Source organism: Pseudoxanthomonas kaohsiungensis (assembly GCF_010211765.1).
Taxonomy (GTDB): Bacteria; Pseudomonadota; Gammaproteobacteria; order Xanthomonadales; family Xanthomonadaceae; genus Pseudoxanthomonas; species Pseudoxanthomonas kaohsiungensis.
Genome location: NZ_PDWO01000003.1, coordinates 114,341 through 284,304 on the forward strand (window position 1 = coordinate 114,341; position 169,964 = coordinate 284,304).

The following is a 169,964-nucleotide window of genomic DNA, read 5'->3' on the forward strand; positions in this document are numbered from 1 at the left end:
GTCTGGAAACCCAAGACCCGGATTCTAGCGGGGCATGCTGCGACGCGACACGTACCTTCGGGCAATGGGAGGCCGGGCACACCTTCGCGCCCCTCCCGTCGCGTCCCCCCGGCCCGGCCGGTAGAATCGGCGGTCCTGTCCAGACCGACCCTCCTGATGACGCTCCCCGCTTTCAAGGCCTATGACATCCGTGGCCGGGTGCCCGACGAACTCGACGAGAGCCTGGCCCGACGCATCGGCCTGGCCCTGGCCGGACAGCTTGATCCCGGGCCGGTGGTGCTGGGGCACGACGTGCGCTTGAGCAGCCCGGGCCTGCAGGCGGCCCTGTCCGACGGCCTGCGCAGCATGGGCCGGGACATCATCGACATCGGCCTGTGCGGTACCGAGGAGGTCTATTTCCAGACCGCGCACCTGGGCGCGGCCGGCGGCGTGATGGTCACCGCAAGCCACAACCCGATGGACTATAACGGCATGAAGCTGGTCCGCGAGCAGGCCAAGCCGATCAGCGGCGACTCGGGCCTGTTCGCGATCCGCGACTTCGCCGCCGCCCATGACGGCGCCATCGGCGAGCTGCGAGGCGGCTTGAGCGCGCATCCGGACAAGTCGGCCTACATCCAACACCTGCTCGGTTACGTGGACCGGCAGCGGCTGCGCCCGCTGAAGATCGTCACCAATCCGGGCAACGGTGGCGCAGGGCTGGTCATCGACCAGTTGGCGCCGCACCTGCCGTTCGAGTTCATCCGCATCCAGCACGAGCCGGACGGCAGCTTCCCCAACGGCATCCCCAACCCACTGCTGCCGGAGAACCGCGCCGCCACCGCCCAAGCGGTCCGCCAGCACGGCGCCGACTTCGGCATCGCATGGGACGGCGACTTCGACCGCTGCTTCTTCTTCGATGCCGACGGCCGCTTCATCGAGGGCTATTACCTGGTCGGCCTGCTGGCCAAGGCCCTGCTGGGACGCAGCCCCGGCGAGAAGATCATCCATGACCCGCGCCTGGTCTGGAACACGGTGGAAATGGTCGAGCAGGCCGGCGGCATCCCGGTGATGAGCAAGACCGGCCATGCGTTCATCAAGGAGCGTATGCGCGCCGAGAACGCCGCCTATGGCGGCGAGATGAGCGCGCACCATTACTTCCGCGATTTCGCCTACTGCGATTCGGGCATGATCCCGTGGCTGCTGATCGCCGACCTGATCTCGGCCACCGGTGCGCCGTTGGCCGCCATGGTCGAAGACCGCATGCAAGCGTTCCCTTGCAGCGGCGAGATCAACTTCCGCGTGAAAGACGCCAAGGCGTCGATCGAGCGCATCCTCACCCACTTCTCCGAGCTCTCCCCCGCGCTCGACCATACCGATGGGCTGAGCGCGGACTTCGGCGACTGGCGCTTCAACCTGCGCAGCTCCAACACCGAGCCGCTGCTGCGCCTGAATGTCGAATCGCGTGGCGATTCACGCCTCATGCAGGCGCGCACCGAAGAAATCTCCCGACTGATCGAAGCCTGAGCAACCTAGGACCGAATCCGATGAACGACCTCCTCCCCGTGATCCTGTCCGGCGGCTCCGGCACGCGCCTCTGGCCGCTGTCGCGCGAGTCGTATCCCAAGCAGTTCCTGCCCCTGACCGGCGAACTGACCATGCTGCAGGCGACCTGGCACCGGGTCGCGCCCATCGCCGGCCGCGCCCCACTCGTCGTGGCCAACGAGGAACACCGCTTCGTAGCTGCTGAGCAGCTGCAGCAGGTGGGCGCCAAGCCGCAGGCGATCGTGCTCGAACCGGTGGGCCGCAACACCGCGCCGGCCATCGCTATCGCCGCCCTGGAAGCCACCCGCGACGGCGATGACGCGATCCTGCTGGTGCTGCCCTCGGACCATGTGATCAACGATGAGTCCGCGTTCCAGCACGCAGTCAAGCAGGCGCTGCCGGCGGCCGCGGCAGGCAAGCTGGTGACGTTCGGCATCGTTCCGGCGGGCCCGGAGACCGGCTACGGGTACATCAAGGCCGCGGCCGGCGGCGAAGTCCGTGCGGTCGAGCGCTTCGTCGAGAAGCCCGACCTGGCCACGGCCGAAGGCTATGTCGCTTCCGGCGAGTACTTCTGGAACAGCGGCATGTTCCTGTTCAAGGCCTCGCGTTACCTGGCCGAGCTGCAGAAGTTCAACCCGACGATCCTGGAGGCGTCCCGGCACGCCTGGGAGCAGGCGAAACGCGATTCCGACTTCGTGCGCCTGGACAAGGCCGCGTTCGCCGCGGTGCCGTCCGATTCGATCGACTACGCAGTGATGGAGAAGACCGCCGATGCCGCGCTGGTCCCGCTCGACGCCGGCTGGAGCGATGTCGGCTCCTGGACGGCGTTGCGCGAGGTCTCCCCGCAGGATGCCCAGGGCAACGCCCACCATGGCGACGTGATCGCGATCGATTGCCGCAACACCTACGCTTACGGCGAACGCTTGATCGCCTTGGTTGGCCTCGATGACGTCATCGTTGTGGAGACCGCCGACGCAGTGCTGGTGGGCAAGGGCGAGCGCATGCAGGAGGTCAAGGAGGTCGTGGCGCGGATCAAGCGCGACAAGCGCTCCGAGGCCACCTGGCATCGCAAGGTCTACCGCCCGTGGGGCGCCTACGACTCGATCGACAACGGCGATCGTTTTCAGGTCAAGCGGATCTCGGTCAAGCCGGGCGCGACCCTGAGCCTGCAGATGCACCATCACCGCGCCGAACACTGGATCGTCGTGTCCGGCACCGCCGAAGTCACCCGCGGCGAAGAGGTGATCCTGCTCACGGAGAACCAGAGCACCTATATCCCGCTCGGCGTCACCCATCGCCTGAAAAACCCGGGCAAGCTGCCGCTGGAGCTGATCGAAGTGCAGTCCGGCAGTTACCTGGGCGAGGACGACATCGTCCGCTTCGAGGACACGTACGGCCGGGCTTGACCCGGCCGTGGGTGCAAGCGGTCTCCAGCACTTGGCGTAACCGGTACCTGGCGGCGACCGGGAGCGCGCACCGGACACGTGGCCTCCGCGCCATCTGAAAAGCCGCGTTTAGCGCAGGCTTCTCCAGGCTGCCGTCGCGTCGCCGATGAGGATCGGCTCCTACGAAGGCGTGCGGGCCAGCGAAGCAATGACGCCGCGGAGCCCATCCCGCCAATCTGGCAAGTCGAAGCCGAACTCATTCTGGAAGTGGGAAGTATCGAGCCGGGAATAGGCGGGCCGGCGCGCGGGGGTCGGGTAGTCTGCCGTCGTGATCGGCACCACCGCCGGCGGGCGCGCCAGCAGGCCAGCCGCCGCGGCCTCGGAGAAGATCGCTTCGGCGAAGCCGTGCCAGCTGGTTTCGCCGGAGGCGACCAAATGCCAGGTGCCGCCTGCCCTCGTGCCGTCGGCAAGCACCTGCGACAACGCCGCGGCGGTGGCATCGGCGATCAGCGCCGCCGGCGTCGGCGAGCCCACCTGGTCGGCCACCACGCGCAGCTCGTCGCGCCCGGCGCCCAGGCGCAGCATCGTCCTGAGGAAATTGTGGCCGTGGGCGGCATACACCCACGCGGTGCGGAAAATGAAATGCCGGCCCGCCGCCTCGCGCACCGCGACTTCGCCCGCCAGTTTGCTTGCTCCGTACACGCCCAGCGGCGCGGTCGGGTCGTCTTCCCGGTAGGGGCGCGCCCCGCGCCCGTCGAACACGTAGTCGGTCGAATAGTGGACGAAGGGAATCCCGGCGACGGCGCAGGCTCGCGCCAGGACACCCGGGGCGTCGCCGTTGATCGAGAAGGCCATCTCCCGATCGCTCTCGGCCTTGTCGACCGCGGTGTAGGCGGCGGCATTGACGACGGCCGCCGGCCCGATGGCGCCGACCAGCGCCGCACAGGCGCCCGGATCCGACAGGTCGCCGACCTGGCAAGGCTCGCCATTGTCGAGCCTGCCGTTCCGGGTCGCGGCGATCACCTCGCCCAACGTCGACAGGCTGTGCAACAGCTCGCGGCCAACCTGGCCGTTCGCCCCGAACAGGAGAAGCCGGGTCATGGCGCGTAGAGCGGCAACCGCTCGGCGGGGATGTCCTCCAGCAGCGGCGCAGAACTGTCCTTGGCGGAAAGCAGCGGGTCGCCGAGCGGCCAGTCCACGCCTATGGCCCCATCGTTCCAGCGCAGGCCGGCATCCGCCTCCTTCACATAGACGTCGGTGCACAGGTAGCTGAAGACCGCGCGCTCGGACAGGACGGCGAAGCCATGCGCGAAGCCCTCCGGCACCCACAGCTGGCGTCGGTTTTCCGCGCTGAGTATGACCGCCTCCCAGCGCCCGAACGTCGGCGAGCCGCGGCGGATGTCGACCGCCACGTCGTAGACCTCGCCCTCGAGGACGCTGACCAGCTTTCCCTGCGGGCGCGGCCACTGGTAATGCAAGCCGCGCAACACCCCGCGGATCGAAGTCGACGTATTGCTTTGCAGGAATCTCGCGGCAATCCCCGCCTTGTCGTAGCGCTCGGCGTTCCAGCCCTCGAAGAAGGTGCCCCGCTCGTCGCCGAACACCGTCGGTTCGACCACCAGGCAACCGGGCAGGCCGGTCTCGATGACCTTCACCGAACCACCTCGCCGCGCCTGGCGATTTCCAGCAGGTACTGGCCATAGCTGTTCTTCAGGAGCGACGCAGCCAGGCCCTCGAGCTGGCCCGCGTCGATCCAGCCGTTGCCGAAGGCGATCTCCTCCGGACAGCACACGCGAAGGCCCTGCCTGGCTTCTATCGTTTCGATGAACGTCGACGCTTCCAGCAGCGACTGGTGGGTGCCGGTATCAAGCCAGGCGTAGCCCCGGCCCAGCTGTTCGAGGTACAGCTCGCCCTGCTCCAGGTAACGCTTGTTGAGGTCGGTGATCTCCAGCTCCCCGCGCGACGACGGCCTCAGCTCGCTGGCGTATTCGCTGGCCCGTCCGTCGTAGAAGTACAGCCCGGTGACCGCGTAGTTGGAACGCGGAGCCGCCGGCTTCTCCTCGATATCCACCACGCGTCCATCGCCGTCGAACTCGGCCACGCCGTAGCGCTCCGGATCACGGACCCAGTATCCAAACACGGTGGCGCCCTGCTCGCGCTCCGCGGCCTTCCGCAGCAGGGCGGTCAGGCCATGCCCGTGGAAGATGTTGTCGCCCAGCACCAGGCAGCTGGGCTGGCCAGCGACGAAGTCGCGGCCGATCAGGTACGCCTGGGCCAACCCGTCGGGACTGGGCTGCACCGCGTACTCGATGCGCATCCCCCACTGCGAACCGTCGCCGAGCAACGCCTGGAACAGCGCCTGCTCGTGCGGGGTGTTGATGACCAGCACCTCTCGGATGCCCGCCAGCATCAGCACGCTGAGCGGGTAGTAGATCATCGGCTTGTCGTAGACCGGGAGCAGCTGCTTGCTGATCGCGCGGGTGATCGGATACAGCCGCGTGCCGGAACCGCCGGCCAGGATGATGCCCTTGCGCGCGCTCATGCATTCACTCCGATGCGTTCGAGGCGATAGCTGCCGTCGAGCACGCGCCGTACCCAGGCCTGGTTGTCCAGGTACCAGTCGACGGTGGCGGCGATGCCCTGCTCGAAGGTGTATTTCGGCTCCCAGCCCAGTTCGTCCTTGAGCTTGGACGCATCGATCGCGTAGCGGCGGTCGTGGCCCGGGCGATCGGCGACATGGGTGATCAGGCTGCTGCGCGGCCGGCCATCCTCGCGCGGCCGGCGCTGGTCCAGCAGCTCGCAGATCGCAAGTACGACCTCGATGTTCTGCTTTTCCGAGTTGCCGCCGACGTTGTAGGTTTCCCCAACCCGGCCCCGGGCCAGCACGGTGCGGATCGCCTCGCAATGATCGGCCACGAACAGCCAGTCGCGCACCTGCTTGCCGTCGCCGTAGACCGGCAGCGGCTCGCCAGCCAGTGCCTTGGCGATCATCAGCGGGATCAGCTTCTCGGGGAAATGGTACGGACCGTAGTTGTTGGAGCAGTTGGTGGTCAGTACCGGCAGCCCGTAGGTGTGGTGGAACGCGCGGACCAGGTGGTCCGACGCGGCCTTGGAGGCCGAGTACGGGGAGTTCGGCGCATACGGGGTGGTCTCGGAGAACTTGCCGGTCTCGCCCAGCGTGCCGTAGACCTCATCGGTGGACACGTGCAGGAAGCGGAATGCCTTCCTCGCCGTGCCTTCCAGGCCCTTCCAGTGGTCGCGCACGGCTTCCAGCAGGCCCAGGGTGCCGACCACGTTGGTCTGGATGAAGGCGGCCGGCCCGTCGATCGAACGGTCGACATGGCTCTCGGCGGCGAAATTCACCACCGCATCGGGCCGATGTTCGGTCAGCAGCCGTGGCACCAGTTCCCGGTCGCCGATGTCGCCCTGCACGAACACGTGGTCCGGATGACCGTCCAGCGACGACAGGGTGTCCAGGTTGCCGGCGTAGGTCAGCGCGTCCAGGTTGATTACCCGGATGCCGCGGGCAACCGCCTCCAGCACGAAGTTGCCGCCGATGAACCCCGCGCCGCCTGTCACCAGCCAGGTTGCCAAACCACACCGTCCTGTCCGCCACCGCGGCATAAAGCTCGGAAGCCGCATAGCATAACGGTCCCCAGCTGACTTCCGGACACCAGTACCGGACTGCGATCCATCACCCTCCACAGGTCGATACCTGATCGCATGGGCGTGGCTCACCCGGTAGAATCAGCACCCCCGGGCCTGCCGCCGCGGCCGGGCCGCCCAGCTATCCCGAAGGAATCCCCGCACGATGAAGATCCTGGTCGCCTACAAGCGCGTCGTGGACTACAACGTCCGCATCCAGGTCAAGCCCGACGGCTCCGGTGTGGTCACCGAGGGCGTCAAGCTTTCGCCCAACCCGTTTGACGAGATCGCCCTGGAAGAAGCCCTGCGCCTGCGCGACAAGGGCATCGCCACCGAAGTGGTGGTCGCCACGATCGCCCCCGCCGACGCCCAGGCGCACCTGCGCAACGGCCTGGCCATGGGCGCCAACCGCGCCATCCACGTGGTCACCGACCAGCCGGTGCAGCCGCTGGCGGCCGCCCGCACCCTGCTCAGGCTGGTGGAGAAGGAGCAGCCTGACCTGGTGATCCTGGGCAAGCAGGCCATCGACGACGACGCCAACCAGACCGGCCAGATGCTGGCCACGCTGTGGGGCCGTCCGCAGGCCACCTTCGCCTCGAAGGTCGAGGTCGCCGCCGGCAAGGCGACGGTCACCCGCGAAGTCGACGCCGGCCTGGAAACGCTGGAAGTCGACCTCCCGGCCGTGGTCACCACCGACCTTCGCCTGAACGAGCCGCGCTTCATCAAGCTGCCGGACATCATGAAGGCCAAGAGCAAGCCGCTGGAGACCCTGCAGCTGGCCGAGCTGGGCGTCCAGGCGGGCGCGGAACTGAAGACCACCACCTATGCCCCGCCCGCAAAGCGCAGCAAGGGCGTGATGGTGAAGGATGCGGCCGAACTGGTCGCCGCACTGAAGCAGAAGGGGTTGCTGTGATGGCAAACAAGGTACTGGTCGTCGCCGAACACCTGGACGGCAAGCTCAACGCCTCGACCGCGCGCACGGTCAGCGCCGCGCAGGCGCTGTCGCCGGACGCCATCGACATCGTCGTACTGGCGGCCGACCCGTCGGCCGTGGCCGCGCAGGCCGCCCAGATCGGCGGCGTGTCGCGCGTGCTGGCGGTGGCCAACCCGGCCAACGCGCACGCCCTGGCCCAGGTCCTGGGCCCCCAGGTCGCGCAGCTCGCGGCCGGCTACAGCCACGTCTTCGGCCCCTCCACCACCTTCGGCAAGGACCTGATGCCGGTCGTGGCCGCGCTGCTGGGCGTCAACCAGGTCTCCGACCTGATGGCGGTCGAGGGCAGCCACACCTTCAAGCGGCCGATCTACGCCGGTAACGCGATCATCACCGTCGAGGCGCCGGCCGGGCAGGCCGTGGTCGCCACCGTGCGCACCGCTTCCTGGCCCGAGGCGGCCGGCGGCGGCAATGCCGCGGTCGAAGCGACCAGCGCCGACGTCGCCCTGCCCTCGCACACGCGCTGGATCGGCCTGGCGGCCGGCGGCTCGGACCGTCCGGACCTGCAGAGCGCGCGCCGGGTGGTCTCCGGCGGCCGCGGCGTGGGTTCGGAAGAGAACTTCCGCATCGTCTACAGCCTGGCCGACAAGCTCGGCGCCGCCGTGGGCGCCTCGCGCGCCGCCGTCGACGCCGGCTACTGCCCGAACGAGATGCAGGTCGGCCAGACCGGCAAGATCATCGCCCCGGAGCTGTACGTGGCGATCGGCATCTCCGGCGCGATCCAGCACCTGACCGGGATCAAGGACGCCGGCACGATCGTGGCGATCAACAAGGATCCGGAAGCGGCGATTTTCGAGGTGGCCGACATCGGGCTGGTGGGCGACCTGTTCCAGCTGCTGCCGGAACTGGAAAAGGCCCTCGGCGACGCCTGACCGCGTTGGTGCACAGGCGACGGATACGTCGCCTCACATGCAAGTCGCTCACTTGCTCACCTAGGGGAAGCCATGCAGGTCAATCCGGTTTTCTGGGCGCTGGCCCGCTCGGCCTTCAGCCTCTGCGTATCCATTTCGGTGGTGGCGCACTTGGGACCCGTGCGCCACCAGATCGTCCTTCTCGCGCTGTTCGCCGTATTGGCCTGGCTCATCAGCGCCCCGCTCATTGCGTGGTTGCGCCAGACCCTGCCGGCAACTGGCGCCTGGAAGGCTGCGGCTACCGCACTGACGCTGTGCCTCGTCGGTTTCGCGATGACGTACGCCATCCCCATCCCGGTGGCTCCCAGCGGCAATTCGGTCGACCCGGTCGAGGTTGAAGTCCGCCCGCTAGGTCCGTCACCCCAAAGCGGCCAGGGCAGCGAAGTGTGGTTCGCCATCGAAGCCGACGGGGTGCGCGTGCCGGTCGATCAGATCCGCCACGATGCCACTTGGCAGGTGCGGGACGGGATGCTTTACGCCACGCAAGCGGGCACACCCGCGCGCTGGAGCGGTCGCGCAACGTCGCTGCAGGTGTTGGCTCTTTCTCACCCGTGGTCGGGCCGCGCGCAACTGAGTACCAATGGGCACGCCCAGATCGTCGACCTCTACAAGCCCACCAGCGGCAATGCATACCGGTCGATCTGGCTGCTCGGCGACGCCAACCCGCACCTGTGGATGCAATTCGCCGAGCGCAGCGGGAAGCAACGGGCCATACAGGTACTCGATGCTCTGCTCATCGCGTTCGCCCTGTTCATGCTCCACCTGTGGTTCGCCTCCATTCCGTCGGCAGTTGGCGACACCCGAGTTCCACTCTGGCGTGACAGCCTGCGCTTCGCGCTACCGTCGTGGACGGTCTCGGCGTTGCTGTTGATCGTGTTCTGGCCCGGCGTGATGAGCAACGATTCCATCGACCAATGGCACATGGCCGGGGCGACGATCGGCTCGGACTGGCACCCGGTTTTCCACACGCTGCTTATCTCATTGGCGCGCAAGATCTGGGACACCCCCGGCTTCGTCGCCATGCTGCAGGCCGGAGCGCTCGGACTGTCGTCTGGCTACCTCATTGCGGTGACCCAGCGCGCGACCCGGACTTCGTCGTTGCTTGCGAATGCCGCATCCTGGGGCTGCGCACTGATGCCAATGATCGCCTTTTGCAGCATCACGTTGTGGAAGGACATTCCCTACGCGGCGTCCGTCGTGGCCATCACCGCCGGTGTCACGAGCCTGCTGTTCCTGGGTACGCCGCGCCTGGGACGGCTGCCGAACTTCGCCGCTGCCCTCGCCGTACTGCTGGTCTGCGTCCTGTTCCGACACAACGGCCCGCCGATCGCGGTGGCGGCGTTACTCATTGTCTTCGTGCTATCCCCCGCCAATCGCAAGGCCGCAGTCGTGCTGGGGCTGTGCGTGGTCGCCATCGCGATGGCATTGAAGGGACCCGTCACCGACTCCATGGGTGTAAAGCGATCGAACGTCGCCTTCACCCTGTACTCGCATCACATTGCCGCACACCTGGAGTCGGGTGAGCGTCCGCCCACACCGGAGGCGACGACCCTGTTCCGCGAAGTCGTCAAGGATGGCGGTACCTGGCCCTACCGCTGCAGTGTGGTGGACATCACCATCTTCAACTCCAGGTTCGACATCGAGGCGGCTTCCCGCAACAGCACGGAGCTGCGCGATACTTGGTTGCAGATGGCACGAGAGAATCCAGGCACTGAGCTTCGCCATCTGGCCTGCGTCAGTTCACTGGTCTGGCTGATGGACGAGTCCAGCCAGGCCCCGCTATACGAAGCGGGCCCAAGCATCCACACCCGCGACGGCCAGCAGCAGTGGGTACAACCAGGCCCCGAAGTGCGTGAAGCATCCCTCGCCCCCCATCTCGTCGAACCCACCGTGCAATGGCTGGATTTCACACGCCAGTTCAACCTGCTCTGGCGGCCAGCCGCATGGCTCTATCTGCTGATCTTTGCCGCATGGGTTGCGGCGACGCGCATGAAGGATTGGCGGATCGCGCTGGTTACCGTTCCGGTCCTGGTGCACAGTGCCGTTCTGGCGGTGGCCAATGTGGCCCAGGACTCGCGCTACCAATTACCGGTGTTCGTCATCGCATTGGCGATGTCACCCGCCTTGTTGCGCGCGGCAATCCATCGGGAAGGCGAGCAGGCACCTCGCCAGTAGCCTCTTGCCCCGGGCGGCGCCTGAAGCCCCCCGAGAGATCCCGCCTTGGAGCTGGTCCCATCGCGCGCCGCATGGCGTTCACATGGCGCGAAGGGCCTCAGCGGCATATGGAACGGCCAGATGGAGTGCGCTATCTTCGAGAAGCGGACAGAGCACCGCGACTAAGGGGCGTCCGAATGTCGGATCACGCAGCCGAAGTTCTCCCGGAGCCGACGCTTGAAACCGTCGCATCCCAGCTTTGCACCTCCCAGCAGTTCCTAGAACCGGTGTACGACCGTCTTTGCCGGGAAATCGCGCAGGACAAGCTTTTCCACCGGAAGCAGTGGGAATACATCTATATCCTGCGTGCGCTCGAGCAGCTATGTGTCCTGCAACCGGGATACTCGGGACTGGGCTTTGGTTGCGGCAAGGAGCCTTTGGCCGCCGTCATGGCGCGACGCGGGGTGAATGTACTGTGCACGGACATCGAGCCCGTTGAAGAAGGCGACGCGTACTGGGGCAGCACCGACGTGCGCGGATTCTTCTATGAAGGCATCTGCTCCTGGGAAACCTTCGAGAAACACGTCAGTTTCCGCCCCGCCAATATGAACGCAATTCCCGACGACCTAGGACAGCATGAGTTCATCTGGTCGTCGTGCGCGCTCGAGCATCTGGGCTCATTGCAGCATGGAATCGACTTCGTTCTGAATGCCAACAAGTGCCTCAAACCCGGCGGGATCGCCGTCCATACCACCGAGTACAACGTCGAAGGCGACGATGAAACGTTCGAGAGCGTCGGGCTGTCGCTCTATCGCCGGAAAGACATGCTGCGACTGAAGTCCCTTGTCGAGGACCAGGGACATGTTTTCCTGCCAATAAACTTCAACACGGGTGATGGCGAACTCGACAAATACGTCGACCTTCCACCCTACAACCGTAACAAGCACCTAAAGCTGATCGTCGAGGAAAAGTACGTCACGACCTCGATAGGCTTCATCATCATCAAGCACTAATCGGTGCGGTACCCGGCCGCATTGCGCGGCCGTGCCTTATCGAGCCTTGCGGAATATCAAACGGGATTGCACGACGTAGGAAACCAGCACGCCTGCTACGCCTGCAACGACGAACACCGCATATCCGGGCAGCGCCGTCCGGGCCCCGACAGAAGACAGGGAGCCAACGAGCGCAGCATTGAAGCCCTGCAACACCACATAGCCCGGGAACGAATGCGAACCGCTTTCGCGCCCACGAAACGTGTACCTCCTCTGCAGCTCATACACCGGCCATATTGGCAGGATGCTGCCAATGACCGCGGAAACCGACTCGCGGACATCAAAGGCATAGTGCAACGCGTTGCTGATCGCCAGGTACAACGCGAAGCCAAACCCACCGACCAGCAGGAAGGTCACATGGCGCCGGACGCGGCTGTCGGACACGTCAGCCGCCGGACTTGCTATGCTTGAAGTACTCGGCAAACGAGCTGGCGAAGAAAGCGGTGAATGCCATCTGTGTCCCGGCCAGCAGTGCGGCGAGCGACGAGACGAACGGCCGCAGGAACTTGCCGTACTCCAGCGAGGCATAGCCCACCCTGGCCCACTCCGAGAAGCACCACCAAGCCCCTGCAAGGCCACCAAGCACTGCAATGAGCGCGAGCACCAGCATCAGCTCCAGGCTGGTTGCCAGCGACATCCAGACCCGGGTTTCGCGCCGGATACCGAAGATCGATGCGAACCCGCGCGACAGCACGCCAAACAGCAGTATCTGGACCGCCAGCACCGCGATCATGGTGAAGCCGACGAAGCTGTGCACATCCAACGCGAGATCCGACATCACCTCACGCGGCCCCGACCAAAGCCACGCCATGCCTCCCACGCCGATCGCGAGCAGGACCAACCCGGGAACCAGGTAGAGGTAGCGCGGCGAGAAGATCAAAAGGAATCGCAGATGGCGCCAGCCATCGCGCCAGGTGCGCAGATGCGGGGGGCGCGAACGACCGTCGGGCTTGAGCGTGGTGGGGACCTCGTCGATGCGCAGCTGCGACAGCGCCGACTTCACGACCATCTCGCTTGCGAACTCCATTCCCGGCGTCACGAGCTTGAGGCTACGGATACTTTCGCGATTGAAGCCGCGCAGTCCGCAGTGGAAGTCTCCGATAGGCACATTGAAGAACAGGCGCCCGAGAAAGCTGAGCACGGGGTTGCCAAGGTATTTGTGCAGGAATGGCATCGCGCCTTCGGCGATGCCGCCTTTGAAACGGTTGCCCATTACCAGATCGGCGCCCGCGCGCAGGCGCTCGACGTACGGCATCAGGTTGGAGAAGTCGTAGCTGTCATCGGCGTCGCCCATGATCACGAAACGGGCGCGCGAGGCCTCAATACCTCCCAGCAGAGCCGCGCCGTAACCACGCGCAGGCACGTCCACCACGACCGCACCATTGGCGCGTGCAATATCCTGCGATCCGTCCGTGCTACCGTTGTCGGCGATCATCACCTCGCCGTCGACGCCGGAACTGGCCAAAAACGCCTTGGCTTTCTTGATGCAGATTTCGAGTGTCTCTGCCTCATTGAGGCAGGGCATCAGTATGGTCAGTTCCATGTAACCCGCTTCGGTAGTTTCATTGGCTTGCGAAAGATAGCGGGTCACTGCCCTCCAAGCAATGACGGGCAATCACCTCCAGCTGCTCCTCCCGACCCACTTTCCCTGTCGTCGTCGAGACCGGCGGGGCACCGCAGCTGGCCGCATCCGGACCTTGTCGGCGACCTAGGACCTAGGCCGACAACATCCAGCGGATTGTTTCCTTCAGGGGGATGTCCGGAAGGTGGCCAATGGCCTCGACGAGGTGGCGGTTCGAGCCCACGAGCCGGCGCACTTCGTTTGCGCGCACAAAGGCAGGATTCAGCCGGATCTCGATCGGGCGTCCGACCAGGTCCGCCGCCATCGCCACGACCTCGCGCAACGAATGGGCCTGTCCCGAGCAGATATTGAACACCCCACCCAGGGGCCGCGTCTCAACCAAACGACGGTATGCGAATGCCACACTGCGAACATCGAGAAAATCACGCCAAACATCGATGTTGCCCAGCTCGATAGCGTCGGCGCCATCACGGAAGTGCTTGACGATCTTCGGCAAGAGGAAGTTGTCCCCCTGCCCGACGCCGGTGTAATTGAACGGCCGGGTGACCACGATGGGCAAACGCTGTGCCCACAGCCGAGCCATGTACTCCATCGATATCTTGCTGACAGCGTAGTCGTTCTGCGGGTCCGGCGGCGTCGATTCGGTAATCGGCTCGACTTGGGCGTTCCCGTAGATGTTTGCGCTGCTGGCGATAAGCACCAGCTCCGGCTTGCGTGGCGCGCTTGCAAGCGCCTCGAGGAGATTGCGCGTCCCCAGCACATTGACGCCATAGATTGCATCGACATCGCCGTGCGCGACGAAAGCGATCGCAGCCAGATGAATCACCACGTCCGCGTCCGCCCAGGCTACTCCATCTTCAACTGCGGCCCGATCGGTGAGATCCACGGCCCTGCAATCGTCGCGGTCGACTTCACCCTGGCCAAAGCCCACCACGTCGTAGCCGACCTGCGCCAGCTCGGCAGCGACGTAGCGTCCGGTGAACCCGGTCAGACCAGTGACGAGCGCGCGCGGGCGGCGGTCAGAACGAGAAACCACGTTCGTTCCTGCGCAAATCGGCCTCGACCATCATTCGGCACAGTTCCTCCAGGGTGGTCCTGGGCTCCCAACCAAGCTCCCTGCGCGCCTTAGCCGGATTACCGATCAGAAGATCGACTTCGGCGGGCCGGTGGAACTTGGGATTGATGCGAACAAGAGTCTTGCCCGTCTGCGCACACAGGCCCACCTCGCGCTCGGCCTCGCCTTCGAAACGGATGTCGATATCGACGGCCCTGAATGCCAACGTGACGAAATCGCGCACAGTCACGGTGCGATTTGTCGCCAGCACGTACGTATCCGGCTTTTCGGCCTGCAGCATGCGCCACATGCCTTCCACATACTCCTTCGCGAAACCCCAGTCGCGCTTGGCGTCAAGATTTCCCAGCTCGATCATATCGAGCTTGCCCAGTTTGATCTTCGCGACCGAGTCGGTGATCTTGCGGGTCACGAACTCGCGTCCGCGCAGCGGGGATTCGTGATTGAAAAGGATTCCGCTGCAGCCGAAGATGTCGTAGGACTCACGGTAGTTCACCGTGATCCAGTGTGCGTACAGTTTCGCTACGCCGTACGGGCTGCGTGGATAGAACGGCGTATCTTCCAGCTGGGGTACGGCTTGCACCTTGCCGAACATCTCCGACGTGGATGCCTGGTAGAAGCGGATTCCGCGGTCCACCACTCGAATCGCCTCGAGCAGGTTGAGCGCGCCGACCCCTGTGATCTGGGCCGTCGCTGCCGGCTGGTCGAATGACACTCCGACAAAGCTCTGTGCGGCGAGGTTGTACACCTCGCTGGCGCCACTGCTGTGCAGCAGGCGGATGCTGGAACCAAGATCGAGCAGGTCGTGTTCCACCAACTCGAGGTTCGGGTGCGATTGGATGCCCAGTTCCTCGATGCGCCAGTTGTTGACCGAGCTGGTCCGGCGATAGGTTCCGTAGACTTTGTAGCCCTTTTCCAGCAACAGCTGTGCCAGATAAGCGCCATCCTGCCCGGTCACACCTGTAACGATCGCCTTTTTCATGCCTAAACGGTCCTTTGCATTGATGATGGGCCAACGGGCCCATTCGACAGGTTCGATCGACCTGCGGAAGGAGCGCCCGAGGGACCCGCTGCCAATTGTAAGCCAGCGGTGCCCGCGAATTCTCGCGGGCCCTGCCAGCCATTTTCCCGAAGCCCGGTCACGAGCCGTCCGAGGCCCGGATCAGATCCTGCACGCGCTGGAGTCGCTCGTCATCTCCCTGAGGCAGCGCGAGGATATTGATGAACCCCGTGGAATCAATCGTGATGTCGGTCTCAAGCCGGTGACGCACCCGCGCCTCATCCAGCACGACTAGCGCGGGGTTGCCCTCGCTTACCTCGAACATGCGATAGCCCAGGGCATTCAGGCGAGTCCACAGCTCCATCGCATCCGAACCGGCGTTGGCTAGACCATAGGGCCAGAACTCCAGCAACCAGACCGGACGCCAGCCGTCTGCCAGGAGCTGCTTGGCGCCCTCCAGGATCCACCCCTCCGAGCCCTGGGTATCGGACTTGATGAGTGTGGGCAATGGCTCTCCATTGCCGTAGAGAGCATCCAGTGGCTCCACCGGCACCGAGGTCGCATCGCGAACCGATCCGTCGTCGAAGAGACGGTGGTCTCCAAGGTTGCTGCTCGATCGGAACAGACTCAGATGCTCCGAGCGGGCACCCACGGCCATTCGCTCGATACGAACGTTGGCGTGGAGCGAATTGCGTCGGACGTTCCGGGCCAGAAGCGCGCTATTGGCCTCATCGGGCTCGAACGAGCGCACCTGCCCGCCCTCGCCCACCAGCCAAGAAGCCAGGACCGAGTACCATCCAATGTTTGCGCCGATATCCAGGACGCGATCGCCTGGCAGGCAGACCCGTCGAAACACTTCGGTTTCGAACGGCTCCCATATCCCGTCGCGGACCAGATCCCCCGATATGTATTGATCGACGCAGCGATGGGTCTCGAATGGGAACCTGCTCATGCCTGGAACATCGGCATCGACGAACCAGGCGGCCTGCTTACCGGGCATCAGTCGATCGGCCAACCATCGCAACGTGGCCGGATGGCCCGCGGCCGCTTCGACAAGGTGATAGCGCGCCGGCTCGTATAGACGGTCAACCGGGAACATGGGGAAGTCCGTAGCCAGATCCTGGCGTACGAAGAAGGCGTTGGCACCGCTCAGGCTGCAGCCAACCAGGCGGTAGCCCTGCAATTGATCCACCCAGAACTGCAGCGACGCGCCGAAGTAGTCATCGCCAAGCCACTGGTGCTCAGCGTTGTACGCCATGGCGAGCGATGTCGGCGGCCGAAACTTCGCGTTGTACTCCACACACAACAACTTCGGCGCGAGCACTGACAACAATCTTGCCATCACATGGGCGTCGTTGCCGCCAATGTCGACCGAAAGAAAATCAAGCTCGCGCGTCCCGGCAAATGAAGCAGCATCGTCCGCCAGCGCGGCAGCATTCTCGGTCGTGACGAAAGTACGCAGGACCAGCAGTTCGTCGAACGCAGTGGAGCCAAGTGCGGCCCGGATCGCCGCCACATTCGCCTGGCTACCATCGATCCAGACTCCTCGGAATCCATCCAACAAAAGCTGGTGAGTGCAGTTCTCCCGACCATTTCCGCAGCCAACTTCGAGAAAAGTATGCGTCAATGGCGTGACGTGACTGATTCGTCGCAGGCATTCCCGGATGATCCCATCCTCGTCGCATCGCGAGTAGCTCTTCCAGCCTTGCGCTGCGGGATTTCCGGGCATGGCCGCGGCGACCGCCGCACGTAGCGCTTCTAGCTCACTTTCAACAGCACTCATGTATCACTCCGGTCCCCTCAGTCGATCTGGCTCAAACTCGCACTACTGGGCACATAGCAGATGCCCCACAGATCCCGGAACGCATTTCCTTCCGGCTCGGCCACACTGAACCTTGCGCCACCAACGCAGTAGTCAATCACCGACTCCACGACCATCTGCGTATCGCGCAAAGTCGACTTCGACATCAGTGAAATCCCTGCGGCGAAATTGTACTCACCCGGCGTGAGGGGGCATGCGAAGCGGAAGTCGATGGCGTAGCGATGGCCGGGCACGCACTGCGCGATCTCAATCCCACTCGCGAGGGAGCTCAGATGCAGAATCTGGCGACCGCTGGGATCCATCACGCCCAGATTCAATGCGACGGCACCCTCGACGGAACGCGCAGCGTGGAAGTGGACGCGGACATGCGCCTCTTCGCCAAACGGCTGGGAATCCGTCTCCTGGCTAGCCGCATCCACCAGCACGATGTCATCGACCCGCATCTCTCCACTGCCGGTCCGCAGCGGCTCCACGCGTTCGGCGAAAGCCTGTTGACGAGCCCGATCGAAATGGTGCGAGGCCGCCCGCACGATCTCCGGAGCATTCGTTGAACCTGCAACGGAAGCCCCGTCGCCGGCCTCCGCCTTGACGACCGCTTGTGTTTCATAGCCCGCGCGCACCGAACGACTGAATACGTCGCTTTGATAGGCCGCTCCCACCGCGGTCGAGCTGCCGAACATGCGTACCTTGCCGCGATCCATCCAGACCGCCTGATTGCAAAGGGCACGGACCGCGTCCGCCGCATGCGTTACATAGAGGAACGTGACGCCATCATCGAGCATCGCCCGAATCTTGTGCATGCATTTGTTCTGGAAGTATGCGTCGCCGACGCTCAGCGCCTCGTCCACGATGAGGATGTCGGGTCGCACGTACACGGCGCAGGCAAAGCCCAAGCGCACGGCCATACCGCTGCTGTAAGTACGTACCGGATGGTCGATCGCATCCTGCAGTTCGCTGAAGCGCAGGATCGGCTCGACGGCCTCATCAATCTCGTCCTGCCGCATGCCATGCAACATGCAGAACTGCGAAACGTTCTCGCGCCCCGTCAGATCCGGATTGAAACCGGCGCCAAGCTCCAGCAACGCCGACACCCGCCCCGCAACTCGGGCGGTTCCGGCGGTAGGCGTCAGCACGCCCGCCAGCACCTTGAGCAAGGTGCTCTTTCCGCTGCCATTCTCACCGACGATACCCAATCGGCCACCGCGCTCCAGCACCAGCGACACATCTTCCAGCGCACGCGTTTCTCGCGCGTAGCGACGCGACCCGGTCAGCAACTCATATAGACGATGCTTCGGGTTTGCATAGGTACGATAGAACTTGCTGACGTTCGCAAGCTCTATGACGGGAGCGGACGCTTGTGTGCCAGGGGTGGAGTGCTGTTCAGACATCCGCGAACCCAGCCTTCAACTTGTTGAAAACATGCATGCCGGCGATAAAAGTCACGCCGGCAAAGCAGCCGAAAATCGCGACATAGGACCAGGGCATAGGCTCTACGCCAAGCACCGCCAATCGCGAGGATTCCACCATGTAATAGAACGGATTGAAGTGAATTACGATGTTGCGGAACCACATCGGCCCATCTTCCGCCATGTTCACCGGGTACAGAATCGGGGTGAGCCAGAACATGATCGTGGTGAGCACCGGAACCAATTGACCGAGGTCCGGAACGAACATGGCGATCGAGGAGAACAGGTACGAGACGCCCACGGTCATGAGGATTGCCAAGCCCCAGATGACGAAGAATGCCCACGCGTCGGGCGACGGAGCCACGCCCTTGGTCACCAGCAGGAAGACGATGATGGCGAACATCACCACCTGACTGATCAGCGCCGATGCGATCGGGACAAGCGGAATCACCCAGACCGGAAAGGCAATCTTGGTAATGAGGTAGTGGTACTCGCGCAGTATTGTGGTGCTGCGCGACGAGACTTCCGTAAACAGGGCCCACAATGAAAAAGGCACGAAATAGAACAACGCGAACGGGACATCGCCGTAGCGCGTGCCCATGCGGCCCGTCATCAAGACAGAAAAGACCACCACATTGACCAGCGCGAACAACAAAGGAAGCGCGACGCTCCAGATAGCACCCGCAAAGGAGGTCGCGTAGCGCGTGCGAATGTCGCGCCTGGCCAACATGATCGTCAGGCGGAGCCCCTCGGCCAGCCCGACATTTGACTGATTCTGCATTAGCTTTCTCGCACGCGTGATTTTCTGGCCACGAACTCGTCAACGAACGCCGTGAGTTTCCGGCGGATCACGGACGGGTCGAAAGCGCCCACATAGCGCTGCGCGCGTCCGGAAAAATCGGCATACCCCCCCTCGATCCATTGCGCGGAGGAAACCTCTCCGATCACCTGTGACAAAGCGTCGGCCAGTGCACGCCTGTTGCCCGTCTCGACCAACGTACCAAGACCACCACAGATACTGGGCAAGTTCGAGTTGTCGTAGGTGATCACGCGACACCCGCTTGAAAGCGCCTCAATGACGGGAACGCAGAAACCTTCGTGATACGTCGGCAGGGCGAAAATATCCGCAGAAGTCAGCACCTCATGCTTCTTCTCGCCGGACGCGTTTCCGTGCAGCTCGACGGTCAGGCGACCCGCATCCTTTGCGCCAATCCGGGCAACCTCATCGCGCAACTCGGCAACCAAGGTCTGGTCCGAGAACGCAATATTGCCGATCAAATCCAGGTGGATACGCGGCGCTGACGGGGACGCGGCGACCTCGACCAGCGCCGACAACAACTCGAGCGGGCCCTTCGCCTTGACGAAGCGACCGATGAACGCAATGCGCACGACACCATCGTCCGAACTGGGTTTGTGCTTGGGCGGCTGCAGATCCGTGCTCACCGCAAGCGGCATGACCGAGTGGGGCGTACTGATTCCCTGTGCTCGCAGGACCTCCAGATTGGTCTGGCTGTCGCAGAGCACGTGGTCGGCCCAAGCCATGTTGCCGATCTGCCGCATCGACTTGTCTATCAACTCCTGCCCTTGCGGAGGCACCAGTTCACGAGGAGTGACATTGTGAAATACAACGATGCGTCCGGCACCCACCGGGGTTACCGGAAGCGCATCGAACAGCGGCGAGAATATCCCGAAGTGGAAGACCGCCAGCTCGCAGCTTTGAAAGTATGGATCGAACACGACCTCGCCAACGCCGTTCACGACGCGGTGCGGGACATCTTCATAGTCGCACTTGTAGCAAAACAACCTTACATCGTGGCCACTCTCGAGCAGCCAAGTGACCTCATCCCTGATGGCCTTGGAAATGGCGTCGTGCTCTACGCAGACGCCATTCAAATAGGCAATTCTCATATGGACGCTTCGGCCGAGGTTCGCCCAAGGATCCCAACGACACCTTCACTCATGCTAGCGGCCGAGAACCTGTGTTCGTACGCCTTGCGACCGACTGCACCCAGGCGTTGCCGCAGCCCGTCATCGGTCACGAGCCGATCGAGCGCATTGAGTAAGGCCGAGCTATCGCCCGGAGCAACGAGCAAACCAGTCACTTCGTCTTCGATAATTTCGGCCATCCCGCCGATCGAGCAGCCCACGATCGGCTTGCCGAACATCATCGCCTCCAGATGCACGAGACCGAACGATTCGAATCGCGATGGCGCGACGATGATATCGGAGCATGCGTAGAAACCGCGCAGCGCCTGCTCATCAACCTCACCATGAAAAACCAGCCGCGACCGATCATACTTTCCCTTTGCGCGCTTCTCGAACTCAAGGCGGTACGTCGACCCGCCCTCGGCCGGAATCGTGTCATTTCCGACTACGTCGATATGCAGGTTCGGATGCCGAGCCAGCAAGTCGGCCGCGATATCAAGAAAGACATCAATACCCTTGCGCGACTCCAGGCGGCCGATGAACGTCAGGCGCACCGCGCCAGCGGCTATCGGCGACGGGACGATCGCGTCGGAAGGCACCATATCCTCAAGTCCCAGATGCACCACATCCAGCCGCTGGGAATCGAACTTCATCTGGTACCGCCGCTCGATCTCCTCCGCGATGGCGGCGCTGATCGCATGGATCCGGTCGCTCTCGATCAATACCCTGCGCTCGAGCGCGAGCATCGGCTTGGCGAAACTTTCCATGAAGTCCGCATCTACACGCTTGTCCGGATTGGCGTCGAGATAGAACTCGAGCGTCGTTTGCAGGCTGTGCACGATCGGGAAACGATGATCCTCCAGGAAGGCAATGCCCTCCACGTCCCAAATCGGCGCATAAACCGCGTCAATAGCGCGCCGCGAAGCGATCTCAACCGCCTCCATGAACATCGTGCGCGAGTGATTCCAAATGTGGCCCGGCACCTGCAACGTTGCCGGCACGGGATGGTCTTTGGCGACGATCCGGTGCACCCAGACCCCCTCCTCGAAATCAACCCGGTCATGGCCCTCGCCGGTCGTGAGTACGTGCACCTGATGCCCCTGGCTACCGATGGCGCGCGCCAAGTGATGGATGTACCGGCCGATGCCGCCGATGCTGGCTGGCGGATACGTCTTGGAAAGAAAGACGAAGCATCTCTGCTCTGCGGCGGGCAGGATAGTGGGGAATCGCTTGAATCCATCGACACCTTTCAGCGAATCGGCCGGGACCAAGCGGCGCTCCTGCGAAACACCGCGCGACCATCCTTCGCGGAAAGCCCGATCCACTTCGTCCTCGTAGCGCTCCAGGTACTCCACACCGAGAATTCCTTCGTTCACGGCCCAGCGCACGTGCGTGCGGAACTCCTCTACCAATGCCGTGATGACGTCTTTTACCTGGTCTAGCGTCGAATGCAACCGACCGTTCGTCAAGGAGAAGTAGGTCTTGTTCTTCACCAGCGAGTACCAGCTGGTAAGGACTTTCGACTCGTTCCGAATGTGGCTTGGCATGAACTTATGGTGGATGAACCCATTGTCCATCTGGGCGACCTTCCAGCCGTTGTCGACGAAACGGCAGATGATGTCGCTCTCGTCCAGAAAGTACTCGTACTCTTCGTCGAACCCGCCCACTTCAACGATGGCGCTGCGCCGGAAGGCACTATTGGCCATTACGTGCGGGAAGTTGGCCGTGTACGGAAAATTGAGCGCCGGCGACGGACCATGGAACGAAGTGTTTGCCGCGCCGAACCGGTCCATGACCCCGTAGCGCCACTGGTAGGTCTTGCCGGTATGGTCGTGAAGGAAGCCGCCGGCCACGGCGACCTCAGGATCTTCGAAGGCGGGGATTACATCGTCGAGCCACTCGGGCTCAGGCACCGAATCATCGTCCAGGAACGCGACGATCTCGCCCGACGACATCTGGATGGAGATGTTGCGCGATTTGGAGAGGTTTCGCACATCGCAGGTGCCATACCTGATCCTGGAACCCCAGGCTTCGCACAGCTCATGGGTACCGTCGCGGGTCGGCCCGGCGACCACGATGACTTCGAAATTCGGATACCGCAGGTACTGAAGACTTTCCAGGCACTGAGCCAGGGAAGCTGCGCGACCATCGGTATTGATGATGACGGAAACAGTGGGACGCTGGGTCATGGGTACGCTCTTCAGGAATTGGGACGCTTGGCGCTGATCTCGAACTCCTTGCAACCCGCATTCTCGCGATTGCTGGAGAGCACGATCACGTCCTCGAATCCGGCCTCTTCCAACAGTTTGGCAAGCGAGTTCGGAGTGAACAGCGCATAGTGGAAATCACCGTCGTAGTCCTGGCCCCCCAGGAAGACCGCGCGCAGCTGGTCGAAGCTGTATTCGCCCTTGTTGTAGGCCTCGATCGTCCCCTGGGCATCTGGCACCACCGCCGCGAATCGACCGCCGGGCTTGATCAGACCCCGCCAGTAAGGAAACAACTGGCGCACGAGCTGCTCCTGCGGGAAGTGCTCGATCACATGGGCCGAAAAGATCTCGTCCACCTCTCCTGCCGCGAAGGGAAGGCTGCCGAGGTCGGCAACTACATCTACGCCCGGAATATCGCGCTGATCGACGTTTACGTAACCATCGAGCGCGACATGTCCGCACCCCATGTTGATCCTAAGCGAGGACCGCTTCCGCGCTTCGTCCACCTTTGCTCGATTGATAACCCGGGCTTCCACCTTCGCACCAGGCGAGATCTCGTGCGATCGCGCGCCGTATCGCATCTCGAACATCAGCTCGCTACGCACGAATTCGACGCGCCCCAGCAGGTACTCGACCGACTCTCGAATTCCGCTCAAGCCAACCGCCGTCTCCGATGCAGCCTGCGCGGCCTGCACAACCAGCGCAAGCTCACCTTCCAAACGCTCATGCCCGCCCTTCAAGCGCTCATTCTCGCCAAGCAAGATCTCATGCTTCTCCAGCAGTTGGGCCTGCAGCGCACGCATCGTCTCGATTTCGCCCTTGACCACGCCATTGAACTCGACCTGCTCGCGGCGCAGGGCACGCAGCGCAACAGCGTGCGCCTCTTGCAAGGCCTCGATCTCGGCCTTGACCGAACCATCCAGCTCGACCTGTTCTCGTCGCAGGGCACGCAGCGCAACAGGCAAGGCATCTCCGATACCCTGCTGCATGATCTGTTGCCGGCCATTCACGTCCGACAGCGCATGCAGCATCCCGGGAAGCTGCTGCGTTTCGAAGACATGCTGTCGCTGCTGGTAGTACGGCGAACGTACGACCGCCGCCATGATGCGAACGGGCTTGCCAATAAAGCGCATGTTACTGAGGCGCCGCGCAACGTTTCTAATGGTCTGCTTGATGGTCATAGGGTTGAAGGCTTCCATAATTTCTTGAATGCAGCCTCGCTCAGCCAGCCTGATGGCTCTGCCAACGCCAGGCGTCGACGCACATGTCCGACAGAGCCAAACGCGCACGCCAGCCAAGTTCGCGGTAGGCGTGCGACGGGTCAGCCCAGCATTCGGCGACGTCTCCAGGACGCCGCGCTGCTACCTGGTACGGAATCGACCGGCCGCTGGCAGCCTCGAAGGCACGGATCATCTCCAGCACCGACGTACCTTTCCCGGTGCCCAGATTGACTGCCAGCACGCCTTCGCGCTGCCGCAACCGCGCGAGTGCGGCGAGATGGCCGGCGGCGAGATCGACGACATGGATGTAATCGCGCACGCCAGTGCCATCGGGTGTCGGGTAGTCGTCGCCGAATACGTTCAACCGCGGCAGACGCCCCACAGCAACCTGGCTGATGTACGGCATGAGATTGTTCGGTGTGCCGCGCGGATCCTCACCGATCAAACCGCTCGCATGTGCGCCCACCGGATTGAAGTAACGCAAGAGCGCGATGCGCCATTCCGAGTCGGCGATGCCGAGGTCCCGCAGCATGTCCTCGACCATAAGTTTTGAACGGCCGTAGGGATTCGTCGCCGCCAACGGACTATCTTCGCGTAACGGCATCGCTGCCGATGCAGCGCCATACACGGTCGCCGACGACGAAAAAACCAGAGTGCGGCACGCCGATGTGCGCATCGCCTCGACCAGCCTGACCGTACCGATGAAGTTGTTGTCGTAGTACTCGATCGGCTTGTCGACGGACTCACTGACCGCCTTGAGACCCGCGAAGTGGATAACGCCCGTGAATTTACCGACCTCGAACAAGCGATCGAGGAGCTCACGATCGCGCACATCGCCTTCGATTAGTTCCGGCTTGAAACCGACAAGTGATTCGAGTCGGCCAATCACGCCGGGATTGGCATTGCTGAAATTGTCCAGAATGGTGTAGCGGATACCCGCTTCGGCCAGCGCGACACACGTATGAGAGCCGATATAGCCAGCCCCGCCGGTCACCAGGATTCGATCGGTCATACAAAGCTCCGGAGTGCGGGCACAGCTGCTGGGACACCCGTCGATACTGCGCGGCTGCCTGCCGAACGCATGGCGAGGCTCTCGCGCAGTCCCGCCGCCCTTTTCCCGCCCGTCGCGGCGGCGCCCAAAGCAGCGGCTGCCGACGACCATCCTGCTTGCGTATCGGTCATCAGATCCTTCCAGCGGCACTAGCATCGGCGACGCGCGATTCTAGCATCGTTCCCAAGCCTGCCTGGCCCCTGAAAAGCAGGGCTGCGTGCCGCAATACGCAGCGAAAGCGGCCGCCCGCGGGCCCTCTGTCAACGCAGTCAAGGTGAGCCCCGAGCCTGGCCGGAGAAATCCTCAGCACAGATGCCCGAGCACCTCTGTCAGGCTTCGATCCCGTCAACACCGCTGCACCCGTGCGACAGCGCCCAGCAATTCGCGTGCGCTTGCTTCCCATGTGATAGCCACCGCGGCACTCGGGCGCGGGACCGCTCCTTGCCGCCTCAGCTCCAGCCAGTCGAGCAGCGCGCCCTCCACTCCGTCAGCACCCGGCTCACTGAAGAAGAACGCCCCATCGCCAGCTACTTCGCGGAACTCAGGCAAGTCGCGAAGGAGCATCGGGAGGCCATGCTGCGCCGCCTCCACGATCGGCAGGCCGAAGCCCTCCCCATAGGAGCAGAAGAGAAGACCATCGGCCGATCGATAACAATCATGGACTTCGTCGTCAGTGGCGCTACGCAACCAATTCAGGCGACGACCCAGTTCGGGGTGCGCCTCCAGCCTGGAGAGGAAATCCCTCAAACCCCAGCCATAACGCCCAACAATCGTCAGACTAATGCCGGAGTCCGGCGACGCGATCCAGATGCGATCGAAAGCATCCAGCGCGTCCACATACCCCTTGCGCGGCTCGACGGTCCCCACCATCAGGAACTTGGCCGAGTCATCACACTGCACGACTTTGCGGCCGGGCGCCTGGCCGCCACGATTCGGCACGCCCAGTCGAAAACTGTCTACCGTGATCCCCGCCTTGCGCCCAGAGCGAGCTGACATCCAGCGCAGAAAGCGGTGCGCAACGGATTGGGAGATGCATAGTGCGCCGTCGGCGAGGTCGCCAACCACGTCCAGCCATTGTGCGAACGACCTGCTGATGTGCTCCGGCACGCAGTGCGGCAGGTCGATCGGGAGAAGATCGTAGACGACCACGTTAATCTGGACGCCCGCGCCGCGCAGGCGAGCGAGCGCATCGCGAAAGACCGCGGAATGGTCGCGCAGCAGATCCAGTCCGAGAAAGACATCGCGTTCGCGCACGCTGATGTGCCTCCCGGAAAATGAGTCGTCGAAAGGGCCAAACAGATACTCCAGGTCACGCGAGGCAGAAACGTACACGCCCTCGCGAGTCAACTGCACGGGTGCCACGCGCCAGCCCTCCGGCGGCGCCAACAGAAGCTCGGACAAGATTCCCTTGACGGTGTGCTGGATGCCGCCTTGCAGGTTCTCGATTGCCAGCTCGGTGACATCCACCAACAGCAAGGGCTCGTCACCTCGGGCCGCGGCCGGCGCGAAATCGGATTGCGAACGCAAAGTGGGAGGAGGCACAACGCCGCGGGGACGCAACAACTCGCGCACGCGGTCCAACCCCACTCGCATCAAACGAGTCGCACGCCAGGATCGGCTGTGGAGCATTCGATCCACTTCAGCCCGCGCCTGGGAAAGCGAATGCCGGGCTTCGGCCAGACGGCATCGCAACTCCCAGTTATCCCGTTTCAGGTCGCGCTCGGGAGCGGCGGACTCGAAACCCGGGCCTACTGACTGCGGGTTCACTCCATGACCTCCTGCGCTGGGATCATGATGCGAGGACATGCTCAAGCTCGGCGCGCAGATCCACCAGCGCCTCCACGCCCACGCTCAACCGCACCAGCGCATCGGAGATCCCCAGTCGCTCCCGCCGCTCCACCGGCACCGACGCATGCGTCATCACCGCCGGGTGGTTGACCAGGCTCTCCACGCCGCCCAGCGATTCGGCCAGGGTGAACAGTTCGGTGCGTTCGCAGAAGCGCTTGGCCGCGGCGAAGCCGCCCTTGAGCACGATCGAGACGATGCCGCCGAAGCCCTGCATCTGCCGCGCGGCCAGCGCGTGTTGCGGATGCGAAGACAGGCCCGGATAGATCACTTTCTCAATCGCCGGATGGGTCTCCAGCCACTGCGCCAGGGCCAGTGCGTTCTCGTTGTGGGCACGCATGCGCAAGGGCAGGGTCTTCAGCCCGCGCAGCGCGAGGAAACTGTCGAACGGCCCCTGCACGGCGCCGATCGAGTTCTGCAGGAACGCCATCTTCTCGGCCAGTTCGGCGTCCTCGCCCGCCACCACCATGCCGCCGACCATGTCGGAATGGCCGTTGAGGTACTTGGTCGCCGAATGCATGACCAGGTGCGCGCCCAGCTCCAGCGGGCGCTGCACGATCGGCGAGGCGAAGGTGTTGTCGACCACGACCAGCAGGCCGCGCCGGCGCGCGATCTCCGCCACGGCGGCGATGTCGACGATCTTCAGCATCGGGTTGGTCGGGGTCTCGATCCAGACCATGCGCGTCTTCGGCGTGATCGCGGCCTGGAACGCGGCCAGGTCGGCCAGGTCGACGAAGCTGAAGTCCAACCCGGCGCTGCGCCGGCGCACCCGCTCGAACAGCCTGTAGCTGCCGCCGTACAGGTCGTCCATCGCGATGACGTGGTCGCCACTGTCCAGCAGCTCCAGCACGGTGGAGGTCGCCGCCATCCCGGAAGCGAAGGCGAAGCCGCGGCTGCCGCCCTCCAGCGCCGCCACGCAGCGCTCGTAGGCGAAGCGGGTCGGGTTGTGGGTGCGGGAGTACTCGAAACCCTGGTGCTCGCCCGGACTGCTCTGGGCGTAGGTGGACGTCGCATAGATCGGCGGCATCACCGCCCCGGTGCTGGGGTCGGGAGCCTGGCCGCCGTGGATCGCCAGGGTGGCCAGGGCCAGCCTGCGGCCATCCGGCGAAGTATGGGGAGGGTGCTGCGACATGACCGGTCTCGTCAGAGGACCGCGGATTCTACCAGTGAAGGCTTAACGCTTCGGCTTTCCGGGGCCCCAGCCAACAGCCCGGGGACGAAACCCGGCCGGCCGCGATCCTTCGCTGGGCCGCCAGGCCCGACCGGAACGTGACCACCGTCACGGCCCCCCCCCCCCCGCAGCGGCAGCAGCCCGGTCGCCGCCCGGGACATGCTCTCGTGCCCCGGGTCGGAAGCAGCGAGAACCGGACTGGTGGAGACCGGGCCGGCCTACTGCACCCGCCGTCGCAGGTAGTTCAGCAGGTCGATCCGGGTGATCAGGCCCAGGAACCGGTCCCCGTCCGTCACGATCGCCACCTGGCCGCGGTCGAACACCGGCAGCAGCGCCTCGATCGGCGACTTCACGTCCAGCTTCTCCAGCTTGCTGACCATGGCCACCGATACCGGGTCGCGGAAGCGGGCCTCGTCGCCATAGACGTGCAGCAGCACGTCGCTCTCGTCGATGATGCCGACCAGCCGCTCGCCGTCCATCACCGGCAGCTGCGAGACGTCGTACAGCTTCATCCGCTGGTAGGCCGTGGTCAGCAGGTCCCTGGGCCCGACCACCACGGTGTCGCGCTGGCTGTACGGGCGCAGGATCAGGTCGCGCAGGTCGCCGTGCTGCGGCCGCTCGAGGAAGCCGTTGTCCAGCATCCAGTAGTCGTTGTACATCTTCGACAGGTACTTGTTGCCGGTATCGCAGACGAACACCACCACCTTCTTCGGCACGGTCTGCTCGCGGCAGTACCTCAGCGCCGCGGCCAGCAGGGTGCCGGTGGACGACCCGCCGAGGATGCCTTCCTTCGCCAGCAGCTCGCGTGCGGTGTGGAAACTCTCCGCATCGGAAATCGCATAGGCCTTCTTCACCCGGCTGAAGTCCGAGATCGGCGGCAGGAAGTCCTCGCCGATGCCCTCGACCAGCCAGCTGCCCGACTTGTCGCTGAGCACGCCCTCGTTGATGTACTGGGTGAGGATCGAGCCGACGGGGTCGGCCAGCACCAGCTCGACCTGCGGCGCCTGCTCGGCGAAGCAGCGCGACAGCCCGGTCATGGTCCCCGAACTGCCGCAGCCGAACACGATCGCATCGAATCCGCCGACTTCGGCCATCTGCGCGATGATCTCCGGGCCAGTACCGGTCTCGTGCGCCACCGGGTTGTCGGGGTTGCCGAACTGGTTGATGAAGTAGGCGCCGGGCGTCTCGGCGGCGATCTTCGCGGCCAGGTCCTGGTAGTACTCCGGGTGGCCCTTGGCCACGTCCGACCGGGTCAGCACGACCTCGGCGCCCATCGCCTTGAGGTTGAAGATCTTCTCCCGGCTCATCTTGTCGGGCACGACCAGCACCAGCTTGTAACCCTTCTGCTGGGCCACCAGCGCCAGGCCCAGGCCAGTGTTGCCCGCGGTGCCCTCGACGAGGGTCGCGCCGGGCTTGAGGTCGCCGCGGCGTTCGGCCGCCTCGATCATCGACAGGCCGATGCGGTCCTTGATCGAGCCACCGGGATTGGCGTTCTCCAGCTTCAGGTAGAGCTCGCAGACGCCGGTGTCCAGGCGCCGGGCCTTGACCATGGGCGTGCGCCCGATCAGTTCGAGCACGGAAGCGTGCGGGGCCATCATCGATCCGGTTGCATGGCCGCAGGGCGCGGCGGAACCGGGATTATCGGCCGAATGCGGCAGCCACGTCAGCGTTCGGGTCGCCCTGCTGTGTGTAGGAGCCCATCCTGATGGGCGACACGGGCGTGGAACGGCGCGAGGGTCGCGGTCGGGGGCTGCGCGTCGCCGATGAAAATCGGCTCCTACAAAGGAGCGCCGCCGCAGGCTGGAACATTGTTGTCCGGACCAGGGCGTCGTTATGGCGGCGACAGCAGGCTCCTGCGGTGCCGGCATGGGGAAGACAAGTGCGTGGGCGGTGGCGGACCGACGAGGAAGCCGCCACCGCCCACGGCATGAAGCGTGGTCGACGGGAGTCCGGGTCAGTGCGCCCGGTCGTAGATGCGCAGCAGCTTCTCCTTGGCGTGGAGCTTCTCGCGTTTCATCTGCCACAGGGTGGCGTCGTCGAGCGGCAGGACCCCGAGCTCGGCATCCATCACTTTCTTGTCCAGCGTGCGGTGTCGCTGGTAGAGCTGCTTGAACTCGGGGTCGCGCTTCATCAGCGCATCGATTTCGGCCTGTGGTTGCCCTTCGAACATGTCTGCACTCCTGGGGGTCTGCGCGCGTCCGTGCCGGAGATGCCGGCCTGCCTGGCCGGCCCATGAAAGCGAACGCCCCGGGCCTGGAGGGTCCGGGGCGTCGCGTTGTCGGAGCAGTCGTGGAGCACGATGGCCAGTTCGCCACCGGACACCTCCGGCCGGGCCTGCTGCGGCCCGACGGCGATCTCCAGTGAAGCGGACAACGGCTGCATCGGCAGAGTGCTCCGGTCAGCCAGGCAGCGAGGACGCCGCCTGGGTATCCGACCCTACGCCTGCCCCGGAGCAGTGGCAACCCGATCCGCAAGCCCTTGAATACACGGGGAAAGCAGGCGCAAACGAAGCTTTAACCAAGTCGATGGAAAGCCGTGAAAGACCGTGTAACCAAATGATGTAACTGGATTTTTCACAGCGCCGGCGAGTCGCCCTGGGGTGCTTGTCGGACCGCGGCGCCGGTCAGCGGGGCGAGCCCCGCTCTACGGGGCGACGATCACTTCGGCGGCCTTCTTGGCGCTGGCCCCGGCGGTCTTCCCCGCCGCCTGCACCTGTCCGGCCGGCACGCCGCCGGCGACCAGCGCGGCCTTCAGTGCTTCGCCCCGGGCGCGGGCGACTTGGGCGTCCTTGTCGTAGCCGTCCACCCGGACCTTCCCGCGCTTGCCGATCTGCAGGTAGGCCGCCAGGGCGCTCGCGCCGGCCTGGCCGTCGGCGCTCAGCCGGCTCTGGGCGAAGGCGGCGGCCGGCAGGGTGAACACTTCCCCGCGCGACTCGAACGTCGAAGGCGGCAGCTTGGCCCCGGACACCAGCTCGGCCTCCTGCCGGGCCAGCTGCGCCTCCTTGCGCCGCGCCGCGCTGAGCTGGGCGGTCTGCTTGCCGGTGACCGACGTCAGTGCCTGCTCGACGTCGGTGCGCGCCGCGGCCTCGGCCTCGGCGGCCAGCCGCAGGCGCTCGGCCTCCTCGGCCTGGATCTGCGACTGGATGCGCAGGCGCTCGGCCTCCTGGCGCGCGCGCTCGGCGTCGCGCCGGCTGGCCTGCAGCAGCAGCTCGCTGCGCTGCAGGTCCAGGGCGGCCAGCTCACGGCGGGCGGACTCGGCGGCCGCGGCGGTTTCGGCGATCTCGACCCGGCGCTCGGCCACGTACAGCATCCCCGCCCGCTCGCTGCGGCGGGCATCGTCCAGGCGGGCGATGGCCTGGCGGGCCTCCATCTGTTCGAAGGCGGCCATCCGGCCAACGGCCGGATCGGCCTGCAGGGTGTCCATCCGCGCCTGCAGGCGCGCCACGTCCGCGTCATCCGCCGCGCGCACGGATACGGAGGCGAGTGCGAGGCAGGCGGCGAGCAGGATCGTCAGCAGGCGGCTCATGGCGTCGCCTCCAGTCCCAGCGAGCGGCGCAAGCCGGCGATCTCGTCGCGCCGTTGCTGGACGGCCGCCTCGGCCTGGGCGCGGTCGCTGCGCACCCGGGCCAGGTCGGCATCGGCCGCCGCCTGGCGGGCCAGTTCGTCGGCCTCGCGGCGCTGGCCGCGGCTGCGCGACAGCGTCCCGGCCTGCGCCCGCACCAGGGCCTGGCGGGCCGAATCGATCAGGTCGGGGGCGTAGTGGTCGGCATCGGCGTCCTGGGCCTGTTGCACCGCCTGCTGGGCGCGCAGGACATCCGGTGAGGCGACCTGGGCATGGGCTGTGACCGCCAGCCCGGATGCGGCGACCAGCGCGCACAGGCGCCGGCGGAAGTGTGCGAAGCTAGGCTCGTTCATTGGGGAACGTCGTGTCGTTAGTGGCACGGCCATTGTCTGAAGCCTGCGCCGAACGTGCAATGGCACGTCCGCGGACGCCAAAAACTACGAGTAGTGGGGATCGTCGCACCATGGATATCGGCTATTTCCTGAAGCTGATGACCGAGAAGAACGCCTCGGACATGTTCCTGACCACCGGCGCGCCGGTGTACATCAAGATCGAAGGCAAGCTCTATCCGCTCGGCAACACCGGCCTGCCCGCGGGCATGGTCAAGAAGATCGCCTACTCGCTGATGGACGAGGGCCAGGTGCCGCAGTTCGAACGCGAACTCGAGCTCAACATGGCGATCGCGCTGCCCGATTCCGGCCGCTTCCGCGTTAACGTGTTCAAGCAGCGCGGCGAGGTCGGCATGGTGATCCGCGCGATCCGCAGCGTGATCCCCAGCATCGAGGACCTCAACCTGCCCGAGGTGCTGAAGGACATCATCATGACCCCGCGCGGCCTGGTGCTGCTGGTCGGTTCCACCGGCTCGGGCAAGTCGACCTCGCTGGCCTCGATGATCGACTACCGCAACAGCAACACCACCGGGCACATCCTCACCATCGAGGACCCGATCGAGTACCTGCACCGGCACAAGAAGTCGATCGTCAACCAGCGCGAGGTCGGCCTTGACACCCACGCCTTCCACAACGCGCTGAAGAACGCGATGCGCGAGGCGCCGGACGTGATCCTGATCGGCGAGATCCTCGACGCGACGACGATGGAGGCGGCGATCGCCTTCGCCGAGACCGGCCACCTGTGCCTGGCGACGCTGCATTCCAACAATGCCGACCAGACCATCGAGCGCATCCTCAACTTCTTCCCCGAGAGCGCGCACAAGAACGTGCTGATGAACCTGGCGCTGAACCTGCGCGCGGTGGTCTCGCTGCGCCTGGTCAAGGGCCTGGACGAGCGCCGGATCCCGGCGACCGAGGTGCTGATCAACACGCCGATGATCCGCGACCTGCTGCGGCGCGGCCAGGTGCACGAGATCAAGGCGGCGATGGAAGGCTCGCTCGAGGAAGGCATGCACACCTTCGACCAGTGCCTGTTCCGGATGGTCAAGCAGGGCCGCATCGAGCAGGAGGAAGCGCTGCGCGCAGCCGACTCGCGCGACGGCCTGGCGTTGAAGTTCCGCCTGTCCGAAGGCGCGAGCGAGGAGCACGATCCCTATGCGGACGTGACCACCCCGCCGGCCACGCCGACGATCACGCACGGCTTCGTATAGAGGGGCGATACCGGCGGATGCATGCCACGCCTCGCGTGCCCGCAGCGGCGGCCGCGCGGGTTTTCCCTGTAGGAGCCCATCCTCATGGGCGACCCGATACCGTCGGCACAGGCGGCGTTCCCATGATTTTGGCGCCCGGTCGCCCATGAGGATGGGCTCCTACACAGGGGCGGTCAGGCGCCTGTCGGGGCGTCGGGCTGCGTTTCGGGCGCCGCCGCCTTGAATGCCGGCAGCGCCAGGCAGGCCTGCTCGATGCGGGCCAGGGTCGGCCAAGGCCCCAGGTCCAACCCGAAGCGGCGCGCGTTGTAGAGCTGCGGCACCAAGCAGCAGTCGGCCAGGCCGGGGACATCGCCATGGCAGAAGGCGCCGGTGGCCGGGTCGTCGGCGACCAGCGCCTCGAACGCCGCCAGGCCCTCGACGATCCAGTGCCGCACCCATTCGTCGCGCTCGGCCTGCGGGACGTTCCACTGCCGCTCGAAGAACTGCAGCACGCGCAGGTTGTTGAGCGGGTGGATGTCGCAGGCCACCAGCTGCGCCAGCGCACGCACCCGGCCGCGCTCGCGCGCGGTGCCCGGCAGCAGCGGCGGCGCTTCAGGCCAGGCCTCTTCCAGGTATTCGATGATCGCCAGGGACTGGCGGATCGCGCGCCGGCCATGCAGCAGCACGGGTACCAGCTGCTGCGGATTGATCTCGACGTAGCCGGCCGCGTGCTGTTGGCCGCCGTCCTTGAGCAGGTGCACCGGGCGGGTATCGAACGCCAGCGACTTCAACGCAAGCGCGATGCGCACCCGGTAGGCCGCGCTGGAGCGCCAGTACGAATACAGGTGCAGGCTGTCGTCGATTGTCGGATGGTCCACCGCACGCCTCCCAGCGACCGGGCCGTCGCAAGATAGCGCGGCCCGTTTCCTACGCCATGGCCGCCGGTCGCGGCCGCGGCACCGCCCGCCGGCTCAGCCCTGTCCGGGTAGCGGCTGGCGCTCGACCCGCTGCTCGATCGCGCCGAACAGGCTGCGGCCTTCGCGGTCGAGCATCTCGATCCGCACGGTGTCGCCGAACTTCATGAAGGGCGTGCTCGGCTTGCCGTCGCGCAGGGCCTCGACGGTACGCTGCTCGGCGAAGCACGAGGCGCCGCGGGACACGTCCTGGTTGGCGATCGTGCCGGAGCCGACGATCGTGCCGGCGGCCAGCGGGCGGGTCTTCGCGGCGTGGGCGACGAGCTGGGCGAAGTCGAACTGCATGTCTTCGCCGGCCTCCGGTGCGCCGAACCACTTGCCGTTGATGTGGGTCAACAGCGGCAGGTGCAGCTTGTTGCCCCGCCAGGCCTCGCCCAGATCGTCCGGGGTGACGAACACCGGCGACAGCGCCGAACGCGGCTTGGACTGCAGGAAGCCGAAGCCCTTGGCCAGCTCGGCCGGGATCAGGTTGCGCAGGGAGACGTCGTTGACCAGCCCGACCAGCTGGATGTGGCCGGCGGCCTGCTCCGGCGTGACCGCCATCGGCACGTCGTCGGTGACCACCACGATCTCCGCCTCCAGATCGATGCCGTGGTCCTCGCTGGTCACGCGCACGGGGTCGCGCGGGCCATAGAAGCCGGCGCTGGTGGCCTGGTACATCAGCGGATCGGTGTAGAAGCTCTCCGGCACCTCGGCGCCGCGGGCGCGGCGGACGCGCTCCACATGCGGCAGGTAGGCGCTGCCGTCGACGAATTCGTAGGCGCGCGGCAGCGGCGCGGCCAACGCGGCCGGATCCAGCGCGAAAGCATCGGCGGCGTCGCCGGCTTCCAGCGCCGCGGCCAGGGCGTTGAGTCGCGGCGCGGCCCGCTGCCAGTCGTCCAAGGCCTGCTGCAGGGTCGCGGCGATGCCGGGGGCGCGCACCGCGCGGGACAGGTCGCGCGAAACCACGACCAGGGTGCCGTCGCGGCCGCCTTCCTTGAGGGAACCAAGCTTCATGGCGACGCGCTCTCCTGCAGGGCTGGGCTGGCGATTGTACGGATTCGCCTCCTTGGTTTCATTGGAAAACATCGCGGCGCGACCGATCCACCGACGGATCCCGGTGGCGGGGGCCCAACCTGAACGGGATCTCCGGCACGGCCCCCATTCATCGCGTAGAATCCGCGGCCTGATTGCCAGCGGCCGTCCGTTTCCCTCCGGGACCGGCAGCGCCGGGTCACTCCGGCGTCCGCCCCACTCCGACGCCATTCGCAGGCCATCGGGCCGGTCCATCCGGCCGTACACCCTCTCGCAGCGCGGTTCACGGGAACGCTCCGAGCCACCAGATCGAACAACGATCCGCCCGCCGACACCTGTCCGCGGGCTGTTGCCATGGAGCTTTCCAAGATGTCCTTCGAGTCGCTGGGCCTGGCGCCCTTCCTCCTGCGTGCCCTGTCCGAACAGGGTTACGAGACCCCCACCCCGATCCAGCAGCAGGCGATCCCGCTGGCGCTGGCCGGCCACGACCTGCTGGCCGGCGCGCAGACCGGTACCGGCAAGACCGCCGCGTTCGGCCTGCCGCTGCTGCAGCACCTGGGCACGGCCCCGCAGGCCGTCGGCCATGGCCCGCGCAAGCCGCGCGCGCTGGTCCTGACCCCGACCCGCGAACTGGCCACCCAGGTGCACGACAGCCTGCGCGGCTACGGCAAGCACCTGCGCATCCCCAGCGCCGTGATCTACGGCGGCGTGGGCATGGGCAACCAGCTCGACACCCTGCGCCGTGGCGTCGACCTGGTCATCGCCTGCCCGGGCCGCCTGATCGACCACATCGAGCGTCGCAGCGTCGACCTGTCCGGGATCGAGATCCTGGTGCTGGACGAGGCCGACCGCATGCTCGACATGGGCTTCCTGCCGTCGATCAAGCGCATCCTGGCCAAGCTGCCCAAGCAGAACCGGCAGACCCTGCTGTTCTCGGCGACCTTCCCGGACAGCATCAAGCAGCTGGCGATGGAATTCATGCGCCATCCGCGCGAGGTGCAGGTCACCCCGCAGAACACCGTGGCCGAGAAGATCGCCCACCGCGTGCACCCGGTCGATGGCGGCCGCAAGCGCGAGCTGCTGCTGCACCTGCTGGCGCAGGACGCGCGCGTGCAGACCCTGGTGTTCGCCCGGACCAAGCACGGCAGCGACAAGCTGGCCACCTTCATCGAGAAGGCCGGGATCCAGACCGCTGCGATCCACGGCAACAAGAGCCAGGGCCAGCGCATGCGCGCACTGAGCGACTTCAAGGCAGGCAAGGTCAAGGTGCTGGTCGCCACCGACATCGCCGCGCGCGGCATCGACATCGACCAGCTGCCGCGGGTAATCAACTTCGACCTGCCGATGGTGGCCGAGGACTACGTGCACCGGATCGGCCGCACCGGCCGCAATGGTTCCACCGGCGAGGCGATCTCGCTGGTCGCCCAGGACGAGGCCAAGCTGCTGCGGGCGATCGTGCGCATGCTCAACCGCGACATGGACATCCGCGACGTGCCGGGCTTCGAACCGCAGGTGCCGATCCGCTGGGGCAACAGCGCGCCGGGCAAGGCCGAGATCCCCGGCGGCGAGCGCGCGCCGCGCAAGCCGGGCGGTGGCCGCGGACGGCGTCCGCACGGCGGCGGCGACGGCCAGCGCCATGCGCATGCCGGCGCCAAGACGCACGGCGGCCCGCGCGAAGGCGCACGCAAGCCGGCCGACGGCCGCCGTCGCGGCGGCGGTGGCCCGCGCCGCGACGCGCAGCGCTGATACCGTCATGCCCCGGGCCGGACGACTTGCGTCCGGCCCGGTAGAACCGCCCCCGCCTGCACCCGAGCCACCGGACCACGCCATGGACATCTTCAAGGTCTTCACCCTGGAAGCGGCCCACCGCCTGCCCCACGTCCCCGCCGGGCACAAGTGCGCGCGCCTGCACGGGCATTCGTTCCGGGTGGAAATCCACGTCTCCGGGGACGTCGACCCGCACACCGGCTGGGTGATGGACTTCGCCGAGATCAAGGCCGCGTTCAAGCCGCTCTACGAGCAGCTGGACCACCACTACCTCAACGACATCGATGGCCTGGACAACCCCACCAGCGAGCGCCTGGCCGCGTGGATCTGGGAGCGGCTCAAGCCCGCCGTGCCGCTGCTGAGCGAAGTCGTCGTCCACGAGACCTGCACCTCGGGCTGCCGCTACCGCGGCTGAGACCTGCTGCATCGCCCTGGGGCCTGTTCAGGGGCCTTCCCACGCCCCGCCGCGCCCTGTTCGCGCCCCCCAGGTGCGTCTTCGGGGCGCACCCCGCCCCGGATCCGTGCGCTGACGGGTGCCGTATGGGCACAAGCCACCGTCTATCTGCCTGATTTATCGAACCTTGCTGAAGGATCGAAAGAATCTTGCCGAAAGTTGTTGCATTGCAACAAAAGAGGGTCTATGCTGCATCGCACCATAGAGGCAAATCCGTAACGGAGTCCGCCATGTCCTACCAGTTCAACGACCAGTTCAGCGCCTACACCCACCAGTTCGCCGCGGTCGCCGCGCGCATGAACCGGCTGGCCCTGGAGAACGCCGAGACCATGTTCGGCGTGCAGCTGCGCACGCTCGAGAAGAACGTCGACGCCACCACCAGCTTCCTCGGCGAGCTCGTCGAAGCGCGTGACCTGGAGTCGTACAAGACCCTGGTGCCGAAGGGCCTGCAGGTGGCCCGCGACAACGCCGAGCGCGTCGCCGCCGCCGGCCAGGAAGTGTTCGGCCTCACCCTGAAGACCTCCGAAGTGCTCGGCCAGCTGGCCAAGAGCCAGTTCGAGGCCGCCACCGAGCAGGCCCAGGCCACCGTGGCCAAGGTCGCCAAGGCGACCAAGCGCTAAGCCGACCGCTTCAACGCTCCAAGTTCTACGAAATTTGCGCGGATCCCTCCCTCCGCGCAGACCCAGGCCCGGCAGCTCCCTCCCGCTGCCGGGCCTTTTTTTGTCCGCGAATCACGCCACGGCCGGCCACGGCACGGGTAGCCCGCGGCGGATGCGCCTCCGCGGCTACGGCGGCAGCACGATCCGCGAGGCCAGGACCGCGGGATCGGGATCGCGTACCGGCGGCAGGTCGCCCAGACGCGGCACGCCGAGTCGCGCGTCGAGCAACGCCAGGTTTTCCTCCCGGCACGCCATGTCCGGATCCACCCCGCTGGCGATCCAGCCCACCAGCTCGCAGCCGTCGGCGGCGATCGCCGCGGCGGTCAGGCGGGCATGGTTGAGGCACCCCAGCCGCATCCCCACCACCAGCACCACCGGCAGGTGCAGCGCGCGCACCAGGTCGGCCTGGTCGATCGTGGCGGCCAGTGGCGCGGCCCAACCGCCGACGCCCTCGACCACCACCGCGTCGGCCTGCGCCTGCAGGCGCGCGTAGGCGGCCAGGATCGGTTCCAGGCCCACCTGCACGCCGGCCGCCCGCGCGGCCAGCTCCGGCGCCAGCGGTTCGGGCAGGGCGAACGGGTTGAGGTCGGCATAGGCGGGGCGCGGCTGGCTCGCCTGCCAGAGCGCCAGCGCATCGGCATTGCGCCATCCTTCGGCTGTGCGTTCGCAACCGCTGGCGACCGGCTTCATGCCCACGGCCCGCAGGCCGCGCGCGCGCAGCGCATGCAACAGCGTGCAGCTGGCCAGGGTCTTGCCCGCCCCGGTATCGGTGCCGGTCACGAACACGCTACGCATTGGCGGCTCCCTCGGCCTCCACGCGGCGCCGCGCACGTCGCCGGCCCAAGACGTGCACCAGCCCGGTCAGGGAGAGCAGGAAATACAGGGTGCCGGGGATCGCCACCTGCCACGGCACCGCATCCTCCGGCAGGCCGATGGCCACCAGTGCCGAGAGCATGCCGACCGCGCAGAAGTAACCGTACGCGGCGACTTCGCCCATCGCGTCGGCGGCCCGGTCCGCATCCAGCGCCAGCTGCCGGCGCCGGCGCCAGGCCAGCAGGTACAACCCACCCATGCACGCCGACATCGAGGCGAAGGCCAGCCCGTAGAACACGAACACGAACGCGATCTGGGGCGCGCCGGCGACGTCGGATAGCGGCATCGGCAACCAGCCGGCCGTGATCCAGGCGAAGAAGGTGCCCAGCAACAGGCGCAGCGGATAGACGTACACCAGCACCAGGAACACCAGCAGCAGGCTCAGCAGCGTGGCCAGCATGCCGTCGAGGCGGTAGTGGCGGCTCCAGCGCACGTGCGCATACCAGAACAGCGCCAGCAGCGCGAAGCCGGCGGCGAACGCGGGGACCTGCTTGAGCGCCAGCACCAGCGCGCGCACGCTGTCGGGGACCCGGTCGGCGGAAATCACCAGCAGGGTCACGGCGAAGGCGAAGGCGGCATCGACGAACGCCTCCAGCCGCGTGGCGCCTCCTCCGCGCCATCCGGCGGGGGGCGTGGCCTGTTGGTCCATGCATCGCTCCTGGTGATCGGGCGCAATCATAAATCCGGCATTGCGCCGCCGCGACGGGCGTCCGCGCCCTCGACCGGCATGGGGGTAGAATCGGCCGCATGTCCTTTTCCGCCATCCCCCTGGCCGGCAGCAAGCCGGACCAGTACGCACAGTTGCTCGAGCAGGCATGCGGCCTGATGCACGGCGAGCGCGACCGGGTCGCCAACGCCGCCAACCTGTCGGCGCTGGTGTTTCATGCGCTGCCGCAATTGAACTGGGTCGGCTTCTATTTCTACGACGGCGCCGAGCTGGTGGTCGGGCCGTTTCAGGGCCTGCCGGCGTGCATCCGCATCCCGCTGGACAAGGGCGTGTGCGGTGCCGCCGCGAGCAGTCGCCAGACCCAGCGGGTAGCCGACGTCCACGCCTTCCCCGGGCATATCGCCTGCGACTCGGCCTCGCGCTCGGAACTGGTGGTGCCGCTGCTGGACGGCGACCGCCTGGTCGGGGTGTTCGACGTCGACAGCCCGGTGGCGGACCGCTTCGACGCCGACGACCAGCGAGGCCTGGAAGCGATCGCCGCCGCCTTCGTCGAGTCGCTGCGTTGAGCACCGCCGAGCTGCGCAACATCGGACCCAAGAGCGCGGCCTGGCTGCGCCAGGTCGGCCTGCGCAGCGCGCAGGACCTGGTGGCGGTGGGCGCCGTGCAGGCCTTCCTCAAGGTCAAGCGCGCCGGCTTCAAGCCCAGCCTCAACCTGCTGTACGCGCTGGAAGGCGCGCTGCTGGACTGCCATTGGCACGACGTGCCCGAACCGCGCCGGCAGCAGTTGCTGGCCGAGCTGGAGACCGCCAGCGCCGCCCTGCTGCCCCCTCGTGGCCGCCCGGTCGGCGGGCCGGTGACCACCGCGTTCTATGGTGACCACGGCGAAGGCGCCGAAGCAGCCGCGGGCGCGGAAGCGCCCCCCGCCGAAGACGACGGCGGCAACCGCTTCACCTGAGCGGCGACCTGTAGGAGCCCATCTTCATGGGCGACCCCATGCCGTCGGCACAGGCGACGCTTCGCATCCACCGGCGCCCGGTCGCCCATGAAGATGGGCTCCTACAAGGACGGCGACGCCAGGGCCCGGAATGCATGGGAAATCCGGTGGCTTCGACCGGCAGGGGAGCGGGCGGGCACCCTTGAACGGCGCTGGGGCGGCGTCTAGTCCTGGCGGCACAGGCCTCATCCGATCGCATACAATCCACCGCCTGCAAGGTGACCCTCTGCGCGGACGCGGGGAGGGTTGAAACGGGAAGCCGGTGCGTCTTCGGGTGCGAACCTCGACAAGGCCGGCGCTGCCCCCGCAACGGTAAGCGACCGCAACGCGCGACATCCGCCACTGTGCCCTGCACGGGAAGGCGTCGCCGCTGGAATCCGGCAATCCAAGCCGGATTCCCGATCGCAAGCCCGGAGACCGGCCTTGCAGAACCCAGGTTGCGATGCGGAGGGCGTCGCGGCGTGCCGACGCCGCTTGGCGCCTGTCCGCTCCCGTGCATCCTCCTGTCGCGACTCCCCACACGGGCGCCGGGTGCGGCGCCACGCACGCATGGAGTTGCACGATGACGTTCCGCCCGCTGACCACCGCCGTCGCCCTGGCGCTGGCCCTGCCCCTGCTCGCCCCCGGCACGGCCCTTGCCGCCGACCCGGCCACCGACCTGGACGAGGTGCTGGTCACCGCGACCCGGACCCAGATCGCATTGCGCGACAGCCTGTCACCGGCCCAGGTGATCGGACGCGCCGAGATCGAGCGCAGCCAGGCGTCCTCGCTGCAGCAGCTGCTGGCCGGCCGCGCCGGCATCAACCTGACCAACACCGGCGGGCTGGGCAAGCAGACCTCGCTGTTCCTGCGCGGCGCCGGCTCCAACCAGCTGCTGGTCCTGGTCGACGGCGTCCGCATCGGCTCGGCCACCGCCGGCCTGCCGGCGCTGCAGGACCTGCCGGTCGAACAGATCGAGCGGATCGAGATCGTGCGCGGCCCGCATTCGAGCCTGTACGGCGCCGACGCGATCGGCGGCGTGATCCAGATCTTCACCCGCCGCCACACCGGCGGACTGAAGCCACGCGCGATGGCCGGCCTCGGCAGCAACCACCTGCGCGAAGCCAGCGCCGGCCTGGGCCTGGGCGGCGAGCGCGGCTGGTTCGGCGCCGACGTCGCCTTCCTGCGCACCGACGGCATCAACGCCTGCGAGGGCACCGCCGCCGGCTGGGGCGCCGGCTGCTTCGCCGACGAGCCTGATCGCGACGGCTACCGCAACCGCTCGGCCAGCCTGCGCGGCGGCGGCAGGCTCGGTGATGCCTGGACGCTGGAAGGCAGCGCACTGCGCGCCGAAGGCTACAACCACTACGATGGCAGCCGGGCCAACTACTCCGAGACCGTCCAGCAGGTGTTCTCCGGCAAGCTGCGCTTCGCGCCGTCGGCCGCAGGTTCGCTCCAGGCCACCGTGGGCCGCAGCTATGACGATTCGGACGACTATGGCGCCACCGGCTTCGTCGGCGGACTGGAAACCCGCCGCGACCAGGCCGCGCTGCAGGGCGACTTCATCCTGCGCGAAGGCCAGGCACTGACCGCCGGCGTGGACTGGCTGGATGACCACATCACCGGCAGCACCGCCTACGACGTGGACAGCCGCGACAACACCGGCGTGTTCGCCGAGTACCAGGGCCGCTTCGGCGCGCAGCAGCTACAGGCCGGCCTGCGTAACGACGACAACGAGCAGTTCGGCAGCCATACCACCGGCAACCTCGGTTGGGGCTGGCACTTCGATGGCGGCATGCTGCTGTCGACCCGATACTCCACCGGCTTCCGCGCCCCGAGCTTCAACGACCTGTACTACCCGTACTACGGCAACCCCGAACTGCAGCCGGAAGAGTCGAAGAGCCTCAACATCGGCCTGTCCGGGGAGCTGCAGGCCTGGCGCTGGACGCTGGACGTGTTCGAGAACCGCGTCGACGACCTGATCAGCTTCGACTCGGCGACTTTCCTGCCCGGCAACATCGACACCGCGCGCCTGCGTGGCGGCGAGTTGACCGTGGGCACGACGCTGGCCGGCTGGGACCTGGCCGCGCAGTACAGCCACGTCGATCCGCGCAACCGCTCCGAAGGCGCCAACCGCGGCAACCTGCTGCCGCGGCGCGCGCGCGACACCGGCCGCATCGACCTGGACCGCGATTTCGGCGATTTCGCCTTCGGCACCACGCTCAACGCTGCCGGCAGCCGCTATGACGACGCAGCCAACCTGGTCCGCGTGGGCGGCTACGCGACCCTGGACCTGCGCTTCGAGTACGCGTTGGGCAGCGACTGGACCGTGCTTGCGCGGGTGACCAACCTGTTCGACCGCGACTACCAGCTGGTGGACTGGTACGCCCAGCCCGGCCGGGAGTACGGGCTGAGCGTGCGCTGGCAGCCGCGCGGCTGAAGTCCCGTAGGAGCCCGGCTTGCCGGCGACGCGACGTCGCCAGCACCGGGGATCCCGCCTGCGGGCCGCGGGCGCGGATCGCGGGCGCGCCTCCACGGACGCATGTCCGGTCTCCCCGGCTCCTGCCCAGCCGCATACGCCGCCACCGCTGCGCCGTACCCCGGCGCAGCGGTGCGGGAACGCATCATCCCGCCGGTGGCCACGGCCGCGTGCCGCCGGTTGCCTAGACTGGCCGGGCCGTTCCCCACGGATACCCGACCCATGCCGACCAGCCGCGCCCTAGTGGCCTCCAACGACGCGCCGCGCCTGCTGCGCACCCTGAGCAACCACTGGCGACACAAGTTCGACGTGCGCCGCGACAGCGACACGCACGCCCACATCCCCTTCGCCGAAGCCGCCGGCGCGGACTTCGAAGTCGCCGGCGACGCCCTGCTGATCAAGCTCGTCCACGACGACGGCGCCGGCATGGCGCGGTTGCGCGAGGTCGTCGAATCGCACCTGCAGCGCTTCGCCCGCGACGAGACGCTGGAATTCAACTGGCAGGCGTGATCGGATTGATCCGGCCCCGTTCCACCAGGAGCTGGCGGACGCGGGACGCGGCCTCGTGCCGGCGCACCCGTCAAGGCGGCACGGCACTTTCCTTGTAGGAGCCGATTCATCGGCGACCCGAGGTCTTCGCGAAAATACGGGCCTCGCCTGTGCGGTGGCCCCGGGTCGCCGATAAGGATCGGCTCCTACCGCAGCGCGGCGTCGAACAGGTCGGCCTGCGGCGCGGCCTCGTCCGGGTCCCGGAACCCGGACAGGCCGACGCCGACGAGCCGGTAGCGCGTCGACGCCGGCAGGTTGACGCGATCACGCAGCGCCAGTGCGATCCCGGCCAGCGCCTGCGCCGAATCCGGCGGCGTGTCCGGGGTCAGGCTCCGGGTCAGGATGCGGAACTGCGCGGTCTTGAGCTTGAGCACCACCGTGCGCGCAACCCGTCCGGTCTTGCGCGACGCCTGCCAGGTCTTCTCGGCCAGTTGCCGGATCGCCGGCTCCAGCGCGTCCAGCGGCAGGTCCTGGGCGAAGGTGTCCTCGGCCGAGACCGACTGCACCGGCTGGTCCGGCTCGACCGGGCGTTCGTCGATGCCGCGCGCGCGCCGGTACAGCGCGGCGCCGAAGCTGCCGAAACGCCCCTGCAGTTCTTCCAGTGCCAGCGCGCGCAGGTCGCCGACGGTGGCGATCCCCAGCGCCTCGAGCTTGCCCTGCATCACCTTGCCCACCCCGGGAATGCGCCCGACCGGCAGCGGCGTCAGGAACGCCTCGACCTGGTGCGGGCGGACCACGAACAGGCCATCGGGCTTGTTCCAGTCCGAGGCGATCTTGGCCAGGAACTTGTTCGGCGCCACGCCGGCCGAGGCGGTCAGCGAAGTTTCCTCGCGGATCCGCGCGCGGATCGCCTCGGCCACCGCGGTGGCGCTGGCCAGCCGGGATTTCGGCGCGGTCACGTCGAGGTAGGCCTCGTCCAGCGACAGCGGTTCGACCAGGTCGGTGTGGGCGAGCATGATCTCGCGCACCTGGCGCGACACCGCCTTGTAGCGCACGAAATCCGGCGGCACGAACACCGCATCTGGGCACAGCCGCTCGGCGCGCAGGGCCGGCATCGCCGAGCGCACGCCGTATCGGCGCGCCTCGTAGGACGCCGCGCAGACCACCGAACGGGCGCCGCGCCAGGCCACGACCACCGGCCGCCCGCGCAGCGAGGGATCGTCGCGCTGCTCCACCGAGGCGTAGAACGCATCCATGTCGACATGGATGATCTTGCGTGGCGCAGGCGGGGTTTCGGCGATCATGCCTGCCCATTGTGCGACCTGGCGCGCCCGCGGGAGACCCCTGCGTGCGCAGGAGCCCGTGGCCGGCAGCACGCGCGCCCGCGGGACACGATGCCGCCCCCGTGCTGGCGCCGGTTCGCGGGCGAGCCCGGCTCCTTCGAAGCACCCCGCTGGCGCGTGGCTGGCTGGCGAAGCCAAGGTCGGCAGCCAGATCGCCGGGCCTGCGGTATGGGGCCGAAGGGGCGAGCGGCGGATCGACGACGCGCCGTCGCGGAGGAGCCCGGCCCGCAAAGCTGCTCGCCGCCACCGGGAACACACGCCGGCGTATGTCCAAGCATTTGATTGAAACAGGGTTTCTCGGGCACGATTTGATGCTTTTCCGCTCCGGACCCCCCATGACTCGCGCTTCCTCGTTCACCCGCGAACAGCTGGTCGCCAGCGGTCGCGGTGAACTGTTCGCCTCCGGCGACGCCCGCCTGCCCGCCGACCCGATGCTGATGTTCGACCGCATCGTCGAGATCAACGACGACGGCGGCAAGTACGGCAAGGGCTTCATCCGCGCCGAACTCGACATCCGCCCGGACCTGTGGTTCTTCCAGTGCCACTTCATCGGCGACCCGGTGATGCCCGGCTGCCTGGGCCTGGACGCGATGTGGCAGCTGGTCGGCTTCTACCTGACCTGGCTGGGCGCGCCCGGCCGCGGCCGCGCGCTGGGCTGCGGCGAGGTCAAGTTCACCGGCCAGGTGCTGCCCAAGGCAAAGCTGGTCACCTACGAGATCGACATCAGCCGGGTCATCAACCGCAAGCTGGTAATGGCCCAGGGCGACGCGCGCATGCTGGTCGACGGTCGCGAGATCTACACCGCCAAGGACCTGCGCGTGGGCCTGTTCACCTCGACCGAGGACTTCTGAGCATGCGCCGCATCGCCATCACCGGCATGGGCATCGCTTCGTGCCTGGGCAACGACCTCGACACGGTTTCGGCCTCGCTGCGCGAAGGCCGCTCCGGCATCCGCTTCCTGCCCGACCACGCCGAACGCGGCCTGCGCAGCCAGGTCGGCGGCGCGGTGGAGCTGGACCTGGACGCAGCCATCGACCGCAAGCTCAAGCGCTTCATGAGCGACGCGGCCGCCTACAGCTACGTGTCCATGCGCGACGCGATCGCCGACGCGGGCCTGGATGAGGCCAAGGTCAGCCATCCGCGCACGGGCCTGATCGCCGGTTCCGGCGGCGGCTCCAGCCGCTGGCAGGTCGAAACCGCCGACCTGCTGCGCGAGCGCGGCGTGCGCAAGGTCGGCCCGTACATGGTGCCGCGCACGATGTGCTCGACCGTGTCGGCCAACCTGGCCACCGCATTCAAGATAAAGGGACTGAGCTACTCGATCAGCGCGGCCTGCGCGACCTCGGCGCACTGCATCGGCGCTGCGGCAGACCTGATCCGCCACGGCGCCCAGGACATCGTCTTCGCCGGAGGTGGCGAGGACCTGGACTGGACCATGAGCGTGATGTTCGACGCGATGGGCGCGCTGTCGACGGGGTTCAACGACCGGCCGCAGCAGGCTTCGCGTCCGTACGACGCCGATCGCGACGGCTTCGTCATCGCCGGCGGCGGCGGCATGCTGGTGCTGGAGGACTGGGACCATGCGATCGCGCGCGGCGCGCGCATCCATGCCGAGCTGGTCGGCTACGGCGTGACCTCCGACGGCGCCGACATGGTCGCCCCGTCCGGCGAAGGCGCGGTGCGCTGCATGCACATGGCGCTGGAAGGCGTGCGTGGCCGCAAGGTCGACTACCTCAACACCCACGGCACCTCGACGCCGCTGGGCGACGTCACCGAGCTGCAGGCGGTGCGGGAGGTGTTCGGCGAGGCGTTGCCGCCGCTGTCGTCGACCAAGGCGTTGTCGGGCCATTCGCTCGGCGCGGCCAGCGTGCACGAGGCGATCTACTGCCTGCTGATGATGCGCGACGGCTTCATCGCCGGCTCGGCCAACATCGACAAGCTGGACGAGCGCGCCGAAGGCTTCCCGATCGTGCGCGAGAGCCGGGACGCACGGCTGGACCTGGTCGCGTCCAACAGCTTCGGCTTCGGCGGCACCAACAGCACGCTGGTGTTCGCGCGACCCTGATCGCGGGAACAGGGCCAGGAACAGGAACGGGAAGCCCGGCGCGAGCCGGGCTTCCTGCTTTCAGGGAGCAGCGGGGCAAGCCCCGCTCTACGAGAGCGCGCCGGTCCTTGGCGCGTGCCCGACAGGTTTCGTGGTGCATCTGGCCAGCGCCGTTCCGGCCAACATACCGCCCCCCGTAGAGCGGGGCTTGCCCCGCTGCTTCGCTCGGCTGTCCAGTTGCCCCGCTTCCGCTACCCGCAGCCTCAGGCCGTCATGCCGCTGTGTCGCAGCAGCGCATCGATGCTCGGCGCGCGGCCGCGGAAGGCGGTGAAGTTCTCCAGCGCGCTGCGGCTGCCGCCGCGCGACAGCACCTCGGCCAGGAAGCGGGCGCCGGTCTGCGCCAGCTGGTCCGGCGCCTCCTCGAAGGCGGCGTAGGCATCGGCGCTGAGCACTTCGGCCCACTTGTAGCTGTAGTAGCCGGCCGCATAGCCGCCGGCGAAGATGTGGCTGAACTGGTGCGGGAAGCGGTGCCAGGCCGGCGCCCGGTTCACCGCCACCTCGTCGCGCACGCGTTCGAGCAGCTGCAGCACGCTGTCCTGCGCCGGGTCGAAGCGGCTGTGCAGCTCCATGTCGAACAGGGCGAACTCGAGCTGGCGCACCGTGAACATGCCGCTCTGGAAGTTCCTCGCCGCCAGCATTTTCCCGAACAGTTCGCGCGGCAGCGGCTCGCCGCTGTCCACGTGCGCGGTCATCGCCCGCACGCGGTCCCACTCCCAGCAGAAGTTCTCCATGAACTGGCTGGGCAGCTCCACGGCGTCCCACTCCACGCCGTTGATCCCGGCCACCGGCAGGTCGCCGATCGCGGTCAGCAGCTGGTGCAGGCCGTGGCCCATCTCGTGGAACAGGGTGGTGACCTCGTTGTGGGTGAAGGTGGCCGGCTTGCCGTCCACGCCCTTGCCGAAGTTGCAGACCAGGTACACCAGCGGGGTCTGCACCCCATCGGCGCCGGCGCGCCGGTTGCGGCAGTCGTCCATCCAGGCGCCACCGCGCTTGCCCTCGCGCGCGTACAGGTCCAGGTAGAACTGGCCGACCAGGCGGCCACCGGCATCCTCGACCCGGAAGAAGCGCACGTCCTCGTGCCACGCCGGCGCGGAGTCCGGCACCACCGTCACCCCGTAAAGCGACTCGATCACGCCGAACAGGCCGGCCAGTACGCCCGGCTCGGTGAAGTAACGCTTCACCTCCTGCTCCGAGTAGCTGTAGCGCGCCTGCTTGAGCTTCTCGCTGGCATAGCCCAGGTCCCAGGGCTCGAGCACGGCCAGCCCCAGTTCGTCGCGGGCGAAGGCCTCCAGCTCGGCCCGGTCGCGGTGCGCGAACGGCAGCGCGCGACTGGCCAGGTCGCGCAGGAACGCCAGCACCTCGCCCGGCGACTGCGCCATCTTGGTGGCCAGCGAGTACTCGGCGTAGCTGGCGAAGCCCAGCAGCGCCGCCAGTTCCGCGCGCAGTGCGAGGATGCGGTCGATGAGGCCGCTGTTGTCCAGCTCGGCCGGACCGGCCTCGGAGGCGCGCACGCCGTTGGCGCGGTACAGCGCTTCGCGCAGCCCGCGGTCCTCGGCATAGGCCTGCACCGGCAGGTAGCACGGCATCTGCAGGGTCAGCTTCCAGCCGGGGCGGCCATCCTTCTGCGCCGCGGCGCGGGCGGCGGCGACCACCTCCGGCGGCAGGCCGGCCAGGCGGGCCTCGTCTTCCACGTAGAGCCCGAACGCGTCCGTCGCGTCGAGCACGTTCTGGGAGAATTTCGCCGAAAGCGCGGCCAGCTCCTCCTGCGCCGCCGAAAAGCGCGCCTTGGCGGCGTCATCGAGCTCGGCGCCGCCCAGGCGGAAATCGCGCAGCGCGTTGTCCACCACCTTGCGGCGTGCCGCGTCATAGGTGGCGTACTCGGGCGAGGCCGCCAGCGCCTTGTACTGCGCGTACAGCGCCAGGTTCTGGCCCAGCGCGCTGCCGAACCGGGTCACCTTCGGCAGGTTGGCGTTGTAGGCCTCGCGCAGCTCGGGCGTGTTGACCACGGCCTGCAGGTGTCCGACCTGGCCCCACGCGCGCCACAGCCGCTCGGTGGCATCCTCCAGCGGGGTGACGAACGTGGTCCAGGTCACCGGCGCCACCCGCTCGGCGGCAGCCACGGCGGCCTCCGCCTGGGCCAGCAGCGTGTCGATGGCCGGCCCGATGTGGTCGGGCCGGATCGCGTCGAAACGTGGCAGGCCGGAGAAATCGAGCAGCGGGTTGTCGTGCATGGGGGCGGACCGTGTCGGAGTCATCCGACTAGATGCGCGCGGTGGCGGTGAAAATCAACCCGCGCCTCCACACCCTCGGTTCGGCCGGCGGACGGGGATCGACACTCAAGCGGCAGGATCGGCCCGCATCGGGGTTGCGTGCAGGAGCCGGTTCATCGACGACGCGGACGTCCGGGCAATGCGGACGCCGCCCGTGCCGACGGCGTCGGGTCGCCGATGAATCGGCTCCTACAAAAAATCACGCGCGCCGCAGGTCAGAGCTCGCCGCAGGCCGGCAGGTCGGCCAGCGGTGCGCCCGCCACCGCCTCGGCGATGGCGCGGTCGGCGCCGTCCACGTCGATGCCGTGGCGCGCGTACCACGCCGGGTCGTAATAGCTGTGCGCGTAGCGCGCGCCGCTGTCGCACAGGATGCTGACGATCGAACCGTCCTGGCCCGCTTCGCGCATGGCCTGGGCCGCGCGCAGCACGCCGACGAAGTTGGTCCCGGTGGAGCCGCCCACCCGCCGCCCCAGCACCGCGCCGACGTGGCGCATCGCCGCCAGGCTCAGCGCATCGGGCACCTTGACCATCGCGTCCACGCAGCCGGCGATGAAGCTGCGCTCCACCCCGGGCCGGCCGATGCCCTCGATCCGCGAGCCGCCGGCGATGGCCAGCGCCGGATCGGGGCGACCGTCGCGGCAGGACATGTAGTAGTCGTAGAACACCGACGTCTGCGGATCGGCGCAGAGCACGCGCGTGTCATGCCGCCGGTAGCGCACGTAGCGGCCCAGCGTCGCGCCGGTGCCGCCGGTGCCCGGGCCGCACACGATCCACGCCGGCACCGGGTGCGGCTCCTCGGCCATCTGCTTGAAGATCGACTCGGCGATGTTGTTGTTGGCGCGCCAGTCGGTGGCCCGCTCGGCGTAGGTGAACTGGTCCATGAAGTGGCCACCGACCTCGCGCGCCAGCCGCTCGGATTCGGCGTTGAGTCCGCATGCGCTCTCGACCAGGTGGCAGCGGCCGCCCTGGAACTCGATCGCCGCGATCTTCTCCGGCGAGGTCGATGCCGGCATCACCGCGATGAACGGCAGCCCCAGCAGGCGCGCGAAGTACGCTTCCGACACCGCGGTCGACCCGCTGGAGGCCTCCACCACCGTGCTGCCCTCGCGCAACCAGCCGTTGGCCAGCGCATACAGGAACAGCGAGCGCGCCAGCCGGTGCTTGAGGCTGCCGGTCGGATGGCTGGACTCGTCCTTCAGGTAGACATCGATGCCCGGATAGCCCGGCAGCGGCAGCGGGATCAGGTGGGTGTCGGCCGACCGGTTGAAGTCGGCCTCGATCTTGTGGATGGCGGCGGCCACCCAGGCGCGCTGGGACATGGCGGGGACTGCGGGAGAACAGGCGACGATTCTAACGATCCGGCGCCCCGCGATCCGTGCCGCCGTGCCCGCCATCGGCAGGAGGGGCTGCGGACGGCGGCACATCGGCCGGCGGATCTCCTGCTGCGACCAACAGGAAAGCGAGCAGGCACCGCGTAAGCAACAGGCGCATGGGCTCTTCCCGGGCGGCGTTGCCGGGAGTCTACGACAGCCGCATTGCCCGCCGCCCCGGCCAATGCAGGCCGTATATTGGCCCCGGGGACCACGCCTACGGGGAAGCAACATGCACCAGGACGTCGCCGCTCCCGCTACAGCTTCCTCGCCGCCCGGCCCGCTCGCGCGCCTCCGGCGCGCGCTGCTGGCCGCGCCTGCCAACACGGGGCTGGTGGCGGCCACGCTGTTCTTCGCCGCCTCGCTGACACCCAGCCTGACCCCCCGCATCACCGTTGCGCAGGCGGTGTTGTCGGGCCTGTGCCTGGCCGCCGGCTATGGCCTCGGGGTAATGCTGCGCTGGCTGTGGGGCTACCTGGAGATTCCGGTGGCTGGCCATGCCGGCGCCCCGCGCCGGCGCCGCATCGTGCTGGCCGCCTGCGCGGTCCTGGCTGCGGTCGCCCTGTGGCGCAGCCAGCATTGGGAGAACATCGTCCGCGCGCTCATGGGCCTGGAGCCGGCCGGTCCGGCGCGGATCGTGGGCGTGGCCGCCGGCGCGATCGTCGTCGCCGTGCTGGTGGTCGTGGTCGGACGCATGGCGCTGCTGGCGGTCAGGGCGATCGTCGGCCTGGTGGAGCGAAGGGTGCCGCGCCGGATCGCGCGCGTGGCGGGCGCCATAGGCGGCGTGATGCTGCTGGTCGGCCTGGCCAACGGCGTGGTGTTCGCCGCGCTGCTGGACATGCTCGACGCCTCCTACCGGCAGGCCGATGCGCTGATCCCGCCGGACATGCCGCCGCCGACCGCGGCCGACAGCCCGGGCAGCGCGCAATCGCTGGTGGCCTGGGACCAGCTGGGCCGCATGGGTCGTCGCTACGTCGATGCCCGGCCCACCGCCGCCGACATCGCCGCCTTCGCCGGGCCGTCGGCGAAGGCGCCGCTGCGCGTGTACGCCGGCCTGCCCACCGGCGACACCCCCGAAGCGCGGGCGAAGCTGGCGCTGGAAGAGCTCAAGCGCGTCGGCGGCTTCGAGCGCAAGGCGCTGATCCTGATCACCCCCACCGGCACCGGCTGGGTCGACCCGTCCGGCATCGACGGCATCGAGTACCTCTACCGCGGCGACGTCGCGTCGGTGGCGGTCCAGTACTCGTACCTGTCCAGCCCCCTGACCCTGTTCCTGGATCCGGACACCGGCGGAGTGACCGCACGCGCGCTGTTCCGCGAGGTCTATGGCCACTGGCGCACGCTGCCGCGCGAGCGCCGGCCCAAGCTTCTCCTGCACGGGTTGAGCCTGGGCGCGCTCAACTCGGAGCGTTCGTTCGAGTTGTTCGAGCTGCTGGGGGACCCGTTCGACGGTGCGGTGTGGAGCGGCCCCCCGTTTGCCGCCGCCAGGTGGGCCTCGCTCACCGCTGCGCGCAACCCCGGGACGCCGGTGTGGCTGCCGCAGTTCCGCGATGGCGCCTTCGTGCGCTTCATGAACCAGGATGGCAGCCCGACGCCGGCTGAAACCCCATGGGGCCCGATGCGCCTGGTCTACCTGCAGTACGGCAGCGATGCGGTGACGTTCTTCGACCGCAACGGTTTCTTCCGCGAGCCGGAACTGCTGCACCGGCCGCGGCCGCCCGACGTGTCGCCGGCGATGCGCTGGTATCCGGTGGTGACGATGATGCAGATGGCGATGGACACCTCCCTGTCGATGAGCGCGCCGATGGGCTTCGGGCACGTGTATGCGCCCTCGCACTACATCGATGCCTGGCTGGAGGCCACCGGCATCGACGACTGGTCGCCGGCCGAGGTGGAGCGGCTGCAGCGCTTCCTGGACGAGCGCCGCGCCCAGGAGCTTTCGAAGACCGGCGAGGAGGTGGACGGCTGAAGCCACGCGCCGGGATCGGCGCGTGGCTGCGTCGGGAAGGGTCGTGCGCCACGCCCCGGGACTGCGTTGCCGCCACGCCGGCCCGGGGGCAGCGCGGCCAGGGCCGCGCAGCGTTACTCGACCGTCACCGACTTGGCCAGGTTGCGCGGCTTGTCCACGTCGGTGCCGCGCGCCAGGGCCGTGTGGTAGGCCAGCATCTGCACCGGGATGGTGTGGATCACCGGACTGAGCACGCCGGCATGGCGCGGCGTGCGGATCACGTGCACGCCTTCGGACTCGCTGAAGTGGCTGTCCTGGTCGGCGAACACGAAAAGCTCGCCGCCGCGCGCGCGCACTTCCTGCATGTTGGACTTGACCTTCTCCAGCAGGCGGTCGTTGGGGGCGATCACCACCACCGGCATTTCCGCGTCCACCAGCGCCAGCGGTCCATGCTTGAGTTCGCCGGCCGGATAGGCCTCGGCATGGATGTAGGAGATTTCCTTGAGCTTGAGCGCGCCTTCCAGCGCGATCGGGTAATGCAGCCCGCGGCCGAGGAACAGCGCGTTGTGCTTGCCGGCGAAGCGCTCGGCCCAGGCCTGGATCTGCGGCTCCAGGTTCAGCGCGTGCTGCACGCTGCCGGGCAGGTGGCGCAACTGCTCGACGTAGTCGGCCTCCTGCTCCGCAGACACCCGGCCATGCAGCTTGCCCAGTACCACGGTCAGCTGGAACAGCGCGGCCAGCTGGGTGGTGAAGGCCTTGGTCGAGGCCACGCCGATCTCGGCCCCGGCGCGGGTGTAGCAGACCAGTTCGCTGGCGCGCGGGATCGCGCTTTCGGGCACGTTGCAGATCGACAGGGTGTGGCGATGGCCCAGCGACTTGGCGTACTTCAACGCCTCCATCGTGTCCAGGGTCTCGCCCGACTGGGAAATGGTGACGATCAGGTGGCGCGGGTCGGCATACGCGTCGCGGTAGCGGTACTCGCTGGCGATCTCCACGCTGCACGGAAGGCCGGCGATCGCCTCGATCCAGTAGCGCGCGGTCAGGCCGGCGTAGTAGCTGGTCCCGCAGGCCAGGATCTGCACGCCGGTCACCTCGCGCAGCACCGCGCCGGCCTTCGCGCCGAACAGCTCCGGCTCGAACCCGCCGGCGTCGATCGCCGCCTCGATGGTGTCGGCGAGGGCGCGCGGCTGCTCGTGGATCTCCTTCTGCATGAAGTGCCGGTACGGGCCCAGTTCCAGCGAAGCCAGCGACACGTCGGAAAGATGCACCTCGCGCTCGACCGGCCGGTCGTCGCCGTCGAACACGCGCACCGCGCCGCGGGTCAGCTCGGCGGTGTCGCCTTCCTCCAGGAAGATCACCCGGCGGGTGGCCTGGATGATGGCCGAGACGTCCGAGGCGACGAAGTTCTCGCCCTCGCCCAGGCCCACCAGCAGCGGGCAGCCCATGCGCGCGCAGACCAGCCGCTCCGGCTCGCTGCGGCTGAGCACGGCCAGCGCGTAGGCACCGGTCAGCTCCTTCACCGCCGCCTGCAGCGCGGCGAGCAGGTCCTTGCCGCCGGCCATGTGGTGGTGGATCAGGTGGGCGATGACCTCGGTATCGGTCTGCGACTCGAACACGTACCCCAGCGATGCCAGGCGCTCGCGCTGGGCCTCGTGGTTCTCGATGATGCCGTTGTGGACCAGCGCCAGGTTGCCGTGGCTGATGTGCGGATGGGCGTTGGCCTCGGTCACCCCGCCATGGGTCGCCCAGCGGGTGTGGCCGATGCCGAGCACGCCGCGGAAGCCTTCGGCCACCGCCGCCTGCTCCATCTCGGCCACCCGGCCGGTGCGGCGCACCCGGCGCACGCTGGCGGCGTCGGCCACCGCAATCCCCGAGGAGTCGTAGCCCCGGTACTCCAGCCGCTTCAGGCCCTCGACCAGGACCGGGACCACATCGCGATCGGCGATCGCGCCAACGATTCCGCACATGCCGGCATCCACCAGGAAACAAGCCCGCGATTCTAGCGGACCCGGTCCTGCCGCTGTCCGCCGCATGTCTTGCCCGGTCCGGGTGGCGTTCACCGGCTGTCCGCCGGCGGCCGGAGTGTCCGCGAGTGTCCGCTGGACGTGGCGGACACTCGCGGCCAACCTGCAATTACTTTCAACTCAACAACTTACGGTTGGCACGCGGTGTGCGTTGTTGTTCCACGACTCCATCCATCCGCCTCCCATCGATGATCCCCGACACCTCTGCCCAGGACCGCCCCCTCTCCGCCGCCCGACCGGAACGCCCGGCTTGGCGCCGCTGGCTGTGGCCGGCCGTGGCCGCCGTGCCGGTGCTGGCCCTGCTGGCCTGGGTCGTAGCCGGCTGGGGCGCCGGGTCGCGCTCCTACGACGCCTCCCGGATCCGCATCGCCGAAGTCACCCGCGGCGACCTGGTCCGCGACATCTCGGCCGACGGCCGGGTCATCACCGCCAACAGCCCGACCCTGTACGCCATCGCCGGCGGCACGGTCAGCCTGAAGGTGGTGGCCGGCGACGCGGTCAAGCAGGGCCAGGTGCTGGCGGTGATCGACAGCCCGGAGCTGCGCAGCAAGCTGGTCCAGGAGGAGTCGACGCTGGCCAGCATGGAGGCCGAGGCCAGCCGCGCCCAGCTGGACGCGCAGATCGCCCAGCTCAACGCGCGCCGCGCCCTGGACCAGGCCGAGATCGACCACACCGCCGCCCAGCGCGACCTGGAGCGCTACGAGCGCGGCCATGCCGGCGGCGCGGTCTCCAACATCGAACTGGCCAGCGCCCGTGACGAACTGAAGAAGGCCGACATCGGCCTGCAGACCGCGCGTCGCGACGCCGGCCTGCAGGGCCAGGGCGCGGCGCTGGACGCGCGCAACAAGCGCCTGCTGGCCGACCGCCAGAAGGCGGTGGCCGCCGAACTGCAGCGCCAGGTCGAAGCGCTGACCCTGCGCGCGCCGTTCGACGGCCAGGTCGGCCAGGTGCAGATCTCGCAGGGCACCAACGTGGCGATCAACGCGCCGATCCTGAGCGTGGTCGACCTGAGCGAGTTCGAGGTCGAGATCCGCGTGCCGGAAAGCTTCGCCCGCGACCTGGGCATCGGCGTGCCGGCGCAGGTCACCAGCCAGGGCCGGCCGTTCCCGGCCAAGGTCTCGGCGGTGTCGCCGGAAGTGGTCAACGGCGAGGTCACCGCGCGCCTGCGCTTCGACGAGGGCCAGCAGCCGCCGGGCCTGCGCCAGAACCAGCGCCTGTCGGCGCGGATCGTGCTCGACACCCGCAAGGACGTGCTGATGGTCGAGCGCGGCCCGTTCGTCGAGCAGGAAGGCGGCCGCTTCGCCTGGGTGGTCGAAGGACGCAGCGCCGTGCGCCGCCCGGTGCAGACCGGCGTCAGCAGCCTGGGTTACGTGGAGATCGTCTCCGGCGCCAAGGAAGGCGACCGCATCGTGGTCTCCGGCAGCGACCAGTTCGGCGACGCCGAACGCGTGGCGGTCAATTGACAAAGGGCCGGGATCGGCAATCCGGGATCGGGGACTGGTAAAGCCCAGGACCGCAGTCCCTCCGCCTCCCGCGCCCGCTTCTGCTTCCGCTCCATCGAATCCCCCATCCCGAACCTCCAATCCCCAGAAAGAAGGAACTCCGCCATGCTGGAAATGCGCCAGGTCTCCAAGATCTACCGGACCGCGATGGTCGAAACCCACGCACTGCGCTCGCTCGACCTGCACGTGCGCGAGGGCGAGTTCGTCGCCGTTACCGGACCGTCCGGCTCGGGCAAGACCACGTTCCTCAACATCGCCGGCCTGCTGGAGACCTTCACCGAAGGCGACTACCTCCTCGACGGCGAGAACGTGCGCGGCATGTCCGACGACGCCCGCAGCCGCCTGCGCAACCACAAGATCGGGTTCATCTTCCAGGGCTTCAACCTGATCCCGGACCTGAACCTGTTCGACAACGTGGACGTGCCGCTGCGCTACCGTGGCCTGCCCTCGGCCGACCGCAAGGCGCGGATCGAGAAGGCGCTGGCCCAGGTCGGTCTGGCCTCGCGCATGCGGCACTTCCCGGCCGAGCTGTCCGGCGGCCAGCAGCAGCGCGTGGCGATCGCCCGGGCGCTCGCCGGCGAGCCCAAGCTGCTGCTCGCCGACGAACCCACCGGCAACCTCGACTCGCAGATGGCGCGCGGGGTGATGGAGCTGCTCGAGCAGATCAATGCCGACGGCACCACCATCGTGATGGTCACCCACGACCCGGAACTGGCCGCGCGCGCGCAACGCAACGTGCACATCGTCGACGGCGTGGCCACCGACCTGTCGGTCGAGCCGAACCTGGCCCGCCTGGCGCGCAACGACGCCGCGTCCAACGCCACCGCCTGAGGAGGCGCCCATGTTCGCCTACTACTGCAACCTGGCCCTGCGCAGCTTCCGCCGCGACAAGGCACTGACCGCGCTGATGGTGCTGGCCATCGCGCTGGGCATCGGCGCGTGCATGACCACGCTGACCGTGTTCCACGTGCTCTCCGGCGACCCGATCCCGGGCAAGAGCGACCGCCTGTTCTACGTGCAGCTCGACCCGGCCGAGATGAACGACTTCACCCCCGGCGAGGAACCGAGCCAGCAGGTCACCCGCCTCGACGCCGAGACCCTGCTGCGCGAGAAGCGCGGCGCCCGCCAGGCGATGATGACCGGCGGCGGCGTGTCGATCACCCCCGGCAAGGAGGGACTGATGCCGTTCGTGAGCGACGCGCGCTACACCTCGGCCGACTTCTTCCCGATGTTCGACGTGCCGATGCTGTACGGCAACGGCTGGGGCGCCAGGGAGGACGACGCGCACGCCCGCGTGGCGGTGATCTCCCGCTCGCTCAACGACCGCGTGTTCGGCGGCGGCAACAGCGTCGGCAAGCAGCTGCGCATCGACCAGTCCGACTTCACCGTGGTCGGCGTGGTCGACGAGTGGCGGCCGACGCCGAGGTTCTACGACATGAACAGCGACCGCTACGGCGCGCTGGAGGACGTGTTCCTGCCGTTCAGCACCTCGCGCGACCTGGACATGGGCCGCAACGGCAGCATGGACTGCTGGGGCGACAGCGGCGGCGATTCCACCGGCGTCAACGCGCCCTGCGTGTGGATCCAGTACTGGGTCGAGCTGGACTCGGCGCAGAAGGCCGGCGAGTACCGCGACTACCTGGTCAACTACTCGGACCAGCAGCGCGCCTCCGGCCGCTACAAGCGCCCCACCAACGTGCGCCTGCGCAACGTCATGGAATGGCTGGAGTTCAACCGCGTGGTGCCCAACGACGTGGTGATGCAGCTGTGGCTGGGCTTCGGCTTCCTGCTGGTGTGCCTGGTCAACACCGTGGGCCTGCTGCTGGCCAAGTTCTTGCGCCGCGGCAGCGAGATCGGCGTGCGCCGCGCGCTCGGCGCCTCGCGCGGGGCGATCTTCACCCAGTGCCTGGTCGAAGCCGGCGCGATCGGCCTGGCCGGCGGCATCCTCGGGCTCGGGCTGTCGCTGCTTGGGTTGTGGGCGGTGCGCCTGCAACCGGCCAGCTACGCCGAGCTGGCGCACCTGGACCTGGGCATGCTGCTGCTGACCTTCGTCATGGCCATCGTCGCCAGCGTGCTGGCCGGCCTGGTGCCGGCATGGCGGGCGATGCAGGTCACCCCCGCGATCCAGCTCAAGAGCCAATGACGTAGAGCGGGGCCTGCTCCGCTGCTGTTGCCCTTCGAAACGACGCCCGGCCGCGCAGCCGCCGGAAGCACACCGAACAGCGGGGCAAGCCCCGCTCTACGCAAGACAACCCGGAGACGTTCCATGGACATCCGACCGATCCTGTCGACGCTGATGCGGCACAAGACCGCCGCATCGCTGATCGTCATCGAGATCGCGCTGACCTGCGCGATCATCTGCAATGCCCTCTTCATGATCAGCGACCGCATCCGCGAGGTTCGCGAGGTCAGCGGGCTGGTCGAGGACGAACTGGTCCGCGTGCAGATCCTGAGCATCGGCAGCGACGCCGACCAGTCCGCGCGCACCCGCACCGACCTGGCCAACCTGCGCGCCATTTCCGGGGTCAAGGATGCGACCGTGCTCAACCAGGTGCCGTTCGTGAACTCCTCCTGGAACAGCGGCGTGCGCCTGGCCCAGGAACAGCAGCAGTCCACGCTGAGCGCGACGACGTACATGGCCGAGGACCAGTTCATCGAGACCCTCGGGCTGAAGCTGGTGGCCGGCCGCGACTTCAACCCCGACGAGTACCAGGAGGCCTCCGACCTCCTGGATGGCCTCACCGAAGACGGCAGCGTGCCCGGCGCCATCATCACCCGCTCGCTGGCCGACAAGCTGTACCCCGGCGAGGATGCCGTGGGAAAGAGCTTCTACAGCTGGGGCGACAAGCCGATCCGCGTGATCGGCGTGGTCGAGCACCTGGTGCGGCCGAGCCAGATGGGGGGGCCGTCGGCGCGCGAGTACTCGATGGTGTTCCCGCTGCGCCCGCACTACAACCTCGGCGGCAACTACGTGATCCGCACCTCGCCGGAGCGGCGCGCGGAGGTGCTCGCGGCGGCCAAGAAGACCCTGCTGGCCAACGGCGCCGACCGCATCATCCTGGAGGACAACAGCAAGACGGTGGAGGAGCTGCGGCATGAGTTCTTCCAGGCACCGCGGGCCATGGCCTGGCTGCTGGGCATCGTCTGCGTGGCGCTGCTGCTGATCACCGCGCTGGGCATCATCGGCCTGGCCAGCTTCTGGGTGCAGCAGCGCACCAAGCAGATCGGCGTGCGCCGGGCACTGGGCGCCACCCGCGGGCAGATCCTGCGCTACTTCCAGACCGAGAACTTCCTGCTGGCCACCATCGGTATCGCGGTCGGCATGCTGCTGGCGTTCGCGATCAACCAGCTGCTGATGGGCAAGTACGAGATGGCGCGCCTGCCGCTGTTCTACCTGCCGGCCGGCGCGGTGCTGCTGTGGGCGCTGGGCCAGCTGGCGGTCTGGGCACCGGCGCGGCGCGCGGCTTCGATCCCGCCGGCCGTGGCGACCCGCAGCGTATGAACCGCCGCCACCAGGCGCGGCGCCACGCGCACCCCGGTTCCGCGACGCCCCTGCCCCGGGCCGCGTTCGCTGGCGTGCTGCTGGCGGTCGCCTGGCTGGCGGCCGGCCCGGCTTCGGCATCGGCCCCGGCCGGGGCGGAGCCGGCGGCCGGCGAGGCCGGCCTGGCGCAGACCATCGCGGCGCTGGACGCCGCCGTCTTCGATGCCTTCAACCGCTGCGCCGATCCGGCGCAGCTCGACCGCCATGCCAGCCACTTCGACCCGGCGGTCGAGTTCTACCACGACACCGGCGGGGTGACCTGGACCCGCGAGGCGATGCTGGCCAACACCCGCCAGTACGCCTGCGGCAAGTTCACCCGGGAACTGGTGCCGGGCAGCCTGGTGGTCCATCCGGTCCGCGGTTTCGGCGCGATCGCGCAGGGCCGGCACCGCTTCTGCCAGAACGGCGGCGGCACGTGCGACGGGCTCGCCGACTTCACGATCGTCTGGCAACGCCTGCACGACGGCCAGTGGCGCATCACCCGCGTCCTCAGCTACGGCCACCGCGCCAATCCCGGCCCCTGAGCCGGTACGATCCACCGTTCCTCCGCTTTCCTTGCCCTGGCGCCCATGTCCAACCTCCTCGTCATCGACGACAACCCCGCCGTCGCCACCGCGCTGGAGGTCCTGTTCTCGCTGCATGACATCTCCACCGTGCACGCCTCCTCGCCCGGCGAGGGCCTGGCGCTGCTGGACAGCGAGCCGGTCGACCTGGTGATCCAGGACATGAACTTCACCGCCGACACCACGTCCGGCGACGAAGGCCGCGCGCTGTTCGCGGCGATCCGCGAGCGCCACCCGGACCTGCCGGTGGTGCTGCTGACCGCCTGGACGCACCTGGAGAGCGCGGTGGAACTGATCAAGGCCGGCGCCGCCGATTACGTGGCCAAGCCCTGGCAGGATGCCAAGCTGCTGGCCACGGTCAACAACCTGCTGGAGCTGGCCGAGGCACGGCGCGAACTCGAGCAACGCCGCGACGGCGAACGCCGCCGCCGCGACGACCTGGCCCGCCGCTACGACCTGCGCGGGGCGGTGTTCGCCGATCCGGCCAGCGAGCGCGTGGTCGCGCTGGCCTGCCAGGTCGCGCGCTCGGACCTGCCGGTGCTGATCACCGGGCCCAACGGCAGCGGCAAGGAAAAGATCGCCGAGATCATCCAGGCCAATTCGGCGGTAAAGTCCGGCCCGTTCGTCACGGTCAACTGCGGCGCGCTGCCGGCGGAGCTGATCGAGGCCGAGCTGTTCGGTGCCGAAGCCGGCGCCTACACCGGCGCCAACAAGGCGCGCGAAGGCAAGTTCGAGGCCGCCGACGGCGGCACCCTGTTCCTGGACGAGATCGGCAACCTGCCGCCGGCCGGGCAGATGAAGCTGCTGCGCGTGCTCGAGACCGGCCGCTTCGCGCGGCTGGGCTCCAACCGCGAACGCCAGGTCAAGGTGCGCGTGGTCAGCGCGACCAACGCCGACCTCACCGCGATGATCCGCGAGGGCACGTTCCGCGAGGACCTGTACTACCGGCTCAACACCATCGAACTGGCGATGCCCCCGCTGGCCGAAAGGCCCGGCGACATCCTGCCACTGGCCGAGTACTTCGGCGACGGCGGCAAGCCGCTCTCGCCGGCGGCCGGAACGGCGCTGCAGCGGCATCCATGGCCGGGCAACGTGCGCGAGCTGCGCAACGTGATCCAGCGCGCCCAGCTGCTGGCCACCGGCCCCCGGATCGAAGTGGCCGACCTGGGGTTGCCGCGCGCGACCGCCGCGCGCGGCCCGGCACGCGAGCCCGAGCGCGAGCAGATCGAGGCGGCGCTGCAGCGCGCCGGTGGCGTGATCGCGCAGGCTGCCGCCGAACTCGGCATGAGCCGGCAGGCCCTTTACCGGCGCATGGAGCGCCACGGGCTCAAGCCGGCATGACCCCGGACGCCACCATGGCCCACCCCGCTTGAGCCGGCCCCGATGATCCGCCGCAACCTCACCCTGCGCCTGTTCCTGCGCCTGCTGCCGGTGCTGGCGCTCGCCGCGGCCTTGCCCTGGGCCTTCGCCTACTGGATCGACCGCGGCTGGATCCTGGCGGTGCTGTCGGTCGTGGTCCTGCTCGCGCTCATGTGGTGGGCGCTGCGACGCGCGCTGGCGCCGTTGAATGCACTGTTCCGCGCCCTGGCCGGCAGCGTCAACACCTACCGCGACGGCGAGTTCAACTTCGGCGTGCACTGGAGCAGCGACGACGAACTGGGCGAACTGGTCCGCGCGCACCGGCAGCTCGGCGAGGTACTGCGCGAGCAGCGGCAGGAACTGGTCCAGCGCGAACTGCTGCTGGACACCATGGTCCAGAACACGCCGGTGGCGATGCTGCTTTCGGCCGAGGGCGGCGACGGCGTGCGCCGGGTGGTGTACGCCAACCTGGCCTCGCGCAAGCTGCTCCACGACGGCCGCAAGCTGGAAGGCCTGCGCATGGCCGAGCTGATGGACAGCCTGGCGGTGGAACTGCGCGAAGCGGTGGCGCGCGGCGGCGACAGCCTGTTCGCGGTCCCCGGCGAAGGCGACGAGGAGGAGGTCTACCACCTGTCCCGGCGCAATTTCAGCCTCAACGGCCGCCGCCACGAGCTGCTGCTGATCCGCCTGCTGACCCACGAGCTGCGCCGCCAGGAAGTGCAGACCTGGAAGAAGGTCATCCGGGTGATCAGCCACGAGCTGAACAACTCGCTGGCGCCGATCGCCTCGCTCGCGCACTCCGGCGCCGAGCTGGTCCGGCGCGGCCGCCACGAGCGCCTGGGCGAGGTGTTCTCGACGATCGAGGATCGCGCGCGGCACCTGGAAGGCTTCATCCGCGGCTATGCGCGTTTCGCCAAGCTGCCGCAGCCGCAGCTGCAGGCGGTGGCCTGGGACGACTTCCTCGCCCGCCTGCAGCGCCAGATCGGCTTCGACCTGGAAGGCCCGGTGGCCGAGCTGCGCGCGCGGGTGGATCCGGCGCAGATGGAACACGCATTGCTGAACCTGCTCAAGAACGCGCACGAGGCCGGCAACGACGCCACTCCGCCCAGCGACGAGGTGCGCGTGCGCGTGCAGCGCCTGCCTGGCTGGTCCCGGATCGAGGTGCTGGACCGCGGGCCGGGCATGAACGAAGCGGTGCTGGAGAACGCGTTGCTGCCGTTCTATTCGACCAAGCGCAACGGCACCGGCCTGGGCCTGGCGCTGACCCGCGAGATCGTCGAAGCACATGGTGGCCGCCTCTCGCTGCAGAACCGCAGCGACCATGGCCTGTGCGTGGCAGTGATGCTGCCCGAAGCGGGCGCCTGATCGCGCCGATGCCCGCGCGCCCCTGAAGCCGCCGCAGGCGCGCTCGATCAGGCCTTCGGCTTCTTCTGCGGCCGCTTCCAGCCTTCGATCGTGGACTGACGCGTACGCGATACGGTCAACTCGCCGGCCGGCGCGTTGCGGGTGATCACCGAGCCGGCGCCGATGGTGGCGCCCGCGCCGATCTCGACCGGCGCCACCAGCGAGGAATTGGAGCCGATGAAGGCGCCATCGCCGATCACCGTGGCCGACTTGTTCACGCCGTCGTAGTTGCAGGTGATGGTGCCGGCGCCCACGTTCACGCCTGCCCCGATCGCCGCGTCGCCCAGGTAGGCCAGGTGGTTGGCCTTGCTGCCGACCCCCAGCACGGCCTTCTTGGTCTCGACGAAATTGCCGATGTGGACGCCGTCGGCCAGCACCGTTCCCGGTCGCAGCCGGGCATAGGGGCCGACCTGGGCGGCACCCTCGGTCACCACGCCATCGAGGTCGCAATGCGCGCGCACATCGGTGCCCGGCCCCAGCCTCACGTTCCGCAGCCGGGTGAACGGGCCGATGCGCACGCCATCGCCCAGCTCCACCTCGCCTTCGAGCACCACGTTGGCATCGATCTCCACGTCGCGGCCGACGCGCACGGTGCCGCGCTGGTCGAAGCGCGCCGGATCGACCAGGCGCGCGCCCTGCGCGCACAGCTCGCGGGCGCAGCGCAGCTGGAACGCGCGCTCCAGCTGGGCCAGCTGCCAGGGATCGTTCGCACCCTCGGCTTCCAGCGGATCGCCGACCAGCACCATCTCGGCGGCGTTGTACTCCTCGGCAGCCATGGCGAACACGTCGGTGAGGTAGTACTCGCCCTGGCTGTTGTCGCTGGACAGCCGCGACAGCCAGCGCTTCAGCGGATCGGATTCGGCGGCGATGATCCCGGTGTTGATCGTGCGGATACGGCGCTGCTCGTCGTCCGCATCGCGGTGCTCGACGATCGCCGCCACGCGACCCTGCGGATCGCGCACGATGCGCCCGTAACCGGCCGGGTCGGCCGGCTCGGCGACCAGCACGCGCAGCAGCCCGGGCGCGGCCAGGAGGCGGCGCAGCGTTTCCGGCGAGGTCAAGGGCACGTCGCCGTACAGGACCAGCACGTCCACGGCCTCGGGAATGTCCGGCAAGGCCTGCTGCACCGCATGGCCGGTTCCCAGCTGGCGGGCCTGCTCGACCCAGTGCAGGTCGTCGTGGCCGGCGAACGCGGCGCGCACCGCGTCGCCGCCATGGCCATGCACCACGTGGATGCCGGACGGCCGGAGCGTGCGTGCGGTGTCGATCACGTGCGCCAGCATCGGCCGGCCACCGACCGGCTGCAGCACCTTCGGCAAGGCCGACTTCATCCGCTTGCCCTCGCCGGCGGCGAGGATCACCACGTGCAATGCCTGGGTCATGGCGCGACCTGTCGTTGGATTGGCTCCAATTCTACGCTGGCCGTCCATGGCTGCAGGTGCGCGGCCCGCGCCGGTCCACAGCGGCCCATGTCGAACAGGAATCGAGGACACCAGGCGCACCCGCCGGCCGACACACCGGCATCAACTCCCCGGCCCGGCCCTACAATGGTGCCCTGCTAATACCCGCGGACGCACGCGCGCCGATGCCACTTTTCCGCCAAGGCGGCCACTACCTCGCATTCGGCCTGCTCCAGCTGCTGCTGGACTGGCTGCTGTTCGTCGGCTTCACGGCGCTCGGCGCGCCGGCCGCACCGGCCAACCTGGCCAGCCGCACCGCCTCCGCATTGCTGGGCTTCTGGCTCAACGGCCGCTACACCTTCGCCGACGGCCAGAACAGCCGCCTGGGCTGGCGCCGCTTCGCCCGCTTCTGGGCGCTGTGGCTGGTGATGACCGCGATCAGCAGCCTGTTGCTGGCCTGGGTCGAGGCGCAGCTCGGGCTGCAATGGGCCTGGCTGGCCAAGCCGGTCGTGGAGGCCGGCCTGGCCGTGGCCAACTTCTTCCTGCTGCGGCATGTCGTGTATCGCTGAGCCGCCTGTCGCGCGGCTCCACGGTGCCGCCTCGAACGACTCAGCGCTCGAGGAAGTTCTTCAGCAACGCGTGGCCATGCTCGGTCAGGATCGACTCCGGATGGAACTGCACGCCCTCGACCGGATGCTCGCGGTGGCGCAGGCCCATGATCTCCTCGAACGAGCCGTCCTCGTTCTCGGTCCAGGCGGTGATCTCCAGTTCCGGCGGGAGCGAGTCGCGCTGCACCACCAGCGAGTGGTAGCGCGTGGCCTCGTAGGCGTCCGGCAGCCCGGCGAACACACCGCGCCCCTCGTGGCGGATCCGCGAGGTCTTGCCGTGCATGATGTTGCCCGCGCGCACCACCGTGCCGCCATAGGCCTGGCCGATGCTCTGGTGGCCCAGGCACACGCCGAGGATCGGCGTGTTCGCACCCATCCGGCGTATCACCTCCAGCGACACGCCCGCCTCGTTGGGCGTGCACGGGCCGGGCGAGATCACGATGCGCTCCGGCTTCAGCCGGGCGATCTCCTCCACGGTCATCGCGTCGTTGCGAACCACCTTCACCTCGGCGCCGAGCGACTGCAGGTACTGCACGAGGTTGAAGGTGAAGCTGTCGTAGTTGTCGATCATCAGCAGCATGTCGCGCCTATCTATTTGATTTAATTACACTATGTAACGAGCCATGCGTGAGGATACCCGCTCATATACCCGCAATCTGCTGCTGCAGGACCCAAAAATCGATGCTCAGATCAGATCTCGTCCGCACGCGACATTGTGCGGCCGATCTAGTCCTGAATCGCCTTCAGCAGGCAGTCCTTGGCGTCCGAGTAGAACTGGATGTCGATCCGGGTCGCCATGTCGTCCGACAGGTCGATGAGCTGGCGCCGGCATGACACCGGCATCAGCAGCGCGCTGGCGCCCTTCTCTACCCCGAGTTCCACCAGGTTGACGGGGTCATGGACCGGCTCGATCGAACCGCCCAGGTTCACCTCGCCCACCACGATCAATCCCCCGCGCGCACTGCGCTTCAGCAGCGCCGTGCACAGGGCCACCAGGCAGGCCACCCCCAGCTTGCCGCCAGCCTTGGCGGCATCGAACGCCCGAAGCTGGGCGGTGAACTCGTGCTGTCGCGGATCCTTGTCTCCGACCAGTTGCTGCGCCCGCGCGTAGAGGTTCTGCTCGGCGTAACCCATGCTTTCGCGGAACGCCGGCGGCACAGGCTTGTTGAGGATCTTCACGCCCGATCCCGGCCCCTCGTTGACCTCGATGCGGAACAGCCCCGGATGCTCGTCATCAGCGCCCGGGCTGATCGTCCACACCTGTCCCGGTTCCAGCGGGTCCTCGCCAATGCCTCCGGCACTTTGCAGCTCCGGCGTCGATACGAAGCGCTCCACGCCGTCCTCGCCCAGCACGTAACTGAAGTGGGTGTTGCGGAACTCGGCGGCGCCGATCCGCTTCTGCTGCTCCTTGACCCGTCGCCGCGCCTCAAGCGCGATCCGTACGGCCCACTCGATATCCTCATCCGGCACGTCGACCGCGGCGGGATACAGCAGTTTCAGCAGCCCGCTTACCGTCTTGTTGACCGCCGTCGTGTCACGCCCGGAAAGCGCACCGCCGTACTGCACACGCCCCTGCAGCAGCCCCACGCGGCTCTCGCCACGCAGCTGGCTCCAGCATTCCGACAGGAAATCGCTCACCAGGCCGAAGTGGTCGGTCAGCAGATCCTTGTTGACCTTCGGCACGTCCCAGCCAGGCAGGAAGGCGTGGATTCGATCCATGAAGGCCGTATCGTCCCGCATCTCGGGAGGCATCGGCCCCAGCAGGTGCCCGATGCGCTGCTGATGCTCCACGTCCACATCGAAGTTGCCCACCAGCACGATGCTGCCATCGGCACGGATGCTCTCCTTGCCGCGGCTGAACTCACCGGACTCCATGTAGCCCTTCATGATGTTCACGCCGTCCTTCTGGTCGAAGGAGATGCCGGAGACCTCGTCGAAACACACCACGTCGTACTGGCAGACCAGGCCGCGCTGACCGGTCGAGTTGTTCACGAACATCTTGGCCACGGTGGCCTTGCCGCCGGAAATCAGGTGGGCGTAGGGCGACACCTGCTGGAACAAGTGGCTCTTGCCAGTGCCCCTCGGCCCCAGTTCAACCAGGTTGTAGTTGCGCTCGACGAACGGAACCATGCGCAGAAGCAGCGCGTCCTTCTGCCGGTCGGAAAGCCCCTCCGCCTCCATGCCGATCGAGCGCAACAGGAAATCCTTCCACTGCCCCGTCGTGAAACCGGCCCGCGCCTGACCCAGCTTTTCCAGCACGTCGCGACTCGACAGCTGGATCTCCCGGATGGACTCGATGCCGAAGGGCCGGCCGTTCTTCTCCTGGGCAATGGTGGCGTCGTAGCCCAGGGAAATCTCGGCGTAGAAGCCACCGGTCAACATGCGCTCGTGCTGGCTTACCAGCTCGGCATCGATGCGCACATCCTTGAGTTGCAAGCTTGGCAGAGTCGCCAGATAGCTGTCGGTCTTGGTATCCAGCCTCGCAGTGATCAGGTCGATCAACTTGATCTGGCCCTGCTCCCTGGCTCGCGACTTGAACAGCTCCTGCTCGCCCGCCTTGACCGTACGGGACTGCAGCTGGCGCTGGACGATCTCCAGCCCCTCTTCGATCTCCGCCGGATCCACGCTGGCGCAGTAGCGACCCAGCAGGAACTCCACCACATAGGTCGGCACCGGAAATTGCCGGCTGAAGGTCCTGACCAGATCCTTGCGGACCAGGTAGCCGTCCAGGGCATCAACCGCCAGACGATCAATCTGGTCGAGCTGCACGCTCATTCGTTCACTCCAATGGAAACCGCTCGCTGGGCGAGCAATACGCCATCCGCATCCACAACAACCACAAAAGCTGGCCGACCTTCCAGATCCTCGTCCTCAACGACCAGCGAACAGGTGCCATGCCCCGAGAACGGCTTGCTGGCAACTACAACGCTGCTGGCCGGATCGCCCGCCCGCAGCCGCACGTCTGCTTGCAGCCCCTCCACAGGAGTTTCCAGCGAGACCGAGACCCGCAACCCCTTCCAGCCGATGTCACCGATCCGCACAGTCCGAATCGCGGACGTCGCCTGGGAGCTCACTGCGAGCTGCAACGTCAGACATTCCTGCAGGCTCAAGCCACCGTGCGCGTACTCCTCGCCCTTCTTGTAGCAGGCGATCCCGTCGGCCAAGGCAAAGGACTGGCCTGGATCCCAGTACCACGGGTACAGGCGCTCGTCGGAATGCGCCCCATCCTTCAACACAGCGCAGCGCCCCCACTTGGTAGTCGCAAGCGCCTTGGGCAACTCGATCTTGGGCAGCTCGCCCGGCAGCAACAGCCAGCCATGGTCCGTCACCACTCTCACCTGACCCCAGCCGGCGTCCAACAGGGCCGCGATACGCGCCGAAATCTCAGCCAGCAACGCCTGCGCATGCAACGCGAGCTTCCAGCCGCGCGCATGACCCTCCTGGTCGATATCGCCAAACTCGCACCAGGCTTGCCCGCCCGGCTCACCGACCTCGTTTCCCGTCAGCACCTGCCAGCCAGCGTCCGTCAGCACTTTGCGAAGTTGCTGGGTGCTCAGACTGGATCCGGTTGCGGCGACATCAGGAACGAAATCATCTGCTCCCGGCTGGCCCATGAAACGGTCGGCCACCGGCGACACCGCGGCCTTGCCGGTCGCAGTTACGCTGGGCAGGGCTATCCATGTCGGATGCTCGGTGACTTCACGCCCCCCATCAGCGAGCAGGCCAGCCAACCGGCGCCCGAGGTCGAATCGAAGCCCATCCACGAACAGCACGCACTGGTTCTTCGCAATGTAGGCCGGGGGCTTGCCTTCGCGTACGCCGCCCGGAGACCGGGTCGCATGCACCAGCGTCTGCAGCTGACGCGCAGCCTCTTCCATCCAGGGTAGATAGACACTGCGGATCGCTGCGGTGATTGCCGCATGGTCCTGCGGTGACTCGGCGTACTCCAGGGCACGCAGCACCGCGTCATCGGCCTGCCAGCCGCTGGTTGAATACAGCGTCTGCATGTCCTGAATCGTAGCCGCTGCCGCGGATCGGGAGGTGGCATCGGCCAATTGCGCCAGCGGTGCCATCGCCAGCGCCAGAGAAGCCTCGCCGAGGGACGCCCACGCCAGGTCGCGCCGCGCACGATGGTCGCGCTCCAGCCGCAGCAACTGCTCCCGTGCCTCGTGTGGCGGCCGGTGGGCCAGCACATTGAGCGAAGCGCGCAGATCGTCCTCACGCTCCTGGTTCCATTGAGGCCAGCCGCCCGCGGTGTCGGCACCCGTCAGCATGTCGAACACCGGCGGCGTGCAGCGGCGGATCAGTTTCGGAATATTCCGGTACCGCGCAGGGGCTTCTTCATAGCGCTGCCACACGAGCTTCCAGGGCCCGGATCGCGCCGCCAGCTTCGCCGCCGCAGCCAGCTCTCCATCGTCGGGCTGAAACGCAAACTTCGCCTTGCTGACCCGTTTGAACGCCGCCCAGGCGCTGTCATCCCTCGCTTCACGGAAGGCGGTTGGCGCATCCATCCAAAGCAACAGATCGCGGACCGGATCGCCGCCAGTCAGCAGCGTGTTGAACCACGCGCTATCCAGTCGACGTGCGCGCAGCACCTCAAGCGGCTGATCCATGACCTGCGGAAGCGCTAGCAGCAGCGCATCACGGGTTTCCTTGTCCTGGCCCACATCCAGCCCCAGGCCACCCTGCACGGCCTTGAGGAAGGCGCGTACGGTCCAGTCCTTGGCGTTGGCCTGGGAGAAAATCTGGCCGCGATACTGAAGTTCCGCAAGAGGTCGGAGCGGTTCCGGGCATTGCTCAACAGCCCGCAGGTCCTGGCGACTTACTTCAGGCAGGTAGAGGACGGGGGGATGTTGGCCATCCAGCTTCACCGAAGCGATCTGCCCGGCGATGGCGCAGCGCAGCCAGATCGCCGGCCCGGTGCGATGCGCCTCGTCAACCGGGCCCAGCACCAGCAGCTCGGGCAGCTCAGCCTGCAGGGCCGCGATCACAGGCCGCCACTGGCCTTCCTTGTCCGGCCACAGGATGCAGTGCGGCCCACACTCCACGTCCCGGTTGAAACGGGCCGCGCGGCGCAGCGCCTGTGCCAGCGCCTGCAGAGGGCTGGTGGCTTCGGTCATGATCATGCACTCACTCCAAAACTCCGGCGCAAGCGAGAGAGCAGCGCGTCGGGCGCCTCGGCAATCTCGAGCTCGCGCAACAATTCGGCGGATACGACCGGTTCCACCTCCCGGCAGAACCCGGTCATATCGGTCCGGATCGCGTCAAACACTTCGATCCGATCGTCCTCGGACAGCAGCTGCGACAGCCGCAGCACGTCGTTGCGATGCTTGCGGATATGGCGGCTGTCCACTGCATCGGGGTCAACGGCCTTCCGGGACACAAGATCAAGCCACGCGCGCGCCTTCAGCGGAATCAGCGCCCGTTCGGTGACGATCCGCACACCGTCCAGTTGGTGGGTGTGCGCATGCAGAAAGCGGTAGTAATCCTGGTCCAGCAGAATCGCAGAGAGGCTCTCCACCTGCTGGTCGAAAGGTACCGGTGTCAGGTGGGCGCCCTGCGCCAGCGGAAGATACCCGGGTTCACGGGCAAAGAACTCCAGCATGTGGGGGTACTTCGCATCGGCAGGCTTGGCGAAGCGATAGAAGTTGCGTCCATGCTCACCATGCTGACGCACTTCATAACCACCCGCTTCGATGAAGTCCCACAGCTTCTGCCCGAACGCGGCATCCAGCGCCTCCACGCACAGCACGATATCCAGATCCCTGGTCGCCCGCGCCGGCAGGGCCGCCGCTTCCAGCACCAGCTGGGTCGCCACACCTCCGATGAGCGCATAGCGTGTCTCGTCGCCGGCAAAGAACGCAGCGAACGTATCCAGCCCCCTCACCATGCGACCTGCTCCATCAAGTCCTCCAGCGCCAACTGCACCCGCTCATCCTTACTGTCATGCAGGCTCAGGAACAGCGACAGCGGGTCAACCACTCCCCCGGTGGCGGTCGCTTCCGGCGGGTAGCGCCAAAGCTCGACCACGCAGGTTCCGGCGTCCGGGGTCGGGATGTGCCTGGCACCAATCTCCTTGGGCCACTGGCGGCTGGCGATGGCGTAGGCGGGCTCGGCCGGATCGGCCAGATCGGTCTGGGTTGCCAGCGCACTCTCACCCGCTCGCAGAGTCACCTCCCGAGGCAGATCGGCCTGAAGAATCCGCAGCCGTTGACGAACCGGCGTCCGCAGCAGGGGCTGCGTACGCTGCCAGACAACAGCCGCAGGACCGGCCAGTACAAACACCCGCGTCCGTCCCTGCGTCTCGCTATGCACCAGGCCACTGCCTTCCAGTGCCTTCACCGCCTGGCTGACGCTGGCTGCCGTGCAGCCAAGGGCCTCTGCGGCCACGGCAATGGTCACGGGCGGCAGCAGCCGATCCAGCAGCAATGCGATCAACAACTGCTGGGCCGCCGGCCCCAGATTGCTTACCGGCGCCGGCGGCAGCCGCTGCGGGCGCTGGAGGGTTTCGGCGCTGCCGATGGCCGGCCAGAACAGCTGTCGGCCGGGCACGACAAAGGGTTGCCCCAGCTCCACCAGGCGCGTGCGCAGGTACGGAGGCAGGTGCTCCGCCACAAGACACACGCCCGCGACGGGCACGTCCAGACCATCGACCAGTTGATCCAGCTGTTTACGCAAGGCCAAAGGAGCAGGCGGCTCAGCCTCGCGCAGGAAGGCCGCTGCCCAAATTTGCTCGCCAAGACTGACCAGATATGGCTCGTAACGCTGTTTCAGGTAGCCGGGCAACGCACCAGCCGGCCAGTCGAGCCACACTGGCGCCTGGCCGGTGAGCTGCTGAACATAAGCCTGAAACTGGGCGACAAGCGGCTGCATGGGCGGGAGACTAAAACTAAATTACACTAAATGCAATTCTTTTAGTGTCATAAAGTCTATCGGCGCAGCTTCAAACCTGAATACGCCTCGGGTGGCCCCTCAACTCACACCATGAAAGTCGAACAGCCGGACCGCGCGATCAACAAGCTCCGCTGTGCGCTTTTCGATCTGCTCAACGCTCCAGGCATCCGACTTGGCCAACTCCTCATTGAGCCGCAGGCCATTCCTGTATCCAACCGGCCGGCCCTGCCTGTCCGTACGATCGCGTTTTTCAGCAAAGCTCTTGTTGCCCAGAGTGCTGTTGAAACCCGAAATGGTCAGGTTGCCCAACCTGTGCACATGCACCTGTTGCAACCCCTTCGCTTTCGTCATGTCGCCGCCTGCAATCATGTCCACCCATGCCTCGGGGATGTTCTCGCCCTGGGGAAAGATGTGTTCAATGGTCCAGACGAACTGCTTGTTCTCGAACCGCCACAGGTCCACCCAGGTTTCCCGGGTCATACCTTGTTCCGCCAGTGCGCACAGCACGAAACGCGCAACGCCAGCATTCTCCTCGTAGATGGCACCTTCCAGCTTGCCGCGGAACACGTCGTCGGACGCAGACACCGCAAGCAACGTATCGCGAATCGTGATCACGACCTCATCACCGGCCTTGTCAGAAAGCCTGTCAACAATCGACATGAAAAGTCGTGTCAGATCACGGGTAGGCGGCGTATCGGTCAGGTTGCGACGAACGAAGAAGCACACAAGCAACCGCACGACGGCACTCAACTGCGTTGAATCCAGTCCCAGTGTCTGGCGCTGCATCAGCAGGTACAGCATCAACAGGTGGGAGGGCGCGCCCTGGATACGATCCAGATCCTGCAACGGCTTGTCCAGGGCAGCCCAGGTCGGATCCTCATTGCGCCCCAGCATCAACGCATACAAGCGCCCGGCCTCACGAATGTCCTTGAGGTGCTGCTCGGCATTCTCGTTGATCAACTTCTCATAGATCTGGATCAAGTTGGAGCGCTTAGCCTCCGGACCCAGAGGATCCTTGCGCTTGTCCTCTTCCTTGCGGAATGGCGCATTCAGCCGATCCTTGAACGCGTTGTAGTAATGTCGGAAAAAGCGTTCCTGGACGGCATAATCATCGCCAAGATCTTCGAGCAATTTCTTCCAAATATCGAAGTAGCGGTCCACCTTGCCGGGTTCATCGATCTCCAGCCTTGCCAGCAACTTGTTCTTGATCAGATCGATGGCTGTCAGCGGAACGCCGCGATTGTTCAGCGACTCGAACAAGGTGTAGGCATCCGCATGGCTGGCGACCTCAATCTTCACTAGGCTGGCCTGACTCACCTTCTCAAGGAAAGTCATGATCGGCGCGATCCGGTCCTCATGGCCGTCAAGCATCGCCCTGATGCGGGACTGAAAGTACCGGTATGCCTTGAATATCTTCCGATTGCCGGCATAAGACGGCGTGTCGACGTGACCAATGACGCCCGCCTCTGCCAACACAGCGCGGTAATCGTCCAGATTCCTGTTCTGGATCTGCGGGATCACCCGAAGCTCGTCATCGCCCTTTTTCAGCACCAGCTTGCGCTTGAGGTTGATCAGCTCCACACGCTGGTCGTCATCCAGATCCTTATCCTGCACTCTCAGCGCCTGGTACAGCGCAGCAAACAACAGCGACAGCGTGGTCAGGCGCTGCTGGCCGTCGACCACTTCCAGACGCTGGATCGCCAGGGTGTCGGTGGTGTGGTTGATGCAGATGATCGAACCCAGGAAGTAACCGGGATCGTTGTCCAACAGGTCGTCAAACAAGGACTCCCACGCTTTCGAGCCCCAGGTGTACTCGCGTTGGTAGCGCGGAATGGCGTAGACCACCCGTGCCTCGATGTCGAACAACTGGGAGATCGGAAAGTTCTTGACGTCCTTGATCATTTCTTGCGCTCCCGCGCTTTCTGCTTCTCGGCCAGGCTGAGGTGGTGGTCATTGATGCGGTCGCCTTGCTTGCCGCCGTACTGCGGGCCGAGGTGGTACCAGGGGGCGGATTCGACGTCCTTGCCGCGGTCCTTGTCCCACTTCAGCTTGGGGCGCTCGCGCAGGACGCCGGCGCCCTTCTTGCCGACATCGGGCACGGACAGGAAGGGGCGGATGTTGAGGCGCACGCCGTCGTTGAGGTCGGGGTCCCAGCCGATGGGCTGCTGGTCGAGGGGCTTCCAGCGCACGAAGATGTCGTAAGGCTGCTCGCCTTTGAGGATCAGCTCCAGCTTCTGCTTCAGGGCCTGGGCGGCGTCGAGCTTTTCCTGCGCGCCTTCTACGCCAGCCGCAGCGTCCTGGGTCTGGCGGCTGATCCAGTTGCCCAGATACGTGTAGATCAGGGCTTCCAGGGTCTTGGTGTCCAGGCGGTGATAGTTCACCAGCACGGCGAAACCGTCGCGCAGGCCGTCCCAGATGTGCCAGATGAAGGGGCGCTGGTGGAACAGCTCGCAATGCTGGGCGAAGAACTTGTCGCGCAGCCAGCTCTCCAGCGTCTTGCCGGCATAGTCGGCGCTGGCCAGCAGCTGCGTCAGCACGCTGTTGTTCCAGCTCTCGCCATAGGCGGCGGCCAGCAGGTTCAGCAGGCGATCGGCGGCGGCCTTCTCGCCGCCCACGGGCGGGATACAGACGATGCCGTCGGTGTCGGCGTGCGACAGCAGCGTCTGGCTTTGCGCGACCAGGGCGCGAGCCTCGTCGGCCAGCTCCATGTCCGCATCGGTTTCCGCCGGCCAGCGGTGGCCGAGCAGGCGGGCGACGGCGATCTGCAGCACGCTGGCCTCGATGCGCTGCGGGCCGGGTGCGGTCCACTTGGCGTCCTCCTCGTCCCAGACCACTGAGCCGCAGGGGTGCCCGTGGAAGATCCATTGGGTGGGATCGTCGGAGTACGGCTTCGGCAGGCCGTTGGGATAGCGCTCGGCGGCCACCTGTTGCCAGCGCTCCAGATCAAACGGCACCTTGACCAAGGTGGCGTTGGTGACGTTCAGCTTCTGATCAATTCGGCGGACGGCTTCGTTGTACTCGGGGGAGGAGCAGAAGCACCAGATGGCGGGGAGATGCCCTTTTACATCTGCCGTGATAACAGCTGTGTTGTTGTCAAAAGCCATACCCGTGTAGAGCGTGACTGGCAAGGCTCGCATTGCACTCACAACTATGCCTTTGCGCAGCCATGCATGGGTTTCAAGGTTTGTAGCGCCCCTCAACTCCCTAATAGCACCGGTGCCATTGCACCAACGTAAGTAAGTTTCTTTACCCCCAAAATGCTTTGAATCAGTAACCGTTCCACAGTAATCGATCCAAGTTCCGTTCTTTGCACTGAGCTCCCAGAAGCTGACAGTCATCCTTGGCCGGTCGCCACACACCAAGCCATGGTGACTATGCGAAATTGCGTTCAATAAGGTACCAGTTGCCTCGCCGTTCAACGCCACCCTTGCATCGGGATTTTTCGCCTGCGCCTTCTGGCTTACCGCCACCAACTCGCCTTCACGCAGCAGCACCGCCTTCTCCTGCGCAACCTTGGGCGCACTCGCATCCACACCGCACATGAGGAATTCGTCCGCCGCCGGGGTGCGGGTCTGGGTCAGCAGGATGATGAACGCGCCCGCCGCCTGCGAGCTTTCAAAGCCGCCCTCGCCCAGCCGCGCCAGCAGGTTCCATTGCACCCGTTTGAGCAAGGACTCGCGCTGCTTCTTGTAGCTGGTCAGGAACAGCCAGTTCTGCGGCATCACGATCTGCACCACGCCGCCGTCACCGCACAGTTCCAGGCAGCGCTCCAGAAACACGTTGGCCAGATCGTTCTTCGCCGCCGGGTAATGGCGTTCGCAGTAATCCCTGAGCACTTCATCCTGCTTGCCACGGGCCAGATACGGAACGTTGGTGATGACCAGCTGGTAACGCGCCTCCAGCAGCCGCGCCGCCTCCAGCAGGCCCAGCGCGCTGAGTGCGGATTCGCGCCGGACCTCGCCGTCCTCGCCGACTTCCTGTTTCAGCGCCGTTAGCAGCAAGGGCTCCAGCAGCGCGTAATCGGCGCTATATAGATCGCCCTTCTGGCGGCTGGGCGAAAGCAGGCTGCCCAGCAGCGGCGCCTGCGCAAACTGTTGATGCAGCCGTGCCAGACCTTCGCGCAACTGCCCGGCATTGACCGCACCCTCGGGCACCAGCGCCTGCCAGTCCTCCACCTTCGCGGCCACCTTCAGACCACAGCAGGCAATACGCGGGTTGGGGATGGGGCGCACGCCCAGCGCATGGCCGCGTTCGTCCGGATAACGCCAGGCTTCCAGCGCCAGCGCGAACACCGCAATCTCCACGCAGCGGGCGTCCAGCTCCAGTCCGTGCAAATTCTCCGCCAGCACCCGCTCCACGGCATCGTGCGCGCTCAGCCCCTCGGCCGCCATGCGCATCGGCACCAGCATCAGGAAGGCGGCAACCAGGAAATGGCCCGAGCCACAGCAGGGGTCGAGCAGCTTGAACTCGGCCAGCGAGTCTGCCCAGCCGTCGAACGTTCCTGCCGCAGGGGTGCCGTCTTCCAGCGTGCGCAGGTAGTCCAAGCTCACCGGGCACGGCGTGTCCGGATGGCGCGTGTTCCACCACGCGCCCAGCGAGTTATGCAGCAGGAAGGCCACCATGTACGGCTCGGTGAACAACTGGGTGACGGCGGGCAGCTCATCGGCACCGATCTTCACTTCGGACTTGTTGATGGCGTCCTTGTTGTCGGCCTGCCAGAACTGGTAGACCCAGCCCAGACTGTCGGAAGCAGTGAACACTTCCGGCGGCAGGTCGGCCAGCAACTTTTCCAGCGGAATCTGCACATCCGCGGGCAAGATAAGTTCGAATACCGGCGAGCCGGACTTGAAGATCTGCGGCAGCATGCGCTCGGCCAGCCGCCCGGCCAGCTCCCAGCCGTTGCGTGCGCCTTCGTCCGGCGCCAGTTCCTCGCACTCCTCCAGGGTGACGGCTACGCCGTCGAACATCAGCAGCCCGTTCTCGGCCAGGAAGCGCGCAAACAGCATGCGGTGCCAGTGCTGGTAGGCCACTTCCTGCACCAGACGGGCGATGGTCTGCACCTTGCCGCCATTGAGCTGGTCACCGAGCTGGCGGCCATGCGCGCGCAGGCGCCGGCGCAGGGCACGCTGTGGCTCCTGCAGGTGCGCCGGCGGATTGGCCTCGCCCACACCCAGTTCGCCCAACACGGCGCGGGCGCCGTCCTCAGCGAGGCGCCGTGCCTGCTTGACGGTCGATTCCAGACGGTTACGCAGGCTGCGTTCCAAGGGATCCATGTCGTGCTCTCCCTATCGCGGCCGCACGGGGCCGTTGGCCAGCGCGGACTTGAGTGCTGCGGCGGCCTCGGCCGCCCAGGCGTCCACCTCGTCGGCATTCTGCAAGGTGCGCTGCGGCAGCGGGACGAACTGCACCTTGGGCTCGCACAGCAGCGCCGCCTCCTCCGCCACCTGGGCAAAGCGGCCGGGCAAGGCGGCGATGCGGTCGGCCAGGCCGGGCAGTGGGTGTGCCTGCAAGCTGGCCAGTACGTCCTCGGTGGTCTGCACATTGATGGCAGGCGTGTCCGCGAGCGTCAGCTTCTGCGCGGCCAGCAAGGCGTTGCGCTGCTCGGGCTCCAGTTTGGCCCAGTTGGGGTCGGCATCCAGCCCGTTCATGCCGGCACCATGCCGTTCCGCATAGTCCGCCGCGTGTCGGTTGAGCTGTTCACGCAGGGCCTGGGTCAGCTCGTTGGCGAGACCGGGCACCGGATCAGGCTCGGCCAGCAGCTGCCGGCTGGCTTCGATGGCCGCCACCTGGGCACGGATGGCCTCGGTCGCGTCCAGCGGTTCGGCGTGTCTGGTAAGCTGCTTCAGGTTGAGCCATGCGGGCCAACGCGACTCGATGCGGGCGGACTGGTCCTTCCACTGCTCGATCAGTTCCGCCAGCGTGTCGCGCTGGTTGTGCAACGCCTGCAGCTGTTCGTTGCCGACGCTGCGGCGCAGGTCGTCGATCACGCTTACATCCGGTGAGGCCGGCTTGGGTGCCTCGCCGCCGACCCGTTCGGACAGGACGCGCAGCTTTTCCAGGAACCCTGCCACCGAAGCGAGTTCTTCATTGGGCCTGGCGTTCACTTCAAGCAGCTGCAACAACTTGCGGATCTGGATGCGCTGCGTCGCGGTGATGGTGGTGGCCTCGACCCGGAAGCCGGTCTTGCCGATGGCCTTGCGTTCCAGCGTCTTGAACTCGACCGGCTGGCCGCGTTCGTCCTGGGCGCGCAGGGCGCCAGCCACCAGCAGGGCGAACAGCGCACCGTCCACGGCATCGCCGGACCAGCCATAGGGCGCACCTTCAAAGCGGGCACGGACTTCGGCGCCGGTCTTGCCGCCGGCAATGAAGCCCAGCACGGCCTTGCAGACCGGGTTCTTGTCGGCCTCGCCGTCCTCGCCGACGGCCTTCAGCGCATCCGGCGCGCCCTTGCGGGCGTTGTCGAATACCTTGCTCCAGCCAGCGTTGTCGGCCAGGCCGAACTGCGGATACAGGCGCAGCAGGGCGCTGTCGGCGGCTTCGCGCAGCATCGCCGCAAGGTCGCTGCCCACCACCTCGGTGCCGCCACCCTGGTAGACCCGCGCGTCATTGAAGCAGTCGCGCAGGATCGCCTGGATGCGGTTCTCGGCATTGCGCAGGGTGGTCTGCATCGCCTCGAAGGCTTCGCGCGTATCGGCGGCGGCACTGGCACCCGGCGTGCCACGCTCGTCGATGGTGTTGCGCGCGGCCTTGTACTCCATCAACTGGTTGCGCAGGTCGTCGCCATGGCGCTTGGGCAGGTACAGGAAAACCGTGGGCGAGGCACTGCCTGCCTGTCGCGCCTCGGCCTTGACGGTGTTCTCATCGGTGCTCCAACCATCACGCACCCAGACGTAGATGCGCTGGTCGGCATCCTTGGGCAGCTCGGCATCGAACAGCGGGCTGACCTCGCGCGAAACCTTCGCTGCGCCCTGGGTCAGCGACAGGCGGCCGACCGTGTCCGCGAACATCTTGCGGATGCGGGTATCGCGCTCATGCTCCAGCGTATGCGCCTGACTGGCCAGGTTGGCGCGCTGGTTCATGAAGCTGTCGTTCCAGGCGGCGCTTTCCTCGGTCTGGATGCGGTATTCGGCATCGACCCTGATCAGCAGCTCGCAGGCATCGAGCACCGCGGGCAGGCGACTGCGCAGGGCGCTGGAACCAGCGGGAAGGTCCACCACCAGCAGGTCGGCCAGACTGTCTACGGTGGCGCGGACCCCCAGCTCAGTATTGGCCGCAGCCACCTTGTTGATCAGGAACACCAGGGCGCAGGCACGGGCCATCAGCTGCTGCTCTTCATTGCCGCGCATCCAGGCACTGGTCTTCTCGTAAACCTTGCGCGGCAGCTGGCGCATCTGCAGCAGGTTCTCGGCGCTGTCGAAGAACACGAAGTCGGCCGGCACCACCGAGCCCAGCGGCTCGTCCAGGTTGGTCTGGATAACCTTGTGCACCACCGACAGCTGGTTGCGCAGCTGCGCGGCGGTGCCGGTCTGGTCGAGCACCTTGAGCGCTGCCTCCCAGAAGCGGCGGCGCACGGGTAGCAGCGGGTAGTCCTGCGGGAAGACGGCCTGGTCTTCCGGCCGGTGGGCGATGGTGGTGCCCTGCAGGTGGCGCGAGATCTCGCCCAGGTTGCGGCCCATGGTGTCGGCAATCGTCGGAATGGTCTCCGGCTTCTTGGCCAGGATGACCTTGCGGATTACCGCTTCCACATCGGCATCGGACAGCTCGACGAGAACGGTGAAGCGGCCCTGCAGGCGAGCCAGGTTGGCGGTGCCGGTCACGGCGGTCTGGCCGGTGCCCACGAACAGCAGCTTGCCGCCGATGTTTTTGCTGCAGGCCTCGACGGTTTCCTGCACATCCATTGAGCGCTGCGGATCGCTGCCGATGTACTGCTGCACCTCGTCGAGCACCACCAGGGTCAGCGGGAACTTGCCATCCCGGGTGAGCGACTGACGGATGGTCTTGATCATGTCGTCGCTGGAAACGTCGCTCACGGCCGGGAACATCTGCGTGAGCGTTTCGACACAGGCATTTCGGGAGGCGAAGCGGTCGGGCCAGACGGCGATCAGCGCATCGGCGATGCCATCGGCCACGTAGAAGTTGTCCAACTCTTCCTGCCAGTCATAGCCGGCGGCTTCGACCGCATCGCGCACTTCCTGCAGCCGCCCTTCCTTCATCAGCCACATGACGAAGCGGGCCACCGGGTAGCCTTCCGGGAGACCGGCCGACTTGAAGATGATGCGCAGCAGGGCCAGGCGCACGCTGCCGGTGGCGCCTGCACCGAGCGTGCCCGAGGCTGCATGCAGACCGCCATGGCGCTTGCCTTGCGCACTCAGTTCCTTGAGCGGGTCGGCCACCGAAGCGGGCAGGTCGGCAATCCCGCGGGGCGTGGCGCCGTCGGGGAACGGGGCGTCCTGCCACAGGGCACGCATCATCTTGACCAGGTGCGATTTACCCGAACCGAAGAACCCGCTGATCCACACGCCGGGCTGTTGCGGCTGGTCGATGTTGCGCAGGAACGTGTCCAGGATATGGGCCAGTCCCTTCTCGTACTGACCGTCGCAGACGAAGGTCTCCAGCTCATAGCGCAGAACGGCCAGCGCTTCCGCCGAGGCATCATCGTTGACACTGGCCACACCCTGGTTGACCAGCTTCCGCTCGGCCGGGTCCTTGAGATAGATGTCGCGATTGAGCATGACTCCCCCTGAGTAATGCGAGGTCGATCAGGATTGATCCGCCGTGATGGGTACGGCGAGGTAGTTCCAGCCGTCGTACCCGTCCAGCAGGCGATAGTTGTTGTTCTCGAAGCTGCCCGGGAAGAACACGAGCAGGCGGCCACGGACATGCGGCGCAAACGCGTCGACCACATCCTTGACCTTGCACAGGCCGAATACCGATCCCACCCCGCTCACTGCCACCACGCTGTTGCCGTCAGCGCCGGTCTCTTCAACGAATGCCGCGAACCGCTGGGCAAGGAAGTCCAGGTACTTGGGCAGCAGGGTGCCCAGCAGCTCGGGCTTCTCGAAGTATTTGGGCGCATAGCGCTGGGAACCCAGCCATTGGGCAAACGTATCGGTCAGGTCGAATTGCTGCCAGGCATGTCCTGCGGCACGGGTGGCCAGCTCGAACTCCTCGACCTTCGCCCTCAGCGACCTCTCCTCGGCAGGGTCATACACGCAGAAGACCACACGCTGCGCAGCAGCCACGTCGTCCCGCCAGGGCGTGCGGATGAAGCGCTCCCAGGATTGCAGCAGGCGCTTAAGCTTGCTCACGGATCACGGTCTCCTCGCCGGCACGGATCAGACGAGGGAAGGCGACTTCCATCACGTCGGCAACCCGCTTGAACTCGATCCAGCCCTTGCGCGCCGCGTCCTCGGCCAGGCCGATGCATACCCCCACGGGGGCATCCTGGGCTTTCATGAAGCGGGTCTGGAACAGCTCGGGTCCGCGGGCGCCGGAGGCATGTCCCAGGAGCAGGGCGTACGCCACAGACCCGGCAGTGGGCCGGGCTTGCTCGCGCTGCTTCCGGGCCCGGCCAGCGAGGTGGCCGGCCTGGGTCAGGGAGGCATTGATGTTCTGGGCGACAGATTTCAGGGTCGCCGGGCTGAAGCGGTCCGGGAATTTGCCGGCCATGAAGGTCTCGACGGACTCTCGGGACACGGTCGACCCCACCGGCGCAGCCCAGACATGCGGCGCAATCGAGGACAGCAGGCCGTCGCGGGCCAGGGCGGCACTCAGGGCAATGAGGGGGCGGCCCTCGGTGTCCTTGGTCCAGAACCAGCGCATGCCGCGGAAGACTAGCTGGTCAGGATTCACCCCATACAGGTCAACCAGGTGCCCCCAGGTCAGTGCCCGGGTACTGGTCGAGCGCTTGGCCAGGCAATTCAGGTCCACCACGGCTTGGCGATAGTCCGCCTGCCCTGCATCTTCGGGACAGGCATCGAGCAGGAGGCCCAGCTCGGCCAGCATGATGGTGCGGGACGCGTGAGCGCCCCCAGCGGTGGTCTTGAACCCCAAGTCTGGGAGAAGCATGAGCATGAATTCTGGTCTGCGACCCGGCCTGGAAGGCCTGGAAGTCGCATGGCGACAATCTTCCGGGTAGACAGGGGATGCTAGCTGCTTTGCCGCTCGGCAGTCGATGCGGCGGGGCCGCCCGCGGGCTTGCAGAGCCTTCGCATGGCGAAGTCAAGGGGGCCAGAGCTCGCCCAGGCGGCCGTATCTCAATGGCTGAGACTGGATGGCGTGACGATCGGACGATGCGCCAAGCCCAGCCCGACAATGCTGCGACGCTCCGTGTGCCCTTCGGGCTGCGCGACGGGCGGATGTGGTCCCCACGCCAGGTCGCCAACGGGCTGGCTTGCGGCTGCACCTGCCCAGCCTGCGGCAGCCCGCTCCAGGCCCGGAACCAGGGCACCAAGCGACGGGCCTACTTTGCGCACCATTCCGATCACACATGCTCGGGCGCCTACGAGTCGGCCATCCACCGCATGGCGAAGCAGCTGATCTGTGAGCGACCGCGCCTCACCCTCCCGGCTTGGAATGGTACCGAGGACATGCCAAACCCACCGACCGCAACCGATGTCCGCGGCGGGAAGCTTCTGGGCCACCGCGTGGACTATCCCTCCCGCACCGTGCAGCTCCGGAAAGCCCGTGCCGAAGCGAGCATTGCAGACTACCGCCCTGATGTCCTGGCCGAGGATGAGGACGGGGAACTCCTGATCGAGATTCGAGTCTCCCACGCGGTCACTGACCTGAAGACCAGGAACGTCCAGTCTGAAGGCCGCCGGATGGTCGAAATCGACCTGTCCGGCGTGACAGCACAACAGGCTGAGGATCCTGCCGTCTTCGAGGCGCTGGTTCTGGACACGCCCCGGAACCGGTCCTGGATCTCATGCCCACCTGCGACTGAGGCCTGGCGTGCTGCCCGCGATGCCCTTGCCGTCAGACTGGCGGCAAGGAACCGGAAGATCGCGGACAACCAGGAGCGGCGCAACGAACTGGCCAGGCTCAAGGCGCAGAAGGAGCAGGAACGGGAGATCTGGCTTGACCAGAAGAAGGCGGAGCTCCGCGAACCTCATGTCGATGACCTGCGCTACCTGCTACGGGTCACCAGGCCCGAGTCCATCACCGAAAAGTACGCGGCGCTCCAGCAACGGGACGAGGGCAAGGCTGACACCCTCTTGGCAATGATCCCGGAAATCCTTCACCCAGTGCTGAGGAGCTCCGGCGGCCCTGCCTGGGCCTACCAGGCCCACTACCTGCTCTGGCAAGCGGCCATGTACCTACACTTCATCGACGGCAAGCCCGTTGGCCACCCTGTCAGCCGCATGGAGCTTGGACGCTGGCTGAGAGCGACCTATGGCGTCGATCCAACCCTGTGGCGCCTGTTCATGACTCAATGGCAAGGGCGTAAGGAAGCGCAGCGGCTGGGGCGCAAGAAGTGGTCCCTTTTCGTCTGGTACTTCACCGAAGCAGAGAACCGGGCGATCCCGAACTTCTTCAAATGCGTGGACGGATTTGTAACCAGGCTCGTGGGAACAGGCGTCTTGGAGCTTGATCCCGAGCCTGGCGGCGATCTCGTTGTTGCCGCCACACCGGGAGATGGCTCGCCGACCCGTGATCGGAAGCTCCTCCCGACACCGCCGCATATCGACCCCCTGCTGGCTACAGGGGTGGATTCCTACATCGACCGCTGGATCTCACACTCGAAACTTGGAGTGGGCATTGTCCGCGAGAGAGTCGCTAAAGGGAGCCCGACGTACCGAGTCTGGTTCAACGATGCGAGATGGCGGACCGTCTGGCTGGGAAATCCAGAAAGCGGGGAATGGAAGCTTCTTGGCGAACGAGACACTTCCGATCAAGCGCCCAGCTTTCCGGACCTCGGCGGACCGCAATCAGGTCGATAGACGTGATGCTCATCGCGCTGGGATACCAGGCCCAAAGAGTCGAGCAATCCACGCTCCCAGCTTCCCGGTCGACGGGATCCATCCGCGACTGCCGTCATGACGTAGTTGCACAGCTCATCGATGCTGGCCGGCGCTGCTCCATATGGATCGTCCGACAACAGATCCACGAGGTAACGGAGTTCCGCAGCCACGCCCTGCGGGAGCGCGATCTCGATCCGCTCGACAGAATCGGTCATCACGGGAGCCTCCCAGGAAGATGACCCTCGGCCTTGAGCTCTGCCTCAATCCTGGCCAGCGACTCGATCCAAAACGGATTGATGCGCTCCATCGCCTGGAGGATCGTATAGCCATGACGGGAAAGAACATCCTGCCTGTTGAGGATCAAGGCCACTGCCAGCACGTCGCCCACTCCCCAGCTGTTTGACCAGCCGCCATCGTTGCCGCTGGAGAGCGCCTGAAGTGCCCGCTTCTTGATCCTGGTACGACGATAGGCTGCCTGGGCGGCATGCCACATGACCTCCTCGCCTTCATCAAGCGACTGGAAGGATGCAACCTTCTGAATTACTCGCTCTATCACCGTCTGCACAGGGCTCTCTCCTCGTTTACTGATTCATGCGGCGAAGGCGCTTCATCAGGGCGCCCTCGGCACCATTCGCGTCGGCCATCTGGACGAGGTCCCGCCTCAAACGGATGAACTGCGCCCAGCGCAGCCTCTGGATCTGCGCGTCCTCTTCGTACTCGGCAACCAGGTCACGCTCAAACGACTTGGCATGTGCGAGAAGCCGGCGAAGGTCGTAGCCGCCCGTCTTCTTCTTGGCGAGGTGCTTGTACCCAACGGACTTCGTGGTGCGATCCCGATAAACAAGCTGCCAGTAGATCTGCAGCGATCCGTTGTGCAGTCGGGCAAACAGATTCAGGGGGCACCAGGCCTCGATGTTGTGGCGTCCTCGCGGCCGCCCTCTGCTTGCTGCTTCACGGAACCACTCGGCTTGGCGGGCAATCCGCTCCTGGCGGAAGTTCTTCACCAGCGTCTCTGCCTGCCTGATCAACGCCTCATCCCAGGCATTCACCGATTCACTGACCTCAAGAATCTGCCTTGCCAATGTCATGACCCAATCCTTTGCACTCTATCTCTCAGGAGGCCACATTCAGATCCACTGCAATGGAGCCGATCTGAAAGTCTCGCTCGATCCAGCTAGGTGCCGGCCCCGTCAATACCGCCAAGGCCGCCACCCTGTGACTGGCGGTCTTGGCGGTCTTCGGTCGGCAGCGACCAGCGCCAACCACCTTCTTTCCCGTCCTTTCGCGAGCGGATCCCGAGCGAGTTCTTCACGCGCTCGACGGTCCGCCAGCTGTGGCCGAGCATCTGCGCCTCTCTCCGAAGATCAGCAACGTCACGAGGCCCTGCGCCAAGGACTTCCCGGAGCCAATCGGTGACGGCCTCGGAGGCGCCTTCGCCTTGATAGCCAGGCTGGTCTCCCAACAGATCGCGGGCGGCACCTTCTAGAGCAGAGCCCCAGGCCACGTAGGAGGCCTGCGGCGGTCCCTCTGCCAGCGCAATGCGGTACGCGAACCCGCCGTCATCTGGGCCGATGTTCGACTTTGCACGCGCCAGGATCCTGTCGTCGCCATCGCGGGGCTTACCCGCCACGAGCACCACCCGCGAAGTGGCGCCGAAGGCGATCGACCCGGTCACCCGGAGCAAGGGGTCGATTCCACCACCGCCCTTGGAAAAATGACTGATGCCGAGCACAGCACAGTCGAGAATGGCGCCTAGCTCAACAAGTGGCTGAAGTGACCTTCGGACCTCGGTGTTCTTGTGGCTGTCGCCCAGGACCGCGGACACCACCGGATCAACGATCAGCAGGGAGATCTTGCCGATCCTCTCCGCCTCAGCTGCGAGCATGTCCAGATCCTGCGACGGATCGAATGGCCGAGACCTGTGCCCTTGGAGCACGTCACCAACGAGGTAGACGTTCTCAAGATTCGCGCCCGCCGCCGCGAGCCGCGGAACGAGCGTGTCGGCAATGTCATCCTCCCCGCTCCACACCAAGACGTTGCCTGCGGCTGCGCGGGTCTCGTCCGGCCACTGACCACCGCGACTGATCGTCGAGGCCATCGCCAGCGCCAAGGTCGTTTTGCCTGTGCCACCATCACCCGCAAGCAGATGGAGCTTTCCGCGAGCCAGCCAGCCAGGCCACAACCAGTTGATCTCTTCCATCGCCACGTCGGCGGCCCGCAGCATGTCCACCCGTTCCTGGCCCTCCCGCAGAACTGATACAGCGCGTTGCTCAAGCGTTCCGGTGCCCACGCAGCACCTCCCATGCCTGATGAATGCGCTCCACGGCCTCGATCAAGCGTTGACGGTCCTCCTCGGACAGGGTTGCTCGCTTCGCAAGATCGGATGCCGCGACTTCAATGATCGTTGCCTCATGCAAGACCGTTGAGAATGCAGCGCGAAAACGCGCTTCGGCGGAGATCCTGTTCCTGGTGCGCGGCCCGCCAAGACCCCGCGGCCTCGGGAACAGATCAGCAAGCGTAAGACCGATCGAGTGCACAACGTCGCTTGCTGCACATCCTGCAAAGCAGTGCAGAAGTACGACATCCGCGTCACCGCTCGCGATCGCCAAAGACGGACTGCGGTCGTCATGAGCCGGGCAGAGTGCAATCCAATCACGCCCCGCACGACGTACTCCGTCCAGTCGATCCAACACCGCCTGCACGGGCCTGGTAGGATCGCAATCGAAGCTCGCTCGCATAGTGCTTCTACCCCTGCCGTCGCCCGCCAGCGCTGCAGGGGTTCTCTTTATCTGACGCATGCCGCACCCCCAGGCACGGCCCGAGACTCGGCGATACGGCGCCGAATGAAGTCAGAGATCTCCGCCTCCACCCAGCCAGCGGTGCGGCGCCCGATCCGCACCGGCGGAGGCAGGACGCCCTCCGCGACCAGCTCATAGATGGTCGACCTGGAAAGCCCCGTCCGCTCGCGCACTTGGTGGATCCTCAGGATCCGGACGCTGTCAGTCATTTGCGTTTCTCCTCGCACCATGTGTGCAAGGAGCATCAGCAGTCATGAACGCGCTAGAAAGGGGTGAAAACTACGCTTTTACCCCCCCCGCCCAGGAACAGGCATCTACTGCAATTGGTCGCTTATGGTCCGGCCTGATTCAATCTCTGTCGCGGAAGACGTCATCCAACGTGACGCCTGCGTCCGTATTGATCAGATAGCCACCGAAGTCCTGGTTCGATTCAGCGAAATCCACAGGAACAGCAGGCTCGGCCTCTGCCGGCGTTGGCATCTCCTGCTTCTCCGTGCGTCGGAAATACAGAAACGCAACGACTACGAGCCCAGCTTGAGCGAGGATCAGGATTCCGATCAGCAGAATGGCATTCATGGCTGACGCCTGTAGGGAATGCCTTTCATCAAAGAATCTACGTGGTCGAAGGAAAGGTGATACTTCCCCGCCAATGCCTCGATCGCACTCGCTCTCGATCTCCACATGCCGCTTTCAAACTCCTCTCGCATTCTGGCGTTCCGCTCTTGCGTGGCCGGGCGAGGACTGCTTCCCGCCTTCCTAGCCCTCTCCGTCCGCGCAGCCCTCTCGTGGTTCTCCACAACAGACCGACCACCCTCACCGAAGCAGTGCGCAAGGCAGATTGACGCCTGGATGACCAGACGGTTGACCTCGTCCAGTTCGGCGACGAGCAGAGCGGCTCGTGCTTCGACCATCAACCAAACGGCCATGGCCGCATGGAGTTCGCAAGCCGGATAGTGAGATCTCGAATCAAACTCACCGAGCACGGAAGCAGTCAGCCCAGGATGCTCCTCAGGAATCACCCAACAGCCGTACAGCCATTCCCCCTCCCCTGCAAACCGAGCGCCTTCCAAGGCGCTGTCAACAGCAGTCTGCACGGCCTGAAGCCGCCCGTTCAGCTCGTCGAGGTTCGTTGCTCCACTGGTAATCAGGGCGGCCGTATAGATGTACTGGGCTGAAGGATTCCCCCACTCAACCCTATCAACGAACGGATCAGCTTCAACGCTGACGTGGAGATCAGGAAACCGATCCTCGGAAAGATCGTTGATCAAGGGATCAATCATTTCCCAGCCCTGTCGCGAGGGGATTTCTCAGAGTCGATCAACCAAGCGACTCGTCTCCGAACAAGCCCCATAGCCTGCGCCGCAGCCAAGGCATGTCCTTCTGAGAAGAATCTTCTTGACCTTGGCATGCCCGCCGAGGAGGGGCGATGCAGGTTTCCCGAGCAGAGCACTTCATCCTGAAGCAAGCGAGTAAACCCGCGCCCCTGGATCAGAAGCACCCAGTCTCGGCTCCGGCCTGAAAGCCGTACCGGCCTCACTTCTTTGATCAGAAACAGCGCTCTGGATAGCTGCACTAGCAGCGGGTCGATCAGCTTGTACTTCATGGCTACCTCTCTCGCCTTGCACTCCTCATCAGTACTATCACCATGTCGAAAGCGACCAAAATCAGGATGAGATCCGGCGGAGTACAGGCCTGATTGGGACAACATTGCTGTTGCCCGACAGGGAATCCAGATAATCCGCCCACGCCTGCATCATCTCGGTGCGCTCCGGCAGGTATTCAGCATGGTTGTAGCTCGCACGAACCTTGTTCCCCCCTGGTGGGACAGCTGCCGCTCCACGACATCCTTTCGCCACCCGACCGAGTTAAAGTGGGTCGATGCGGTGGCCCGGAACCCGTGCGCGGAGAAGTAACCGGCGTATCCCATGCGCTCCAGGCATCGATTCAGTGTCGTCGGGCTCATCGGCCGATGGGGATCGCGCTCGTTCGGAAAGAGCAGCGGCCGTTTCCCCGTGAGTTCCTTGAGCTGAGTGAGCAGTTGGACGGCTTGACGACTCAGCGGTACGACATGCGCAATGCCCCGCTTCATCCTGCGATCGGGGATTTCCCACAGCGCCCCGTCCAAGTCAAATTCAACCCACTGCGCCTCCCTCAGCTCCTTCGGCCGCACGAAGGTTAGGAGGAGAAGCTTGAGCGCAGTCTTCACCTGCGTACCGCTGCGCGATGCCTCAACCTTCTCGACAAGGCCGGGAAGTTCACTCTGGGCCAAGGCTCGCTTGTGCCTTGTCTTCGGCTTGGTAACAGCACCCTTGAGCGCCGCAGCCGGATCATGATCTGCTCGCAGGGTAACCACTGCGTAGCGAAAGATCGCGGAAGACCACTGCCGGATCAGAATCGCGATGGTTGGCGCACCCCGCTTCTCGACCCTCTTCAGGATTGCGAGCAAATGCGCCGCCTGAACCGCCCTGACTGGAAGCCTTCCCACGTCCGGATAGACGTCCTGCGCCAGCACCGTTTCGACTTGTGACAGGTAGTAGGCCGACCAGCCTTCCTTGTTTTCTTCAACCCATTCCTTGGCGACCGCTTCGAATGTGTCAGCAGCTTGCTTCGCCACCACCAATCGCTGCGCTTTTCGATGGGCAGCTGGATGTATTCCCTTCTTGACCAGCTCGCGCGCAGCGTCCCGCTGGGCACGCGCCTGCTGAAGGCTGATTGCCGGATATTCGCCCAGGGCAAAGAGGTTCTCGCGTCCGTCGATGCGGTACCTGTAGCGCCAACACTTGGATCCAGTTGGCTGCACCGCCAGGAACAGGCCAGCTCCATCCGTCAGCTTGTAGGGCTTGTCAGCACGCTTCGCATTGCGAATGCGCGTGTCAGTCAGTTGCGCAGAAGATCGGGCGGCCATAAAGCGGGTATCCAGTCTCGATACCCCTCACGATACCCCCTTTTCTCTCGGCTGCGAGCAAACAACACAAGACGCCTTCGGACTACAAATGGCTGTAGTCAAAGGACATTTTGAATCACTTCGGAGTAGCTCGGAACCCGTCGGACATCGATGCTAGTTATCGATCATCAGCAGCATGGCATTCCCCTCACAGCCCCTTCGCCGCCTGCGCCACCGCGCGGAACAGCGCGCGGCCCTTGTTCATGGTCTCGTCCCATTCCTTCTGCGGGTCGGAGTCGTAGACGATGCCGGCGCCCGCCTGCACGTGCAGGCGGCCGTCCTTGATCACCGCCGTGCGGATGGCGATCGCGGTATCGGCGTCGCCATGCCAGCCGATGTAGCCGATGCTGCCGGCATAGACATTGCGCTTGATCGGCTCCAGCTCGCGGATCACTTCCAGCGCGCGGATCTTCGGCGCGCCGCTGACCGTGCCGGCCGGGAAGGTCGCGCGCAGCACGTCGGCATAGCTCAGGCCCGGCAGCAGCTTGCCGGTGACCTCGCTGACGATGTGCATGACGTGGCTGTAGCGCTCGATCACGAAGCGCTCGCCCACCTCCACGCTGCCGGCTTCCGACACCCGGCCGACATCATTGCGGCCGAGGTCGATCAGCATCAGGTGCTCGGCGCGCTCCTTGGGGTCGGCCAGCAGGTCCTGTTCCAGCGCCAGGTCCTCGGCCGGGGTCGCGCCGCGCGGGCGGGTGCCGGCGATCGGGCGCACGGTCACCTCGTCGCCCTGCTGGCGCACCAGGATTTCGGGCGAGGAGCCGACCACCTGCACCTCGCCGGTATCGAGGAAGTACATGTAGGGCGACGGGTTCAGCGCGCGCAGGGCGCGGTACACGTCCACCGGCCGCGCGTTGAACGGCACGCTCAGGCGCTGGCTCAGCACGACCTGGAACACGTCGCCGGAGCGGATGTATTCCTTGGACTTCTCCACCGCCTCGATGAAACCCTCGCGGGTGAAGCCGGACACGAAGTGGCTCTCGTCGAGCACGTCGCGGCTCAGCGGTACCGGGTAGCTGCCCGGCTGGCGCAGCTTGTCGACCAGCCCGTCCAGCCGCGCCTGCGCGGCATCCCATGAGCCGGCATCGCGCGGATCGGCATGCACCACCAGGTACAGGCGGCCCTTGAGGTTGTCGAACACCGCCAGCTCTTCGGACAGCATCAGGTAGATGTCCGGGGTGCCGAGCTCGTCGCGCTTGTCGCCGCCGGCCAGGCGCGGCTCGATGTAGCCGATGCATTCGAAGCCGAACCAGCCCACCAGGCCGCCGGTGAAACCGGGCAGGCCTTCCAGCCTGGGCACCGAGTACGACGCGCGCAGCGCCTCGACCTCGGCGAACGGATCGGCGACCTCGCGCCGCTCCACGAGCTGGCCGTGCTCGCGCACTTCCATCTGCTGGCCGCGGAACGCGACGGTGCGGCGCGCGGGCAGGCCGATGATCGAATAGCGGCCGAAGCGTTCGCCGCCCTCGACCGATTCCAGCAGGTAGGTGTGCGGGGCGTCGGCGAGTTTCAGGTAGACCGACAGCGGCGTGTCCAGGTCGGACAGCACCTCGCGGACGACGGGGACACGCGGATTGGGACTGGAGCGGTGGACGTCAGCAGCGTGCTGCCGGAACTGTTCGGGCGTGACCAAGGCGGGATTCCTTGCGGGCATTCGGGGCGTGGCGCGGGACGAGGACGGCTGAAGGCCGCCATCGCCGGCACCGGCGCGCGGAAGCAAGGGAAAGCCTGGTCGTCTGGCCGAACATGGCCGCAACTTTAACCGGATTGGCCGTCGCCGCGCAGCCGCCCGGACGGTTGCCCCAGCAACGGACTGTCCGCCGGCAGGTGCATGCGCACGCGACCGGGCACGCATTCGATCCGGAACCGGCGTGCCTGCACCGGCTCGCCGTCGAGGTTGAGGGTCATCGCGCCTTCGCCCGACTCCAGCTCCACCCAGGGCAGGCGCGCGCGCACGGCGCTGCGCTCCAGCGCGGCGCGCTGGCCCTCCTTCACCAGGGTACCGACGGTGGCCAGCAACTCGCCGGACAGTTCCGGAATCACGGTGAGGTCGAGCAGGCCGTCGTCGACCAGCGCGTCGGGGCACAGCGCCTGCCCGCCGCCGGCCTGGCGCCCGTTGCCCAGGCCCAGCGCGATCAGGCCGCCGTCCCACGCGAAGTCCGGGCCGCGCACGCGCACCGGCAGCGGCTCGATCCGGCCCAGCCGGGCGATGCCGGTGACCAGGTAGGCCAGGCCGCCGAGCAGCTTCTTCAGGCCTTCGTCGGTTTCCACGGTGACCTCGGTGCCGAAGCCACCGCTGGCCAGGTTGGCGCACCAGTGCCGCCGGCCATCGGCGTCGATCCGCAGCAGGTCGAGCGCATGGGCGGCGCCGGAAGCGGCCAGGGCCAGGGCTTGCATCGGATCCAGGGGAACACCGGCGGCCGTGGCGAAGTCGTTGGCCGTGCCCAGCGGCAGCAGGCCCAGCGCCGGCAGGCGCGCCGCCGGCAGGTCGTGCGCGGCCAGGGCGGCGGCCACTTCGCTCAGCGTGCCGTCGCCGCCGGCGGCAACCACGCTGGACGCGCCGGCTTCGATCGCGTCGGCGACCCAGCGCGCGGCATCGCCGCTTTCCCAGGTCACCCGCACCGCCAGCGCCTGGCCGCGACCACGCATTTCCGCCACCGCCTCGCGTACGGCGTCGTCGCCGGCGGACTTGCCGTTGAGGATCAGCCAGCAGACGGCGGGTTCGGCTGCAGCGCTCATGCGCGGTTCCGGAGCAGGGCGGCGCAGCGTAGCAACCGCCATGGCGCGGACGCGTGAACCGGCTGCGGCCGGAACGCGGGCGGCGGCCCATCCGCGCTGGCATGCAGCGTCATCATGCTGTCACCGGCGGTGGCCAGCATCGAAGGCCATGGCAGGGACGACGGGCGGAGGCGGGATTGCCTCCACGTGGGTGAAGGGGCCGGCGGCGCGTGGAGGCGTCGCCGGCCGGCCGGCAAGCGCCCGCCCTGCTCAGCCGCGGACCGCGTCCACTGCCGCTTTCATCTTCCCCACCACGCCGGCGTAGTGCTCGCGCGTGCGCGGCGCGCCGAAGATCGCCGAGCCGGCCACGAAGGTGTCGGCGCCGGCGGCGGCGATCTCGCCGATGTTGTCCGCCTTGACCCCGCCATCGATCTCCAGCCGGATCGGCTTGCCGGTCTTGTCGATCATCGCCCGCACCGCCCGCAGCTTGTCCAGCGTCGAGGGGATGAAGGCCTGGCCGCCGAAGCCGGGGTTGACCGACATCAGCAGGACCATGTCCAGGTCCTCCAGCACCCAGTCCAGCACTTCCACCGGCGTTGCCGGGTTGAGGACCAGGCCGGCCTGGCAGCCATGCGACCGGATCAGCTGCACGGTGCGGTGCACGTGGCGGCTGGCCTCGGGATGGAAGCTGATCAGGCTGGCGCCGGCCTCGGCGAAGTCCGGCACGATCCGGTCCACCGGCTCGACCATCAGGTGCACGTCGATCGGCGCGGTGACGCCATGCCTGCGCAGCGCCTGGCAGACCATCGGGCCGATGGTCAGGTTGGGCACGTAATGGTTGTCCATCACGTCGAAGTGGACCCAGTCGGCGCCGGCGGCGAGGACGTTGTCCACTTCCTCGCCCAGGCGGGCGAAGTCGGCCGAGAGGATGGACGGGGCGATGACGGTGGGTTGCATGGTCGGCTCGGGGAAGCGGTGGGAATCGGATGGCGCCCGCGCGCGGTTCAGCGCCGGCGCAGGGTGCGGATGCGGTCGTAGGCGGCGTTGATGGCGCGTGCGCGCTTCTCGGCCTGGTCGCGCAGTTCCGGCGCGGCGCCGGCGACCTTGTCGGGGTGGTACTGGGACATCAGCCGGCGGTACGCCTGGTCGATTTCCGCATCGCTGGCCTCGGCCGTCAGGCCGAGCTCGGCGTACGGGTTCTCCCGCGCGCGCAGGCGGAACCAGTCGCGGTCGAAGGCATGGCCGACCAGCAGGCCCACCACCGCGCCGAACAGCGGGTTGGGCCGGAACAGCAGCGCGCCGGCGATCAGGCCCAGCAGTTTTCCGTACCAGCGGTTCATTCGACGGCGGCACCGTGCGGGCGGAGCGCAAATTCTACGGCACAGCCGCCCCGGGTCGCCGTACACTGTGCGGCCGGCCGCCGCGCGCTCCACTGCCGGCGCGGCCCCGGGAGCCCCGCACTGAGCCCTGCCCGGAGACTGCGTTGTCCACGACCCTGCTCCAGTCCGACCTGCCCGGCCTGCCGCTGCGCCACCGCGGCAAGGTGCGCGACGTCTTCGACCTCCCCCGCGGGAACATCCCCGCCGCGGCGCTGGCCGCGGCCGAAGGCTACGACGGCGAGTTCCTGCTGATGGTGGCGACCGACCGCCTGTCGGCATTCGACGTGGTCCTGCCCGACCCGATCCCCGGCAAGGGCGAGATGCTCTGCCAGATCTCCAATTTCTGGTTCGGCAAGACCGCCCACCTGATCCCCAACCATCTGACCGGCATAGATGTCGCCGCGGTGCTGCCCGGGGGCGTGGACCCGGCGCTGTACGCCCGGCGCGCGGTGGTGACGCGCAAGCTCAAGCCGGTGCCGGTGGAGGCCATCGCCCGCGGCTACCTGATCGGCAGCGGCTGGAAGGACTACCAGCGCACCGGCCAGGTCAGCGGGATCGCCCTGCCCGACGGCCTGCGCCAGGCCGAACAGCTGCCCGAGCCGATCTTCACCCCCTCGACCAAGGCGGCCGTCGGCGACCACGACGAAAACATCGATTTCGATGCGATGGTGCGAACGGTCGGCGGCGAGCTGGCCGAGCGCGTGCGCGATGCGACCCTGCGCCTGTACCGCTTCGCCGCCGCCTATGCGGCCGAGCGCGGCATCCTGCTGGCCGACACCAAGTTCGAGTTCGGCACCGACGCCGACGGCCGCCTGTACATCATGGACGAGATGCTGACCCCGGACTCCTCGCGCTACTGGCCGGCCGACGAGTACCAGGTCGGCACCAGCCCGCCCAGCTACGACAAGCAGATCGTGCGCGACTACCTGGAGACGCTGGACTGGGACAAGACCCCGCCGGGTCCGTCGCTGCCGGCCTGGGTGATCGAGCGCACCCGGGCCCGCTACGCCGAGGCGCTGCAGAAGCTGGCCGGGATCGACATCGACTGAGTGGCGGCATCCGGGCGGCGGGCAGCCGGGCAAGCCCGGCCCTACCCGAGGCTCCCGGGGTCCCGACGCCCGCGCTATGCTCCATACCCGAGCGCACAGAGTCCCCGGGAGGGGTGTGGGATGGACGCAACCCTGCAGCGGCCGATCGACCGCTACTTCGCCAGCTATTCCGACGACCACCGCAACGCACTGAACCAGCGCATCCACGTGGTCGCGGTGCCGGCGATCCTGTGGTCGGTGGTGGCCCTGATCTGGTGCATCCCGACCTTCGGCACCTGGATGAAGACCGGCATCTGGGCCGCCCTGGCCATGTTCTTCGCGTGGATGTTCTATTACCGGCTCTCGCGCAGCCTGGGACTGGGCATGCTGGCGGCGTTCTTCGTCTGCGGCTGCCTGTGCCGGCTGATCGAAACGCGCTTCGGCCTGCCGGCCTTGCTGTGGTCGGCAGTGACCGTGTTCGTCGTCGCCTGGATCGCGCAGTTCATCGGCCACAAGTTCGAGGGCCGCAAGCCCAGCTTCCTGACCGACCTGGTCTACCTGCTGATCGGCCCGGCCTGGGTGCTGGCCAAGCTGTACCGCCGCCTGGGCTGGAGGTACTGAGCGGCATCCGCTGGCTCAGCGCGGCGGCGCGTCGAACATCGCCGCGTCGGGCAGGAACGGGCGGGGCGCGTAGCCCAGCGCTTCGCGCGCCGGGCCGGCATCGAATGCCAGGTCCTGGCGCATGCGCGCCAGTACCGCCGCGCCGGCATCGTGCAGGCCGGTGACGCGCGCCAGCCGCGCGGCCAGCGCGAACACCGGTCCTGGCAGCACCAGCAGCCGCGGCGGTGGCTGCAGCGCGGCCAGCACCCGCGCGACCATCTCGCGGTAGGCCAGGGTTTCGCCCCCGGGCAGGTCGTAGGCGCGCAGGCCGGGCCCGCGCAACGACAGCGCCGCCACCGCCGCCGCCGCCAGGTCGTCCACGTGCACCGGCTGGCGCAGCCCGCGCGCATCGTGCGGCAGGATGAAGAAGCCATGCCGGCGCGCGAGCGCGGCGATGCGGGTCAGGTTGCGGTCGCTGCCGGCGCCGTAGACCAGGGTCGGACGCAACAGCGTGGCCGCCGCGCCGCGCGCGGGCGCGGCATCGGCCAGTCGCGTTTCGGCCAGGCGCAGCCGCGCGGCGACGTCGCGTTCGCCGGGATCGGAGGAGTCGGCCTTGACGTGGACGCTGGTCGAACCGAAGGCGACCACGCGCGCATCGCCGGTGGGCGTGCGGGCATACCAGTGCGAGAACAGGTCCAGTGGACCGCAGCTGATGATCGCGTCGAAGCCGTCGCCGGGACCGGCGGAATCGGGCAACACGCCGCGCCGCCATTCCACGCCGGCCATCGCCGGCCGCTCCTCGCGCGACAGCGCCACCACCCGCCAGCCGCGCGCGCGCAGGTCGGCCAGCACGCGCCGGCCGATCTGCCCACTGGCGCCGTGCAGCAGCGCGCGCGGCGGATGGCCAGGAGTCGTCATCGAAGTGCGGAGGCCTGCATGCGCGACAGGATAGCGGGATCGAGGCATCCCCTGTCCGGCGCAGGCGGGCGTGCCCGGCGACGGCTCGCGGGTGGCCGCACATCCACGACGGCCGCGAAGTACCGGCGGGCGCGCCGCGCCGGCAGGGTGCACGACCGGGCACGCGCGATGGATGCCCGACGCGTAGCCCGGGACATGGTGCGTTCCGGTGCTACACCGGTTACGGCGTCGTGGAACCGGCTGCTACACTCGAACCTGTTCCACGCAGATCGATCCTGTTCGCGGATGATCCCCTTCCTGGAAATCCTGCTCGCGCTGCCGTTCCTGGCCGCCGTGGCGATGGTGTTCCTGCGCGCGCGGCCGCGCGGGCAGGTCGCGTGGGTGGCCGCCGCGGCGCCGCTGCTGGGCCTGCTGGTGCTGGCCTGGGCCACGCCGGCGGTGATGCAGGGCTGGATCCTGCGCGCCGACCACGCTTGGATCCCGCAGATCGGCCTGGATTTCGACCTGCGCCTGGACGGATTCGCATGGATGTTCGCCGGCCTGGTGCTGGCGATCGGCGCGCTGGTGGTGATGTACGCGCACTACTACCTGGCCGAGGAGGACAGTGCGCCGCGCTTCTTCGGCTGCCTGCTGTTCTTCATGGGCTCGATGCTGGGCGTGGTGATCGCGGGCAACCTGCTGCTGCTGCTGGTGTTCTGGGAGCTGACCAGCATCAGCTCCTTTTTGCTGATCGGCTTCTGGTACAAGCGCCAGGACGCGCGCGAGGGCGCGCGCATGGCCCTGGCGATCACCGGCGGCGGGGGCCTGGCGCTGCTCGGCGGCGTGCTGCTGATCGGGCGCATCGTCGGCAGCTACGACCTGGACGTGGTGCTGGCCTCGGGCGACCTGATCCGCGCCAGCGGGCTCTACCCGTGGGCGCTTGGCCTGGTGCTGGCCGGCGTGTTCACCAAGAGCGCTCAGTTCCCGCTGCACTTCTGGCTGCCGCACGCGATGGCCGCGCCGACCCCGGTGTCGGCCTACCTGCACTCGGCCACGATGGTGAAGGCCGGCGTGTTCCTGCTGGCGCGGCTGCACCCGGCGCTGGCCGGCACCGACCTGTTCTTCTACGTGGTCACCGGCATCGGCGCCACCACCCTGCTGCTGGGCGCGTGGCACGCGATCTTCCAGCACGACCTCAAGGGCCTGCTGGCCTACTCGACCATCTCGCACCTGGGCCTGATCACCCTGCTGTTCGGGCTGTCCACGCCGATGGCGGTGGTGGCCGGCGTGTTCCACATCCTCAACCACGCCACGTTCAAGGCCTCGCTGTTCATGGCCGCGGGCATCATCGACCACGAGACCGGCACCCGCGACATGCGCCGGCTCGGCAACCTGCGCCGCTGGATGCCGATGACCAGCGCACTGGCCATCACCGCGTCGCTGGCGATGGCCGGCATCCCGCTGCTCAACGGCTTCCTGTCCAAGGAAATGTTCTACACCGAGGCGCTGGAGATCGGCGGACACCACTGGTGGCGCATCGGCATCAACATCGCCGCGCTGCTGTACGGCATCTTCGGCGTGGCCTACAGCCTGCGCTTCGTCTACGAGACGTTCTTCGGCAGCGGGCCGCGCGCACTGGACCACATGCCGCACGAACCGCCCCGCTGGATGAAGATCCCGGTCGAGGTGCTGGTGGTGCTGTGCGTGGCGGTCGGCGTGGCGCCGGCACTGACCGTCGCCCCAGTGCTGCACGCCGGCGCGGGTGCGATCCTGGGCGACGCGCTGCCCAACTACAGTCTGGCGATCTGGCATGGCTTCAACAAGCCGCTGATGATGAGCCTGGCCGGCACCTTCGGCGGCATCGCGCTCTACTTCGGCCTGCGCCGGCTGTTCGACCTGCACGCGATCGTGCGCCACTCGCTGGGAAGGCGCGCATTCCGCTGGAACATGGAGGCGCTGTACGCACTGGCCGGGCGCTTCACCTCGGGGGTAGCCAACGGCAGCCTGCAGCGCAGCCTGGTCTGGCTGGTACTGGCGGCGCTGGCGGCCGGCGCCGCGCCGTTCCTGTCCGGCAGCCATGCGCCGCTGGTGCTGCGCGCGCCGCAGCCGATGCCGCTGCTGGGCTGGCTGCTGTGGCTGGTACTGGTGGCCTGCGCGCTGTACACGGTGCGCACGTACCGGCAGCGCCTGCTGGCGCTGATCGTGCTGGGCGGCGCGGGCCTGATGGTCAGCCTGGTGTTCGTGTTCCTGTCCGCGCCCGACCTGGCCCTCACCCAGCTGCTGGTGGAGATGGTAAGCCTCGCCTTGCTGCTGCTGGGCCTGCACTACCTGCCGCCGCGATCGCCACCCGAGCGCGCACCGCGGCGCCGGGTCCGCGACGTGGCCGTGGCGCTGGCCGCCGGCCTGGGCATCGGCCTGCTCTCCTATGCGGTCATGACCCGACCGGTGGGTGAACCAGCGAGCCTCGAGATGCTGGCCCGCTCGCTGCCGGAGGCCTACGGCCGCAACGTGGTCAACGTCATCCTGGTGGACTTCCGCGGCTTCGACACCTTCGGTGAGATCACCGTGTTCGGGATCGCCGCGCTGATCGTGCATGCCCTGCTGCGCCGGGCGCGGCTGGCGCCGGAGAAGGTGATGGCCGGGCCGCCGGTGAAGCTGCCGGTGCCGGCCGACCTGGCCCAGCTGATGTTCCCGCTCACCCTGACCGTCTCGGTGTTCCTGTTCCTGCGCGGCCACAACGCGCCGGGCGGCGGCTTCATCGCCGGCCTGGTGCTGGCGGTGCCGCTGCTGACCCAGTACGTGATCCAGGGCGCGGCGTCGGTCGAGTCGCGCTTCGGCTTCGATTACATCCGCTGCATTGGCGTGGGCCTGATCGTGGCCGGGATCAGCGGCGCGGCCTCGCTCCTGTTCGATGTCGAGTTCCTGACCAGCGGCCACGTCGACCTCGACGTGCCATGGGTCGGCAAGGTGCCACTGGCCAGTGCGATCGGCTTTGATACCGGCGTCTACCTGGTGGTGTTCGGCGGGGCGATGCTGATCCTGTCCATGCTGGGCACGATCAAGCCTTCGCGCACCCGGGTCGCGCACCTGGGCGTGATCGAGCCGGGCCAGCGTTCGACCCGGACGGGAGAGATCTGATGGAGGCGTCCTGATGGAGCTGGCGATGGCGAGCGCGATCGGCATCCTCACCGCGGCCGGGGTGTACCTGCTGCTGCGCGCGCGCAGTTTCGACGTGATCCTGGGCCTGACCCTGCTCTCGTACGCGACCAACCTGCTGATCTTCGCCGGCGGCCGGCTGGTGGCGGGCAAGCCCCCGGTGCTGCGCGACGGGGTGACGCCTACCCTGTCGCACTACAGCGATCCGCTGCCGCAGGCGCTGGTGCTGACCGCGATCGTGATCGCCTTCGCCATGACCGCGGTCAGCATCGTGGTCGCCATCCGCAGCCGCGCCGACAACGACAGCGACCACGTCGACGGCAGTCGCGCCGAGCGCGAGTTCCTGCTGGCCGAGCAGCGCCGCCACGAGGAAGCACGCGAGGAAGCGCGGACCGCGGCGCAGGCGGCCGAGGCTGGCGCCAAGGCGGGTGGCGCATGACCCACCTGCCGCTGCTGCCGGTCCTGGTGCCGCTGTTCGCCGCGGCGCTGGTCCTGTTCTTCGAGAACCGCCGCTTCGGCATGGCGCCGCAGCGGATCGTGGCCTGGATCTCGATGGCGGTGATGCTGGGGGTGTCGGTGGCGTTGGCCATCGAAGCCTCCAGCGGCCGGATCCCGGTCTACCTGGTCGGCGACTGGCCGGCGCGGCTGGGCATCGTGCTGATGGTGGACCGCCTCTCCGCGTTGATGCTGCTGGTCGGCCAGCTGCTCGGCGCGGCCAGCCTGCTGCACGCCTGCGCCGGCTGGGACCGGCGCGCGCCGCATTTCCACGCGTTCTTCCAGTTCCAGATGATGGGCCTCAATGGCGCCTTCCTCACCGGCGACGCGTTCAACCTGTTCGTGTTCTTCGAGGTGCTGCTGATCGCCTCCTATGGGCTGATGCTCAGCGGTGGACGCGGCGAGCGCATGCGCGCGGGGCTGCACTACGTCGCCTTCAACATCGCCGCCTCGGCATTGTTCCTGATCGCACTGGGGCTGCTGTACGGCCTGCTGGGCACGCTGAACATGGCCGAGATGGCGCTGCGCGTGGCCCAGGCCCCGCCGCAGGACCTGGCGCTGGTCCAGTCGGCGGCCGGCCTGCTGGTGGTGGTGTTCTGCGCCAAGGCCGCGCTGCTGCCCATGTACTTCTGGCTGCCGCAGACCTACACCCATGCCCCGGCGGCCGTCGCCGCGCTGTTCGCGGTGATGACCAAGGTCGGCCTGTACGCGGTATTGCGGGTGGCGATGCTGAGTTTCGGCGCGGCGGGGGCGTTGGAGGGCTTCGCCTGGCCGGCGCTGCTGGCGCTGGGCGGGGTCACGCTGACCCTGTCCGCGCTCGGCGTGCTGGCATCGCGCCAGCTGCGCTCGCTGGCCGCCTACCTGGTGCTGGGTTCGGCGGCGACGCTGTTCCTGGCCTTCGCCCTGTCCACCACCGGCACGATCGCGGCCGGCCTGTATTACCTCGTGCACAGCACGTTCGCCGGCGCGGCGCTGTTCCTGCTCGCCGACCTGATCCGCCGCCGGCGTGGCAGCGCGGGCGACCGCAAGGACCTGGTGGCCGCATTGCCGGGCCGCATGATCCCGGGCGTGCTGTTCCTGGTCACGGCGGTCTCGCTGGCCGGGCTGCCGCCGCTGTCCGGCTTCATCGGCAAGCTGCTGCTGCTCGAGGCGGTGCCGTCCGGCGCCTCCACGGCATGGGTATGGGCGCTGGTGCTGGGCAGCAGCTTCATGATGATCGTCGGCCTGGCCCGCGCCGGCACGCGCCTGTTCTGGCGCGTGGAGCCGTGGCCGGATGCCTCGCCGGAACGGCTGGCCGCCTACACCCCGCTGGACGAGATGCGCGCAGCCCCGGGCCGCCCGCTCGAGACCGCGGCCACGGTCCTGCTGCTCGCGTACGGCATCGCCATGGTGGTCGCCGCCGCGCCGCTGCTGGATTACACCCGCGCCACCGCCGCCCAGCTGCAGTCCCCCGGCGACTACGTGCAGCAGGTGCGCGCGGCGACGCCGGCGCTGAGGGAGCCCTGAGCATGGCGACGAAACGCTTCTCCGAATGGCGCAAGCGCTGGCTGCCGTCGCTGCCGCTGGCGGCGGCGGTGTTCTGCTTCTGGCTGCTGATGAACGACCAGGTCACCCGCGGCCACGTGCTCATGGCCCTGGTGCTGGCCCTGCTGATCCCCCCGTTCGCCGCGCGCCTGGACCGCGAGTTCGCCCGCATCGGCAACCTGCGCGGGGCACCGCGGATGCTGGGCATCCTGCTGCTGGACATCGTGCGGTCGAACGTCACCGTCGCGCTGCAGGTGCTCGGCCCGGAGGCGAAGATCCGCCCCGGCTTCATCTGGGTGCCGCTGGACATCGCCAACATCCACGGCATCGCCGCCTTGACCAGCATCATCACCCTGACCCCGGGCACGGTGTCGTCGGCGCTGTCCGACGACCGCCGCTACCTGCTGGTGCACGTGCTCAACCTGGACGACGCCGACCGGGTGGTGCGCCAGATCAAGACCCGCTACGAGGCGCCGCTGATGGAGATCTTCCCGTGACCCCGCACGCGCTGGTGGCCTGGGCCGTGGTCGGCTCGATGCACGTGGTCGGCGTGGCACTGCTGCTGGCGCTGTACCGGCTGTTGAAGGGACCCAGCGTCCCCGACCGGATCCTCGCCCTGGACACGATGTTCGTGTGCGCCATCGCCCTGCTGGTGCTGTTCGGCATGCACCTGGGCACCGCGGTCTACTTCGAGGCCGCGCTGGTCATCGCCATGCTCGGCTTCGTCGGTACCGTCGTATTGAGCAAGTACGTGATGCGCCGGGACATCGTCGAATGAGCTGGCTGGTCGCCATCGCGCTGGTGCTGCTGCTGGCCTCCAGCTGTTTCTTCATCCTGGTCGGATCGCTCGGCCTGGTGAAGCTGTCGGAGTTCTTCAAGCGCCTGCACGCACCGACCAAGGCCAGCACGCTGGGCGTCGGCTGCGTGCTGCTGGCCTCGGTCGGCTACCACTGGTTCTCCGATACCGATCCGCAGCCGCGCGAACTGCTGATCACCGCGTTCCTGTTCATCACCGCGCCGATCAGCGCGCACCTGATGGCCAAGGCCGCGCTGTCGCTGCACATGGCCGAGCCGCCGCGGCAGCCGGGGATGGATGCGGAGAACGACGGGGACGCAGGCTCCTTGTAGGAGCCCATCCTCATGGGCGACCCGACACCGTCGGCACAGGCGACGGAACCGTAGTCCCGACGCCCGTGTCGCCGATGAACATGCCCCTGAAAAACGGCAGCGCTCCTACAGGAACAGCAGCAGTTCCAGCACCACCCAGGCCAGGAAGGCCAGGCAGAGGATCCCGCCTTCCTGCTGGCTGATCCGGCGGCCGCTGCGCAGCAGCGGATAGACCAGCAGGGTCAGCACCAGCACCGCCGGCAGCTCGAACCGGACGAACGAGGCAGGCAGCGCCAGCGGCTGCAGCACCGCCATGCCGCCGACGATCGCCAGCAGGTTGAACAGGCTCGAGCCGATGACGTGGCCGGCGACCATGTCGCCCTGCCCGCGCCGCGCCGCGGCGATCGCGGCCGCGACCTCCGGCAGCGCCGTGCCGATGGCCACCGGCAGCAGGCCGGCCATCAGCGGAGTCATGCCGAGCGCCTGGCCGAGGCCGAGGCCGCCGTCGACCACCCAGCGCGCGCCGAACCACAGCAGCGCGATCGCGATGGCGAGCCGGAACAGATTCAGGCCCAGCCCGGTGCGGGTGGTGGCGAAGGCGGCGATCTCCGCCTGCACTTCGTCCGCCTCGCGGCGTCCCTGCCGCAACAGGAACGCGGTGCTGGCGACGAAGCCCAGCAGCAGCACTGCCCCCTCGATGCGGTTGACGTAGCCGTCGAGCCCGAACGCCATCAGCGCGAACGTGGCCACCGCCAGCAGCACCAGCAGCGGGACGCCCATGCGGGCGCGCAGCAGCAGCGGCGCCGCCAGCGCGGCCAGGCCCAGGGTCAGGCCGAGGTTGACCACGTTGCTGCCGACGGCATTGCCCAGGGCCAGGTGCGATTGCCCCTCGAACACCGCGCGTGCGTTGACCGCCAGCTCCGGCACCGACGTGCCGAACGCGACCAGCAGGAGCCCGGCCACGAATGGCCGCACGCCCAGGTGCTGGGCCAAGCCAGACACCCCCTTGACCACCGAATCCCCACCCAGCGCCAGCAGCAGCAGGCCGAGCGCGAACAGTCCCAACGCTTCCGCCATCGCCATACCCTCCCGAGTCCCGCGCTGATTCTATGCCGGCACCAGGCCGCCGCGGGCAGGATCAGCCGCAGCCTTCGACGTAGTCGACCTGCGGCGGCAGGCCGATGCGCCATTCCTCGACCCGGCCCTGCGCGTCGGTTTCGAACAGCAGCACCGCCTCGCTGCCGTCGCGGGTCACCCGCAGGTACTTCGCCCCGTCCACGTACTTGTGCGGGCGCTCCTCGATCCGCCCCGGGTACATTGCTGCGATCTCGCTGGCGGCCATGCCGATGCGCCCGCCGCCCGGCGCGGTGGCGGCCGGATCGTCCACGTCCACGCGCACGAAGCGGCCGCCCTCGACCATGAAGCCGGTGCCGTAACCGTGCGCCGGCCGCGGTTGCGGGAACAGGTAGTGGCACGCGTCCGCGTCGCCCTGCGCCTCGCCGCCGCCCTCCAGCGGCCCACCCCACGCCAGCCGCAACGCCTGCGCGTCGCTGCCGAACGGAACCGGTCCGAACCCGGAGAAGTCGGCGGCCAACGGCGCCAGCGCCCTGGCCGCGCCGGGCACGGTGGCCGGGGGCACCTCTTCCTGCGGCGCATCCAGGGCCGGATCCACCCCGGCCTCGTGCACGACGGCCGATTGCGCCGCGTCGCCCGGCGCCTGCGCGCACGAGACCAGCAGCAATGCGAAGGTCAGGAGGCAGGCATCGAGCATCCTGGACGACATCGGTTTCCCCTGCGTGGACGACGGCGGCGAGGTTGGCAGGCGCTGCGTCAACGCCGGGCGAAGGCTCCGGCAAGCGCGCGCCTGTTCCGGGCGCGCCTCGACGGCACGGCCGTGGGCGGTAGGGTGCCTGCCTGCAGGAGGCCCCTTCCCCGCGCCGTCCGGCCGTTACGCCGGTGGCTGGAAGTTGCGCCGCAGGCCGGCCCAGCAGCCCTGGTAACCGCGCTGCCGGTGCCCGGCCGCCAGCGCCTGGGCGCAAGGCCGTATCACCGCGCGGGTCTCGAACATGAAGGCCATGGTGTCGGCGATCACGTCGGGCCGGGACAGGTCGGCGGCCGACGCCTTGTCGAAGGTGGCCGCGTCCGGGCCGTGCCCGCTCATGCAGTTGTGCAGCGATGCGCCGCCGGGCACGAAGCCCTCCGCCTTGGCGTCGTAGGCGCCGTGCACCAGGCCCATGAACTCGCTGGCCACGTTGCGGTGGAACCAGGGCGGCCGGAAGGTGTGCTGCGCCACCAGCCAGCGCGGCGGGAAGATCGCGAAGTCGACGTTGGCCGTGCCCGGGGTGTCGCTGGGCGCGGTCAGCACGGTGAAGATCGACGGATCGGGGTGGTCGAAGCTGATCGAGCCGATCGCGTTGAAGCGGCGCAGGTCGTAGCGGTACGGCGCGTAGTTGCCGTGCCAGGCGACCACGTCCAGCGGGCTGTGGCCGATGTCGGCGCGCCACAGGTGCCCCTGGAACTTCGCCACCAGCTCGAACCGGCCCTCGACATCCTCGTAGGCCGCCACCGGCGTCTCGAAATCGCGCGGGTTGGCCAGGCCATTGGCGCCGATCGGTCCCAGCTCCGGGAGCCGCAACGGCGCGCCGAAGTTCTCCAGCACGTAACCGCGCGAAGGACCATCGGGCAGTTCGACGCGGAAGCGGATCCCGCGCGGCACCACCGCGACCTGCTGCGGCTCGACGTCCAGCACGCCGAGCTCGGTGGCGATGCGCAGCCGGCCCAGCTGCGGCACCAGCAACAGCTCGCCATCGGCGTCGTAGAAGAAGCGGCCGGCCATGTCGCGGTCGGCGGCGTACAGGTGGATGCCCACGCCCTGCTGCGCGGCCGGCGACCCGTTGCCCGCCATCGTGTACAGGCCTTCGACGAAATCGACGGAGGTGGATGGCAGCGGCAGCGGATCCCAGCGCAACTGGTCCGGGGTCACCGGGCCGTCGCCGAAGTCGTTGTGGAACCGCGGCTGCGCGAACGGGGAAAAGGTCCCGTGCATCGCCGCCGGCCGGATCCGGTACAGCCAGCTGCGCCGGTTCTGCCCGCGCGGCGCGGTGAACGCGCTGCCGGACAGCTGCTCGGCGTACAGCCCGTGGGCCACGCGCTGCGGCGAGTTCTGCCCGACCGGCAGCGTGCCGGGCAGCGCTTCGGTGGCGAATTCGTTGCCGAAGCCGGTCATGTAGGCGGAACGGTCGGTGCTCATCTCGATCTCGTCCTTGCGGTGGGGGCGCACCCGGCGCGCGCCCGGCCCTCCCGCCGTCGCACGCCGGGCCATCGGCCGGGTCAGAGCACGCCGCGGCGCATCTGGTCGCGTTCGATGCTTTCGAACAGGGCCTGGAAGTTGCCTTCGCCGAACCCTTCGTTGCCCTTGCGCTGGATGATCTCGAAGAAGATCGGGCCGATCGCGTTCTGGGTGAATATCTGCAGCAGCTTGCGCTGCTTGGTCTCCGGGTCGGCGTCGATCAGGATCTTGTTGCGGCGCAGCCGCTCCACGTCCTCGCCATTGTCCGGGATGCGCTGGTCGATCACGTCGAAGTAGGTGTCGGGCGTGTCGAGGAACTCGACGCCGGCCTCGCGCATCTTCTCCACCGTCACGTAGATGTCGTCGGTGAAGCAGGCGATGTGCTGGATGCCCTCGCCGCCGTAGGCATCGAGGTATTCGTTGATCTGCGACTTCGGGTCGGAGGATTCGTTGAGGGGGATCCGGACCATGCCGTCGGGCGCGGTCATCGCCTTGGACAGCAGGCCGGTCTTGGCGCCCTTGATGTCGAAGTAGCGGATCTCGCGGAAGTTGAACAGCCGCTCGTAGTAGTCGGCCCACTTGGCCATGTTGCCGTGGTACAGGTTGTGGGTCAGGTGGTCGATGAAGGTCAGGCCGAAACCCTTGGGCATCAGCTCCACGCCCGGCAGGTATTCGTAGTCCGGGTCATGGATGGTGCCCTTGTCGTCGTAGCGGTCGACGATGTAGAGCATGCAGTCGCCGATCCCCTTGATCACCGGCGCGGCCACCGCCTTGCTCAGTTCGTCGCGACCGTCGAAAGCCTCGGCGCCGTTCTTCAGCGCCTGGGTGCGCGCCCAGTCGGCCAGCTTCTTCACCCGGATGGCGAAGCCGCAGGCGCTGGGTCCGTGCTGCTGCGCGAAGCGCGCGGCGAAGGAGTCCGGATCCTCGTTGATCAGGAACGTGCAGTCGCCCTGGCGGTAGGTGCTGATCGGACGGGTCTTGTGCCGCGCGACCTGGACGAAGCCGAGCTTGCGGAAATAGTCGTGCAGCTGGTGCGCCTGCCCGGCCGGGGCGGCGAATTCGACGAATTCGAAGCCGTCGATCCCCATCGGGTTCTCGAACTGGCTCACGGCCATGCCGGCGTTGGCGGGCGACGTGCTGGGGAGGGCTTGCGATTGCGCGCTCATGATGGCTTCCTGAACACCCGCGGGGGAGCGGTCCGTTTCGACCCCCTTTTATAGTTACTCCTGCAACCATAAGCAAGGTGTCCTGCCGCAATGACCGTTCCGAACGCTTCCGACGCCACCGGTGCCGCGCCTGCCGCGGATGCCACCCGCCACGCCCAGCTGGAGCTGGAGAACTTCCTGCCCTATCGCCTCAGCGTGCTCTCCAACCGGGTTAGCCAGACCATCGCCGACCTCTACCAGAAGCGGTTCGGGCTGGCGATCACCGAATGGCGGGTGATGGCGGTCCTGGGCCGTTTCCCCGACCTGTCCGCCAACGAGGTCGCCGACCGCACCGCGATGGACAAGGTGGCCGTCAGCCGTGCGGTGGCGCGCCTGCTGGAGCGGAGCCTGATCAAGCGCGAGATCCACAGCGACGACCGGCGCCGTTCGGTGCTGGCGCTGTCGGAGGTGGGCTATTCGGTCTACGACGAGATCGCGCCGATGGCGCTGGGCTGCGAGCAACGGCTGGTCGCCACCCTCGACGACGAGGAGAAGGCCATGCTCGACCGCCTGCTGCGCAAGCTCTCCGGCCCGGGCCTGGCGGCCCTGCGCGACGGCGGCTGACGCCCGCCGCCGTAGTCCGGGGATTCACCGGGAGGGTTGAGGGACCAGGACGGGCGCGTTGCCACGCGCCACGTCCATGCAGGCCGGTGCTCCGCCCGCCTGTCGCGGATCAGGGCTGCGCGGGCGCCTCCGGCGGCGCCCACTCCTCCAGGAATGCCTCGATCCGGCGACGGTCCGGCTTGCCCTTGCGCAGCAGGTCGTGGCCTGACTGCGCGTGCAGGACCTGGCCGTCGGCATCCAGCACCAGCAGGTGCGGTGCGTGGGCCTCGGCGCTGCCCGGGTAGGCGGCCAGGAACGCGACGTTGCCCGGCGCGCTGCGATCGACCTTGACCCAGATGAAGCCGGCGTCGCGCCGGTGGCGCAACGGGGCTTCGCCCTCGATGCGCTCGTCGAGCACCGCGCACTCGGCGCAGGCCGCGTCGCCCAGTTCCAGCACGATGCGCTTGCCGCCGCGCTTGGCTTCGACCTTCGCAGTTTCCAGGTCGTTGGCGGCGCTGCGGTTCGGGTCGAACGACGCGCCGAGCGCGGCGATCGCGGCGATGTCGGCCGCCGCGCGCGTGTTGCCGGAGGCGACCGGCTCGCGGACGTCGGCCACCGGCGGCTTCTGCGGAGTGGTGTCCACCGGCAGCGGCGGCCCGGACGTCGCCGGCGGCTCCTGCCCGCTGCATGCGGACAGGAACGCCACCACTAGCAGCGCCAGCGCGGAAGCCATGCCGGTACCGCCACGCAGGTCCGCCATGCTCACTTGACCCCGTGCATGAGCCGGTTGACCAGCGGCGCCAGCAGGAACAGCAGCACGCCCGAGCCCAGCAGCGCCCAGAAGCCGAAGGTGTAGCCGGCATGCGCCGAGGCCACGGTCATGCCGCCCTCGCCGCTGACGCTGGAGGCGAAGATGCCCGAGAGGTTGTTGCCGATGGCGATCGACAGGAACCAGCCGCCCATCGCCAGGCCGGTCAGGCGCACCGGCGCCAGCTTGGTGGTCATCGACAGGCCGATCGGCGACAGGCACAGCTCGCCCACCGACTGGATCACGTAGACCATGAACAGGGTCCAGAACGGGATCTTCAGCGACTGCGGGTCGACCAGGCTGGACAGGGCGAACATCAGCAGCAGGAACGCCAGGCCGTTGAAGATCAGGCCCAGGCCGAACTTGCGCGGGATCGAGGGGTTCTTCGAGCCCATCTTCACCCAGATCCAGGCCATGATCGGGGCCAGGGTGATGATCGCGATCGAGTTCACCGACTGGAACCAGCCGACCGGGAACTCCCAGCCCCACAGGTCGCGGTTGACGATGTTCTGGGCCAGGAAGTTGAACGAGCTGCCGGCCTGTTCGAAGAACATCCAGAACAGCACGTTGAAGCCGAAGATGATCAGCATGGCGATCACCATGTCGCGCTGCACCGCGCCCTCGCGCATGCCCTCCACCAGCAGCATCAGCGCCGGCGCGACGAACAGCGCGATCAGGATCCAGTTCAGGACCCCGGCATCGATGGTCAGCAGGAAGTAGAACCCGGGCACCGCCAGCATCGCGCCGAGCACCACCAGCAGCAGCCGGCCGGTGCCGGCCATCGCGCCGGTAGCCGCGCCGATGCCCTTGAGCTGGCCGCGGCCGAACCAGAACCACACCAGGCTCAGCACCATGCCGATGCCCGAGGCGATGAACACGACCTTGTACGACGGCATCTCCGGCGTGCCGAACACCTTGTCGGCGAGCAGGCCGGTCAGGATCGGGGCGATGAACGCGCCCAGGTTGATGCCCATGTAGAAGATGGTGAAGCCCGAGTCGCGGCGGCCGTCGCCGGTGGCGTAGAGCTTGCCGACCACGGTGGAGATGATCGGCTTGAACATGCCGTTGCCGACGATCACCGTGGCCAGGCCGAGCTTGAGCATCGCCTCGCTGGGCAGGGTGATCAGGAACAGGCCGGCGGCCATGAACGCGGCGCCGACCAGGATCGATCGCTGGTAGCCGATCAGTTTGTCGGCGACGTAGCCGCCGAAGATCGCCGCGGCGTAGACCAGCGCCAGGTAGGCGCCGTAGAGCATGCTCGCCGGCGCCTCGCCGGCGCTGTCGCCGCCGTGGAACTGGGCGACGATGTACAGGGCCAGGGCCCAGCGCATGCCGTAGAAGGCGAAGCGCTCCCAGAACTCGGTCATGAACAGCATCCACAGCGGACGCGGATGGCCCATGACCTGGGCGAACTCGGGCAGGGTGGGCGGCGGCGCGGGCGGGGCCGCGACCTTGGGCTCGACGACGTCGGCGCTCATGAAGATCCTTGCGTACTGATGGGATACAAAGGGGCGTCGCCCCCGGAGTGGGCCGAGAATCACCGACGACGGCGCCGGGCGTCAATGCGAGTGCGCCGCGCACCCCGCCCCCGCAAGCCGGTTTTTCCCTTGCCTGGCAGCCACTTGCGTCCGCAACGAACGGGCGCCTCCCAGTCCCCGGTCGGCCCGTGGGCGGGCCGGCCAGCCCCGTGCGGGCCCTGCGGGGCCCGTGCAGTGAGCCCGGTTCAGGCCGGACCGATGCTCGTCCGCACCTCGAACAGCTCGGGGAAGAAGGTCAGCTCCAGCGCATCCTTGAGGAAGCCCACGCCGCTGGATCCGCCGGTGCCGCGCTTGAAGCCGATGATCCGCATGACCGTGCGCATGTGCCGGAAGCGCCAGAGCTGGAACTGGGTCTCCAGGTCGACCAGGTCCTCGCACAACGAGTACTCGCGCCAGTAGCGGTCGGTGTCCTCGTAGATCCGCTCGAACACCGGCCGCAGCACCGGGTCGGAGACGTGCGCGGCGCTCCAGTCGCGGCCCGGGTCCAGGTAGGCAGCCGGGATCGGATGGCCGAAGCGGGCCAGGTAGCGCAGGAATTCCTCGTACAGGCTGGGCAGTTCCAGCTCGGCGCGCAGCGCCGCCTGGCCGTCCGGGTCGTGGGCGAACACCTTGACCATGCCGGGGTTCTTGTTGCCGAGCAGGAACTCCACCGCCCGGTACTGCAGCGACTGGAAGCCCGACGAGGGCCCCAGCAGGTGGCGGAAGCCCATGTATTCGGACGGCGTCAGCGTCTCCAGCACCGACCACTGTTCGGTCAGCTGGCGCAGCACCTGCTTGCTGCGCGCCAGCACCTTGCGGCACTGCCAGACCTGGTCGGCCTTGAGGAATTCGCGCGCGGCATGCAGTTCGTGCATCAGCAGCTTCAGCCACAGCTCCGAGACCTGGTGCTGGACGATGAACAGCATCTCGTCGTGGTGCGGCGGGTCGGACAGCGGCTGCTGCGCCGAGAGCAGGCGCTCCAGGTGCAGGTAACCGGCATAGGTCATCCGCCCCTGCAGGTCGGTGTGGATGCCCGGTTCGAGCGGACGCTGGTTCTTGTCGAGGGTCATCGGCAGGTGGCGGGGACACGGGGGGCCGCAAGGGTAACCCAGCGTGGCCGGGGGGCGTCTGGCCACCGCTGTCATGCGTCCGTACCTGGCTGAACGGCCCGGCGCAAGTATTGGGAAAACAAGCGTTGTTGCGCTGCACGGCGGGTTTTCTCCGGGCATTCCGTACCATATGCAACTTTCCTGCACCGCATTCGGGCCCACGCCCGCACACGCAATGACCCAAGCCGCAAGCTTCCAGATCGACTACCTGCAATACCTGGGCGCGGACGGGCGACCGGTCCGCGAGTTCCCCGTCGCGCTGCGTGATCCGGCCACGCTGGTGCCGCTGTTCAAGCAGATGCTGTTCGTGCGCGCCTTCGACACCAAGGCGATCGCCCTGCAGCGCACCGGCAAGCTCGGCACCTACGCGCCCTGCCTGGGCCACGAGGCCACCCACGTCGGCATTGGCGCGGCGATGGCCGAGGGCGACGTCTACGCGCCCAGCTACCGCGAGTACGGCGTGCTGTTCATGCGCGGCGTGCGCCCGCGCGAGGTGCTGCTGTACTGGGGCGGCGACGAGCGCGGCAACGACTTCCAGGAAGGCGGCGCGCGCCACGATTTCCCGTTCTGCGTGCCGATCTCGACCCAGTGCCTGCACGCGGCCGGCGCGGCGCTGGCGTTCAAGCTGCGCGGCGAGCCGCACATGGCGGTCGCCACCTGCGGCGACGGCGGCACCTCCAAGACCGATTTCTACGCCGCGCTGAACTCGGCCGGCGCCTACGAGCTGCCGCTGGTGCTGGGCGTGGTCAACAACGGCTGGGCGATCTCGGTGCCGCGTTCGGCGCAAACCGGCGCGCAGACCCTGGCGCAGAAGGGCATCGCCGGCGGCCTGTTCTGCCTGCAGGTGGACGGCAACGACCTGGTCGCCGTCCTCGAGGCGATGCGCATCGCCAGCGAACGCGCGCGCAGCGGCCAGGGCGGCAGCGTGATCGAGTTCATGACCTACCGCCTGTCCGACCACACCACCGCCGACGACGCGCGCCGCTACCGCGACGACGCCGAGGTCAAGGCCGCGTGGGAACGCGAGCCGATGACCCGCCTGCGGACCTGGCTGACCGCGCAGGGCGCGTGGAGCGAGGCCGAGGAAGCGGCCTGGAAGCAGGAATGCGACCGCCTGGTGAACATCGAGGTCGACGCGTACCTGGCCACGCCGGTACAGCCGGTGGAGGCGATGTTCGACTACCTTTACGCCGATCCGCCGCCGGAGCTGCTGGCCCAGCGCGCGGCCGCGGTGGCCCTGGAGCAGCGCCATGGATGACATCCGTTCGCCCTCGCGCGACGCCCACAACGCCGCCCACGGCGATGCCGCCGCATCGAACGACGCCATCCGCGGAGGACAGCCGATGACCGCGACCCCGACCGCCGCTCCGATCACCCTGATCGAAGCGATCACCCAGGCCCTGGCCTGGGAGCTGGAACACGATCCGTCGGTGCTGGTCCTGGGCGAGGACGTGGGCGTGAACGGCGGCGTGTTCCGCGCCACCGCCGGCCTGCAGCAGACCTTCGGCGCGCAGCGCGTGCTGGACACCCCGCTGGACGAGACCACCATCGCCGGCCTGTCGGTCGGCCTGGCCGCGCAGGGCATGAAGCCGGTGGCCGAGGCGCAGTTCGACGGCTTCGTCTACCCGATGGTCGACCACCTGATCTGCCATGCCGCGCGCCTGCGCAACCGCACCCGCGGCCGCATGCACTGCCCGATGGTGCTGCGCGTGCCGTGGGGCGGCGGGATCCGCGCGCCCGAGCACCACAGCGAGGCCAACGAGGCGATCTTCACCAACGTGCCGGGCCTGCGCGTGGTCATGCCGTCCTCGCCGCAGCGCGCCTACGGCCTGCTGCTGGCCGCGATCCGCGACCCGGATCCGGTGATCTACATGGAGCCCAAGCGGCTCTACCGCCAGTACAAGGAACTGGTCGCCAACGACGGCGAGGCGTTGCCGCTGGACGTGTGCTTCGTCCTGCGCGAAGGCACCGATGTCACCCTGGTCGCGTGGGGCGCGCAGGTGAAGGAGGCGCTGGAGGCGGCCGACGCGCTGGCGAAGGACGGCATCAGCGCCGAGGTGGTGGACGTGGCCACCCTGCGCCCCCTGGACTTCGACACCATCGCCGAATCGGTCTCGCGCACCGGCCGCTGCGTGATCGTGCAGGAAGCCCCGCGCACCGCCGGTTTCGGCGCCGAGATCGCCGCGCGCCTGGCCGAGCAGTCTATGTACGACCTGCTCGCCCCGGTCGAACGCGTCACCGGCTGGGATACGCACATCCCGCTGTTCCGCCTGGAGATGAAGTACCTGCCCAGCGTGGAGCGTATCGTGGCCGCTGCCCGGCGCGCGGTGGCGCACGGCTGAATCGCGGCGCCGCCGGCGATGCCGCGGCGCCGCTACCCGACCTTTCCGGCGTGGCCCGCGGCCGCGCCCGCAACGACCTGCCAGGAACATCCGCATGAGCCAGAGCAAGACCTTCCACCTGCCCGACCTGGGCGAGGGCCTGCCGGACGCGACCATCGTCGAGTGGTACGTCAAGGAGGGCGATGTCGCCCGCCTGGATGAGCCGCTGGTGTCGATGGAGACGGCCAAGGCCGTGGTCGAGGTGCCGTCGCCGGTCTCGGGCAAGGTGCTCAAGCTGGCCGGTGCGGCCGGCGACGTGATCGCCACCGGCGCGATGCTGGCGGTGTTCGAGCCCGACCCGAACCTGCCGCAGCGCGCCGAAGGCCAGGACACCGGCCACCACCATGGCGGCGGCCACGCCGCGCCGGCCAAGGCCGCGGCCAGCGACGACGGCGGCGAACCGCCGACGCAGCCGGCGCCGTCCGAGGCGCGCGGCGGCGACGCCGGCACCGTGGTCGGCGCGATGCAGTCCTCCGATGCCGTGCACAGCGAGACGGCGATCTCCGTCGGGGGCGTGAAGGCGATGCCGGCGGTGCGCGCGCTGGCGAAGAAGCTCGGCGTCGACCTGGCGCGCGTGCGCGCCACCGGCGCCGACGGCACCGTCAGCCTGGCCGACGTGAAGAACGCGGCCGCCTCGCCCTCCAGCCTGCTTCCCGCCGCTTCCGGCCGCACGGGCCCGGCACCTGCCGCCGCGCAGTCCGCCGCGCCGGTTGCGTCGCGTGGCGTCAGCCGCGACGACGCACCGCAGCGCACCCCGATGTCCGCCGCCGGCAAGCCGATGCGCACCCGTCCGCCGGGCGCGACGGCCGCCGCCAGCGGCCAGCCCGAGCAACTCAAGGGCGTGCGCCGCAACATGGCCCGGGTCATGGCCGATGCGCACAGCAAGGTGGTACCGACCACGCTGGTCGACGATGCCGACCTGCACGGCTGGATCGGCAAGCAGGACATCACCGCGCGCCTGGTCCGCGCGATCACGGTCGCCTGCAAGACGGTGCCCGCGCTCAACGCCTGGTTCGATGGCGACGCGCTGGCGGTGACGCGCCACCCGCACGTGGACGTGGGCATCGCGGTGGACACCGACGACGGCCTGTTCGTGCCGGCCCTGCGCAACGCCGACATGCTCGATGCGCGCGGCATCCGCGAGGGCATCAACCGCCTGCGCCTGCAGGTGGAGGAACGCTCCATCGCCGCCAGCGAGCTGTCGGGCTACACCATCTCGCTGTCCAACTTCGGCATGTTCGCCGGCCGCTACGCCACGCCGGTCGTGGTGCCGCCGTGCGTGGCGATCGTCGGTGCCGGCAAGCTCAGCCACGACGTGGTGGCGGTGATCGGCGGCATCGAGGTCCACCGCCGCCTGCCGATCTCCCTGACCTTCGACCACCGCGCCGCTACCGGCGGCGAGGCCGCGCGCTTCCTCAAGGCGCTGCTCGACGACATGGCGCTGCCGCAGTAATGCCAGGGCGGTGAGCGTAGGCGCCGCCGTCACATGCGCTGCGACGGCGGCGGCGTACCGTCGGAATCCCCTTCCCTACGGAGCAGCGCCATGCCACACCACAGCCGCCTGAGCACCCTGGTCCTCGACTGCAAGGTCGACGACCTCGCCGCATCGACCGAGTTCTGGAGCCGGGCCTTGGGCAAGCCGGTCGCCAGCCCGGACCAGGACGGCGACGGCAGGTACGCCGAACTGGAAACCGCCGAGGACGAGCCGATCATCCTGCTGCAGAAGGTCGGGCACGATGCGCGGGTGCACCTGGACATCGAGACCGACGACGTCGAGGCCGAAGCCGAACGGCTGGTCGCGCTGGGGGCGAAGAAGATCGCCTTCATCAAGCGCTGGTGGGTGATGGAAGCACCCAGCGGCCATCGCTTCTGCGTGGTGCGGCAGCAGCGCGAGCCGTTCGGGCCGCACGCCAACCGCTGGGAGTGATGCCGCGCGGCGGATCCAACCTGCCGCCGCGGTTGTTGTAGGAGCCCATCTTCATGGGCGACCCGAGATGGTCGGGACAGGCGACCTCCTCGTCACCCCGACACCCGTGTCGCCCATGAGGATGGGCTCCTACAGCCGCGAACGCTCCAGCCAGGTTTCCAGGCCCTGGGCGTTGAGCTCGATGTCCATCGCCAGCAGCTGCAACACCGCTGCGTCGTCCAGGGCGACGCCATGCGCGCGGGCGCGCTCAAGGTAGTACTCCGACAGCGCGGCCACCAGCGCGCGGTGGCGATCCGGCTGGCCATCGCAGGCCTGCGCCAGCGAGACCATCGCATCGATCTGCTCGTGCATTTCCGCGGCCAGCCGCGCCACGTCCCCGACGCGACCGTAGTGGGTCAGGTACATGGCCTGCGGCGACTGCGCCATCATCCGCTCGATCGATGCCTGCATCGCCTCGGGCTCGAACTGCACCGGCGAGGACGTGGGCAGGATGAAGGCACCGTGCGCGCCGTCCAGTTCGCGGTACGAAAGGCCGAAGGTGTCGCCGGTGAACCAGCTGCGGCTGCGCGCGTCCCACACGCACTGGTGGTGGCGCGCGTGGCCGGGCGTGTCGATGCAACGCAGCGCCCTGCCCGCTAGGTCGACCTCGTGGCCATCGGCGGCCACCACCACCCGTCCGGACGGCACCGGCACCAGCTCCCCGTAATGCCGCGCGAATTCGGCTTCGCCGTACACGGCCGTCGCGCCGGCGGCCAGACGCGCCGGATCGATCATGTGCGGCGCCGCGCGCGGATGCGCGACCAGCCGAGCGTTCGGCAGTTGCCGCATCAGGGTGCCGGCACCACCTGCATGGTCGAGGTGGACGTGGGTCAGGATCAGCCAGTCCACGTCGGCGGGCACGAGCCCGGCCTGTTCCAGCGCCGCCAGCAGCACCGGGACGCTGTGGTTGGTGCCGCAGTCGATGAAGGCACCGCGCCCTTCTTCCACGACCAGGTACGCCGCGTCGAAGCGCGGCCGCACATAGCCGGTATCGATCGTATGGATGCCGTGTTCGGGCATGTCGGCCTCCTTGCTGGCTGTCTTCCGTGGCGCGGGACCATCCTAGTCAGGGCAGGCGGTGCCTGCGATCCGGCTTTGGTCGTAGACCGGACGCCCCCATTTGCAGGAGCCGATTCATCGGCGACACGGGCGTCGGGGTGCCGAGGATGTCGCCTGCGCCGGCGCGTCGGGTCGCCGATGAATCGGCTCCTACAAGGGCCTTTGGCGCCACGCATCCATCAACCGCATGCGCAGGGGAATCGCCAGCGCCAGCACCGCCAGGAACGCGCCGTAGGCGTACAGCACCGCGAGCACCTGGCGCCAGATCGGCCCGCTGCGCGCGTCGGCCACGCCTTCGCTGTAGCCCCAGAGCATGCCGGCGATGCTCAGCACGAGCGCCAGCATCAGCACCGCGGTGTCGAATGCACGCCGCGCCAGCGGCCGGGGCGTGCGCGGATACACCCAGTACAGGGCGCCCAGCAACGCGAACCAGGGCAGGAACAGCAGCAGGGACAACCAGGCCATCAGCGCCGCGCCCTCATGCCTCGGCCTCGGCCAGCTGCCGCAGCGCATCGAGGACCTCGTCCACGCCGGCCAGGCCCTCGCCGAGCGTGCCGATCTTCTCGCCCAGCAGGCCGACCGCGCGCAACTCCATCTCGTGCAGCGCGTCGAGGCCCTCGCGCTTGAGCCGCGCGATCACCTCGCCGGCTTCGCGCGGCGACTGGTGGCCATCCCCCTGCAGCAGCAGGCGTCCGTCCGCGTCGACCAGCTTGAAGTGGAAGCGGCCGTCGGCTTCGCGGTACTGCTTGATCTGCGGGAGCCTGGCCGCTGCCGACTTCTTCGCGCGGGCACCGGCCGCGGCCGCCCGGAACGGGCCAAGGCCGACGGCACGCTGCAGGCCGTCGAGCAGCGGCACGGTGACGTCGCGCGCCTTGCGTGCGCCTTCCAGCAGGATGTCCTCCAGGTGCGCGGGCTTGGCGATCAGTTGTGCGTACTGCTCGCGCATCGGCGCCACCGCTTCGTCGACCAGCGCGAACAGCCGCTGCTTGGCGTCGCCCCAGCCGATGCCGTCGGCGAAGGCATGGCGCATCTCTTCGGCCTGCGCCGGCGTGGCAAAGGCCTGGTAAAGCTGGAACAGGGCCGAGCCCTCGGTGTCCTTGGCTTCGCCGGGCGCGCGCGAGTCGGTCACGATCGACATCACCAGCTTCTTCAGTTCGGCCGGCGGCGCGAACAGCGGGATCGTGTTGTCGTAGCTCTTGGACATCTTGCGCCCGTCCAGGCCGGGCAGCGTGGCCACGTTCTCGTCGATCTGCACCTCCGGCAGCACCAGCGGCTCGCCAGTGTTGCCCGTGGCCTGGCGCCAGGCCTCGCCGTAGAGGTGGTTGAAGCGTTGGCCGATATCGCGCGCCATCTCGATGTGCTGGATCTGGTCGCGACCCACCGGCACCTTGTGCGCGCCGAAGGCCAGGATGTCGGCGGCCATCAGCACCGGGTACATGTACAGGCCGGCGTTGACGCCCGCGTCGGGGTCTTCGCCGGCGGCGACGTTCTTGTCCACCGCCGCCTTGTAGGCGTGCGCGCGGTTGAGCAGGCCCTTGGCCGCCACGCAGGTCAGCAGCCAGGTGAGCTGGGGGATCTCGACGATGTCCGATTGCCGGTAGAAGGTCACCTTCCGCGGATCCAGGCCGCAGGCCAGCCAGGTCGCGGCGATCTCCTGGCGCGAGCGGGCGACGCGTTGCGGATCGTCGGCCTTGATCAGCGCGTGGTAGTCGGCCAGGAAGAAGAAGCTCTCCACCCCGGGCGCGCGACTGGCGGCGATCGCCGGCCGGATGGCGCCGGCGTAGTTGCCCAGGTGCGGGGTACCGGTGGTGGTGATGCCGGTGAGGACTCGGACGGTCATGGCGGATGCGCGGTTGAGACCGGTCGATTCTACCTTGGACGGCCGTCGGGCCCGGCGACAGACGAAGAAAACCCCATTGCCGCCCGTGGCGCGTTCATCGCAGGCAACCTCCCAGCGGCCACTGCCATGACCACCCCGAGCAACGCGATCGCGACCGCATTGGCGTCTTTCGCACGGTTTCTCTTGCTGGCGCTGGCGATGGCCGCGCCGGCACACGCCCACCGGCCCAGCCCCTCGCCGGCGCTGGTGGAACTGGAAATCGTCGACCGCGACAGCGGCCGGCGCCTGCAGTCCTGGCACCACCAGGGCCAGGCGTGGGTGGCCGGCGAGCCTGGCCGGCCCTACGCGATCGGCCTGCGCAACCTCACCGGCAGCCGCGTCCTGGTGGTGCTGTCGGTCGACGGTCTCAACGCCATCGACGGGCGCTCGGCAGCCTTCGGCCAGGCCGGTTACGTGCTTGGCCCCTGGCAGGCGCTGGAGGTCACCGGCTGGCGCAAGTCGCTCGGCACCGTGGCCCGGTTCGTGTTCGACGACCCGTCGCGCAGCTACGCCGCGCGGACCGGCCGCCCGGCGAACATCGGCGTGATCGGCGTGGCCGTGTTCCGCGAGCACGCGCCCGCCTATCTCCCTCCCCCGATCGGCATCGGCAGCGCCCGCGAAGCGCATGGCAGCGAACCATCGCCCGGCCGTCAGGCCAGGGCGATCCAGCGGACGACCGATGGCGTCCACGGCCCGCATCGAGCAGGCGTGCATTCCGAGGCCCGTGCCATCGCCTCGGGCGCGCCAGCCCCGGGCCTGGGCACCGGCCATGGCGCCGTGGAGGGATCGCGGGCCTATTACACCGGCTTCGAGCGCGAAGCCGTGCCCTCACAGGTCAGCGAGGTGCGCTACGACACACGGGCCGGGCTGCTCGCGCGCGGCGTGCGCATGCCGACCCTGCATCGACCGGGCAGGCACCGGCCGCCCCTGCACGAGCCACATCCATTCCCTGGTGAGTTCGTCCCCGATCCGCGCTGAGCGCGGCGGGACCACACCCGCCTTTCCCTTTCGAGGGAGAAGCAAAACCGGCTTGCACGACCGCGCTGGCGGCGCAGGCGGGCAACGCCTCCGGTCCGATCGACGTCGCACCCGTCGACCGGGAGCGACGAGCCACAGACACGGAAAAGGGCGGCTTGCGCCGCCCTTTCCCCCTGTCGAGGCAGTCGCCCCGTCAGTGGCGGTAACGCTCGTCCAGGCTGCTCTCGAACTCGCGCACTTCCTTCTCGGCGCGATCCTTCTCCCAGCCATAACGTTCCTGCAGCTTGCCGGCAAGGTACTTGGCGTTGCCTTCGGCCACGTCGAAATCGTCATTGGTCAGGTCGCCCCACTTGGCCTGCATCTGACCCTTGAGCTGCTTCCAGTTGCCACCGATGATGTCGCGATTCATGTGATGCTCCTGCTTGTGCGTGTCGGGGGACGGCCACTTCGCTTCGTTGCTCGGTTGACCGTGGCGCCAGTGTCCCGCGTACGCCGTTGGGCGCCGATCCATCCCGCGTCAATGCGAAGTTATCCGGCTGAACCGCTCATCACCGCCGCACGCGCGCGCCGCCGCGAAAAAGAAAAGGGCCGGATGTCCGGCCCTTTCCCGCGACGCGATGTGGATCGGCGATCAGCACTTGCCGTCCTTGCAGTCCTGCGCCTTGTCGTCGATCTTGTCGCCGGCCGCTTCGATGTCCTTGCCTGCACCGGAAACGGTGTTGCAGGCCGACAGCATGGACACGGAGAACAGGCTCAGCAGGGTCAGGGTGATGATGCGCTTCATTTCGGGCTCCTCGTGACGGTTCGACCGCAACCTGTGCGGGTTGGCGGCCAATCTGGAGGGGGCACCGTGGAACCGGCGTGAATGCGTGCCGGGGATGTTCAGTCGCGCATCAGCGTGGATTTGCCGAACAGGCTCTCGACCAGGTCCACGGCCAGCTCGGCGGTGATGTTGTGGTCGTCCAGCACCGGGTTGAGCTCGACGATATCCAGCGAGCCCATCCGCCCGGTGTCGGCGATCATCTCCATCACCAGCTGCGCCTCGCGGTAGTTGGGGCCGCCGGGCACGGTGGTACCCACGCCCGGCGCGATCCCCGGATCGAGGAAGTCGACATCGAAGCTGACGTGCAGGTGGGTGTCGGCGTCCACCCCGTCGAGCGCCTGCGCCATCACCCGCTTCATACCGACCTCGTCGATGTAGCGCATGTCGTAGATGTCCAGGCGGTGCTGCTTGACCAGCCGCTTCTCCTCCGGATCCACCGAGCGGATGCCGATCTGGCGGATCTGCCCGGGCTGCAGCGCCGGCGCCTCCCCGCCCAGGCGGGTGAGCGCCTCCGGCCCGAGTCCGCACAGGCACGCCACCGGCATGCCGTGGACGTTGCCCGACGGCGTGACGTCGCTGGTGTTGAAGTCGGCGTGCGCGTCCAGCCACAGCACGCGCAGCTTCTTGCCGGTCTCGCGGCAGTGGCGCGCCACCGCGGTGATCGAGCCGATCGCCAGGCAATGGTCGCCGCCGAGCATCACCGGCATCCGGCCGGCGCGCAGCTCGCGCAGGCTGGCTTCCATCAGCGCGCCGTTCCAGGCCACGACCTGGTCCAGGTGCCGGTAGCCGGCCTCGGGCGGCAGCCAGGGATTGGCCGGGCCGGCCAGGTTGCCGCAGTCGCGCACGTCGATGCCGCGCCCGGCCAAGGCCTCGGCCAGGCCGGCGATGCGCAGGGCCTCGGGCCCCAGCGAGGCGCCGCGATGGCCGGCGCCGATGTCGGTCGGCACGCCGATGAAGGAAACAGGGGGATAGCTGCGGGGCATGGATCGTCTGCAGGTGGATTGCGGACGTCCATTCTAGGCAAGGGCGCCGACGCTGGCCCGCCGCAACGCAGCGACGAGCGGCTCGCGCAGATGCCTTCGCGCCCCGACCGGACGCGATGTGGTGCCGCCTATCCGGATCGAACGGATGACCTACCGCTTACAAGGCGGTTGCTCTACCAGCTGAGCTAAGGCGGCGTCGTGGCGCGTCGGATTCTAGCGCAGCGTGCCGACAGGCAGCGTCGCGCAGTCGCGCTCCTGCGCGGCGGGGAACGTCGCGCGCACGGAATCGGCATCGGCGCTGGCACCGTCGAGCCACCAGCGCGACGGTCCAGCCGCGCCCTGCGCGCGCAGCTGCGCCGGGAACCCGGCCGCGCGCAAGGCCGCGACGCGGCGCTCGGCGGTCTCGCGCCCGCGATAGGCACCCAGGGCGATGCCGTTGGCATCCTCGCCCTGGTTGAGCAGCAGGAAATCCTGGAAGCCTGCGGCCGCGATGCGATCGGCGGTCGCCTGCGCCTCGGCGCGACTGGCGGCCGGCGGCAGCAGCACGCGATAGCCGCTCGCCGCGCCGGGTTCCTCGCGGATCTCCGCCTCGCGCAGCAGCGTGCCCAGCCCCGCCTGCGCGACCTCGGCCGCGCCCCGGTCGGGGAACGGCCCCACGCTCAGGCAGGTGGCGGGCGCGGGGCCGGCAGCCTGCGGCCCGACGTCTTCGTTGCCGCTTGCGGTCGCAGGCGAGGTCGTCGCCGCCTGCGCCGGCAGCAGGACCAGCGCGACGCCGCCCTTGTCCGACGCTGGCAGCGGCCGCGGCGCGGGCGACGGCCGCGTCAGCCACCAGGCGGCGACACCGAGGTTGAGGGCGACCAGGACGACGATCAGGGCACGGACTCGCATGGACGGCGATTCTAGCGGGACGGCAGCGGCGCCGGCCCATCGGCTTCGTCCGGCGCGTGCAGCTGCGCCCATGCCGCCAGGCCCTCCAGGACCAGGGCCACGCGCAGCTGCGCCGCCGGCATCAGCGGCAGCAACGCCTCCGCCCCGCCACCGTGGAGCAGCAGCGCCGGCTCGCGGCCGAGCCGTTCGCGCGCGTGCCGCAGGGAGCGCTCGACCAGCGCGACCGCCGCGCCGTCGCAGCCGGATGCCAGCGCATCCTCGGTGTCGTCGGCGAACTCGCGGTAGTGCCCCCCGGAGGCGGGCAACTGCACCGCACGCTGCTGCAGCGCCTGGCGCATCAGCGTCGGCGAGGCCGCGATCCGCCCCCCATGGTGGATGCCATCGGCGGCGAGCAGGTCGATCGTCAGCGCGGTGCCGACACCGGCGACGAGCACGTCGCCACCGCCCGCGCGCGCGGCGAGCATGGCGAGGAAGCGGTCCACGCCCATCCGCTGCGGTTGCGGATAAGCCACGCGCAGGCCGCCGCATTCGGCCAGGGTGCGGGCGACCTGCACCTCCTCGAAGCGTTCGCGCAGCAGCGCCATCACCCGCGTGGTCAACGCCGTTGCGGCCACGCTCGCGACCCAGGCGCGGCGACCGCGGGGCAGCGGGACCTGGCCGGCATCGTCGCCGCTGGCCATCGCCTCGGCGCTGTGCGGCCAGGCCAGCACCTCGCCGATGCCACCGTCCGGCCGCCTGCGCGCGGCCTTGAAGCGCGAGTTCCCCAGGTCGAACAGCCAGTCGCTCATCGCGGCCTCACGCTCACTTCGCCCGCATGGAAGATCCGGTCGCCCTCGCCGGTGCGCACGCGCAGGCCGCCGTCGACGGCCAGGCCGATGGCCTGGCCGTCGACCACCTCGCGCCCCGCGAGCACGCGTACCGGGCGCCCGGCGAGTACGTCCAGCGTTTCGTAACGAGGCAGGAACGGCGCCAGCCCGTCGCGATCGAACGCATCGAGCGCCGGCAGCAGCCGCTGCAGCACCGTCGCCGCGACGGTATTGCGCGAGGGTGGTCCGCCGTCGGGCGCGAGCCCGGCCAGGTCGGTCCAGGGCTGGTCGATCGCGGCGGCGACGGCCGCCGGCAGGCGCACGTTGATCCCGATCCCGACCACCGCCTGCACCGGGCCGGCGTACTCGCCACCGCCCTCGACCAGCAGGCCGGCGAGCTTGCGATCGCCCGCCACCAGGTCATTGGGCCACTTCAGGCCGACCGATGCGAAGCCCAGCGCGCGCAGCGCCTCGGCCACCGCGACCCCGGCCACCAGGCTGAGCCCACCGAGGCGGGCCAGGCCGCCGTCGAAGCCGCGCCGTACCGACAGGCAGACCTGGCCGGCCAGCGGCGTATTCCAGGCCCGCCCCAGGCGTCCGCGCCCGGCGGTCTGGCGCTCGGCCAGCAGCACCAGCGTGCCGGCCGGCGGCGGGCGGCGCAGCAGTTCGCTGTTGGTCGAATCCAGGCTCCAGGCCAGTTCGAGCGAATCGCGGCCGGCCACCAGCACGCCGGCCAGGGCCGCCTGCAGCCCGGCCAGGTCGAGCAGGTCCGGCGGATGCGCCAGGACGTAACCCTGACCGGGGCGGGCCTCGATCTCGACGCCCGCCGACCGCAACGCCTCGATCCGCTTCCACACCGCCGCGCGGGTCACCCCGGCCTCGCGCGCCAGCGCGTCGCCGGACACCGCACCGGTCCCGAGCCTGACCAGCAATTGGCGATCGTCCACGCAGACTCCCCGGCCGGGCGGCCACTTCCGACCGGCGATTATCACCCCTGGCGCCACGCCCCAGGCACATGCCGGGCGGCGCCGGCCGCGCTATAGTCGGGCCCTCCGCCCGGTCGATGGATCCGCCGATGCGCCGCCTGCTCCCGTTCCTGTTGCTGCTCGCCGCCCCGGCGATGTGCTGGGCGGCGCCTGCCGAGTCCGAGCCGGCCGCGAAGAACGGCGCCTGCGTGTACGCACGCCCCGCAACGACGGTGGCGGTGGCCGAGGGCGATGCACCGCAGGCCCGCCCGGCCACGCCGCCCGCGGCCAGGAGCACGCCGAAGCCGGCCGCGACCGGCGGTGGCGGCGGCGATGGCGAAAGCGCGGTCCCGCGCGTGCGCGGCAATCGCTGGCACAGTTTCCTGCCGGGCATGTTCCGCTGATAGCCACGCTGTTGCGCTGGCTGCGGCCGCGCCCTGGATCCCTCGACGACACCCTCTGGCACGCGGCCTGCGCGCGCCTGCCGTGGGTGGCCGCGCTCGAACCGGAACGCCGCGAGCGCCTGCGCGCGCTTGCCGCCCGCTTCCTGCACGAGAAGACCATCACCCCGCTGGCAGGCCTGCAGCTGGACGACGGCGAGCGGGTGCTGCTGGCCGCGCTGTGCTGCCTGCCGCTGCTGGAGTTCGGCCCTGCCGGCCTGCGCGGCTGGTCGCAATTGCTGGTGTACCCGGACGCCTTCCGGGTGCGCCGCAGCCATGTCGATGCGGCCGGGGTGCTGCACGAATGGGACGACGACCTGGCCGGGGAGGCCTGGGACCACGGCCCGCTGATCCTGTCATGGGCCGACGTGCGGGCCGACCTGGAAGACCCGGCGGCCGGCTACTGCGTGGCCGTCCATGAGATGGCGCACAAGCTGGACGTGCTCGACGGCGAACTCGACGGCACCCCGCCCCTGCCGGCCCGCTGGCATCGCGAATGGGCCCGCGACTTCCAGTGCGCCTACGAGGCGTTCTGCGCACAGGTGGACGCCGGCCGCGAGACCGCCATCGATCCCTACGCGGCGGAGGCACCCGAGGAATTCTTCGCGGTCGCCACCGAGTACCACTTCTCGGCCCCGTCGCTGCTGGCCGAAGCGATGCCCGAGGTGGCCGCGCACCTGGCGCGCTTTTACGGCCCGCCCCCGGCCCTGTAGGACCCATCCTCATGGGCGGCACGCGGGTATCCATGGCGCGACTTTGAACGCTGCGCCACGAACGCCCTCGCGTCGCCGATGAATCGGCTCCTACAAAAGCCGCCCGCACCTGCAGCTCGTCGATGTTCGGTGCGCCCCCCTGTAGGAGCCCATCCTCATGGGCGACACGAGGGCATCCATGGGGCGACGTTGAACGCTGCGCCCCGAACGCCCTCGCGTCGCCGATGAATCGGCTCCTGCAAAAGCCGCCCGCACCTGCAGCTCGTCGATGTTCGGTGCGCCCCTCTGTAGGAGCCCATCCTCATGGGCGACACGAGGGCGTCAATGGGGGCGACGTTGAACGCTGCGCCCCGAGCGCCCTCGCGTCGCCGATGAATCGGCTCCTGCAAAAGCCGCCCGCACCTGCAGCTCGTCGATGTTCGGTGCGCCCCTCTGTAGGAGCCCATCCTCATGGGCGACACGAGGGCGTCAATGGGGGCGACGTTGAACGCTGCGCCCCGACTGCGCTCGCGTCGCCGATGAATCGGCTCCTGTAGGAAAGCGATGCCGGGCGGCTGGTTCGACGCTGCCCCAAGCGCGGACAGCGAGGTCACAGCCCCGGCGGCAGGGTCACCTCGAAGCGGGCGCCACCCAGTTCGGGCGAGCGGCTGACCTGCAGCTCGCCGCGGTAGTCGCGGACCAGGTCCTGCACGATCGCCAGGCCGATGCCGTGTCCCTGCACGCGTTCGTCGCCGCGCACGCCGCGCTGCAACACCTTGGCCACGTCTTCCGGCGCGATGCCGGGGCCGTCGTCGTCCACCGCCAGCTGCAGGCCGGCGCGGCGGTTGGGCGCGCCCGGGCCCGGGCGCGCGGTCAGCAGCACGCGGTGGCGCGCCCACTTGAAGCCGTTCTCGAGCAGGTTGCCCAGCAGCTCCTGCAGGTCGCCGGCCTCGCCGTAGAACTGCACCCCGGGCGCCACGTCGAATTCGCACAGCACGTTCTTGGCCGCGTACACCTTCTCCAGCCCGCGCACGATCTCCTCGGCGGTGGACTCGATCGGCACCGGCGCCGAGAACAGCTTGTGGCCGCCCGAGGCCGCGCGCGCGAGCTGGTAGGAGACCAGGTCGTTCATGCGCTTGAGCTGGACGTCCAGCTCTTGTCGAAGCACGGCCTCGCGCGGCCCCTTGCCCTCGCCCGCATCCAGCTGGGTGCGCAGCACCGCCAGCGGCGTCTTCAGGCTGTGGGCCAGGTCGGCCAGGGTGTTGCGCTGGCGGTCCAGGTGTTCGCGTTCGCTGTCGATCAGCGCGTTGATGCTCTCGGTCAGCGGCTCGAGCTCGCGCGGGTGGCGCTCGCTCATGCGCTGCAGCTGGCCGCGCTGCACCCGGACCAGCTCGGCGATCACGCGCTGCAGCGGCCGCAGGCTCCAGTTGAGGATCACCACCTGCAGCAGCAGGATCAGGCCGGCGCCGCCGAGGTAGACCCACAGCGCGGCGCGGAACACGCGCACCTGCGCCGCCAGCGTCTGCGCGTCCTCCATCACGAAGATCGAGTACGGGAACTCGTTGTCGGGCCCGCGCTCGGCCCAGACCAGGCCGATGCCATAGCGGTACACCTCGCCCTCGCTGCCATCGACCTGGGTCATCGCCAGCGGCCCGTCGAAGCGCTCCTGGCGCGGTTCCAGCTGGCCGGCCACTTCCGGCAGCAGCGGCCCTTCGGCCGACAGCGAGGCCCAGTGCGCGTTGGGCATGACCACTTCGGCGTACAGGCCGCTGCCGGGGCGGTGGAAGCGCGGGTCGGGACCCAGCTCCGGCGTGTACAGGGATCCGTCGCGGCCGAAGTCGATGTTGTCCGCGTACGCCATCGCGTAGCTCTTCAGGCGCTGGCGCAGGTTGGCCTCCGCCGTCTCGGCGAAGGCGCGGTCCAGGGCGAAGCCGGCCAGCATCAGGAACGCGACCAGGCTGATGCTGGCCGCGGTGAGCTGTCGTGCCTTGAGCGAGCGCGGCCGCCACGGCCGGAACCCCAGTCGGCTGCGCTCCACGGAAGCTCCCGGCGTCTGGCCCTGTTTCAGGCGGCCCGTCCCGGCCGGCTCAGCCGTCGGTGCGCGGAATGGCGAAGCGGTAGCCGCGGCCGCGCACGGTCTCGATCGGCTTGAGCTCGCCGTCCGGATCCAGCTTCTTGCGCAGGCGGCCGATGAAGACCTCCAGCACATTGGAGTCGCGGTCGAAGTCCTGCTGGTAGATGTGCTCGGTGAGGTCGGCCTTCGACACCAGTTCGCCGGCGTGCATCATCAGGTACTCGAGCACCTTGTACTCGTAGCTGGTCAGGTCGACGTTGCTGCCCGACACGCTGACGGTCTGCGCCGCCAGGTCCAGCGCGACCGGTCCGCACTCGAGCACCGGCTTGCTCCAGCCTGCGGCGCGGCGCACCAGCGCGTTGAGCCGGGCCAGCAGTTCCTCGACGTGGAACGGCTTGACCAGGTAGTCGTCGGCGCCCTGCTTGAGCCCTTCCACCTTGTCCTGCCAGCTCGAGCGCGCGGTCAGGATCAGCACCGGGAAGTTCTTGCCTTCGTCGCGCAGGGCCTTGACCAGCTCCATGCCCGACATCTTGGGCAGGCCCAGGTCGATGATCGCCACGTCGAACGGCACCTCGCGGCCCATGTACAGGCCTTCCTCGCCATCCTGCGCGGCATCGACCGCGAAGCCTTCGCGCTTGAGCCGCGCTGCCAGCGTTTCCCGCAGCGGCGCTTCGTCTTCGACCAGAAGGATACGCATGCACTCTCCCTGAGTTGCAGTGTCTGATGGGGCCGGCCTCCGGGCCGGGTGCCCATTGTCTAGCGTTCGTCGTTATCGGCGCGTCGCGGCTGCCCGCGCTGCGCCGTGCCCGGGTCCCCGGTGTAATCCATGTAGCGGACCCGGCCACGGTCGTCCATGTACTTGACCCGGGTGATGTTGCGTCCCTCGAACGGCACCTGCTCGGCGCCCAGGATCTGGCCGCCGGTGGTGCGCTGCACCCGGCGCACGGCATCGGAGATCGAACGGCTGTCCTGGGCCGGCGGGCGCGCCGGCTCCCGGTCGGGCCGGGAGGCCTGCGGCATCTCGCGCTCGCTGCGGCCGCGCTGCATCAGGGATTCGCGGGGACGTACCTCGCGCGGTCCGCCCATGCGCGGGCCGGACTCCGGGCCGCGCTGCCGCGGCGCCTCCTGCGCGCCAGCCGCGGCCGTGCCCAGGGCGAGCGGCAGCAGGGCGATGGCAAGGCGGAGCAGGCGGGTCATCACAACTTCCTAACGGACTCGGGCGGGAATGGCAAATCCCGCCGCATACGGGCAGGGGGGCCAATGGCGCTGTTGGACGACGATGTTCGTTAGAAAGCGGTGAATCCGATCTGAACTTATCCACATGCGGGCAGCATCCGGTTCAGCCGGCGACCGGCTCAGAACACTTCGGCCACGCAGCAGCGCAGCGAACCGCCGCCGGCCTCGATCGCCGCCAGCGGCACCTGCCCGAGCGCGAAGCCGGCCGTGGCCAGCACCTGCCGCTGCCCGTGATCGAGCGAGTCGGCGGCGGCCTGGCTCATCCATGCGCGCCCCGGCGCCAGGGCGATGGCATTGCCGGCGAACGCCGCCTGCTGCCCGGCCCGCAGCCGCACCACGTGCGGCGCATAGAACCCGGCGATCGCCTCGGCGATGACCGGGTCGGCGAACCCGGCCGGGCTGACCAGCACCGCGCGCCCGGCCAGCACCGCCAGCACGACGTTGGCGTGGTACTCGCCCGGCGCCAGGTCGAACACCAGCGTCGCGCGCAGGCCGAAGGCCTCGTGCACCAGGCGCGCGCCGGTCTCGTCGCAGCGTTCGGACAGGCCGCAGTAGCCGAGGCCACGGGCGCGGTCGACCACCATCGATCCGGTCAGTTCGCACGGGTGCGGCTGCTGCGACAGGTCGATCTCCCCGGTGCCGGCCAGCGCGCGGAAGAAGCCGCGGATGTCGGCGCGGTCGGCCTCGCCGCGCCGTACCGGGTGGCGCATGCGCCCCACCACCAGCCGCAGTCGGCCGTGCGGGTCGACCCGCGCATCCGGCCGCGCGGTGGCGAAGACGTTGTTCGGGAACACCGCGTCCGGCGTGGCCGGGTCGCCGGGGAAGGCGAACACCGGCAGGTCCGCGGCCAGCGCGCGTTGCAGCGCGCGATGCTCGGCCAGCGCCGCTTCGCAGTGGTAGCCCCCGGCCGCGGCCATGTAGCGGTTGTCGAGGGCCGACTGCTCGGCCCGGGCGAAGCCCTCGGGCGTGACCAGGAACGCGGCGCGCGCGGTGGCCGGGCCGAAGTCCGGCGCCATGCCGCGCGCCACCGCCAGGAACGCCTGCGGATCGCGGGTGATCACGCCGCCACGCGCCGCTGCGCGGTCGCGTCCAGCGCCTGTTCCAGCAGCGTCCAGCCGGCGCCGTCGCGATGCGCGCCCTCGCTCAGCACCTGGCGGAACGCGCGACCGCCGGGCTGGCCATGGAACAGGCCGAGCACGTGGCGGGTGATGTGCTTGAGCGCCACGCCGGCGGCCAGCTGCGCCTCCACGTACGGGCGCAGCGCGCGCAGCAGGCCGGCGCGGTCGCGCAGCGGGCCGCCGTACAGGGCGACGTCGAGCCGGTGCAACAGGTAGGGGTCGTGGTAGGCCGCGCGGCCCAGCATCACGCCGTCCGCATGCGCCAGTTGCGCCTCGACCGCCTCCGGCGAGGCGATGCCGCCGTTCACCAGCACCTGCAGGCCGGGCCGGTCGCGCTTGAGCTGCCAGGCCCATTCGTAGCGCAGTGGCGGCACCTCCCGGTTCTCTTTCGGCGACAGGCCCTGCAGCCAGGCGTTGCGGGCATGGACCACGAAGGTCGCGCAGCCGGCCGCGGCGACCGTGTCGATGAAGGCGAGGAAGCGCTCGTAGTCCTGGTCGTCGTCCACGCCCAGCCGGCACTTCACCGTGACCGGGACCGGCGTAGCCGCGCGCATCGCCGCCACGCCCTCGGCCACCAGTGCCGGCTCGCGCATCAGGCAGGCGCCGAAGCGCCCGGCCTGGACGCGGTCGGAGGGGCAGCCGCAGTTGAGGTTGATCTCGGCGTAGCCCCATTCGCCGCCGATCCGCGCCGCCTGGGCCAGCAGCGCGGGCTCGCTGCCGCCGAGCTGCAGCGCCACCGGCTGCTCGACCGGATCGAAGCCCAGCAGGCGTTCGCGGTCGCCCAGGACCACCGCATTGGCATGCACCATCTCGGTGTACAGGCGCGCATGCGGGGCCAGCAGCCGGTGGAGGACCCGGCAATGGCGGTCGGTCCAGTCCATCATCGGCGCGACGGACAGGCGCGCGGATGCCGCGTAGCGAGGGTCCGGGGAGTTGGCGGCGGTGTCAGGCATGGGCATGGGCTTCCGGAATCCGGGGCTCCGGGCATCCGGCGGGGGCAAGGGGTGAATGCTACAGGCGGCCCGCGCCCGAGGCATGCCCGGCGCGGTCGCCGTTCGGGCACGGTTGCGGCGCGCGGGGGTCGCGCGGCCGGCGATCAGCCGCCCAGCGCGATGGTCAGGGCCACGAGGACCACGCCCAGCGCGATCGCGTTGGAGGCGCGCATCGCCGGCGCGCCCTGCTCCATCAGTAGGAACGGCAGCGCCAGCGGGAAGGTGGTGGCCACCACAGCAGGCATACGGCCAGCGCGCCGAGCCCGATCGTGCTACTCGGCGCGCTGTCCGGCGCGCAGACGTTCACCGCCGCGCTGGCCGCACTGCAGGATCGCGGTGATCGGCTACTCCGGCTCGGTGGCGATCGCGCACGTGTTCCTGACCACGTGGGGCACGGTGATCGTGCTGCTGATGGTGTAGCGCGGTCGATCCGGCCCACGGGTGGTTCGCGAACCCGGCCTCGCCGCGGCGCGTTGACGCCACCCGCACGCCCCGGCGTGGCAGCCTTTCCTGCATGCCAGCCACACGGGAAAACCCGATTGAAGATGCCGCGCGGAGACGCGAAGGCGCCCGGATGCGCAAGGTCGTGGTCGGATGCGCAGGCTGGTCGATACCAGGACGGTATCGCGACCTGTTCGCGGACGGTGACAGCGTACTCGCGCGGTATGCGTCGCGGTTCCCGATCGTCGAGATCAACTCCTCGTTCTATCGCCCGCACCAGCAGGCTACCTATGCACGCTGGGCCGGCAGCGTGCCGCGCGGCTTCCGGTTCTCGGTGAAGATGCCCCGGCTGATCTCGCACGAACTGGCGCTGCGCGGCTGCGGCCCGGCACTGGATGCGTTCCTCGCGCAGGCGTCGGGACTGGGCGCCCGGCTGGGCGGTTACCTGCTGCAGTTGCCCCCCAGCCATGTGCTGGACCCGCGCGCGGCTTCGGTGTTTTTCCGCATGTTCCGCCACCGCAGCGATGCGCCGCTGGTATGCGAGCCCAGGCACGCCAGCTGGTTCTCGCCGCGCGCCAGTGCGCTGCTGGCGCGGTACGGCGTGGGCCGGGTCAACGCCGATCCGGCGGTGGGCCCGTCCAGCGACCAGGCCGACGAGGCGGGCGCCCATGTCGAGTCGATCTGGCCGTACTGGCGGCTACACGGCTCGCCGCGGATGTACTACAGCGACTACCCCGACACGCGGCTGCGGCAGCTGGCCACGCGCCTCGCCGCCCTTCGCGACGCGGGCATGCCCGCCTGGGTGGTCTTCGACAACACCGCGCATGGTTTTGCCACCGCCAACGCGGCGCGGCTGCAGGAGCTGCTCTCGCGCTAGTGGCGGTCGCGCTTCGCGGCCTCGGATTCGTCCTGCGCACGCGCGCGCAGGGCGCGCGACAGCGCCGCATCCGGCTCCAGCGGGCGCGACCAGCGCCGGTAGCTGTCGGCCAGTGCCAGCCGCATGGCCAGCCAGGCCTGCGATCCGGGACGCGCGTCGAAGCCCTCGGCGACCTGCTCCCAGTCCGCATCCGCACCCGCCATGGTGTGGGCGCGGACCACGCTGCGGCAGGTGGCCTCGGTGGCGCGGGCGAGGAAACAGGCGAACCAGGCATCGCCGCCGCCCCAGCCGGGCTGGGCGAGCAGGCCATGCACGTATCCGCGCGGTACGCCGGCGTAGCGCTCCAGCTCGGCGGCAAACGCTTCCGGATAGCGCGCGGCGTACTGGTCGATGTCGGCGAGCCGGCCATCAAGCCAGGCATCGCCGGTGGCGCGCGCGCGATGGCATTCCGGTGGCCGTGTCCGGCGCCGCGGCTGCCGGCTGCTGCGCCGTCGCACCGGGCGCAACCGTGGCCACTGCCGCCGCTGTGGCGAAGCCCATGACCAGGCGGAGGGGACGCGATGCGAGGATCATCGGACGATTCTGCCCCAGGCCCGTGTGCCTGTCAGGACGGCCTGCGCGCAGGCTGCCCGCTCGCGCAACAAGAAAGCCGGCTCCCATGACGGGAACCGGCTCCGGTAGGGCATGGCAGGCAGGCGTAGGCGCTCAGTCGTCCCAGCCGCGGCCGCGGTGCCTGTCATGGCCACGGCCCTTCTTGCCGTGGTGGCCATGGTGGTGCCGGTCGCGGTCGTAATGGCGGCGGTCGTCGTAGCTGACGCGATAGTGCGGCGGCGGCGGCGCGTAGTGGTACCGCGGCGCCGGGCGGTACACCACCACCGGCCGCGGCGGCGGTCCGTAGCGGTAGTAGACCGGGCGGTGCCAGCGGTCGTACTCGACCACCACCGGCTGGTAGTAGCCGCGATCGTAGTAGTAGGGCCGGCCACTGCGGAAGATCAGGTCGGCGACGTCGACCAGCACGCGCACCTGCACGTCGCTGGCCTGGGCCTTGCCGGCAGGCAACAGCGTGGCGGCGCCGGCGAGCGCGGCGGCGAGCAAGGCGCCGCGCATCCAGGCGCCGCGCGGGCTGGAGCGGTGGGTGTGCGTGACGGCATTCATGGGCTCTTCGTCATTTCCCATGGAACTTGACTTCACACACACCGAACCACAAGACGGGCATCGCGTGGCATGGCCGGCGCGAAGGGTGAGGTGGGCAAGTGCGTGAGCTTGCCCATGCGCAGGTAGGCGATGCTGATGAAGGTCTTGGCGCTCCTGAAGCCCCGGGCGGCGCGCTTGGCCTGCTGCAGCAGGCCGTTCATGGCTTCGACGAAGGCGTTGCTGCGGTGCTCGAACATGCCGCGCACAACCGCCTCGAAGTGGCCCGCCAGCGTGGCCCCCAGCCGTTTGAAGGCGTCCAGTCGGCTGCGCCGCGCCCAGCCGATCCAGCGCTTGAGGTCGGCCGCTGCGGTGGTCGGATCGCCGTGCAGCCGGGCCTGCGCGTAGACCTGGCGCAGTGCCATCTTCAGCCGCCAGGCCCGCGTGCTCTTGAGGTTGGCGCGCTGCAGCCAGTGCATGGCCCGGCTCTGCGCCGCGTTCCAGCCCGAGGGGTTGCGCCGCATGGCCCACAGCACCGAGCGGCGCTCGCGCGCGCCCAGCGGCCCGAGCTTTTGCTTGACCTGCGCGGCCTCGTGCTTCCACTCGGCGCTGCGCACTTCGTCCATCGCCGCGTTGCCCAGCGCCACCACGTGGAAGCGGTCGTAGCTGACCTGGGCCTGCGGCAGCGACGTGGCCACGCCCAGCGCGTAGGCCGCGCTCATGTCCATGCACACGTGCTCGATCTGCTGGGGCTTGCCACCGTGCGCCGCCAGGTCCTGGGCGAAGCGCTGCACGGTACTGTGGTCCCGCCCTGGCGTGGCGAACAGCAGCCGCTTGGCATCGAGGTCGTGCACCACGGTGATGTACTGCTGGCCGCGCCGCACGCTGGTCTCGTCCACGCCGACGACACGCACCGCGCTCATGTCCTGGCGCGCACGGGCCTGCTGAACGTAGTGCTCGATGCGCCGCCACAGCAGCTTGTCGCGCACGCGCAGCATCTGCGCGGCCTGGCGCACCGGCAGCTCTTGGCACAGCGAGATGGCCAGTGCTTCGAACAACATGGTGAAACCACTGCCCTCGCGCGCCCAGGGCACCGGCACCTGGCTGGTCTTGCCGCACGCCGTGCAGCCCACGCGCGGGATCGACGCATGCAGCCACGCCTCGAACTGAAAGAAGTCCAGATGGCGCCAGGACCGGCGCACCCGCTCGTGCACAGCCTGGCCCTGCGTGCCGCACGCCGGGCAGGCCATGCGCCCACCGGTGTTGACCACCTCGAAGTCGATGCGCCGCTTGGCCGTGTTCAGCTCGACCTTGTCCACCTTCCACGGTTCGGCAAGTCCCAGCGCCGCCGTGAACAAACCTTCAACTTCCAATCCCGCCACTTCCCATCACTCCGCTACACAACAAGGGCCGCAAGCGTACCGCCACCGTCTTGTGGTTCGGTGTGTGTGAAGTCAAGTTCCATGGGAAATGACGAAGAGCCCATTCATGGCAACGCTCCTGTCGTGGTTCGTGACCGAGACGTTGCTGCCGGCGCAGTGAACAGCGATTTAACCGGAATGGCTGTAACCGTTACCGGGTCGGCGCCGCCGCCGCGTGCGTTCAGGAGCCGTTGCGAACGCGCGTCACGATTTCGCGCACCGCCCGCGGCAGCTCCGACGCGGCGGCCACCGACAGCACGCGCGGATGCGCTTCGGCCAGGCCATGCTCGGCCTCGTGCGCCCAGGTCAGCGCGTAGGGAACATGCACGCCCCAGCCGCCCAGCCGCACCACCGGCTCGATGTCCGAACGCAGCGAATTGCCCACCATCACGAACTGCGTCGCGTCGATGCCGAATTCCGCCAGCACCCGCGCATAGGTCGGCGGATCCTTCTCCGACACGATCTCGATCCGCGGGAACAGGTCGGCCAGGCCGGAGGCGGCGATCTTGGACTCCTGGTGGAACATGCATGTCTTGTATCTTGCTGATTTTGAAATCATTTTAAAGTACAGTTCCGTAATCGGGGCAAATTTGGGGCAATACCATGGCACGTCCTTCCAAAGCCGTGATGGCCGCCAAGGCCAAGTCCAAGGCGCTACTGGCTTCTGACTGGCAGTCATCCGTTCCCGGCGTGTTCTTTATAGCGGTTGGCGAGCCTCGATGGGCCGCCCGCATCCGGTGGCAGAAAGACAATGCGGTCTATCGCGACAAGACCCATGTCTGGAAGCTGTCGATCAGCCCCAAGACCGGTGGCTATACCGAGAAGGATCTGCTCCATTGGCAGAAGCAGGCGGAAGCCTGGGCCGAAGCCGAATGGCTTGCGTTGGAGAAGTCCAAAAAGCAGTTCTCACGAAGCGCACAAGCCAGCTCATGGACGCTGGAAATGCTGCTGACGAAGTACCTGGAAGGCCTGGACGACGAGTCGATCAAGTATCGCTCGTGCGCCTCGGATCGCTCGCGCGTTCGCGTGCTGCTGGGGATCGCCGAGAAAGGCGCCAACGCCCACAACAAGGCGTTCGCTCCCGTGCTGGGTAAGACGATGGACGAGCTGGCGCCCACAGACTTCTATACGGAGCGTCCGAAATCCCATCCCCGGGCCATCCTGCTCCACTACAAGGGCCGCAACGGAAAGCCTCCCAAGAACAACGCCTGCATCAAACTCATTCAGACCATCCGCACGGTGATGGGCCATGCCATCCGTGAGTGGGGGCTGGACTTGGACCTGACCAAGGTGCCTTTGCCACCGATCGCCAAGGATCCCGGTCGGGACGAGACCCTAACCGAAGAAGAGTTCGGCTGGATCATGGACGAGATGAAAGAATGCGACCAAGCCACGCGGGACGTGGTGGTGATCAACCGCCACTCGGCCATGCGCCGTAGTGAGGCGGTCAAGCTGGACTGGGAACGCGTGACTGCGGACAACACTGCGGCGAAGCTCACGAACACCAAGAGCCGACGGGTCAAGGGCAAAGATCTGCTGCGTGAGCGCACAGTCCCTTTCGCCCCTGCCGTGGTCGAGATGCTGGCGCGTCGCCGAGAAGCCAGCGATACCCAGGCTGGCGCCGTGTTCCTGACGGCTGCCGGCAATCGCATCTGGCCAGACGCCGTTACGAAGGCCTGGGAGCGTGCTCGCCGACGCGCCGCCCGAAAGCACAACCGCCCGGACATGCTGAACAAGCGGCTGCACGATCTGCGGCACACCCGCATTACGGAGCTGGGCGAGGACATGCCCGCGGCCATGATCGCCAAGATGTCGGGCCACGACGACTTGGCTTCCTTCATGAGGTACTTCAATCCGAAACCGGAGGCCATCCGGCGCAAGATGGCGGAAGCCGACCGCAGGCGCTTGTTTGCAGGTGGCAAGGGAGGTCCGTCGGCGGTAGAGACCGCGGTGGCGGTGTTGTCGGAGCTGTCGCCAGAGGAAATGGCCCAGGTCATGGCCATGTTGTTCACCAAGAAGTCAGCGGCGTAGGCCCTACTTCTTGTCGATCCACTGCTCGATCAGTTCGCCAATCCGTGCCTGCTCTTTCGTGGGCAGGCGTCCCACCATCAGGATGATCTTGGCCAGGGGGTCGGATGTGGCATGGAAGTAGGCCACCGGCAGGCCTAGAGCCTCAGCGATCTTGGCCAACGTCTGCTGATCGGGCTCGTGTTTCCCGGTCTCATATCGGCTGACCCGAGGGGCGCCTGTGTTCTGGTCGTCCAAGCCCAGCACCCTCCCCAAGTCCGCCTGTGTCAAGCCAGCCGCCAGCCGTGCCGCCCGAAGGCGACGGCCGAATAGCGTGGCGGGAGACTTGGGCTGCATGGCTGGACTGCGGGAAACGACCACATAGCCTGACCCAGACCCCCGGTTTAGGTCATTTGCGATTATCGCAAATTGCATGCGACCATGCCCCCGAGCCACTACCACGGGGGAACCATGAAACCAGTCGCTCTTCCCATACTGTTGATCTGCGCCCTTTCGGCCTGCAGCAAATCAGCAACCACTGCTCCCGATACGGATGCAACGCCCGAACCAGCAGTGGAGACGGCGCCATCCGCGCCCACTTCATCCAAGCCCAACCCGGAAACTCCTGCTGATCAGTTCGTGATCATGGACACCGCCCTGGACTGCTTGGGGATATACGCCAACCTCGCACCGGCCGAAGGTAAGGAGCGCGCGGTCATCGAGTACGCACGTAAAGAAGACCCGACATTCCGCAGCCTCGAGGGATTCGCTCGCGCCGACAAGATCAAGGCGATGGACGGGGCATATGAAGCAGCGGTGGCTCCCATGAAGGGCAAGAGGCTGTTCACCTTCACGCGCCAAACGCGGGACGACTACCGCGAATACAACATGGATACGAAGGCATTCTTCGACTCCACTCATATGACATGGGCGAGCGACGACCCGATGATGGGTTCGTCCGAGCCCCCTGGCTTGACCTTCACCGATGGCGATGGCCATTGCGTTCTGCAGCTCGTGAACACCGAAAACTGGAAGGCCCAGTTCAAGGTAGAAGACGAAGCACAGGCCCGAGCAGCCGATGCCGCCCGACAAGCGGGCAATGGCCATGTGAAGTTCTACCTGCAAGCGGTACAGGCCGATGGCGGAGAACTGGATTGGCCGCGAGTACGCGCAGAAATCGTTCGCATCGAACTCGTGGACAAAGCCGGAAACATGCTGGCTCGCGCGCAACCCTCACTCTAATCAGGAGCCGTCATGAAGAGCATCCTTCTCCTGGCCATGATGGCCATGAGTGCCACCGCTTGGGCTCAATCCAACGAACAATTACAACGCGAGAATGCCGAATTGCGAGCGCAGCTGGCCCAGCAGGACGGCCAACAAGCGCAGCCGCTGGCCTATTCCATCCAATCGATTCGCAAGCAAGAAAAGCCCAATGGCGCTTCGCACTTGGTTATTACCGTCCAGGTGCGCAACCAGAGCCGCGAGCCGCTGGCATTGAACTACTTGTCCCGCTCGACCAACCTAGTCGACAACCACGGACTGTCGTATAGCCCCACGCAGAACTACGGCAAAATCCATGGCATCCCGGTGGCCAAGAACACAGCCGATCCGTCCGTTAATCTACCCGTAGGCGGCTCCCTTACCTTTGTCATTGACGCGACGAATTACTTGAAGAACGGAGAACGCATGGGCTCGGAGTTCGATCTTCATTTCACGTTGGGCCACTTCGGCCACGACGCCAAAAGGCAGATCGTCAAATTGCGTGACTTCCCCGTGTCGTTCACTCATGTGCCAATCCGATAGGGACTGCTTGACCAGAAAGCTTCGTTACGCACTCTGTTAGGGCGGCGGGCCCACCTCGCCCTCGCCGCAGGGTCTCTATGCGGCCCCACCCCCGGTTTGCCGGGGGTGTCTTGTTTTGGGGTTGCCAGAACGCGCGCGCCTTTTACCGTGAAGGAATGCCGACCTATTTTCGCGTTCCTTTCAACGACAAGAACCACGCCAAGGCACTAGGCGCACGCTGGTGCCTGGATCACGAACTCTGGTATGCGCCGGATGGCTTCCCTAACGTCGATGCAGCTTTGGCCGAGCATTGGCCCCGAATCACGCCCTTGCCTCCCGTGGAACACTTTCCGGTCGAGGATCGGGCATTCGGATCTAGTCCAAGGATCGCGGTAGACCTGATCCCCACCACCTGTTGGTACAACAGCGTCCGGTCATGCGTGGAGCACGACGACTGGAAGCGGATCAGTCTGGGCGTGAAGCTGCGGGCGGGTCGCAAGTGCGAGTTGTGCGGGACACCGGCTAACCGGGAGCAGGACATCCACCTGGAGGCATACGAGCGGTTCGACTACTTGGACGGCACCCAGGTCTTGAAGCGACTGGTCTGCGCTTGCAGCCGCTGTCACCACGCTATCCATTACGACCGCGCTGAGGCACTGAACGAAGAACAGGCGGCCCGCGAACACCTGCGCCTGACAAACGGCTGGGACGACGCGGCCCTGGACCAGCACCTGCGGAAAGCCAACGCGCTGTGGAAAAAGCGCTCAGCCCAGCAGTGGGAGCTGGACCTGTCCATCATTGAGAACGCCGGCATTTCAGTACAGCTGCCTGAGGCCAACAAGCGAGCCGAACGGGCCGTCCACTTCCACAGGGTGCGCCCGCCCGGCTCCACGCTGGACGAGTTTCTGGCCGTACTGGGCTTTCCCGAATGAGCCAATGGGTGCGAAGAAACCACTTCCAGAGGCGCACCCGCCACCTCTACGCGCTGGTCTTCGACCAGGAGCGGGCCGTGTACATCGGCCAGACCATCAACCCCAAGCAACGCGCAAGCCAACACCGGGCCGCGGCAGGCGGTTGGCTGAGGCCACATCGAATGGTTCTATTGGAAGCGATCGAAAGCACCTATGCAGATGCCGAAGAGCGCGAGTACGTGTGGCGCTGGGTCGCCCACATCAAAGGCTGGAAGGTCTATGTCCAGCCGCCCAACTTGATGGTGGATTTGGGCCGGCGCATGGGGCTACTACGCCGCCTGGAAGCATGGCGGACCCGGTGGATGGTGGGATGGCCGGTCAGTCGCCCCTGATCGCCTTCTCGAAGAAGCTGGATTCCGACTTCGAATTTGGCTTGGGCTGGCGTTCCTCCCAGGTCAAAGTGCATCCGAACCGTTTTGCGCAGTCGTGTTGGGCGTACTTGGCTTCGGCGCGGACTTTCGCCTCAGCACGATCCCTCATCGCGGTGCCGATATGTTCGATTTGAATTACGCGCGGCGGTTCTGGCAACTGGCAATAATGCAGCTCCAGGTCGAAGACGCCGTCGTTGCGATGCTGGATTACGGCTCGACACATAACGCCCCCTTTGGCTTGGATCGGCAGAAAAAGAAGGGGGCCTTGCGGCCCCCATCCCCTGGTGTTGCCAGCCGTCAGAACATTCTGAGGACATTGAACACCGTCAGCAGAAGTCCGACAGGCAGACCGAGCTTCAGTGCGAATTTGCGACTGAATCCTCGACGGCTTTGCCAGCTGGCTGACACGCTCAATAGAACCATATAGGCCTCCTTGTGTCGTGCTGCCCCGGCCCATTGGACGCGCCTTATGGGGCTCAGCCAGTCGGTGAGATTTTGTCTTTAAACGGAGACAGGGCCTCACCAACCACGCGCCGTTGTCCATAGACTCTCACAACAGGATGGGTCGGGAAAGCCCTGCCCCAGGCTACCGCTGCATCCCCTGCTGGCGACGCAACACCTGCTCGTAATTCTGTTCCATTGTGGGTGGACGGACGTTGGCCCGCTCCTGCCACAGGCCTTCCTGCGTGGCGTTCTGCTTCAAGTGATCGACGCCCAGCCTGTTGCGGATCTGGTCCAGCTCAATCTCCGATCCGTACATGCGGAAGCGCCCGCCCTTGAGTCGGGTGAAAGCCACCAACGCCGACTGGTTGTCCATCATCTTGGCGTTGGCGAACAGAAACACGTCATCGACACCTTGCCCCTGAGCGTCGTGGACGGTGCGGCAGTAGCCCGCAGCCAGATGGCTGTATTCAGCCGTATCCACCGCCACGGCGAAGCTGGGTTGGCCGCTTCTGGCCACCCGAAGGTTCAGCGCAACAGACCCCTTCTCAGTGCGGCTAACCCCCTCCACCGTGGCCAAGTCGCCGTTGTTCACGCCTAAGGCGCTTTCGTTCTTGGTGAAGCGCACACGCTCGCCCAGGGCCACGCTCATGTCGAACTCGCGATCGCCATGCCGCCCGAGGAACACATGGTCTTCCCCGGTCAGCTCGTTGCGTGCGCGTAGCTCTTGGCGCACCAGGAGCGTCAACGCCTGAATGTCTGCGTGGTCGGAGGCCATCAAAAGCTTGTTGTCGAAGACGTAGGAGCTGTTCAACCAGTCGGACACGCAAGCGTCCATGGCTTGGTCGCGGGTGTCGAACCCATCGATGCAGCCGCGGTCTTCCAGCTTCTCGTAGATCGTTCTGCTCTTCTCGAACACCTCGCCCCTGGACTTCGGCCCACGGTTGTCCAAGATGACCCGGCCGCGTTCGTCCCGGTCGTAGAGCAAGAAAGCGACATCGCGGTCTTCGGCATTCTTCTGACGCCGTATCTCGGTCAACTCGGCCTGCCCCAGCTTCCCCGCCAACAAGCTCATCCCGCTGCCGCAACCAATCGGTTGGAGTTGTCGGGTGTCTCCTTGGGCGAGTATCTTCCCTCCTACAGAGTCTACATATCGCATCAGTTCGCGCACTTCCCATGTGGGCACCATGCCGGCCTCGTCCAGCACTACCACTGACTTGTTGGTGAGCGCTGGCATGGTGGCGGTCAACGGCTTGCCGCTTTCCAGCCGGGACAACAGCTGCTTGATGTTGATGGACTCCATTCCCGACTCTTCTTGCAGCTTACTGGCGGCCTTGTTGGACACGCATACACCGATCAGCTGCTGGTCGTTAGCCTCGAATGCCCGCTTGTACACATCGGATATCGTGGTCTTGCCGCTACCGGCGACGCCTGCGAGTACCGCATGCCCGCCGGTCTCGGAACACAGGTGGTACAGCCCACTGGTTTGCTCTTGCGACAGCGTGAAGCCCTTCTCCTTCTGATAGTCGGCAATCGTCTGGGCTAGGACGGCCTTGGGCACCCGAACGCTCTTGTCGTCCTTGCGCTCCTCTGCTCGGCGCACCACCTCCTGTTCCCAGTCCACGACCTCCGACCATGCGAAGCGCGTTTCGGTGTAGCGACGCGAGAGGGTCTCGCCCTGGTCCATGGCATGCTGCCGCTCAGGCGCGATCTTGACCATGGTGTCCCGAAGTCGCTGCACGTCTTCCTGCATGGCTTGTGGGCCATCGCCAGCCCGAGCCCGGAAGACTTCCCACTGAATGTCCACGTCTCTGACAACCGCCTTGCTCTCGTGGAGCTTGGCCATGATCTGCTCATCGGTGCGGCGGGGTGCCTGAACGTCCCGCCGGCCCAAGTAGTGCTGGATATCGACCTCCACACCTTGGCCCTTGATCGACTCCTGCCACTGGGCAAACAGCTGCTCGGGCTCTGGCTCATCCTTGGCCTTGCGGGTCTGGCGCCACGCCTGGTCATGGGACAACCCCGTGGCCATGGCCTCATAAATCTGACGCTGCCGCTCGGAGAACATCAGCTCGGTGTCGCGGCTCACACCAGCCACACGCCACGACCGAATGCCGGTGTCCTGCCCTTCCTTGTTCAACTGGGCGTCCTGCTCAATGCCGAATCCCAGCTTGCGCATGTTCTCGGCCAGATGAGACTGGTAGACGGCGTCAGCGGCTTTCTGGTGCCGGTACAGTTCGCTGGACTCGAATGTGGCCCACTTCCCATCTTCGCCTTGGGCCACGCCGAACAAAATATTGTGGGTGTGAAGATGGAACCCGTTCTCCCGCTCAGTTGTGTGGTCACACGAAACCCAGATGGGGCCGTTCACGCCGATGTAGTTTTTGCTGCCCTTGCCGCGGCGCGTCTCCATGGCACCTGTCAGCACTTCCATGGCCTTGTCGTTGGCGTCGCGGTGTGCCGCGAGGATGGCGCCGCGCATCTCGGGATCGGAGATGGCGAACATCATGGACACGGATTTTGGGGGACTGAACTTGCAGTCGTATCCCACCTGGTGGCCACCTTCCCACTTCGTGATGGGCTGGCCGTTCTTGTCCAACCGGGGCTGGCCGTTGCGATCGAGCTTGACCTTTTGCTCGGGTAGAACACCTGCGTTCTGGCACAGGGCAGTCTTCTGGCCGTCAGGGGAGTAGCCAGCGGCCAGTTCCAGCATCTGTTCCTTGGTCACCGCCTGGCCTGCCAGGTTGAAGTAGTCAGCGCCGTGACCACCCCAGCGCAGTGTGTCTTTCTCCATGCCCTTCTGGCCCACGTAGTAGCTCGTCAGCCGCTTGGTCTGCCACGCATAGTCCAATATGGCGTCGCCATACTTGTTGTGGCCTTGCGAGTTCAGGTCTTTGACGTTGAGCATGGCTTCCAGTGTCTCGGGAATGCGCGGTTTGACAACTACATCCGCCGGGCTAACGCGCCGGACTGGCCGCTCGTTCGCACCACGACAGACCCAACCAACTGGGTGAGCCGGGAGCGGGTGTGGAAGACCAGTATGTCCAGCACCTCAGACAGGTCTTCGAAGTACCCCATGTGGTTGTCCAGACCCAGGCTGTCTTCGGCGATCTGGCGCCGCACATCGTCCACGGGTCGATACCCGTCGTGGTCGAACAATTCGGGGTCGGCTCCCGCCGCCAGCAGCGCACGTACCACTCGGTGGTGGCCGGTGACGGCTGCATAGTGAAGGGGCGTGCGGCCCCGTTCGTCGGGCACGTCCAAGGCGCACCGCGCACGCAACAAGAACGCAGTCTTCTCGTCCACCGGCTTATGCCAGAACGATGAGCCACTCAACATGACTTCGTGCAGCACGGTGCGGCCAAACTTGTCCTGGGCACTGACGTTGGCCCCGCACTCCATCAACTGCTGCATAGCCCGGATGGAATGAGGTTCGGGGGCTCGTAGCGCATGGTGCAAGGGCGTTCGTCCGTCGATGTCCCCTACATCCAGCGGAGCGCCTGCCTCACACAACAGCCCGATGGCCTCCAGGTTGGCCCGCTCCGCGGCGATGTGGAGCGCCGTTCTGCCTTGTAGGTCGGTGATGGCTAACCCCGTCCTGGGGTCGGCCAGCAGCGTGCGCAGGTATTCGGTTGACCGGAAAGAGACTGCGACAATCAGGGGTACGCGGCTGGATCGTTCCGAGCCATGGAAGATGTCGTTAGGGTCGGCGCCTTGGGCCAAGCGTTCCCGGAACTGCGACAACGGCAAGAGATGGCCGGTGGGCTTGAACAGCGTCATGGAAGGCCTTGGGGAAGAATGACCCTTCCATGCAAGCAGCCAAGCCGATTTCGGCAACCCCTGATCTTGCGAACTCAATGGCGAAATAAGTTCTCGATCTCTTCGCCCGAGTAAGTCTTTCCCATGGGCTTGTCTGCCCACGTGTTCATCATCTTGTCTTCGGGGCGCTCAGGCTCAAAGCCCGCCGGCCGCTGCGTCCACCGAGCGGGCACTTGGCCAGCCCGTCGGTCGGGCAACTTCTGTCCAGGGAAGTCCAGCATCAGCACATCGCCTCCCTGCTGGACCAAGGCGCGAATGATGAAACCTGGATCGTTCCGCTTGGCGGGAGAGAAGCGCCACCACCAGCGCTCGGTCTTGCGAAAGCCCAGCTGGTCGGTGAACTGCGATGGGTACACCACAGGCTTGCCATCATTGGACAGGCGGGCGCCGGGGCCGTGGTCCATGCGGGCCACGTTGTTGCTCCCCATCATGCGTGATAGCTCATCGCGCGTTTCACCCATCTGGATCTGGCAGATCACATGGGTGCCCACCATGCCTTGCAGCGCCTTGGTCAGGTGTTCACCGTACAGCGACGGTGCGCGAAGCTGCGCCAGGTCCTGAGTGGCCAGCACGCACACGCAGCCCTTGGATCGCCCTTTGTCCACCAGTGGCTGGAAATTGATCTTGCCGATGGAAGCCAGTTCATCGAGGAAGAAGCCCAGGAAGCGCCCTTCTTCGTTGTCGGGCAGCTGAGGCGAAATGATGGCAGGCACGGCCACGTTGACCATCGCTGCGATGTAAGCCGAAACCAGCCCCGCGTCGGGGCCGCTTTGCAGGATGACCTTCTTCGGGCCGTCATATCCATCCATGGCCCAGTCGGTGATGGAGAACAGCCGCCGACCCTTCAACCACGTGGCGTTCCACGCGGCTTCGTCCTTTTCCCCTGGCCATGGGGTCTCCGAGGTCAGATCCTTGCCAACCTCGTAGTCCGGCCAGGCCCGCGCCAGGTCGTCAATCACGCGGGTATAGCCCTGCAGGGTGGCCAGCACGTTAAAACTGGTCTGGGAAGTAGGATCGGAAATCAGCCCATGGGCCTTGCGGTAGTTCCTGTCCAGCACTGGGGCCATGTCCTTGGCCTTCATGGACACACGCTGCGCCAGATCCGTCCAAGTCCACCGCTGCGGCTTCTCGTTTTGCAACGACAGCACCACGCCAAGCAGGATTTGCCTGGCGGCCTGCGTCCAGAACTTGCCGCTCCCGCTGTCCTCTGGGATGAGGCTGTCGGCAAACGCCGCGGCCTGGGTGGCGGTGCGTACATCGCGGGCCACCCACCACCCCCGGCTACGGCGGTCGAATGGTGAACAAATCGATGCGGCAAATTTGCTCGTCAGATCGCCTTTGACATCGTAGATCAGGCACTTCGTTTCGTCGTGCTGGAAGACCTGCCGTAGGAGCGCCAACAATATCTGGGTCTTGCCGCTACCCACTGAGCCGTACATCAGGATGTGGCGCGACAACTGCTTCTTGGACAGCCACAGGTCGGGGTGCAGATACATGCCGAACGTGTCTGTTTGGCGTTTGGCTTCGGAGGGTGAGCGTCGGCGCGCCTCTCGGATAGCCTCTTTTTCTTCCAGGAGCTTGGGGCCGGAGACTACCCACTGGTTGGCACGCGGCATAAGACCCGTCCACGCCAAGCCACTACCTCCAGCCAGACCTATGGCGGTGGCCACTGCCAGCGTAGACCAGTCGGACAGCCACTGCGGATTGTCGATCCGGGAGTAGAAGGCAGGATCCAACGTCAACGCCCGGACGGTATCGCGCACGCCAATCCCCCACGCTGCGACGGGGAAGAACCCTACCGCGCCGCCCAGCAGGCCATAAGCCAGGCCCAGGTCCCAGCGTCGAACTGGGACCGATGGGTCAATGTGCTTGCCGGGTGGGCCGAAGGCGTCGTAAACGGGAGGCTTCATCTACAACAGGATGAGCAGGATGGCTGGTCTGTCTAGGCCTGCGCGCACTACTATCGAGCTACCACGGGAGGATTCGATTTGACCTTGATTTTGATAGGCCATGAAGTTGGCCGCACGGAAGTTCGCCAGCAGTTTCTGCTTCAACACGAAGAGCCCGGGCACCAGGGCCTGTTTGCCATTTCCGACAGCGCGCTGACGGCAAAAATGACAAGTGAAGAGGGCGGCGTGAGCTACACCACGTTGTTCACGGGCATTCGGAAGGTCCATGAACTCAAGATCCAGGTGGGGCGACCTGACATTCTTCGCAATGGCCACTTCACCAACAACTTTTACGAAGCCTTCAGGACCTCAGCCTTCCTGGCGTTTGCTGGCAACGCGAATGAGGCCCAACATGTGCTGGCCATCATTCGTGAAGACCTGGAGAACCTCCAGTTGAGTTTCAGGTTCGATCAGCAAACCGGCGAACCGAAGCGACACATCATCATTCCCAGACGTGCGGACAACCCGATGAACGAGAACGGATATGCGTGTTCGGAGGACACCTTTGATCCTGACCAGGTCCAGCACTTGTACACGGCAGACCTGTTCGTCTCCATCGTGGCCCAGGCCATTCAGACCGCACTGCAGTCCTCAATTGAGTACAACCGCACCAACAATTACCCGCCAACCTTATCCACGTATGCTTTCGGCATTTGGTGCCCAGTCTCCCGACAGCACAAGCTTTATCGGCTCATCCCACGCAGCACGCTGGTCGATGGCAGATTGACCTTCGATGCCACCCCGGAAGTCGTCCCGGAAAACGAAGTTTTGGCGCTCGGCACGGAAATCGTAGTGAACGCTCTCCCTATCCAGGAAACCTACGACAAGGCCTTAGCAGATGGGGAGTCGCCAGCCGAAGCGATGGCCGCACTTTTAGATAAGGTAGTTGACAAGCAGTTTGCTGAGTTCAGTGGGCGTCCCGTTGATCGACCCATAACCCGCTACCACCTCAAGGAAGGCTTGTTCCGCGAGCTTCGTTAGTAGCACAGGGGCCAAAGCTTGCCCGCAGCTTCGGCCAAGACCTGTTGTCGTAGCTGCCAGATCAGGCATGCCGTCAGTTCATAGAAATCAGCCGATATCCGGCACACCATGGTTGAAATGGTTACGCGCCGAACTTGAGAAGACGCAGCTTTGGCGCTGGATCCGGCCTCTCAATCTTGTACATCTTGTTCAACTCGCTGGCATGCATATGCAACATGGCCTCGAAGTCGGCCATGGTGTACCCCAGTTCCTCGGCATGAGCACGCAAGATGTCATTGAACGCCGTGGCTTGTTCGGGAGCGAAATCGACTTCGACAGGCTCTTTCATTCGATACCCGAGCTTACTCATCTGCCGCCACAGATAGGTGCTTTGCATGTCGGTGATGCAGCCCAGCGCTTTGGCACGCATAAGTAGCGCCCCCATGGAGACCTTCCAGATTGGCTTGAGGGCAGCGAGCCTTGGCAGGGTAATGCCATGCATCAAGTCACCGCGGATGTCCTGCGCGGGCATCAAGAGTTCGGAGGCGAACACATCCGCCTCGCGCTCCATGTCAGGACTGGGCATGCGATGCATGATGGCGTGCGCCAGTTCATGCGCCAGAGTAAAGCGCTGCCGGTCACCTGGCATTGCTTGGTTGAGGAAAATGCAGGTCGGCAGGCCGGGGGGCTGCAGGGTCAAGCCGAAGACGCCGATACTCTCAAACTCACACGGCAGAACAATGCAGCCCGCACGCTCCACCAGTGCGGTCAGGTCGTGGAGCGGACCGCTGGGCACGCCCCAATGTCGGCGCACCATCTGCGCTACCCGAGCGGCATCACCGTTGTAATCGTCGATGTCGAAACGAGGCAGCGTGAGTTCCGGCTGATAGTCCATAGACGACAGCAGGCGACGAAGATGCATGAGGCGGAGATTGATCTCCGCCTCCATCTTGTCAGTCGCCTTGGCACCGACGCTGGCGTTCTTCCGGTAGTTGATACTGACCGGAACGCCAAACACAGGATCAGTCTCGTAGAAGAGAGACGCAGGGAAGGTGAGCGCTCGGGCCAGGGATTCGATCAACTCGGCCCCCGGCTGCATAAGACCGGCCTCACATTTGGAAATGGCGGCCTGGGTAACCCCGGCCGCCTTCGCCAACTGGACCTGACTCATGCCCCTCGCCTGCCGTGCCACCTTTATCAAGGCTGCATTGGCAAGCGGAATAGTCATGTCTCGTTCTCTGTCTTCTTATCGCGCTCGGATTTTACGCGGATCTTGATCGTCTTCGGAGTAGGAGCAGGAGGCGTTGGGGCCGCCGGAGACGTGATCGACACCACATTCCCGCCCTCATCCTTGCGCAGCAGGGAGCTACACCACAGCACCCTGCCTTGATCTCGAGCTACCAGCAGGATGTCCTGTACGGCAGTCTCCAACTTGTTCAGGACGTACGTCACTTCAAGCCGTTGCACAGGGGGGATACCCGGCAGATCTTCCTGCTGATCGTGGTAATCCAAGGCTGTTTGAGTGGGGTAGTTGCTCGTGAGCCCGCTTGCGTCGCTTTTCTTGAGGCGGAAGACCAGACCATCGATGTGGAACCAGCAGCTCTGGTTCTTGGGAAGGATCTGGACACTCGGATCATTGGCGAAAGCCGTCTCCGCTCCACAAGCCAACTCCTCCCAGATGTAGTTGGCCCGGCTACGCCTCCGCTTCCAGCGGCCGCTTTTGCCGCTCGCCATCCAGTCAGCCCACGCGCCCATCATGACGCGCACGATACGGGCCATGTAGGGTGTCAGTCGCGCTTCGACTTCGGTTTGGGTGAGCATGGCCGACCTTTACATTTGGACGGCAGAATATAACCACACCTATAACTCACCATGCAAGTATCCGCGCGGCACGACCCCGCCACCTACTCCAACCCATTGTTTCTTAATGCCATTTTTCTAGTGGCCAGCGCCCACCCGCCAGGCTGGCGTACAGCGGTTCCTCCCGGCTGAACCACACGAGGTCGCTTCGCACCGGGCAGAAGCCTTCGGCCTGGATCTCGAACATCGGGTTCACTGCGTCGGAGACATCCGGCTTCCACTCCGGCCTGATGGGCAACTTCTGCCAAGGCCAGCGAAAGCGATTGCGCACCTTGCTGCCAGAACAAGAAGCAATGGCCTGCGACAAACCTGCCTGGTCCCCTTCAATCCAGATAATGGCGTTGTCCAGCCCGCGTTCGTTCAACTGGTCCATGACGGCGTACGAGACAGCGGGACACCCTTCGGAATGTCCTGCCCAGCCCGAGCGGACGTAGCTGGCCGGGTGAAGCACCACCGCCCGCTCCCGGGCAGCGTCGTTGAAGCCGACCATCAGGCCATCCAGCCGGCGGCGGGTGCTGCCGTCTCTGGTGTTCTGGTACGCCTCGGACACCGCGTACAGCCCCACGCTGGTCATCAGTGAGCCGGGCGTGTTGGAGAAAACGGATGCCCTTCCTGAGCGGTCAGGATCAGAGCCGCGGCCGTGCGCCACTTCGGTGCGCAACACCACTTCGGACGTGCGCGGATCGATGGCCCACAAGCGTTGGGCCGAGCTGGGCAAGCGCATATCGGCGACGATCAGCAGTGTGGGGTCGCGCCCCAGCTTGCGGGAGCACTCCAACGCCTGCTCGGCATGTGCGCGTGTGGTGCGCGACATGCCTTCGATGTGCTGAGGTACCGCCGCCTGGGCGTAGCCGCCCACCGACAGCGCTGCAATCAACGCGGCCCGGGCGATCATTGCTGGTACGTGCGCCGCTGTGTTTCAACCTGGGCAGGCGCTTCCTGCCGTTGGCGACGTTCCTGCTGCTGTGCCTCCTGGACATGGGCGTGGTAAGCGTTCAAAGCCTCCACCCTGGGGGCGGCGTCTCCGGTTTTTCCCTTGCCCATGGCCTGGTGATCGGCCTCGGCCTGCTCTATCCGTTGCTTGACCTGTGCTTCGGGCAGCGGCGACATCTCCTTGTGCAGGTGCGCGATACCGTCTTCGGGGGTGGCGAAGTTGGTCAGGGAAAGACGCGTGTGACGGGGGGCTTCTGCGCGCGCGGCTTGCTCCTGGGCGGTCTCAGGTGAGGCCTGCGGTGTTGGCTGAGCTGGCGCAGCCTGCTGCGCGAGCGGAGCTTGTTCTGTGGGCTGCTCTTGGACCTGCGTCTCCTTCAACTTCTGCTGCTGCACCGCCTGCCGCTGCTCAATCTCCAGCCCGGCTCGGGTTTGCAGGTAGTCCTCCTTCGCCACTACGTTACTGCCGGCCTTGGCCGCCCAGGCCTCGTAGTCGCCGCCATATCGCTGCTCTGCGGCGTGGAAGAACTTCTGGGTGTTCTCCCCACGGCGCTGCTCCAACGACAGGTCGAACCACTTGTTGTTCGTCATGGCGTGCTGGCCGTAGGAGGGCTCACGGTCGATGCGCCACATGTCGGCCTGGTTGGCCTCCCACATCCGCTGCTCCTTCTCGGTGGGCCTCACCAAGGCGTCGTTCGGGTTGGACTTGTGGGTGTGGTAGGCCTCGCGGTCGTTGCCGCGGAACACCTCCAGACGCTTCCACTGCTGGTCGTCTTGGGGCGCCATTTCATCGAAACGGCGCAGATGGGTGTCGGGATCGGCAGCGAACGCCAGGTTGTAAGCCCCTTCGTACTTCTTGTAGCGGCGGCCCAAAGACAGATCGTTTTCGTAGTTGTTGGACATGGGGGCTCCTTAGGATTCAATGAGGGCGGCTTTGGCGGTTCGAATGGATTTCATGCGACGACTGAACTCCTTCGTGCCGATGTATTCCATCTTGGCGAAGTCGATCCGTGGGTGGCCGGCGCGGTTGAAGTACAGGAGTGCGTTGCTCTCCTCCATCAGGTTGCCGGCGAGATCCGCTTTCTCGATGATCGGGCCTTCCTCGTACTTGCCGCTGCTGTACACAGGGAAGTAGTTCTGCTCTTGCAGCTCTTCCACCGGGATACGTCGCGCCAGGCCCATGTAGTTCTTCAAGCCTTGGATCACGACCTGCAGCCTGGTAGAGCCACGGCGGGCCATGTCGCGGAAGCGCCACGCTGACGGATGGTTGCGGTCGGTGTAGGCGGACGCATAGATCATGTCCACTGTGCGGCTGGTATCCACCGTCTCCTGCACGCTGACCGTCAGTTTCCTCTTCATGGTCACGCCCGCATCCCGCTGGATGTAGTCGTAGGTCTTGGGTGAGGCCTCAAAGATGATCCGCGACCGGAAGTTGTACAGGAACGCGCCCTTGGCATCGTCGCTGGGCAGGATGGTGTCCAAGCTCTCGTAGTTCTGGGTCGCGTACACCATCTGGACGCCCATGGAGCGGCCCACGGCGACCATGCGCACGTCGGCCGGCGACACCAGGTCCTGGCACTCGTCCTTGATCACAACGACATAAGACTGACCCGTCTTCTCCGGCCACTCATCGCCATACTTCTCGTTGCGCTCACGGGCCGCGTCGAACACGCGCTTCTCGATCAGCTTCTGGATGACCTTGGCAGTCTTGCCGTAGCGGTCGGACAAGTTCAGACCCACCTTCTTGCCGTACAGGCACTGCAGAACGTCTTCGCCCTCTTCTGTGTGCGACCAGGCCTCGTCGCCGCAATCCACGCCCCCGATCGTGCTGCCGCGCAGTTCGTCGTTTTGCATGAACCCCTGCAGGTCCTTGTCGATGTTCATGAGGAACGACTGGCGCTGCTCTTCGGTCTTGCCCTGGAACCAAGGCACGGTGAAGAAGTAGATCGCGTTGGACAGCACGCGGCTTTCATCGGCCAGGTGGGGATGGATGGACTTGGGCTCCAGCTCAACGCGCTGGTTAAACAGCGCGTCGTCCTCGCCTTCCTTCTTGACCCGGAAGCCCAGGTAGTCGAACAGGGCCAGGGCCTTGTCGCTGGGGCGCCAAACACCATCGGTGCCCTTCACGCCCGAGCCCAGCGTATTGATGATCTTGCTGTATGCGGCAGGCGCCCAGCGGTAAGCGCGCCCTGCTTTGATCTTGGCCATCAAGGTCCGGGCCAAGGTTGCCTCGGCCTTCAAGCGAGCGTTGACGACCGTGAGGTCGGACTTGCTGCGCTCCAACAGAATTTTCTGGGCGACCAACCGCTCGATCCGCAGACCGATCGCGTCAAGCTCCCGCTCGTCTGCCGCGCGGCGCACCTTTTCGTGCGCCACCAATGCTTCGAGGATGGCCGAGCCGTAGCGATGTGCTTGTCCGGCCACCTGTACCCAAATGGATCCGGCATCATCCATCGACTCGTTGTTCGCCTCGGCAAACGCCTGGGTGAGCGTGAGCGATGTCAGGCCCTGGAAGGGCGCGAACTTAACACCCGGCTCGATGATCAGGTCGTACCAGGCGCGAGTGTCTGCCACCAACGCCCACTTGCCGTCGGACACGAGAGCACCGATGGGCATACCCAGCGCAGCCAGTTCCAGCATGAGCTTGCGGATGGCCTGCGTCTTGCCCTTACCCGTCTTGCCGAACAAGAACAGGTGGGTCTTCAAGTCTTCCACGGTCATGCCCATGACTTGGCCAGGGTCCGGGGCCAGCGACAGGTTGTACCTCGCTTGGACACCCAACGCGGTACCGAACGCAAGGAACGGGGACTTGTCTCGGAACGCACTTCGGATCTGCTGCATCCGGAAGGAGGAAGTCTTGCCCAGCATGGTGGCCGAGCCGTGGACGGAACCGGCACCGCGCTTGGTCATCAGATCGAAGAACGCGGTCCGGGCGTTGTGATTTCCGGCGGTGTAGTACAGCGGGTAGGCACAGGCCACCACGAACCAGCTGAGGGGCTTGACCCAGTTCAATGACGGAGGAAGCAGACCCAGGGTGTAGTTCATCCCGAACAGCGTGCCCACCACCATCAATACATGGGCAGCCTTGGAGAACATGGACGACACCGCTGGTGTCTTGCCGCTGGAAGCCAGAGCCTTGGCGAAGGCCACAATGGCTCCGATAGTCACACCCCCGATGAGCATGGCCTTGCCGCTGACCTGGAAGGGAACATCCCCCGACAGGCCCGCAGCCATCAGGGGAACACCACCAGACAGGGCCAGCACCTTGGCCAGCGTCCCCGCACCTTCTGCCTGATACAAGGCGTAGGCGTGCAGAGCCAGCAGCGGCCCGGTGACTGCCAAGGCCACACCCGGCCCCACAACGGGGAACTGGGACATTGCGTAGCCACCCGCGAACAGCACCGGGAAGGCCGCCATGAGGAAGGACGTGGCCGTGCTGTCGTTGCCACGCACCAAGTCTTCTGGATGGATATAGCCGTTGGTGGGGCGCCCATCGCGCGTCAGGTGCCAATTCAGATCCATGGACACCAGATCGGGGGGGGCCTTGGGGAACCAGTTCTTGAACACCCAGCGCTCGTCTTCCAACAGGCTCGGCATGAAAAACTGGCCGTCCTTCTCGACGGCGCCAAGCTCGCGCAACTTCTCGTGGTGTTCTGGCTCGACATTGACCAGCGGCTCGCCCACGCGTACCGGGGCCAGGTTGATCAGGTCTTCGCCCTGGGTGATGTAGTCGAACCGCTCCTGTGCTCGGTCATAGACCCAGTCGTTGCGGCTGGTCTTGCCGACGATGGCTGACTGGCGGCGCAGGATCACATCGCGGATCCCGTAAGCCAGCTTGTTGAACAGGTTCAGTGTGTCTTGGGGAATGGCAGGTGCTTGCATTGGGGGAAGTCCTTATTTCAGGCGCTCTTTAAGCGCATCGCCGTAAGTGGGGTAGCAGTGGCCGCGGAAAATCAGCTCATCGACCCAGGTGTGAGTTCCACCGTCGGCAAGTACCTTGTTGAGCTGGACACCGGCCTTGGTGCAGTCGTCCAGCGACCAGGTCTTGGCCAGCTTCTCGATGTCGGCCCGCTTGTCCGCACAGCCCTGTTGCAGGGCCGTATAGCGGTCGCGCTTCTGGTCGGTCTTGCGGTCACGCAGATCCGAAACCTCGTCAATGCACTTCCGGGTGGAGTAGCCAGCGATGTCGGCAGCCCACTCCTTCATCAGCGTGTCTCGCTTGGCCGCGTACTCGCGTGCCTCCTCGGCTGCGGCTTCGGCCTTGTGCTTGGCCCACCTTGCTTCAACACCCGACGCTGCTTTGTTGACGCCTGCCCCCAATCCATACAGCACCAGGACCAGGCAGACCGAGTACAGGAATGCCCGCACGGCAGCCCACTTCTCTTCTTCGTCCCGCAGCTGGGCTGCTTTCAGCTGGCCCACTTCCCATTTTTCCAACCGCTTCTCAGGCAGACGGTCTTCGCTGTGGTCGAACCACGTACCCACGATCCGCTCGCGCACTTCGATGGGCGCTTGCTTGGGAAGGTCATCCACCTTGGGGCCACCGATGCACAGTTGACCGTAGAAGGTCAGCAGATGGGAGGCAAAGAACTTGCCGGGCTTGCTGCGCCGCAGATGAGGAAAGAGAAGTCGAAGGATCATGCGATGGGGGAAGTTGGGGGAATGATTTCAAGCTAATGCGGAGGCCGATTTCGGCAACCCCTGAACTTGCGAGTTCATAGGCGCTTTTCTAAATCGTCCAACTTGTCCAATGCGTCGTCCTGCCACGTGGGCTTGGGCGCAGGCTGGACAGCGGGCTTCGTGCTCTGCGGCTTCTTCGCCACCGGTTTCAGCGTAGGTTTGGCCGGGGCGGCTGGCGTGGGCTCGGGGGCCGGTGCTGGCACTTCCTTGGTCTCCGCGATCGGCGCTGCTGGCATGACCGGGGCGCCCGGGACTTCGACGGGTGCGGGCGCATCCGGCTCCACCACCAAAGGAACAACCGGTGCTTCATCGGCCACTGGTTCCAGTGCCTGGGCGGGCACCGGCACCGGCGTGAGCAACGACTCCTTGTTACTAGAGCCGTACACCAGCCATCCAATGACGCTCACTGCCAACACGGGCGCGCCGCCTACCCAGTACCAACGTCTGCCGGGAGCAGAACGAGAGCTAGCCTCAGGCAACGCTTCAACGGTGTGCGACGCGGTGGCCACTGGAGGTGCGGACTTTGCCACCGGCTCAGGCTCTGGCTGCAGTTCGGGTTCGGGCACTACTTCCGATGCAACTTCAACCTCTACTTCCGGCACCGGGGAAAGCTTGCCCGCAGCCATGACTTCTGCGTCGGTGAAGAGTTGGGACGCTTCCTCCGATACCGCGGGGACGTACACGTCCTCTACGGCAGGTTCGTACACAGGTACCGGCTCGGGCTCAAGTACAGCCTCCACCACCTCGTCGTCCTCGGGCTCTATGACAGAGTCCGACTCTGGATCTACCGACGGCGGGTGCGAAAGTAGACCAGCGCTACGCAAACCATCGGCCAGATTCGGAACCGCTGGGCGTGCCGGCGGTGTGGGAGGAACCGGAAAGTCGTCTAGGTCGGAGAACAGGTCGTCCATGGCCGTTAGCGCTCCTCGCTAACGCCGCCCGCGAAGGTCGGATCCGCGGCCACGTCTGCATAGAGAAGGTCCAACTCCTGAGACGTGTAGCCCAGAAACGGAGCCAGCTCGGCCGGCAGTTGCATGGGCTGCTCCAAGAAGAACACCCGGATGTCTTCGGCAGTCAGGCACTCGAAGGGAGCCGGATGTGCCGTGAGTTGGATGCTGGTGTTGTGCATGGGGAAGTCCTCGCGAAATGGACGGCCTCGGCAACGAGGCCTGCCCGTGGTGGTTAGGTCAGGTCGGGCACTGGGGTGATGACCAGCTGCGACTTGCCCTGGCCGCACTTGTCGATGGCCTTGGCCGGCGGGAAGGTGTCGCGGGCTGACAGCTCAGCCAGGGGGATCTGACAGGCGTGCATGTCGCGGCCTTCGGCGATGATGGTCAGCGGCTCCTTGGAGCGCTTCGCCAATGCAGAGATCTTGTCGAGCACGGCGACCGTCTGTGGATCGCGGGCGGACATGCTGGACGGGTCGTAAGCGATAGACACGCTGTCGACAGCCTCGACTTTCTCGCCCGACTGGGCGGTGGCCTCTTTGGTTGCGATGGTGGCCGTCATGCCGGCGGCTTGCGCCTGGGCGGCCAGTTCGCGAGCTTCATCCATCTGCTTCTTGTAAGAAGCCACCGAGCCGACGGCAGCACCCACCGCACATGCGGCGATTGCTTTGTCTTTCTTTCCCGACAGCAAAGCGACGGCGCCGCCGGTCAGGCAGCCAAGCCCACCCGCTTTCCACAAGCGCTTCTTGTCGGCTTTGGGCTTGTCGGGCTTGGCCGTTTCAGTTGTAGCGGGGGTTGCGTCCTGGGCCACGACCGGAGCAGCGGATGCTGCCAGCATGGCTACAACGGAGAGGGAAACGATCAGGCTTTTCATGTGGGCAGTTCCTTGTGGCGGGGGGAGATGGCTCAGCCAAGCGGCGGAGGTGGACTGGATCGGTATGAGGGTTTGGCGCCCATCGCTTGCATGGCTTCGGCCTGGCCGTGCTGCCGGCCGACCTCGACCGCGACTTTCACGGCATTGATCTGCTGCTCGTTCAAGTCGTTGAGGAAGCGATGGAAAAGCCCGCGAATTTCTTCTTGGCGCTCTGCGATGAGGGCGACGGCCTCGGCAACCTTGGCCGCCTCGCCTCGCAGGTCGGCGCGCGCGTCGGCTCGTAGTTCGGTGGAAAAGGTGCGCAGTTCGGCGCGTGGATCGGGTGTGTCCAAGGCTGCATCGGCTGAGCGTTTCAGGAACGCGGCGAGTGACATGGCGCGTTCGTCGGCTGCGCTTTGGAAGCGCTCGGCCTCATCGCTCTTCAACCACACGGAGATTGTTTTTCCTGCCACGTTCGTTCGCTCACATAGTTGGATATCGACTCCATCCAAGCTATGAAGGAAACGCACGCTGGCAAGACCCCACTAATGGAACTGCGAACGCAACAGCAAAGCGGTTTCGCACTGTTTTTCGCCAGAAACCTAATGGAAGACCATTAGGTGCCGAAAGGCTGGCGGCTCAACGGCTTGCACGGCATTTCGGTGCTCTTTCCATTAGGGCCGTCAAATCCGCAAGGAGCGTGTTGTCCATGCGCTGACCAGCTGCTTTGCGCTCGCGTCGTCGCTCTTTCGACCGCCACGCAAACAGTCGTCAGCCGCCCGCTTCTCGCCAATGAGTTCGTGCCGTTGCCCTTCGCGCTCAGTGCGCCCCACGCACTCCACGCTCGCAATCGTCGTGCCGTTGCGTGCGCTGCTCTTGCCAACATCGCAAGCCGCGCCACACTCAATGCAGCGCCACTCTTCCCCCAACCAATGACGCCCGCCTGCCCTACCCTGACGCTCGCCGACTTCCAGAACGCCATCGACTCACTCGATGTTCCGCACAGTGCCACCCTGCCCCTCTACGCTCGCCGCCGTGTCCTTGAAGCTGCAGGTGAACACTGCCCTCTGTGTCGCCAGCCCTACATCCGCGATGTTCCGCGATCGTTCTCCGCGCCCGTCATTGCCACATGCGTCCACCCCTTCCTGGGCGGGCCACTGACTATCGAGAACGCATTCGTGTGCTGTCGCCGATGCCAGCAGTCCCGCGCGTCCTCCGACCTTCTGACCGTCGCTGAACTTCCTGAATGCTTGCGCGAGCAACGCGCCCGCACCCTCCTGCTGTCGCACAACCATCTCGTGCCACTGCCCTCGTCCGTGTCGCTGCCTGCTTATCGGGAAGCACTGCGAGCCCGCCACGCGATGCCGCGCTCGCGGGTCTACGCCGCCCAAGCCGACGACGGGATTTGCATGCTGGGGGTATCCAGCCGCTACGGCGACAGGCTGTCCAAGGGGCTGGCGAACCTGCTCGCCGGGATGGCAGGTAAGCCCCTGGCACGCGAGAAGCGGCGGGTCGTCTACCTGCTGACTGACGACAATTTCCGCCGTGTCGTGTGGCAAATGATCGACGCCAACGCTCGGGTCGTGGGTGTGGGTCGCCGCACCGAGCTGCGCGATTTCCTCGACCACTGGTGGCTGACTTCGGCCAGCGTCAGTGAGCTGCGCCGGGGGAAAGCCGGCGGCGCGAGTGCGCCACCACCAGTGCTGAAAGCGCGCCCCGTCAAGCCCAGCACCGAACGTATGCGACGACTGGCCGCACGAAGGAAGGCCGCCCAGGAGCGCGCAGAGGCCGAGCGGGAGTATGAGGAAGCCAACGCCGCCATGGAGGCCATGCTGTCAGCACGTCGCCAGCGGAAGGCTTTCCCGACGGACCCGGAGATGGAGGCGGAAGTGCTGGCCAGGTACGGACAGGCCAGCCGGCGGTTGAACGCAGCCTTGGGCTACTCCCCTGCCGGTATCCGATGAACGGTGGCCCGCCCCGCGCCAAGCCGCCGTTTTCCATGGTCGTGGGGGACATTGTCTAAGAGAACACCGGAGGCGCGTCATGGCGTGTGTTCGTGGTGTAGCTGTACTGTTCGCGCTCGGCCTTACTGTGGGGTGTGCGAACAAGCAGGTTCTTCGAAATCAGGCAGTGATGTCCAAGAAGCTAGGGGCGACAACGACCGGGCTCGAACAGCTTGCTGGATCAGCAGTTCGTGATCGTCGTGTTTCGGCACTCATGGCATTCACTCCCCCGGACGAAACAGCCAGGAATGAGTTCTTGGTATTCGCCTGCGACGGTGACATGGCCGAGTTCTCGGTTGGACAAGCTATTGGGACTTATCGTCGGCGGCTGACCGAGCTCGACAACCTGGCAACGGCACCTCCGGATACCAGCTTCTCAGCCTTGGTCGCGTCCATGAATCGATCCAGTGCCGCGAGAGAAGATCTCCCGCAGGATCGCGCCCAGGCGATGACGGCCTTCGATGAGGCTCAGAAGAAGGCCAAGGTTGCATCGCATCTTTCTGTACGCCGATGCAGAGCCATAGTCGCCCACGACCTTAGTAGTAGCGCGGATAGAATTCCCGGGGACAGAAGTTACCAATCCATGGGCATGGGTCTTGACACCTACCTCACGCTCATCAACTTTCTGCGCACAGGGATGACCTTGGCCGAACAGACGAAGCGCGCCTCAATTGTCAGGGATTACACACAGAAAGTGGCGCAGCCAGACTTCGAACTAGCCCACGCCTACCTTGCGACTGAACCCAACCTGGATCCTATTGCCGAAACGATCGCCGGTAGAAACCCGCTGGCCGATGTTCCGCCGCAAGCATGCCACGCTCAAAAGGCGTTCATGGATCCTGCTGGCAAGGCCCATGACCCACCTGCTACCGGTGAAAACCTGGCTAACCAGCTAGGGAACGACATGACACTCGGCTTTGGGCAACCTCACGGTCGACTTTCGCTGCTGACAGCTCAAGCCAGGGCCACGGCCGTTCGTCAGGCCTTCATCCACTACACGGCTGCCAAGCTTCTCCACCCCCAGACTGGGACCGGCGCACTTTCAGCTGTGCAGAATGAGGCCGTCTTGCGTTCCGCTGCCGATGCCGCAGATGCTATGGCCCGGGCGGATGGTCTAATTTCCATCGATGTTGATTGCGAGGTACTTCCCAAGCTGGCCTCGTCGCAGCAAGCATTGAGCAAGGCGGTGATTGAAGGAACGGGCTCAGCTGACGCTGCCGACGGCTTCGCGGACGCATTGACTAACCTGCAGTCCATCCTCGAGGCACTCGACAAGATGAAGAAGGCCGGATGGTAGAAGGGCGCCTGACTTAGCCCGCCCGGGCCAGCGCCGCGTCCGTGGCCACGACCAGCTGACGGATGAAATGAATGTGGCGGCGCAGGTCGTCGCGGGTGACTGCGTGCTTGCCGGGCGCGCCACTCTGGGGACGCCCCGAGCGGTGCGCGATGTCCCCACGCTTCTTCGCCAGCCGGTTTAGTTCGTTCCGCGCGGCGCTCGACTCCATCATGTTCCACTTCCAAGACTCGGTGATGTCCACGCCCAGGTACTTCTGGAATAGTGGTCGAACACGGTCGGTCGAGGGGGTGTGGAAATACTTCAGGTCGTTGGCCAGGCTATCGCGCATGAACTGGGATAGCTGCCCGTCCCCCGTTCCTGTAACTGCTTCTACTGCCTCAACCAGCCGGTCCTCGAAATACGTTTCGAGCGCGGCCAAGGCCATGACCAAGCTGGCTCGCTTGAGGACTTCATTCTCTGGTGGCGACGGGACGGCGTTGAGTTTGTCGAAGTGGTTGATCAGATCAACCGCGTCCTGGATGGCGTGGTCGAAGGTCAGGCTGGCTTTCGATGGCATGGCTGTTCAGGTTCCCCTATCGGCCCGATTGTGGCACCAGGCCAGTGGGACGGACAAATCAGGCCGCGACCGCCAGCCGGGAGTCCTGGCGCCGGGCTTCTCGCTGGAAGCGCCCAGGCTGCATGTGTTGCTGGACGCTGGGAGGGAGCGCCGACCAGCCCACGGCTTCCAGCAGGTTCTTGCCCCGGCCTCGGACATACACCGTCTTGCCGGTGTTGCGGTCTACGGCTCTGACCATCGGCCTGCAACCCTCCGCGCCGACGCTTGCATCATGTTCCAGTAGCCACCTCGCGATGGTGTTCTGGGCCAGTGCACCCGCTCTGTCGCCCCGCTTTACCTTCTCTTGATACAGCAGGCAGGCCAGCATGAGCGCGGTGATGTCGTCTTCGCCCCTGGCGTCCACCACGACACTGTACGTATCCGGCAACGAGTGCAGGTTGTACTCGATGTGCTGGCGCTGTTGGCCCGTGCGTTTCAGGTAGTCCTCATAGATGGAGGCCATGGCCTCTTCCAGTCGGGGAAGCGAGCCATGTTCGATGGCCTGCTGCAGGCAAGAGAAGTAGGTTGGATTGAAGTTCATTTCTGGATCCTGGGGATGAGGACAGTAGCGAGCCGATAGGCTTCCTCCTTGAACTCGTTCACCCGCCTCACATACCTGGGATGGTCTTTCCACTCTCCCAGGCAATCGAACTCTTCATAGATCGCAATATCGGATGTTCGCGAGACCGACCGCGTTGTGTTGACCTCTTGGACCCAGTTCGGGGAGATCGCCCGAATGAGGCGGTAGCGCAGCGTGGGTAGTGCGGTGTCGGCAACCGGGTTCACTATGACAGCGTAGGTGTGTCCGGAAACAGGATCGGTGTGGTGTTCAAGGATGCGCATTGGAGGCCTTACTTGGCGTGGGCGATGTGCTCGTCGGCCTGCCGCTGCCTGCGTTCCGCTTCGATGCGGGCTACCTCTGCCAGAACGACTGGCTGCCGTTCCATGTCAGCCATTTGCTCGAAGTAGGTGGTATTGGCCTCTACTTGGTCGAAGGCTGCGGAGCCCAGCCAGATGACGGCGCCAGAGATGGCCAGGGCGATGCCGGCAACAAGGGATTGTTCAGTGATATTCATGGGGAAGTCTCGATTGGGGGAGGTAGGGAAGTTTGTTAAGCCGATGCAGGGCAGGAATGGGTCAATCGATTTGGAAGCCCAGATGCCCGAAAGCCACCGTCAGCCGACTGTCGTAGGGAAGGCCAACGGCTCGGCAGAAGCAGGCCTGCCACAACTGCCCCAGATGGGTGTCGGATGCGTCAAGAAGGTGCACTCGAACGCTCAGGTGGTCGGAACTATCAGCGTCTCGTTGAATACCGTGGCGCGTGCAGAAGCGTGCGGCTGCCTTCTCAACAGCGGCTGCGTCTTCGTTGGAGAAAGGGCGGATAACTGAAATTGTCATGTGCGGTCTCCGATCAGGCGACGATGGCAGGCAGGATGGTGGCGGTCAGAACAGCCAGTCCGGTGAGGGCCATGGCCAACAAGCCATTGGTACGCAGGGCAATGAAGCTGTGTTCTTGGGAGTGGGCAATACGGTCAAAGATGCTCATGGCTTGGCTCCGGTTGTGATGGGTGGCTTTCTATGCTTGAACCCCTTGTTTTATGGGGTTTTATGCTTTCGATTGCCTATATCCAGTATGTGGAGAAAGCCGATTTCGGCAAGCTGTCAACCCCTCAGAACTGCGAAACGCTACGAACAACGCGAAAAGAAAAAGCCCCGGTTCGGGGCTTCGTGTGGAGCGATTGTGTCCGTGGGTTATTCAGCACTTACAACCCAAGTGCGGAGCAAGGGCTAAGGCCTAGTTCCAGATCCATGCTCTTGATCTTGATATCCGCGGATATCAGCCGATATCGCGTGCTATCACGCGCCAGCATTCGTGCCCGGACTCCAAACGGTCCAGCGCCTCTTCGATCAAGGCCTGCAGCGCCACGCTTCGATTCCCATTGACCACCCGTTCCAATCGATCATAAAGCGCCTTGGACGTGCGCAGCAGCATGGGCTTGGTATCCAGCTCGGTACTGGCTTCCACGTAGATTTTCGGCGGACCAGGCTCACGCTGGATGCGTACACCCTCGGCTTGCGTGGTGAACGAGACCTTGGCTAGGTCGTCGGCGTCTAGGTCATTCCAGCTCACGTGCGGCCTCCCCCACAGTGCGAATTGATCGGATCAGGATCAATACAAGTTCCAGCTCCCGGTGGTCGCGAATGGCCAGTGCCTGCTCTTCGGGAGTAGCTGTCCTCAGGTCGATTTCTTCCAGCTCGCCGTTTGAGCGGCAGATCAGGGCTCGGGTCATAGGATGGTTCCTTGCTGTCTGTAGCTCATTCATGGGGTTTGTTCGTCAGGGCGATTGCTGCATCCACTGCTGCCCGCAGTAGAGCGATTTCGTTCTGGGCCTTGGACAGGTGAGGAATTCCCCGCGCGTCCACGACCGTCAGGCCTCGGCCGTAGCAGGTCGGGTACACGTCCCGGTCCTTCACCACGGGGCGGTCGAGAAAGTGAGCGGCCACCAGGTCGCGCTGTTGCTTGCGGTCCGATCGGTACCGGCAGGCAACAGGCACCACGACCAGTCCACGCTCTTCCAGGTGGCGCAGCCCCCGGCGGTGGATCAGGAAAGATGGCGGATCCAGCAGCGTCGGGACGACAGCAATGCGCGAGGGATAAGCCTCTTCCAGCCCGGGCGGGTGATCGTGGATGTACACGTCAAACCCACTCACTCGGGCATTGGTGGGTACGAACGGCAGCTCAATCCCAGCCCGCTGCGCAATCTTGCCGAACACCAACACAGACCCCTGTGGGTCATGATCGACCAGGCACGTGCGCAACCCGTCGCGGGCGTAGGAAGCGGCCAGCTGCAACGCCAGCATGGTCTTACCTACTCCACCCTTGGGAGACACGACGGACACGTGGACCATCAGTCCAGGCTCCGAGTGGACTTCTGGATGTAGCTTGTCTGGTTGTCCACGGCACGCTGGGCCAGCGACCCCACGTCCACGGAAGCAGCCAGGCCGAACAGCAAGCCCAGGAAGGAGTACAGGTATAGGTTCGCGTTCGTTTTCTTGGTGCACATGGGGAAGTCCTTTGATATCGGGTGATATCAGCGGATATCACTTGATATCCATGCAATCAGCTAAGCCGATCTCGGCAACCCCTGTTGCTGCGAGCGGATACAGAAAAGCCGCCAGGCGGCGGCTTGTTGTTCAGTCCTCCAACGTCACTTCCTGGCGTGCCACTGCTTCATGACCTCCGAACGCGTGATGATCTGGGCATTGCCTGGACCGATGGGCTGGGCAGTGTTCAATGGCACCATGACCAGGTTGCCGCGATTGCGGTTGGGCCAATGCGCTTTCCATAGAGCCCACCACGTGGGCAGTGTGAATGCCCAGCCTCGCTTCAACCACAAAGACCTATTCCGCTGCGTGCGGTACAGGCCCACGGGCGATGCCCGGTCCTCCATGATCCGGTTGCCTTGAATGTGGTCCAGCTCCTCCGATGTGCATCCATACCGCTGGCGCAGTTGTTCTTCTGTCAACTGCAGCCGTTTCTTCCGGTTGTTTTCCGGTGAAGGTTGCTGGGGCGATACGCCCCGCTCAATCAGCACTTGCCGGACTCTTTCCCTAGACAGGCCGACGCTCTCGGCAATCTCACGAAGGGAGCGCCGCTGTCGCTTCCGCATATCGACAATCCGCCGAACAGTTCGCTCATCCATAGAAGTGCTTGCGCATGTGTGCGTCCAGCCTGGCAATCTGCTTGGGCATGTGGGCCTTGGCCAGGTCGTAAGCCGTTCCATCGACATACACGGCGTCGTCGAAGATGATGGAGCCGTTGTGCTTCTTCAAGAACGACTGCAGCTTGCGCGGCTTGCCGGAGGAAATCACTTCATGCAGCTTCTTGGTCTGTTCGCGGTCGTAGTCAGGAATGGAGAAGCGGGACATGGGCAGGTTCTCGGGGAGGTTTCTACCAACCTAGGTTCATGGCCGATTTCGGCAACCCCTTGGCCTGCGAGTGGATACAGAAAAGCCGCCTTTCGGCGGCTCTGCTGCTTCTAGTTCAAAGGCACGACGCGTAGGCTTCGCCGTGCTCCAACCAATGCCACCACATCGCCCACCTGTACCGGCACATCGGCTTCTTGAACGATGGCCCACGTTTTACCGCTCGACTCCTGGACATAGATCTCCAGACCACGGCGGTAGAACTTGCCCTGGATGGCGCGACCGGTCGCCCCACCCAGCACACTGCTGACGACACGTGCGGTGCGGCGGTCGTTGATCTGGTCGGCAGCGGCATAGCCCACAGCGGCACCCACCACGGTACCCGTGGGGGTCTTCTTGGCTTGGATACGAACCTCACGAACATGGAGGACACGCGCCACCCGGACTTGCTGGGCGGTCTGTGCTTCGTGGGCCTGGTAGGAACGAGCAGACTGCTCCCCCGCCGAAACGCTGGCGATGGGGGCGATGAGAAGCAGGGAAAGGAGGATGACAGCGCGCATGGGAAGTCCTTCTAGGGAATATCCCAAGCTAATGGGCTTGCCCTTCCCGGCAAGCCCTGCTTCTGCGAGCCATTACAGGCAGCGGATCATTCTTCTCCGGGATACATCAAGGTCAGCACGGGCTCGCCGTTGTCGCCACCAGACACCATCAGCCGCAAGCGAACCGTCTCGGGAACGATGCCTTCTCCTTCGACCGGCACCACCAGCACATCGAAGTCCGCCACAGACGCGCCGGCCTTGGCCGCGCCATTGGCTGCCAGTCGCGCCATCATCAGCACATCGTGGACGCGACCTTCGGTGGACTGTCCATTGCCGGGCTTGTGGCCCACCGGCCAGTCCAGTGAACGCCAGACCGTTTCCGTGCAAGCAAGGGGGATCTTGAAGCCGTACTTGCGGGCGGTTTCAGTGAGGTCTACCAGCACGCCATCGGCCAGCGCCTGGGCGCGCGTGTAGATGGAAATGGGCTTGCCCCAGAACGCTTCCATCCGCTTCTGGCCCAAGGAAACAATCTTCTTCTCGTCGTCTTTGCTCATGATCGTTCAGTGCTTCGTGTTGTTGCCGGCGTGCATGGCCGGATGGGTGAACCGCTGAATGTAGCCATCGAGCCAGCAACGGGCGGCGTGGTCGCCAGCGTCAAAGCCGATGCGGTCCGCCCAGAAGTTCACCGGCCAGTCCGAACCAAACGGCACCTGCCGGGCGTACTGCTGAGCCAAGAACCGCAGCTGCTCCATGTCTGCTGCGGTGGAGCCAGTGAAGGGCATGACGCTGCAGGCCGTAGGGGACGTCCGGCGCACGTAGCCAGGAGAGATAGGGCCTTTCCGGTGCCTCATAGGGTCACCTGCTTGGCTTCCATACGCTTGAACCACGCCAGCCCCAGTTCCTCGATAGGGTCAGCCACCACCTGGAAGTCCAACGCGGGTTCGACGCGGTGCATGCCGTCTACCACCAGGTCATCGCCCCAGTAGCCATTGCCCTCGGGCGTCCACACGGCCCCATCGCCGCCAGCGGCGCGTACCTGTTGGATCGCGTCGGCGATGTTGTCGGCCTCCACCTCGACGGTAGCGGTGTGAGGCACGATCCGGTCTAGCCGGAGATTGAATCGATACGTGGCCATCAGTGGCACTCCTTCTTCCAGTACCAGAAACTCTCAACGAACCGCTCAACGGTTCGTGGCTCGATGGGGCCGCTTGCCAGTAGCGATCCCGCTACCGACTCGATCCGCAGTCGGTTCTTCTGCTCTTTGATCACCACGCCCAAGGTCTTACCCTTGCGCACGATCCGGCCGTCATCGGCCAAATGGGCGTCGTAGGCAGTTAGTACGGCTTTCCAGCTCATTTTTGGTTCCCACACGGGGACACGCCCCCGCGATGCTCCCGAATGGGGACCGGCCGCCGGCAGGCGGCGCGCTGTCAATGGAAGAAGCACCAGCGGCTGGCGCGGCCCGCAGACGCAGTCGAGGACACGGGCCGCTGAAGCGACCATTGACAGGACAAGCGCCGGCGGAAGGCATTCCCGCCTCGAAGAGCGTTGACCAGATCGTTGGGCCAGCGACCAAGCCCGCAGGGACGATCCGTGATCGGTCGAAAGATGACGGGCGCGATCCGCAGGAGGCCCTATGCCATTTCCATTCCTGGCACGTGGTTCAGGGAAGGAACCGACGCCTGTTCCAGTGCAGGAACGTCCACCGTTCGAGGATCAACCTCCACTTCTGGTTCGTCCAGCAACGGTTCAAACCGGAAGCGTTCAAGCCCGACGAAGTCGCACACCTTCTCTGCCGCTGATGCAGCGGAATACAGGAAGTTCGGATCTTCCTTCGCGATCTTGATCCAGTGATGGATGTACGCTGCGTGCTGACTCGGATCGTGACCAATCCCTAACTCCACGCCCATGATGTGCGACGAAGTCTCTGCAATAACCTCTTCGCGTGCGTAGCTCTCCGAACCGAATGCACCTGACAGGTCGCGATCCAATCGCGTGGGGTGGCCAGTTGCGTGGGCTAGTTCATGCAAAGCTGTACTGTAGAAGGCCTCTGGACTCACAAACCGTTCTGGGTAAGGTAATCCGATCTGGTCGGAGCGCGGCGAGTAGTGGGGCTGTGATGCTCCGTACACAATCGGAACGCCCGAGGCCTTCAGCAAGGTCTCGCACCGCTCGATCCGCTGCGCCGGAGTTGTCTCCGGACGCGGCGGAGGCGGTGGAAGCCCCTCTACCTGGGAGGCATTGAAGACGTTGAAGAAGAATGTCTTGACCTTGTCGGTCTCGGTTCTGACAGCAGGTACATTCCCGTGGTCGTGGACTGGCGAAGACTTGGCTTCATTCTCGTCAGGATAGATCGTGTAACGCAACTGGATGGAATTCGATCCTCTCTTCACGAACGCGCCAAGCGCCTGCGCTTGCTTGAAGGTCACCCAGCGATTGTCTTCCCAGCCATTGACCATGGCGGCGATCCACAACATGACCCGGTTTCCGCCCCTATACGCCTTCCCTGTTGTCGGGTTGTACGGCAGGTTGTTCACGGTGCGGGGATCGCCCGGCTTCAAAAACGGCAGGAAGGGTTTTCCTTGCGCCATCAGGTCAATAAGGAGTTGCGCCTGCTGCTGCGCCAGCTCCGCATACTTCATTCGTCTTCGGAGCTTTCGTCTGTAATGACCAGATCACCCCGCTCCAACGAAATCCGCACCTTCTCCACGGCCTGCTCGATATCCAGCAAATAGTCATCGGCCGTTCCTGGCTGGATCACCACCCCGTCATGGGTACGAACGACTCGATAGCGAAGCGCCGCATCCAGGGCGTCGCTCAGCGAGATTGCGTCTTCCATAAGAGGACTCCTAGTGAAGGAACTCCCACATTAGGCAGCGCCGTGCCATCCGGAAGCTGGCACTGCGAACAATGCGAAGCGAAGCACAAACTACAAGCGACGCTGCGGCTCGCACTGTCGCAATATGGGTCGAGCGATGGCTACGAGCCCTTCCCTTCGCGTCTGCGCCCGTTGGACGCAATAGCGCTGCAAGATCGCGGCCAACTGCTCAGCGATTGCTTGCGTGGGCACACGGCTGGCGTAGTCGAACACATCCAGTCCAACCTCGTCGTGAACGGCGTCGTCCGCCCCCAACCCAAGCAACTCGTCCACCATGTCCACGGCGCCGTACTGGATGTTGAATAGCAGCGGCGTCAGGCCGCTGACATCGCGATGTTCCAGATCAGCGCCAGCTTCATACAGCAGCGTCGGTACGCCCGGAACAGTGGCGAAGTACAGTGGCGTGCGGCCATGGCCGCCATACCAGCGTGCATCAGCGTCGGCACCTGCTGCCAACAGCAGCTGGACCACGCCATAGGACACGTCTGGCTGGTGAAGGATCGTTGAGCCTTCCAAGTCCGAGCTGTCCGGGTCTACGCCCTTCACTCCCAGAACGTGGGCCATGGCCCGCACATCGTCCCTGGCTCGCAGAAGCGCCGTGTAGTTGGGGTGCGTTGGCCCTGTGCGTTCTCGAACGAGATCCAGCAGGGCGCGATGTGCCTTGGTCATCGAATCATTGTGAAAGGGTTGCCGTTGCGGGCAACCCCGTAGGGCTGGGTCAGACCCAGCCACGCGCGGCCAACGAGGTGTAGCCTTCGGCGGACACCACGAAGTGGTCCAGGAGACGAATGTCCACGAGGGCGAGAGCTTGTTTGCAGCGGGTGGTCACTGCGTTGTCGGCGGCGCTGGGTTCCAACGAGCCCGACGGGTGGTTGTGAGCCATGATGATCGCCGCGGCGTTCAGTTCCAGAGCGCGCTTGGCGATTTCCCGCGTGTGCACTTCCGAAGCATCCAGAGTGCCGGCGAACAGGTCTTCCACCGCGATGACCTTATGTCGCGTGTTGAGAAAGGCGATCGAAAGCACTTCCCGATCGTGACTGGCCAGCCGGTAGCGGAACATCGAGCCTGCGGCGGACGGATCAGAGAGTTGCATGCCATCGCTCCGGATACGGGAGCGCATGAGGGTTTCGGCTTGCTCGATCAGGCGGTTCTGCTCAGTCGTGAGCGGCTTGGGAACTCTCATTGGTGTTTCCTCTGGCGCGCCGGATTGGCGTGCGCAGGACCGCCGCCGGGGCCACCAGGCCGGGCCGCACCCGAGCGCTTGCGCGCGCGGGCGAAACACAGTGGAGCAGGCGCCAGCCTTGCGGCTTGGACCGACGCGGCAAAGTGTCCGTAGCCCGACCGCGCGCCAGAGATACGCATATTCCCAAAAAGGAAACGGCGCCTGAGCGCCGCTTCCCCCGTACAGAAGCCCCATGAAGGTTGTCGAGACCCAGCTTCCTACGTGAACCCGATCAATGCAGAACGTATCGCCCGCCCTGCGCTTGCCGCCACTGCCAGGATGACAGCCACGCGGGTGAAAGTGCGCCGACCTGGCCGATAACGCAGTTGCGAAGATGCGTCTGACCCAAGGCCACGCGACCCTCGAAGCGCACTGCGGGAACATCGCTCCTAGGAGCGTAGCAGGACACTCGATACGTACCATCCGAGCGTTTGCCAATGGCATGCCATCGACCCTTGGCGTTGGCCACGTGCCGCGTAATGCGGCCGGTTTCGACATGTTCCACGAGCATGATTGCACCGGCTAACGGCAGGCCGTGAGAGTCCACGACCTTGCCGCGGAAGTCCGAAGACAGTTGACCCGCGTGAGATGCAAATGACAGTAGTAGCAGGAGGGCGAGAAGGACGAATTTCATTAGCGACCTCCGATCCGAAGGCCAACACCGATGACGGCCTTGTTGCCACCGCCGAAGGAGGCACCTACAGCAATGCTGGCTCGATCATTCAATCGGCGAGACCAGCCCAAAGCGAGAGCCGTTTCACCGCCAGAGAAGCCCACACCGACAGTCATTCCTCCCTCGCCAGGGGTGGCGGCCATCATGCTCATCGCACCCATTTGCGCGCCTAATCCGTTCAAGCGCTTATCGACCTGGCCGAAGCGGTTGTTGACATTCTCCCAGCGGTCGTTCCATAGGGTTTCGTCAAAGCTCGATCCGCCCAACCCTTGCAGGGCTTCCCACAACTGGCCGCCATTGATTGCATCGGTCGAACCTTGTGAGATTGAACCGTTGGCGACTTGCGTCACCTTGCGATTTCCCATGGCGACTTCGTTTGCTTGCGTTGTTCGAGTGTTGGCGCCAATGGCCACAGAGTTGGCATGACTTGCATTAGATCCATGTCCAAACGCAGAAGCATTCGCAGCAGATGCCGAGCTTGCAGAACCGTAGGCGTTAGTGCCGTCAGCGGAAGCACGTGCGTTGTTGCCGGTGGCGTTGGCGGCACGTCCTGATGCGTTTGCTGTTGCACCCGTGGCGCTCGAATAATCTCCGGTCGCCTCTGCCGCAACACCCGTAGCCGTGGCGCTGTTGCCAGAAGCATTGGTTTGTGTACCTGTTGCCGTGGAGTTCGATCCAGTTCCCTTGGCACCAAATCCGGTGGCCGTGCTATTGACGCCCTTAGCCTCCGTTTCAGCCCCCGTAGCGGTAGCTCCCGACTCAGTTGCTTCGGCATAGTTGCCCGTGGCGGTCGTAGCCTGGTCGGTTGCTCTGGCTTGGTCACCATAAGCAGTCGATCCGTTCCCACTTGCTTCCGAGAACGGACCGCATGCCGTGGAACTGGATCCCGTGGCGCTTGCTCCATCACAAGCGTAGGACTCCAATTGCGGGTTAAAGGTTTGTGCATGAGCGGCACCGGCCATCAAGCCAAGAGCCAGGAGAAGTGCAATCTTTTTCATGAGGAAGAGAATGTGGGGAGACCACACCCAACCTAGAAACGATGCCGATTACGGCAACCCATCCAAGACGAAGGGACGGTTGTTCCGCCCCTTGTCTGATCAAATCTGCGAACCCATTCGTCAGAACGGTTGTGCACACATAGGTGTGCTCCCAAGGACGCCGGACTGCGCCCCAACCATCTGATCTTGTTGACATTCTCTTGGCAAGGGCCTACTCCTTGATCGACTAGTTGGCCGCTACTTGTAGAG

General features: G+C 66.5%; 166 protein-coding genes, 1 tRNA gene, 2 pseudogenes and 1 riboswitch. Of the genes and pseudogenes, 51 read left to right on the forward strand and 118 right to left on the reverse strand.

What is annotated here, in order from left to right; genetic code table 11:
- Window positions 1-156: 156 nt before the first annotated feature.
- Both CSC66_RS04810 and CSC66_RS04815 read left to right on the forward strand, forming a co-directional pair.
- Window positions 157-1,503: a phosphohexomutase domain-containing protein gene (locus CSC66_RS04810; RefSeq protein WP_162376256.1), complete on the forward strand. Its 1,347-nt coding sequence runs from the start codon at window positions 157-159 to the stop codon at window positions 1,501-1,503.
- A gap of 20 nt (window positions 1,504-1,523) precedes the next feature.
- Window positions 1,524-2,927 (forward strand): mannose-1-phosphate guanylyltransferase/mannose-6-phosphate isomerase, encoded by a 1,404-nt coding sequence (locus tag CSC66_RS04815; protein ID WP_162376257.1) that lies wholly within the window; start codon window positions 1,524-1,526, stop codon window positions 2,925-2,927.
- A gap of 159 nt (window positions 2,928-3,086) precedes the next feature.
- On the opposite strand, the gene rfbD is transcribed toward CSC66_RS04815, so the two are convergent.
- From rfbD to rfbB, 4 genes are read right to left on the reverse strand one after another with little or no spacing between them, the layout of a single operon-like run.
- Window positions 3,087-4,007, reverse strand: coding sequence for a dTDP-4-dehydrorhamnose reductase (rfbD, locus tag CSC66_RS04820; protein ID WP_162376258.1), 921 nt, complete (start codon window positions 4,005-4,007; stop codon window positions 3,087-3,089).
- Window positions 4,004-4,561 (reverse strand): dTDP-4-dehydrorhamnose 3,5-epimerase, encoded by a 558-nt coding sequence (gene rfbC, locus CSC66_RS04825; protein WP_162376259.1) that lies wholly within the window; start codon window positions 4,559-4,561, stop codon window positions 4,004-4,006. Before rfbC ends, rfbD begins: the two co-directional genes overlap by 4 nt.
- A complete protein-coding gene (rfbA, locus tag CSC66_RS04830) occupies window positions 4,558-5,448 on the reverse strand; it encodes a glucose-1-phosphate thymidylyltransferase RfbA (RefSeq protein ID WP_162376260.1) in 891 nt (296 codons plus the stop codon). The genes rfbC and rfbA overlap by 4 nt, the downstream gene beginning before the upstream one ends.
- Window positions 5,445-6,500 carry a dTDP-glucose 4,6-dehydratase gene (gene rfbB, locus CSC66_RS04835; RefSeq protein ID WP_162376261.1) on the reverse strand — a complete coding sequence of 352 codons (1,056 nt, stop codon included), beginning with the start codon at window positions 6,498-6,500 and terminating at the stop codon, window positions 5,445-5,447. Before rfbB ends, rfbA begins: the two co-directional genes overlap by 4 nt.
- Before the next feature lie 217 nt (window positions 6,501-6,717).
- Here rfbB and CSC66_RS04840 point away from each other — a divergent pair, with 217 nt between their 5' ends.
- From CSC66_RS04840 to CSC66_RS04855, 4 genes are all read left to right on the forward strand, one after another.
- A complete protein-coding gene (locus CSC66_RS04840; protein ID WP_162376262.1) occupies window positions 6,718-7,464 on the forward strand; it encodes an electron transfer flavoprotein subunit beta/FixA family protein in 747 nt (248 codons plus the stop codon).
- The gene (locus CSC66_RS04845) at window positions 7,464-8,414 is read left to right on the forward strand and encodes an electron transfer flavoprotein subunit alpha/FixB family protein (RefSeq protein ID WP_162376263.1); all 951 of its coding nucleotides are present in this window, start codon (window positions 7,464-7,466) and stop codon (window positions 8,412-8,414) included. Before CSC66_RS04840 ends, CSC66_RS04845 begins: the two co-directional genes overlap by 1 nt.
- Window positions 8,415-8,486: 72 nt before the next feature.
- Window positions 8,487-10,628 carry a hypothetical protein gene (locus tag CSC66_RS04850; RefSeq protein WP_162376264.1) on the forward strand — a complete coding sequence of 714 codons (2,142 nt, stop codon included), beginning with the start codon at window positions 8,487-8,489 and terminating at the stop codon, window positions 10,626-10,628.
- A gap of 176 nt (window positions 10,629-10,804) precedes the next feature.
- Window positions 10,805-11,620 (forward strand): class I SAM-dependent methyltransferase, encoded by an 816-nt coding sequence (locus tag CSC66_RS04855; RefSeq protein WP_162376265.1) that lies wholly within the window; start codon window positions 10,805-10,807, stop codon window positions 11,618-11,620.
- Between the two features lie 36 nt (window positions 11,621-11,656).
- Here the strand turns inward: CSC66_RS04855 and CSC66_RS04860 are convergent, their stop codons facing one another.
- The 17 genes from CSC66_RS04860 to CSC66_RS04940 form a co-directional block, all read right to left on the reverse strand.
- The gene (locus CSC66_RS04860) at window positions 11,657-12,043 is read right to left on the reverse strand and encodes a GtrA family protein (RefSeq protein WP_162376266.1); all 387 of its coding nucleotides are present in this window, start codon (window positions 12,041-12,043) and stop codon (window positions 11,657-11,659) included.
- Window position 12,044: 1 nt separating this feature from the next.
- Window positions 12,045-13,250 (reverse strand): glycosyltransferase family 2 protein, encoded by a 1,206-nt coding sequence (locus CSC66_RS04865; protein WP_202935598.1) that lies wholly within the window; start codon window positions 13,248-13,250, stop codon window positions 12,045-12,047.
- 124 nt (window positions 13,251-13,374) lie between these two features.
- Window positions 13,375-14,277: a GDP-mannose 4,6-dehydratase gene (locus CSC66_RS04870; protein WP_162376267.1), complete on the reverse strand. Its 903-nt coding sequence runs from the start codon at window positions 14,275-14,277 to the stop codon at window positions 13,375-13,377.
- Window positions 14,261-15,295: a GDP-mannose 4,6-dehydratase gene (gene gmd, locus CSC66_RS04875; protein ID WP_162376268.1), complete on the reverse strand. Its 1,035-nt coding sequence runs from the start codon at window positions 15,293-15,295 to the stop codon at window positions 14,261-14,263. The genes CSC66_RS04870 and gmd overlap by 17 nt, the downstream gene beginning before the upstream one ends.
- 157 nt (window positions 15,296-15,452) lie before the next feature.
- Entirely contained in the window at window positions 15,453-17,096 is a 1,644-nt protein-coding gene (locus CSC66_RS04880) for an FkbM family methyltransferase (RefSeq protein ID WP_162376269.1), read from the reverse strand.
- Window positions 17,097-17,113: 17 nt separating this feature from the next.
- Window positions 17,114-18,523, reverse strand: coding sequence for an ABC transporter ATP-binding protein (locus tag CSC66_RS04885; protein WP_162376270.1), 1,410 nt, complete (start codon window positions 18,521-18,523; stop codon window positions 17,114-17,116).
- Window positions 18,516-19,322: an ABC transporter permease gene (locus CSC66_RS04890; protein ID WP_162376271.1), complete on the reverse strand. Its 807-nt coding sequence runs from the start codon at window positions 19,320-19,322 to the stop codon at window positions 18,516-18,518. Before CSC66_RS04890 ends, CSC66_RS04885 begins: the two co-directional genes overlap by 8 nt.
- The gene (locus CSC66_RS04895; protein WP_162376272.1) at window positions 19,322-20,449 is read right to left on the reverse strand and encodes a glycosyltransferase family 4 protein; all 1,128 of its coding nucleotides are present in this window, start codon (window positions 20,447-20,449) and stop codon (window positions 19,322-19,324) included. Before CSC66_RS04895 ends, CSC66_RS04890 begins: the two co-directional genes overlap by 1 nt.
- On the reverse strand, window positions 20,446-22,656 hold the full coding sequence (locus CSC66_RS04900; protein WP_162376273.1) for a glycosyltransferase: 2,211 nt from the start codon (window positions 22,654-22,656) through the stop codon (window positions 20,446-20,448). Before CSC66_RS04900 ends, CSC66_RS04895 begins: the two co-directional genes overlap by 4 nt.
- 11 nt (window positions 22,657-22,667) lie before the next feature.
- Window positions 22,668-23,873 carry a class I SAM-dependent methyltransferase gene (locus CSC66_RS04905; protein ID WP_162376274.1) on the reverse strand — a complete coding sequence of 402 codons (1,206 nt, stop codon included), beginning with the start codon at window positions 23,871-23,873 and terminating at the stop codon, window positions 22,668-22,670.
- Between the two features lie 22 nt (window positions 23,874-23,895).
- Window positions 23,896-24,906, reverse strand: a complete 1,011-nt coding sequence (galE, locus tag CSC66_RS04910) for a UDP-glucose 4-epimerase GalE (RefSeq protein WP_162376275.1) — start codon at window positions 24,904-24,906, stop codon at window positions 23,896-23,898.
- A 384-nt stretch (window positions 24,907-25,290) separates the two neighbouring features.
- Window positions 25,291-26,712 carry a glycosyltransferase family 4 protein gene (locus CSC66_RS04915; protein WP_162376276.1) on the reverse strand — a complete coding sequence of 474 codons (1,422 nt, stop codon included), beginning with the start codon at window positions 26,710-26,712 and terminating at the stop codon, window positions 25,291-25,293.
- A 22-nt stretch (window positions 26,713-26,734) separates the two neighbouring features.
- Window positions 26,735-27,922 (reverse strand): cystathionine gamma-synthase, encoded by a 1,188-nt coding sequence (locus CSC66_RS04920; protein ID WP_162376277.1) that lies wholly within the window; start codon window positions 27,920-27,922, stop codon window positions 26,735-26,737.
- A 257-nt stretch (window positions 27,923-28,179) separates the two neighbouring features.
- On the reverse strand, window positions 28,180-29,556 hold the full coding sequence (locus CSC66_RS04925) for a pyridoxal-phosphate dependent enzyme (RefSeq protein WP_162376278.1): 1,377 nt from the start codon (window positions 29,554-29,556) through the stop codon (window positions 28,180-28,182).
- Window positions 29,557-29,915: 359 nt separating this feature from the next.
- Window positions 29,916-30,131, reverse strand: coding sequence for an HP1242/YdcH family protein (locus CSC66_RS04930; RefSeq protein ID WP_162376279.1), 216 nt, complete (start codon window positions 30,129-30,131; stop codon window positions 29,916-29,918).
- Window positions 30,132-30,604: 473 nt separating this feature from the next.
- On the reverse strand, window positions 30,605-31,486 hold the full coding sequence (locus CSC66_RS04935; protein ID WP_162376280.1) for a hypothetical protein: 882 nt from the start codon (window positions 31,484-31,486) through the stop codon (window positions 30,605-30,607).
- Entirely contained in the window at window positions 31,483-31,875 is a 393-nt protein-coding gene (locus CSC66_RS04940; RefSeq protein ID WP_162376281.1) for a DUF4398 domain-containing protein, read from the reverse strand. Before CSC66_RS04940 ends, CSC66_RS04935 begins: the two co-directional genes overlap by 4 nt.
- 110 nt (window positions 31,876-31,985) lie before the next feature.
- On the opposite strand from CSC66_RS04940, the gene CSC66_RS04945 reads away from it, so the two are divergent.
- Window positions 31,986-33,122: a PilT/PilU family type 4a pilus ATPase gene (locus tag CSC66_RS04945; protein WP_162376282.1), complete on the forward strand. Its 1,137-nt coding sequence runs from the start codon at window positions 31,986-31,988 to the stop codon at window positions 33,120-33,122.
- A gap of 173 nt (window positions 33,123-33,295) precedes the next feature.
- On the opposite strand, the gene maiA is transcribed toward CSC66_RS04945, so the two are convergent.
- Window positions 33,296-33,964: a maleylacetoacetate isomerase gene (maiA, locus tag CSC66_RS04950; RefSeq protein WP_162376421.1), complete on the reverse strand. Its 669-nt coding sequence runs from the start codon at window positions 33,962-33,964 to the stop codon at window positions 33,296-33,298.
- A 108-nt stretch (window positions 33,965-34,072) separates the two neighbouring features.
- Window positions 34,073-35,071, reverse strand: a complete 999-nt coding sequence (locus tag CSC66_RS04955; protein ID WP_162376283.1) for a fumarylacetoacetate hydrolase family protein — start codon at window positions 35,069-35,071, stop codon at window positions 34,073-34,075.
- 387 nt (window positions 35,072-35,458) lie between these two features.
- On the opposite strand from CSC66_RS04955, the gene CSC66_RS04960 reads away from it, so the two are divergent.
- The 3 genes from CSC66_RS04960 (at window position 35,459) to CSC66_RS04970 (ending at window position 37,930) form a co-directional block, all read left to right on the forward strand.
- Window positions 35,459-36,835, forward strand: a complete 1,377-nt coding sequence (locus CSC66_RS04960; RefSeq protein WP_162376422.1) for a DEAD/DEAH box helicase — start codon at window positions 35,459-35,461, stop codon at window positions 36,833-36,835.
- Window positions 36,836-36,917: 82 nt separating this feature from the next.
- Window positions 36,918-37,271, forward strand: a complete 354-nt coding sequence (gene queD / locus CSC66_RS04965; RefSeq protein ID WP_162376284.1) for a 6-carboxytetrahydropterin synthase QueD — start codon at window positions 36,918-36,920, stop codon at window positions 37,269-37,271.
- 269 nt (window positions 37,272-37,540) lie between these two features.
- Window positions 37,541-37,930, forward strand: a complete 390-nt coding sequence (locus tag CSC66_RS04970) for a phasin family protein (RefSeq protein ID WP_162376285.1) — start codon at window positions 37,541-37,543, stop codon at window positions 37,928-37,930.
- Between the two features lie 165 nt (window positions 37,931-38,095).
- Here the strand turns inward: CSC66_RS04970 and bioD are convergent, their stop codons facing one another.
- On the reverse strand, window positions 38,096-38,764 hold the full coding sequence (gene bioD / locus CSC66_RS04975; protein WP_162376286.1) for a dethiobiotin synthase: 669 nt from the start codon (window positions 38,762-38,764) through the stop codon (window positions 38,096-38,098).
- Window positions 38,757-39,491: a TMEM175 family protein gene (locus tag CSC66_RS04980; protein ID WP_162376287.1), complete on the reverse strand. Its 735-nt coding sequence runs from the start codon at window positions 39,489-39,491 to the stop codon at window positions 38,757-38,759. Before CSC66_RS04980 ends, bioD begins: the two co-directional genes overlap by 8 nt.
- A 98-nt stretch (window positions 39,492-39,589) precedes the next feature.
- Between CSC66_RS04980 and CSC66_RS04985 the strand changes: the two genes are divergently transcribed.
- The 4 genes from CSC66_RS04985 to CSC66_RS05000 all read left to right on the forward strand — a co-directional run bounded on the left by CSC66_RS04985 (window position 39,590) and on the right by CSC66_RS05000 (window position 43,471).
- Window positions 39,590-40,075 carry a GAF domain-containing protein gene (locus CSC66_RS04985; RefSeq protein WP_162376288.1) on the forward strand — a complete coding sequence of 162 codons (486 nt, stop codon included), beginning with the start codon at window positions 39,590-39,592 and terminating at the stop codon, window positions 40,073-40,075.
- Window positions 40,072-40,464, forward strand: coding sequence for a TfoX/Sxy family protein (locus CSC66_RS04990; protein WP_162376289.1), 393 nt, complete (start codon window positions 40,072-40,074; stop codon window positions 40,462-40,464). The genes CSC66_RS04985 and CSC66_RS04990 overlap by 4 nt, the downstream gene beginning before the upstream one ends.
- A 238-nt stretch (window positions 40,465-40,702) precedes the next feature.
- A riboswitch (cobalamin riboswitch) is annotated at window positions 40,703-40,943 on the forward strand.
- A gap of 122 nt (window positions 40,944-41,065) precedes the next feature.
- Entirely contained in the window at window positions 41,066-42,922 is a 1,857-nt protein-coding gene (gene btuB / locus CSC66_RS04995; RefSeq protein ID WP_162376290.1) for a TonB-dependent vitamin B12 receptor, read from the forward strand.
- Between the two features lie 261 nt (window positions 42,923-43,183).
- Window positions 43,184-43,471, forward strand: a complete 288-nt coding sequence (locus CSC66_RS05000; RefSeq protein ID WP_162376291.1) for a DUF2218 domain-containing protein — start codon at window positions 43,184-43,186, stop codon at window positions 43,469-43,471.
- 185 nt (window positions 43,472-43,656) lie between these two features.
- On the opposite strand, the gene dinB is transcribed toward CSC66_RS05000, so the two are convergent.
- A complete protein-coding gene (gene dinB, locus CSC66_RS05005) occupies window positions 43,657-44,754 on the reverse strand; it encodes a DNA polymerase IV (protein ID WP_162376292.1) in 1,098 nt (365 codons plus the stop codon).
- A 374-nt stretch (window positions 44,755-45,128) separates the two neighbouring features.
- On the opposite strand from dinB, the gene fabA reads away from it, so the two are divergent.
- A complete protein-coding gene (gene fabA, locus CSC66_RS05010) occupies window positions 45,129-45,644 on the forward strand; it encodes a 3-hydroxyacyl-[acyl-carrier-protein] dehydratase FabA (protein ID WP_162376293.1) in 516 nt (171 codons plus the stop codon).
- A 2-nt stretch (window positions 45,645-45,646) separates the two neighbouring features.
- Window positions 45,647-46,858, forward strand: a complete 1,212-nt coding sequence (gene fabB, locus CSC66_RS05015; protein ID WP_162376294.1) for a beta-ketoacyl-ACP synthase I — start codon at window positions 45,647-45,649, stop codon at window positions 46,856-46,858.
- Window positions 46,859-47,100: 242 nt separating this feature from the next.
- Here fabB and CSC66_RS05020 read toward each other — a convergent pair whose 3' ends face one another.
- Both CSC66_RS05020 and CSC66_RS05025 read right to left on the reverse strand, forming a co-directional pair.
- A complete protein-coding gene (locus tag CSC66_RS05020; RefSeq protein WP_162376295.1) occupies window positions 47,101-49,128 on the reverse strand; it encodes a M3 family metallopeptidase in 2,028 nt (675 codons plus the stop codon).
- Between the two features lie 254 nt (window positions 49,129-49,382).
- Window positions 49,383-50,486 carry a PLP-dependent cysteine synthase family protein gene (locus CSC66_RS05025; RefSeq protein ID WP_162376296.1) on the reverse strand — a complete coding sequence of 368 codons (1,104 nt, stop codon included), beginning with the start codon at window positions 50,484-50,486 and terminating at the stop codon, window positions 49,383-49,385.
- A 283-nt stretch (window positions 50,487-50,769) separates the two neighbouring features.
- Between CSC66_RS05025 and CSC66_RS05030 the strand changes: the two genes are divergently transcribed.
- A complete protein-coding gene (locus tag CSC66_RS05030) occupies window positions 50,770-52,506 on the forward strand; it encodes an alpha/beta hydrolase (RefSeq protein ID WP_162376297.1) in 1,737 nt (578 codons plus the stop codon).
- Between the two features lie 113 nt (window positions 52,507-52,619).
- On the opposite strand, the gene glmS is transcribed toward CSC66_RS05030, so the two are convergent.
- The gene (gene glmS, locus CSC66_RS05035) at window positions 52,620-54,452 is read right to left on the reverse strand and encodes a glutamine--fructose-6-phosphate transaminase (isomerizing) (RefSeq protein WP_162376298.1); all 1,833 of its coding nucleotides are present in this window, start codon (window positions 54,450-54,452) and stop codon (window positions 52,620-52,622) included.
- Between the two features lie 245 nt (window positions 54,453-54,697).
- Here glmS and CSC66_RS05040 point away from each other — a divergent pair, with 245 nt between their 5' ends.
- The 7 genes from CSC66_RS05040 to CSC66_RS05070 all read left to right on the forward strand — a co-directional run bounded on the left by CSC66_RS05040 (window position 54,698) and on the right by CSC66_RS05070 (window position 62,839).
- Window positions 54,698-55,972, forward strand: a complete 1,275-nt coding sequence (locus CSC66_RS05040; protein ID WP_162376299.1) for an efflux RND transporter periplasmic adaptor subunit — start codon at window positions 54,698-54,700, stop codon at window positions 55,970-55,972.
- A 144-nt stretch (window positions 55,973-56,116) separates the two neighbouring features.
- Entirely contained in the window at window positions 56,117-56,842 is a 726-nt protein-coding gene (locus CSC66_RS05045; protein WP_162376300.1) for an ABC transporter ATP-binding protein, read from the forward strand.
- A gap of 10 nt (window positions 56,843-56,852) precedes the next feature.
- On the forward strand, window positions 56,853-58,154 hold the full coding sequence (locus tag CSC66_RS05050; protein WP_162376301.1) for an ABC transporter permease: 1,302 nt from the start codon (window positions 56,853-56,855) through the stop codon (window positions 58,152-58,154).
- A gap of 123 nt (window positions 58,155-58,277) precedes the next feature.
- Window positions 58,278-59,513 (forward strand): ABC transporter permease, encoded by a 1,236-nt coding sequence (locus tag CSC66_RS05055; protein ID WP_162376302.1) that lies wholly within the window; start codon window positions 58,278-58,280, stop codon window positions 59,511-59,513.
- Window positions 59,510-60,076: a nuclear transport factor 2 family protein gene (locus tag CSC66_RS05060; RefSeq protein ID WP_162376303.1), complete on the forward strand. Its 567-nt coding sequence runs from the start codon at window positions 59,510-59,512 to the stop codon at window positions 60,074-60,076. The genes CSC66_RS05055 and CSC66_RS05060 overlap by 4 nt, the downstream gene beginning before the upstream one ends.
- Before the next feature lie 45 nt (window positions 60,077-60,121).
- The gene (locus CSC66_RS05065) at window positions 60,122-61,456 is read left to right on the forward strand and encodes a sigma-54-dependent transcriptional regulator (protein ID WP_162376304.1); all 1,335 of its coding nucleotides are present in this window, start codon (window positions 60,122-60,124) and stop codon (window positions 61,454-61,456) included.
- A 42-nt stretch (window positions 61,457-61,498) separates the two neighbouring features.
- Window positions 61,499-62,839 carry a sensor histidine kinase gene (locus tag CSC66_RS05070; protein WP_162376305.1) on the forward strand — a complete coding sequence of 447 codons (1,341 nt, stop codon included), beginning with the start codon at window positions 61,499-61,501 and terminating at the stop codon, window positions 62,837-62,839.
- Window positions 62,840-62,886: 47 nt separating this feature from the next.
- Here the strand turns inward: CSC66_RS05070 and glmU are convergent, their stop codons facing one another.
- Window positions 62,887-64,260, reverse strand: a complete 1,374-nt coding sequence (gene glmU / locus CSC66_RS05075) for a bifunctional UDP-N-acetylglucosamine diphosphorylase/glucosamine-1-phosphate N-acetyltransferase GlmU (protein WP_162376306.1) — start codon at window positions 64,258-64,260, stop codon at window positions 62,887-62,889.
- 203 nt (window positions 64,261-64,463) lie between these two features.
- On the opposite strand from glmU, the gene CSC66_RS05080 reads away from it, so the two are divergent.
- Window positions 64,464-64,847, forward strand: coding sequence for a GtrA family protein (locus CSC66_RS05080; RefSeq protein WP_162376307.1), 384 nt, complete (start codon window positions 64,464-64,466; stop codon window positions 64,845-64,847).
- A 40-nt stretch (window positions 64,848-64,887) separates the two neighbouring features.
- On the opposite strand, the gene CSC66_RS05085 is transcribed toward CSC66_RS05080, so the two are convergent.
- From CSC66_RS05085 to CSC66_RS05130, 10 genes are all read right to left on the reverse strand, one after another.
- Window positions 64,888-65,466, reverse strand: coding sequence for an anthranilate synthase component II (locus tag CSC66_RS05085; RefSeq protein WP_162376308.1), 579 nt, complete (start codon window positions 65,464-65,466; stop codon window positions 64,888-64,890).
- A 146-nt stretch (window positions 65,467-65,612) separates the two neighbouring features.
- Window positions 65,613-67,661: a BREX system Lon protease-like protein BrxL gene (brxL, locus tag CSC66_RS05090; protein WP_162376309.1), complete on the reverse strand. Its 2,049-nt coding sequence runs from the start codon at window positions 67,659-67,661 to the stop codon at window positions 65,613-65,615.
- Window positions 67,658-70,012, reverse strand: coding sequence for a BREX-1 system phosphatase PglZ type B (pglZ, locus tag CSC66_RS05095; protein ID WP_162376310.1), 2,355 nt, complete (start codon window positions 70,010-70,012; stop codon window positions 67,658-67,660). The genes brxL and pglZ overlap by 4 nt, the downstream gene beginning before the upstream one ends.
- Window positions 70,009-70,776 (reverse strand): hypothetical protein, encoded by a 768-nt coding sequence (locus CSC66_RS05100; protein ID WP_162376311.1) that lies wholly within the window; start codon window positions 70,774-70,776, stop codon window positions 70,009-70,011. The genes pglZ and CSC66_RS05100 overlap by 4 nt, the downstream gene beginning before the upstream one ends.
- The gene (locus tag CSC66_RS05105; RefSeq protein ID WP_162376312.1) at window positions 70,770-71,759 is read right to left on the reverse strand and encodes a hypothetical protein; all 990 of its coding nucleotides are present in this window, start codon (window positions 71,757-71,759) and stop codon (window positions 70,770-70,772) included. Before CSC66_RS05105 ends, CSC66_RS05100 begins: the two co-directional genes overlap by 7 nt.
- 99 nt (window positions 71,760-71,858) lie before the next feature.
- Window positions 71,859-73,682, reverse strand: coding sequence for a DUF262 domain-containing protein (locus CSC66_RS05110; RefSeq protein WP_162376313.1), 1,824 nt, complete (start codon window positions 73,680-73,682; stop codon window positions 71,859-71,861).
- Window positions 73,679-77,053, reverse strand: coding sequence for an Eco57I restriction-modification methylase domain-containing protein (locus CSC66_RS05115; protein WP_162376314.1), 3,375 nt, complete (start codon window positions 77,051-77,053; stop codon window positions 73,679-73,681). Before CSC66_RS05115 ends, CSC66_RS05110 begins: the two co-directional genes overlap by 4 nt.
- A gap of 12 nt (window positions 77,054-77,065) precedes the next feature.
- The gene (gene brxC, locus CSC66_RS05120; protein WP_162376315.1) at window positions 77,066-80,512 is read right to left on the reverse strand and encodes a BREX system P-loop protein BrxC; all 3,447 of its coding nucleotides are present in this window, start codon (window positions 80,510-80,512) and stop codon (window positions 77,066-77,068) included.
- Window positions 80,513-80,539: 27 nt separating this feature from the next.
- Window positions 80,540-81,088 carry a BREX protein BrxB domain-containing protein gene (locus CSC66_RS05125; protein ID WP_162376316.1) on the reverse strand — a complete coding sequence of 183 codons (549 nt, stop codon included), beginning with the start codon at window positions 81,086-81,088 and terminating at the stop codon, window positions 80,540-80,542.
- Window positions 81,075-81,785: a hypothetical protein gene (locus CSC66_RS05130; RefSeq protein ID WP_202935599.1), complete on the reverse strand. Its 711-nt coding sequence runs from the start codon at window positions 81,783-81,785 to the stop codon at window positions 81,075-81,077. Before CSC66_RS05130 ends, CSC66_RS05125 begins: the two co-directional genes overlap by 14 nt.
- Before the next feature lie 287 nt (window positions 81,786-82,072).
- On the opposite strand from CSC66_RS05130, the gene CSC66_RS05135 reads away from it, so the two are divergent.
- Window positions 82,073-83,722 carry a competence protein CoiA family protein gene (locus CSC66_RS05135; RefSeq protein ID WP_162376317.1) on the forward strand — a complete coding sequence of 550 codons (1,650 nt, stop codon included), beginning with the start codon at window positions 82,073-82,075 and terminating at the stop codon, window positions 83,720-83,722.
- Between the two features lie 235 nt (window positions 83,723-83,957).
- Here CSC66_RS05135 and CSC66_RS05140 read toward each other — a convergent pair whose 3' ends face one another.
- From CSC66_RS05140 to CSC66_RS05195, 12 genes are all read right to left on the reverse strand, one after another.
- Window positions 83,958-84,308, reverse strand: coding sequence for a hypothetical protein (locus CSC66_RS05140; protein WP_162376318.1), 351 nt, complete (start codon window positions 84,306-84,308; stop codon window positions 83,958-83,960).
- Window positions 84,309-84,324: 16 nt separating this feature from the next.
- Window positions 84,325-84,831: a conjugative transfer protein MobI(A/C) gene (gene mobI / locus CSC66_RS05145; RefSeq protein WP_162376319.1), complete on the reverse strand. Its 507-nt coding sequence runs from the start codon at window positions 84,829-84,831 to the stop codon at window positions 84,325-84,327.
- A gap of 86 nt (window positions 84,832-84,917) precedes the next feature.
- Entirely contained in the window at window positions 84,918-85,967 is a 1,050-nt protein-coding gene (locus tag CSC66_RS05150; protein WP_162376320.1) for an AAA family ATPase, read from the reverse strand.
- A gap of 46 nt (window positions 85,968-86,013) precedes the next feature.
- A complete protein-coding gene (locus tag CSC66_RS17790) occupies window positions 86,014-86,541 on the reverse strand; it encodes a CHC2 zinc finger domain-containing protein (RefSeq protein ID WP_425501031.1) in 528 nt (175 codons plus the stop codon).
- On the reverse strand, window positions 86,529-86,786 hold the full coding sequence (locus tag CSC66_RS05160; RefSeq protein ID WP_202935600.1) for an AlpA family phage regulatory protein: 258 nt from the start codon (window positions 86,784-86,786) through the stop codon (window positions 86,529-86,531). The genes CSC66_RS17790 and CSC66_RS05160 overlap by 13 nt, the downstream gene beginning before the upstream one ends.
- A 103-nt stretch (window positions 86,787-86,889) precedes the next feature.
- The gene (locus tag CSC66_RS05165) at window positions 86,890-87,117 is read right to left on the reverse strand and encodes a hypothetical protein (protein ID WP_162376323.1); all 228 of its coding nucleotides are present in this window, start codon (window positions 87,115-87,117) and stop codon (window positions 86,890-86,892) included.
- Window positions 87,114-87,809, reverse strand: coding sequence for a hypothetical protein (locus tag CSC66_RS05170; protein ID WP_162376324.1), 696 nt, complete (start codon window positions 87,807-87,809; stop codon window positions 87,114-87,116). Before CSC66_RS05170 ends, CSC66_RS05165 begins: the two co-directional genes overlap by 4 nt.
- A 485-nt stretch (window positions 87,810-88,294) precedes the next feature.
- Complete coding sequence (locus CSC66_RS05175; protein ID WP_202935601.1) at window positions 88,295-89,446, reverse strand: tyrosine-type recombinase/integrase; 1,152 nt, start codon at window positions 89,444-89,446, stop codon at window positions 88,295-88,297.
- Window positions 89,447-89,633: 187 nt separating this feature from the next.
- Window positions 89,634-91,121: an anthranilate synthase component I gene (gene trpE, locus CSC66_RS05180; protein WP_162376325.1), complete on the reverse strand. Its 1,488-nt coding sequence runs from the start codon at window positions 91,119-91,121 to the stop codon at window positions 89,634-89,636.
- A 125-nt stretch (window positions 91,122-91,246) separates the two neighbouring features.
- The gene (yegS, locus tag CSC66_RS05185) at window positions 91,247-92,227 is read right to left on the reverse strand and encodes a lipid kinase YegS (protein ID WP_162376326.1); all 981 of its coding nucleotides are present in this window, start codon (window positions 92,225-92,227) and stop codon (window positions 91,247-91,249) included.
- Between the two features lie 249 nt (window positions 92,228-92,476).
- Window positions 92,477-93,163, reverse strand: a complete 687-nt coding sequence (rpe, locus tag CSC66_RS05190) for a ribulose-phosphate 3-epimerase (RefSeq protein ID WP_162376327.1) — start codon at window positions 93,161-93,163, stop codon at window positions 92,477-92,479.
- Window positions 93,164-93,210: 47 nt separating this feature from the next.
- Window positions 93,211-93,546, reverse strand: a complete 336-nt coding sequence (locus CSC66_RS05195; RefSeq protein ID WP_162376328.1) for a J domain-containing protein — start codon at window positions 93,544-93,546, stop codon at window positions 93,211-93,213.
- Window positions 93,547-93,689: 143 nt separating this feature from the next.
- On the opposite strand from CSC66_RS05195, the gene CSC66_RS05200 reads away from it, so the two are divergent.
- On the forward strand, window positions 93,690-94,634 hold the full coding sequence (locus CSC66_RS05200; RefSeq protein WP_162376329.1) for a phosphoribosylaminoimidazolesuccinocarboxamide synthase: 945 nt from the start codon (window positions 93,690-93,692) through the stop codon (window positions 94,632-94,634).
- A gap of 120 nt (window positions 94,635-94,754) precedes the next feature.
- Complete coding sequence (locus CSC66_RS05205; RefSeq protein ID WP_162376330.1) at window positions 94,755-95,234, forward strand: Mpo1 family 2-hydroxy fatty acid dioxygenase; 480 nt, start codon at window positions 94,755-94,757, stop codon at window positions 95,232-95,234.
- Window positions 95,235-95,249: 15 nt separating this feature from the next.
- Here the strand turns inward: CSC66_RS05205 and CSC66_RS05210 are convergent, their stop codons facing one another.
- Window positions 95,250-96,131: an SDR family oxidoreductase gene (locus tag CSC66_RS05210; protein WP_162376331.1), complete on the reverse strand. Its 882-nt coding sequence runs from the start codon at window positions 96,129-96,131 to the stop codon at window positions 95,250-95,252.
- 288 nt (window positions 96,132-96,419) lie between these two features.
- Here CSC66_RS05210 and CSC66_RS05215 point away from each other — a divergent pair, with 288 nt between their 5' ends.
- The 6 genes from CSC66_RS05215 to CSC66_RS05240 are packed head-to-tail and all read left to right on the forward strand — an operon-like array spanning window position 96,420 to window position 102,413.
- Complete coding sequence (locus CSC66_RS05215) at window positions 96,420-99,248, forward strand: monovalent cation/H+ antiporter subunit A (protein WP_202935606.1); 2,829 nt, start codon at window positions 96,420-96,422, stop codon at window positions 99,246-99,248.
- A 13-nt stretch (window positions 99,249-99,261) separates the two neighbouring features.
- Entirely contained in the window at window positions 99,262-99,705 is a 444-nt protein-coding gene (locus tag CSC66_RS05220; RefSeq protein ID WP_162376333.1) for a Na+/H+ antiporter subunit C, read from the forward strand.
- On the forward strand, window positions 99,702-101,267 hold the full coding sequence (locus CSC66_RS05225; RefSeq protein ID WP_162376334.1) for a monovalent cation/H+ antiporter subunit D: 1,566 nt from the start codon (window positions 99,702-99,704) through the stop codon (window positions 101,265-101,267). The genes CSC66_RS05220 and CSC66_RS05225 overlap by 4 nt, the downstream gene beginning before the upstream one ends.
- A gap of 2 nt (window positions 101,268-101,269) precedes the next feature.
- Window positions 101,270-101,782 carry a Na+/H+ antiporter subunit E gene (locus CSC66_RS05230; protein ID WP_162376335.1) on the forward strand — a complete coding sequence of 171 codons (513 nt, stop codon included), beginning with the start codon at window positions 101,270-101,272 and terminating at the stop codon, window positions 101,780-101,782.
- 38 nt (window positions 101,783-101,820) lie between these two features.
- Window positions 101,821-102,063 carry a K+/H+ antiporter subunit F gene (locus tag CSC66_RS05235; RefSeq protein WP_238394295.1) on the forward strand — a complete coding sequence of 81 codons (243 nt, stop codon included), beginning with the start codon at window positions 101,821-101,823 and terminating at the stop codon, window positions 102,061-102,063.
- Entirely contained in the window at window positions 102,060-102,413 is a 354-nt protein-coding gene (locus CSC66_RS05240) for a Na+/H+ antiporter subunit G (RefSeq protein WP_162376337.1), read from the forward strand. The genes CSC66_RS05235 and CSC66_RS05240 overlap by 4 nt, the downstream gene beginning before the upstream one ends.
- 105 nt (window positions 102,414-102,518) lie before the next feature.
- Here CSC66_RS05240 and CSC66_RS05245 read toward each other — a convergent pair whose 3' ends face one another.
- The 4 genes from CSC66_RS05245 to hppD form a co-directional block, all read right to left on the reverse strand.
- The gene (locus CSC66_RS05245; protein ID WP_162376338.1) at window positions 102,519-103,469 is read right to left on the reverse strand and encodes a calcium/sodium antiporter; all 951 of its coding nucleotides are present in this window, start codon (window positions 103,467-103,469) and stop codon (window positions 102,519-102,521) included.
- A gap of 61 nt (window positions 103,470-103,530) precedes the next feature.
- On the reverse strand, window positions 103,531-104,175 hold the full coding sequence (locus tag CSC66_RS05250; protein ID WP_162376339.1) for a hypothetical protein: 645 nt from the start codon (window positions 104,173-104,175) through the stop codon (window positions 103,531-103,533).
- 165 nt (window positions 104,176-104,340) lie between these two features.
- Window positions 104,341-105,642: a homogentisate 1,2-dioxygenase gene (gene hmgA, locus CSC66_RS05255; protein WP_162376340.1), complete on the reverse strand. Its 1,302-nt coding sequence runs from the start codon at window positions 105,640-105,642 to the stop codon at window positions 104,341-104,343.
- Between the two features lie 80 nt (window positions 105,643-105,722).
- Window positions 105,723-106,847, reverse strand: a complete 1,125-nt coding sequence (gene hppD / locus CSC66_RS05260; protein ID WP_162376341.1) for a 4-hydroxyphenylpyruvate dioxygenase — start codon at window positions 106,845-106,847, stop codon at window positions 105,723-105,725.
- A gap of 90 nt (window positions 106,848-106,937) precedes the next feature.
- Here hppD and CSC66_RS05265 point away from each other — a divergent pair, with 90 nt between their 5' ends.
- Window positions 106,938-107,450 carry a MarR family winged helix-turn-helix transcriptional regulator gene (locus CSC66_RS05265; protein ID WP_162376342.1) on the forward strand — a complete coding sequence of 171 codons (513 nt, stop codon included), beginning with the start codon at window positions 106,938-106,940 and terminating at the stop codon, window positions 107,448-107,450.
- Between the two features lie 109 nt (window positions 107,451-107,559).
- Here CSC66_RS05265 and CSC66_RS05270 read toward each other — a convergent pair whose 3' ends face one another.
- The 3 genes from CSC66_RS05270 to CSC66_RS05280 all read right to left on the reverse strand — a co-directional run bounded on the left by CSC66_RS05270 (window position 107,560) and on the right by CSC66_RS05280 (window position 110,824).
- Window positions 107,560-108,189, reverse strand: a complete 630-nt coding sequence (locus CSC66_RS05270) for a thioredoxin family protein (RefSeq protein WP_162376343.1) — start codon at window positions 108,187-108,189, stop codon at window positions 107,560-107,562.
- Window positions 108,190-108,191: 2 nt separating this feature from the next.
- The gene (locus tag CSC66_RS05275) at window positions 108,192-109,715 is read right to left on the reverse strand and encodes a peptide MFS transporter (protein WP_162376344.1); all 1,524 of its coding nucleotides are present in this window, start codon (window positions 109,713-109,715) and stop codon (window positions 108,192-108,194) included.
- A gap of 245 nt (window positions 109,716-109,960) precedes the next feature.
- Complete coding sequence (locus tag CSC66_RS05280) at window positions 109,961-110,824, reverse strand: tryptophan 2,3-dioxygenase (RefSeq protein WP_162376345.1); 864 nt, start codon at window positions 110,822-110,824, stop codon at window positions 109,961-109,963.
- 214 nt (window positions 110,825-111,038) lie between these two features.
- On the opposite strand from CSC66_RS05280, the gene pdhA reads away from it, so the two are divergent.
- From pdhA to CSC66_RS05300, 4 genes are all read left to right on the forward strand, one after another.
- A complete protein-coding gene (gene pdhA, locus CSC66_RS05285) occupies window positions 111,039-112,121 on the forward strand; it encodes a pyruvate dehydrogenase (acetyl-transferring) E1 component subunit alpha (RefSeq protein ID WP_162376346.1) in 1,083 nt (360 codons plus the stop codon).
- Window positions 112,114-113,205 (forward strand): alpha-ketoacid dehydrogenase subunit beta, encoded by a 1,092-nt coding sequence (locus CSC66_RS05290; protein ID WP_162376347.1) that lies wholly within the window; start codon window positions 112,114-112,116, stop codon window positions 113,203-113,205. The genes pdhA and CSC66_RS05290 overlap by 8 nt, the downstream gene beginning before the upstream one ends.
- A gap of 94 nt (window positions 113,206-113,299) precedes the next feature.
- Window positions 113,300-114,697 (forward strand): dihydrolipoamide acetyltransferase family protein, encoded by a 1,398-nt coding sequence (locus CSC66_RS05295; RefSeq protein ID WP_162376348.1) that lies wholly within the window; start codon window positions 113,300-113,302, stop codon window positions 114,695-114,697.
- A 90-nt stretch (window positions 114,698-114,787) separates the two neighbouring features.
- Window positions 114,788-115,171 (forward strand): VOC family protein, encoded by a 384-nt coding sequence (locus CSC66_RS05300; protein WP_162376349.1) that lies wholly within the window; start codon window positions 114,788-114,790, stop codon window positions 115,169-115,171.
- A gap of 129 nt (window positions 115,172-115,300) precedes the next feature.
- Here CSC66_RS05300 and CSC66_RS05305 read toward each other — a convergent pair whose 3' ends face one another.
- The 3 genes from CSC66_RS05305 to CSC66_RS05315 form a co-directional block, all read right to left on the reverse strand.
- Window positions 115,301-116,230 carry an MBL fold metallo-hydrolase gene (locus CSC66_RS05305; protein ID WP_162376350.1) on the reverse strand — a complete coding sequence of 310 codons (930 nt, stop codon included), beginning with the start codon at window positions 116,228-116,230 and terminating at the stop codon, window positions 115,301-115,303.
- A gap of 189 nt (window positions 116,231-116,419) precedes the next feature.
- Window positions 116,420-116,734 carry a hypothetical protein gene (locus CSC66_RS05310; RefSeq protein ID WP_162376351.1) on the reverse strand — a complete coding sequence of 105 codons (315 nt, stop codon included), beginning with the start codon at window positions 116,732-116,734 and terminating at the stop codon, window positions 116,420-116,422.
- A 13-nt stretch (window positions 116,735-116,747) separates the two neighbouring features.
- Window positions 116,748-118,109, reverse strand: a complete 1,362-nt coding sequence (locus tag CSC66_RS05315) for a tryptophan--tRNA ligase (protein ID WP_162376352.1) — start codon at window positions 118,107-118,109, stop codon at window positions 116,748-116,750.
- Window positions 118,110-118,235: 126 nt separating this feature from the next.
- On the opposite strand from CSC66_RS05315, the gene CSC66_RS05320 reads away from it, so the two are divergent.
- Window positions 118,236-119,126: a hypothetical protein gene (locus CSC66_RS05320; protein WP_162376353.1), complete on the forward strand. Its 891-nt coding sequence runs from the start codon at window positions 118,236-118,238 to the stop codon at window positions 119,124-119,126.
- Between the two features lie 193 nt (window positions 119,127-119,319).
- Here CSC66_RS05320 and CSC66_RS05325 read toward each other — a convergent pair whose 3' ends face one another.
- The 7 genes from CSC66_RS05325 to birA form a co-directional block, all read right to left on the reverse strand.
- A complete protein-coding gene (locus CSC66_RS05325; protein WP_162376354.1) occupies window positions 119,320-119,535 on the reverse strand; it encodes a CsbD family protein in 216 nt (71 codons plus the stop codon).
- Window positions 119,536-119,757: 222 nt separating this feature from the next.
- Window positions 119,758-119,910 (reverse strand): entericidin A/B family lipoprotein, encoded by a 153-nt coding sequence (locus CSC66_RS05330; protein ID WP_162376355.1) that lies wholly within the window; start codon window positions 119,908-119,910, stop codon window positions 119,758-119,760.
- 98 nt (window positions 119,911-120,008) lie between these two features.
- Window positions 120,009-120,932, reverse strand: coding sequence for an arginase (gene rocF, locus CSC66_RS05335; RefSeq protein ID WP_162376356.1), 924 nt, complete (start codon window positions 120,930-120,932; stop codon window positions 120,009-120,011).
- Window positions 120,933-121,051: 119 nt separating this feature from the next.
- Window positions 121,052-121,127: transfer RNA gene (locus CSC66_RS05340), tRNA-Thr, on the reverse strand.
- A gap of 18 nt (window positions 121,128-121,145) precedes the next feature.
- Window positions 121,146-121,820, reverse strand: coding sequence for an SPOR domain-containing protein (locus CSC66_RS05345; protein ID WP_162376357.1), 675 nt, complete (start codon window positions 121,818-121,820; stop codon window positions 121,146-121,148).
- 11 nt (window positions 121,821-121,831) lie between these two features.
- The gene (locus CSC66_RS05350) at window positions 121,832-122,608 is read right to left on the reverse strand and encodes a type III pantothenate kinase (protein ID WP_162376358.1); all 777 of its coding nucleotides are present in this window, start codon (window positions 122,606-122,608) and stop codon (window positions 121,832-121,834) included.
- Window positions 122,605-123,573, reverse strand: a complete 969-nt coding sequence (birA, locus tag CSC66_RS05355; protein WP_162376359.1) for a bifunctional biotin--[acetyl-CoA-carboxylase] ligase/biotin operon repressor BirA — start codon at window positions 123,571-123,573, stop codon at window positions 122,605-122,607. The genes CSC66_RS05350 and birA overlap by 4 nt, the downstream gene beginning before the upstream one ends.
- A 128-nt stretch (window positions 123,574-123,701) precedes the next feature.
- Here birA and CSC66_RS05360 point away from each other — a divergent pair, with 128 nt between their 5' ends.
- Complete coding sequence (locus CSC66_RS05360; protein WP_162376360.1) at window positions 123,702-123,995, forward strand: hypothetical protein; 294 nt, start codon at window positions 123,702-123,704, stop codon at window positions 123,993-123,995.
- Window positions 123,962-124,744, forward strand: a complete 783-nt coding sequence (locus CSC66_RS05365; RefSeq protein WP_162376424.1) for a M90 family metallopeptidase — start codon at window positions 123,962-123,964, stop codon at window positions 124,742-124,744. The genes CSC66_RS05360 and CSC66_RS05365 overlap by 34 nt, the downstream gene beginning before the upstream one ends.
- Before the next feature lie 589 nt (window positions 124,745-125,333).
- Here CSC66_RS05365 and CSC66_RS05370 read toward each other — a convergent pair.
- From CSC66_RS05370 to CSC66_RS05395, 6 genes are all read right to left on the reverse strand, one after another.
- Window positions 125,334-126,761, reverse strand: coding sequence for an ATP-binding protein (locus tag CSC66_RS05370; protein ID WP_162376361.1), 1,428 nt, complete (start codon window positions 126,759-126,761; stop codon window positions 125,334-125,336).
- A 49-nt stretch (window positions 126,762-126,810) separates the two neighbouring features.
- Window positions 126,811-127,494, reverse strand: a complete 684-nt coding sequence (locus CSC66_RS05375; RefSeq protein ID WP_162376362.1) for a response regulator transcription factor — start codon at window positions 127,492-127,494, stop codon at window positions 126,811-126,813.
- Window positions 127,495-127,553: 59 nt separating this feature from the next.
- Window positions 127,554-127,883 (reverse strand): hypothetical protein, encoded by a 330-nt coding sequence (locus CSC66_RS05380; RefSeq protein ID WP_379655825.1) that lies wholly within the window; start codon window positions 127,881-127,883, stop codon window positions 127,554-127,556.
- 269 nt (window positions 127,884-128,152) lie between these two features.
- Window positions 128,153-129,094, reverse strand: a complete 942-nt coding sequence (locus CSC66_RS05385; RefSeq protein WP_238394284.1) for an arginine deiminase-related protein — start codon at window positions 129,092-129,094, stop codon at window positions 128,153-128,155.
- Window positions 129,091-130,110: a tRNA dihydrouridine(20/20a) synthase DusA gene (gene dusA / locus CSC66_RS05390; protein WP_202935602.1), complete on the reverse strand. Its 1,020-nt coding sequence runs from the start codon at window positions 130,108-130,110 to the stop codon at window positions 129,091-129,093. Before dusA ends, CSC66_RS05385 begins: the two co-directional genes overlap by 4 nt.
- A gap of 137 nt (window positions 130,111-130,247) precedes the next feature.
- Window positions 130,248-130,388, reverse strand: a complete 141-nt coding sequence (locus tag CSC66_RS05395) for a hypothetical protein (RefSeq protein WP_162376364.1) — start codon at window positions 130,386-130,388, stop codon at window positions 130,248-130,250.
- Window positions 130,389-130,717: 329 nt separating this feature from the next.
- Between CSC66_RS05395 and CSC66_RS05400 the strand changes: the two genes are divergently transcribed.
- Window positions 130,718-131,461, forward strand: coding sequence for a DUF72 domain-containing protein (locus CSC66_RS05400; protein WP_238394285.1), 744 nt, complete (start codon window positions 130,718-130,720; stop codon window positions 131,459-131,461).
- Here the strand turns inward: CSC66_RS05400 and CSC66_RS05405 are convergent.
- From CSC66_RS05405 to CSC66_RS05420, 4 genes and pseudogenes are all read right to left on the reverse strand, one after another.
- Window positions 131,458-131,958, reverse strand: a complete 501-nt coding sequence (locus tag CSC66_RS05405; protein WP_238394287.1) for a hypothetical protein — start codon at window positions 131,956-131,958, stop codon at window positions 131,458-131,460. The genes CSC66_RS05400 and CSC66_RS05405 overlap by 4 nt on opposite strands.
- Window positions 131,959-132,166: 208 nt before the next feature.
- On the reverse strand, window positions 132,167-132,616 hold the full coding sequence (locus tag CSC66_RS05410) for a hypothetical protein (protein WP_162376366.1): 450 nt from the start codon (window positions 132,614-132,616) through the stop codon (window positions 132,167-132,169).
- 32 nt (window positions 132,617-132,648) lie between these two features.
- On the reverse strand, window positions 132,649-133,965 hold the full coding sequence (locus CSC66_RS05415; RefSeq protein ID WP_162376367.1) for an ISL3 family transposase: 1,317 nt from the start codon (window positions 133,963-133,965) through the stop codon (window positions 132,649-132,651).
- Window positions 133,966-134,194: 229 nt separating this feature from the next.
- A pseudogene (locus CSC66_RS05420) lies at window positions 134,195-134,539 on the reverse strand (HAD family hydrolase); the annotation flags it as partial.
- Between the two features lie 101 nt (window positions 134,540-134,640).
- On the opposite strand from CSC66_RS05420, the gene CSC66_RS05425 reads away from it, so the two are divergent.
- Entirely contained in the window at window positions 134,641-136,044 is a 1,404-nt protein-coding gene (locus CSC66_RS05425; protein ID WP_162376368.1) for a tyrosine-type recombinase/integrase, read from the forward strand.
- 3 nt (window positions 136,045-136,047) lie between these two features.
- On the opposite strand, the gene CSC66_RS05430 is transcribed toward CSC66_RS05425, so the two are convergent.
- Window positions 136,048-136,455: a helix-turn-helix domain-containing protein gene (locus CSC66_RS05430; protein ID WP_338016016.1), complete on the reverse strand. Its 408-nt coding sequence runs from the start codon at window positions 136,453-136,455 to the stop codon at window positions 136,048-136,050.
- Between the two features lie 36 nt (window positions 136,456-136,491).
- Between CSC66_RS05430 and CSC66_RS05435 the strand changes: the two genes are divergently transcribed.
- The 4 genes from CSC66_RS05435 (at window position 136,492) to CSC66_RS05450 (ending at window position 139,105) form a co-directional block, all read left to right on the forward strand.
- On the forward strand, window positions 136,492-137,262 hold the full coding sequence (locus CSC66_RS05435) for a hypothetical protein (protein ID WP_162376370.1): 771 nt from the start codon (window positions 136,492-136,494) through the stop codon (window positions 137,260-137,262).
- A gap of 12 nt (window positions 137,263-137,274) precedes the next feature.
- On the forward strand, window positions 137,275-137,823 hold the full coding sequence (locus tag CSC66_RS05440) for a hypothetical protein (RefSeq protein WP_162376371.1): 549 nt from the start codon (window positions 137,275-137,277) through the stop codon (window positions 137,821-137,823).
- Between the two features lie 155 nt (window positions 137,824-137,978).
- The gene (locus tag CSC66_RS05445; RefSeq protein ID WP_162376372.1) at window positions 137,979-138,734 is read left to right on the forward strand and encodes a DUF5710 domain-containing protein; all 756 of its coding nucleotides are present in this window, start codon (window positions 137,979-137,981) and stop codon (window positions 138,732-138,734) included.
- On the forward strand, window positions 138,731-139,105 hold the full coding sequence (locus CSC66_RS05450) for a GIY-YIG nuclease family protein (protein ID WP_162376373.1): 375 nt from the start codon (window positions 138,731-138,733) through the stop codon (window positions 139,103-139,105). The genes CSC66_RS05445 and CSC66_RS05450 overlap by 4 nt, the downstream gene beginning before the upstream one ends.
- Here the strand turns inward: CSC66_RS05450 and CSC66_RS05455 are convergent.
- From CSC66_RS05455 to CSC66_RS05470, 4 genes are all read right to left on the reverse strand, one after another.
- On the reverse strand, window positions 139,092-139,367 hold the full coding sequence (locus CSC66_RS05455; protein WP_162376374.1) for a hypothetical protein: 276 nt from the start codon (window positions 139,365-139,367) through the stop codon (window positions 139,092-139,094). The genes CSC66_RS05450 and CSC66_RS05455 overlap by 14 nt on opposite strands.
- A gap of 363 nt (window positions 139,368-139,730) precedes the next feature.
- Window positions 139,731-142,493 (reverse strand): MobF family relaxase, encoded by a 2,763-nt coding sequence (mobF, locus tag CSC66_RS05460; protein WP_162376375.1) that lies wholly within the window; start codon window positions 142,491-142,493, stop codon window positions 139,731-139,733.
- Window positions 142,494-142,528: 35 nt separating this feature from the next.
- Window positions 142,529-143,365, reverse strand: coding sequence for an ankyrin repeat domain-containing protein (locus CSC66_RS05465; protein WP_162376376.1), 837 nt, complete (start codon window positions 143,363-143,365; stop codon window positions 142,529-142,531).
- 74 nt (window positions 143,366-143,439) lie between these two features.
- A complete protein-coding gene (locus tag CSC66_RS05470; protein WP_162376377.1) occupies window positions 143,440-145,314 on the reverse strand; it encodes a type IV secretion system DNA-binding domain-containing protein in 1,875 nt (624 codons plus the stop codon).
- Between the two features lie 78 nt (window positions 145,315-145,392).
- On the opposite strand from CSC66_RS05470, the gene CSC66_RS05475 reads away from it, so the two are divergent.
- Window positions 145,393-146,334, forward strand: a complete 942-nt coding sequence (locus CSC66_RS05475) for a hypothetical protein (RefSeq protein WP_162376378.1) — start codon at window positions 145,393-145,395, stop codon at window positions 146,332-146,334.
- A gap of 121 nt (window positions 146,335-146,455) precedes the next feature.
- Here the strand turns inward: CSC66_RS05475 and CSC66_RS05480 are convergent, their stop codons facing one another.
- The 10 genes from CSC66_RS05480 to CSC66_RS05525 form a co-directional block, all read right to left on the reverse strand.
- The gene (locus CSC66_RS05480) at window positions 146,456-147,541 is read right to left on the reverse strand and encodes a helix-turn-helix domain-containing protein (protein ID WP_274381854.1); all 1,086 of its coding nucleotides are present in this window, start codon (window positions 147,539-147,541) and stop codon (window positions 146,456-146,458) included.
- Complete coding sequence (locus tag CSC66_RS05485) at window positions 147,538-148,134, reverse strand: hypothetical protein (protein ID WP_162376380.1); 597 nt, start codon at window positions 148,132-148,134, stop codon at window positions 147,538-147,540. The genes CSC66_RS05480 and CSC66_RS05485 overlap by 4 nt, the downstream gene beginning before the upstream one ends.
- A 103-nt stretch (window positions 148,135-148,237) precedes the next feature.
- Window positions 148,238-149,068, reverse strand: a complete 831-nt coding sequence (locus tag CSC66_RS05490; RefSeq protein ID WP_162376381.1) for a murein L,D-transpeptidase catalytic domain-containing protein — start codon at window positions 149,066-149,068, stop codon at window positions 148,238-148,240.
- Window positions 149,065-150,006, reverse strand: a complete 942-nt coding sequence (locus tag CSC66_RS05495) for a hypothetical protein (RefSeq protein ID WP_162376382.1) — start codon at window positions 150,004-150,006, stop codon at window positions 149,065-149,067. Before CSC66_RS05495 ends, CSC66_RS05490 begins: the two co-directional genes overlap by 4 nt.
- Window positions 150,007-150,015: 9 nt before the next feature.
- The gene (locus tag CSC66_RS05500) at window positions 150,016-152,985 is read right to left on the reverse strand and encodes a TraM recognition domain-containing protein (protein ID WP_162376383.1); all 2,970 of its coding nucleotides are present in this window, start codon (window positions 152,983-152,985) and stop codon (window positions 150,016-150,018) included.
- 12 nt (window positions 152,986-152,997) lie between these two features.
- Entirely contained in the window at window positions 152,998-153,744 is a 747-nt protein-coding gene (locus CSC66_RS05505) for a hypothetical protein (protein WP_162376384.1), read from the reverse strand.
- Between the two features lie 74 nt (window positions 153,745-153,818).
- Window positions 153,819-154,694: a hypothetical protein gene (locus tag CSC66_RS05510; protein ID WP_162376385.1), complete on the reverse strand. Its 876-nt coding sequence runs from the start codon at window positions 154,692-154,694 to the stop codon at window positions 153,819-153,821.
- Window positions 154,695-154,699: 5 nt separating this feature from the next.
- Window positions 154,700-154,912, reverse strand: coding sequence for a hypothetical protein (locus CSC66_RS05515; protein WP_162376386.1), 213 nt, complete (start codon window positions 154,910-154,912; stop codon window positions 154,700-154,702).
- Window positions 154,913-154,965: 53 nt separating this feature from the next.
- Window positions 154,966-155,604: a hypothetical protein gene (locus CSC66_RS05520; RefSeq protein ID WP_162376387.1), complete on the reverse strand. Its 639-nt coding sequence runs from the start codon at window positions 155,602-155,604 to the stop codon at window positions 154,966-154,968.
- A 32-nt stretch (window positions 155,605-155,636) separates the two neighbouring features.
- Complete coding sequence (locus CSC66_RS05525) at window positions 155,637-156,035, reverse strand: hypothetical protein (protein WP_162376388.1); 399 nt, start codon at window positions 156,033-156,035, stop codon at window positions 155,637-155,639.
- A 168-nt stretch (window positions 156,036-156,203) separates the two neighbouring features.
- Between CSC66_RS05525 and CSC66_RS05530 the strand changes: the two genes are divergently transcribed.
- Together CSC66_RS05530 and CSC66_RS05535 are read left to right on the forward strand one after the other, a co-directional pair.
- Complete coding sequence (locus CSC66_RS05530; RefSeq protein ID WP_162376389.1) at window positions 156,204-157,547, forward strand: hypothetical protein; 1,344 nt, start codon at window positions 156,204-156,206, stop codon at window positions 157,545-157,547.
- A gap of 169 nt (window positions 157,548-157,716) precedes the next feature.
- A complete protein-coding gene (locus CSC66_RS05535; protein ID WP_162376390.1) occupies window positions 157,717-158,883 on the forward strand; it encodes a hypothetical protein in 1,167 nt (388 codons plus the stop codon).
- A 13-nt stretch (window positions 158,884-158,896) separates the two neighbouring features.
- Here the strand turns inward: CSC66_RS05535 and CSC66_RS05540 are convergent, their stop codons facing one another.
- The 23 genes and pseudogenes from CSC66_RS05540 to CSC66_RS05640 all read right to left on the reverse strand — a co-directional run bounded on the left by CSC66_RS05540 (window position 158,897) and on the right by CSC66_RS05640 (window position 169,715).
- The gene (locus CSC66_RS05540; protein WP_162376391.1) at window positions 158,897-159,439 is read right to left on the reverse strand and encodes a HEPN domain-containing protein; all 543 of its coding nucleotides are present in this window, start codon (window positions 159,437-159,439) and stop codon (window positions 158,897-158,899) included.
- Between the two features lie 58 nt (window positions 159,440-159,497).
- Window positions 159,498-160,019 (reverse strand): hypothetical protein, encoded by a 522-nt coding sequence (locus CSC66_RS05545; protein WP_162376392.1) that lies wholly within the window; start codon window positions 160,017-160,019, stop codon window positions 159,498-159,500.
- A complete protein-coding gene (locus CSC66_RS05550; RefSeq protein WP_162376393.1) occupies window positions 160,016-160,321 on the reverse strand; it encodes a hypothetical protein in 306 nt (101 codons plus the stop codon). The genes CSC66_RS05545 and CSC66_RS05550 overlap by 4 nt, the downstream gene beginning before the upstream one ends.
- A gap of 8 nt (window positions 160,322-160,329) precedes the next feature.
- Entirely contained in the window at window positions 160,330-160,554 is a 225-nt protein-coding gene (locus CSC66_RS05555; RefSeq protein WP_162376394.1) for a hypothetical protein, read from the reverse strand.
- Between the two features lie 61 nt (window positions 160,555-160,615).
- Window positions 160,616-160,876 carry a hypothetical protein gene (locus tag CSC66_RS05560; RefSeq protein ID WP_162376395.1) on the reverse strand — a complete coding sequence of 87 codons (261 nt, stop codon included), beginning with the start codon at window positions 160,874-160,876 and terminating at the stop codon, window positions 160,616-160,618.
- A gap of 13 nt (window positions 160,877-160,889) precedes the next feature.
- Window positions 160,890-161,024 carry a hypothetical protein gene (locus tag CSC66_RS17690; protein ID WP_274381855.1) on the reverse strand — a complete coding sequence of 45 codons (135 nt, stop codon included), beginning with the start codon at window positions 161,022-161,024 and terminating at the stop codon, window positions 160,890-160,892.
- Between the two features lie 291 nt (window positions 161,025-161,315).
- A complete protein-coding gene (locus CSC66_RS05565) occupies window positions 161,316-161,609 on the reverse strand; it encodes a hypothetical protein (protein WP_162376396.1) in 294 nt (97 codons plus the stop codon).
- Window positions 161,596-161,769: a hypothetical protein gene (locus tag CSC66_RS05570; RefSeq protein ID WP_162376397.1), complete on the reverse strand. Its 174-nt coding sequence runs from the start codon at window positions 161,767-161,769 to the stop codon at window positions 161,596-161,598. The genes CSC66_RS05565 and CSC66_RS05570 overlap by 14 nt, the downstream gene beginning before the upstream one ends.
- Window positions 161,770-161,794: 25 nt before the next feature.
- Window positions 161,795-162,388 (reverse strand): ParA family protein, encoded by a 594-nt coding sequence (locus CSC66_RS05575; protein WP_274381856.1) that lies wholly within the window; start codon window positions 162,386-162,388, stop codon window positions 161,795-161,797.
- Entirely contained in the window at window positions 162,388-162,543 is a 156-nt protein-coding gene (locus CSC66_RS05580) for a hypothetical protein (RefSeq protein WP_162376399.1), read from the reverse strand. The genes CSC66_RS05575 and CSC66_RS05580 overlap by 1 nt, the downstream gene beginning before the upstream one ends.
- A gap of 144 nt (window positions 162,544-162,687) precedes the next feature.
- Window positions 162,688-163,074 carry a hypothetical protein gene (locus CSC66_RS05585; protein ID WP_238394289.1) on the reverse strand — a complete coding sequence of 129 codons (387 nt, stop codon included), beginning with the start codon at window positions 163,072-163,074 and terminating at the stop codon, window positions 162,688-162,690.
- Window positions 163,075-163,083: 9 nt separating this feature from the next.
- Window positions 163,084-163,263 (reverse strand): annotated as a pseudogene (locus CSC66_RS17795) (hypothetical protein); the annotation flags it as partial.
- A complete protein-coding gene (locus CSC66_RS05590) occupies window positions 163,175-163,408 on the reverse strand; it encodes a hypothetical protein (protein ID WP_162376401.1) in 234 nt (77 codons plus the stop codon). The gene CSC66_RS05590 and the pseudogene CSC66_RS17795, both read right to left, overlap by 89 nt.
- Window positions 163,409-163,518: 110 nt before the next feature.
- Window positions 163,519-163,965, reverse strand: a complete 447-nt coding sequence (locus CSC66_RS05595; protein WP_162376402.1) for an outer membrane lipoprotein — start codon at window positions 163,963-163,965, stop codon at window positions 163,519-163,521.
- Between the two features lie 86 nt (window positions 163,966-164,051).
- A complete protein-coding gene (locus tag CSC66_RS05600; RefSeq protein WP_162376403.1) occupies window positions 164,052-164,498 on the reverse strand; it encodes a DUF6573 family protein in 447 nt (148 codons plus the stop codon).
- Window positions 164,499-164,504: 6 nt separating this feature from the next.
- The gene (locus CSC66_RS05605) at window positions 164,505-164,696 is read right to left on the reverse strand and encodes a hypothetical protein (RefSeq protein WP_162376404.1); all 192 of its coding nucleotides are present in this window, start codon (window positions 164,694-164,696) and stop codon (window positions 164,505-164,507) included.
- Window positions 164,697-164,791: 95 nt separating this feature from the next.
- Window positions 164,792-165,079 carry a hypothetical protein gene (locus tag CSC66_RS05610; protein WP_162376405.1) on the reverse strand — a complete coding sequence of 96 codons (288 nt, stop codon included), beginning with the start codon at window positions 165,077-165,079 and terminating at the stop codon, window positions 164,792-164,794.
- Window positions 165,079-165,300, reverse strand: a complete 222-nt coding sequence (locus CSC66_RS05615; protein WP_162376406.1) for a hypothetical protein — start codon at window positions 165,298-165,300, stop codon at window positions 165,079-165,081. Before CSC66_RS05615 ends, CSC66_RS05610 begins: the two co-directional genes overlap by 1 nt.
- A 278-nt stretch (window positions 165,301-165,578) precedes the next feature.
- Window positions 165,579-166,586: an ArdC family protein gene (locus CSC66_RS05620; RefSeq protein ID WP_162376407.1), complete on the reverse strand. Its 1,008-nt coding sequence runs from the start codon at window positions 166,584-166,586 to the stop codon at window positions 165,579-165,581.
- Window positions 166,583-166,783, reverse strand: a complete 201-nt coding sequence (locus tag CSC66_RS05625) for a hypothetical protein (protein WP_162376408.1) — start codon at window positions 166,781-166,783, stop codon at window positions 166,583-166,585. The genes CSC66_RS05620 and CSC66_RS05625 overlap by 4 nt, the downstream gene beginning before the upstream one ends.
- A 90-nt stretch (window positions 166,784-166,873) precedes the next feature.
- Window positions 166,874-167,491: an ankyrin repeat domain-containing protein gene (locus CSC66_RS05630; protein WP_162376409.1), complete on the reverse strand. Its 618-nt coding sequence runs from the start codon at window positions 167,489-167,491 to the stop codon at window positions 166,874-166,876.
- Between the two features lie 49 nt (window positions 167,492-167,540).
- Window positions 167,541-168,005 carry a JAB domain-containing protein gene (locus CSC66_RS05635; RefSeq protein WP_162376410.1) on the reverse strand — a complete coding sequence of 155 codons (465 nt, stop codon included), beginning with the start codon at window positions 168,003-168,005 and terminating at the stop codon, window positions 167,541-167,543.
- A gap of 672 nt (window positions 168,006-168,677) precedes the next feature.
- Window positions 168,678-169,715, reverse strand: a complete 1,038-nt coding sequence (locus CSC66_RS05640) for a YadA-like family protein (RefSeq protein ID WP_162376411.1) — start codon at window positions 169,713-169,715, stop codon at window positions 168,678-168,680.
- Window positions 169,716-169,964: the final 249 nt, after the last annotated feature.

What these genes read in the sequence shown, in the direction of transcription:
- CSC66_RS04895 (WP_162376272.1), bottom strand. Translation starts at nt 20,449, where the DNA reads ATGAGAATTGCCTATTTGAATGGCGTCTGCGTAGAGCACGACGCCATT.
- CSC66_RS04980 (WP_162376287.1), bottom strand. Translation starts at nt 39,491, where the DNA reads ATGGACCAACAGGCCACGCCCCCCGCCGGATGGCGCGGAGGAGGCGCC.
- rocF (WP_162376356.1), bottom strand. Translation starts at nt 120,932, where the DNA reads ATGCCCCGCAGCTATCCCCCTGTTTCCTTCATCGGCGTGCCGACCGAC.
- CSC66_RS05320 (WP_162376353.1), top strand. Translation starts at nt 118,236, where the DNA reads ATGACCACCCCGAGCAACGCGATCGCGACCGCATTGGCGTCTTTCGCA.
- CSC66_RS05085 (WP_162376308.1), bottom strand. Translation starts at nt 65,466, where the DNA reads ATGCTGCTGATGATCGACAACTACGACAGCTTCACCTTCAACCTCGTG.
- dusA (WP_202935602.1), bottom strand. Translation starts at nt 130,110, where the DNA reads ATGCCCATGCCTGACACCGCCGCCAACTCCCCGGACCCTCGCTACGCG.
- CSC66_RS05305 (WP_162376350.1), bottom strand. Translation starts at nt 116,230, where the DNA reads ATGCCCGAACACGGCATCCATACGATCGATACCGGCTATGTGCGGCCG.
- glmU (WP_162376306.1), bottom strand. Translation starts at nt 64,260, where the DNA reads ATGACCCAGGCATTGCACGTGGTGATCCTCGCCGCCGGCGAGGGCAAG.
- CSC66_RS05500 (WP_162376383.1), bottom strand. Translation starts at nt 152,985, where the DNA reads ATGCAAGCACCTGCCATTCCCCAAGACACACTGAACCTGTTCAACAAG.
- CSC66_RS05570 (WP_162376397.1), bottom strand. Translation starts at nt 161,769, where the DNA reads ATGACCCGAGCCCTGATCTGCCGCTCAAACGGCGAGCTGGAAGAAATC.
- CSC66_RS05465 (WP_162376376.1), bottom strand. Translation starts at nt 143,365, where the DNA reads ATGACGCTGTTCAAGCCCACCGGCCATCTCTTGCCGTTGTCGCAGTTC.
- CSC66_RS05130 (WP_202935599.1), bottom strand. Translation starts at nt 81,785, where the DNA reads ATGCTGGCCGAGCTGGGCCTCCTGCTCGATGCCTGTCCCGAAGATGCA.
- CSC66_RS05630 (WP_162376409.1), bottom strand. Translation starts at nt 167,491, where the DNA reads ATGACCAAGGCACATCGCGCCCTGCTGGATCTCGTTCGAGAACGCACA.
- CSC66_RS05105 (WP_162376312.1), bottom strand. Translation starts at nt 71,759, where the DNA reads ATGCAGCCGCTTGTCGCCCAGTTTCAGGCTTATGTTCAGCAGCTCACC.
- CSC66_RS05230 (WP_162376335.1), top strand. Translation starts at nt 101,270, where the DNA reads ATGGCGACGAAACGCTTCTCCGAATGGCGCAAGCGCTGGCTGCCGTCG.
- CSC66_RS04940 (WP_162376281.1), bottom strand. Translation starts at nt 31,875, where the DNA reads ATGAACGAGCCTAGCTTCGCACACTTCCGCCGGCGCCTGTGCGCGCTG.
- hppD (WP_162376341.1), bottom strand. Translation starts at nt 106,847, where the DNA reads ATGAGCGCGCAATCGCAAGCCCTCCCCAGCACGTCGCCCGCCAACGCC.
- CSC66_RS04985 (WP_162376288.1), top strand. Translation starts at nt 39,590, where the DNA reads ATGTCCTTTTCCGCCATCCCCCTGGCCGGCAGCAAGCCGGACCAGTAC.
- CSC66_RS05310 (WP_162376351.1), bottom strand. Translation starts at nt 116,734, where the DNA reads ATGGCCTGGTTGTCCCTGCTGCTGTTCCTGCCCTGGTTCGCGTTGCTG.
- CSC66_RS04930 (WP_162376279.1), bottom strand. Translation starts at nt 30,131, where the DNA reads ATGTTCGAAGGGCAACCACAGGCCGAAATCGATGCGCTGATGAAGCGC.
- bioD (WP_162376286.1), bottom strand. Translation starts at nt 38,764, where the DNA reads ATGCGTAGCGTGTTCGTGACCGGCACCGATACCGGGGCGGGCAAGACC.
- glmS (WP_162376298.1), bottom strand. Translation starts at nt 54,452, where the DNA reads ATGTGCGGAATCGTTGGCGCGATCGCCGATCGCGATGTGGTCCCGGTC.
- CSC66_RS05535 (WP_162376390.1), top strand. Translation starts at nt 157,717, where the DNA reads ATGTCCAAGAAGCTAGGGGCGACAACGACCGGGCTCGAACAGCTTGCT.
- CSC66_RS05450 (WP_162376373.1), top strand. Translation starts at nt 138,731, where the DNA reads ATGAGCCAATGGGTGCGAAGAAACCACTTCCAGAGGCGCACCCGCCAC.
- CSC66_RS05540 (WP_162376391.1), bottom strand. Translation starts at nt 159,439, where the DNA reads ATGCCATCGAAAGCCAGCCTGACCTTCGACCACGCCATCCAGGACGCG.
- CSC66_RS05410 (WP_162376366.1), bottom strand. Translation starts at nt 132,616, where the DNA reads ATGAATGCCGTCACGCACACCCACCGCTCCAGCCCGCGCGGCGCCTGG.
- CSC66_RS05150 (WP_162376320.1), bottom strand. Translation starts at nt 85,967, where the DNA reads ATGCTGCGGGCCGCCGACGTGGCGATGGAAGAGATCAACTGGTTGTGG.
- CSC66_RS05615 (WP_162376406.1), bottom strand. Translation starts at nt 165,300, where the DNA reads ATGAGCTGGAAAGCCGTACTAACTGCCTACGACGCCCATTTGGCCGAT.
- CSC66_RS05350 (WP_162376358.1), bottom strand. Translation starts at nt 122,608, where the DNA reads ATGAGCGACTGGCTGTTCGACCTGGGGAACTCGCGCTTCAAGGCCGCG.
- CSC66_RS05445 (WP_162376372.1), top strand. Translation starts at nt 137,979, where the DNA reads ATGCCGACCTATTTTCGCGTTCCTTTCAACGACAAGAACCACGCCAAG.
- CSC66_RS05480 (WP_274381854.1), bottom strand. Translation starts at nt 147,541, where the DNA reads ATGACTATTCCGCTTGCCAATGCAGCCTTGATAAAGGTGGCACGGCAG.
- btuB (WP_162376290.1), top strand. Translation starts at nt 41,066, where the DNA reads ATGACGTTCCGCCCGCTGACCACCGCCGTCGCCCTGGCGCTGGCCCTG.
- CSC66_RS05115 (WP_162376314.1), bottom strand. Translation starts at nt 77,053, where the DNA reads ATGGATCCCTTGGAACGCAGCCTGCGTAACCGTCTGGAATCGACCGTC.
- CSC66_RS04890 (WP_162376271.1), bottom strand. Translation starts at nt 19,322, where the DNA reads ATGCAGAATCAGTCAAATGTCGGGCTGGCCGAGGGGCTCCGCCTGACG.
- CSC66_RS17690 (WP_274381855.1), bottom strand. Translation starts at nt 161,024, where the DNA reads ATGAGCATCTTTGACCGTATTGCCCACTCCCAAGAACACAGCTTCATT.
- CSC66_RS05245 (WP_162376338.1), bottom strand. Translation starts at nt 103,469, where the DNA reads ATGGCGGAAGCGTTGGGACTGTTCGCGCTCGGCCTGCTGCTGCTGGCG.
- CSC66_RS05070 (WP_162376305.1), top strand. Translation starts at nt 61,499, where the DNA reads ATGATCCGCCGCAACCTCACCCTGCGCCTGTTCCTGCGCCTGCTGCCG.
- CSC66_RS04845 (WP_162376263.1), top strand. Translation starts at nt 7,464, where the DNA reads ATGGCAAACAAGGTACTGGTCGTCGCCGAACACCTGGACGGCAAGCTC.
- CSC66_RS05000 (WP_162376291.1), top strand. Translation starts at nt 43,184, where the DNA reads ATGCCGACCAGCCGCGCCCTAGTGGCCTCCAACGACGCGCCGCGCCTG.
- CSC66_RS05400 (WP_238394285.1), top strand. Translation starts at nt 130,718, where the DNA reads ATGCGCAAGGTCGTGGTCGGATGCGCAGGCTGGTCGATACCAGGACGG.
- CSC66_RS05175 (WP_202935601.1), bottom strand. Translation starts at nt 89,446, where the DNA reads ATGGCCGCCCGATCTTCTGCGCAACTGACTGACACGCGCATTCGCAAT.
- brxC (WP_162376315.1), bottom strand. Translation starts at nt 80,512, where the DNA reads ATGCTCAATCGCGACATCTATCTCAAGGACCCGGCCGAGCGGAAGCTG.
- CSC66_RS05250 (WP_162376339.1), bottom strand. Translation starts at nt 104,175, where the DNA reads ATGTCGTCCAGGATGCTCGATGCCTGCCTCCTGACCTTCGCATTGCTG.
- CSC66_RS05055 (WP_162376302.1), top strand. Translation starts at nt 58,278, where the DNA reads ATGGACATCCGACCGATCCTGTCGACGCTGATGCGGCACAAGACCGCC.
- CSC66_RS05440 (WP_162376371.1), top strand. Translation starts at nt 137,275, where the DNA reads ATGAAGAGCATCCTTCTCCTGGCCATGATGGCCATGAGTGCCACCGCT.
- CSC66_RS05240 (WP_162376337.1), top strand. Translation starts at nt 102,060, where the DNA reads ATGAGCTGGCTGGTCGCCATCGCGCTGGTGCTGCTGCTGGCCTCCAGC.
- CSC66_RS05235 (WP_238394295.1), top strand. Translation starts at nt 101,821, where the DNA reads ATGCACGTGGTCGGCGTGGCACTGCTGCTGGCGCTGTACCGGCTGTTG.
- CSC66_RS04905 (WP_162376274.1), bottom strand. Translation starts at nt 23,873, where the DNA reads ATGGAAGCCTTCAACCCTATGACCATCAAGCAGACCATTAGAAACGTT.
- CSC66_RS05080 (WP_162376307.1), top strand. Translation starts at nt 64,464, where the DNA reads ATGCCACTTTTCCGCCAAGGCGGCCACTACCTCGCATTCGGCCTGCTC.
- CSC66_RS05315 (WP_162376352.1), bottom strand. Translation starts at nt 118,109, where the DNA reads ATGACCGTCCGAGTCCTCACCGGCATCACCACCACCGGTACCCCGCAC.
- CSC66_RS05395 (WP_162376364.1), bottom strand. Translation starts at nt 130,388, where the DNA reads ATGCCTGCTGTGGTGGCCACCACCTTCCCGCTGGCGCTGCCGTTCCTA.
- CSC66_RS05020 (WP_162376295.1), bottom strand. Translation starts at nt 49,128, where the DNA reads ATGCACGACAACCCGCTGCTCGATTTCTCCGGCCTGCCACGTTTCGAC.
- CSC66_RS05325 (WP_162376354.1), bottom strand. Translation starts at nt 119,535, where the DNA reads ATGAATCGCGACATCATCGGTGGCAACTGGAAGCAGCTCAAGGGTCAG.
- CSC66_RS05165 (WP_162376323.1), bottom strand. Translation starts at nt 87,117, where the DNA reads ATGAATGCCATTCTGCTGATCGGAATCCTGATCCTCGCTCAAGCTGGG.
- CSC66_RS05505 (WP_162376384.1), bottom strand. Translation starts at nt 153,744, where the DNA reads ATGATCCTTCGACTTCTCTTTCCTCATCTGCGGCGCAGCAAGCCCGGC.
- CSC66_RS04855 (WP_162376265.1), top strand. Translation starts at nt 10,805, where the DNA reads ATGTCGGATCACGCAGCCGAAGTTCTCCCGGAGCCGACGCTTGAAACC.
- CSC66_RS05430 (WP_338016016.1), bottom strand. Translation starts at nt 136,455, where the DNA reads ATGCAATTTGCGATAATCGCAAATGACCTAAACCGGGGGTCTGGGTCA.
- pdhA (WP_162376346.1), top strand. Translation starts at nt 111,039, where the DNA reads ATGACCCAAGCCGCAAGCTTCCAGATCGACTACCTGCAATACCTGGGC.
- CSC66_RS05110 (WP_162376313.1), bottom strand. Translation starts at nt 73,682, where the DNA reads ATGATCAAGGACGTCAAGAACTTTCCGATCTCCCAGTTGTTCGACATC.
- dinB (WP_162376292.1), bottom strand. Translation starts at nt 44,754, where the DNA reads ATGATCGCCGAAACCCCGCCTGCGCCACGCAAGATCATCCATGTCGAC.
- CSC66_RS05470 (WP_162376377.1), bottom strand. Translation starts at nt 145,314, where the DNA reads ATGAAGCCTCCCGTTTACGACGCCTTCGGCCCACCCGGCAAGCACATT.
- CSC66_RS05065 (WP_162376304.1), top strand. Translation starts at nt 60,122, where the DNA reads ATGTCCAACCTCCTCGTCATCGACGACAACCCCGCCGTCGCCACCGCG.
- hmgA (WP_162376340.1), bottom strand. Translation starts at nt 105,642, where the DNA reads ATGAGCACCGACCGTTCCGCCTACATGACCGGCTTCGGCAACGAATTC.
- CSC66_RS04945 (WP_162376282.1), top strand. Translation starts at nt 31,986, where the DNA reads ATGGATATCGGCTATTTCCTGAAGCTGATGACCGAGAAGAACGCCTCG.
- CSC66_RS05595 (WP_162376402.1), bottom strand. Translation starts at nt 163,965, where the DNA reads ATGCGCGCTGTCATCCTCCTTTCCCTGCTTCTCATCGCCCCCATCGCC.
- rpe (WP_162376327.1), bottom strand. Translation starts at nt 93,163, where the DNA reads ATGCAACCCACCGTCATCGCCCCGTCCATCCTCTCGGCCGACTTCGCC.
- CSC66_RS05375 (WP_162376362.1), bottom strand. Translation starts at nt 127,494, where the DNA reads ATGCGTATCCTTCTGGTCGAAGACGAAGCGCCGCTGCGGGAAACGCTG.
- CSC66_RS04960 (WP_162376422.1), top strand. Translation starts at nt 35,459, where the DNA reads ATGTCCTTCGAGTCGCTGGGCCTGGCGCCCTTCCTCCTGCGTGCCCTG.
- CSC66_RS05425 (WP_162376368.1), top strand. Translation starts at nt 134,641, where the DNA reads ATGGCCGCCAAGGCCAAGTCCAAGGCGCTACTGGCTTCTGACTGGCAG.
- fabB (WP_162376294.1), top strand. Translation starts at nt 45,647, where the DNA reads ATGCGCCGCATCGCCATCACCGGCATGGGCATCGCTTCGTGCCTGGGC.
- CSC66_RS05290 (WP_162376347.1), top strand. Translation starts at nt 112,114, where the DNA reads ATGGATGACATCCGTTCGCCCTCGCGCGACGCCCACAACGCCGCCCAC.
- CSC66_RS05640 (WP_162376411.1), bottom strand. Translation starts at nt 169,715, where the DNA reads ATGAAAAAGATTGCACTTCTCCTGGCTCTTGGCTTGATGGCCGGTGCC.
- CSC66_RS05360 (WP_162376360.1), top strand. Translation starts at nt 123,702, where the DNA reads ATGCGCCGCCTGCTCCCGTTCCTGTTGCTGCTCGCCGCCCCGGCGATG.
- queD (WP_162376284.1), top strand. Translation starts at nt 36,918, where the DNA reads ATGGACATCTTCAAGGTCTTCACCCTGGAAGCGGCCCACCGCCTGCCC.
- CSC66_RS05345 (WP_162376357.1), bottom strand. Translation starts at nt 121,820, where the DNA reads ATGCGAGTCCGTGCCCTGATCGTCGTCCTGGTCGCCCTCAACCTCGGT.
- CSC66_RS05515 (WP_162376386.1), bottom strand. Translation starts at nt 154,912, where the DNA reads ATGCACAACACCAGCATCCAACTCACGGCACATCCGGCTCCCTTCGAG.
- CSC66_RS05135 (WP_162376317.1), top strand. Translation starts at nt 82,073, where the DNA reads ATGCGCCAAGCCCAGCCCGACAATGCTGCGACGCTCCGTGTGCCCTTC.
- CSC66_RS04900 (WP_162376273.1), bottom strand. Translation starts at nt 22,656, where the DNA reads ATGACCCAGCGTCCCACTGTTTCCGTCATCATCAATACCGATGGTCGC.
- CSC66_RS05490 (WP_162376381.1), bottom strand. Translation starts at nt 149,068, where the DNA reads ATGATCGCCCGGGCCGCGTTGATTGCAGCGCTGTCGGTGGGCGGCTAC.
- CSC66_RS05620 (WP_162376407.1), bottom strand. Translation starts at nt 166,586, where the DNA reads ATGAAGTATGCGGAGCTGGCGCAGCAGCAGGCGCAACTCCTTATTGAC.
- CSC66_RS05060 (WP_162376303.1), top strand. Translation starts at nt 59,510, where the DNA reads ATGAACCGCCGCCACCAGGCGCGGCGCCACGCGCACCCCGGTTCCGCG.
- CSC66_RS17790 (WP_425501031.1), bottom strand. Translation starts at nt 86,541, where the DNA reads ATGCGTCAGATAAAGAGAACCCCTGCAGCGCTGGCGGGCGACGGCAGG.
- CSC66_RS05050 (WP_162376301.1), top strand. Translation starts at nt 56,853, where the DNA reads ATGTTCGCCTACTACTGCAACCTGGCCCTGCGCAGCTTCCGCCGCGAC.
- CSC66_RS05520 (WP_162376387.1), bottom strand. Translation starts at nt 155,604, where the DNA reads ATGAAAAGCCTGATCGTTTCCCTCTCCGTTGTAGCCATGCTGGCAGCA.
- fabA (WP_162376293.1), top strand. Translation starts at nt 45,129, where the DNA reads ATGACTCGCGCTTCCTCGTTCACCCGCGAACAGCTGGTCGCCAGCGGT.
- CSC66_RS05030 (WP_162376297.1), top strand. Translation starts at nt 50,770, where the DNA reads ATGCACCAGGACGTCGCCGCTCCCGCTACAGCTTCCTCGCCGCCCGGC.
- CSC66_RS05550 (WP_162376393.1), bottom strand. Translation starts at nt 160,321, where the DNA reads ATGCGCATCCTTGAACACCACACCGATCCTGTTTCCGGACACACCTAC.
- CSC66_RS05545 (WP_162376392.1), bottom strand. Translation starts at nt 160,019, where the DNA reads ATGAACTTCAATCCAACCTACTTCTCTTGCCTGCAGCAGGCCATCGAA.
- CSC66_RS05205 (WP_162376330.1), top strand. Translation starts at nt 94,755, where the DNA reads ATGGACGCAACCCTGCAGCGGCCGATCGACCGCTACTTCGCCAGCTAT.
- CSC66_RS04880 (WP_162376269.1), bottom strand. Translation starts at nt 17,096, where the DNA reads ATGAGTGCTGTTGAAAGTGAGCTAGAAGCGCTACGTGCGGCGGTCGCC.
- galE (WP_162376275.1), bottom strand. Translation starts at nt 24,906, where the DNA reads ATGACCGATCGAATCCTGGTGACCGGCGGGGCTGGCTATATCGGCTCT.
- CSC66_RS05100 (WP_162376311.1), bottom strand. Translation starts at nt 70,776, where the DNA reads ATGGTGAGGGGGCTGGATACGTTCGCTGCGTTCTTTGCCGGCGACGAG.
- CSC66_RS05220 (WP_162376333.1), top strand. Translation starts at nt 99,262, where the DNA reads ATGGAGCTGGCGATGGCGAGCGCGATCGGCATCCTCACCGCGGCCGGG.
- CSC66_RS05270 (WP_162376343.1), bottom strand. Translation starts at nt 108,189, where the DNA reads ATGGCGGACCTGCGTGGCGGTACCGGCATGGCTTCCGCGCTGGCGCTG.
- CSC66_RS04925 (WP_162376278.1), bottom strand. Translation starts at nt 29,556, where the DNA reads ATGGCCCCGCACGCTTCCGTGCTCGAACTGATCGGGCGCACGCCCATG.
- CSC66_RS05605 (WP_162376404.1), bottom strand. Translation starts at nt 164,696, where the DNA reads ATGGAGCAGCTGCGGTTCTTGGCTCAGCAGTACGCCCGGCAGGTGCCG.
- CSC66_RS05380 (WP_379655825.1), bottom strand. Translation starts at nt 127,883, where the DNA reads ATGGGCGGACCGCGCGAGGTACGTCCCCGCGAATCCCTGATGCAGCGC.
- pglZ (WP_162376310.1), bottom strand. Translation starts at nt 70,012, where the DNA reads ATGATCATGACCGAAGCCACCAGCCCTCTGCAGGCGCTGGCACAGGCG.
- CSC66_RS04850 (WP_162376264.1), top strand. Translation starts at nt 8,487, where the DNA reads ATGCAGGTCAATCCGGTTTTCTGGGCGCTGGCCCGCTCGGCCTTCAGC.
- CSC66_RS05210 (WP_162376331.1), bottom strand. Translation starts at nt 96,131, where the DNA reads ATGACGACTCCTGGCCATCCGCCGCGCGCGCTGCTGCACGGCGCCAGT.
- yegS (WP_162376326.1), bottom strand. Translation starts at nt 92,227, where the DNA reads ATGAGCGCTGCAGCCGAACCCGCCGTCTGCTGGCTGATCCTCAACGGC.
- CSC66_RS05040 (WP_162376299.1), top strand. Translation starts at nt 54,698, where the DNA reads ATGATCCCCGACACCTCTGCCCAGGACCGCCCCCTCTCCGCCGCCCGA.
- gmd (WP_162376268.1), bottom strand. Translation starts at nt 15,295, where the DNA reads ATGAAAAAGGCGATCGTTACAGGTGTGACCGGGCAGGATGGCGCTTAT.
- CSC66_RS05610 (WP_162376405.1), bottom strand. Translation starts at nt 165,079, where the DNA reads ATGGCCACGTATCGATTCAATCTCCGGCTAGACCGGATCGTGCCTCAC.
- CSC66_RS05025 (WP_162376296.1), bottom strand. Translation starts at nt 50,486, where the DNA reads ATGTCCCAGCGCGCCTGGGTGGCCGCCGCCATCCACAAGATCGAGGCC.
- CSC66_RS05435 (WP_162376370.1), top strand. Translation starts at nt 136,492, where the DNA reads ATGAAACCAGTCGCTCTTCCCATACTGTTGATCTGCGCCCTTTCGGCC.
- CSC66_RS05280 (WP_162376345.1), bottom strand. Translation starts at nt 110,824, where the DNA reads ATGACCCTCGACAAGAACCAGCGTCCGCTCGAACCGGGCATCCACACC.
- CSC66_RS04920 (WP_162376277.1), bottom strand. Translation starts at nt 27,922, where the DNA reads ATGTCGCAGCACCCTCCCCATACTTCGCCGGATGGCCGCAGGCTGGCC.
- CSC66_RS05590 (WP_162376401.1), bottom strand. Translation starts at nt 163,408, where the DNA reads ATGTCCCGCTTCTCCATTCCTGACTACGACCGCGAACAGACCAAGAAG.
- CSC66_RS05635 (WP_162376410.1), bottom strand. Translation starts at nt 168,005, where the DNA reads ATGAGAGTTCCCAAGCCGCTCACGACTGAGCAGAACCGCCTGATCGAG.
- CSC66_RS04970 (WP_162376285.1), top strand. Translation starts at nt 37,541, where the DNA reads ATGTCCTACCAGTTCAACGACCAGTTCAGCGCCTACACCCACCAGTTC.
- CSC66_RS05265 (WP_162376342.1), top strand. Translation starts at nt 106,938, where the DNA reads ATGACCGTTCCGAACGCTTCCGACGCCACCGGTGCCGCGCCTGCCGCG.
- rfbA (WP_162376260.1), bottom strand. Translation starts at nt 5,448, where the DNA reads ATGAGCGCGCGCAAGGGCATCATCCTGGCCGGCGGTTCCGGCACGCGG.
- CSC66_RS05495 (WP_162376382.1), bottom strand. Translation starts at nt 150,006, where the DNA reads ATGTCCAACAACTACGAAAACGATCTGTCTTTGGGCCGCCGCTACAAG.
- CSC66_RS05275 (WP_162376344.1), bottom strand. Translation starts at nt 109,715, where the DNA reads ATGAGCGCCGACGTCGTCGAGCCCAAGGTCGCGGCCCCGCCCGCGCCG.
- CSC66_RS05485 (WP_162376380.1), bottom strand. Translation starts at nt 148,134, where the DNA reads ATGCTCACCCAAACCGAAGTCGAAGCGCGACTGACACCCTACATGGCC.
- CSC66_RS05300 (WP_162376349.1), top strand. Translation starts at nt 114,788, where the DNA reads ATGCCACACCACAGCCGCCTGAGCACCCTGGTCCTCGACTGCAAGGTC.
- mobF (WP_162376375.1), bottom strand. Translation starts at nt 142,493, where the DNA reads ATGCTCAACGTCAAAGACCTGAACTCGCAAGGCCACAACAAGTATGGC.
- CSC66_RS05575 (WP_274381856.1), bottom strand. Translation starts at nt 162,388, where the DNA reads ATGGTCCACGTGTCCGTCGTGTCTCCCAAGGGTGGAGTAGGTAAGACC.
- CSC66_RS05045 (WP_162376300.1), top strand. Translation starts at nt 56,117, where the DNA reads ATGCTGGAAATGCGCCAGGTCTCCAAGATCTACCGGACCGCGATGGTC.
- brxL (WP_162376309.1), bottom strand. Translation starts at nt 67,661, where the DNA reads ATGAGCGTGCAGCTCGACCAGATTGATCGTCTGGCGGTTGATGCCCTG.
- rfbD (WP_162376258.1), bottom strand. Translation starts at nt 4,007, where the DNA reads ATGACCCGGCTTCTCCTGTTCGGGGCGAACGGCCAGGTTGGCCGCGAG.
- CSC66_RS05560 (WP_162376395.1), bottom strand. Translation starts at nt 160,876, where the DNA reads ATGACAATTTCAGTTATCCGCCCTTTCTCCAACGAAGACGCAGCCGCT.
- mobI (WP_162376319.1), bottom strand. Translation starts at nt 84,831, where the DNA reads ATGACATTGGCAAGGCAGATTCTTGAGGTCAGTGAATCGGTGAATGCC.
- CSC66_RS04885 (WP_162376270.1), bottom strand. Translation starts at nt 18,523, where the DNA reads ATGTCTGAACAGCACTCCACCCCTGGCACACAAGCGTCCGCTCCCGTC.
- CSC66_RS05330 (WP_162376355.1), bottom strand. Translation starts at nt 119,910, where the DNA reads ATGAAGCGCATCATCACCCTGACCCTGCTGAGCCTGTTCTCCGTGTCC.
- CSC66_RS04935 (WP_162376280.1), bottom strand. Translation starts at nt 31,486, where the DNA reads ATGAGCCGCCTGCTGACGATCCTGCTCGCCGCCTGCCTCGCACTCGCC.
- CSC66_RS05225 (WP_162376334.1), top strand. Translation starts at nt 99,702, where the DNA reads ATGACCCACCTGCCGCTGCTGCCGGTCCTGGTGCCGCTGTTCGCCGCG.
- CSC66_RS05625 (WP_162376408.1), bottom strand. Translation starts at nt 166,783, where the DNA reads ATGGAAGACGCAATCTCGCTGAGCGACGCCCTGGATGCGGCGCTTCGC.
- CSC66_RS05580 (WP_162376399.1), bottom strand. Translation starts at nt 162,543, where the DNA reads ATGTGCACCAAGAAAACGAACGCGAACCTATACCTGTACTCCTTCCTG.
- CSC66_RS05600 (WP_162376403.1), bottom strand. Translation starts at nt 164,498, where the DNA reads ATGAGCAAAGACGACGAGAAGAAGATTGTTTCCTTGGGCCAGAAGCGG.
- CSC66_RS05555 (WP_162376394.1), bottom strand. Translation starts at nt 160,554, where the DNA reads ATGAATATCACTGAACAATCCCTTGTTGCCGGCATCGCCCTGGCCATC.
- CSC66_RS04955 (WP_162376283.1), bottom strand. Translation starts at nt 35,071, where the DNA reads ATGAAGCTTGGTTCCCTCAAGGAAGGCGGCCGCGACGGCACCCTGGTC.
- CSC66_RS05295 (WP_162376348.1), top strand. Translation starts at nt 113,300, where the DNA reads ATGAGCCAGAGCAAGACCTTCCACCTGCCCGACCTGGGCGAGGGCCTG.
- CSC66_RS05455 (WP_162376374.1), bottom strand. Translation starts at nt 139,367, where the DNA reads ATGTGTCGAGCCGTAATCCAGCATCGCAACGACGGCGTCTTCGACCTG.
- CSC66_RS05510 (WP_162376385.1), bottom strand. Translation starts at nt 154,694, where the DNA reads ATGGACGACCTGTTCTCCGACCTAGACGACTTTCCGGTTCCTCCCACA.
- CSC66_RS05160 (WP_202935600.1), bottom strand. Translation starts at nt 86,786, where the DNA reads ATGCTCCTTGCACACATGGTGCGAGGAGAAACGCAAATGACTGACAGC.
- CSC66_RS04810 (WP_162376256.1), top strand. Translation starts at nt 157, where the DNA reads ATGACGCTCCCCGCTTTCAAGGCCTATGACATCCGTGGCCGGGTGCCC.
- CSC66_RS04815 (WP_162376257.1), top strand. Translation starts at nt 1,524, where the DNA reads ATGAACGACCTCCTCCCCGTGATCCTGTCCGGCGGCTCCGGCACGCGC.
- CSC66_RS05195 (WP_162376328.1), bottom strand. Translation starts at nt 93,546, where the DNA reads ATGAACCGCTGGTACGGAAAACTGCTGGGCCTGATCGCCGGCGCGCTG.
- CSC66_RS04840 (WP_162376262.1), top strand. Translation starts at nt 6,718, where the DNA reads ATGAAGATCCTGGTCGCCTACAAGCGCGTCGTGGACTACAACGTCCGC.